This window comes from Cupriavidus sp. BIC8F, from assembly GCF_032465815.1.
Taxonomy (GTDB): domain Bacteria; phylum Pseudomonadota; class Gammaproteobacteria; order Burkholderiales; family Burkholderiaceae; genus Cupriavidus; species Cupriavidus necator.
In genome coordinates, this window is sequence record NZ_CP136094.1 from 569,737 (window position 1) to 795,480 (window position 225,744).

216 protein-coding genes and 2 pseudogenes (1 of these 218 only partly in view) are annotated in these 225,744 nt (G+C 65.7%); 102 read left to right on the top strand and 116 right to left on the bottom strand.

What is annotated here, in order from left to right:
• Positions 1–206: 206 nt before the first annotated feature.
• Entirely contained in the window at positions 207–413 is a 207-nt protein-coding gene (locus RS901_RS02595) for a cold-shock protein (RefSeq protein WP_010814999.1), read from the top strand.
• A 214-nt stretch (positions 414–627) separates the two neighbouring features.
• Here the strand turns inward: RS901_RS02595 and RS901_RS02600 are convergent, their stop codons facing one another.
• Together RS901_RS02600 and icd are read right to left on the bottom strand one after the other, a co-directional pair.
• Positions 628–1,089, bottom strand: coding sequence for a VOC family protein (locus RS901_RS02600; protein WP_316151380.1), 462 nt, complete (start codon positions 1,087–1,089; stop codon positions 628–630).
• A gap of 148 nt (positions 1,090–1,237) precedes the next feature.
• Entirely contained in the window at positions 1,238–2,488 is a 1,251-nt protein-coding gene (icd, locus tag RS901_RS02605) for an NADP-dependent isocitrate dehydrogenase (RefSeq protein ID WP_013957886.1), read from the bottom strand.
• 273 nt (positions 2,489–2,761) lie between these two features.
• Between icd and RS901_RS02610 the strand changes: the two genes are divergently transcribed.
• The 3 genes from RS901_RS02610 (at position 2,762) to RS901_RS02620 (ending at position 4,374) form a co-directional block, all read left to right on the top strand.
• A complete protein-coding gene (locus RS901_RS02610; protein WP_316151384.1) occupies positions 2,762–3,442 on the top strand; it encodes a pseudouridine synthase in 681 nt (226 codons plus the stop codon).
• Between the two features lie 84 nt (positions 3,443–3,526).
• On the top strand, positions 3,527–3,724 hold the full coding sequence (locus RS901_RS02615; RefSeq protein WP_316151385.1) for a hypothetical protein: 198 nt from the start codon (positions 3,527–3,529) through the stop codon (positions 3,722–3,724).
• 191 nt (positions 3,725–3,915) lie between these two features.
• Complete coding sequence (locus RS901_RS02620; RefSeq protein WP_316151386.1) at positions 3,916–4,374, top strand: DUF192 domain-containing protein; 459 nt, start codon at positions 3,916–3,918, stop codon at positions 4,372–4,374.
• A 52-nt stretch (positions 4,375–4,426) separates the two neighbouring features.
• On the opposite strand, the gene RS901_RS02625 is transcribed toward RS901_RS02620, so the two are convergent.
• Positions 4,427–4,912, bottom strand: a complete 486-nt coding sequence (locus RS901_RS02625; protein WP_316151388.1) for a YajQ family cyclic di-GMP-binding protein — start codon at positions 4,910–4,912, stop codon at positions 4,427–4,429.
• Positions 4,913–5,037: 125 nt separating this feature from the next.
• Here RS901_RS02625 and murB point away from each other — a divergent pair, with 125 nt between their 5' ends.
• Positions 5,038–6,048, top strand: a complete 1,011-nt coding sequence (gene murB, locus RS901_RS02630) for a UDP-N-acetylmuramate dehydrogenase (RefSeq protein ID WP_316151390.1) — start codon at positions 5,038–5,040, stop codon at positions 6,046–6,048.
• A gap of 33 nt (positions 6,049–6,081) precedes the next feature.
• On the opposite strand, the gene RS901_RS02635 is transcribed toward murB, so the two are convergent.
• Complete coding sequence (locus RS901_RS02635; RefSeq protein WP_010815007.1) at positions 6,082–6,393, bottom strand: pyrimidine/purine nucleoside phosphorylase; 312 nt, start codon at positions 6,391–6,393, stop codon at positions 6,082–6,084.
• 85 nt (positions 6,394–6,478) lie between these two features.
• A complete protein-coding gene (gene argF / locus RS901_RS02640) occupies positions 6,479–7,402 on the bottom strand; it encodes an ornithine carbamoyltransferase (protein ID WP_035821233.1) in 924 nt (307 codons plus the stop codon).
• Positions 7,403–7,843: 441 nt separating this feature from the next.
• Between argF and RS901_RS02645 the strand changes: the two genes are divergently transcribed.
• On the top strand, positions 7,844–8,143 hold the full coding sequence (locus RS901_RS02645; protein ID WP_012353767.1) for a DUF3579 domain-containing protein: 300 nt from the start codon (positions 7,844–7,846) through the stop codon (positions 8,141–8,143).
• Between the two features lie 114 nt (positions 8,144–8,257).
• Here the strand turns inward: RS901_RS02645 and rpsT are convergent, their stop codons facing one another.
• Positions 8,258–8,524: a 30S ribosomal protein S20 gene (gene rpsT / locus RS901_RS02650; RefSeq protein ID WP_010815010.1), complete on the bottom strand. Its 267-nt coding sequence runs from the start codon at positions 8,522–8,524 to the stop codon at positions 8,258–8,260.
• A 327-nt stretch (positions 8,525–8,851) separates the two neighbouring features.
• Between rpsT and murJ the strand changes: the two genes are divergently transcribed.
• Both murJ and RS901_RS02660 read left to right on the top strand, forming a co-directional pair.
• Positions 8,852–10,402: a murein biosynthesis integral membrane protein MurJ gene (gene murJ / locus RS901_RS02655; protein ID WP_316151397.1), complete on the top strand. Its 1,551-nt coding sequence runs from the start codon at positions 8,852–8,854 to the stop codon at positions 10,400–10,402.
• A gap of 96 nt (positions 10,403–10,498) precedes the next feature.
• Complete coding sequence (locus RS901_RS02660; RefSeq protein ID WP_013957897.1) at positions 10,499–11,347, top strand: SirB1 family protein; 849 nt, start codon at positions 10,499–10,501, stop codon at positions 11,345–11,347.
• Between the two features lie 50 nt (positions 11,348–11,397).
• On the opposite strand, the gene RS901_RS02665 is transcribed toward RS901_RS02660, so the two are convergent.
• A complete protein-coding gene (locus RS901_RS02665) occupies positions 11,398–12,036 on the bottom strand; it encodes a VTT domain-containing protein (RefSeq protein ID WP_316153354.1) in 639 nt (212 codons plus the stop codon).
• Between the two features lie 180 nt (positions 12,037–12,216).
• Here RS901_RS02665 and mutL point away from each other — a divergent pair, with 180 nt between their 5' ends.
• From mutL to RS901_RS02685, 4 genes are all read left to right on the top strand, one after another.
• Positions 12,217–14,211 (top strand): DNA mismatch repair endonuclease MutL, encoded by a 1,995-nt coding sequence (gene mutL, locus RS901_RS02670; RefSeq protein ID WP_316151400.1) that lies wholly within the window; start codon positions 12,217–12,219, stop codon positions 14,209–14,211.
• A 34-nt stretch (positions 14,212–14,245) separates the two neighbouring features.
• Positions 14,246–15,214, top strand: a complete 969-nt coding sequence (gene miaA / locus RS901_RS02675; protein WP_316151402.1) for a tRNA (adenosine(37)-N6)-dimethylallyltransferase MiaA — start codon at positions 14,246–14,248, stop codon at positions 15,212–15,214.
• Positions 15,215–15,295: 81 nt separating this feature from the next.
• Positions 15,296–15,829 (top strand): GNAT family N-acetyltransferase, encoded by a 534-nt coding sequence (locus RS901_RS02680; protein ID WP_316151403.1) that lies wholly within the window; start codon positions 15,296–15,298, stop codon positions 15,827–15,829.
• Between the two features lie 64 nt (positions 15,830–15,893).
• Positions 15,894–16,631 (top strand): GntR family transcriptional regulator, encoded by a 738-nt coding sequence (locus RS901_RS02685; RefSeq protein WP_316151404.1) that lies wholly within the window; start codon positions 15,894–15,896, stop codon positions 16,629–16,631.
• Positions 16,632–16,659: 28 nt separating this feature from the next.
• Here the strand turns inward: RS901_RS02685 and RS901_RS02690 are convergent, their stop codons facing one another.
• The 5 genes from RS901_RS02690 to purM form a co-directional block, all read right to left on the bottom strand.
• Positions 16,660–17,403, bottom strand: coding sequence for an aspartate/glutamate racemase family protein (locus tag RS901_RS02690; RefSeq protein WP_035817284.1), 744 nt, complete (start codon positions 17,401–17,403; stop codon positions 16,660–16,662).
• 5 nt (positions 17,404–17,408) lie between these two features.
• Entirely contained in the window at positions 17,409–18,803 is a 1,395-nt protein-coding gene (locus RS901_RS02695; RefSeq protein ID WP_316151405.1) for an amidase, read from the bottom strand.
• A gap of 37 nt (positions 18,804–18,840) precedes the next feature.
• Complete coding sequence (gene hydA, locus RS901_RS02700; protein ID WP_316151406.1) at positions 18,841–20,277, bottom strand: dihydropyrimidinase; 1,437 nt, start codon at positions 20,275–20,277, stop codon at positions 18,841–18,843.
• Between the two features lie 34 nt (positions 20,278–20,311).
• Positions 20,312–21,643 (bottom strand): MFS transporter, encoded by a 1,332-nt coding sequence (locus tag RS901_RS02705; protein ID WP_316151407.1) that lies wholly within the window; start codon positions 21,641–21,643, stop codon positions 20,312–20,314.
• Positions 21,644–22,046: 403 nt separating this feature from the next.
• A complete protein-coding gene (gene purM / locus RS901_RS02710; protein WP_316151408.1) occupies positions 22,047–23,099 on the bottom strand; it encodes a phosphoribosylformylglycinamidine cyclo-ligase in 1,053 nt (350 codons plus the stop codon).
• Between the two features lie 195 nt (positions 23,100–23,294).
• Here purM and RS901_RS02715 point away from each other — a divergent pair, with 195 nt between their 5' ends.
• From RS901_RS02715 to RS901_RS02755, 9 genes are all read left to right on the top strand, one after another.
• Positions 23,295–24,365, top strand: coding sequence for an AI-2E family transporter (locus tag RS901_RS02715; RefSeq protein WP_316151409.1), 1,071 nt, complete (start codon positions 23,295–23,297; stop codon positions 24,363–24,365).
• Between the two features lie 44 nt (positions 24,366–24,409).
• Positions 24,410–25,117, top strand: a complete 708-nt coding sequence (gene hda, locus RS901_RS02720; RefSeq protein WP_013957908.1) for a DnaA regulatory inactivator Hda — start codon at positions 24,410–24,412, stop codon at positions 25,115–25,117.
• 89 nt (positions 25,118–25,206) lie between these two features.
• Positions 25,207–25,881: an HAD family hydrolase gene (locus tag RS901_RS02725; RefSeq protein WP_316151410.1), complete on the top strand. Its 675-nt coding sequence runs from the start codon at positions 25,207–25,209 to the stop codon at positions 25,879–25,881.
• A 1-nt stretch (position 25,882) separates the two neighbouring features.
• On the top strand, positions 25,883–27,424 hold the full coding sequence (gene pcnB / locus RS901_RS02730; RefSeq protein ID WP_316151411.1) for a polynucleotide adenylyltransferase PcnB: 1,542 nt from the start codon (positions 25,883–25,885) through the stop codon (positions 27,422–27,424).
• Entirely contained in the window at positions 27,425–27,964 is a 540-nt protein-coding gene (gene folK / locus RS901_RS02735; protein ID WP_316151412.1) for a 2-amino-4-hydroxy-6-hydroxymethyldihydropteridine diphosphokinase, read from the top strand.
• A gap of 56 nt (positions 27,965–28,020) precedes the next feature.
• Entirely contained in the window at positions 28,021–28,662 is a 642-nt protein-coding gene (locus RS901_RS02740) for a deoxynucleoside kinase (protein WP_316151413.1), read from the top strand.
• 99 nt (positions 28,663–28,761) lie between these two features.
• The gene (gene panB, locus RS901_RS02745; RefSeq protein ID WP_316151414.1) at positions 28,762–29,583 is read left to right on the top strand and encodes a 3-methyl-2-oxobutanoate hydroxymethyltransferase; all 822 of its coding nucleotides are present in this window, start codon (positions 28,762–28,764) and stop codon (positions 29,581–29,583) included.
• Between the two features lie 4 nt (positions 29,584–29,587).
• Positions 29,588–30,286 carry an ABC transporter permease gene (locus tag RS901_RS02750; protein ID WP_316151415.1) on the top strand — a complete coding sequence of 233 codons (699 nt, stop codon included), beginning with the start codon at positions 29,588–29,590 and terminating at the stop codon, positions 30,284–30,286.
• The gene (locus RS901_RS02755; RefSeq protein ID WP_316151416.1) at positions 30,283–30,981 is read left to right on the top strand and encodes an energy-coupling factor ABC transporter ATP-binding protein; all 699 of its coding nucleotides are present in this window, start codon (positions 30,283–30,285) and stop codon (positions 30,979–30,981) included. The genes RS901_RS02750 and RS901_RS02755 overlap by 4 nt, the downstream gene beginning before the upstream one ends.
• A gap of 278 nt (positions 30,982–31,259) precedes the next feature.
• Here the strand turns inward: RS901_RS02755 and RS901_RS02760 are convergent, their stop codons facing one another.
• The 4 genes from RS901_RS02760 to RS901_RS02775 all read right to left on the bottom strand — a co-directional run bounded on the left by RS901_RS02760 (position 31,260) and on the right by RS901_RS02775 (position 37,328).
• A complete protein-coding gene (locus RS901_RS02760) occupies positions 31,260–33,197 on the bottom strand; it encodes a bifunctional anthranilate synthase component I family protein/class IV aminotransferase (protein WP_316151417.1) in 1,938 nt (645 codons plus the stop codon).
• A 107-nt stretch (positions 33,198–33,304) separates the two neighbouring features.
• Positions 33,305–34,450: a molecular chaperone DnaJ gene (dnaJ, locus tag RS901_RS02765; protein WP_316151418.1), complete on the bottom strand. Its 1,146-nt coding sequence runs from the start codon at positions 34,448–34,450 to the stop codon at positions 33,305–33,307.
• A 171-nt stretch (positions 34,451–34,621) separates the two neighbouring features.
• Positions 34,622–36,571 carry a molecular chaperone DnaK gene (gene dnaK / locus RS901_RS02770; protein ID WP_316151419.1) on the bottom strand — a complete coding sequence of 650 codons (1,950 nt, stop codon included), beginning with the start codon at positions 36,569–36,571 and terminating at the stop codon, positions 34,622–34,624.
• A gap of 190 nt (positions 36,572–36,761) precedes the next feature.
• Positions 36,762–37,328: a cob(I)yrinic acid a,c-diamide adenosyltransferase gene (locus RS901_RS02775; RefSeq protein WP_316151420.1), complete on the bottom strand. Its 567-nt coding sequence runs from the start codon at positions 37,326–37,328 to the stop codon at positions 36,762–36,764.
• 325 nt (positions 37,329–37,653) lie between these two features.
• Between RS901_RS02775 and RS901_RS02780 the strand changes: the two genes are divergently transcribed.
• From RS901_RS02780 to RS901_RS02830, 11 genes are all read left to right on the top strand, one after another.
• Entirely contained in the window at positions 37,654–39,084 is a 1,431-nt protein-coding gene (locus RS901_RS02780) for an FAD-binding oxidoreductase (RefSeq protein ID WP_316151421.1), read from the top strand.
• Positions 39,085–39,098: 14 nt separating this feature from the next.
• Positions 39,099–39,989, top strand: coding sequence for a LysR substrate-binding domain-containing protein (locus RS901_RS02785; protein WP_316151422.1), 891 nt, complete (start codon positions 39,099–39,101; stop codon positions 39,987–39,989).
• A gap of 12 nt (positions 39,990–40,001) precedes the next feature.
• Positions 40,002–40,532 carry a GNAT family N-acetyltransferase gene (locus RS901_RS02790; RefSeq protein WP_316151423.1) on the top strand — a complete coding sequence of 177 codons (531 nt, stop codon included), beginning with the start codon at positions 40,002–40,004 and terminating at the stop codon, positions 40,530–40,532.
• A gap of 252 nt (positions 40,533–40,784) precedes the next feature.
• Positions 40,785–42,299 (top strand): FAD-linked oxidase C-terminal domain-containing protein, encoded by a 1,515-nt coding sequence (locus RS901_RS02795; protein ID WP_316151424.1) that lies wholly within the window; start codon positions 40,785–40,787, stop codon positions 42,297–42,299.
• Between the two features lie 8 nt (positions 42,300–42,307).
• Positions 42,308–43,225: an ion transporter gene (locus RS901_RS02800; RefSeq protein ID WP_316151425.1), complete on the top strand. Its 918-nt coding sequence runs from the start codon at positions 42,308–42,310 to the stop codon at positions 43,223–43,225.
• A 27-nt stretch (positions 43,226–43,252) separates the two neighbouring features.
• A complete protein-coding gene (gene glcE / locus RS901_RS02805) occupies positions 43,253–44,356 on the top strand; it encodes a glycolate oxidase subunit GlcE (RefSeq protein ID WP_316151426.1) in 1,104 nt (367 codons plus the stop codon).
• 42 nt (positions 44,357–44,398) lie between these two features.
• Positions 44,399–45,652 carry a glycolate oxidase subunit GlcF gene (glcF, locus tag RS901_RS02810; RefSeq protein WP_316151428.1) on the top strand — a complete coding sequence of 418 codons (1,254 nt, stop codon included), beginning with the start codon at positions 44,399–44,401 and terminating at the stop codon, positions 45,650–45,652.
• Between the two features lie 85 nt (positions 45,653–45,737).
• Complete coding sequence (locus RS901_RS02815) at positions 45,738–46,115, top strand: CidA/LrgA family protein (RefSeq protein ID WP_316151429.1); 378 nt, start codon at positions 45,738–45,740, stop codon at positions 46,113–46,115.
• The gene (locus RS901_RS02820; protein WP_013957927.1) at positions 46,112–46,837 is read left to right on the top strand and encodes an LrgB family protein; all 726 of its coding nucleotides are present in this window, start codon (positions 46,112–46,114) and stop codon (positions 46,835–46,837) included. Before RS901_RS02815 ends, RS901_RS02820 begins: the two co-directional genes overlap by 4 nt.
• A gap of 85 nt (positions 46,838–46,922) precedes the next feature.
• Entirely contained in the window at positions 46,923–47,294 is a 372-nt protein-coding gene (locus tag RS901_RS02825; protein ID WP_316151430.1) for a VOC family protein, read from the top strand.
• 22 nt (positions 47,295–47,316) lie between these two features.
• Positions 47,317–48,006 (top strand): YafY family protein, encoded by a 690-nt coding sequence (locus RS901_RS02830; RefSeq protein ID WP_316151431.1) that lies wholly within the window; start codon positions 47,317–47,319, stop codon positions 48,004–48,006.
• Positions 48,007–48,012: 6 nt separating this feature from the next.
• Here the strand turns inward: RS901_RS02830 and RS901_RS02835 are convergent, their stop codons facing one another.
• Genes RS901_RS02835 through RS901_RS02845 form a run of 3 tightly spaced genes read right to left on the bottom strand, consistent with a single transcriptional unit; the run spans position 48,013 to position 50,772 of the window.
• The gene (locus RS901_RS02835) at positions 48,013–48,507 is read right to left on the bottom strand and encodes a glutathione peroxidase (RefSeq protein WP_316151432.1); all 495 of its coding nucleotides are present in this window, start codon (positions 48,505–48,507) and stop codon (positions 48,013–48,015) included.
• Between the two features lie 55 nt (positions 48,508–48,562).
• On the bottom strand, positions 48,563–49,702 hold the full coding sequence (locus RS901_RS02840) for a PilT/PilU family type 4a pilus ATPase (RefSeq protein WP_013957931.1): 1,140 nt from the start codon (positions 49,700–49,702) through the stop codon (positions 48,563–48,565).
• 26 nt (positions 49,703–49,728) lie between these two features.
• Positions 49,729–50,772 (bottom strand): type IV pilus twitching motility protein PilT, encoded by a 1,044-nt coding sequence (locus tag RS901_RS02845; RefSeq protein WP_316151433.1) that lies wholly within the window; start codon positions 50,770–50,772, stop codon positions 49,729–49,731.
• 64 nt (positions 50,773–50,836) lie between these two features.
• On the opposite strand from RS901_RS02845, the gene RS901_RS02850 reads away from it, so the two are divergent.
• Together RS901_RS02850 and proC are read left to right on the top strand one after the other, a co-directional pair.
• Complete coding sequence (locus RS901_RS02850; protein WP_316151434.1) at positions 50,837–51,532, top strand: YggS family pyridoxal phosphate-dependent enzyme; 696 nt, start codon at positions 50,837–50,839, stop codon at positions 51,530–51,532.
• A 46-nt stretch (positions 51,533–51,578) separates the two neighbouring features.
• Complete coding sequence (gene proC / locus RS901_RS02855) at positions 51,579–52,415, top strand: pyrroline-5-carboxylate reductase (RefSeq protein ID WP_316151435.1); 837 nt, start codon at positions 51,579–51,581, stop codon at positions 52,413–52,415.
• A gap of 67 nt (positions 52,416–52,482) precedes the next feature.
• On the opposite strand, the gene ubiA is transcribed toward proC, so the two are convergent.
• The 7 genes from ubiA to recG form a co-directional block, all read right to left on the bottom strand.
• Positions 52,483–53,340, bottom strand: coding sequence for a 4-hydroxybenzoate octaprenyltransferase (gene ubiA / locus RS901_RS02860; RefSeq protein ID WP_316151436.1), 858 nt, complete (start codon positions 53,338–53,340; stop codon positions 52,483–52,485).
• Complete coding sequence (locus RS901_RS02865; RefSeq protein WP_410054166.1) at positions 53,333–54,466, bottom strand: RNA-guided endonuclease InsQ/TnpB family protein; 1,134 nt, start codon at positions 54,464–54,466, stop codon at positions 53,333–53,335. Before RS901_RS02865 ends, ubiA begins: the two co-directional genes overlap by 8 nt.
• Positions 54,467–54,637: 171 nt before the next feature.
• On the bottom strand, positions 54,638–55,123 hold the full coding sequence (locus tag RS901_RS02870) for a Dps family protein (RefSeq protein WP_041228123.1): 486 nt from the start codon (positions 55,121–55,123) through the stop codon (positions 54,638–54,640).
• Positions 55,124–55,215: 92 nt separating this feature from the next.
• Entirely contained in the window at positions 55,216–55,413 is a 198-nt protein-coding gene (locus RS901_RS02875) for a hypothetical protein (protein WP_316151437.1), read from the bottom strand.
• 50 nt (positions 55,414–55,463) lie between these two features.
• Positions 55,464–56,906 carry a catalase gene (locus RS901_RS02880; protein ID WP_316151438.1) on the bottom strand — a complete coding sequence of 481 codons (1,443 nt, stop codon included), beginning with the start codon at positions 56,904–56,906 and terminating at the stop codon, positions 55,464–55,466.
• Between the two features lie 402 nt (positions 56,907–57,308).
• Positions 57,309–58,259 (bottom strand): LysR substrate-binding domain-containing protein, encoded by a 951-nt coding sequence (locus tag RS901_RS02885; RefSeq protein WP_316151439.1) that lies wholly within the window; start codon positions 58,257–58,259, stop codon positions 57,309–57,311.
• A 134-nt stretch (positions 58,260–58,393) separates the two neighbouring features.
• Positions 58,394–60,574 carry an ATP-dependent DNA helicase RecG gene (gene recG / locus RS901_RS02890; protein WP_316151440.1) on the bottom strand — a complete coding sequence of 727 codons (2,181 nt, stop codon included), beginning with the start codon at positions 60,572–60,574 and terminating at the stop codon, positions 58,394–58,396.
• 221 nt (positions 60,575–60,795) lie between these two features.
• Between recG and queA the strand changes: the two genes are divergently transcribed.
• The 5 genes from queA (at position 60,796) to secF (ending at position 66,644) form a co-directional block, all read left to right on the top strand.
• The gene (queA, locus tag RS901_RS02895) at positions 60,796–61,854 is read left to right on the top strand and encodes a tRNA preQ1(34) S-adenosylmethionine ribosyltransferase-isomerase QueA (RefSeq protein WP_316151441.1); all 1,059 of its coding nucleotides are present in this window, start codon (positions 60,796–60,798) and stop codon (positions 61,852–61,854) included.
• A gap of 17 nt (positions 61,855–61,871) precedes the next feature.
• Positions 61,872–63,002 (top strand): tRNA guanosine(34) transglycosylase Tgt, encoded by a 1,131-nt coding sequence (gene tgt / locus RS901_RS02900; RefSeq protein WP_316151442.1) that lies wholly within the window; start codon positions 61,872–61,874, stop codon positions 63,000–63,002.
• A gap of 222 nt (positions 63,003–63,224) precedes the next feature.
• Positions 63,225–63,551 carry a preprotein translocase subunit YajC gene (yajC, locus tag RS901_RS02905; protein ID WP_316151443.1) on the top strand — a complete coding sequence of 109 codons (327 nt, stop codon included), beginning with the start codon at positions 63,225–63,227 and terminating at the stop codon, positions 63,549–63,551.
• Positions 63,552–63,760: 209 nt separating this feature from the next.
• Positions 63,761–65,632 (top strand): protein translocase subunit SecD, encoded by a 1,872-nt coding sequence (gene secD / locus RS901_RS02910; protein WP_316151444.1) that lies wholly within the window; start codon positions 63,761–63,763, stop codon positions 65,630–65,632.
• Between the two features lie 40 nt (positions 65,633–65,672).
• Positions 65,673–66,644, top strand: a complete 972-nt coding sequence (gene secF / locus RS901_RS02915) for a protein translocase subunit SecF (RefSeq protein WP_316151445.1) — start codon at positions 65,673–65,675, stop codon at positions 66,642–66,644.
• A gap of 73 nt (positions 66,645–66,717) precedes the next feature.
• On the opposite strand, the gene RS901_RS02920 is transcribed toward secF, so the two are convergent.
• The 8 genes from RS901_RS02920 to purB form a co-directional block, all read right to left on the bottom strand.
• On the bottom strand, positions 66,718–67,725 hold the full coding sequence (locus tag RS901_RS02920; RefSeq protein ID WP_316151446.1) for a response regulator: 1,008 nt from the start codon (positions 67,723–67,725) through the stop codon (positions 66,718–66,720).
• Positions 67,722–68,855: a hybrid sensor histidine kinase/response regulator gene (locus RS901_RS02925; RefSeq protein WP_316151447.1), complete on the bottom strand. Its 1,134-nt coding sequence runs from the start codon at positions 68,853–68,855 to the stop codon at positions 67,722–67,724. Before RS901_RS02925 ends, RS901_RS02920 begins: the two co-directional genes overlap by 4 nt.
• Before the next feature lie 6 nt (positions 68,856–68,861).
• A complete protein-coding gene (locus RS901_RS02930) occupies positions 68,862–70,199 on the bottom strand; it encodes a HAMP domain-containing sensor histidine kinase (RefSeq protein WP_316151448.1) in 1,338 nt (445 codons plus the stop codon).
• A gap of 5 nt (positions 70,200–70,204) precedes the next feature.
• Positions 70,205–71,608, bottom strand: coding sequence for a class I SAM-dependent methyltransferase (locus RS901_RS02935; RefSeq protein WP_316151449.1), 1,404 nt, complete (start codon positions 71,606–71,608; stop codon positions 70,205–70,207).
• Between the two features lie 349 nt (positions 71,609–71,957).
• A complete protein-coding gene (locus RS901_RS02940) occupies positions 71,958–72,548 on the bottom strand; it encodes a YceI family protein (protein ID WP_316151450.1) in 591 nt (196 codons plus the stop codon).
• Between the two features lie 83 nt (positions 72,549–72,631).
• Positions 72,632–73,201 (bottom strand): YceI family protein, encoded by a 570-nt coding sequence (locus RS901_RS02945; protein ID WP_013957951.1) that lies wholly within the window; start codon positions 73,199–73,201, stop codon positions 72,632–72,634.
• A gap of 68 nt (positions 73,202–73,269) precedes the next feature.
• Positions 73,270–73,824, bottom strand: a complete 555-nt coding sequence (locus RS901_RS02950; RefSeq protein ID WP_114133767.1) for a cytochrome b — start codon at positions 73,822–73,824, stop codon at positions 73,270–73,272.
• 283 nt (positions 73,825–74,107) lie between these two features.
• A complete protein-coding gene (gene purB / locus RS901_RS02955; RefSeq protein ID WP_316151452.1) occupies positions 74,108–75,484 on the bottom strand; it encodes an adenylosuccinate lyase in 1,377 nt (458 codons plus the stop codon).
• Between the two features lie 375 nt (positions 75,485–75,859).
• Here purB and RS901_RS02960 point away from each other — a divergent pair, with 375 nt between their 5' ends.
• Positions 75,860–76,474, top strand: a complete 615-nt coding sequence (locus RS901_RS02960) for a glutathione S-transferase C-terminal domain-containing protein (protein ID WP_316151453.1) — start codon at positions 75,860–75,862, stop codon at positions 76,472–76,474.
• Positions 76,475–76,537: 63 nt separating this feature from the next.
• Here RS901_RS02960 and mnmA read toward each other — a convergent pair whose 3' ends face one another.
• Entirely contained in the window at positions 76,538–77,623 is a 1,086-nt protein-coding gene (gene mnmA / locus RS901_RS02965; RefSeq protein WP_316151454.1) for a tRNA 2-thiouridine(34) synthase MnmA, read from the bottom strand.
• Positions 77,620–78,123 (bottom strand): NUDIX hydrolase, encoded by a 504-nt coding sequence (locus RS901_RS02970; protein WP_018311492.1) that lies wholly within the window; start codon positions 78,121–78,123, stop codon positions 77,620–77,622. The genes mnmA and RS901_RS02970 overlap by 4 nt, the downstream gene beginning before the upstream one ends.
• Before the next feature lie 287 nt (positions 78,124–78,410).
• Between RS901_RS02970 and RS901_RS02975 the strand changes: the two genes are divergently transcribed.
• The 5 genes from RS901_RS02975 (at position 78,411) to RS901_RS02995 (ending at position 83,210) form a co-directional block, all read left to right on the top strand.
• Complete coding sequence (locus tag RS901_RS02975; protein ID WP_316151455.1) at positions 78,411–79,532, top strand: Re/Si-specific NAD(P)(+) transhydrogenase subunit alpha; 1,122 nt, start codon at positions 78,411–78,413, stop codon at positions 79,530–79,532.
• A gap of 57 nt (positions 79,533–79,589) precedes the next feature.
• On the top strand, positions 79,590–79,952 hold the full coding sequence (gene panD / locus RS901_RS02980; RefSeq protein ID WP_010815077.1) for an aspartate 1-decarboxylase: 363 nt from the start codon (positions 79,590–79,592) through the stop codon (positions 79,950–79,952).
• Positions 79,953–80,126: 174 nt separating this feature from the next.
• Positions 80,127–80,468: an NAD(P) transhydrogenase subunit alpha gene (locus RS901_RS02985; protein WP_316151456.1), complete on the top strand. Its 342-nt coding sequence runs from the start codon at positions 80,127–80,129 to the stop codon at positions 80,466–80,468.
• Positions 80,468–81,940 (top strand): NAD(P)(+) transhydrogenase (Re/Si-specific) subunit beta, encoded by a 1,473-nt coding sequence (locus RS901_RS02990; RefSeq protein ID WP_316151457.1) that lies wholly within the window; start codon positions 80,468–80,470, stop codon positions 81,938–81,940. The genes RS901_RS02985 and RS901_RS02990 overlap by 1 nt, the downstream gene beginning before the upstream one ends.
• 223 nt (positions 81,941–82,163) lie before the next feature.
• A complete protein-coding gene (locus RS901_RS02995) occupies positions 82,164–83,210 on the top strand; it encodes a response regulator (RefSeq protein WP_010813222.1) in 1,047 nt (348 codons plus the stop codon).
• A 36-nt stretch (positions 83,211–83,246) separates the two neighbouring features.
• On the opposite strand, the gene RS901_RS03000 is transcribed toward RS901_RS02995, so the two are convergent.
• From RS901_RS03000 to RS901_RS03040, 9 genes are all read right to left on the bottom strand, one after another.
• Entirely contained in the window at positions 83,247–84,500 is a 1,254-nt protein-coding gene (locus RS901_RS03000; protein WP_316151458.1) for a class I SAM-dependent RNA methyltransferase, read from the bottom strand.
• A gap of 64 nt (positions 84,501–84,564) precedes the next feature.
• The gene (locus RS901_RS03005; protein ID WP_316151459.1) at positions 84,565–85,170 is read right to left on the bottom strand and encodes a 2-hydroxychromene-2-carboxylate isomerase; all 606 of its coding nucleotides are present in this window, start codon (positions 85,168–85,170) and stop codon (positions 84,565–84,567) included.
• Positions 85,171–85,216: 46 nt separating this feature from the next.
• Positions 85,217–85,639, bottom strand: a complete 423-nt coding sequence (locus tag RS901_RS03010; RefSeq protein WP_013957963.1) for a CopD family protein — start codon at positions 85,637–85,639, stop codon at positions 85,217–85,219.
• 53 nt (positions 85,640–85,692) lie between these two features.
• Complete coding sequence (locus tag RS901_RS03015) at positions 85,693–86,973, bottom strand: glutamate-5-semialdehyde dehydrogenase (RefSeq protein ID WP_316151460.1); 1,281 nt, start codon at positions 86,971–86,973, stop codon at positions 85,693–85,695.
• A gap of 88 nt (positions 86,974–87,061) precedes the next feature.
• Entirely contained in the window at positions 87,062–88,120 is a 1,059-nt protein-coding gene (gene holA / locus RS901_RS03020; protein WP_316151461.1) for a DNA polymerase III subunit delta, read from the bottom strand.
• A 17-nt stretch (positions 88,121–88,137) separates the two neighbouring features.
• Positions 88,138–88,653 (bottom strand): LPS assembly lipoprotein LptE, encoded by a 516-nt coding sequence (lptE, locus tag RS901_RS03025; RefSeq protein WP_316151462.1) that lies wholly within the window; start codon positions 88,651–88,653, stop codon positions 88,138–88,140.
• Between the two features lie 34 nt (positions 88,654–88,687).
• A complete protein-coding gene (gene leuS / locus RS901_RS03030; RefSeq protein ID WP_316151463.1) occupies positions 88,688–91,309 on the bottom strand; it encodes a leucine--tRNA ligase in 2,622 nt (873 codons plus the stop codon).
• A 182-nt stretch (positions 91,310–91,491) separates the two neighbouring features.
• On the bottom strand, positions 91,492–92,295 hold the full coding sequence (gene dapB, locus RS901_RS03035) for a 4-hydroxy-tetrahydrodipicolinate reductase (RefSeq protein ID WP_316151464.1): 804 nt from the start codon (positions 92,293–92,295) through the stop codon (positions 91,492–91,494).
• A 111-nt stretch (positions 92,296–92,406) separates the two neighbouring features.
• On the bottom strand, positions 92,407–93,030 hold the full coding sequence (locus RS901_RS03040; RefSeq protein WP_316151465.1) for an outer membrane protein assembly factor BamE: 624 nt from the start codon (positions 93,028–93,030) through the stop codon (positions 92,407–92,409).
• Positions 93,031–93,275: 245 nt separating this feature from the next.
• Between RS901_RS03040 and fur the strand changes: the two genes are divergently transcribed.
• On the top strand, positions 93,276–93,707 hold the full coding sequence (gene fur / locus RS901_RS03045; protein ID WP_010813212.1) for a ferric iron uptake transcriptional regulator: 432 nt from the start codon (positions 93,276–93,278) through the stop codon (positions 93,705–93,707).
• A gap of 93 nt (positions 93,708–93,800) precedes the next feature.
• On the opposite strand, the gene RS901_RS03050 is transcribed toward fur, so the two are convergent.
• A complete protein-coding gene (locus RS901_RS03050) occupies positions 93,801–94,796 on the bottom strand; it encodes a LysR family transcriptional regulator (RefSeq protein ID WP_013957970.1) in 996 nt (331 codons plus the stop codon).
• Positions 94,797–95,089: 293 nt separating this feature from the next.
• Between RS901_RS03050 and RS901_RS03055 the strand changes: the two genes are divergently transcribed.
• Positions 95,090–95,701 (top strand): flavin reductase family protein, encoded by a 612-nt coding sequence (locus tag RS901_RS03055; protein WP_316151466.1) that lies wholly within the window; start codon positions 95,090–95,092, stop codon positions 95,699–95,701.
• Positions 95,702–95,770: 69 nt separating this feature from the next.
• Here the strand turns inward: RS901_RS03055 and gap are convergent, their stop codons facing one another.
• Both gap and tkt read right to left on the bottom strand, forming a co-directional pair.
• Positions 95,771–96,769, bottom strand: coding sequence for a type I glyceraldehyde-3-phosphate dehydrogenase (gene gap / locus RS901_RS03060; RefSeq protein ID WP_010813209.1), 999 nt, complete (start codon positions 96,767–96,769; stop codon positions 95,771–95,773).
• An 84-nt stretch (positions 96,770–96,853) separates the two neighbouring features.
• Positions 96,854–98,887: a transketolase gene (gene tkt, locus RS901_RS03065; RefSeq protein WP_316151467.1), complete on the bottom strand. Its 2,034-nt coding sequence runs from the start codon at positions 98,885–98,887 to the stop codon at positions 96,854–96,856.
• A 303-nt stretch (positions 98,888–99,190) separates the two neighbouring features.
• On the opposite strand from tkt, the gene RS901_RS03070 reads away from it, so the two are divergent.
• The 3 genes and pseudogenes from RS901_RS03070 to RS901_RS03080 all read left to right on the top strand — a co-directional run bounded on the left by RS901_RS03070 (position 99,191) and on the right by RS901_RS03080 (position 101,053).
• Positions 99,191–99,619 (top strand): VOC family protein, encoded by a 429-nt coding sequence (locus RS901_RS03070; protein WP_316151468.1) that lies wholly within the window; start codon positions 99,191–99,193, stop codon positions 99,617–99,619.
• Positions 99,619–100,371 (top strand): 16S rRNA (uracil(1498)-N(3))-methyltransferase, encoded by a 753-nt coding sequence (locus tag RS901_RS03075; RefSeq protein WP_316151469.1) that lies wholly within the window; start codon positions 99,619–99,621, stop codon positions 100,369–100,371. The genes RS901_RS03070 and RS901_RS03075 overlap by 1 nt, the downstream gene beginning before the upstream one ends.
• 59 nt (positions 100,372–100,430) lie before the next feature.
• A pseudogene (locus tag RS901_RS03080) lies at positions 100,431–101,053 on the top strand (YidB family protein).
• A gap of 83 nt (positions 101,054–101,136) precedes the next feature.
• On the opposite strand, the gene RS901_RS03085 reads toward RS901_RS03080, so the two are convergent.
• From RS901_RS03085 to RS901_RS03095, 3 genes are all read right to left on the bottom strand, one after another.
• Complete coding sequence (locus RS901_RS03085) at positions 101,137–101,754, bottom strand: barstar family protein (protein WP_316151470.1); 618 nt, start codon at positions 101,752–101,754, stop codon at positions 101,137–101,139.
• The gene (locus RS901_RS03090; protein ID WP_011616017.1) at positions 101,751–102,122 is read right to left on the bottom strand and encodes a ribonuclease domain-containing protein; all 372 of its coding nucleotides are present in this window, start codon (positions 102,120–102,122) and stop codon (positions 101,751–101,753) included. The genes RS901_RS03085 and RS901_RS03090 overlap by 4 nt, the downstream gene beginning before the upstream one ends.
• A 394-nt stretch (positions 102,123–102,516) precedes the next feature.
• A complete protein-coding gene (locus RS901_RS03095; protein WP_316151471.1) occupies positions 102,517–104,841 on the bottom strand; it encodes an NADP-dependent malic enzyme in 2,325 nt (774 codons plus the stop codon).
• A gap of 402 nt (positions 104,842–105,243) precedes the next feature.
• On the opposite strand from RS901_RS03095, the gene thiL reads away from it, so the two are divergent.
• The 3 genes from thiL to RS901_RS03110 all read left to right on the top strand — a co-directional run bounded on the left by thiL (position 105,244) and on the right by RS901_RS03110 (position 107,471).
• Positions 105,244–106,224: a thiamine-phosphate kinase gene (gene thiL, locus RS901_RS03100; RefSeq protein ID WP_316151472.1), complete on the top strand. Its 981-nt coding sequence runs from the start codon at positions 105,244–105,246 to the stop codon at positions 106,222–106,224.
• A 126-nt stretch (positions 106,225–106,350) separates the two neighbouring features.
• Positions 106,351–106,917, top strand: a complete 567-nt coding sequence (locus RS901_RS03105) for a phosphatidylglycerophosphatase A family protein (RefSeq protein WP_013957980.1) — start codon at positions 106,351–106,353, stop codon at positions 106,915–106,917.
• A 56-nt stretch (positions 106,918–106,973) separates the two neighbouring features.
• Positions 106,974–107,471, top strand: a complete 498-nt coding sequence (locus RS901_RS03110; RefSeq protein ID WP_010813199.1) for a CinA family protein — start codon at positions 106,974–106,976, stop codon at positions 107,469–107,471.
• A 75-nt stretch (positions 107,472–107,546) separates the two neighbouring features.
• Here the strand turns inward: RS901_RS03110 and pyrF are convergent, their stop codons facing one another.
• A complete protein-coding gene (gene pyrF / locus RS901_RS03115; protein ID WP_316151473.1) occupies positions 107,547–108,365 on the bottom strand; it encodes an orotidine-5'-phosphate decarboxylase in 819 nt (272 codons plus the stop codon).
• Between the two features lie 186 nt (positions 108,366–108,551).
• Between pyrF and RS901_RS03120 the strand changes: the two genes are divergently transcribed.
• Together RS901_RS03120 and corA are read left to right on the top strand one after the other, a co-directional pair.
• Complete coding sequence (locus RS901_RS03120) at positions 108,552–109,451, top strand: DMT family transporter (protein WP_316151474.1); 900 nt, start codon at positions 108,552–108,554, stop codon at positions 109,449–109,451.
• A gap of 581 nt (positions 109,452–110,032) precedes the next feature.
• Entirely contained in the window at positions 110,033–110,998 is a 966-nt protein-coding gene (corA, locus tag RS901_RS03125; RefSeq protein WP_013957984.1) for a magnesium/cobalt transporter CorA, read from the top strand.
• 12 nt (positions 110,999–111,010) lie between these two features.
• Here the strand turns inward: corA and mtgA are convergent, their stop codons facing one another.
• The 8 genes from mtgA to mpl all read right to left on the bottom strand — a co-directional run bounded on the left by mtgA (position 111,011) and on the right by mpl (position 119,491).
• Positions 111,011–111,712 carry a monofunctional biosynthetic peptidoglycan transglycosylase gene (gene mtgA / locus RS901_RS03130; protein ID WP_041228464.1) on the bottom strand — a complete coding sequence of 234 codons (702 nt, stop codon included), beginning with the start codon at positions 111,710–111,712 and terminating at the stop codon, positions 111,011–111,013.
• 74 nt (positions 111,713–111,786) lie between these two features.
• Positions 111,787–112,674: a shikimate dehydrogenase gene (gene aroE / locus RS901_RS03135; protein WP_316151475.1), complete on the bottom strand. Its 888-nt coding sequence runs from the start codon at positions 112,672–112,674 to the stop codon at positions 111,787–111,789.
• Positions 112,674–113,606, bottom strand: coding sequence for an energy transducer TonB (locus RS901_RS03140; protein ID WP_316151476.1), 933 nt, complete (start codon positions 113,604–113,606; stop codon positions 112,674–112,676). Before RS901_RS03140 ends, aroE begins: the two co-directional genes overlap by 1 nt.
• Positions 113,607–113,713: 107 nt before the next feature.
• Positions 113,714–115,810, bottom strand: coding sequence for a ribonuclease catalytic domain-containing protein (locus RS901_RS03145; protein WP_316151477.1), 2,097 nt, complete (start codon positions 115,808–115,810; stop codon positions 113,714–113,716).
• Positions 115,811–116,076: 266 nt separating this feature from the next.
• Positions 116,077–116,817 carry a 3-oxoacyl-ACP reductase FabG gene (fabG, locus tag RS901_RS03150; protein ID WP_316151478.1) on the bottom strand — a complete coding sequence of 247 codons (741 nt, stop codon included), beginning with the start codon at positions 116,815–116,817 and terminating at the stop codon, positions 116,077–116,079.
• Entirely contained in the window at positions 116,814–117,476 is a 663-nt protein-coding gene (locus RS901_RS03155; RefSeq protein WP_316151479.1) for a chorismate--pyruvate lyase family protein, read from the bottom strand. The genes fabG and RS901_RS03155 overlap by 4 nt, the downstream gene beginning before the upstream one ends.
• A complete protein-coding gene (locus RS901_RS03160; protein ID WP_316151480.1) occupies positions 117,473–118,087 on the bottom strand; it encodes a YqiA/YcfP family alpha/beta fold hydrolase in 615 nt (204 codons plus the stop codon). Before RS901_RS03160 ends, RS901_RS03155 begins: the two co-directional genes overlap by 4 nt.
• Positions 118,088–118,105: 18 nt before the next feature.
• Positions 118,106–119,491: a UDP-N-acetylmuramate:L-alanyl-gamma-D-glutamyl-meso-diaminopimelate ligase gene (mpl, locus tag RS901_RS03165; RefSeq protein WP_316151481.1), complete on the bottom strand. Its 1,386-nt coding sequence runs from the start codon at positions 119,489–119,491 to the stop codon at positions 118,106–118,108.
• Positions 119,492–119,693: 202 nt separating this feature from the next.
• Between mpl and RS901_RS03170 the strand changes: the two genes are divergently transcribed.
• The 10 genes from RS901_RS03170 (at position 119,694) to RS901_RS03215 (ending at position 128,493) form a co-directional block, all read left to right on the top strand.
• The gene (locus RS901_RS03170; protein WP_316151482.1) at positions 119,694–120,422 is read left to right on the top strand and encodes a UDP-N-acetylmuramate--alanine ligase; all 729 of its coding nucleotides are present in this window, start codon (positions 119,694–119,696) and stop codon (positions 120,420–120,422) included.
• Complete coding sequence (locus tag RS901_RS03175) at positions 120,419–120,967, top strand: TlpA family protein disulfide reductase (protein WP_013957994.1); 549 nt, start codon at positions 120,419–120,421, stop codon at positions 120,965–120,967. Before RS901_RS03170 ends, RS901_RS03175 begins: the two co-directional genes overlap by 4 nt.
• Before the next feature lie 196 nt (positions 120,968–121,163).
• Positions 121,164–121,661 carry a type II 3-dehydroquinate dehydratase gene (gene aroQ / locus RS901_RS03180; protein ID WP_011616025.1) on the top strand — a complete coding sequence of 166 codons (498 nt, stop codon included), beginning with the start codon at positions 121,164–121,166 and terminating at the stop codon, positions 121,659–121,661.
• Positions 121,662–121,826: 165 nt separating this feature from the next.
• Entirely contained in the window at positions 121,827–122,288 is a 462-nt protein-coding gene (accB, locus tag RS901_RS03185; protein WP_316151483.1) for an acetyl-CoA carboxylase biotin carboxyl carrier protein, read from the top strand.
• A gap of 245 nt (positions 122,289–122,533) precedes the next feature.
• Entirely contained in the window at positions 122,534–123,886 is a 1,353-nt protein-coding gene (gene accC / locus RS901_RS03190) for an acetyl-CoA carboxylase biotin carboxylase subunit (RefSeq protein WP_018312111.1), read from the top strand.
• Positions 123,887–123,929: 43 nt separating this feature from the next.
• A complete protein-coding gene (gene prmA, locus RS901_RS03195) occupies positions 123,930–124,832 on the top strand; it encodes a 50S ribosomal protein L11 methyltransferase (RefSeq protein ID WP_316151484.1) in 903 nt (300 codons plus the stop codon).
• A 9-nt stretch (positions 124,833–124,841) separates the two neighbouring features.
• A complete protein-coding gene (locus tag RS901_RS03200) occupies positions 124,842–126,296 on the top strand; it encodes a DUF3426 domain-containing protein (RefSeq protein WP_316151485.1) in 1,455 nt (484 codons plus the stop codon).
• Positions 126,297–126,395: 99 nt separating this feature from the next.
• Positions 126,396–126,896 carry a thiol peroxidase gene (gene tpx, locus RS901_RS03205; protein ID WP_316151486.1) on the top strand — a complete coding sequence of 167 codons (501 nt, stop codon included), beginning with the start codon at positions 126,396–126,398 and terminating at the stop codon, positions 126,894–126,896.
• A 144-nt stretch (positions 126,897–127,040) separates the two neighbouring features.
• Positions 127,041–127,988, top strand: coding sequence for a carbohydrate kinase family protein (locus RS901_RS03210; protein WP_153954199.1), 948 nt, complete (start codon positions 127,041–127,043; stop codon positions 127,986–127,988).
• Positions 127,989–128,025: 37 nt separating this feature from the next.
• On the top strand, positions 128,026–128,493 hold the full coding sequence (locus RS901_RS03215; protein ID WP_013958002.1) for a membrane protein: 468 nt from the start codon (positions 128,026–128,028) through the stop codon (positions 128,491–128,493).
• Between the two features lie 294 nt (positions 128,494–128,787).
• Here the strand turns inward: RS901_RS03215 and RS901_RS03220 are convergent, their stop codons facing one another.
• Positions 128,788–129,360 carry a histone H1-like DNA-binding protein gene (locus tag RS901_RS03220; RefSeq protein WP_114130924.1) on the bottom strand — a complete coding sequence of 191 codons (573 nt, stop codon included), beginning with the start codon at positions 129,358–129,360 and terminating at the stop codon, positions 128,788–128,790.
• A 1,527-nt stretch (positions 129,361–130,887) separates the two neighbouring features.
• On the opposite strand from RS901_RS03220, the gene RS901_RS03225 reads away from it, so the two are divergent.
• A complete protein-coding gene (locus RS901_RS03225) occupies positions 130,888–131,352 on the top strand; it encodes a DUF2147 domain-containing protein (protein ID WP_316151487.1) in 465 nt (154 codons plus the stop codon).
• A gap of 135 nt (positions 131,353–131,487) precedes the next feature.
• Here the strand turns inward: RS901_RS03225 and RS901_RS03230 are convergent, their stop codons facing one another.
• A complete protein-coding gene (locus RS901_RS03230) occupies positions 131,488–133,593 on the bottom strand; it encodes a TonB-dependent siderophore receptor (RefSeq protein WP_316151488.1) in 2,106 nt (701 codons plus the stop codon).
• Positions 133,594–133,772: 179 nt separating this feature from the next.
• Positions 133,773–134,651: a LysR family transcriptional regulator gene (locus RS901_RS03235; RefSeq protein WP_316151489.1), complete on the bottom strand. Its 879-nt coding sequence runs from the start codon at positions 134,649–134,651 to the stop codon at positions 133,773–133,775.
• Between the two features lie 130 nt (positions 134,652–134,781).
• On the opposite strand from RS901_RS03235, the gene RS901_RS03240 reads away from it, so the two are divergent.
• The 3 genes from RS901_RS03240 (at position 134,782) to RS901_RS03250 (ending at position 137,702) form a co-directional block, all read left to right on the top strand.
• Positions 134,782–135,174 (top strand): tautomerase family protein, encoded by a 393-nt coding sequence (locus tag RS901_RS03240; protein WP_035817150.1) that lies wholly within the window; start codon positions 134,782–134,784, stop codon positions 135,172–135,174.
• Positions 135,175–135,377: 203 nt separating this feature from the next.
• Positions 135,378–136,769: a GntP family permease gene (locus RS901_RS03245; RefSeq protein ID WP_316151490.1), complete on the top strand. Its 1,392-nt coding sequence runs from the start codon at positions 135,378–135,380 to the stop codon at positions 136,767–136,769.
• Between the two features lie 99 nt (positions 136,770–136,868).
• Entirely contained in the window at positions 136,869–137,702 is an 834-nt protein-coding gene (locus RS901_RS03250) for an aldo/keto reductase (RefSeq protein ID WP_316151491.1), read from the top strand.
• 22 nt (positions 137,703–137,724) lie between these two features.
• On the opposite strand, the gene RS901_RS03255 is transcribed toward RS901_RS03250, so the two are convergent.
• A complete protein-coding gene (locus tag RS901_RS03255; protein ID WP_316151492.1) occupies positions 137,725–138,147 on the bottom strand; it encodes a hypothetical protein in 423 nt (140 codons plus the stop codon).
• Between the two features lie 204 nt (positions 138,148–138,351).
• Between RS901_RS03255 and RS901_RS03260 the strand changes: the two genes are divergently transcribed.
• A complete protein-coding gene (locus RS901_RS03260; protein ID WP_316151493.1) occupies positions 138,352–138,930 on the top strand; it encodes a BPSL1445 family SYLF domain-containing lipoprotein in 579 nt (192 codons plus the stop codon).
• Positions 138,931–139,039: 109 nt separating this feature from the next.
• Positions 139,040–139,939, top strand: a complete 900-nt coding sequence (locus tag RS901_RS03265; protein WP_316151494.1) for a recombination-associated protein RdgC — start codon at positions 139,040–139,042, stop codon at positions 139,937–139,939.
• A 54-nt stretch (positions 139,940–139,993) separates the two neighbouring features.
• On the opposite strand, the gene RS901_RS03270 is transcribed toward RS901_RS03265, so the two are convergent.
• A complete protein-coding gene (locus RS901_RS03270; protein ID WP_316151495.1) occupies positions 139,994–140,437 on the bottom strand; it encodes a thioesterase family protein in 444 nt (147 codons plus the stop codon).
• Positions 140,438–140,723: 286 nt separating this feature from the next.
• Between RS901_RS03270 and RS901_RS03275 the strand changes: the two genes are divergently transcribed.
• Entirely contained in the window at positions 140,724–141,716 is a 993-nt protein-coding gene (locus tag RS901_RS03275; protein WP_316151496.1) for a tripartite tricarboxylate transporter substrate binding protein, read from the top strand.
• Positions 141,717–141,739: 23 nt separating this feature from the next.
• On the opposite strand, the gene RS901_RS03280 is transcribed toward RS901_RS03275, so the two are convergent.
• Positions 141,740–142,639: a LysR family transcriptional regulator gene (locus RS901_RS03280; RefSeq protein ID WP_316151497.1), complete on the bottom strand. Its 900-nt coding sequence runs from the start codon at positions 142,637–142,639 to the stop codon at positions 141,740–141,742.
• A 247-nt stretch (positions 142,640–142,886) separates the two neighbouring features.
• Here RS901_RS03280 and RS901_RS03285 point away from each other — a divergent pair, with 247 nt between their 5' ends.
• From RS901_RS03285 to RS901_RS03300, 4 genes are all read left to right on the top strand, one after another.
• Entirely contained in the window at positions 142,887–143,885 is a 999-nt protein-coding gene (locus RS901_RS03285; protein ID WP_316151498.1) for a tripartite tricarboxylate transporter substrate binding protein, read from the top strand.
• 27 nt (positions 143,886–143,912) lie between these two features.
• The gene (locus RS901_RS03290; protein ID WP_316151499.1) at positions 143,913–144,701 is read left to right on the top strand and encodes a class II aldolase/adducin family protein; all 789 of its coding nucleotides are present in this window, start codon (positions 143,913–143,915) and stop codon (positions 144,699–144,701) included.
• A gap of 36 nt (positions 144,702–144,737) precedes the next feature.
• Positions 144,738–145,778 carry a TauD/TfdA family dioxygenase gene (locus RS901_RS03295; RefSeq protein ID WP_316151500.1) on the top strand — a complete coding sequence of 347 codons (1,041 nt, stop codon included), beginning with the start codon at positions 144,738–144,740 and terminating at the stop codon, positions 145,776–145,778.
• Between the two features lie 224 nt (positions 145,779–146,002).
• Complete coding sequence (locus RS901_RS03300) at positions 146,003–147,505, top strand: methyl-accepting chemotaxis protein (RefSeq protein WP_316151501.1); 1,503 nt, start codon at positions 146,003–146,005, stop codon at positions 147,503–147,505.
• 12 nt (positions 147,506–147,517) lie between these two features.
• Here the strand turns inward: RS901_RS03300 and RS901_RS03305 are convergent, their stop codons facing one another.
• A complete protein-coding gene (locus RS901_RS03305) occupies positions 147,518–148,225 on the bottom strand; it encodes a FadR/GntR family transcriptional regulator (RefSeq protein ID WP_013958017.1) in 708 nt (235 codons plus the stop codon).
• A gap of 92 nt (positions 148,226–148,317) precedes the next feature.
• Positions 148,318–149,640 (bottom strand): MFS transporter, encoded by a 1,323-nt coding sequence (locus RS901_RS03310; RefSeq protein ID WP_316151502.1) that lies wholly within the window; start codon positions 149,638–149,640, stop codon positions 148,318–148,320.
• A 345-nt stretch (positions 149,641–149,985) separates the two neighbouring features.
• Between RS901_RS03310 and RS901_RS03315 the strand changes: the two genes are divergently transcribed.
• Positions 149,986–150,534, top strand: a complete 549-nt coding sequence (locus tag RS901_RS03315) for an ureidoglycolate lyase (protein ID WP_316151503.1) — start codon at positions 149,986–149,988, stop codon at positions 150,532–150,534.
• Positions 150,535–150,685: 151 nt separating this feature from the next.
• On the opposite strand, the gene RS901_RS03320 is transcribed toward RS901_RS03315, so the two are convergent.
• The 4 genes from RS901_RS03320 to RS901_RS03335 all read right to left on the bottom strand — a co-directional run bounded on the left by RS901_RS03320 (position 150,686) and on the right by RS901_RS03335 (position 153,912).
• Positions 150,686–150,904, bottom strand: a complete 219-nt coding sequence (locus RS901_RS03320; protein ID WP_316151504.1) for a hypothetical protein — start codon at positions 150,902–150,904, stop codon at positions 150,686–150,688.
• A 61-nt stretch (positions 150,905–150,965) separates the two neighbouring features.
• On the bottom strand, positions 150,966–151,826 hold the full coding sequence (locus RS901_RS03325; protein WP_316151505.1) for a c-type cytochrome: 861 nt from the start codon (positions 151,824–151,826) through the stop codon (positions 150,966–150,968).
• A gap of 287 nt (positions 151,827–152,113) precedes the next feature.
• Positions 152,114–152,470 carry a cupin domain-containing protein gene (locus RS901_RS03330; protein ID WP_316151506.1) on the bottom strand — a complete coding sequence of 119 codons (357 nt, stop codon included), beginning with the start codon at positions 152,468–152,470 and terminating at the stop codon, positions 152,114–152,116.
• 500 nt (positions 152,471–152,970) lie between these two features.
• Positions 152,971–153,912, bottom strand: a complete 942-nt coding sequence (locus RS901_RS03335) for an SGNH/GDSL hydrolase family protein (RefSeq protein WP_316151507.1) — start codon at positions 153,910–153,912, stop codon at positions 152,971–152,973.
• A 591-nt stretch (positions 153,913–154,503) separates the two neighbouring features.
• On the opposite strand from RS901_RS03335, the gene RS901_RS03340 reads away from it, so the two are divergent.
• A complete protein-coding gene (locus RS901_RS03340; protein WP_316151508.1) occupies positions 154,504–155,538 on the top strand; it encodes an SGNH/GDSL hydrolase family protein in 1,035 nt (344 codons plus the stop codon).
• A 108-nt stretch (positions 155,539–155,646) separates the two neighbouring features.
• Here RS901_RS03340 and RS901_RS03345 read toward each other — a convergent pair whose 3' ends face one another.
• From RS901_RS03345 to RS901_RS03365, 5 genes are all read right to left on the bottom strand, one after another.
• A complete protein-coding gene (locus tag RS901_RS03345; protein WP_316151509.1) occupies positions 155,647–156,462 on the bottom strand; it encodes an enoyl-CoA hydratase/isomerase family protein in 816 nt (271 codons plus the stop codon).
• Entirely contained in the window at positions 156,459–157,694 is a 1,236-nt protein-coding gene (locus RS901_RS03350) for a CoA transferase (RefSeq protein ID WP_316151510.1), read from the bottom strand. The genes RS901_RS03345 and RS901_RS03350 overlap by 4 nt, the downstream gene beginning before the upstream one ends.
• A 76-nt stretch (positions 157,695–157,770) precedes the next feature.
• Positions 157,771–158,736, bottom strand: a complete 966-nt coding sequence (locus tag RS901_RS03355) for a tripartite tricarboxylate transporter substrate binding protein (protein ID WP_316151511.1) — start codon at positions 158,734–158,736, stop codon at positions 157,771–157,773.
• A gap of 62 nt (positions 158,737–158,798) precedes the next feature.
• The gene (locus tag RS901_RS03360; protein ID WP_316151512.1) at positions 158,799–159,737 is read right to left on the bottom strand and encodes a LysR family transcriptional regulator; all 939 of its coding nucleotides are present in this window, start codon (positions 159,735–159,737) and stop codon (positions 158,799–158,801) included.
• A 222-nt stretch (positions 159,738–159,959) separates the two neighbouring features.
• Positions 159,960–160,979 carry a GDSL-type esterase/lipase family protein gene (locus tag RS901_RS03365; RefSeq protein ID WP_316151513.1) on the bottom strand — a complete coding sequence of 340 codons (1,020 nt, stop codon included), beginning with the start codon at positions 160,977–160,979 and terminating at the stop codon, positions 159,960–159,962.
• Positions 160,980–161,434: 455 nt separating this feature from the next.
• On the opposite strand from RS901_RS03365, the gene RS901_RS03370 reads away from it, so the two are divergent.
• A complete protein-coding gene (locus RS901_RS03370; RefSeq protein ID WP_316151514.1) occupies positions 161,435–162,478 on the top strand; it encodes an SGNH/GDSL hydrolase family protein in 1,044 nt (347 codons plus the stop codon).
• A 573-nt stretch (positions 162,479–163,051) separates the two neighbouring features.
• On the opposite strand, the gene dapA is transcribed toward RS901_RS03370, so the two are convergent.
• The 10 genes from dapA to RS901_RS03420 form a co-directional block, all read right to left on the bottom strand.
• Positions 163,052–163,948 (bottom strand): 4-hydroxy-tetrahydrodipicolinate synthase, encoded by an 897-nt coding sequence (gene dapA, locus RS901_RS03375; protein ID WP_316151515.1) that lies wholly within the window; start codon positions 163,946–163,948, stop codon positions 163,052–163,054.
• 296 nt (positions 163,949–164,244) lie between these two features.
• Entirely contained in the window at positions 164,245–165,087 is an 843-nt protein-coding gene (locus RS901_RS03380) for a phosphodiesterase (RefSeq protein WP_316151516.1), read from the bottom strand.
• Positions 165,084–166,139 (bottom strand): ABC transporter ATP-binding protein, encoded by a 1,056-nt coding sequence (locus tag RS901_RS03385; RefSeq protein ID WP_316151517.1) that lies wholly within the window; start codon positions 166,137–166,139, stop codon positions 165,084–165,086. Before RS901_RS03385 ends, RS901_RS03380 begins: the two co-directional genes overlap by 4 nt.
• Positions 166,132–166,998, bottom strand: a complete 867-nt coding sequence (locus tag RS901_RS03390; RefSeq protein WP_316151518.1) for an ABC transporter permease — start codon at positions 166,996–166,998, stop codon at positions 166,132–166,134. Before RS901_RS03390 ends, RS901_RS03385 begins: the two co-directional genes overlap by 8 nt.
• A 10-nt stretch (positions 166,999–167,008) precedes the next feature.
• Positions 167,009–167,827, bottom strand: a complete 819-nt coding sequence (locus RS901_RS03395) for an ABC transporter permease (protein WP_316151519.1) — start codon at positions 167,825–167,827, stop codon at positions 167,009–167,011.
• Between the two features lie 74 nt (positions 167,828–167,901).
• Entirely contained in the window at positions 167,902–168,924 is a 1,023-nt protein-coding gene (locus RS901_RS03400; protein ID WP_316151520.1) for an ABC transporter substrate-binding protein, read from the bottom strand.
• A 45-nt stretch (positions 168,925–168,969) separates the two neighbouring features.
• Positions 168,970–170,106 (bottom strand): LacI family DNA-binding transcriptional regulator, encoded by a 1,137-nt coding sequence (locus tag RS901_RS03405; protein ID WP_316151521.1) that lies wholly within the window; start codon positions 170,104–170,106, stop codon positions 168,970–168,972.
• A gap of 281 nt (positions 170,107–170,387) precedes the next feature.
• Positions 170,388–171,662 (bottom strand): cytochrome-c peroxidase, encoded by a 1,275-nt coding sequence (locus RS901_RS03410; RefSeq protein ID WP_316151522.1) that lies wholly within the window; start codon positions 171,660–171,662, stop codon positions 170,388–170,390.
• Positions 171,659–172,963 (bottom strand): alkaline phosphatase family protein, encoded by a 1,305-nt coding sequence (locus tag RS901_RS03415; RefSeq protein ID WP_316151523.1) that lies wholly within the window; start codon positions 172,961–172,963, stop codon positions 171,659–171,661. The genes RS901_RS03410 and RS901_RS03415 overlap by 4 nt, the downstream gene beginning before the upstream one ends.
• A 330-nt stretch (positions 172,964–173,293) precedes the next feature.
• A complete protein-coding gene (locus RS901_RS03420) occupies positions 173,294–174,259 on the bottom strand; it encodes a LysR family transcriptional regulator (protein ID WP_316153360.1) in 966 nt (321 codons plus the stop codon).
• A 98-nt stretch (positions 174,260–174,357) separates the two neighbouring features.
• On the opposite strand from RS901_RS03420, the gene RS901_RS03425 reads away from it, so the two are divergent.
• The 3 genes from RS901_RS03425 to RS901_RS03435 are packed head-to-tail and all read left to right on the top strand — an operon-like array spanning position 174,358 to position 178,618.
• Positions 174,358–175,698, top strand: a complete 1,341-nt coding sequence (locus tag RS901_RS03425) for a D-serine ammonia-lyase (protein ID WP_316151524.1) — start codon at positions 174,358–174,360, stop codon at positions 175,696–175,698.
• A gap of 42 nt (positions 175,699–175,740) precedes the next feature.
• Positions 175,741–177,060 (top strand): MFS transporter, encoded by a 1,320-nt coding sequence (locus RS901_RS03430; protein ID WP_316151525.1) that lies wholly within the window; start codon positions 175,741–175,743, stop codon positions 177,058–177,060.
• Between the two features lie 34 nt (positions 177,061–177,094).
• The gene (locus RS901_RS03435) at positions 177,095–178,618 is read left to right on the top strand and encodes a M81 family metallopeptidase (protein ID WP_316151526.1); all 1,524 of its coding nucleotides are present in this window, start codon (positions 177,095–177,097) and stop codon (positions 178,616–178,618) included.
• Positions 178,619–178,652: 34 nt separating this feature from the next.
• On the opposite strand, the gene RS901_RS03440 is transcribed toward RS901_RS03435, so the two are convergent.
• The 3 genes from RS901_RS03440 to RS901_RS03450 all read right to left on the bottom strand — a co-directional run bounded on the left by RS901_RS03440 (position 178,653) and on the right by RS901_RS03450 (position 180,773).
• On the bottom strand, positions 178,653–179,276 hold the full coding sequence (locus RS901_RS03440) for a hypothetical protein (RefSeq protein WP_316151527.1): 624 nt from the start codon (positions 179,274–179,276) through the stop codon (positions 178,653–178,655).
• Positions 179,277–179,436: 160 nt separating this feature from the next.
• Positions 179,437–180,099 carry a DUF1109 domain-containing protein gene (locus RS901_RS03445; protein WP_316151528.1) on the bottom strand — a complete coding sequence of 221 codons (663 nt, stop codon included), beginning with the start codon at positions 180,097–180,099 and terminating at the stop codon, positions 179,437–179,439.
• A complete protein-coding gene (locus RS901_RS03450) occupies positions 180,096–180,773 on the bottom strand; it encodes a sigma-70 family RNA polymerase sigma factor (protein ID WP_316151529.1) in 678 nt (225 codons plus the stop codon). The genes RS901_RS03445 and RS901_RS03450 overlap by 4 nt, the downstream gene beginning before the upstream one ends.
• Before the next feature lie 116 nt (positions 180,774–180,889).
• On the opposite strand from RS901_RS03450, the gene RS901_RS03455 reads away from it, so the two are divergent.
• Genes RS901_RS03455 through RS901_RS03475 form a run of 5 tightly spaced genes read left to right on the top strand, consistent with a single transcriptional unit; the run spans position 180,890 to position 183,657 of the window.
• A complete protein-coding gene (locus RS901_RS03455) occupies positions 180,890–181,210 on the top strand; it encodes a DUF2282 domain-containing protein (RefSeq protein ID WP_316151530.1) in 321 nt (106 codons plus the stop codon).
• A gap of 23 nt (positions 181,211–181,233) precedes the next feature.
• Positions 181,234–182,124, top strand: a complete 891-nt coding sequence (locus RS901_RS03460; protein WP_316151531.1) for a DUF692 domain-containing protein — start codon at positions 181,234–181,236, stop codon at positions 182,122–182,124.
• Positions 182,096–182,917 carry a DNA-binding domain-containing protein gene (locus RS901_RS03465; RefSeq protein WP_316151532.1) on the top strand — a complete coding sequence of 274 codons (822 nt, stop codon included), beginning with the start codon at positions 182,096–182,098 and terminating at the stop codon, positions 182,915–182,917. The genes RS901_RS03460 and RS901_RS03465 overlap by 29 nt, the downstream gene beginning before the upstream one ends.
• Complete coding sequence (locus RS901_RS03470) at positions 182,914–183,390, top strand: DoxX family protein (RefSeq protein WP_316151533.1); 477 nt, start codon at positions 182,914–182,916, stop codon at positions 183,388–183,390. Before RS901_RS03465 ends, RS901_RS03470 begins: the two co-directional genes overlap by 4 nt.
• 54 nt (positions 183,391–183,444) lie before the next feature.
• Complete coding sequence (locus tag RS901_RS03475; protein WP_316151534.1) at positions 183,445–183,657, top strand: GDCCVxC domain-containing (seleno)protein; 213 nt, start codon at positions 183,445–183,447, stop codon at positions 183,655–183,657.
• Between the two features lie 129 nt (positions 183,658–183,786).
• Here the strand turns inward: RS901_RS03475 and RS901_RS03480 are convergent, their stop codons facing one another.
• Both RS901_RS03480 and RS901_RS03485 read right to left on the bottom strand, forming a co-directional pair.
• Positions 183,787–184,209: an ACT domain-containing protein gene (locus RS901_RS03480; protein ID WP_316151536.1), complete on the bottom strand. Its 423-nt coding sequence runs from the start codon at positions 184,207–184,209 to the stop codon at positions 183,787–183,789.
• An 82-nt stretch (positions 184,210–184,291) separates the two neighbouring features.
• Positions 184,292–184,711, bottom strand: a complete 420-nt coding sequence (locus RS901_RS03485) for an ACT domain-containing protein (protein WP_316151537.1) — start codon at positions 184,709–184,711, stop codon at positions 184,292–184,294.
• Positions 184,712–185,014: 303 nt separating this feature from the next.
• Between RS901_RS03485 and acs the strand changes: the two genes are divergently transcribed.
• From acs to RS901_RS03515, 7 genes are all read left to right on the top strand, one after another.
• Entirely contained in the window at positions 185,015–187,078 is a 2,064-nt protein-coding gene (acs, locus tag RS901_RS03490) for an acetate--CoA ligase (RefSeq protein ID WP_316151538.1), read from the top strand.
• A 229-nt stretch (positions 187,079–187,307) separates the two neighbouring features.
• Positions 187,308–187,754, top strand: coding sequence for a hypothetical protein (locus RS901_RS38810; protein WP_410054149.1), 447 nt, complete (start codon positions 187,308–187,310; stop codon positions 187,752–187,754).
• Positions 187,755–187,767: 13 nt separating this feature from the next.
• Complete coding sequence (locus tag RS901_RS03495; RefSeq protein WP_316151539.1) at positions 187,768–188,184, top strand: glycine zipper family protein; 417 nt, start codon at positions 187,768–187,770, stop codon at positions 188,182–188,184.
• A gap of 367 nt (positions 188,185–188,551) precedes the next feature.
• Complete coding sequence (locus RS901_RS03500; protein WP_316151540.1) at positions 188,552–188,950, top strand: hydroxyquinol 1,2-dioxygenase; 399 nt, start codon at positions 188,552–188,554, stop codon at positions 188,948–188,950.
• 157 nt (positions 188,951–189,107) lie between these two features.
• Positions 189,108–189,710, top strand: coding sequence for a hypothetical protein (locus RS901_RS03505; RefSeq protein WP_316151541.1), 603 nt, complete (start codon positions 189,108–189,110; stop codon positions 189,708–189,710).
• Positions 189,711–190,202: an OmpA family protein gene (locus RS901_RS03510; protein ID WP_316151542.1), complete on the top strand. Its 492-nt coding sequence runs from the start codon at positions 189,711–189,713 to the stop codon at positions 190,200–190,202.
• Positions 190,203–190,239: 37 nt separating this feature from the next.
• The gene (locus tag RS901_RS03515; protein ID WP_316151543.1) at positions 190,240–190,551 is read left to right on the top strand and encodes a hypothetical protein; all 312 of its coding nucleotides are present in this window, start codon (positions 190,240–190,242) and stop codon (positions 190,549–190,551) included.
• Between the two features lie 62 nt (positions 190,552–190,613).
• On the opposite strand, the gene RS901_RS03520 is transcribed toward RS901_RS03515, so the two are convergent.
• Complete coding sequence (locus RS901_RS03520) at positions 190,614–191,135, bottom strand: DNA-binding protein (protein WP_316151544.1); 522 nt, start codon at positions 191,133–191,135, stop codon at positions 190,614–190,616.
• A 463-nt stretch (positions 191,136–191,598) separates the two neighbouring features.
• Here RS901_RS03520 and RS901_RS03525 point away from each other — a divergent pair, with 463 nt between their 5' ends.
• Positions 191,599–191,913, top strand: a complete 315-nt coding sequence (locus RS901_RS03525; protein WP_316151545.1) for a hypothetical protein — start codon at positions 191,599–191,601, stop codon at positions 191,911–191,913.
• 3 nt (positions 191,914–191,916) lie between these two features.
• Here RS901_RS03525 and RS901_RS03530 read toward each other — a convergent pair whose 3' ends face one another.
• From RS901_RS03530 to RS901_RS03555, 6 genes and pseudogenes are all read right to left on the bottom strand, one after another.
• Positions 191,917–193,095, bottom strand: coding sequence for an MFS transporter (locus RS901_RS03530; protein WP_316151546.1), 1,179 nt, complete (start codon positions 193,093–193,095; stop codon positions 191,917–191,919).
• Between the two features lie 15 nt (positions 193,096–193,110).
• Positions 193,111–193,275, bottom strand: a pseudogene (locus RS901_RS03535) (DNA-binding protein); the annotation flags it as partial.
• A 237-nt stretch (positions 193,276–193,512) separates the two neighbouring features.
• On the bottom strand, positions 193,513–194,013 hold the full coding sequence (locus RS901_RS03540) for a GNAT family N-acetyltransferase (protein ID WP_316151547.1): 501 nt from the start codon (positions 194,011–194,013) through the stop codon (positions 193,513–193,515).
• 31 nt (positions 194,014–194,044) lie between these two features.
• Positions 194,045–195,028 carry a phosphotransferase enzyme family protein gene (locus tag RS901_RS03545; RefSeq protein WP_316151548.1) on the bottom strand — a complete coding sequence of 328 codons (984 nt, stop codon included), beginning with the start codon at positions 195,026–195,028 and terminating at the stop codon, positions 194,045–194,047.
• A 3-nt stretch (positions 195,029–195,031) separates the two neighbouring features.
• Positions 195,032–196,618, bottom strand: coding sequence for an asparagine synthase-related protein (locus tag RS901_RS03550; RefSeq protein ID WP_316151549.1), 1,587 nt, complete (start codon positions 196,616–196,618; stop codon positions 195,032–195,034).
• 40 nt (positions 196,619–196,658) lie between these two features.
• Positions 196,659–196,850 carry a hypothetical protein gene (locus RS901_RS03555; protein ID WP_316151551.1) on the bottom strand — a complete coding sequence of 64 codons (192 nt, stop codon included), beginning with the start codon at positions 196,848–196,850 and terminating at the stop codon, positions 196,659–196,661.
• 320 nt (positions 196,851–197,170) lie between these two features.
• Here RS901_RS03555 and RS901_RS03560 point away from each other — a divergent pair, with 320 nt between their 5' ends.
• Positions 197,171–198,139: a LysR family transcriptional regulator gene (locus tag RS901_RS03560; protein WP_410054167.1), complete on the top strand. Its 969-nt coding sequence runs from the start codon at positions 197,171–197,173 to the stop codon at positions 198,137–198,139.
• A 247-nt stretch (positions 198,140–198,386) separates the two neighbouring features.
• Here the strand turns inward: RS901_RS03560 and menE are convergent, their stop codons facing one another.
• Positions 198,387–199,895, bottom strand: coding sequence for an o-succinylbenzoate--CoA ligase (menE, locus tag RS901_RS03565; RefSeq protein ID WP_316151553.1), 1,509 nt, complete (start codon positions 199,893–199,895; stop codon positions 198,387–198,389).
• A 33-nt stretch (positions 199,896–199,928) separates the two neighbouring features.
• Positions 199,929–201,380 carry an acyl-CoA dehydrogenase family protein gene (locus RS901_RS03570; RefSeq protein WP_316151554.1) on the bottom strand — a complete coding sequence of 484 codons (1,452 nt, stop codon included), beginning with the start codon at positions 201,378–201,380 and terminating at the stop codon, positions 199,929–199,931.
• Between the two features lie 209 nt (positions 201,381–201,589).
• On the opposite strand from RS901_RS03570, the gene istA reads away from it, so the two are divergent.
• Both istA and istB read left to right on the top strand, forming a co-directional pair.
• The gene (istA, locus tag RS901_RS03575; RefSeq protein WP_316150637.1) at positions 201,590–203,107 is read left to right on the top strand and encodes an IS21 family transposase; all 1,518 of its coding nucleotides are present in this window, start codon (positions 201,590–201,592) and stop codon (positions 203,105–203,107) included.
• 117 nt (positions 203,108–203,224) lie between these two features.
• Entirely contained in the window at positions 203,225–203,992 is a 768-nt protein-coding gene (gene istB / locus RS901_RS03580) for an IS21-like element helper ATPase IstB (protein ID WP_316150636.1), read from the top strand.
• Positions 203,993–204,147: 155 nt separating this feature from the next.
• Here the strand turns inward: istB and RS901_RS38815 are convergent, their stop codons facing one another.
• The gene (locus RS901_RS38815; protein WP_410054150.1) at positions 204,148–204,393 is read right to left on the bottom strand and encodes a hypothetical protein; all 246 of its coding nucleotides are present in this window, start codon (positions 204,391–204,393) and stop codon (positions 204,148–204,150) included.
• 90 nt (positions 204,394–204,483) lie between these two features.
• Between RS901_RS38815 and RS901_RS03585 the strand changes: the two genes are divergently transcribed.
• A complete protein-coding gene (locus RS901_RS03585) occupies positions 204,484–205,308 on the top strand; it encodes a PaaX family transcriptional regulator C-terminal domain-containing protein (protein WP_316151555.1) in 825 nt (274 codons plus the stop codon).
• A 1,071-nt stretch (positions 205,309–206,379) separates the two neighbouring features.
• Positions 206,380–206,595, top strand: a complete 216-nt coding sequence (locus RS901_RS38820; protein ID WP_410054151.1) for a SymE family type I addiction module toxin — start codon at positions 206,380–206,382, stop codon at positions 206,593–206,595.
• Positions 206,596–206,932: 337 nt separating this feature from the next.
• Here the strand turns inward: RS901_RS38820 and RS901_RS03590 are convergent, their stop codons facing one another.
• From RS901_RS03590 to RS901_RS03640, 11 genes are all read right to left on the bottom strand, one after another.
• Positions 206,933–207,955: an HNH endonuclease gene (locus RS901_RS03590; RefSeq protein ID WP_316151556.1), complete on the bottom strand. Its 1,023-nt coding sequence runs from the start codon at positions 207,953–207,955 to the stop codon at positions 206,933–206,935.
• 147 nt (positions 207,956–208,102) lie between these two features.
• On the bottom strand, positions 208,103–208,939 hold the full coding sequence (locus RS901_RS03595) for a DUF4435 domain-containing protein (protein WP_316151557.1): 837 nt from the start codon (positions 208,937–208,939) through the stop codon (positions 208,103–208,105).
• 25 nt (positions 208,940–208,964) lie between these two features.
• A complete protein-coding gene (locus RS901_RS03600) occupies positions 208,965–210,347 on the bottom strand; it encodes an AAA family ATPase (protein ID WP_316151558.1) in 1,383 nt (460 codons plus the stop codon).
• A 230-nt stretch (positions 210,348–210,577) separates the two neighbouring features.
• Positions 210,578–211,774 (bottom strand): ribonucleotide-diphosphate reductase subunit beta, encoded by a 1,197-nt coding sequence (locus tag RS901_RS03605; protein ID WP_316151559.1) that lies wholly within the window; start codon positions 211,772–211,774, stop codon positions 210,578–210,580.
• 377 nt (positions 211,775–212,151) lie between these two features.
• On the bottom strand, positions 212,152–212,388 hold the full coding sequence (locus RS901_RS03610) for a hypothetical protein (RefSeq protein ID WP_316151560.1): 237 nt from the start codon (positions 212,386–212,388) through the stop codon (positions 212,152–212,154).
• A 10-nt stretch (positions 212,389–212,398) separates the two neighbouring features.
• The gene (locus tag RS901_RS03615) at positions 212,399–215,332 is read right to left on the bottom strand and encodes a ribonucleoside-diphosphate reductase subunit alpha (protein WP_316151561.1); all 2,934 of its coding nucleotides are present in this window, start codon (positions 215,330–215,332) and stop codon (positions 212,399–212,401) included.
• Between the two features lie 494 nt (positions 215,333–215,826).
• Positions 215,827–216,444 (bottom strand): 1,6-anhydro-N-acetylmuramyl-L-alanine amidase AmpD, encoded by a 618-nt coding sequence (gene ampD / locus RS901_RS03620; RefSeq protein ID WP_316151562.1) that lies wholly within the window; start codon positions 216,442–216,444, stop codon positions 215,827–215,829.
• Complete coding sequence (locus tag RS901_RS03625; RefSeq protein ID WP_316151563.1) at positions 216,441–218,066, bottom strand: sigma-54 dependent transcriptional regulator; 1,626 nt, start codon at positions 218,064–218,066, stop codon at positions 216,441–216,443. Before RS901_RS03625 ends, ampD begins: the two co-directional genes overlap by 4 nt.
• Positions 218,067–218,091: 25 nt before the next feature.
• Positions 218,092–220,197 (bottom strand): sensor histidine kinase, encoded by a 2,106-nt coding sequence (locus tag RS901_RS03630; RefSeq protein ID WP_316151564.1) that lies wholly within the window; start codon positions 220,195–220,197, stop codon positions 218,092–218,094.
• On the bottom strand, positions 220,194–220,499 hold the full coding sequence (locus tag RS901_RS03635; RefSeq protein ID WP_316151565.1) for a PP0621 family protein: 306 nt from the start codon (positions 220,497–220,499) through the stop codon (positions 220,194–220,196). The genes RS901_RS03630 and RS901_RS03635 overlap by 4 nt, the downstream gene beginning before the upstream one ends.
• A 6-nt stretch (positions 220,500–220,505) precedes the next feature.
• On the bottom strand, positions 220,506–221,444 hold the full coding sequence (locus tag RS901_RS03640; RefSeq protein WP_316151566.1) for a cytochrome C assembly family protein: 939 nt from the start codon (positions 221,442–221,444) through the stop codon (positions 220,506–220,508).
• A 132-nt stretch (positions 221,445–221,576) separates the two neighbouring features.
• Here RS901_RS03640 and ffh point away from each other — a divergent pair, with 132 nt between their 5' ends.
• Both ffh and RS901_RS03650 read left to right on the top strand, forming a co-directional pair.
• Positions 221,577–222,971 (top strand): signal recognition particle protein, encoded by a 1,395-nt coding sequence (gene ffh, locus RS901_RS03645; protein WP_316151567.1) that lies wholly within the window; start codon positions 221,577–221,579, stop codon positions 222,969–222,971.
• Between the two features lie 54 nt (positions 222,972–223,025).
• Entirely contained in the window at positions 223,026–223,568 is a 543-nt protein-coding gene (locus tag RS901_RS03650) for a hypoxanthine-guanine phosphoribosyltransferase (RefSeq protein WP_013958044.1), read from the top strand.
• A gap of 47 nt (positions 223,569–223,615) precedes the next feature.
• On the opposite strand, the gene RS901_RS03655 is transcribed toward RS901_RS03650, so the two are convergent.
• From RS901_RS03655 to RS901_RS03665, 3 genes are all read right to left on the bottom strand, one after another.
• Positions 223,616–224,230, bottom strand: a complete 615-nt coding sequence (locus RS901_RS03655; RefSeq protein WP_316151568.1) for a LysE family translocator — start codon at positions 224,228–224,230, stop codon at positions 223,616–223,618.
• Positions 224,231–224,533: 303 nt separating this feature from the next.
• Positions 224,534–225,196, bottom strand: coding sequence for a LysE family translocator (locus RS901_RS03660; protein WP_316151569.1), 663 nt, complete (start codon positions 225,194–225,196; stop codon positions 224,534–224,536).
• An 83-nt stretch (positions 225,197–225,279) separates the two neighbouring features.
• On the bottom strand, positions 225,280–225,744 hold the 3' portion of the coding sequence (locus RS901_RS03665; protein WP_316151570.1) for an AraC family transcriptional regulator. The gene runs 366 nt beyond the window's last position; only the last 465 of its 831 coding nucleotides appear in the window; its start codon lies off the right edge, out of view — the gene reads right to left on this strand; the stop codon is at positions 225,280–225,282.

The following is a 225,744-nucleotide window of genomic DNA, read 5'->3' on the forward strand; positions in this document are numbered from 1 at the left end:
CAGCCGAGGCAGGTGATCCGTGAGCAGGGAGGCCACGGCCGCCGCGGCGGCGAGTCAGCATCGAGACTGGCCGCCACGCGATTGCACCTCGCCGCGCGTCATCGCCGGCCGCACCTCAGGACGCGGCAGGTCATGGCGCCGCAATCCGTGCCGTCTGGCCGGCAAGGCTTCCCCGCTTTGAAATCTGCTATTTCGTGGGGGAGTATATGGCAAGCGGTATCGTCAAATGGTTCAATGACGCCAAGGGCTTCGGGTTCATCAAGCCGGACGAGGGCGAAGAAGAACTGTTTGCGCACTTTTCGGCTATCCAGATGTCCGGCTTCAAGACGCTGAAGGAAGGTCAACGCGTCTCGTTCGAGGTGGTCCAGGGCCCCAAGGGCAAGCAAGCCACCAATATCCAGGACGCCAGCTAAAGCGCGCCGCGACCGCATCCCGGCCGCAGAGCCGCGGAGTGGTCAACCAGGGTGTGGGGGGAGCTCCCCCGGGACGGGATCGATGCCAGCGCCCCGCGTTGCCGCCACGGCGGCGCGGCGGGTGCCGGCTCGGATCAGCTGCACGCACCACATCCGACGGAATGCCCGGCTTCGCGCCGGGCTTTCTGCTTTCCGGCCCCCCGGGTCCGGGCCATCAGGCCCAGCCGTCGATCTTCAGCCCGCTGGCCTGCTCGGCCTCTTCCCTGGTGACCTTGCGCACAGTCTGGCCAAAGGTCCAGACATGTCCCTCCATGTCCCGCGCGGTGTAGGTCCGGTCGCCGTAGAACTCGTCCTGCGGCTCGCGCAGGATCACGGCCCCGGCGGCGCGGGCGCGCTCGCAATGCTGGTCCAGCCCTTCCTGCAGGTGCACATGCAGGGTCTGGGTATTCTTGCCTCCGATCGAGGCCGGGCTGGCGGTAAAGTCCGCCCACTCGCTGCCCACCATCAGGTAGCTGTCGCCGAAACGCATTTCAGAATGCACCAGCTGGCCCTGCTGGTCGCGGATCACCATGACCCGCTCAAAGCCGAAGGCACGCTCCAGCCAGTCCAGGGCCGCCAGCGGGTCCTTGTAGAAGAGGGCCGCACCGAACGCGGTGCGGCGGAAGGGATCGTCCATGCCTGTCTCCTCGGGCCGCCAGGCCCGTCAGTCCAACCCCTGACGTTCTAGGCAACACTGGCGCCCGGGGCAAGAAAAAACCCCGGCGCCGATCAGGCGGCACCGGGGTTTTCCTTGGCAGGTCGCCCGCCGCAGCGGGAGTCCGTGCTTACATATTGTCGATCATCACCTGGCCAAAGCCCGAGCACGACACCTGCGTCGCGCCTTCCAGCAGGCGGGCGAAGTCGTACGTCACCTTCTTGGACAGGATCGACTTCTCCATCGACGAGATGATCAGGTCCGCGGCTTCGGTCCAGCCCATGTGGCGCAGCATCATTTCAGCCGACAGGATTTCAGAGCCAGGATTGACGTAGTCCTTGCCGGCGTACTTCGGCGCGGTGCCGTGGGTGGCCTCGAACATGGCGACCGAGTCAGACATATTGGCGCCCGGGGCGATGCCGATGCCGCCGACCTGCGCGGCCAGCGCGTCGGAGACATAGTCGCCGTTCAGGTTCAGCGTGGCGATCACCGAGTATTCGGCGGGACGCAGCAGGATCTGCTGCAGGAAGGCGTCGGCAATGGCGTCCTTGACCACGATGTCCTTGCCGGTCTTCGGGTTCTTGAACTTGCACCACGGGCCGCCGTCGACCAGCTCGGCACCGAATTCCTTTTGCGCCAGCTCGTAGCCCCAGTCACGGAAGCCACCTTCGGTGAACTTCATGATATTGCCCTTGTGCACCAGCGTCACCGACGGCTTGTCGTTGTCGATGGCGTACTGGATCGCCTTGCGCACCAGGCGCTCGGTGCCCTCGCGCGAGACCGGCTTGATGCCGATGCCCGAGGTCGCCGGGAAGCGGATCTTCTTCACGCCCATCTCGTTCTGCAGGAAGGCGATCAGCTTCTTGGCCTGGTCGCTCTCGGCCGCCCATTCGATACCGGCGTAGATGTCCTCCGAGTTCTCGCGGAAGATCACCATATCGGTTTTTTCCGGCTCACGCACCGGCGAGGGCACGCCCTTGAAGTAGCGCACCGGGCGCAGGCAGACGTACAGGTCCAGCTGCTGGCGCAGCGCCACGTTCAGCGAGCGGATGCCGCCGCCCACCGGCGTGGTCAGCGGGCCCTTGATCGAGACCACATAGTCCTTGAGCACCTCCAGGGTTTCGTCCGGCAGCCACACGTCCGGGCCGTAGACCTTGGTCGACTTCTCGCCGGCATAGATCTCCATCCAGGCGATCTTGCGCTTGCCGCCATAGGCCTTGGCCACGGCCGCGTCGACCACCTTGATCATCACCGGGGTGATATCGAGGCCCGTACCGTCGCCTTCGATATAAGGAATGATCGGATTGTCCGGGACATTCAGCGAAAAGTCCTGGTTGACCGTGATCTTTTCGCCGGCCGGAACCTTGATATGTTGGTACATGACGTCTCCAGTACGGAACGGTTGTGACTGCCGCCGGTTCGTGGCCGGTCGGCGAGATTCGGGGAGAGGGCGCTGAGGCATTGTAGCGGGCCTTACCGCGCGCCCGTGCTGCATTGCATCACCCTGGCGCCACCCTGGGTGGCCTTCAGTCTTATATAAGACACAAGACTAATTTTGTATTATGCAGCAATTTTTCATCATCCGCCAATCGCGCCGGACCCCGGTTCCTCCGATCCGCCGGCCCGGCGCGCCACTGCGGCATACTTGCGCCCCATGACCCTGATTGCCCTGAACAAGCCGTTTGGCACCATGAGCCAGTTCTCGGAACACCCGACGCGCCCGACGCTGGCCGCGTGCGTGAGCGTGCCCGGCGTCTACCCGGCCGGGCGGCTCGATGCCGACAGCGAGGGCTTGCTGCTGCTGACCGACGACGGCGCGCTGCAGGCCCGCATCGCTGACCCGCGCCACAAGCTGGAGAAGACCTACCTGGCACAGGTCGAAGGCATTCCCGATGCCGCCGCGCTGGCCCGGCTGCGCGCCGGGGTAGACCTGGGCGACTTCGTCACGCAGCCGGCCAGGGTGCGCGCGATCGAGGCGCCCGACTGGCTGTGGCCGCGCCAGCCGCCGGTGCGCTTTCGCGCGGCGATCCCGACCGCGTGGCTGGAACTGAAGATCCGTGAGGGCAAGAACCGGCAGGTGCGCCGCATGACCGCCGCGGTCGGCTTTCCCACGTTGCGGCTGGTGCGGGTCGGGATCGGCCCGCTTGACCTGCGCACCCTGGGGCTGGCGCCCGGTGAAAGCTGCGAGGTGTTCGCCGCCCAACTGGGACTGGCGGCCGTTGCTCCGCGTGCCCGGCCGGATCCGGCGCGGCGGCCCGATGTATCGAAAGCCGGGACGGTTGACACCAAGCGCCGCTCTCGTTACAAAAAAAAACAAATCGCGGGTCAACCCTGACGGCAACGGCCTCGTTCTTGTCGGGGACACGTCCTATCACGCGTCAAACTTTCCGACTGTTCTTATCCTTCGAGGTAATACGCCATGAAAAAACTGATCGCTGCTCTGGTTGTTGGCCTGTTCGCCACCGGCGCCTTCGCCCAGGCTTCGGCACCTGCCGCCGCCGACACTGCAGCGCCCGCGGCCACCAAGGAAGCCCCGAAGGCCGCCAAGAAGAAGACCACCACCAAGAAGCACAGCAAGAAGAAGGCCGCCGCCGCGTCGGCCCCGGCTGCCCAGTAATTGCTGGCGGCCTCCCTGCCCCGTGAGTGCGCGAGGCAGGAAAGAAATGGCAGGCTGCCGCCAGGCGCCTGCCTTTTTTGTTGCCGGTATAGGACTGTCGAGGTGCGGCGTACCGTCGGCCGCACATCAGCACGCCGCGCGTGCGCTATGCTTGCGGCTGCCGCTGCCCGCGCCATTTCAGACCGAACACCATGTCCTTCCTGTCCAAGACGCTGTTGTCACGATGCTCCTCAATTGCTGGCCTGCTCGCGCTTAGCGCCGGGATCGCGCACGCGCAGGCCGCGCTGCCGGTGGTGCCGCTCACCGCGGGCATGTTTGCGATCCAGGCGGAGGTTGCCGCCACACCGGCGGCACGCGAGCAGGGGCTGATGTACCGCACGGCCATGGCCCCCAACGCCGGCATGCTGTTCGTGTTCGAGCAGAAGGCGGGCCACTGCTTCTGGATGCGCAACACCGAGCTGCCGCTGTCGATCGCCTTCCTGGCCGATGACGGCACCATCGTCAATATCGAGGACATGGCGCCGCGCACGGAGAACAACCATTGCCCGAAGGCGGCGATCCGCTATGCGCTGGAAATGAACAAGGGATGGTTCACGCAGAAAGGCATCAAGGCCGGCGTGAAAATCGGCGGACTGCCGCAGACTCGCTGAGTGCGGCAGCGCCAGGCGGCGCCGGCAGGAGCGCCGGCGCGGAGGGCAAGGGTCAGTCGCGGAAGTTGTTGAAGTCCAGCGGCGCCTCGGACACGTCCTTGCGCAGCATCGCCATCACGCTCTGCAGGTCGTCGCGCTTGGCACCCGACACGCGCACCGCATCGCCCTGGATGCTGGCCTGCACCTTGATCTTGCTGTCCTTGATCATGCGCACGATCTTCTTGGACAGGTCGCCGGTCACGCCCTTCTTGATCGTGATCACCTGCTTGACCTTGTCGCCGCTGATCTTGTCGATCTTGCCGTAGTCCAGGAAGCGCACGTCCACGTTACGCTTGGCCATCTTGTTGATCAGCACATCCTTAACCTGGCTCAGCTTGAAATCATCGTCGGCAAAGGCAGTCAGTTCATTTTCCTTCTGCTCGACCCGGGCGTCCGAGCCCTTGAAATCGAAGCGCGTCGAGATTTCCTTGTTGGCCTGTTCGACGGCGTTCTTCACCTCGACCATGTTCGCTTCGCACACTACATCAAACGACGGCATTGCATTCTCCTTGTGATCCGTATGCCCGGAAGCCGGCCGCGCGCGGCGCCTTCCGTATAATCCAGCCTACCTCGCAGTTCCGGGTCGCCTGCCCACCAGCGGCGGCCGCGTCACCTTTTCCTTGCATGGCAGATTTCCACGAATTCTATCCCCTGCGTCGCCACAATACATTCGGATTCGACGCGCGCGCGCGCTTTGCGGTGCATGTGCGCAGCGAAGCCGACCTGACCGCGGCACTGGCCGACCCGCGTGCCGACGGCCTGCCACTGGTGGTCCTGGGCGGCGGCAGCAATGTGGTGCTGACGGGCGACCTGGACGCGCTGGTGCTGCTGATGGAAATCCCCGGCTACCAGCCGGAGGAGACTGGCGATGCCTGGCTGGTCACCGCCGGCGCCGGCGAAAACTGGAACGCACTGGTCAACCGCACCATCGCCGACGGCATGCCCGGGCTTGAAAACCTGGCGCTGATCCCCGGCACCGCGGGCGCCGCACCGATCCAGAACATCGGCGCCTACGGGGTGGAGCTGCGCGAGCGCTTCGAAGGCGTGCGCGCCTATGACCGCCACACCGGCGCATTCGTCTGGCTGGACCTGCGGGCGTGCGGCTTCGGCTACCGCGACAGCCTGTTCAAGCGCGCCGGCGCCGGCCGCTACATCATCACGGCGGTGACGCTGTGCCTGCCCAAGGCGTGGCAACCGGTGCTGTCGTACGGGGAGCTGGCGCGCGAACTCGATGGCCGGGCTGCGCCCGATGCGGCCACGATTCGCGACGCCGTGGTCGCGATCCGCTCGCGCAAGCTGCCCGACCCGGCGCAAGTCGGCAATGCCGGCAGCTTCTTCAAGAACCCGCTGGTCAGCGCGGCACAGCGCGACACGCTGTTGCAGGCCAACCCGGACCTGGTCAGCTATGCGCAGCCGGACGGCAGCTACAAGCTGGCCGCCGGCTGGCTGATCGACCGCTGCGGCTTCAAGGGCGTCAGCGACGGCCCGGTGGGCGTGTACGGCAAGCAGGCACTGGTGCTGGTGCACCACGGCGGCGGCACCGGCGCGATGCTGCTGGCGCTGGCCAACCGCATCGCCGATGCGGTGCAGGCACGCTTTGGCGTGCGCATCGAACCGGAACCGGTGGTGCTGTAAAGCAAGCGGGCCAGGACTGACCCGCCGCGCCTGTCACGCGAAGTGGCAGACGTAGTCCAGCGTTTCCTGCACCTCGATATCGAAGCTGCTGTTGCCCGGCACGCTGAACTGCTGGCCCGCGCCGTAGGTCTGCCAGTCTTCCGAACCGGCCAGGCGCACGCGGCAGGTGCCGGCGTTGATTTCCATGATCTCGGGCGCGCCGGTGTTGAAGGTCAGCGCGGCCGGGAAGATCACGCCCAGCGTCTTGCGGGTGCCGTCCGGGAACAGCACGGTGTGGCTGACGCACTTGCCGTCAAAGTACAGATTGGCTTTCTTGACGACCGACACGTTGTCGAACTGGCTCACTTCCATCTCCTTGGGTTTCTGTCCGAAAGACGTAAAAAGAGGGACCATCGCGGCCCCTCCCCTGTTCACTCCGCGCCGCCCTGGTTCAGTAGCGGCCGCAGAGCAGGTATTCCATCAGCGCCTTCTGCACGTGCAGGCGGTTCTCGGCCTCTTCCCAGACCACGCTCTTGGGACCGTCGATCACGGCGGCCTCGACTTCCTCGCCGCGGTGCGCAGGCAGGCAGTGCATGAAGAGCGCGTCGGGCTCGGCGCGGTCCATCATCGGGGTCGTGACCATCCAGTCCTTGAAGGCGCGCTTGCGGGCGTCATTCTCGGCCTCGAAGCCCATGCTGGTCCAGACATCGGTGGTGACCAGGCTGGCGCCCTGGCAGGCCGTGAGCGGATCGTCGAAGACCTTGACCAGGCCGGCGGCCGACGCCGGCACCATGGCCGGATCAAGCTGGTAGCCCGGCGGCGCCGAAAAATGGAAGGTGAAGCCCAGACGCTCGGCGGCCTGGATCCAGGTGTAGGCCATGTTGTTGGCATCGCCGATCCACGCCACCGTCTTGCCGCGGATGCTGCCGCGCTGCTCGATGTAGGTGAAGACGTCGGCCAGCACCTGGCACGGGTGGTATTCGTTGGTCAGGCCGTTGATCACCGGCACGCGCGAGTGCGCGGCAAAGCGCTCGATGATGTCCTGGCCGAAGGTGCGGATCATGATGATGTCGACCATGCGCGAGATCACCTGCGCCGCATCCTCGATCGGCTCGCCGCGGCCCAGCTGCGAGTCGCGCGTGTTCAGGAACACCGCGTGGCCGCCCAGCTGGTGGATGCCGGCTTCGAATGACAGGCGCGTACGCGTGGAATTCTTCTCGAAGATCATGGCCAGCGTGCGGTCGTGCAGCGGGTGCCAGGTCTCGTAGTTCTTGAACTTGGCCTTCAGGATCCGCGCGCGATCCAGCAGGTACTCATACTCGTCGGGAGTGAAGTCGCTGAACTGGAGGTAATGCTTGATCGGGGTTGAGCTCATAAAACAAAGAAGGCGGCTCGGTGGGGACGCGCCGTCACGAAGTGTTCATGACTCAAGCGCGCCGCGGAGCCGCCTTTCGCGTCGCATACGCAATTTAACTGCAAGAATCATAAGGGATTATTTCTGCTTTGGCGAGTCCGGGACAACCCGGCACGGACTTGCGTCCTGCCCCGGCGCGGTGCCGCTGACAGGTTCCCGACAGGATTTCGCCCTTATGCGCAACTCTTATATAAGATATAATACTCGCTGATTCACGCGGGGCCCGGCATACCCATGCCGCTGCCCGCCGCCGCCGGCATCAAAAGTGCCCCCGCAAGACACCGACGCCCCGCCTTCCGGCTGGAACCAGCGCGAACCAAACGCGCCCCGGCCGCGTCAAACGGGCGCCCGTCCAGCGGGTTTACCGTCGAGTCATCCGCCTCACCCGCAGTGTCCAGCCTCATGAACCCCAACGTTCGCGAATACTTTATCCAAGGCATTACCAAGGAAGGCAAGACCTTCCGCCCGAGCGACTGGGCCGAGCGGCTGTGCGGCGTGATGGCGCAGTTCCGCCCCGAGGGCGACAGCGGCGACCCGCGCCTGACCTACTCCCCTTACGTGCGGCCGATCTTCGCCGGCAATGTCAAATGCGTGGTGGTTGACGTGCGGCTGCGCGACATTGAACCCAAGGCGCTGGATTTCGTGCTGAATTTCGCGCGCGACAACAACCTGCAGCTGGTTGAAGCCTGTTCGCTGGAATAAGCGTGCCGGCCTGGCGCCGGAAAGCAAAAAAGCTCGTCGGATGACGAGCTTTTTTTGTTGGCGGATGCCTGGGCACCCGCCTCTGCTGGACCGCCGGGGCGGCCCGGGCAGCGATCAGGCAGCCATCGACTTGATGGCGGCCGACAGTCGCGACTTGTGACGCGCAGCCTTGTTCTTGTGCACGATCTTCTTGTCGGCAATGCTGTCGATCACGGCTTGCGAGTTCTTGAAGATCTCGGCGGCAGCGGCCTTGTCGCCAGCGTCGATGGCCTTGCGGACGGCCTTGACGGCGGTGCGCAGGCGCGAACGCAGGCTGGAGTTGTGAGCGTTCTGGGCAACGGCCTGGCGGGCGCGCTTGCGAGCTTGTGCGGAATTTGCCATGTAAAAATATCCTGAATTCAGATGCGTGCCGCGGGGGACACAACAATTAAGTCATATCGAGCGACCCGGGATGCACTGACACACGAATCCGGAACGCAACTGTCCTTGTGAATCGGCAATTATACACAGATGCCGGCACACAAAGCAACACGGCGGACACTTTGCCAGCTCAGGCCGGGCGGGCGCCGGGCCGATCCGTATAATAAGCGCCACATTGTGCCGGGGCACGTGGCGCGCCGGCAACTTTATCGCCCGGAGCGCGTCTCAGAGGCGTCCCCGGCATGCGGTGCGCCCGCACCGATCCACCGTCCCGCACCGACCCGCACCTTGAACCTGCTCAAAGCGCTCGCCACCATCAGCAGCCTGACGATGCTCTCGCGCATCACCGGCCTCGTGCGCGAGATCCTGATCGCCCGCGCCTTCGGCGCGTCGGAGATGACCGACGCGTTCAACGTGGCCTTCCGCATTCCCAACCTGCTGCGCCGCATTTTCGGCGAAGGCGCGTTCTCGCAGGCCTTCGTGCCGATCCTGGGCGAATACCACGCCAAGCGCGGCGACGAGCCGACCAAGGCCCTGATCGACGCCGTCGCCACGGTCATGACCTGGGTGCTGATGGGCGTGTCATTGCTTGGCGTGATCGGGGCGCCGCTCGTGATGACCGCGGTCGCCACCGGCTTCCGCGGGCAAAGCGAGACCTATACCGCGGCCGTGTTCATGACGCGGGTGATGTTCCCGTATATCGGCCTGATCTCGCTGGTGGCGCTGGCGTCCGGCATCCTCAATACCTGGCGCAAGTTCGCGGTGCCGGCCTTCACGCCGGTGCTGCTCAACCTGTGCCTCATCGTCGCGGCCCTGTTCGTCGGCCCGCACATGGCCCAGCCGATCTACGCGCAGGCGTGGGGCGTGCTGGTCGGCGGCGTGCTGCAGCTGGCCATCCAGGTGCCGGCGCTGCGGCGCCTGGGCGTGATGCCGCGGCTCGCCTTCAACCTGCGCGCGGCGTGGTCCGATCCCGGCGTGCGCCGCATCCTGCGGCAGATGGGGCCGGCGCTGCTGGCCGTGTCGGTGGCGCAGATCAGCCAGATCATCAATACCAATATCGCCTCGCGGCTGGCCGCGGGCAGCGTCTCGTACCTGACCTATGCCGACCGGCTGATGGAGTTCCCGACCGCGCTGCTGGGCGTGGCGTTGGGGACGATCCTGCTGCCGAGCCTGTCCAAGGCCAACGCCTCGGGCGACCATGCCGAGTACTCGAGCCTGCTCGACTGGGGCCTGCGCCTGACCTTCCTGCTGGCGGTGCCCTGCGCGGTTGGGCTGTTCGTGTTCGGCGCGCCGCTGACCGCCGTCCTGTTCAACTACGGCAAGTTCGACGCCCACGCCGTCGAGATGACGCGCCAGGCGCTGGTCTCGTACGGCGTCGGCCTGATGGGGCTGATTTCGATCAAAATCCTGGCGCCTGGCTTCTATGCGCGCCAGGATATCCGCACGCCGGTGAAGATCGCGCTGCTGGTGCTGGTGATCACGCAGGCCTGCAACTATGCGTTCGTGCCGTGGATCGCCCATGCCGGGCTGGCGCTGTCGATCAGTGCCGGTGCCACCATCAACGCGCTGCTGCTGTTCTTCGGCCTGCGCCGGCGCGGCCTGTACCGGCCGGCGCCGGGCTGGTGGCTGTTCCTGGCGCAGCTGTGCGCCTCGGTGCTGCTGCTGTCCGGCATGCTGCTTTGGTTCGCGCGCAACTTCGACTGGATCGGGCTGGGCGCGACGCCGCTGCTGCGCATTGCGCTGCTGGCTTCGTGCCTGGTACTTGCAGCGGTGGTCTACTTCGGTACACTGTGGCTCATGGGACTGCGCTACTCTGCCTTCAGGCGCCGCGCCGGCTGATGGGCCAGCGAATCTGCCATTGCATGGGCCACCTAATGAGCCGGGAATGGTGACCCACGCTGCGCGCGGTGCCGGCGGCTGCACCGGGAAACCGACATGACATCCACCAAAGTCCTGGATTATTTCGCCAGCCTCGTGGCAGACGAAAACGGCATCCCGCTGACCGAAACCGCGCTGTCCATCGCGCAGGACGCCTACCCCGACCTTGACCTGCAGGCCGAGCTTGCGGCGCTGGACGTGCTGGCGCTGCGCCTGAAACGCCGGATCGCCGAAGGCACGCCCGCGATCCAGCGGCTGCGCCTGCTGAACCATTTCTTCTATCGCGACCTCGGTTTCGGCCCGAACGCGAACGACTACTACGACCCCGACAACTCCTACCTGAACGTGGTGCTGCGCCAGCGCCGCGGCATCCCGATCTCGCTTGCGGTGCTGTTCATGGAGCTGGGCCAGCAGATCGGCCTGCCGCTCAAGGGCGTGTCGTTCCCCAATCATTTCCTGCTGCGCATGACGATTCCGGCCGGCGAGGTGATACTGGACCCGCTCACCGGCGAGACCCTGTCGAAGGAACAGCTGCAGGAAATGCTGGATCCGTACCTGGAGCGCGAAGGCATCAGCGATGCCAGCCAGGTGCCGCTGGGCCTGTTCCTGCGCGCGGCCAGCCACCGCGAGATCGTCGCGCGCATGCTGCGCAACCTGAAGGCAATCTACCTGCAGGAGTCGCGCTGGCAGCGGCTGCTGGCGGTGCAGAACCGGCTGGTGATCCTGCTGCCGGGTTCGATCGAGGAAGTGCGCGACCGGGGCCTGGCCTATGCCAACCTGGAGTGCTTCCGCCCCGCGCTGGCCGACCTGGAAGCCTATGTCCTGGCCCGGCCCGATGCGGCCGATATCGGCCAGATCCGCGAGCGCATGCCCGCGCTGCGGATGATGAGCCGCAGCCTCAACTAAGAACCCTTCATAGCGAAAAAAGGGCGCGAAGGCTGCGCGGCGTCACTGGCTCAGCGCTCCACGCGCGAAGGCCGGCGGCGATTACCGCGCACCAGCTTCCACAGCCCGCCCAGCACCAGCGGCACCACGGCCGCGCCGATGCCGGCCAGCACGATCAGGTTCAGGTACTGGCGGATGAATGGCAGGTTGCCGAAGAAGTAGCCGGCAAAGACCAGGCCGACCACCCAGGCCACGGCGCCGACCACGTTGAACATCTGGAAGCGCGCAAAGGTCATCTGCGACACGCCCGCGACGAACGGGGCGAAGGTGCGCACGATCGGCACGAAGCGCGCCATCACCAGCGTCTTGCCGCCGTGCCGCTCATAGAAGTCATGGGTGCGGCGCAGCGCGTCCTGGTCCAGGAAGCGCCACTGGTGGTCGAACACCTTGGGCCCAATCCAGCTGCCCACCAGGTAGTTGACGGTATTGCCGGAGATCGCCGCCACCAGCAGCAGGCCGATCAGTGCCCACTCGTTCATGGCGCCGGTTGCGCAGAAGGCGCCCGCGATAAACAGCAGCGAGTCGCCCGGCAGGAACGGCAGGACCACCAGACCGGTCTCGGCAAAGACGATCAGGAACAGGATGGCATAGACCCAGTGGCCGTACTGGTCGATGACCGTGCCGAGGTATTTGTCGACATGCACCAGCATGTCGATGAGCTGCAAAGCGAGATCCAAGTCGTTCCCCGTTGTTGGTTTGGTTGACCGCGTTCGGTCCGATGCGGCCCGGGCCGCCCTGGCCTGAATCATACAAGAGCCGCCGCTCCAATCCGTCACCTGCGGCGCCTTTGTGCGTCCGACTCGGTGCGAGCGCCCACGTATAATCGCCGGATGCCTGCCTCCGCCTCCAGCACCGCCCTGCGCACCACCCAACAGCCGCGCCCGATCCGGCCGCTGCCGGACCAGCTCATCAGCCAGATCGCCGCCGGCGAAGTGGTGGAACGACCGGCCTCGGTGGTCAAGGAGTTGCTGGAAAACGCGCTCGACGCCGGCGCCACGCAGCTCGGCATCCGGCTGGAAGAAGGCGGCGTGCGGCGCATCGTCATCACGGACAATGGCTGCGGCATCCCTGCGGCCGAGTTGCCGGTCGCGCTGATGCGCCACGCCACCAGCAAGATTGCGTCGCTCGACGAACTGGAATCGGTGCTGACGCTGGGCTTCCGCGGCGAGGCCCTGGCCTCGATCGCCTCGGTGTCCCAACTGGCCCTGACCAGCCGCACCGCGGCCGATGCCCACGCCACCCAGGTCAGCGCCGATACCGGCACGGTGCAGCCTGCCTCGGGCGGGGTCGGCACCACCGTCGACGTGCAGCATCTCTACTTCAACACGCCAGCGCGCCGAAAGTTCCTCAAATCGGAGCAAACCGAGCTGGGGCACTGCCTGGAGATGGTGCGGCGCGTGGCGCTGGCGCGGCCCGACGTGACCATCTCGGTCCACCACAACGGCAAGCCGCTGGAGCACTGGAATGCCGGCGACGTCGCCACCCGTACCGCGCAGGTGCTGAGCAATGACTTTGCCCGCGCCCGCCTGCCAGTGGACGAAGAGGCCGATACGCTGCACCTGTATGGCTTTGCCGGGCTGCCCACCGCCTCGCGCGGGCGGCCGGACCAGCAGTACTTCTTTGTCAACGGCCGCTTCGTGCGCGACAAGCTGCTCAACCACGCGGTGCGCAGCGCCTACCAGGACGTGCTGCACGGCGACCGTTTCCCGTCCTACGTGCTGTGCCTGGACCTGCCGCCGGAGATGGTCGACGTCAACGTGCACCCGTCGAAGATCGAAGTGCGCTTCCGTGAATCGCGCGCCGTGCACCAGTTCGTCTACCACGCCGTGCAGCGCTGCCTGGCGCGGCAGGCCGGCGGGAACGGCGACAGCCTGCATACCGACGCCGACGGCGAGATCACCCTGCCGCCTGGCGGCGCGACACCGGCGGGCGGCGCACGGCCGGGCTATGGCGGCGGCAGTGGCGGCGGCAGTGGCGGCGGCGGCCAGTGGATCAATTATTCCGCGGCACGCCAGACCGAACTCGGCATCGCCCAGCCACGCCAGGCCTACCTGGGCATGGTGCGCGATGCCGCCGCGCCGGCAGCGCGGCCCTATGGCGCCATGCCCGGCACCCCGGCGCAACCGCCAGCCTGGCTGGCGGACGCCCAGGCGGCACGCGCCGACGACCCGCCCGGCCTGCTGGACCGGCTGCCGCCGGCCGCGCGCGCCGGCTTTGCCGAGCCTGCCGATGCCCCCGACGACCACCCGCTCGGCTACGCCATCGCCCAACTGCATGGCATCTATGTGCTGGCGCAGAACGCGCGCGGGCTGGTGCTGGTGGACATGCATGCCGCGCACGAACGCATCCTGTACGAGCAGATCAAGGCCGGCCTGGACGCGCGCGACCTGGCGGTGCAGCCGCTGCTGATCCCGGTCACGCTGCCCGGCAGCCCGGTCGAGATTGGCGTGGCCGAAGAACACCAGGAGACGCTGACGCTGCTGGGCTTCGATATCGCCCCGGTGTCGCCCACCACGCTGGCGGTGCGCGCGGTGCCGGCGCTGCTGCAGCAGGCCGATGCCGAAGCGCTGGCGCGCGACGTGCTGCGCGACCTGCATGCCTATGGCGGCTCGCGCGTGCTGGCCGAGCGCCGTAATGAACTGCTGGCCACCCTCGCCTGCCATAGCGCGGTGCGCGCCAACCGCAAGCTCACGCTCGAGGAAATGAACGCGCTCTTGCGCCAGATGGAGCAGACTGAGCGCGCCGACCAGTGCAACCACGGCCGACCCACCTGGGTGCAACTGACCGTGACCGAGCTGGACCGGCTGTTCCTGCGCGGGCAATAGGCCGCTCGCCCCCACGATTCATCCAAGGCTTTCGATGTCCGCCGTACCCCACGATTCCGCCACGCATCCGCCCGTGGTCTGCCTGGTCGGCCCCACCGCCTCGGGCAAGACCGCCGCCGCGCTGGCGCTGGCGGCCGACGCGCCGGTGGAGATCATCAGCCTGGATTCGGCGCTGGTGTACCGCGAGATGGATATCGGCACCGCCAAGCCCACGCGCGAAGAACTTGCAGCCGCGCCGCACCACCTGATCGACATCATCGACCCGGCCGACAGCTACTCCGCGGCGCAGTTCGTCACCGATGCCGAACGGCTGATCGCACAGATCCGCGCACGCGGCCATGTGCCGCTGATCGTCGGCGGCACCATGCTGTATTACAAGGCGCTGACGCAGGGGCTCAATGACCTGCCACAGGCCGATGCCGCGCTGCGCGCGGAGCTGGACCAGCTTGCAGCCGAGCGCGGCTGGCCGGCGCTGCATGCGATGCTGGCCGAGGTCGACTCGGTCACCGCGGCGCGGCTCGCGCCCAATGACGCGCAGCGCATCCAGCGCGCGCTGGAGATCCATCGCCTGTCCGGCCAGCCGATGTCGGCGCTGCTGGCGCGCCAGGCCGAGGGCCGCACCTTTTCCGGCGCGGCGGACCAGCGCTTCCGCGTGATTGCGCTGGAGCCATCGGACCGTCTGGCGCTGCACGCGCGTATCGCGCAGCGTTATGACGCGATGCTGGCCAACGGCTTTATCGAGGAAGTCGAGCGGCTGCGCAGGCGCGGCGACCTGCATCCAGGCTTGCCGTCGATCCGCTGCGTCGGCTACCGGCAGGTATGGGAGTACCTGGACGGGGACGCAGACTTTGCCACCATGCGCGAGCGCGGAATCGCCGCCACGCGCCAGTTGTGCAAGCGCCAGCTGACCTGGCTGCGCAGCACGCCGGAGCGGCTGGTGGTGGATTGCCTGGCGCCCCGGTATGTCGACCAGGTGCGCAAGCTGGCGGACTTCGGGCACTGACCCGATTGCATGCAAGCTGGTGCGGCAAGTGACGCACAGGCGATAATTCCGAATCCCTGTTTTCCGGAAAGCCGACCCAGCATGTCCAAGCCCGCCTTCACGCTCCGCCCCGCCACCGCCGCCGACAGCGAGACGCTGTTCAACCTGATCCTGGCGCTGGCCGAATACGAAAAGCTGACGCATATCGTCGAAGCCACGCCGCAGAAGATCCGGGATGCACTGTTCGGCGCCACGCCGCATGCCGAAGCGGTGCTGGTCGAAGTCGACACCGATGGCGGCCGGCAAGCCGTCGGCTTTGCCCTCTTCTTCCACAATTTCTCGACCTTCCTGGCCAAGCCCGGCCTGTACCTGGAAGACCTGTATGTCGATCCGACCTGGCGCGGCCACGGCCTGGGCAAGGCGCTGCTCAAGCACCTCGCGGCGCTGGCGGTCGAGCGCGGCTGTGGCCGCTTCGAATGGTCGGTGCTGGACTGGAACCAGCCGTCGATCGACTTCTACCAGGCCATGGGCGCCGACGTGCTGCCCGACTGGCGCATCTGCCGCGTGACCGGCGAGGCGCTGGACAAGCTAGGCGGTAAGACGGCAACCGGTCCGACGCCGGTGTTATACACTTGATGGCGAGCCGCCATACAATAGCGACACCAACTGTCTTTTTTCCGGACCGCCAGCGCCAACCGCCATGCCACGAACCAAAGCCGACCAGCCCGCCACCGACGGTATCAATGAGACCGACGCGGACAGCGCGCGCGGCGCGTCGGTCGAGGCCATCGCTGACCGCATCCTGACCGCGATCTGGGAGCACCGGCTGCCGCCGGGCACCAAGCTGGTCGAGGAAAAGCTGGGCGGCGTGTTCGGCGTGAGCCGCACCAAGGTGCGGCTGGCCTTCGCCAAGCTGGCGCATGAAGGCGTGCTGACGGTGCATCCCAACCGCGGCACCTTCGTCTCCAGCCCGAGCGTGGCCGAAGCGCGCCAGGTGCTGCATTCACGCCACCTGCTGGAACCCGCGCTGGTACGCGACCTGGCCGGCGCCATCGGCGCGCCGGGCGTGCGCGCGCTGCGCGAGACCACGCGCCAGGAAGCACAGGCGCGCGACAGCAACGACCGCCGCGCCATCATCCGGCTGTCGGGCGAGTTCCACTGCAAGCTGGCGGAAATGACCGGCAACCAGTACCTGGGCAAGTACATGCGCGAGCTGTGCTCGCTGACCTGCCTGATCATCGCGCTCTATGACGCGCCGGGCGTGCCGTCCTGCCCGCACCATGAACACGACGACATCGTCGATGCCCTGGAAGCCGGCGACGGCGAGCGCGCCGCGCGGCTGATGACCGAGCACCTCGGCCACGTCGAAAGCACGCTGCGGCTGGAGCTGCCGGCCGAGGAAAAGGTCGATCTGGAAGCGGTGTTCGCCGCGGTCTGAGCCGCGGCGTCATCGGAAGGGAAGCGGCTTAGCGGTGCTCGATGCGCGCCGCCAGCGCCGCGGGCAAACCCAGTGTGGGCTTGGCATCCGGGCGGCGGAACGTGCCCGCGGTGGCCTTGCGCGGCTGCAGCGCGACCAGCGCCTCGGCCTGCTTGACGGCGGCGGCCATCTGGTCGACCACCGGCACCGGAATGCGGTCGCGCACGCGCGCGGCCAGGCCGGCCAGCGGCGCGCCAGCCAGGATCACCACATCGGCTTCATCCTCCACCACGGCGCGGTTGGCCAGTTCCACCAGCACGGCTTCCTTCTCTTCCTGCACGTCCGACACCGAGGCAAAGCTGCCGTCCAGCATGCGGATGCCGGCCAGCCGGCTGCGCAGGCCATGCATGTCCACGCACTCCTCATACCAGGGCCCCAGCGCCCGCGCAAAGGTCACGATGGCAAAGCGCCGGCCCAGCATGCAGGCCGACAGCATCGCCGCCTCGGCCATGCCCACCACCGGTAGGTCGAACAGCTCGCGCGCGCCCATCAGGCCGGGGTCGCCAAAGGCCGCGATGATGGCCGCGTCGAACTGGCCATGGTGCTCGGCCAGCATCTCCAGCGCGATGGCGCCGCCGATCTGCGCCTCGGCGCGCGTGGCGATATAGGGCACGCCGCGGCTGGCGGTCAGCGGCACCAGTTCGGTGCCGGGGGCCGCGGCCTCCGTGGCCGCCGCCATCAGCCGCGCGGTGATGCCTTCGCTGGTATTCGGATTCAGGACAAGGATTCGCATGACGGTTATCCGGCAGGGTTGAGCAGCGGCGCCAGCACGCTTTCGGCAAGCCTGGCTGCGGCCAGCACGCTGCGGTCGGCACCGCGCGGGCCGGCAATCTGCAGGCCCGCCGGCAGCCCGTCGCGGCCGTGGCCGCAGGGCACCGAGATTGCCGGCGCCAGCGCATGGTTGAAGAAGGGCGTGAACACCGCATGGGCGCGCGGCTCCACCGCCACGCCGCCAATCCGCTCCGGCCCCAGCCGGTCGTTGCGCCACGCCACGCACGGGGTGGTCGGGCACAGCAGCAGGTCATAGCGGGTAAAGAACCCGGCCACGGCCAGCGCGATCTGGTGGCTGGCTTCGCGCGCGCGGGCCACGTCGGCACCGCTCCAGGCCAGCCCGCGCTCGATCTGGCGCGCCACGTCTGGATCGAACACCTCCGGGTCGCGGCGCCAGGCCTCGCCGTAGAGATTGGCCAGGCCGACATGCTGCAGCGGCATCAGCGCGGCCTCGTCGGCGCCCTTCGGCCACGCCGGGTCGGCACGCTCGATGGTCAGGCCCGCGGCCTGCAGCCGGGCCACGGCCTGCTCGAAGGCCTGCGCGACATCATCGTCGACCGGCGTGTCCAGGCCCAGGCGCGGGCTGACCGCGATCTTCAGCGTATGCAGTGGGCGCGCGGCGCCAAGCGAGAAGCCCAGCGTATCGGGATCGCGCGGATCGGCGCCGGCCAGCGCCTCGAACATCAGCTCGGCATCGGCCACTGTGCGCGTGATCGGCGCAATCACCTGGATGCCGTTGAAGGCATGGGGAAAGCCGACCGAATCGGGAATCGCGCCGTAGGAAGGCTTGAAACCGACCACGCCTGCATGCGCGGGCGGGCGCCGGCTGGAGCCGCCGCCGTCGGTGCCCAGTGCCAGTGGCGCCATGCCGGCCGCCACCGCCACCGCGCAGCCGCCAGACGAGCCGCCCGCGGTCAGCGTGGCATCAAGCGGATGGCGCGTCAGCCCGTAAACCTTGTTGGTGGTCAGTCCCTTGCAGGCAAACTCCGAGGTATTGCCCATGCCCAGCACGATCGCGCCGGCCTGGCGCAGGCGCTCGACCGCAATCGCGTCGGCGGGCGCAATGAAGTCGCGGTACAGCTGCGAACCCTGCGTGACGCGGCGGCCCTGGCTCCAGATCACGTCCTTGACGATCACCGGCACGCCCGCCAGCAGCGGGCGCTCGCCCTGCGCCAGGCGCGCGCGCAGCTGCGCCAGGTCGGCATCGACCAGCTCCTGGCGCTGCTCGAACACGGCGTTGAGTTGGTCATTGCGCGCCGCGATGCGGGCCTGGAAGGCGGCGACCACCTCGGCGGGATCGAGGCGGCCGGCGGCGACGCGGGCCGCGATAGTGGTGGCGTCCAGGCGGTTGGTCAGTTCCATGTCAGTCGTTTCAGTCAAGGCATCGGCAAGGCTGCCATCACAGGCTGCCGCCCGAGGTACGATAGCGCGGCCTGGCCATCTCCGGCAGGCCGCACGCCAGGAACTGGCCGTGGCCGGCCTCGGCCAGCACCTCACCCTCATGCGCCACCACCTTGCCGCGCACCAGCGTGGTCACCGGCCAGCCGGTCACGCGCACGCCTTCGTACGGGGTGTAGTCGACCGCATGGTGCAGGTCGGTGTTCTGGATCGTCACTTCACGCTGCGGATCCCAGATCGCCAGGTCGGCATCGGCGCCGATGGCGATGGTGCCCTTGCGCGGATGCAGGCCGTAGAGCTTGGCGGGGTTGGTCGAGGTCAGCGCGACGAACTGGTTGACCGAGATGCGGCCGCCCACCACACCAGCCGAGAACAGCAGCGGCAGCCGCGTTTCCAGCCCGGGGATGCCGTTGGGGATGTACTGGAACGGGACTTCCTTGCCGCCAGGCTTCTTGCCCTGCGCGTCTTCGTAGCGGAACGGTGCATGGTCGGACGAGAAGATGGTGAAGAGGCCGTCGGCCAGGCCGTCCCAGATCACTTCCTGGTTGCCGCGGTCGCGCGGCGGCGGGCTGCACACGCACTTGGCGCCGTGATAGCCAGGCTGGTCGAGGTCGTCGGCGGTCAGGAACAGGTACTGCGGGCAGGTCTCGGCAAAGATTTTCATGCCGCGGTTGCGCGCCCAGCGGATCTGCTCCACCGCTTCCTTGCCCGATACATGGACGATCAGGATCGGCACGTCGACCAGCTCGGAGAACGTGATGGCGCGGTGCGTGGCCTCGCGCTCGATCGCCATCGGCCGGGCCAGCGCGTGGAACTTCGGCGCGGTGTTGCCCGCCGCTCCCAGCTTCTCGGTCAGCCAGGCGATGCAGTCCGAGTTCTCGGCGTGCACCATCACCAGCCCGCCCTCCTGGCGCGCCACCGACAGCACCTCAAGGATCTCGCGGTCGTTCAGCTTGAGGTCATCGTAGGTCATGTAGATCTTGAACGACGAATAGCCCTCACGGATCAGGCCAGGCAGCTCGTCGTTCAGCACCGCCTCAGTCGGATCGGACACGATCAGGTGGAAGGCGTAGTCGACCACAGCCTGGCCGCCGGCGCGCTGATGGTAGTCGGTGACCGCCGCGCGCAGCGAATGGCCCTTCTCCTGCGCGGCAAACGGAATCACCGTGGTGGTGCCGCCGCACGCCGCCGAGACCGAGCCGGTGCGGAAGCCATCGGCCATCTTCAGGCCATCCGGCATGGGCTGGTCCAGGTGGCAGTGCGCATCGACGCCGCCCGGCAGCACCAGCTTGCCGCTGGCGTCGATGGTCTGCGCCGCCTCGCCCAGGTCAAGGCCAAGCTGCACGATGCGGCCGCCGGCGATGCCGATATCGCACTGCATGGTGTCGCTGGCGGTCACCACGGTGCCGTTGCGGATGATCAGGTCGAACTGTTTCACGATACTGCTCACGAAAAGGTTGGGACGGCGGCGCTCAGTGGTCCGCGTCGGACAGGTGCATGTGTGCGGTTTCGCGCGCGGCGGCAGCGGCCACTGCGATCAGCGCGCACACCGCCGCCAGGTAGAGGGCCACCGGCGTGGTGCTGCCGAAGCGGTCGAGCAGGCCCACCGCGATCAGCGGGGCCAGCGCGCCGCCGAACACGCCGGCAAACTGGAAGCCGAGCGAGGCACCGGTCACGCGCACCCGGGTGGCGAACAGCTCGGGCAGGAACGAGGCCAGCGGCGAGAACATGAACGACACCAGCACCATGCCGACGAACGAGCCCAGCATGATCAGCGCCGGGCTGCCGGTCTTGATCATCGCGAAGAAGGCAAAGGCCCACACCGCGCCGCCGATGCCGCCGATCATCAGCACCGGGCGGCGCCCGATGCGGTCCGCCAGCATGCCGGCGATCGGGATGAACAGGATCTGCGCCAGCGCACCGAGCAGCACGGCATTGAGCGCGATGCTCTTGGGCAGGCCCAGCTTGGTCGGCACGAAGTACAGCAGGAACAGGGTGAACACATAGAAGGCGATGTCGCCGCCCAGCCGCGCGCCAAAGGCGATCAGCAGCTGCTTCTTGTAGTTGCGCAGCACTTCCATGATCGGCGCGCGCGCTTCGGCATGCGATTCCTCGAGCTTCTCGAACATGCCGGATTCACGCACGTTGGAGCGGATGTAGAGGCCGACGCCGACCAGCAGCGCCGACAGCAGGAACGGCACGCGCCAGCCCCAGCTCAGGAACGCTTCTTCCGACACCTGCCAGGTCACCAGCGCGAATACGCCATTGGCCAGCAGCAGGCCGATTGGCGCCGCCAGCTGCACCAGGCTGCCGAGGATGCCGCGCCGCTTACCTTCAGGATCCAGCTCGTTGACCATGATCGCGGCCCCGCCCCACTCGCCGCCCAGGGCCAGGCCCTGCACCACGCGCAGCAGCACCAGCAGCGCCGGCGCCAGCGCACCGGCGGCGGCATAGGTCGGCAACAGGCCGATGCCGAAGGTGGCCAGGCCCATCATCAGCAGGGTGATGATGAGGATCGACTTGCGGCCCATCTTGTCGCCGAAGTGGCCGAAGATCGCCGCGCCCAGCGGCCGCGCCACGAAGGCCACGCCGTAGCTGGCAAAGGACAGCAGCGTCGCGGTCAGCGGATCGCTCTGCGGGAAGAACAGCTTGGGGAAGACCAGCGCGGCGGCCGATCCGTAGATGAAGTGGTCGTAGAACTCAAGCGTGGTGCCGGCCAGGCTGGCCCCGGCGACACGCGCGACGGATTGCTTCTGGGGCGACGAGCCGTGCTTGGCTGCTGCGTCGATGCCGACTGCTTGCATGGTGGATCCTCCAATGGTCCCTGGCCTGCCCTGGCGCGCGGTGGTGGTCCCCGGCGTCGCATTCGGGCGTTGTCTCCGACGCGGCATGCATGTGCGGCGTCTTTGCTCAGTACATTAGGATATAAACCGCCATACAATCAAGTCGAATTTTGTTTGTCAGATTTTGTGCGGATGCATGCTGGGTTTTGGTGCGATGCACTAAATCACATCGTTCCCGCGCAGGTGGGAACCCAGTGACTTTAAAGACGCAGGATTCCCGCCTGCGCAGGAATGAGAGTAGAGGTTGATGCGTTATCCAAACTGCGTTAGTCCGATGATCTCGGGTAAACCCTGAACACCGGACGGAGGACGAAAAAAAACGCATGCCCGAGGCATGCGCTTTTTTTCGGAGGAACTGTCTGGCTCAGACCACGATGGTTTGTGCCTCGCCCTCGGCGCGTTCGCGGATCTCGCCGATCTCCCACACGGCCTCACCAGCGGCCTGCAGGTGACGAATAGCGCGCTCAGCGTCTTCCTTGGCCACAATCACCACCATGCCGATGCCGCAGTTGAACACGCGGTGCATTTCGTCGTCGGCCACGCGGCCCTGCGCCTGCAGCCACTGGAACAGCGGCGGCAACGTCCAGGCATCGCGCTTGAGCACGGCGGTGACGTCCTGCGCCAGCACGCGCGGCACATTCTCGGTCAGGCCGCCGCCGGTGATATGGGCCATGCCCTTGACCGGCAGGGTTTCGATCAGCGACAGCAGCGGCTTCACATAGATCCGCGTCGGCGCCATGATGGCGTCCTGCAGGCGCTGGCCGTGGAAGTCGGCGTTCAGGTCCGGCTTGGCCACTTCAATGATCTTGCGCACCAGCGAGTAACCGTTGGAGTGCGCGCCCGACGAAGCCAGGCCCAGCACCACGTCGCCCGGGGTGATGGTGCTGCCGTCGATGATCTTCTTCTTTTCGACCGCGCCGACGGCAAAGCCGGCCAGGTCGTATTCGCCGTCCGGGTACATGCTCGGCATTTCGGCGGTTTCGCCGCCGATCAGGGCGCAGCCGGCCAGTTCGCAACCGCGGGCGATGCCCTGGATCACGGTGGCGGCGGTGTCCACGTCCAGCTTGCCGCAGGCGAAGTAGTCGAGGAAGAACAGCGGCTCGGCACCCTGCACCAGGATGTCGTTGACGCTCATGGCGACCAGGTCCTGGCCGACGGTGTCATGGCGGTTGAGCTGGAAGGCGAGCTTGAGCTTGGTGCCCACGCCGTCGGTGCCCGATACCAGCACCGGCTCCTGGAACTTCTTCGACAGTTCGAACAGCGCACCGAACCCGCCGATGCCCGCCATCACGCCCTCGCGCATGGTGCGCTTGGCAAACGGCTTGATGCGGTCGACCAGTGCGTCGCCGGCATCGATATCAACACCGGCGTCGCGGTAGGAAAGGCCTGCCTGGCCGGCGGTCGGGGATGCGCTCATGGGAACCTGCTTGTCCTGGAGGAAATAAAGTGAGGAATTCGGCGCTCGGGTCACCGCGGCTTCCGTTGCTTGGCATCGGAAGGCGGACGCGAGTCCAGTAGAATTGCAATTTTAACGGATAGAGGCCCCCCGCTTCCAGTTTCCGGCGAGATTCCGCCGCAAACGGCGCTGTCGCCCGTTCCCCCCAACTATTTGATGAATGCCCCGCTGTTGAACCAAGAGGCCAAGCGCATCCTGCTCTGGATCGTCGTGGCCGTCGCGCTGTTCGCCGCCATCATCGCGCTGGCGCCGGTGCTGACGCCGTTCCTGTTCGCGTTCATCTTCGCCTATATCCTGAACCCGGGCGTGGACTGGCTGCAGCGCCGCCGCGTGCCGCGCGCGGTCGGCGTGACGCTGATGATCCTGTTGCTGACGGTGATCTGCGTGATGCTGATGCTGCTGCTGATCGCAGTCCTGCAGCGCGAGATCCCGCAGGTGCGCGAGCAGTTGCCGATCCTGCTGAAGAAGCTCAATTCGGTGGTTTCGCCCCGGCTGGCCGAGTTCGGCGTACGCGTGCGCTTTGACTTCCCCGGCCTGCGCAACATGCTGTCGGACCGCTTCTCGGCCAGCCCGGAAGACCTGCTGGTGGTGTTGCTGAACTACGTCAAGATGTCGGGTTCGGCGCTGATCACGGTGGCCGGCATCGCCTTTATCGTGCCCATCGTCATGTTTTACCTGATGATGGACTGGCACATGGTGATGCGCCGCATCGAGGGCGTGGTGCCGCGCCGCTGGGTGCCCAAGGTGCGCGAACTGACCAACGAGACCGACGCGCTGCTGTCGCAATACCTGCGCGGCCAGATCCTGGTGATGGTGATCCTGGCGGCGATCTACTCGATCGGCCTGACCATCGCCGGCTTCGATATCGGCGTGCCGGTCGGGGTCTTCACGGGGCTGGCGGTGTTTATCCCGTATATTGGCTTTGGTGTCGGGCTGGTCATGGCGGTCCTGGCCGCGCTGCTGCAGTTCGGCAACTGGTACGGGCTGGCCGCGGTGGCGGTGGTCTACGGCTTCGGCCAGTTTATCGAGAGCTTTTACCTGACCCCGCGCCTGGTGGGCGAACGCATCGGCCTGCACCCGCTGGTGGTGATCTTCGCGCTGCTCGCCTTCGGCCAGCTGTTCGGCTTCTTCGGGGTGCTGCTGGCGCTGCCGACCTGTGCCGTGCTGCTGGTCGGCGCGCGGCAGCTGCGGCGGGTTTACCTGGCCAGCGACCTGTACCGAAAATAACGGCTGCCCCACTGCTGCCCACACCTGCAAGTTAGCCATACGTCATGTCCCCGCGTCCCAAGCAACTGTCGCTCGAGCTGGGCAGCCCGCCGCCTTCGACCTTCGAGAATTTCGTGGTGGCATCCAACCGCGAGGCGGTGCAGCGCCTGCGCGAGCTGCCCGCCGCGCTCGCCCAGGAGCACGCCAGCGACCGGCTGGTCTACCTGTGGGGCGAGGTCGGCTGCGGCCGTACCCACCTGCTGCACGCGGTATGCGAGGCCGGGCCGCAGCACGGCATCCGCAGCCGCTACCTGAGCCCGCACCACCCGCTGTCGGACTTCCTGTTCGATCCCTGGTGCCAGCTCTACACCGTCGATGACGTCGAGTTGCTGGATGAAGCGCGCCAGATCGCGGTGTTCTCGCTCTACAACGAGGTGCGCGCCCACGTGCGCACCGCGCTGGTGGTGGCCGGCGGCCTGGCCCCGCGCGCGATGCCGGTGCGCGAAGACCTGCGCACGCGCCTGGGCTGGGGCCTGGTGTACCAGGTCGCCCCGCTGTCGGACGACGACAAGAAGGCCGCTGTGTTGCATGCAGCACGCGAGCGCGGCCTGCAGCTGTCGCCGGAGATCACGCACTGGCTGGTGACGCGGCATTACCGCGACATGCCAAGCCTGATGGCGCTGCTCGACGCGCTCGACACCTACTCGCTGGAACGCAAGCGGCCGGTGACGCTGCCGCTGCTGCGTGAAATGTTTGCTGAATTCCGGGATTAGCGCCGGCATCGGCGCCCAAACCGCACCCAACGCGGCCACGGCGCCTGCCTGCCCGCCCGACCTCTCGCCTTAAGGTAAAATCGCCGCCCATGAATCTGGCACTCTTTGATCTCGACCACACCCTGATCCCGACCGACAGCGACCATGAATGGGGCCGCTTCCTGGTCCGCCTGGGCGTCGTCGACGAGGAAACCTACCGGCAGAAGAACGACGAGTTCTACGGCCACTACAAGGCCGGCACCCTCGATATCCAGGCCTTCCTGCGCTTTGCGCTGGCGCCGCTGGCGGCCAACCCGCGCGACCGGCTCGATGCCCTGCGGGTGCGCTTCATGCACGAGGTGATCGACCCCGTGATCACGCCGCAGGCGCGCGCGCTGGTCTACAAGCACCTGGAAGCCGGCGACCTGTGCGCCGTGGTGACCGCCACCAACAGCTTCGTCACCGCGCCGATCGCCACAGCTTTCGGCATCAAGCACCTGATCGCGACCGAGCCGGCCACCGTCGACGGCAAGCCCGAGAGCCAGTACACCGGCGAAGTCGAGGGCGTGCCGAGCTTCCGCGAAGGCAAGATCACACGCGTCGAGGCCTGGCTAAAGAGCCAGGGCGCGCAGTGGGACCATTTCGAGAAAACCACCTTCTACAGCGACTCGGCCAACGACCTGCCCTTGCTGGAAAAAGTCTCCGAGCCGATCGCCACCAACCCGGACGATCGCCTGCGCCACCACGCCGCCGCGGCAGGCTGGCGCATCATGGATCTGTTCTGACGTGATCAAGAAGCTCATTACCCGGCTGCTGGGCAAACCCGGCCCCAAGCTGCGCCGCACCGGCCATGCCCATACGCCGCGCATTGTCGGCGCCGACGAACACCAGATCGACCCCGCGCTGCTGTCGCGCAATGCCGTCAAGGTCACCTCCACGCTGCAGCAGGCCGGCTACCAGGCCTACATCGTGGGCGGCGCGGTGCGCGACCTGCTGCTCGGCATCAAGCCCAAGGATTTCGACGTCGCGACCAACGCCACGCCCGACCAGGTGCAGGCGCTGTTCCGGCGCTCGCGCATCATCGGGCGGCGCTTCCAGATCGTGCACGTGACCTTCTACGGCGGGCGCGAGCAGGAAATCATCGAAGTCTCGACCTTCCGCGCGCTGGTCGACGCCATCGCCAGCGAGACCCTGCCCGAAGGCCGCCGCCTGAAGCGCGCCGAGCTCGACAGCAAGACCCATGCGATCGATGCCTCGGGCCGGGTGCTGCGCGACAACGTGTGGGGCTCGCAGGCCGAAGACGCGGAACGCCGCGACTTCACCATCAACGCGATGTACTACGACCCGGCCGCGCAGACCGTGCATGATTACCATCACGGCATGGAAGACATCCGCGCGCGCACGCTGCGCATGATCGGCGACCCGGTCACGCGCTACCGCGAAGACCCGATCCGGATGCTGCGCGTGGTGCGCTTCGCCGCCAAGACCGGCTTCGACATCGACGAGGCCACGCGCCACCCGATCACCGGCCTGGCGTCGCTGATCCACAACGTGCCCAGCGCGCGCCTGTTCGACGAGATGCTCAAGCTGCTGATGTCCGGCCACGCCTGGGCCTCGCTGCAGGAGTTGCGCAAGGCGGGCCTGCACCAGGGCCTGCTGCCGCTGCTGGACGTGGCGCTGGAGCAGCCCATGGGCCAGCGCTTCGTGCAGCTGGCGCTGGACAACACCGACCGCCGCGTGCAGGCCGGCAAGCCGGTCTCGCCGGGCTTCCTGTTCGCCGCGCTGCTGTGGCACCACGTGCTGCAGCGCTGGACCAAGCTGCGCGAGGAAGGCGAGCACGCCATCGCCGCGCTGAACACCGCCATGGACATGGTGCTGGAAAAGCAGACCGGTCAGCTGGCGATCCAGCGCCGCTTTGTCACCGACATGCGCGATATCTGGGGCATGCAGCCGCGCTTTGAAAAGCGCGTGGGCCGCATGCCGTTCCGGCTGCTGGAGTCGCCGCGCTTCCGTGCCGGCTTCGACTTCCTGCACCTGCGCTGCCAGTCGGGCGAGCTGCCCGAGGAACTGGCCACCTGGTGGCAGGACTTCCAGGACGCCGACCCGGGCGAGCGCGAGGACCTGATCGACGCGGTACGCGGCGCGCGCGGCCCGGGTGGTCAAGGCGGCCAGAGCGGTCAAGGTGGCCAGGGCGCCGAGGGCGAAGGCCCGGCACGCAAGAAGCGCCGCCGGCGCGGTCCGCGGAAATCGGATAAAGTGTCTTCCCGGAGCGACACGGACGCGGGCGAGGCAGCACATGCCGGCCCCGGCCAGCCGGAGGAAACCTAAATGACGCTTGCCTTCATCGGCATCGGGGCCAATCTTGGCGATGCCCGCCAGGCCATCAAGGACGCCATCGTGTGTCTGGCCCAGCAGGTCGGCATCACGGTGCTGGCGCGCTCATCGCTCTACCGCACCGCCCCGGTCGATGCCGGCGGCGACGACTACTACAACGCGGTGGTCAAGGTGCAGACCTCGTTCACCGCGGCGCAGCTCTTGCGCATCTGCCACCACATCGAAGACCAGTTCGGCCGCGAGCGGCCGTTCCGCAACGCGCCGCGCACGCTGGACCTGGACCTGCTGCTGTTCGGCGACGAGCAGCACGACCACGAGCACCTGACGGTGCCGCACCCGCGCCTGACCGAGCGCGCCTTCACGCTGGTGCCGCTGCTGGAGCTGGACGCCGCGCTGGCCATCCCCGGGCGCGGACGCGCCGCCGACTACCTGGCCGGCGTGGGCGCGCAGCGCATCGAGAAGGTGTCCACCTGTAAGTGCCTGCGCACGCAGGCCGCCGCTGGCGGGACCGGCGATGGCGGCACCCCTGGCTGACCCCGCCCGGCGGCGCCCGCAGCGCTGCCATCCACCCCACTGAATCCCGGAGCGCCATGCTCGATCACCTGCGCCGCATCGTCGTCGAAGGCCCCGTCGGATCCGGCAAGACCTCTCTGGCCCAACGCCTGGCGCGCACGCTGCAGGCCCAGGAACTGCCCGACAGCGCGCGCCGCAGCCCCTTCCTCGAACCCTTCTACCGCGATCCCGCGCGCCATGCGCTGGCGCTGCAGCTGTGGTGCCTGACCCAGCGCGCGGTGCAGCTGCAGCAGTGGCAGGCGGGGGTGCTGGCCTGCCAGCGCATGGTCACCAATTTCCTGATGGCCAAGGACCGGCTGCACGCGGCGCTGACGCTGTCCGACGACGAACTGGCGCTCTACGACGCCATCGCCGCACGCCTTGACCTGCCGCCGCAGCGCGCCGACCTGGTGATCGTGCTGCAGGCCACGCCGTCGCTCTTGCGCGAGCGCATCGTGCGCCGCGGCGAGCCTGGCGAGGCCGGCATCGACGAACACTACCTGCAGCGCCTGGCCGGCGCCTACGGCGAATTGTTCCACCGGTACGACGACGCCCCGGTGCTGGTGGTCGACACCGCCCACTTCAATCCGGTGGACAATGATGACGATTTCCGTACACTACTGTCGCGCATCGAAAACATGCGCGGCCGCAAGGCCTTTCTCAATCTCGCTGCGCCCTGACAGGCCACGCCTGCCAGACCCAACACAATAACGACGGCTGTCGTTGCCGTGCGGGCGGCCCTCCCGGCACCGGCAAAACCGTCCTATATGGGCACTGCCATGAGCTACCTCCTCGATCCCTCCCGCAAGACCATCACGATTCCCAAACTGCAGGCGATGCGTGACGCCGGCGAGAAAATCGCCATGCTGACCGCGTACGACTCCAGCTTCGCCGCGCTGCTCGACTACTGCGGCGTGGAAATGATCCTGGTCGGCGATTCGCTGGGCAATGTGATGCAGGGCCAGCAGACCACGCTGCCGGTCACGCTGGAACAGATGGCCTACCACACCGAATGCGCGGCGCGCGGCAACCAGACCGCGCTGCTGCTGACGGACCTGCCGTTCGGCACCTATCCCACGCCTGAGGCCGCGTTTGCCAGCGCGGTCACGCTGATGAAGGCCGGCGCGCAGATGGTCAAGCTCGAAGGCGGCGACTGGCTGGCGCCGATCGTCAAGTTCCTGGTCGAGCGCAGCATCCCGGTCTGCGCGCATATCGGCCTGACGCCGCAGTCGGTGCACGCGCTGGGCGGCTTCAAGGTGCAGGGCAAGACCAACGCCGGCGCAGCCCAGCTCAAGCGCGACGCGCTGGTGCTGCAGGCCGCCGGCGCGCAGGTGGTGCTGATGGAGGCGGTGCCCGCGGCGCTGGCCGGCGAGATCACGCAATCGCTGACGGTGCCCACCATCGGCATCGGCGCGGGCGCGGACTGCACCGGCCAGGTGCTGGTGCTGCAGGACATGCTCAATATCTACCCGGGCCGCAAGGCCAAGTTCGTGCGCAACTTCATGGACGGCCAGACCTCGATCGAGGCAGCCGTGCGCGCCTATGTGGCCGCCGTCAAGGACGGCAGCTTCCCCGCCGCCGAGCACACCTTCTCCGCCTGATCCGGTGGAGATCGGCACCGCCACCGCCGACGCCTTCCGCCTGCTGGCCAGCGGCGACGCCGGCCTGTGGTTCATCGTCTGGACCTCGCTGATGGTGGCGGTGCTGGGGCTGGCGCTGGCCACGGTGCCGGCGATCGCCGCCGCCTGGCTGATCGCGACGCGGCAGTTCCCGGGCCGGCGCGCGGTGGTGGTGGTGGCGCAGGCCTTCCTGTCGTTCCCGACTGTGCTGGTCGGGCTGATCCTCTACCTGCTGCTGACGCGCCAGGGCCCGCTGGGCAGCCTGCACCTGCTGTTCACGCCGGCGGGCATGGTGCTGGGGCAGGCGGTGATCGGCTTCCCGGTGGTGCTGGCGTTTGCGCTGTCGACCCTGCAGGGCGCCGACGTGCGCCTGCGCGAAACCGCCTGGGTGCTGGGCGCAGGCCGCTGGCGCACCTTCGTGACCGTGATCCGCGAACTGCGCTTCGGGCTGATGGCGGCGGTGGTCGCCGGCTTCGGGCGCGTGATTGCCGAGGTCGGCTCGGCGCTGATGATTGGCGGCAACATCGAAGGCTCCACCCGCACCATCACCACGGCCATTGCGCTGGAAACCAGCAAGGGCGAGTTCGCGCAGGGCATTGCGCTGGGCATCGTGCTGGTGGCGCTGGCGCTGCTGGTCAATATCGGCATGGCCTGGCTGCAGGGTGCCGGAGGCTTCCGCCGATGACCCCCGCCGCTGCCCATGACCACAGCCCGCTGCTGACCGTGCGCGGGCTGGCGCGCACCATCGGTCTGCGCAAGCTCTTTGCCATCGACAGGCTGGTGATCCCGCGCGCCACCGCGATCGTGCTGACCGGCATGAACGGCGCCGGCAAGACCACGCTGCTGCGCATGCTGGCCGGGCTGGAGCCGGCACCCGGCGCCAGCGCGCAGTGGACCGACGCCCGGGGCCAGGCGCACGAAGCACCCCTCTCCCCGCTGCCGCCGGCGCTGCGCCAGCGCATCGCCTACCTGCACCAGCACCCTTACCTGTTCCGCACCTCGGTGCGCGAAAACATTGCCTACGGCCTGCACGCACGCGGGATGCCGCGCGACGAGATCGCCCGCCGCGTGGGTGAGGCGCTGGGCTGGGCCGGCGTGTCGCACCTGCAGGACACCGCGCCCGAATACCTGTCCGGCGGCGAGATCCAGCGCGTGGCACTGGCGCGCGCCAAGGTGCTGGAGCCGGAGTTGCTGCTGCTGGATGAGCCCACCTCGAGCCTGGACGGCCATGCGCGTGAGCAGGTGATTGGGCTGGTCGGCGACCTGGCCGCCGAAGGCCGCACCGTGGTAATGATCTGCCACGACCGCGAGCTGATCAACCTGCCGGGCGTGGTGCGCTGGAAGCTGGGCGACGGCGTGCTGGACACGCACCACCCTTAAGAACCCGTTTCACCATGAAAAAGGGGCGCCTAGCCCTGCTGCCGGGCCGCAGGGCTAGGCGCGCCCGACGCGGCGTGGTTATTCCACGCAAGGAGGCCGCAACGACGCCATGCGGCCCGGCGGCAGCCTTCCCTGCGGGTTCAAGCCAGGCGCGGCGCATGCGTCGTTGCGGGCCTTGACCTTGGAATGACCAAGGCCGGCGGCCCGCGCCTAGCCTGCGCCGCGCCTGGCTTGAACGCGTCCCTTTTTCATGGTGAAACGGGTTCTAAGTTTCCCGCTTACTGGCCCAGCGTCGCCGGCATCGCACCGCGCAAGGCGTTGACCAGGACGATGGCCTCGGCGCGCGCGAGCATCGCGCGCGTGATCACGGCTTCCGTCACCGCATCGCGGGGGGCGCCCAGCGCCGCCCCGCCTTCGTACAGCACCACCGCGCGCATCACGCCGGGCAGGATGTCGGCCGACAGCGGCGGCGTCAGCCAGCGGCCATCGATGCGGATGAAGACCGAGCTGCGCCCGCCTTCCAGCAGTTCACCGCGCGTGTTGAAGAACAGCCGGTCAAAGCCGCCGGCACGCTCGGCGGTCTGCCAGCCCGCATCGAACACCGCGCGCGCGCTGGTCTTGTGGCGGCGCAGCGGGTCGGCGGCGAGCAACGGATCGGCGGCAATGTCGATCCCGACCGGCCCCGGCGGCAAGGGCGCCAGCGCGCCGCTGGCAAACGCGAGCGTGCCGGCCTTGTCCACGCTCAGGCGCAGGCGCCACGTGCCTGCGCCCAGTTGCGCCACCTGTGCGGCCACGGCCGCGCGCGCCGCGTTGGCATCGAAGGCAAAACCAAATGCCAGCGCCGAGGCCCCGATCCGCGCCAGGTGCCGCGCCAGGTAGCGGCATTCGCCGTCCTGCACGCGCATGGTCTCGAACAGCGTGAAGCCGGGGTCGTGCCGGGTCAGGAAGCGCGCCTTCCAGCCGCATTCGGCAAACTCCTCAGCCGCCACGCTGTCATGGACGATGCCGCCGCCCACGCCCATCTCGCCGGCGCGCAGGCCGTTGGCCGCGGCGGGTGCCAGCACCAGCGTGCGGATCGCCACCGACAGCGCAAACCGGCCGGCTGCGGCATCACCGGCCGGCGCATCGATCCAGCCGATCGCTCCGGTGTACAGCCCGCGCGGCGTATCTTCCAGTTCGGCAATGATCTGCATGGTGCGCCGCTTGGGCGCGCCGGTGATCGAGCCGCACGGGAACAGCGCCGCCATCAGCGCGCCAAAGCGCGTGCCGAGCCGCGCTGTCGCGGTCACGGTAGAGGTCATCTGCAGCACCGCGCCAAACGGCTGCACCGCAAAGCGCTCCGGCACCGCCACGCTGCCCGGCTGCGCGATGCGCCCCAGGTCGTTGCGCAGCAGGTCGACGATCATCACGTTCTCGGCGCGGTTCTTGGCATCGGCGGCCAGCGCGGCAGCGGCCTGCGCATCGCGCACGGCATCGCCCGAGCGCGGCGCGGTGCCCTTCATCGGCCGGGTCAGCAGGTGGCCCTGGCCGTCGTGGCGCACGAACAGCTCGGGCGACAGCGACAGCACCGTGGCGCCATCCGGCAGGCTGGCCAGCACGCCATACGGCACCGGCTGCGCGGCGCGCAGCGCGGCGTACAGCGCCACCGGGTCGCCAAAGGCATCGAAGCGCAGGCGCTGGGTGTAGTTGACCTGGTAGGTGTCGCCGGCCTCGATCCACTGGTGGATGCGGGCGATGGCGTCGTCGAAGGCCTCGCGGGAGGTATCGGAGGCCACGTCCATCAGGCCCGCTGGCTTGGGGTCGGCTTTCGACTGCAGCCACGCAGTGACCGCCGCGGCATCGAGCCGGCGCAGGTTGCGGAACCACAGCAGGCGCAGCGCGCCGTCGTGGAACGGCATCTCGTTACCGGTATGCACCGGGGCATCGACCAGTGCGCCGCCGAATTCGTAGGGGGCAAACAGGGTGGCATGCCAGCCCTGGCGCCAGCCGTCGGCAAGCATGGTGTCGAGCTGCGCGATGTCGCTGCCGGCGGGCAGCACGTCTTCGCGGATGAGGCCGGTGTAGAGGCGTGATGCGGCTTGCGCCGCCGGGGCCGTGGCGTCGTCGAGAAGAGCGAAGACCTCTTCTCCCCCTGGCTGCGTGCTCCCCTCTCCCGCTCGCGGGGGAGAGGCCGGGGATACCGGGGGTGAGGTCGGGGGCTGGATGCTTGCTACCACGGGGAAATCGTCTGAAAAGAAGCGGCGGGGACAACCCTGGCATTATCGCGCGCCAAAAACAAAACCGGCCACGCTCGCACGTGGCCGGTCCGATACTGCAAACCCGGTCAGCTGAAGAAGCTCTTCACCTTGTCCAGCCAGGATTGCTCCTGCGGGCTGTGGCGCGAGCCACCCTCATGCACCGAGCGGTCGAACTGGCGCAGCATGTCCTTCTGCGCCTCGGTCAGCTTGACCGGCGTCTCCACGTTCACATGCACATAGAGGTCGCCCGGATAGCCGGAGCGCACGCCCTTGATGCCCTTGCCGCGCAGGCGGAAGGTCTTGCCGGACTGGGTGGCTTCAGGCACCGGGAAGGTGGCCTTGCCGCTCAGCGTCGGCACTTCCAGGTCGCCGCCCAGCGCTGCGGTGGCGAAGGAGATCGGCATCTGGCAGTGCAGGTCGTCGCCGTCGCGCTCGAACATCGGGTGCTGCTTGATGTGAACTTCCACGTACAAGTCGCCCGGGGGGCCGCCGTTGATGCCCGGCTCGCCGTTGCCCGACGAGCGGATGCGCATGCCTTCGTCGATGCCGGCCGGGATCTTCACTTCCAGCGTCTTCTGCGACTTCAGCTTGCCCTGGCCGTGGCACTTGGTGCAGGGCTTGGGGATGAACTTGCCGCTGCCGTGGCACTTCGGGCAGGTCTGCTGCATGGTGAAGAAGCCCTGCGACACGCGCACCTGGCCGGCGCCGTGGCAGGTCGGGCAGGTTTCCACGCTCGAGCCCGGCTCCGCGCCATTGCCGTGGCAGTGGTCGCAGTCGTCCCAGTGCGGCACGCGGATCTGAGCCTCGTGGCCGTGCGCGGCCTGCTCCAGCGAGATCTCCATGCTGTAGCGCAGGTCGGCGCCGCGATAGGCCTGCGGCCCGCCGCCACCGCGGCGGCCACCGGCCTGCTGGCCGAAGATGTCGCCGAAGATATCGCCGAAGGCCTCGGCGAAACCGCCGTAGCCCTGCGCGCCGCCAAAGCCGCCCGCCATGTTCGGATCCACACCGGCATGGCCGTACTGGTCGTAGGCTGCCTTCTTCTCCGGGTCGGAAAGCATCTCGTAGGCCTCTTTGACCTCCTTGAATTTTTCCTCGGCGATCTTGCCGTCCTTGCCCTCCGGATTGCGGTCCGGGTGGTACTTCATCGCGAGCTTGCGATAAGCCTTCTTGATCTCGTCGTCGCTCGCGTTCTTGCCTACCCCGAGCACTTCGTAATAGTCACGTTTTGCCATGGTGGCTCAAACCCTTTTGGCCGGCACGCGCATGCAACGCGATACCGGCGAATAGCAAAAAAGCCGAGCGAGGCATCCGACGGCGGTTTCCCGCTGGGTCCGATGGCCGCGCCCGGCGTCGGGGCGGGAGCGGTGCCGGCCAGTGCCTGCACCGCCGCCCGCGTGTCCCGATTACTTCTTGTCGTTGACTTCCTTGAATTCGGCGTCCACAACGTTGTCGTCCTGCGGCTGCGCCTGCTGGCCACCGGCCGCGCCGGCACCGGCAGCACCGGGCGCGGCACCTTCGCCGGCCTTGGCCTGCATGTCGGCGTAGACCTTCTCGCCCAGCTTCTGGCTGACTTCGGACAGCGCGTTGACCTTGGCGTCGATCTCGGCCTTGTCGCCGCCGCGAGCGGCGTCTTCCAGTTCCTTGATCGCGGCTTCGATCTTTTCCTTCTCGCCGCCTTCCAGCTTGTCACCGTATTCGGTGAGCGCCTTCTTCGTCGAGTGGATCAGCGCGTCGGCCTGGTTGCGGGCGTCAGCCAGCTCACGGGCCTTCTTGTCTTCCTCGGCATTGGCCTCGGCGTCCTTGACCATGCGCTGGATCTCGTCTTCCGACAGGCCCGAGTTCGCCTTGATGGTGATCCGGTTTTCCTTGCCGGTTGCCTTGTCCTTGGCGCCCACGTGCAGGATGCCGTTGGCGTCGATGTCGAACGACACTTCGATCTGCGGCGTGCCACGCGCTGCGGGCGGAATGCCTTCCAGGTTGAACTCGCCCAGCAGCTTGTTGCCAGAGGCCATTTCACGCTCGCCCTGGAACACCTTGATGGTCACCGCCGGCTGGTTGTCGTCGGCGGTCGAGAACACCTGCGCATGCTTGGTCGGGATGGTGGTGTTCTTGGTGATCATCTTGGTCATCACGCCACCCAGGGTCTCGATCCCCAGTGACAGCGGCGTCACGTCCAGCAGCAGCACATCGGTACGGTCGCCCGACAGCACCGAGCCCTGGATCGCGGCACCGACGGCCACGGCTTCATCCGGGTTCACGTCCTTGCGCGCTTCCTTGCCGAAGAACTCCTTGACCTGTTCCTGCACCTTGGGCATGCGGGTCATGCCGCCGACCAGGATCACGTCGTCGATGTCGCCGACCTTGACGCCCGCGTCCTTGATGGCGATGCGGCACGGCTCGATGGTGCGCGTGATCAGCTCTTCCACCAGGGATTCGAGCTTGGCACGGGTCATCTTCAGGTTCAGGTGCTTCGGACCCGAGGCATCGGCCGTGATGTACGGCAGGTTGATCTCGGTCTGCTGCGAGCTCGACAGTTCGATCTTGGCCTTTTCAGCGGCTTCCTTCAGGCGCTGCAGCGCGAGCACGTCCTTGGACAGGTCCACGCCCTGGTCCTTCTTGAACTCGCTGATGATGTAGTCGATGATGCGCTGGTCGAAGTCTTCGCCGCCCAGGAAGGTGTCGCCGTTGGTCGACAGCACTTCGAACTGCTTCTCGCCGTCCACGTCCGCGATCTCGATGATCGAGATGTCGAAGGTGCCGCCGCCGAGGTCATACACGGCAATCTTGCGGTCGCCCTTCTCGTTCTTGTCCATGCCGAACGCCAGCGCAGCCGCGGTCGGCTCGTTGATGATGCGCTTGACGTCCAGGCCGGCGATGCGGCCGGCGTCCTTGGTGGCCTGGCGCTGCGAGTCGTTGAAGTAGGCCGGCACGGTGATCACGGCTTCGGTCACCGGCTCGCCGAGGTAGTCCTCGGCCGTCTTCTTCATCTTGCGCAGCACTTCGGCGGAAACCTGCGGCGGGGCCAGCTTCTGGTCGCGCACCGACACCCATGCGTCGCCGTTGTCGGCCTTGACGATGGAGTACGGCATCAGGCCGATGTCCTTCTGGACTTCCTTCTCTTCGAACTTGCGGCCGATCAGGCGCTTGACCGCGTACAGCGTGTTACGCGGGTTGGTGACCGCCTGGCGCTTGGCCGGCGCGCCGACCAGGATCTCGCCGTCTTCCATGTAGGCGATGATCGACGGGGTGGTGCGGGCACCCTCCGAGTTTTCGATGACCTTGGGGGTGTTGCCTTCCAGGATGGCGACGCAGCTATTGGTGGTACCGAGGTCGATACCGATGATCTTACCCATTTATTCTCTCCTCTTGAGCCAGCGCTATCCGCGCGGCTGCAATTCAACCTGAGGCCGAAATGTGGCCGTCCGGGGGCTTTTCAAGGGCAGAACCGGCAAATCCGAGTAATTTTCTCGGTTTCTGCACGCTTTCAACGGCATCCACTGCCGCAGGTTAAGCCGGCGGCGCGGCGCGGCCGTCGCAAGTGGCTTACTCGATACCTCCAGGCGCGTCGCGATCGCGCTGCCACAACACGTCCGAACCGCCCCCGGCCCGGTTCAGCACCCGCGCCAGCACGAACATCAGGTCCGACAGCCGGTTCAGGTACTGGCGCGGCGCCTCGTTCAGCGGCTCGGCCGCTCCCAGCGCCACCAGCGCGCGTTCGGCACGGCGGCACACGGTGCGGCAGACATGGGCCTGCGCCGCGGCGCGGCTGCCGCCGGGCAGGATGAATTCGGCCAGCCGCGGCAGGTTGGCGTTGTAGTCGGACAGCCAGGTGTCGAGCTGCGCCACCTGCTCAGGCTTGAGCAGGGTGTAGCCCGGGATGGACAGCTCGCCACCCAGGTCGAACAGGTCGTGCTGGATATGCAGCAGCGCGGCGCGCACGTCGTCCGGCAGGGCCTCGGTCAGCAGCACGCCGACGTGGCAGTTGAGCTCATCGACGTCGCCGATGGCGGCGATGCGCAGGCTGTCCTTGCCGGTGCGGCTGCCGTCGCCCAGGCCGGTGGTGCCGGCGTCGCCGGTGCGGGTGGCAATCTTGGACAGGCGGTGGCCCATGCCGGTCTCCTCGTAAGCGTGTGGTAGTCGTGGTCCGCCCTGCAACGCGGGGCGCCAGGGGGAAAGACGCATTATCGCGCCGGACCGCCTCGGCGGGCCAAGCTCTTGTGTCCCGGCGCTTGCCGTGCGGCTATCGGCCAGTACCTGCCGGCCGCCGGCCGCCGCGGCGCCCCGCCAGGGTGCATGAGCCGCCGCGCGGCGTAGAATGCCGGTAGCCCCCATTCATCGTCCATTCGATCACCGGGTCGCGCCCCTGCCGGCCAGACCGGAGCTTGCTCCGGAGCGCCGCCGGCACCACCGTCGCGCCGACCCGCCGGAGACCCGCATGAACCACCCCACGCCGCCCGCCACCCTCGCCCGCCGTCCGCTGCCGCCCGCCTGCAGCGACGCCCTGGCGGCTCGCTTTGGCGACCGCTTCACCACCTCCGCCGGCGTGTGCGAACACCACGGCCGCGATGAATCCCCGTTCCCGCCGGCCGTGCCTGACGCCGTGGTCTTCGCCCACAGCACTGAGGAAGTGGCCGCGGTGGCGCGCCTGTGCAACCAGCATGGCGTGCCGCTGATCCCGTATGGCGCCGGCTCGTCGCTGGAAGGCCATCTGCTGGCCGTGGCAGGCGGCATCAGCCTGGACCTGTCGCAGATGAACCGCGTGCTGGCAGTGCAGCCCGAGGATCTGACCGTGACCGTGCAGCCCGGCGTCACGCGCAAGCAGCTGAACCAGGAAATCAAGGACACCGGCCTGTTCTTCCCGATCGACCCGGGCGCCGACGCCTCGCTGGGCGGCATGTGCGCCACGCGCGCCTCCGGGACCAACGCGGTGCGCTACGGCACCATGCGCGAGAACGTGCTGGCGCTGACGGTGGTGACCGCCGACGGCCGCGTGGTACGCACCGGCACGCAGGCGCGCAAGTCGGCGGCGGGCTATGACCTGACCCGGCTCTTTATCGGCAGCGAAGGCACGCTCGGCATCATCACCGAGGTGACGGTGCGGCTCTACCCGCAGCCGGAAGCGATCTCCGCCGCGGTGTGCGCCTTCCCCAGCATGGGCAGCGCGGTGCAGGCGGTGATCCAGACCATCCAGCTGGGCGTGCCGGTGGCGCGCGTGGAGTTTGTCGATGCGCTGGCGATCCGCGCCATCAACCGTCACGACAACCTGACCCTGCCGGAAACGCCGCATCTGTTCTTCGAATTCCACGGCACCGAGGCCGGCGTACGCGAGCAGGCCGAGACCGTGCAGCAGATCACCGCCGAGCACGGCGGCCAGGGCTTTGAATGGGCCACGCGCCCGGAGGACCGCAGCCGGCTGTGGAACGCGCGCCATACCGCCTACTTCGCCATGCTGCAGCTCAAGCCGGGCTGCAAGTCGGTGACCACCGACGTGTGCGTGCCGATCTCGCGCCTGGCCGACTGCGTCACCGAGACCGAGAAGGACCTGAACGCCTCGGCGCTGCCCTGCCCCATCGTCGGCCATGTCGGCGACGGCAACTTCCACGTGGCGATCCTGGTCGACCCCGACAAGCCCGAGGAAATGGCCGAGGCCGAGGCCATCAACCAGCGCATCGTCGAGCGCGCGCTGGCGATGGGCGGCACCTGCACCGGCGAGCACGGCGTCGGCCTGCACAAGCAGCGCTTCCTGGTGGAGGAGCACGGCGAGGATGCGCTCGACCTGATGCGCGCGATCAAGGACGCGCTGGACCCCAACCACATCCTGAACCCGGGCAAGATCTTCAGCGCCACGCGCGCGGGCACGCAGTAAGGCGTACCGGGCAGATGGCCTCCATGTTCAACCGCGTCCCGCCGCTGCACCTGCTGATCGCCTTCGAGGCGGCGGCGCGCCTGGGCAGCTTCGCGCGCGCGGCCGAAGAGCTGTCGGTCACGCCCAGCGCGGTCTCGCACCGCATCAAGAATCTTGAGGAGCTGTGGGGCGAAGACCTGTTCGTGCGCGCCAACGCGGCGCTGCGGCTGACCGCCGCCGGCACGCGCTACCTGCGCAACGTGCAGGATGCGCTCAAGTCGCTCAACGAGCTGGCGCGGCCCGAGTACAACAAGCTGCGCACCCGGCTGCGGGTGGCGATCCCGCCCACCTTCGGGCGCCAGCACCTGGTGCCGCGCCTGCCTGAGTTCGGCGCGCTGTATCCGCATGTCGACCTCGAGCTGCACCTGGCGATCCCGTTCCTGGACGTCAAGGCCGAGGACACCGATGTCGAGATCCGCTATGGCACCGGCCGCTACCCCGACCTGAAGACCACCCGGCTGCTGGTCGAGCCGGTGTTCCCGGCCTGCGGCCGCGAGTACTACGAGCGCGTCAACGGCCGCGCCATCACCCGGCCCGAGCACCTGCACGGCCTGGTGCTGCTGCGCAGCCCGCTGGAGCCGTGGAAGCCGTGGTTCGAGACCGCCGGGCTGGACTGGGCCGAGCCGCAGACCGGGCCGCAGTTCAATGACATCGGCCTGATGCTGGAGGCGATCGCGTCCAACCAGGGCGTGGCGCTGGTACGCCAGCGCATGGCTCGGCACTGGCTGTCGCTGGGGCAGATGGTGCGGCTGCTCGATGTGGAATCGGTCTCGCCGCATGGCTACTACATCGTCGAGCGCGAACAGGCCCCGCTCAAGCCCGAGGCGCGCTATTTCGTCGACTGGCTGCTGAGCCTGGACTGGTAGGAGACCGATCCCATGGAAATCCGCCTGCTGACCCCCGCCGATGCCGCCGCCTTCCAGGCGCTGCGGCTGCAAGGCCTGGCCGAAGCGCCGGAGGCCTTCGCTTCCAGCCTGGAGGAGGAACAGGACCGGCCGCTGGAAATCGTTGCCGGGCGCCTGGCCGCGACCGAGGGCAAGGCCGTGTTCGGCGCCTTCGTTGACGGCACCGATGGCAGCGCGCTGGCCGGCGTGGTCGGGGTGATGCGCGAGGAAAACGCCAAGCACCGGCACAAGGCCTTTATCTGGGGCATGTACGTGGCCCCGGGCTGGCGCGACCGCAAGCTCGGCCGCGCGCTGATGGAGCGGGCCATGGAACAGGCCGCCGCCATGCCGGGCGTGCGCCAGGTGACGCTGTGCGTCAATGCCGGCAGCGCGGGCGCGGTGCGCCTGTATGAGTCGCTCGGCTTCGTGCGCACGGGGCTGGAGCCGGATGCGCTGTACGTCGCGCCGCACTTCCACGACAAGCTCGACATGGTCTGCTTCCTGCCGCAGCCGCCGGCACGCTGAGTCCGGCCGGGCCGCCTTCCCTGCACCCGCGCCGCGGTGTACGCTGGACTTGCGTCCCATGCCAGGCGTGATTTCCCGCGCAGCCATGATGAGCATTTTTGATCGGCCTGCCATGCGGAATTCACGTCTCCCGTGGTGCCCGCACCAGGTGCCCTGCGCTATAGTCACCCGTCCCCCGCGGCAGGCCCTGCATTGCCGCGACCGGCAGGCCGCGCACCGGCCGCCATCCAGGAGGCCCCACAGGAGTCGTTCATGAATGCCCCGCACGAAGCCCAAACCATCGCCCCCGACGGCGCCCATGCCACGGCCGAAGGCCGCCGCAGCGCGCTGCTGGCCGGCCTGGCGCAGATCCTGCCGGATGCCGCGCTGCTGTGGAAGCCGGAAGACACCGTCCCCTATGAATGCGACGGCCTGGCCGCGTACCGCCAGGTGCCAATGGCCGTGGCCCTGCCCGACACCGAGGAACAGGTCTGCGCGATCCTGCGCCTGTGCCACAAGCTGGGCGTGCCGGTGGTGCCACGCGGCGCCGGCACCAGCCTGTCGGGCGGCGCCATGCCGATCGCCGAGGGCCTGGTGCTGTCGCTGGCCAAGTTCAAGCGCATCCTGTCGGTCGATCCGTACTCGCGCACCGCGGTGGTCCAGCCGGGGGTGCGCAACCTGGCGATCTCCGACGCCGCCGCACCCCACAACCTGTACTACGCGCCGGACCCGTCCTCGCAGATCGCCTGCACCATCGGCGGCAACGTCAGCGAGAACTCAGGCGGCGTGCACTGCCTGAAGTACGGCCTGACCGTGCACAACGTGCTGCGCGTGCGCGCGGTGACGATGGAGGGCGAGGTGGTAGTGTTCGGCTCCGAGGCCCCCGATTCTCCGGGCCTGGACCTGCTGGCGGTGCTGATCGGCTCCGAAGGCATGCTGGCCGTGGTCACCGAGGTCACGGTGCGCCTGATCCCCAAGCCGCAGCTGGCGCAGGTGATCATGGCCTGCTTCGACGATGTCGAGAAAGGCGGCAATGCGGTGGCGGACGTGATCGCCGCCGGCATCATCCCGGCCGGGCTGGAAATGATGGACAAGCCCGCCACCGCCGCGGTCGAGCAGTTTGTGCATGCGGGCTATGACCTGGATGCCGCCGCCATCCTGCTGTGCGAATCCGACGGCACCCCGGAAGAAGTGGCCGAGGAAATCGAACGCATGAGCGCGGTGCTGACGGCATCCGGCTGCACCCGCATCGTGGTCTCGCAGAACGAGGCCGAGCGCCTGCGCTTCTGGAGCGGCCGCAAGAACGCCTTCCCCGCCGCCGGGCGGATCTCGCCGGACTACTACTGCATGGACGGCACCATCCCGCGCAAGCACATCGGCACGCTGCTCAGGCGCATCGAGGACATGGAGCGCAAGTACGGCCTGCGCTGCATCAACGTGTTCCATGCCGGCGACGGCAACATGCACCCGCTGGTGCTGTTCGATGGCGCCGACCAGGACGAATGGCACCGCGCCGAGCTGTTTGGCGCCGACATCCTGGAAACCTGCGTCGAGCTGGGCGGCACCGTCACCGGCGAGCACGGCGTGGGCGTGGAGAAGCTCAACTCGATGTGCGTGCAGTTCTCGCCCGCCGAGCGCGATGCCTTCTTCGGCGTCAAGGCCGCCTTCGACCCGGCGCGGCTGCTCAACCCGGACAAGGCCATCCCCACGCTGGCGCGCTGCGCGGAGTACGGCAAGATGCATGTGAAGCGGGGCCTGCTGCCGCACCCAGAGCTGCCGCGCTTCTGAGCCACGCCATGTCCAGCCCACGCCGACGCCAGCACCAGGAAGCGTTCATCCGCCAGCGCCTGGGCCAGCCCGAGACCGGCTGGCGCCTGCGCTGGTACACCATCATCTTCGAGGCCGATACCCGCGAGGGCCGGCTCTTCGATGTCGCGCTGCTGCTGGCCATTGTCGCCAGCGTGATGGTGGTGATGCTCGACAGCCTGCCCGCGGTGAGCAACCGCCTGGGGCGGCTGTTCACCGTGCTGGAATGGATGTTTACGCTGTTCTTCACGGCCGAGTACGTGATGCGCATCCTGGTGGTGCGCCGGCCGTGGCGCTATGTGTTCAGCTTCTACGGCATCATCGACTTCGTCTCGATCATGCCGACCTGGCTGGCGTTCTTCCTGCCCGAGCTGCATTTCCTGATCGACGTGCGCCTGCTGCGGCTGCTGCGCGTGTTCCGGATCCTGAAGCTGACCGTGTACTTCGAGGAGGCCGAGATCCTGTACCGCGCGCTGGTCAACAGCCGGCGCAAGATCTTCGTGTTCCTGGGGACGGTGTTCATCATCACCGTGATCCTGGGCACGGTGATGTACGTGGTGGAAGGTCCGCAGCACGGCTTCACCAGCATCCCGGTCAGCATGTACTGGGCGGTGGTGACGCTGACCACCACGGGCTTCGGCGACATGGTGCCCAAGACCCCGCTGGGGCAGTTCATCACCTCGCTGACCATCCTGCTGGGCTACGGCATCATCGCCTTCCCCACCGGCATCGTCGGCGCCGAGCTGGCCGCCAGCATCCTGAAGCGGCCACTCACCACGCGCACCTGCACCCATTGCCTGACCGAGGGCCACGAACCCGACGCCGGCTACTGCAAGCATTGCGGCAGCCAGCTGCCCGAATACCAGAACGACCGGCCGGAAGTGCCCGGCGGACCTGCCGGCTCCTGAGCCGGCCTTCCCTACCCCACGACGCATATGCAAGCCACCCTCGACGCCATCCGCGACGCCGTCAGGCAAGCCACCGAGACCCGCACCGCGCTGCGGCTGCGCGGCGGCGGCAGCAAGGACTTCTACGGCCAGCCCGCCGCGGGCCAGTTGCTGGACACGCGCGCCTATGCCGGCATCGTCGACTACGACCCGGCCGAGCTGGTGATCACCGCGCGCTGCGGCACGCCGCTGGCCGAGATCGAGGCGGCGCTGGCCGAAAAGCGCCAGATGCTGGCCTTCGAACCGCCCCATTTCGCACTGCCGGGCCAGCCCAGCACCGCGACGCTGGGCGGCGCCGTGGCCGCGGGATTGTCGGGCCCGCGCCGGCAGTCGGTGGGCGCGCTGCGCGACTTCATGCTGGGCGCGCAGCTGATGGACGGCCGCGGCGAGGTGATGGACTTCGGCGGCCAGGTGATGAAGAACGTGGCGGGCTATGACGTGTCGCGGCTGCTGGCGGGCTCGCTCGGCACGCTCGGACTGATCCTGCAGGTATCGGTCAAGGTGCTGCCGGCACCGTTCGACGAGGCCACGCTGCGCTTCGAGCTGGCGCAGGCCGATGCCATCGAGCACCTGAACCGGTGGGGCGGCCAGCCGCTGCCGCTGGCATCTTCGGCCTGGCACGCGGGCGTGCTGCATGTGCGCCTGGCCGGCGCCACCGCCGCCGTGCGTGCCGCGTGCGCCAGGCTGGGCGGCGAGCGCGTGGACGCTGCAGAAGCCGCGGCGCTGTGGCAATCGCTGCGCGAGCAGACCCACCCGTTCTTCGCCCCCGCCCAGGCGGGCCGCGCGCTGTGGCGCCTGGCGGTGCCCACCATCGCCGCGCCGCTGGAGCTGCCCGGCCCACAGCTGATCGAATGGGGGGGCGGCCAGCGCTGGTGGCTGCCCGAGGACGGCGCTGACAAGACCGATGCCGAAAGCGTGCGCGCCGTGGCGCAGGCTGCCGGCGGCCATGCCACGCTGTTCCGCAACGGCGACAAGTCAGTGGGCGTGTTCACGCCGCTGGCCTCGCCGCTGGCCGCGATCCACCGCCGCCTGAAAGAGACCTTCGACCCGGCCGGCATCTTCAACCCGCAGCGCATGTACCCCGGGCTCTGATCCGGCAGGTCCAGACAACTCCAGGCACAACCTCCCCACACCATGCAAACGAACCTGGCCGATTTTCTTCGCAACACGCCCGAAGGCGAGGAAGCCAAATCCATCGTCGGCAATTGCGTGCATTGCGGCTTCTGCACCGCCACCTGCCCCACCTACCAGTTGCTCGGCGATGAACTGGACGGCCCGCGCGGGCGCATCTACCTGATGAAACAGGTGCTGGAAGGCCATGCCATCACCGAAAGCACGCGCCTGCACCTGGACCGCTGCCTGACCTGCCGCAACTGCGAATCGACCTGCCCGTCGGGCGTGCGCTACGGCCGCCTGGTCGATATCGGCCGCAAGCTGGTCGACGACAAGCTCGAGGCCGAAGGCGTGCAGCGCCCCGCCCGCGAGCGCATCGCGCGCTGGGTGCTGCGCGAGGGGCTGACGCGCCCGGCGCTGTTCGGCACGGCGCTGCGCCTGGGCCAGATGGTGCGGCCGCTGCTGCCGGGCACGCTGCGCAACAAGGTGCCGGCGCCGTCCAGCACCGCCGCGCCCGGCACCTGGCCGCGCAATGTGCATGCACGCAAGATGCTGTTGCTCGACGGCTGCGTGCAGCCGGCAATGTCGCCCAACATCAATGCCGCCACTGCGCGCGTGTTCGACCGTGTCGGCGTACAACTGCTGGTGGCGCGCGAAGCCGGCTGCTGCGGCGCGATCCGCTTCCACACCGGCGACCACGACGGCGGCCTCGACAATATGCGCCGCAATATCGACGCCTGGTGGCCGCATATCGAGGACGGCGCCGAAGCCATCGTGATGACCGCCTCGGGCTGCGGCGCGATGGTCAAGGACTACGGCCACCTGCTGCGCAACGATCCGAAGTACGCCGAGCGCGCCCGCCGCGTATCGGCGCTGACGCGCGACCTGTCCGAAGTCTTGCCGGACTTTGCCGACGAGCTGCACACCCTGGCCGGCGCGGTCCCGCGCGACAACCGGCGCGTGGCTTACCACCCGCCCTGCACGCTGCAGCACGGCCAGCAGATCCGCGGCAAAGTCGAAGCGCTCTTGACCGGCCTCGGCGTCGAAGTCAAACTCTGCGCTGACAGCCACCTGTGCTGCGGCTCGGCAGGCACTTATTCGGTGTTGCAGCCGGAACTGGCCTACCGCCTGCGCGACGACAAGCTTGCCAAACTGCAGGCCACGCAGCCCGAAGCCATCGTCTCGGCCAATATCGGCTGCATCTCGCACCTGCAGAGCGGCACCGGCACCCCGGTGATGCACTGGATCGAACTGGTCGACAAGATGCTCGGCTAGCGCGGGCGGGCGGGCAGCATGGGCGGCATGCGTGCATCCCTTCCGGACGCGCGCCGCGCACCTGCGACCAAACGCCACGCCCCCCATGCTCCAGACCTTTGCAATCCTGTTGGTTTTCCAGTCCGTCGGCGAGGTGATCAGCTACGCGCTGACCCTGCCCGTGCCCGGCCCCGTGCTGGGCATGATCCTGCTGTTCGGCTGGCTCGTCTTCGACGACCGCCTGCTGCCCATCATCCAGGGCACCACATCTGAACTGCTCAAGCACCTGTCGCTGCTGTTCGTGCCGGCCGGCGTCGGCATCATGGTCCATGCCAACCGCATCGAGGGCGAATGGATGCCGATCCTGGTGGCGCTGGTGGTGTCCACCTGGCTGGCCATCGCCACCACCGCCGTGGTCACGCGCATGCTGATGCGCAAGCGCGCCGATGTCCCGCCCACCGATGCGAAAGGAGAGCAGGCATGATGACGCCCCGCCTCAACGAGATCTGGGTCTACCTGGCCGCGAGCCCGCTGGTCGGGCTGACCGCCACGCTGCTGGCCTACGTGTTTGCCTTCCGCATCTATGAGCGTTCGCGCTTCTCGCCGCTGGCCAACCCGGTGATGATCGCGGTGGCGCTGCTGGTCACGGTGCTGACCGTCACCGGCACGCCCTACAAGACCTACTTCGACGGCGCGCAGTTCGTGCACTTCCTGCTGGGGCCCGCCACGGTGGCACTGGCGGTGCCGCTGTACCTGCAGCTGCCCAAGCTGCGCACCCATGTGTTCCCGCTGCTGGCGGGGCTGGTGGCGGGCTCGGTGGTGGCGGTGGTGTCGGCGGTGGGCATTGCCTGGCTGCTGGGCGCATCGCCCGAGACCGTGCGCTCGCTCGCGCCCAAGTCGGTGACGATCCCGATCGCCATGGGCGTGGCCGAGAAGATCGGCGGGCTGCCGTCGCTGACGGCGGTGCTGGTGATGGCCACCGGCATCATCGGCGCGATCAGCGCCACCAGCGTGCTGAACCTGCTGCGCATCCGCGACTACAGCGTGCGCGGCTTCGCCACCGGCGTGGCGGCGCACGGCATCGGCACCGCGCGGGCCTTCCAGGTCAACCAGGAAGCCGGCGCCTTTGCCGCGCTGGGCATGGGCCTGAACGGCGTGCTGACGGCGATCATGGTGCCGGTGATGGCGGCGTGGATGCCACACTGACACGCTCCTGACAGGACGCTGTCAGCAGCCCCCGCGCATGATGCGAACTCCTCACTCCCCTTCACTTGGAACCAAGGAGTCTGTCATGAGCAATCGTCTGATCAACTGGCTGGAAATCCCCGTCGTCGACATGAACCGCGCGGTCGGCTTCTACGAGCAGGTATTCGACATCCAGCTGCGCCGCGAAACCATGAGCCAGGTCGACATGGCCGTGTTCCCCCACCCCGACCCGGGCGGCGCACTGGTGGCCGGCGACGGCTACCGCCCCAGCAACTACTACGGCGCGGTGCCATACCTGCATGCGCCGGAACTGGATGTGCTGCTGGAGCGCGCCGCGCGCGCCGGCGGCAAGACCGTGTTCGGGCCGCTGCGCCTGCCGGGCGAGATCGGCCGCATCGCCCATATCACCGACAGCGAAGGCAACCGCATCGGGCTGCACGAGCCCGTGGCCGGTTGACCCCGATGGCCAGCCACCCCCGATGAGCCGCCGCGCCGACCGCCTGTTCCAGATCGTGCAGGTGCTGCGCGGCCGCCGCCTGACCACGGCGGCGCTGCTGGCGCAGCGGCTCGGGGTGTCGGAACGCACCGTCTACCGTGATATCCAGGCGCTGTCGCTGTCAGGCGTGCCGGTCGAAGGCGAGGCCGGCATCGGCTACCGGCTGCGCGCGGACTTCGATGTCCCGCCGCTGATGTTCACCGCCATGGAAGTGGAAGCGCTGGTCGCCGGCCTGCGCCTCCTGAAGGCCTGGGGCGGCGGCGCGCTGGCCGCCGCGGCCGATCCCGCGCTGGAAAAACTGATGGCTGCGCTGCCGCCGCCGCGCCGGCTGGCGGCGCAGCAAAGCCGCGTGTTCGCGCCGGAATACGTCAACCAGGCGCATGTGCGCGAGGCCTTCGACGTGGTGCACGGCGCGCTGGGCGAGCAGAAATTGCTGCTGCTCGACTACTGCGACGTGCAGCAGCGCATCACCGAACGCGTGGTGATGCCGCTGGGCCTGTTCTTCTGGGGCAATGCCTGGCTGCTGGCGGCGTGGTGCACCACGCGCACTGACTACCGCAGCTTCCGGCTGGACCGCTGCCGCGCCATCCGCATGCTGGACGACCATTTCCACGAAACGCCCGACCGCTCGCTCAATGGTTTCCTGCGCGCGGTGCGCGCCAGCGGCACCTAGTCCCGCTCAGGCAGCCGGGTCGGACAGCAGCTTCTCGATATCGGCGCGCAGCTCGTCGGGCTTGGTGGTCGGCGCATAGCGCTTGAACACCGTGCCGTCGCGGCGCAGCAGGAACTTGGTGAAGTTCCATTTGATGCCCTGGGTACCGAGCACGCCACGCTTTTCCGTGGTCAGCCACTGGTACAGCGGATGGGCGTCGGCGCCGTTCACGTCGATCTTGGCGAACATCGGGAAGCGCACCGCAAAGCGCGATTCGCAGAACTGGCCGATCTGCTGCGCGTCGCCCGGCTCCTGCTTGCCGAACTGGTTGCACGGGAAGCCCAGCACCTCCAGGCCGCGCCCGTGGTATTCGTCGTAGAGCTTCTGCAGCCCCTCGTATTGCGGCGTGAACCCGCATTCGCTGGCGGTGTTGACGACCAGCATCACCTTGCCCTGGAACTGCGACAGCGGTACCGGCTGGCCGGCCAGCGAGTTGGCTTCGAACTGGTAGACATTGCTCATGGCAGACTCCTCTAGGTAGCCCAAGCATACCGCCATGCGCACCGGCGTGCACGAATCAGATGACGTTGAGATGCTCGGTGCCGGCGCCCAGGTCGGTGTCCTTGGCGCTCGCGCTGTGCAGCTTGATCATCAGGCGCAGGTCGTTGAGCGAGTCGGCGTTGCGCAGCGCGTCCTCGTAGGTGATCTTGCCTTCCTCGTACAGGTCGAACAGCGCCTGGTCGAACGAGACCATGCCCTGCTCGCGCGACTTCTTGATGACTTCCTTGAGCTCGTGGATCTCGCCCTTGAAGATCAGGTCGGCCACCAGCGGCGTGCCGATCATGATCTCCACCGCCGGCACCCGCCCCTTGCGGCCCGCGCGCGGCAGCAGGCGCTGCGAGATCATCGCCTTCAGGTTCAGCGACAGGTCGATCAGCAGCTGCTGGCGCTTTTCCTCGGGGAAGAAGTTGACCACGCGGTCGATCGCCTGGTTGGCATTGTTGGCGTGCAGCGTGGCCAGGCACAGGTGGCCGGTCTCGGCGTACTGCATCGCGTACTCCATGGTTTCGCGGTCGCGGATTTCGCCGATCAGGATCACGTCGGGCGCCTGGCGCAGCGTGTTCTTCAGCGCCACGTGCCAGGACTCGGTGTCGATGCCGACCTCGCGCTGCGTGACGATGCAGTTCTGGTGCGCATGCACGTACTCGATCGGATCCTCGATGGTGATGATATGGCCGTACGAATGCGCGTTGCGGTGATCCAGCATTGCCGCCAGCGTGGTCGACTTGCCCGAGCCGGTGGCGCCGGTCACGATCACCAGCCCGCGCTTGGCCATCACCACCTCATGCAGCGTCGCCGGCAGGTCCAGGTCGGCCACCGAGGGGATGCGCGTATTGATGGTGCGCACCACCATGCCGGCCTTGCCCTGCTGGATAAAGGCCGACACGCGGAAGCGCCCGGCCTTGGGCGCGGTGATCGCGAAATTGCATTCGCGGCTGGTGTCGAAGTCCTGCACCTGGCGCTCGTTCATCACCGAGCGCACCAGGCCCAGCGCCTGGGTCGGGTTCAGCGGCTGCTGCGACACCGGCTTGATCTTGCCGTCGACCTTGATCGCCGGCGGGAAGTCAGAAGTGATGAACAGGTCCGAGCCGCGGTTGCTGACCATCAGTTCCAGCAGGTCGTTGATGTACTTGGCGGCGGATTCGCGATCGAGCATGGCGGTGTCCTGCTAGGGAGCGGGCCTCAGCCCATGAACGCGTCGGGGTTCTTCGCGATGGCGCGCGCGTCGTTGTAGCTGATGACGCTGCGCTTGATCAGGTCAGACAGGCACTGGTCCAGCGTCTGCATGCCCAGCCCGCTGCTGGTCTGCATCATCGAGTACATCTGCGCGATCTTGTTCTCACGGATCAGGTGGCGGATCGCGGGCGTGGCGATCATGATCTCGTGCGCGGCGGTGCGGCCGTTGCCGTCGCGCGTCTTCAGCAGCGTCTGCGAGATCACCGCCTCCAGCGATTCCGACAGCATGGTGCGCACCATGTCCTTCTCTTCGGGCGGAAACACATCGACCACGCGGTCGATGGTCTTGGCCGCGGAACTGGTATGCAGCGTGCCGAAGACCAGGTGGCCGGTCTCGGCCGCGGTCAGCGCCAGGCGGATGGTTTCCAGGTCGCGCAGCTCACCCACCAGGATCACGTCCGGGTCTTCACGCAGTGCCGAGCGCAGCGCGTTGGCAAACGAATGCGTATGCGGCCCCAGCTCACGCTGGTTGATCAGGCTCTTCTTGGAGCTGTGCACGAATTCGATCGGGTCCTCCACCGTGAGGATGTGGCCCATGTCGCTTTCGTTGCGGTGGTCGACCATCGCTGCCAGCGTGGTGGACTTGCCCGAGCCGGTCGGGCCCGTCACCAGCACCAGCCCGCGCGGCTTCATGCACAGGTCAGCAAACACCGCGGGCGCGCGCAGCTCTTCGAGCGTGAGCACCTTGGAGGGAATGGTACGGAACACCGCGGCGGCGCCGCGCTGGGTGCTATAGGCATTGACCCGGAAGCGGGACAGGCCGGCGATCTCGAACGAGAAATCGATTTCGAGGCGTTCTTCGTAGGCCTTGCGCTGGGTGTCGCTCATGATGTCGTACACCATGGCGTGGACATCCTTGTGCGTCATCGAGGCGACGTTGATCCGGCGCATGTCGCCGTGGATCCGCACCATTGGCGGCATGTCCGCGGAGAGATGAAGATCAGACGCCTTGTTCTTGACAGCGAAAGCCAATAGCTGCGCGATGTCCATCTATAATGACCCCACCCTGAGTTATCAGTACTTTGCGTACTTTCTTTTGTATGTTCGCCGGATTATGTCTGTAATTGCCGCCAACTTGCAAGCCGTTCACCAGCGCATCGCGGCGGCCGCACAACAAGCCGGCAGACAGCCCGCGGACATCGCCCTGCTGGCCGTTTCCAAAACTGTTTCCCCTGACCGCATAAGGGCCGCATACGCCGCCGGACAGCTTGCCTTCGGCGAAAACTACGTCCAGGAAGGCGTCGACAAGATCGCCGCGCTGGCCGACCTGCGCCACCGCCTGCAATGGCATTTCATCGGTCCGCTGCAAAGCAACAAGACCCGGCTGGTGGCGGAGCATTTCGACTGGGTGCACGCCGTCGACCGGCTCAGGATCGCCGAGCGGCTGTCGGCCCAGCGCCCGGCCGGCATGGCGGCGCTGCAGGTCTGCATCCAGGTCAATATCAGCGGCGAAGCCAGCAAGAGCGGCGTCGCCCCGGCAGAGGTACCCGTCCTGGCACATGCCGTCGCCGCGCTGCCCGGCCTGCGCCTGCGCGGGCTGATGGCCATCCCCGAGCCTGAGGACGACCCCGCCGCGCAGCGCCGCCCGTTCGCGGCCATGCGCGCCATGCTGCTGGCGCTGCGCGCCGATGGCCTGGACCTCGACACGCTGTCGATGGGCATGTCGGGCGACATGGAAGCCGCCATCGCCGAGGGCGCCAACCTGGTGCGGATCGGCACCGCCATCTTCGGAGCGCGCCAGTACCCGTAGTCCGGCGCGCTCAGTCCATTCCCTTCAAGCCCCCCAACGGATCCCCATGCTCGATACCCTTACCTTTGGCTTTCTCGGCGGCGGCAACATGGCCACCGCACTGATCGGCGGCCTGATCGCCCGCGGCGTGCCGGCCGGCTCGATCCGCGTGGTCGACCCCTTCCCCGAGGCCCAGCAACGCCTGGCGCGCGACCTCGGCGTGCATGCCGCGGGGGCGCCGGATACCGCCTTCGGCGCCAGCGACGTGCTGGTGCTGGCGGTCAAGCCGCAGCAGTTCCGCGACGCCGCGGCGCAGCTGCTGCCGATCCTGCCGGCCGGCGGCAAGGGCAACCTGGTGATCAGCGTGGCCGCCGGCATCCGGCTGCAGGACATGCAGCGCTGGCTGGACGGCCGCACCCGGCTGGTGCGGGCGATGCCGAATACGCCGGCGCTGGCGGGCATGGGCATGACGGGGCTGGCCGCACCGGCCGGGCTGTCGGCCGAAGACCGCGCGATTGCCGGCGCCGTGGCCGGGGCCGTCGGCAAGTGCGTGTGGGTGGATGGGGATGACCAGATCGATGCGGTCACCGCCATTTCGGGCAGCGGGCCGGCCTATGTTTTCTACTTTATCGAGGCGATGGAACGCGCCGCGACGGAGCTGGGCCTGACGGCGGAGCAAGGCCGCGAACTGGCCGTGGAAACCTTCCGCGGCGCGGCTGCCCTGGCGGGTCAGTCGCCTGAGCCGGTGTCGACCTTGCGTGAGCGCGTGACTTCCAAGGGTGGTACCACCTATGCGGCGCTGACGGCAATGGAGGCTTCGGGTATTGGTGATGCCTTTGTGCGCGCGATGCATGCGGCGGCGGCGCGAGGCAAGGAGATGGGGGCGGAGTTCGGGAAGGATTGAGCACTATCTTGCCCGACTGCTTTCTCCCCTCCCGCAAGCGGGAGGGGAGCAAACCGGCAGGATTTAATCAGCGGATCGCATAAGCCACCGCCGTCCCCGCAAATACACAGGCCCCCAGCCAGTTGTTATGCCGGAACGCCGCAAAACACCGCATCCGGTCCCGATCGCGAATCAGCGTGTAGTGATACCCGGCGCAACCCGCAGCCGCCACCAGCCCCACCCAGTAAGGCCACCCCAGCCCGAGCAACACTCCCACCCAGGCCATCAGCGCCAAGAACACGGCATAGCAGATCATGATCGCCGCCACGTCAAAGCGGCCAAAGGTAATGGCAGAAGTCTTCATGCCAAGCAACAGGTCGTCGTCACGATCCACCATCGCATACGCCGTGTCATACGCCACCGCCCAGAACACATTGGCCAGCAGCATCATCCACGCCACCGGCGGCACCTGGTCCTGGATCGCGGCAAAGGCCATCGGGATGCCAAAGCCGAAGGCGATGCCAAGATAAGCTTGGGGAATCGCAAAGAAGCGCTTGAAGAACGGGTACGTACCCGCGACCACCGCCGCCACGACCGCCAGCCATTTGGTCAGTGCATTGAGCGGCAGCACCAGCGCAAAGGCCACCAGCGCCAGCACGGCGGCCACGGCCAGCGCTTCCCACGCGGCGATCTTGCCCGCGGTCAGCGGCCGCTCCCTGGTGCGCTTGACGTGCTTGTCGAAGTCGCGGTCGGCCCAGTCGTTGATGGCGCAGCCAGCCGAGCGCATCAGGAAGGTGCCCGCCACGAAGATCCAGAACAGCCCCCATGCCGGCGGCCCGCCTGCGGCCATCCACATGGCCCACAGCGTCGGCCACAGCAGCAGCAGTGTGCCGATCGGCTTGTCGATGCGCACCAGGCGCGCGTAGAGGGAAAGGCGTTCAAGCATGGGAGTGGGGGGCAACGGCGAGAGGGTCTGCACAGCGCGGATCCGGGAAGGAGGATTCATTGACATCCTCCGCTCCCTGAAGGGAGGGGATTCCCTCTGCAGGCGATCGATGTCCCGATCGGGCAAGGATATTTAGCGCAGCGTTCACATCGCGATCATGTACAGCACCGCATTCACTGCATACCCACTGCCTTATTCCAAGGTCTGCGATACCTTTCGGCCTCTCCGGCGGCATCGCGTCGCACGAAGAGCAAACCTGGGTGGTGAAACGTTCGTCGACTTCCTCGTACCACGCGCCATGCGCAATCGCCTTGTACGCGAGCATTGTGCGGAAGGACGACCAGCCCGCATCGAGGACGGACTTCGCCATGCTGGTCCTGGCGAGGCCGGCGGCATTCACATTACCCACCGCAATGTAGTCAAAGTCCCGCACGATGCGATGCGAGAGCTTGTGCAGAAAGTCGCGCCGCGCATTGGCGATGCGCGCATGGAGGTTCGTCGCCTGTCGCTTCTTGCGCGCCCGCTGCGCCTTGGCAAGGGCTTGCTCGAGTTGGCCATGGTGGCGCGGATTCCCGATCTTCTCGCCGGTGGAGAGCGTGGCAAGGTCCTTCAAGCCGAGATCGATGCCGACGCCGCGTGCCGGGGACCGGGCCTGGGTGTCGGCAACTTCAATCACGATGTTCAGGAACCAGTTGCCTCGCGCGTCGCGGGAGAAATTCGTGCCGTCCTTGATCTTGCCCTCGGGAAGGGGGCGGGAGTTGAACACGCGAAACGTGTTGCCGGCAAAGCGGAATGCGTCGCCCGAGCGCTTGAGATCCCGCCCCTTGAGCGGCACCCAGCCGAGGGACCTGCGGCCGCGATAGCGCAGGTACGGCCGGCGATGCTGGCTACGCGACTTGGCGTACTGCTCGCAAACCGCGTTGACGGTGCCGGAATGGATACGGAGTTCCTTGCTGCTGCCGGTGGTCAACACGTTCAGATCGAAACCTGTGGGCCATTTCTTGCCCCATTTCAGCGCGTGCTTCTGTGTGTCATTGCAGAAGTTCCAGACGTAGTTCACCGCGCGGCTCTGCTGATTGAGCAGGCCGTTCAGCGACTTTACCCGGTAGCGATAGACGAGAAGCATGCCGGTCATTCTAAATTGGGATTGCTTGCTGCCGGCAGCACTCCTTTCACTCCCCGCCCTGAAGGTCGGGGTTTCTCGGAGCAAGTCTGATGAAAACGCGCCGCAGCCCGGACGGTTGCGACGCGCAGTGCCGGCCGCCGCAGAAGGACAGCCGAAGGTGACCGGCAGGCCTCAGGCCAGCATCGCGCGCAGCATCCACGCGGTCTTTTCATGCGTCTGCATGCGCTGGGTCAGCAGGTCGGCCGACGGCTCGTCGCCGGCGGCGTCGATCACCGGGAAGAGCGAGCGCGCGGTGCGCACCACGGCTTCCTGGCCTTCGACCAGCTTGCGGATCATGTCGGTGGCCTCGGGCACGCCCTCTTCCTCCGCGATCGACGACAGGCGGGCGTATTCCTTGTAGGTGCCCGGTGCCGGGTAGCCCAGCGCGCGGATACGCTCGGCGATCGAGTCCACGGCGAGCGCCAGCTCGGTGTACTGGGTCTCGAACATCAGATGCAGCGTATTGAACATGGGACCCGTCACGTTCCAGTGGAAGTTATGGGTCTTGAGGTAGAGGGTGTAGGTGTCCGCCAGCAGCTTGGACAGGCCTTCCGCGATCTTCTTGCGGTCCTTGTCGGAAATACCGATATTCACGCTCATCTCATTCTTCTTTGCCATGGTAGGTACGCTCCGTTCTGGTAAAGCCACGAGGGGCACCGCCGGGCTTGCCGTGTTTTGGGGCCGGGCGGCGCAGTACCCGCATTATTGCATTAGCCGGCAATCCCGGCCAAACCCCGGGCCACTTCGCTGAACATCACGGCCGCGCCGAGCACGATCACGGCGGCGCCGACTTCCTTGCGCCACAGCTTGTGGCGCAGCCGCGCGGCATCGGCGCGTCCGGGCTGGTCGTGCCCGTCGTGCCACAGCTGCCGCCACTCGTCGATAAACAAACGGATCATCGCCATCATCGTTCTCCGCGGCGCGGCAGCCCGCCAGGGGCGCCGCGCCAGGCTGCCGCTTACTTCAGGTTGAGCGCGCGCTTCACGCCCTCGCCGTAGGCCGGGTCGGCCTTGGTGAAGTGCTCCAGCTGCACGCGCACGATCGCCTCAGGCACGCCCTGCATGGCCGCCGCGATATTGGCGAACAGGCGCTGGCGCTGGCCCTCGTCGAACAGGTGGAACAGCGCGCCGGGCTGGCTGTAGTAGTCCGGGTCGACGCGGTGGTCCCAGTGGTCGGCGGCGCCATCCAGTGCCAGCGGCGGCTCGATCGCGCGCTCGCTGGCGGCGTAGGCGCTTTCGCGGTTGGGCTCGTAGTTGAGCTTGCTGCCCTGATTGCCGTCCACGCGCATCGCGCCGTCACGGTGGAAGCTGTTGTGGAACGGGCATTTCGGCGCGTTCACCGGGATCTGGTTGTGGTTGATCCCCAGGCGGTAGCGCTGCGTGTCGCCGTACGAGAACAGCCGTCCCTGCAGCATCTTGTCGGGCGAGAAGCCGATGCCCGGCACGATATTGGCCGGATTCATCGCCACCTGCTCGACCTCGGCAAAGTAGTTGCCCGGGTTGCGGTTCAGCTCCAGCACGCCCACGTCGATCAGCGGGTAGTCCTTGTGCGGCCAGACCTTGGTCAGGTCGAACGGATTGATGTGGTACTTGGCCGCATCTGCCTCCGGCATGATCTGCACGCGCAGGTTCCAGCGCGGGAAATTGCCGGTCTCGATGTTCTCGAACAGGTCGCGCTGCGCGCTCTCGCGGTCGTTGGCGACCACCCTGGCCGCTTCCTCATTGGTCCAGTTGGCAATGCCCTGCTGCGACTTGAAGTGGAACTTGACCCAGAAGCGCTCGTTGCTGGCGTTGATGAACGAGTACGTATGCGAGCCAAAGCCGTGGATCTGGCGGTAGTTCTGCGGCAGGCCGCGGTCGCTCATCAGGATGGTGACCTGGTGCAGCGATTCCGGATGGCGCGACCAGAAGTCCCACACCGCGATCGGGTCGCGCAGGTTGGTGCGCGGGTTGCGCTTCTGCGTGTGGATAAAGTCCGGGAACTTGAGCGGATCGCGCACGAAGAACACGGGGGTGTTGTTGCCGACCACGTCCCAGTTGCCTTCGTCGGTGTAGAACTTGATCGAGAAGCCGCGCACGTCGCGCTCGGCATCGGCCGCGCCGCGCTCGCCGGCCACGGTCGAGAAGCGGATGAACAGCGGCGTTTCCTTGCCAACCTGGGCAAAGACCGAAGCCTTGGTGTACCTGGTGATGTCGTGGGTGATCCTGAGCGTACCATAGGCACCGGAGCCCTTGGCATGCACGCGCCGCTCGGGGATGACCTCGCGGTCGAAGTGGGCCAGCTTTTCGAGGAACCAGACGTCCTGCAGCAGCATCGGGCCGCGCGGGCCCGCCGTCTGCGAGTTCTGGTTATCGGCGACGGGTGCGCCGGCGGCGGTGGTAAGGGTGTCCTTCTTGCTCATCTTTTCCTCTTGGTGGGTAGGCTGAAAGGGATCGCCGCGTCAGAGCGCGGCGGCATAGCAGGCAAGGCAATCGAGCAGGCAGCGCCCCATGCGGAGGGGAAACGGGCGCTTGTTGGTTGTTGTTGGAGAGAACTGAGCGCTGGTGCTCATCATCGGATCCTGTCTCAGGTCGATGCCATCTGCACCGACAGGAGTCAGCCTATCAACCATCTATCGAATTGAGAATTCAATTATTTGTACCTATGTATTAGGTCAAATCTATCGGGTATTTCTGCAACTTATCGCAGCGGAAAATGACCGCCCGAAGACAGGTTGCCCCGTGGCGGGGCCAGAAAAGACAACGGCCGCAGCGGAATCTCCGGTGCGGCCGTGGGAAGTGCCGGTACTGCGGCGGTAAGACAATCAGGCCGCTTCGGCCAGCTCCTTGGCGTCCAGCTTGCGCACGCCGGCCAGATCGCACGCGGCCACGGCATTGGCCAGCGCTTCCATGGCCGGCAGGCGGGTGAAGCTCTTGCGCCAGGCCAGCACCACGCGCCGGTCGGGCACCGGATCGGCAAACGGCACATAGGACAGCATGTCGCCCTTGGCCTTCAGGTCGGGCACCGAGGTGCGCGGCAGCACGGTGATGCCAACCCCGCTGGCCACCATATGGCGGATGGTTTCCAGCGACGAGCCCTCGAAGGTCTTCTGGATGCCGTCGGCCGCCTGCGAGAAGCGCGACAGCTCCGGGCACACGCCCAGCACATGGTCGCGGAAGCAGTGGCCGCTGCCCAGCAGCAGCATGGTCTGCTGCTTCAGCTCATCGGGGTCGATGGAATGCGCCTGCGCCAGCTGGTGGCCGCGCGGCACGGCGACGACAAAGGGTTCGTCGTAGAGCGGGCGCACGGTCAGGCCCGAATCCGCGAACGGCTCGGCCATCACCGCGCAGTCGATCTCACCCTGCTTGAGCAGCTCGATCAGCTTGTGGGTGTAGTTCTCCTGCAGCATCAGCGGCATCTGCGGCACGGTCTCGATCATCTGCTTGACCAGGGACGGCAGCAGGTACGGCCCGATGGTGTAGATCACGCCCACGCGCAGCGGGCCCGCCAGCGGGTCCTTGCCCTGCTTGGCGATTTCGCGGATGGCCATGGTCTGTTCAAGCACGCGCTGGGCCTGCGCCACGATCTGCTCGCCGACCGAAGTCACCGACACCTCGGAGGTGCCGCGCTCGAAAATCTGCACGTTGAGTTCGTCTTCCAGCTTCTTGATCGCGACCGACAGCGTCGGCTGCGACACGAAGCAGGCTTCGGCGGCCCGGCCGAAATGGCGCTCTCGCGCCACGGCGACGATGTACTTGAGTTCGGTGAGCGTCATGACTTATCAATTTGCGGTAGGCGATAGATTTTACCTTCGATTGCCACTTCTGTCAGAGCTCCAGTCCGAATTGCCCGCAGCGGACTTAGGGGTGCGCTGGATGACGCACATCCCGTCGTAAAAGCAGCCCGCGATCAAGCCTTGAGGTAGTGCTCGCGCCCGCCCAGCCAGCGCGACAGGTGCGCTTCCACCGCTTCCGGGTAGCGCGCCAGCATCAGTTCGGCCGCCTCCTGCGCGTATTCGACCAGCCACGCATCGGTCTGCAGGTCGGCAAAGCGCAACATGGCCTCGCCGGACTGGCGCGCGCCCAGGAACTCGCCGGGGCCGCGGATCTCCAGGTCGCGCCGGGCGATCTCGAAGCCGTCGGTGGTTTCGCGCATGGTCGCCAGGCGCTCGCGCGCGGTCGGCGACAGCGGCGCCTGGTACATCAGCAGGCACACCGATTCGGCGCTGCCCCGCCCCACCCGCCCGCGCAGCTGGTGCAACTGGGCCAGGCCAAAGCGCTCGGCGTGCTCGATCACCATCAGCGAGGCATTGGGCACGTCCACGCCCACTTCGATCACGGTGGTGGCCACCAGCACCTGCATGCGGTTGGCGCTGAAGTCGTCCATCACGGCGGCCTTCTCGGCCGGCGGCAGGCGCCCGTGCACCAGGCCCACGCGCAGGTCCGGCAGTGCGGCCACCAGCGTTTCATAGGTCTCCACCGCGGTCTGCAGCTGCAGCGCCTCGCTTTCCTCGATCAGCGGGCAGACCCAGTAGACCTGGCGGCCTTCGGCGGCGGCGTGATGAATGCGTCCGATCACTTCATCGCGCCGCTCGTCGTTGACCAGGCGCGTGACGATGGGGGTGCGGCCCGGCGGCAATTCATCGATCACCGACACATCGAGGTCGGCGTAGTAAGTCATGGCGAGCGTGCGCGGGATCGGCGTGGCCGACATCATCAGCTGGTGCGGCACGGCGTCGACCGCGGGCACCGTAGCATCGGCGGCACCGGCCTTGCCGCGCAGCGCCAGCCGCTGCGCCACGCCGAAGCGGTGCTGCTCGTCGACCACCGACAGCCCCAGTTTGGCAAAGCGCACGGTGTCCTGGATCAGCGCGTGGGTGCCGATCACCAGCTGCGCCTGGCCCGATTCCACGCGCGCCACGGCCTCGCGCTTGTCGCGTGCCTTCTGGCTGCCGGCCAGCCACGCCACCGGCACGCCCAGCGGCTCCAGCCATGCGGACAGCTTGCGGTAGTGCTGCTCGGCCAGGATTTCGGTGGGCGCCATCAGCGCGGCCTGGTAGCCGGCATCGATCGCCTGGCAGGCGGCCAGCGCGGCAACGATGGTCTTGCCGCTGCCCACGTCGCCCTGCAGCAGCCGGTGCATCGGGTGCGGGCGCGTCATGTCGGCAGCGATTTCTTCCACCACGCGCTGCTGCGCCCCGGTCAGTCGGAACGGCAACGCAGCCAGGAAGCGCGTCAGCAGGCCGCCCTCGCGGCGCGGCATGGTCGGCGCGGTCTTTTCGCGCCGCGCCGCGTGCGCGCGCCGCAGCGAGATCTGCTGCGCCAGCAGTTCGTCGAACTTGATGCGCTGCCAGGCCGGGTGCGAGCGGTCGGCCAGCGCGGCCTCGCTCTCCTGCGGCGGGGGCGCGTGCAGCAGCCGCAGGCAGTCGGCCAGCGGGCGCAGGTGCAGGCGTGCCAGCGGCCCCTCCAGCACCGCCTGCGGCAGCGTCTCGGGCATGGGCGTGCGCGACAGCGTGCCGCCGATGGCCTTGCGCAGATAGGCCTGCGGGATGCCGGCGGTGGACGGATACACCGGCGTCAGGCGGTCGGGCAGCGCTTCGCCGGGCACCACCGGGCGCACCGTCGGGTGGACCATCTCGGCGCCGAAGAAGCCGCCGCGCACCTCGCCGCGCACGCGCAGGCGCACGCCTTCGGCCATCTGCTTGGCCTGGTTGCCGTAGAAGTTCAGGAAGCGCAGCGTCAGCTCGCCGCTGTCGTCGGCAATCTTGACCACCAGCTGGCGGCGCGGCCGGAGCGTGACTTCGTTGGAGATGACCTCGCCTTCCACCTGCGCCGGCAGCCCGAGCCCGGCGCGGTGGATGGCCTCGGCGATCGGCGCCAGCGTGGTCTCGTCCTCATAGCGCATCGGCAGGTGCAGCACCAGGTCGACGGGACGGCGCAGGCCGAGCTTGGCCAGGCGCGCGGCCGCGGAAGACGTGCCGGAGGCGGCGGCCTTGCCCCTGGCTTCGCCGGCCTTGCCGCGCGCGGGCGCCGTCGTTTCCTTGGCGGCGTCGGCGGGATCGTGGATCGGTTCAGCGGCGGTTCCGGGCATCGGCGAAAAATTTGGCAGCGGTCGCTCTCATGCTGCGGGGTTGGCTGGCGCGGCGCCGGCGAATAGCCGGTATCACACCCGGCCCGGCGGCAAGCGCGCCCGTGGCCTTACAATATCGGATTCGCCGATTGTACCCATGCCGGCTGCCACCACGGGCAGCGGAGTGCCGTTTTGTGCCCCACTCCGGCCTGCATGGGATCGCGCAGCCCGCCGCTCCCACGATGTTGACGCTTTCCGATTTCGATTTCCCGCTGCCGCCAGAACTGATTGCCCAGAGCGCGCTGCCCGACCGCAGCGCGAGCCGGCTGCTGGTGGTCGAACGGCTGGCCCCCGCCGACACCGCCGACGCTGTGCGCATGGTCGACCGCGCCTTCAGCGACATCGTCGACTACCTGCGTCCCGACGACCTGCTGGTCTTCAACGACACCCGCGTTATCAAGGCGCGCTTCTTTGGCCACAAGCCCAGCGGCGGCAAGATCGAGGTGCTGGTCGAGCGCGTGGTCGATACCCACACCGTGCTGGCCCAGGTGCGCGCCTCCAAGACCCCGGCCGAGGGCAGCATGCTGCATCTGGCCGACGACGCCTTTGCCGTCACCGTGGGCCCGCGCGTGGACCAGTTCTTCACACTGCGCTTCCCCGAGCCGGCGCTGGATCTGATCGAGCGCTACGGCCGCCTGCCGCTGCCGCCGTATATCACGCATGACCCGGACGCCTACGACGAAACCCGCTACCAGACCGTCTACGCGCGCAGCCCGGGCGCAGTGGCCGCGCCCACCGCGGGCCTGCATTTCGACGACGCGCTGTTCGCGCGCCTCGATGCCGCCGGCGTGCGGCGCGCCTTCCTGACGCTGCACGTTGGCGCCGGCACCTTCCAGCCGGTGCGCACCGAGAACCTGGCCGAGCACAAGATGCACTCGGAGTGGTACGCCGTCTCCGCAGACCTGGCCCAGGCCGTGCGCGACACCCGCGCGCGCGGTGGCCGCGTGATCGCGGTCGGCACCACCTCGCTGCGCGCGCTGGAATCGGCCGCGCAGGCCGACGGCACGCTCGCCGCCGGCAGTGGCGACACCGATATCTTCATCACGCCCGGCTACCGCTTCCGCCTGGTCGATGCCCTGATCACCAACTTCCACCTGCCCAAGTCGACACTGCTGATGCTGGTGTCGGCACTGGCCGGCGTGGAAGCCATCCGCGCCGCCTACCGCCATGCGGTCGAGCAGCGCTACCGCTTTTTCAGCTACGGCGACGCCATGCTGCTGACCCGCCAGCCCGGCGCCTGAATCCAGAATCACTAGCCATGCTCAACTTCGAACTCATCACCACCGACGGCAACGCCCGCCGCGGCCGCGTCACGCTGAACCACGGCGTGGTCGAAACGCCGATCTTCATGCCAGTGGGCACCTATGGCTCGGTCAAGGCGATGTCGCCGCTGGAGCTCAATGAAATCGACGCGCAGATCATCCTGGGCAACACCTTCCACCTGTGGCTGCGCCCCGGGCTGGACGTGGTCAACGCCCACGAGGGCCTGCACCGCTTTATCGGCTGGGACAAGCCGATCCTGACTGATTCCGGTGGTTTCCAGGTGTTTTCGCTCGGTGATCTGCGCAAGATCACCGAAGATGGCGTCACGTTCGCATCCCCGGTCAATGGCGACAAGCTCTTCTTGTCGCCCGAGATCTCGATGCAGATCCAGCGCACGCTGAATTCGGACATCGTCATGCAGTTCGACGAATGCACGCCGTACGAGATCGACGGCCGCCCCGCCACGCATGAAGAGGCCGCCAAGTCGATGCGCATGAGCCTGCGCTGGGCCAAGCGCTCGCGCGACGAGTTCGAGCGCCTGGCCAACCCCAACGCGCTGTTCGGCATCGTCCAGGGCGGCATGTACGAGGACCTGCGCGACGAATCGCTGGCCGGCCTGTCCGAGATGGACTTCCACGGCTTCGCCATCGGCGGGCTGTCGGTGGGCGAGCCCAAGGAAGACATGATGCGCGTGCTCGAGCACGTGGCACCGCGCCTGCCGGCCAACAAGCCGCACTACCTGATGGGCGTGGGCACGCCCGAGGACCTGGTCGCAGGCGTCGCCGCCGGGGTCGATATGTTCGACTGCGTGATGCCCACCCGCAACGCGCGCAACGGCTGGCTCTTCACCCGCTTCGGCGACGTCAAGATCAAGAACGCGGCGCACCGCAACGACCCGCGCCCGCTCGATGAAAGCTGCGCCTGCTACACCTGCCGCAACTTCTCGCGCGCCTACCTGCACCACCTGCACCGCGTGGGCGAGATCCTGGGCGCGCGCCTCAATACCATCCACAACCTGCACTACTACCTGCAACTGATGCGCGAGATGCGCGAAGCCATCGAGCACCACCGCTTTGCCGACTTCCGCCGCCAGTTTGCGGCCGACCGCGCGCGCGGCACGCAGTGACAAAGCCGGGTGGCGCGAACTTTTGCGCTGCCGGCGGTCGAATAGCCGGGTCATCCCGGAGCGGCCCGCGATCCGTAGCACCCGGCCGTGCCGACCCCTGCCGCAAGTTGCCCCGGGCGCACCCGAACAAACCCGTATTCCGCCCTAGAATGCCAAGGGCGGGCGGAATGCGAATGGTAGAATGATCGATTATTTGACTGACTTTTGTGACGGAGAAACAACGTGCTGATTTCTAACGCATTTGCCCAGACCGCCGGAGCCGGCGGCGCGGCTGGCGGCCTGATGAGCTTCCTGCCCATCATCCTGATGTTTGGCGTGCTGTGGTTCATCATGATCCGCCCGCAGATGAAGCGCCAGAAGGAAGCCAAGGCAATGCTCGAAGCACTGGCCAAGAACGACGAAGTCGTGACCGCCGGTGGCATCCTGGGCCGCGTGACCAAGGTCACCGACCAGTATGTCGGCCTGGAAATCGCCGCAGGCACTGAAATCACCGTGCAGAAAAGTGCCGTGACCACCGTGCTGCCCAAGGGCTCGCTCAAGGCGCTCTGATCTCCGGATCGCGCGCGCGACTCCCGCCTTTGTCTTTTCCGGCATGCCCGTTCGCGCATGCCCCGGCAGCCGCCTGATCCAGCCCGACGAAGCCCCCGTGGCTTCGATCCGTGGCTGCCAGGCGGCTGTTTGCCAAACCGGTTCGGCCCCGCCGACGTGGTGCGCCACGCCAGCGCCGGCCCCGCCAACCGCTGAATGACTGGCCCGAGATGAATCGTTATCCGCTTTGGAAATACCTCGTGATCCTGGTGGCCCTGGCCATCGGCATCATCTATACCTTGCCGAACTTCTTCGGCGAGGCGCCTGCCGTGCAGGTGTCCTCGGGCAAGGCCACGGTCAAGGTCGACCTGGCGATGCAGAAGCAGGTCGAAGAGATCCTGGCGCAGAACCAGCTGCGGCCTGACGGCGTCTTCTTTGATATTTCCGGCCAGTCCGGCTCGGTCAAGGCGCGCTTCCGCACCACCGACGAGCAGCTCAAGGCCAAGGACGTGCTGTCGCGCACGCTCAACCCCGACGCGACCAACCCCACCTACGTGGTGGCGCTGAACCTGCTGTCGGGCTCGCCGCGCTGGCTGACCGCCATGCACGCGCTGCCGATGTACCTGGGCCTGGACCTGCGCGGCGGCGTGCACTTCCTGCTGCAGGTCGACATGAAGGGCGCCGTCGACAAGAAGCTCGACAGCCTGGGCGGCGACGCGCGCACCCTGCTGCGCGACAAGGGCATCCGCCACGGCGGCATCGACCGCGACGGCGCGCGCCTGACGGTGCGCTTCAACAACGCAGACGACGCCAACCGCGCGCGGCCCATCCTGGCCGACAGCCTGCGCGAAGTGGCCTTCGCCATGGACGGCAACAATATCGTCGGCACCTTCACCGAAGCCGCGCGCAAGGCGGTGCAGGACGCAGCGGTCAAGCAGAACATCACCACGCTGCACAACCGCGTGAACGAGCTTGGCGTGGCCGAGCCGGTCATCCAGCAGCAAGGCGCCGACCGCATCGTGGTGCAGCTGCCGGGCGTGCAGGACACCGCCAAGGCCAAGGACATCATCGGCCGCACCGCCACGCTCGAAGCCCGCCTGGTCGACAACGACGCGCCGCGCAGCCCGCGCCCGGGCGACCCGATCCCGTTCGGCAGCGAGCTTTTCACGCAAGGCAACGGCGCCCCGGTGGTGCTCAAGAAGCAGGTCATCTTCACCGGCGACCGCATTGAAAGCGCCTCGGCCGGCTTCGACCAGAACCAGCATCCTTCGGTCAACATCAAGCTCGACGCCCAGGGCGGCCGCGTGCTGCGCGACGTCTCGCGCGAGAACCTGAAGAAGCCGATGGCGATCGTGCTGTTCGAAAAGGGCAAGGGCGAAGTGCTGACGGTGGCAACCATCCAGTCCGAACTGGGCTCCAGCTTCCAGATCACCGGCTCCTACTCCACCGAAGCCGCCAACGACCTGGCGCTGCTGCTGCGCGCCGGCTCGCTGGCCGCGCCGATGGAGATCATCGAAGAGCGCACCATCGGCCCGTCGCTGGGCGCGGACAACATCCAGAAGGGTTTTGACTCGGTCGCCTACGGCTTTGCCGCCATCGCCGTGTTCATGGTCCTGTACTACATGCTGTTCGGCGTGTTCTCGGTGCTGGCGCTGGGCGTGAACCTGCTGCTGCTGATCGCGGTGCTGTCGATGCTGCAGGCAACGCTGACGCTGCCGGGCATTGCCGCCATCGCGCTGGTGCTGGGCATGGCCATCGACGCCAACGTGCTGATCAACGAGCGCATCCGCGAAGAACTGCGCGCGGGCGCGTCGCCGCAGATGGCGATCGCGGTCGGCTTCGACCGCGCCTGGGCCACCATCCTGGACTCCAACGTGACCACGCTGATCGCCGGCCTGGCACTGCTGGCCTTTGGTTCGGGCCCGGTGCGCGGCTTTGCCGTGGTGCACTGCCTGGGCATCCTGACCTCGATGTTCTCGGCGGTGTTCTTCAACCGCGGCCTGGTCAACCTCTGGTACGGCCGCAAGAAGAAGCTGCAGAGCGTGGCCATCGGCCAGATCTGGAAGCCGGGCAACACCACCGACACGCCGGTCGCCAAGTAAGGCGAGCAGCAACAACTAGCAGTACAGAACAGGATTCAACATGGAATTCTTCCGCATCCGGCGCGACATTCCGTTCATGAAGCACGCGTTGGTCTTCAACGTGATCTCCTTCCTGACGTTTGCCGCGGCCGTGTTCTTCCTCTGGCACAAGGGCCTGCACCTGTCGATCGAATTCACCGGCGGCACGGTGATGGAGGTCAGCTACCAGCAGGCGGCCGACCTGGAAAAGATCCGCGGCCAGGTGGGCAAGCTGGGCTATACCGACGTGCAGGTGCAGAATTTCGGTACCTCGCGCGACGTGATGATCCGCCTGCCGCTGCAGAAGGGCCCGGACGGCAAGCCCGTGACCTCGGCCCAGCAGAGCGAGCAGGTGATGGGCGCGCTGCAGGCCGCCGCGCCTGACGTCAAGCTGCAGCGGGTGGAGTTCGTCGGCCCGCAGGTGGGCAAGGAACTGGCCACCGATGGCCTGCTGGCGTTGCTGTGCGTGGTGGCCGGCATCGTGATCTACCTGTCGTTCCGCTTTGAATGGAAGTTCGCGGTGGCGGGCATCATCGCCAACCTGCACGACGTGGTCATCATCCTGGGCTTCTTCGCCTACTTCCAGTGGGAGTTCTCGCTGTCGGTGCTGGCGGCTGTGCTGGCGGTGCTGGGCTACTCGGTGAATGAATCGGTGGTGATCTTCGACCGGGTCCGAGAGAATTTCCGCAAGTTCCGCAAGATGAGCACGCACGAGGTCATCGACAGCGCGATCACCGGCACCATCTCGCGGACCATCATCACCCACGGCTCGACCCAGATGATGGTGCTGTCGATGTTCTTCTTCGGCGGCCCCACGCTGCACTACTTTGCCCTGGCACTGACGGTCGGCATCTTGTTCGGCATCTACTCGTCGGTGTTCGTGGCCGCGGCGCTGGCGATGTGGCTGGGCGTCAAGCGCGAGGATCTGGTCAAGGGTGAAAAGAAGTCCGACTCGACCGACCGCAACGACCCCAACTACGGCGCGCAGGCCTGACCCCAGCCCTGCCGGCAAAACAGAACGGCGCCCCACGGGGCGCCGTTTTTTATGGCTGTAGGGCCTGCGAAATTCAGGCCGGCATCGAGAACCGCTCGATCCACGCCGCCAGCCGGTCGGCCGCGAAGGCCTCGCTGCGCGGGCATGCGCGGCACACCACGGTATTGCCGTCGCGCGCAAACTGCAGCGCGCCGCCAGCCTCTTCCAGCCACAGCAGGCTGGCCAGCCAGGCCGCGTGCTGCGCCGACACGGGTGCGCCGATCGGCTGCGCGAGGAACTCCGCCAGCGTGGCCGGCGCGGTCCACACCACGGTGTCGCCGTCGCGGCGCACCACCTCGCTGCCCAGCGCATCGACAATCACCGCGGCGGCATCGGCAGCGCCCCGGCCGGCATTGGCGCTGCGCAGGCCCGCCAGGCGCGTGGCCACGGCATGGCCGAAGCTGCCGCTGCGCTCGGCCTCTGCGCGCACCAGGTCGACATAGTCCATGCGCTGCCAGTCCGGCTCGACGCTGCCCGCGCCGGCCAGGTCGACCGCCGCGAGGTAGGTCTCCACCGGCTGGAAACGGCCCGGCCCGATCAGGCTGGCACACAGCGCATGCACCATGCCGATGCGCGAGGCCACGGTCTGGGTCTGCAGCACGGACAGCTTCTCGCGCAGCAGCTGGTCGCGTTCCTTGCGCAGGCCGGCCAGTTCCAGCGCCTGCTTCAACTCCATGCGCAGCGCCGTGATGTCCCACGGCTTCTTGATGTAGCGGTGGATCTGCCCCTGGTTGACCGCCTCGACGGTCTGGTCGAGCTCCGAATACGCGGTGGTCAGGATGCGCACGATATGCGGGTAGCGCTCGCGCGCGTAGCGCAGCAGTTCGTTGCCATGCTCGCCCGGCATGCGCTGGTCGGACACCAGTACCGCCAGGCTGCCTGCGTGGGCGTCGAGCATTGCCTTGCCCTCTTCAACGGAGCCGCCGGTGGCCACCGGTGCCAGCGCCCCGATGGCACGCTGGAAATACTTGACTGCAGTCGCTTCGTCATCGACGAACAGAATCGCCGGGGGTGGTGCCTGCGTGGCATTCGGTTCGGTCATCGGTCACTCCTATGCTTTCGACTCTTGAAACTTGGAAAGTCCAGCGTCACCGTGGTGCCGGCACCGGATGCGGATTCGATCCGGATGCCGCCACCAAACGACTGCATGACGCGGTTGCAAAAAATCATGCCCAGGCCGCTGCCGCCGGCACTGGCGTGGGTGGTGACAGGGTCGACCAGCAGCCGCTCCATCACTTCCGGCGGAATGCCCGGCCCGTTGTCACAGATGCGGATTTCCGGGCGCGGCTGCGCCACCACCACAAAGCGCAACGCCGGCGTGCCGACACCGCGCAGCGCCCGCAGCGCGTTGCTCATCACCGAGGAGAGCACCAGCGCCACGCAGTTGGGCAGCGTCTGCACCGGGAAATCGCCGTGCATCTCCACCTGCACCCAGCTGCGCTGGTCGCCCGCGAACGGGTAGCTGTCCAGCAGCGAAGTGACCAGCGTGCCGGCGCTGACCTCGGTGCCGGCATCGGACCGGGCCGGCATGCTGCCGGCACTGTTGCGCACTGACTGCAGGAACGACGACAGCACCGCCAGGCAATACTGGGCGTTGTCGTACATGGCGCTGGCCGCCTGGCCGATCTCGGCCTGGCGCTGCGCACTGTATTCGCCGGCGACACGGCCGCGGATGCCGTGGGCAAAGTTGGCAATGGCTGCCAGCGGCGTGTTCAGCTCGTGCGCCAGGAAGGCCAGGGTCTCATCGATCGCCATCAATCGGTGCTGGCGCAGGGTGCGTTCGCGGTGGCGCTCGGCGGCGCGTGCCAGCACCTCGCGCAGGTCGGCCACGCTCAGCGGCTTTTCCAGGATGCGGAAGACTTCGCCGCTGTTGACCGTTTCCAGCAGCACGTCCTTGTCGGCATAGGCCGTGACCAGGATGCGCACGATCTGCGGGTATTCCTGCGCCACTTGGCGCAGCAGCTCGCCGCCGTCGCGCCCGGGCATGCGGAAGTCGGTCACCAGCACCGCCACGCGGGCAGGGTCCGCGCGCAGCACCGCCAGGGCCTCGTCGGCGCCGTCTGCCACCAGCACGTCATAGTCGCCGCCGGCGGCCCGGGCGAAATACTTGCGCGCCATCTCCTCGTCGTCGACATAGAGAACGGCAAGCCGTGCCTGCTTCGCTTCGCTCATGGCTGGTTACTCCGCACGCGGCAGGTCGAAGCTGAACGCGGTCCACTGGCCCAGTTCGCTCTCGGCATACAGCTGCCCGCCGTGGCGCTCCACCACCGCGTAGCTGATCGACAGGCCCAGGCCAAGCCCCTGCCCCACCTCGCGCGTGGTGAAGAACGGCTCGAACACGCGCGCCAGGTTTTCCTGGGGGATGCCCGGGCCGTTGTCGCGCACCATGACGTGCAGGCGGTGGTTGTCCCAGCGGGCCGTGGTATGGATCGCGGGCGCGGCCGTGCCCGCCTTGCGCATGGCCAGCGCGGCATTCGAGAACAGGTTGATCAGCACGCCGATGATGGCCGCCTCGTCGCCCAGTACCAGGGTGTCGGCAGGCAGTTCGCGGCTGAGGCTGACGCCGCGCAGCTCATGCGCGGTCAGGCGGACCGATGAATCGAGCGCCTTCTCGAACAGGAACGGCGTGCCTTCCACCTCGGCGCCCGGCTTGCGGTAGGCAAAGGTCTTGAGGTCGGAGACGATATGCTGGATGCGCTGCATCCCCTGCTTGGCGTCGACCAGGCACTCTTCCAGCGAAGGGTTCTCCTTGGCCTGCGGCTCTTCCATCGCCACCTCGATCGCCATCAGGCAGAAGTTGACCGGGTTGTTCACCTCATGCAGCAGCCCGGCCGCCAGCGTACCGATGGCGGCCATCTTCTCCTGCTGCAGCATCTGGCCCTTGATGTCGGCCAGCCGGCGGTTGGTGTCGGCAAGCTCGTCGTTCTTGTGCGCCAGCTCTTCCTTGAGCCGGATCAGGTGGAAGTGGCCGCGCTCGTTCATGAACGTGTAGACCGCGCTGGCCACGATCGAAAACATGATGAACAGCGAATTGACGATGAAGTGCGCACGCTGCGCCAGGCCATCGGGGTGGATCAGGCAGGCGCCGAGGTAGAGCAGGTAAGTGATCACGCCAAAGCCGATGGTCTGCCACAGGCCCATGGGCATGGCGATGCCGACCGCGAAGATCACCAGGTTCAGCCCGGCATAGTAGATGGACGAGGCGCCGTCGGTGGTGGCGATCATCCATGTGATCATCATCTGCGGCAGCAGCAGCCAGGCCAGCGTGAGCGGCTGCACGAAGCGCCGGCCGGCCTGGTTGGCCAGCAGCAGGAAGATCATCCCGATCAGGACCGAGACCACCAGGCGGGCGACAAAGAACTGCAGCTGGTGGCCGGGATAGATCCCGTAGTCGAGCCCGACGCCGGCCATCACCAGCACGATGGCCGTCAGCGCGCCTGCCTTGCTCGAGACCAGGCGAAACTCGCGCAGGTCAGCCTCGTACGGGGAGTACCTGCTCGCAGTCCGTTTCAGCATGGTGGTCAGGCCTTGGCCGGATCAGTCACGATCGCTTCCACAAACACGTTGACGCCGGTCGGGTCGACGTAGGTGCGGCCGTCGCGCGTATTGGACGGCAGCAACGACTGCATGCCGGCCTCATCGCGGTAGATCAGGTACCACTCCAGCATATGTTCCATGCTGTACCGTTCCGGGTTGTCGACGTGGACGTTGGTGGCCAGGATGCGCCCCTCGGGATGGGTGCGCGTGGAGAAATAGCTCAGCAGGCGCGCGCAGACGCGGTCGGACAGGTAGTCGAACAGGCCGGCGCAATAGACCCCGTCAAACTCGCGCAGCGACGGATCGTGGTCGATCCGGCGCTTGAGCAGTTCATGCACCGAGTGGTGGACATATTCCACCTCGATCTTCGCGTTCGCCTTGCGGCAGCTCTCATCGATGCGCTCGCGGGCGTACTCCAGCGTTTCCTGGCTGAAGTCGAGCAGCTGGAACGACAGCCAGTGCGGCTCAGGGTATTCGGTAATGAAGCGGTTGATCTCGACCGCCGGGCCGCAGCCCACGTTGAGCAGCCGGAACGGCTTGCCCGCGGCACGGGCCTGGTCGGCCATGCGCACCAGGAAATCCACCAGCAGGTCGATGCGGTTGCGATGGGCAGCGGCCACGGACGACTGCAGGAACGTTGCGTTGACGATCTGGAAGTAGGTGCTGGGGCCCTGGCGCGGATCCGACAAGATCTGGTTGACCATCTCGTAGTCGCCGGCATATCCCAGCGGCTTGGTATAGGTCCGGAACACGAACGGCGAGCGCAGCAGTAAAGGATGCAGCGCCGCCTGCGTGAAGGTGCGGTGCATCACGGTGTCCTCTTCCGGCACGCGCGCGGCTTCGCCGTCGAGCCGCGCGGAATATTCACGGATCTTCAGTGCGATCGGGGTGGCCAGCTCCTCGAACACGTCCATGCGCAGCGTATCGCCTTCCTTGGGCAGCGTGCTGGTCATATCGACCTGCTCCACCCAGCGCGACACCTCGGACAGGAACGCGCGCATTTCATTGACCACGATCTGGTAGTCGGGCCGGATGTTGAAGCGCTCATTCCAGTCCTGCACGAACCGCTGCGACTCGCGCGCGACCGATTTGGGCTCGTTGTCCAGGTTGCTCAGTTCCAGCCACTCGTCGATCAGCGTCAGCGACACCACCGCGGTCAGGCCGGTGTTCACCAGGCTCATGACCACGGCCTTGCCGAGGTAGGCATTCTTCGAGCCCATGCGGACGCTGAGTTCGCTCAGCACCTCGCTGACCTGCACGATCGAATACGGGTTGTAGATTTCCATCACCAGGGACTTTCTCTGGAGATTGACAATCGTGCCCCGCACCTGCTCGCCCTGCGAGTTGCGGAAACTAACTACCGGATCGATTTGCGTTTTGGAATACACGGTATTGCGCCAGGGAAAACCGAGAAACGCTGCGGGCCATACAGCCAGGGCAGAACGGCCGGGTACAGCATGAGGGGCGAGGAGGTCGCGGGGGCGGCTACCGGTATCGGGACATGCAGCGAATGCTCATAGTGATGCGCTTTAGCCGGTTGCGGGCATGGCTGCCCCCGCCTTGGCAGGAGTAGCAATGCCCCGATCAAGGAGGAATTGCCGCGGGCCATTGTACTGTGCCCGTCGGGGGTCGTACAACCAAGTGCCCTTGCAGGCGCCTGAATGATACCGGACAACAAAAAAGGCCGGCATGGCCGGCCTTGACTGCCTGGAAGCCCGGCGCAGCGGGCTGGCGCGCTCAGTCCGCGCGCACGCCTTCCACCTGGATGGCGAGCTTGACCTCGGGCTTGAAGCCCATTTTCACGCCATAGTCCAGGCCGAAGTCGGCACGGTTGAAATGGCCCACGGCGTCGGCGCCGCAGGCTTCGCGCTTGAGCATCGGGTGCTGGATGCACTTGAAGTCGCGGATTTCCAGCTTGACCGGCTTGGACACGCCGCGCAGCGTCAGCACGCCATCGACCTCGGTCGGCACGTCACCCTTGAACTTGCTGAACTTGCCCTTGTAGCTGGCCTCGGGGAAAGCTTCCACGTCGAACATGTCCGGGCTCTTGGCGTGCTGGTTCAGCTTGGCATTGCCGAAGTCGACCGAAGCCGGGTCGATCTTGACCTCGACGGTGCCGGCCTTGGCGGCACGGTCCAGCGTGACCACGCCGCTGGACTTGTCGAACTTGCCGCGCCAGGTCGACAGGCCGCCCAGGTGGTCGGCCTCGAAGCTCGGGTAGGTGTGGGTCGGATCGAGGTTGTACGTCACGGTATTGGCCGAAGCCACGCCGAAAGCGGCAGTTGCGGAAATGGCCGCGACGGCGGCAACGAGGGAACGCAGTTTCATGGAATCTCCCGACAAATCAGGTTGGGGCGGAACGTTCTCAGGAACGTCGATTGGGTACGTCAGCGGAATACCGGCCTTGCTTGTTACTTCTTGGCCAGCACGATACGGAATTTGATCTGCACGTCATCGGCCACCACGGAAGTGTCCTTCCATTCGCCGTCGCCGATATTGAAGACCGTGCGCTTGATCGGCAGCGCGCCCTCGAACACCTGGACAGCGCCTTCCTGGCGGTAGGTGGCGGGCACCACCACGTCCACGGTCTTGCCCTTGATGGTCAGCTTGCCGGCCACGTCGTATTTGCCCGGCGTGCCGTTCTTGATGCTGGTGGACTGGAACACGGCCTTGGGGTACTTGGCGGCGTCAAACCAGTCCTTGCCCTTCACTTCCTTGGTGGTCTCGGCGTCGCCGATCTCGAAGCTGGACACATCGATCTCGACCTTGGCCGACGAGGTCGCCAGCTTGGCCGGGTCGAAGCTGACCGCGGCATCGAACTTCTTGAACTTGCCTTCCATCGGCACGCCGATCTGGCGCGCGACCGCGGTCACCGAGCTCTTGGCGGCGTCAACCTGTGCCCAGGCCAGGTTGGCGGCGATGCCGGAGGCGGCCAGGACGGCGGCGATGACGAGCGAGCCGCGGCGGGAATTGCGTTTCATCTCAAAAAACTCCTGTCAGGGTCGGCGCAGTGCGCCGCGGTACGGAAAAAGTTGGCCGGGGCGGCGCCTCAGCGCAGGAACGGCAGCATCCGGCCCAGCGTGCCGTCGCGGTCGACGAACTGGTGCTTGACCGCCGCCGCCGCATGGACAACGACCACTGCCGCCATCAGGTAGTTCAGCCAGATATGGACAAATTTCAGTACTTCTTTCAGTTCGTCGTTCTTTTCCAGCAGCGCCGGCATCTTCCACAGGCCCAGGTAGACCACAGGCACGCCCGCGGCCGAGCTGTACAGGTAGCCGCTGATCGGCACGATCACGATCAGCAGGTACAGCAGGTGATGGGCGCCGGCCGCGGCCCTGGCCTGCCAGGCCGGCGTGCCGGGCGCCACCGGCGGTGCCGCATGGGTTGCACGCCACAGCACGCGCAGCACGGCAACCGCGAAGATCGTCACGCCCAGCCACTTGTGCCAGGAGTAGAGCTTGAGCTTGGTCGGCGTCAGCCCCGGAATGCCGGTCATGTACAGGCCGAGCCCGAACGCGGCAAAGATCGCCAGCGCAATGACCCAGTGCAAGGCGATCGCGGTGGCACCGTAGCCGGTGGGGGCATTGGCAGTAGAACGCATCGGATTCCTCTCGCCCGCGCAGGAGCGTTTCACAATTTTGGGGAAGGCACCGGCGGGGGCTGGCCCGCCCGTGCGCTTACGATTCTCGCATTATTGCGGCGGGCTGTGCGCCGATGAAGGACAGTCCTTCATTAAGTTATTCAAATGCTTTGAAGTGACATTCTGTCGCAAGCGGCACAAAGCCGCAGCGGCCTGCCCGCCGAGCTGCGCCAGAAAAGCAAAAAGCCATCCTCGCGGATGGCTTTTGCAGCACGTCGCCCCGGTTCAGGGGCGGAATGTGGCGTCAGATGCGCTCGGCCAGCACCACGGCCTTGCCAATATAGCTGGCGGGCGTCATGTCCAGCAGCAGCTTCTTGGCGTCGTCCGGGATCGCCAGGCCATTGATGAAGGTCTGCAGCGCCTCGCGCGAGATGCCCTTGCCGCGGGTCAGCTCCTTGAGCTGCTCGTACGGGTTGGGCACGCCGAAGCGGCGCATCACGGTCTGCACCGGCTCGGCCAGCACCTCCCAGCAGTTGTCCAGGTCTTCGTCCAGGCGCTCGGGGTTGGTTTCCAGCTTGCCCAGGCCGCGCAGGCAGGCCTCATAGGCCAGCAGGCTGTAGCCGAAGGCCACGCCGATATTGCGCAGCACGGTCGAATCGGTCAGGTCGCGCTGCCAGCGCGACAGCGGCAGCTTCTCGGACAAGTGGCGCAGGACCGCGTTGGCCAGGCCCAGGTTGCCTTCGGAGTTCTCGAAGTCGATCGGGTTGACCTTGTGCGGCATGGTCGACGAGCCGATTTCGCCGGCCTTGGTCTTCTGCTTGAAGTAGCCCAGCGAGATATAGCCCCAGACGTCGCGGTTCAGGTCGAGCAGGATGGTATTAGCGCGGGCGATCGCGTCAAACAGCTCGGCCATGTAGTCGTGCGGCTCGATCTGGATGGTGTACGGGTTGAAGGCCAGGCCCAGGCGGGTCTCGATCACCTGCTTCGAGAAGGCTTCCCAGTCGAAGGTCGGGTAGGCCGACAGGTGGGCGTTGTAGTTGCCCACCGCGCCGTTCATCTTGCCCAGCAGCTCGACCTGCTCGATGCGCTGGATCGCGCGCGCCAGGCGCGCGGCCACGTTGGCCATTTCCTTGCCCAGCGTGGTCGGGCTGGCCGGCTGGCCGTGGGTGCGCGACAGCATCGGCTGCGCGGCATTGAGCTTGGCCAGCTCCACCAGGCGGGCGTGCACACGCTTGAGCGCCGGCACCACCACGGCCTCGCGCGCGCCCTTGAGCATCATGCCGTGCGAGGTGTTGTTGATGTCTTCCGAGGTGCAGGCGAAGTGGATGAACTCGCTGGCGGCTTCCAGTTCGGCGTTGCCCTTGACCTGTTCCTTGAGCCAGTACTCGACCGCCTTGACGTCATGGTTGGTGACGGCTTCGATTTCCTTGATGCGGGCGGCATCGGCCTCGCTGAACTTGTCCACCAGCGCCAGCAGCGCAGCCTCGGAGGCGGCCGAGAACTTCGGCATGTCGGGCAGGCCGGCCCGCGCCAGCGCGATCAGCCAGTGCACCTCGACCTTGACGCGGTTGCGCATGAAAGCGGCCTCGGACAGCCATTCGCGCAACGCATCGGCCTTGGCGGCGTAACGGCCATCGATCGGGGACAGGGCGGTGAGCGGCGAAAGCGAAGAGGTGGTCATGCTGGAAACCGGGAAAAGGGAGGCAATGGAAGAAGGCGACGAACAAGGTGCGCCGCGGGGGCTGGCGCTGTCAGCGTTGGCGGCGGGAAGGATCGAAAAAGCGACTTTATGCGGCCTGATGCGTCCAAAACGCAATGCCGGCAGGCCCGCCGGCGCTGCGCAACGCGGGATTTTACCACCCCTGCCCCGGCTCCGGGCAGCGGTAAAGCGCCGCCGCGGGGCATCGGTGCGCAAGCCCGCATTCGCCATGCACCACGGGTATACTCGCGCACGCCGTTCCAGTAGCCTGTTATGAAGTGCATCGGGCAAGCCGCGTGCCCCACCGCCGCTGCCGCAGAGCGACGATGCACTTCATAACAAGCTCAAGGGGAGAATATGAAGCTGTATGCGTCCCGGACCAGTCCCTACGCGCGCAAGGTGCGCGTGGTGATGGCGGAGAAAAAGATCGAGTGCCAGCTCATCGAAGAGGATGTCTGGTCGCCCGAGACCAGGATCGGCCAGTTCAACCCGCTCGGCAAAGTGCCTTGCCTGGTCATGGAAGACGGCGGCGCGATCTTCGATTCGCGCGTGATCGTCGAATATGTCGACACGTTGACGCCGGTCAGCCGGATGATCCCGCAGGGCGGGCGCGAGCGCCTGGAAGTCCGCTGCTGGGAGGCGCTGGCCGACGGCCTGCTCGACGGTGCGTTGCTGGTGCGCCTGGAGGCAACCCAGCGCGAGCCGCATGAGCGCAGCGAGCGCTGGGTCCAGCGCCAGCGCGGCAAGATCGACGCGGCGCTGGTGGCCATGGCGCACGGCCTGGCCGACCGCCCCTTCTGCACTGGCACGCACTATTCGCTGGCCGACGTGGCGGTGGGCTGCGCGCTGTCCTACCTGGACTTCCGCTTCCCCGAGATCGCCTGGCGCGAGCGCCATCCCAACCTGGCGGCGCTGGAGGAAAAGCTGTCCAAGCGCCAGTCGTTTATTGATACGGAACCGCCGCGCGGCTGATCCGCAGCGGCCGACAAGAAAACACCCGCCTCGAGCGGGTGTTTTTTCGTACTGCTGCAGCGCTTACTGGATGATGCCGCCGCCCAGGCAGATATCGGCGTCATACAGCACCGCCGACTGGCCGGGCGTGACCGCCCATTGCGCCTCGGCAAATCCGAGCGTCAGCACGTCGCCGTCCACCGCCTGCACCGTGCAGGCCGCATCGCTCTGGCGGTAGCGCGTCTTGGCCGCCATTGCCGCGCCCGCGGCAGGCGGCTCGCCGGCCACCCAGGACAGGTCCGACGCGGTCAGCACCGGCGTCAGCAGCCACGGGTGGTCGTGGCCCTGCACCACGTAAAGCGTATTGTTCGCCATATCCTTGCGCGCCACGTACCAGGCATCGCCATTGCCGTCGCGGCTGCCGCCCAGGCCGATGCCCTTGCGCTGGCCCAGCGTGTAGAAGGCCAGGCCGATATGCTCGCCCACGACCTTGCCCTCGGGCGTCTTCATCGGGCCCGGCTTGGTCGGCAGGTAGCGGTTCAGGAAATCGCGGAACGGGCGCTCGCCGATAAAGCAGATGCCGGTGGAGTCCTTCTTTTTCGCGTTCGGCAGGCCGATCTCGGCGGCGATCTCGCGCACGCGCGTCTTGGGGATCTCGCCCAGCGGGAACAGCGTGCGCGACAGCTGCGCCTGGTTCAGCCGGTGCAGGAAGTAGCTCTGGTCCTTGGTATGGTCGAGCGCCTTGAGCAGCTCGAACCGGCCGGCCGCGTTCTGCCGCACGCGCGCATAGTGGCCAGTGGCGATGGTTTCCGCGCCCAACGACATGGCATGGTCAAGGAAGGCCTTGAACTTGATCTCGGCATTGCACAACACGTCCGGGTTGGGCGTGCGGCCGGCGGAGTATTCGCGCAGGAAGTCGGCAAAGACCCGGTCCTTGTACTCGGCGGCAAAGTTGACCGCCTCCACGTCGACGCCGATCAGGTCGGCCACCGACACCACGTCCAGCCAGTCCTGGCGCGTGGAGCAGTACTCGCTGTCGTCATCGTCTTCCCAGTTCTTCATGAACAGGCCGATGACCTCGTAGCCCTGCTGCTTGAGCAGCCATGCGGTCACCGATGAATCGACCCCGCCCGACATGCCCACGACGACACGTTTTCCGGCACCACTCACGGCTGCGCTCCCAGCGGGACGGCCGCGGCCAGCGCCGACGGGTGCGTGTACAAGGCGTCCAGCGCAAAGCGCTTGCCGGCCAGGTAGTCGTTGACGCAGGCCATCACCAGCGGCGAACGGTGGCGCTCCGGGCAGGCGCGCAGTTCTTCCGCGCTCATCCAGACCGTGCGCACGATACCGGTGTCGAGCTGGCGGCCGGCGTCGAGCGACCCGAGGTCGCCGGTAAAGGCAAAGCGCACATAGGTCACATCGGTACCGGTGCGCGACGACAGCGAACGGCCCATGTAGCAGCCCAGCAGCGCGCGGGGCTCAAAGGTGTGCGCGGTTTCTTCCAGAGTTTCGCGGATCACCGCGCGGATCAGGCTCTCGCCCGGGTCCAGGTGCCCGGCGGGCTGGTTCAGGCGCAGCCCGTCGGCGGTTTCCTCTTCGACCAGCAGAAAGCGGCCGCCGCGTTCGATCACGGCGGCAACGGTCACGCTGGCATTCCAGTCACTTGACATGATGCTCAATTTTTAGGCAATCCCGCATTCTACCGGTTGCGGGCCCATCGTGCACCGCCGCCGGCCCGCCATGGCCCCAGGCCGGTGAGCCCGGCTGGTGCTGAAATTCCAGCTGCAACTCCCCCTTTGGCGGTCGCCGCAAAAGCCGACCGGCCGGTCACCATTGAACGTCAGATTCCTGTAAGCTGCGAAAAAATTGTTGCGCTGCGGCTTAAGCCTGCGGCGTGCACGGGCCAGACGTCGGTCCGCCCAACCAGACAAGACGCCAGCTAAAGGAGAAATTGACGATGTACATCGGCATCCCGCAGGAGACGCGGGCCGGCGAGACTCGCGTCGCCGCCACCCCGGAGACAGTCAAGAAGTACGTCGCCCAGGGCCACAAGGTGGTCGTGCAGGCCGGCGCCGGCGTAAGCGCCAGCCAGCCCGACGGCGCGTATGAGACGGTCGGCGCCACCATCGGTACCGCAGCCGAAGCTCTGGGCGCCCAGCTGGTGCTCAAGGTGCGCGCACCGGACGCCGCCGAACTGGCGCAGATGAAGCCAGGCGCCGTACTGGTAGGCATGCTCAATCCCTTCGACGCCGAGAACAACGCGCGCATGTCCGCCGCGAACATCACGGCCTTTGCGCTGGAAGCCGCGCCGCGCACCACGCGCGCGCAGAGCATGGACGTGCTGTCGTCGCAGGCCAACATCGCCGGCTACAAGGCCGTGCTGGTGGCAGCGCACCACTACCAGCGCTTCATGCCGATGCTGATGACCGCCGCCGGCACCGTCAAGGCGGCGCGCGTGCTGATCCTGGGCGCGGGCGTCGCCGGCCTGCAGGCCATCGCCACGGCCAAGCGGCTGGGCGCGGTGATCGAGGCCTCCGATGTGCGCCCCGCGGTCAAGGAGCAGATCGAATCGCTCGGCGCCAAGTTCCTCGACGTGCCCTTCCTCACCGATGAAGAGCGCGAGATCGCCCAGGGCGTGGGCGGCTATGCCCGCCCGATGCCGCCGGACTGGATGAAGCGCCAGGCCGAGCTGGTGCATCAGCGCGCGGTCCAGGCCGACATCGTCATCACCACCGCACTGATCCCGGGCCGCAAGGCGCCGGTGCTGCTGCAGGAAGCCACCGTGGCGCAGATGAAACCGGGCTCGGTGGTGGTGGACCTGGCCGCGGCACAGGGCGGCAACTGCCCGCTGACGGTGGCCGACGAGGTGGTCAACCACAACGGCGTCATCATCATCGGCCACACCAACCTGGCCAGCATGGTCGCGGCCGACGCCTCGGCGCTCTATGCCCGCAACGTGCTGGACTTCCTCAAGCTGGTCGTCGACAAGGACGGCCAGTTCACGCTGAACCTTGAAGACGACATCGTCGCGGCCTGCCTGATGTGCAGGGACGGCCAGGTCGTGCGAGAGGCGGCGTAATTTCCACGGGCGCCGTGCGCCCACTGCTTTTGCATCAAATATAAGGACGTATCACCCATGCAACGCATCATGCTCCGCGCCAAGCTCCACCGCGTCACCGTGACGCAGGCGGACCTCAACTACGAGGGTTCGTGCGGCATCGACCAGGACCTGCTGGACGCTGCCGACATGAAGGAGTTCGAGAAGATCGAGCTGTACAACGTGAACAACGGCGAGCGCTTCTCCACCTACATCATCAAGGGCGAGCGCGGCAGCGGCGAGATCTCGCTGAACGGCGCCGCGGCCCGCCGCGCGCACCTGGGCGACCAGTTGATCATCTGCACCTACGCGCCGATGAGCGACGAGGAAATCGCCGCCTACAAGCCCAAGGTCATCCTGGTGAACGAGAAGAACGGCATCAAGGAAATCAAGAAGTTCTGAGGGTTTGCTCTCCACCCCTCTGCCGCGGGCGGGAGAGGGGTCGCGCAGCTGGTCGCCTAGAGCCATGACCCGCACAGAGGTCTGTCGGCCTGCCTGCGCGGCAGCATCCCGGTCGTTCGCAATACAGCAAAAGACAAGCGGCATCCCGGATTCAAAGCAACGGAGGAGAAGTCGATGGAGATGGTGAACCACACGGTGATCAACCTGATCATCTTCGTGCTGGCGATCTACGTGGGTTACCACGTGGTCTGGACGGTAACGCCAGCCCTGCATACACCCCTGATGGCGGTGACCAACGCGATCTCGGCGATCATCATCGTCGGCGCCATGCTCGCCGCGGGCCTGACCGAAGGCGGCGTCGGGCGCGTGATGGGCACGCTGGCGGTGGCGCTGGCCGCGGTCAATGTGTTCGGCGGCTTCCTGGTCACCCAGCGCATGCTGGAGATGTTCAAGAAGAAAGAACCGAAGGCCAAGGCGCCTGAGGTCAAGCCGGCACTGGCCAAGGAGGGCGCGTGATGACCGGCCTTGTCAGCATGAACCTCGTCACCCTGCTCTACCTGGTGGCCTCGGTCTGCTTTATCCAGTCGCTCAAGGGGCTGTCGCACCCGGCCTCGGCGCGCAAGGGCAATGCCTTCGGCATGATCGGCATGGCGATTGCCGCGGTGACCACGCTGGCCCTGATCATCAAGCTGAAGGATGAATTCCTCTCGGCTGGCACGGCCCAGTCGTCGGTGAGCACGGGCCTGGCGCTGATTTTCGCCGCGCTCGTGGTCGGCGGCGGCATCGGCGCCTACGTGGCGAAGAAAGTGCAGATGACCAAGATGCCCGAGCTGGTCGCGGCGATGCACTCGCTGATCGGCCTGGCCGCGGTGTTCATCGCGGTGGCGGCAGTGGCCGAGCCGGCGGCGTTCGGCATCAGCCCGGCAGGCTCGCACCTGATCCCGCTGGGCAACCGCATCGAGCTCTTCATCGGCTGCTTCGTCGGCGCGATTACGTTCTCGGGCTCGGTGATCGCCTTCGGCAAGCTGGCCGGGCGTTACAAGTTCCGCCTGTTCCAGGGTGCGCCGGTGGTGTTTGCCGGCCAGCACTGGCTGAACCTGCTGCTGGCGGTGGCGATGGTGGGCTTCGGCGTCATCTTCTTCCTGTCGCAGGACTGGCTGCCGTTCCTGATCATGCTGGCGATCGCCTTCGTGCTGGGCGTGCTGATCATCATCCCGATCGGCGGCGCCGACATGCCGGTGGTGGTGTCGATGCTGAACTCGTACTCGGGCTGGGCAGCGGCGGGCATCGGCTTCTCGCTGAACAACCCGATGCTGATCATTGCGGGCTCGCTGGTGGGCTCCTCCGGTGCGATCCTGTCGTACATCATGTGCAAGGCGATGAACCGGTCGTTCTTCAACGTGCTGCTGGGCGGTTTCGGCGGCGCGACAGCGGCGGCGGCAACGGGCGATCAGCAGCAGCGCCCGGTCAAGTCGGGTTCCGCCGACGATGCCGCGTTCCTGATGGGCAACGCCGAGACCGTGATCATCGTGCCGGGCTATGGCCTGGCCGTGGCGCGCGCCCAACACGCGCTCAAGGAACTGACCGAGAAGCTGGCGGAAAAGGGCGTGACCGTGAAGTACGCGATCCACCCGGTGGCAGGCCGCATGCCGGGCCATATGAACGTGCTGCTGGCCGAGGCCGAGGTGCCGTACGACCAGGTCTTCGAGATGGAAGACATCAACAGCGAGTTCGGCCAGGCCGACGTGGTGCTGGTGCTGGGCGCCAACGACGTGGTCAACCCGGCGGCCAAGAACGACCCCCAGTCGCCGATTGCCGGCATGCCGATCCTGGAGGCCTACAAGGCCAAGACCATCATCGTCAACAAGCGCTCCATGGCCGCCGGCTACGCCGGGCTGGACAACGAGCTGTTCTACATGGACAAGACCATGATGGTGTTCGGCGACGCCAAGAAGGTGGTCGAAGACATGTTCAAGGCGGTCGACTAAGGCCGTCCGCGCGCCGCGCGCAGGCCCGGGCCATCCCGGCCCTGCCGCGGGCGCTTCTCCCGCCCGGCGCCCGCCGGGCTCCTCCTGCCGCCGGCCCTGGCTGCAAGGCCTGCCTTGCAAGGCAGCCATGGCGCGCTATACTGGCCTGCGAATGCGCACACCGGCTTGCCGCTTGCGCCACGCCTGTGCCTAACCACTGCGCCGAACCCCTGCCCGCCGCTCCATGACCTTCAACCCGCACGACAGGAACCTGTCGGTCTTCCATCACCCGGTCCTGACCGTCCTGGTCGATGACAGCAAGTCGTTCATCGACAGCCTGGCGTTCCAGATGGATGCCTCGCGCGCCGTGATCACCTTCACCGATCCGCGTGAAGCGCTGCAATGGATCCGCGAGGCCTATGCCACCCGCTTCCCGGGTTTCCTGCCGGTGCGCGTGACGCACGACGACCTGACCTTCCTGACCGAGCGGCGCACCGTGCAGCTCGACATCGACCGCATCTACCGCCAGATCCACGACTTCAAGCGCTTCCTGCAGCCGGGCGTGGTGGTGGTCGACTATTCGATGCCGCAGATGGACGGACTGGAATTCTGCCAGGCGCTGCAGGACCTGCCCTGCAAGACCATCCTGCTGACCGGCACCGCCGACGAGAGCATCGCCGTGCAAGGCTTCAACCACGGGCTGATCGACCGCTACGTGAAGAAGCATGAAAGCAATATGGTCGAGCGGCTGGACCAGGAAATCGAGGCCATGCAGCAGGCGTACTTCGCCACGCTGTCGCGCACGCTGCGCGAGCTGCTGACGCGGCATTCGTTCTCGTTCCTGTCCGATCCGGCCATCACCGAGCGCGTGCGCCAGCTCATCGCGCGCTATGGCTTTGTCGAGTACTACCTGTACCCCAACCCGGCCGGCATCCTGCTGCTGACCGCGCAGGGCCACGCCACGCTGATGGTGATCGAGACCCGCGCGGGGCTGATGAGCCAGGTGGAATCAGCCGAGGCCTACGACGCCCCCGCGGCGCTGATCGAAGGCCTGCGCGAAGGCCGGCTGGTGCCGTTCTTCTGGCCCGGCAACGGCATGTACACGCCGGCGTGCGTGGACTGGGAACAATACTGCCTGCCGGCCGAGCGCTGCGAAGGCAATGAAGAATTCATCTATGCGCTGTTCGACCTGCCGCGCCACCTGCTGCAGGAGCCGGTGGTCAGCCTGCAGGGCTTCCTGGCGGACTTCAGCCGCAATCCGGACGCGCTGACGGGGCGCAAGCGCCCCTGACCCAGCCGCCCAGCGGCTCCGGCGCCGCAGGCGCCGTCAGTCCGCCTGCGCCGCGCGGTTGGCGCCGCGCACCATGTCGAAGCGGAACAGCCGGCATTCGATATTGCCGTTGTAGAGCGGCGTGCGGCGCGACTCCTTGAGCCGCAGCCGGCGCGGGAAGCCCATGTCGCCGGTAAACACCCACGCCTGCCAGCCCGCGAAATGCTGCTTGAGCGTGGTGGCAAAGGCACTGGCGAACTGGTTGGCAGCGGCCTCTTCCACCTCGTCGCGCGGCATCTCTTCCTCTGGCAGGCGGCGCTGGCCGCGCACCGCGATCCGCTCGCCGTACGGGGGATTCATCAACAGCAAACCCGGCTCTTCAAAAGGCGGCTGCACGAAGCGCGCATCCACCTGCTTGGTGCGCGCCTCGCCCGGCAGGCCGGCACGCTCCCAGTTGGCGCGCGTGATGGCCAGCATGTCGGTGGAGATGTCCGAACCCACCACCTGCAGCTCATCGGCCGAGGCCAGCATGCGGGCGCGCTGCGCGTCCGACTTCAGCTTCTGCCAGGCCTTGGTGTCCATGCCCTTGAGCCATTCGAAGGCAAAGCTGCGGCTGCCGCCCGGCGCGATGCCCAGCGCCACCTGCGCGGCCTCGATCAGGAAGGTGCCGCTGCCGCACATCGGGTCGTAGAAGGGCCGGAAGGTCTGCCCCGGCACCCAGCCCGCCAGGCGCAGGATGCCGGCGGCCAGGTTTTCCTTCAGCGGCGCCTCGCCCTTCTCGGTGCGCCAGCCGCGCTTGAACAGGGGCTCGCCGGTGGTGTCGAGGTACAGCGTGCAGTCATGCTCGGTCAAATGGGCATAGATACGCACATCCGGGCTGGCGGTATCGACGCTCGGGCGCGCGCCCAGGCGCTCGCGCAGGGCATCGCAGACCCCGTCTTTGACGCGCAGCGCGGTGAAATTCAGGCTGCGCAGCGGCGACTTGTGCGACGTGATATCCACGCGCAGCGATTCATCGGGCGAAAACCACTGCTCCCAGCGCACGCCGCGCGCCAGCGTATAGATGTCGTCTTCATGCCGGTAGCCGCGCGCGGCCACGCGCATCAGCACCCGGCTGGCAATGCGCGAATGCAGGTTGACCGCATAGGCGGCAGCCATCTCGCCCGAGAAATTGACTCCGCCCGGCACTTCCTGGCGCACCGTGAACGGCGCCAGCGCGGCCATGCCCGGCATTGCGGCGATCTCACGCAGTTCTTCGGCGAGCGCGCTCTCCAGGCCGCGCGGGCAAGGGGCAAAGAAGGCTTGGGTCATGTGTTGGGTATCCTGCAAACAAAAACGTCCGCCGTGGCGGACGGGGATCTATCCGAAGCTTAGCTCAAGCCGCCGCCAGGGCGCGCTCGAGGAAATCCAGCCGGTCCTGGCCCCAGAAGGGCTGGCCGTCATGGACGTACCACGGTGCGCCGAACACGCCGGCCGAAATCGCGTCCTGGGTGTTCTGCGCATAGGCCGCCTGCACCGACTGCGCCTCGCTGGCCTTGAGCAGGCTGGCGCCGTCCAGGCCCGCCTCGTCGGCGATCTGCGCCAGCGTGGCGGCATCGGCGATATTGCGCTGCTGCGCCCACACTGCCGCGCCGATGGCGCCGGTCAGCTGCATCGCGCGGGCGGTGCCGTGCGCCAGCTGCGCCGCGATGATCAGCTTGCTGGCCGCGTCGCCCGATACCGGGAAATACGTCGGCTGCGGATGCAGCGGCAGGTCCAGGAATTCGCTCCAGCGCGCCAGCTCCACCAGGCGGTAGGCCTGGCGCTGGGGCGGGCGCTGCGACAGCGGCAGCCCGCCGGAGACGGAAAACACCTTGCCCAGGTCGCACGGCTTCAGGTTCACCTGCGCGCCATGGCGCCCGGCGATCGCGGTGAAGCGGGCATGGCCCAGGTAGACGAACGGCGACTGCGGCGTCAGGTAATAGTCAACCAGCTTGCTCATCTCGATTTTCGCAACAGGATTGGCAACAACAGACCGGGCGCCAGGCTCAGAACGGCTTGACGACCACCAGGATCACCACCGCCAGCAGCACCAGCACCGGCAGCTCATTGAACCAGCGATAAAACTTGTGCGAGCGCGTATTGCGCCCCGCCTCGAACTTGCGCAGCAGCACGCCGCAGCCGTGGTGGTAGCCGATCAGCACCAGCACCAGCGCCAGCTTGGCATGCATCCAGCCCTGCCCCGCGCCGCGGCCGATGCCGTAGCCCAGGTACAGCCACAGCCCGAACACCACCGCCGGCACCGCCAGCATGGTCATGAAGCGGAACAGCTTGCGCGCCATCAGCAACAGGCGCTGCGTGCTGGCGGCGTCGGTTTCCATGGCCAGGTTGACGAAGATGCGCGGCAGGTAGAACAGGCCGGCGAACCACGAAACCACGAAGACGATATGCAGCGCTTTGACCCAGAGCATCGGCAGGCAGGCGTGTAAGGACGATTGTTATTGTTGGGCGCTGTCGGTATGGGTCAGGTGCGGATCTCTCCGTGTCCAAACACCACGTACTTGAGCGAGGTCAGCCCTTCCAGCCCGACCGGCCCGCGTGCGTGCAGCTTGTCGTTGGAGATGCCGATCTCGGCGCCCAGGCCGTACTCGAAACCATCGGCAAAGCGGGTCGAGGCATTGATCATTACGCTGGCCGAATCGACCTCGCGGATAAAGCGCATGCCCGTCGAGTAGTTCTCGGTAATGATCGAATCGGTATGGTGCGAGCCGTATTCGTTGATATGGGCGACGGCCTCGTCAAGTCCGGCCACGGTCTTGATGGCGAGGATCGGCGCCAGGTATTCCAGGCGCCAGTCTTCCTCCGCGGCATCGACCAGGCCGGTGAAGCCCGCCGCTTCCAGCGTGGCGCGGGTGGCCGGGCACACGCGCAACTCGACGCCCTTCTCCTGGTAGATGCGGCACAGCGGCGGCAGCGCGGCGGCGGCGATGTCCTGCGACACCAGCAGCGTCTCCATGGTGTTGCACGGCGCATAGCGCTGGGTCTTGGCGTTGTCGCAGACGCGCACGGCGCGGTCCAGGTCGGCATCGGCGTCGATATAGACGTGGCAGATGCCGTCCAGGTGCTTGATCATCGGCACGCGCGCTTCTTCCATCAGCCGCGCGATCAGGCTCTTGCCGCCGCGCGGCACGATCACGTCGACGTATTCGGTCATGGTGATGAGACGGCCCACGGCAGCGCGGTCAGTGGTCTCGATCACCTGCACCGCCTCGGACGGCAGGCCGGCCGCGGACAGGCCCTCGGCCACCAGCGCCGCCAGCGCGGTGTTGGATTCGATCGCCTCGGAACCGCCGCGCAGGATGGTGGCGTTGCCCGACTTCAGGCACAGCGCCGCGGCGTCGATGGTCACGTTCGGGCGCGACTCGTAGATGATGCCGATCACGCCCAGCGGCACGCGCATCTGGCCAACCTGGATGCCGGTCGGGCGGAACTTCATGTTCGAGATCTCGCCGATCGGGTCAGCCAGCGCGGCGATCTGCTCCAGGCCCGCGGCCATGGTGGCGATGGCCTTGTCCGACAGCGTCAGGCGGTCGATAAAGGCGGCGTCCTGGCCGTTGGCGCTGGCGCGTTCAACGTCACGCGCGTTGACCGCCTTGAGCTTGTCGGCATCGCGGCGGATGGCCGCGGCGATAGTCAGCAGCGCACGGTTCTTGTCGGCCGTGGAGGCACGCGCCATGGCGCGCGACGCGGCGCGGGCCTGGCGGCCGACGCGGTCCATGTATTGGTTGAGGTCGAGCTCGTTCATGTCAGTGGCCCTGGGGTGGTGGCCGTCAGTGTGTTTTCCGTCCCCCCGCCGCACGCGGCGGGGGGAGCAAACCTGTGGAGTTGCGCGTTCAGCGCGCGATCATCAGGGCAAGCTGCTGCAGCCCGTCCCATGGTTCCGCCGGCAGCGGGCTGCCGCCCGGCGGCGGCAGGTCCGACAGGCCCTTGACCTGGCGGTCCAGCCGCGCCGCCAGCGCCAGCGCCGCGTCCAGCCTTGGCTGCGCCAGGCGCTGCGCGGCCTGCGGCACCAGCCGCTCGCGCGGGCCCCAGACGCGCAGCTCGCGCATCAGCACGCCCGCCGGCTTGCCGGCCGCCAGCCCTTGCCGGACCTTGGATAATACGCGAATTTCCTCAGTCAGCGCCCACAGCACCAGCACCGTGGCCTCGCCCTCGCCGCGCAGCCCTTCGAGCATGCGCACCAGCCGCGGCACGTCGCCGGAGAGCATCGATTCAGACAGCTTGAACACGTCGTAGCGGGCCACGTTCAGCACCGCATCGTGCACCTGGTCGAAGGTGAGCTCGCCGGGCGGGTACAGCAGCCCCAGCTTCTGGATTTCCTGGTGCGCCGCCAGCAGGTTGCCCTCGACCTTGTCGGCGATGAACTGCAGCGCACGCCGGCCCGGCTCGCCGCCCTCGACACGCTGCTGCTGCAGCGACAGCCGCTCGCCGACCCAGGCCGGCAGCCGGGTGCGGTCCACGGAGTCGACCTTGATCGACACGCCGGCGCCTTCCAGTGCCTGGAACCAGGCCGACTTGGACGCGGCAAAATCCAGCCGCGGCAGCGTCACCAGCAGCACCACGTCGGGCGACGGCTGGGCGGCCACGGCGCGCAGCGCCTCGCCGCCGTCCTTGCCGGGCTTGCCCGACGGAATGCGGAGTTCAACGATCTTGCGGTCGCCAAAGAGCGACATCGACTGCTGCGCCTCGACCAGCTGGCCCCAGTGGAAGCCGCGCTCGGCCGCCAGCACGTCGCGCTCGGAGAAGCCGGCTTCGCGCGCCGCGGCGCGCAGGCGGTCGACGGCTTCCAGCACCAGCAGGTGTTCGTCGCCATGCACCACGTACAGCGGCGCCAGGCCCTTGGCCTTTGCCTGCCGCAGGTGTGCGTCGAGCCCGTCGAGCTTGAGCTGCATGCCGTATGCCTGCCCGCTCAGATGGCCTTGACGGCGGCCAGCCGGCGCATCAGCTGCTGCACGATATCGCGCTGCATGTCGCGGTACAGCTGCTGCTCTTCGTAGTCCTTGGCCAGCGTGTTGGCTTCGTTGTAGGTCAGGTCGCGCGTCAGCACCAGCTGCGACGGCGGGATCAGTTCATTGCCGGCGGCGTCGCGCAGGCGGAAGGTGAAGCGCTGGGTCAGGCGGTACTCGCGCACCACGCCGGTGGTGGTGATCGACAGGATGGACTTGGTACGGGTGTCCTGCAGCACGTCCAGCAGCGCGTCGGCCTCCTTCTGGTCGACCACCACCTGGGTGTCGGAGCCGCCGCGGATGGCGCGGCGCAGGTCGGCGCCCATCAGCGAATTGGCCGGGATCCCGATATAGAGCCGCTTGAAGGCGAAATCCGAGTTGCCGCGCATGTGGAAGCCGCAGCCGGCCAGCAGGCCCGTTGCCGGCACCGCCAGCATTGCCGCGAGCACCTTGCGGCGCCCCATGTTCAGTCGCTTCATTCTTGGCGATTCCTTGTCAGGTTCCGGGGCCAGCTTACAACACCACGTTGACCAGGCGGCCGGGCACCACCACGATCTTCTTCGGCGCCTTGCCCTCGGCAAACTTGGCCACGGTCTCGCTGGCGGCGGCGGTTGCCTCGATGGCGGCGCGGTCGGCCTCGGCGGGCACGGTGATGCTGCCGCGCACCTTGCCGTTGATCTGCAGCACCAGTTCGATCTCGCTGCGCACCAGCGCGGCTTCATCGACCTGCGGCCACGGCGCGTCGAGCAGGTCGCCGGCTTCGGCGGCGTAGCCCAGCTGGTCCCACAGGCCGTGGGTGACGTGCGGCACCACGGGGTACAGCACGCGCAGCAGGATGCCGAAGCACTCGCGGCGAGCGGCCGGCGAGGCGCTCTTGGCGTCGTCCAGCGCGTTCAGCATCTTCATGGTGGCGGACACCACGGTGTTGTACTGGATGCGCTGGTAGTCGTAGTTGGCCTGCTTGAGCACGCCGTGGATCTCGCGGCGCAGGTCAGCGTCATCGGCAGTCGGCGTGCCGCCGGCACCGTCTCGGATGGCCGCGGCGTTGGCATAGCCGTAGTTCCACACGCGGCGCAGGAAGCGCGAGGCGCCCTCCACGCCCGAGCCGCTCCATTCCAGCTGCTGCTCCGGCGGCGCGGCGAACATCACAAAGAGGCGCGCGGTGTCGGCGCCGTACTGGTCGATCAGCGCCTGCGGGTCGATGCCGTTGTTCTTGGACTTCGACATCTTCTCGACGCCGCCGATCACCACCGGCTGGCCGTCGGCGATCAGCGTGGCGCCCACCGGGCGGCCGCGCTCGTCGGTGCGCAGGTCGACCTCGGCCGGGTTGTACCAGTGCTTCTTGCCCGAGGCGTCTTCGCGGTAGTAGGTCTCGTTGAGCACCATGCCCTGCGTCAGCAGGTTGGTGAAGGGCTCGTCGAACTTGACCAGGCCCAGGTCGCGCATGACCTTGGTCCAGAAGCGTGCGTACAGCAGGTGCAGGATCGCGTGCTCGATGCCGCCGATGTACTGGTCCATCGGCATCCAGTAATCGTTGCGGGCATCGACCATGGTGGCCGCGTCCGGGCAGGTATAGCGCATGTAGTACCAGCACGAATCGATGAAGGTATCCATCGTGTCGGTCTCGCGGCGCGCCGGCTTGCCGCACGACGGGCAGGTGCACTGCAGGAAGCGCGCATCCTTGGCCAGCGGGTTGCCGGTGCCGTCCGGCACCAGGTCTTCGGGCAGCACCACCGGCAGGTCTTTCTCAGGGACCGGCACCACGCCGCAGCTGTCGCAGTGGATCAGCGGAATCGGCGTGCCCCAGTAGCGCTGGCGCGAGATGCCCCAGTCGCGCAGGCGCCAGGTCACCTTCTTCTCGCCGATGCCCTTGGCGCCCAGGTCGGCGGCAATGGCTTCGACCGCGGCCTGGTAGCCGAGGCCGTCATACTTGCCGCTGTGGATGCAGGTGCCGTTTTCCTTGTCGCCGTACCACTCCTGCCAGGCCTCGGTCGAGTACGGCTGGCCCTTCACGTCGATGACGGGCTTGATCGGCAGCTTGTACTTGAGCGCGAAGGCGAAGTCGCGCTCGTCGTGCGCGGGCACGCCCATCACGGCGCCGTCGCCGTAGCTCATCAGCACGTAGTTGCCGACCCACACGTCGACCTTCTCGCCGGTCAGCGGGTGCACCACCTGCAGGCCGGTCGGCATGCCCTTCTTCTCCATGGTCGCCATGTCGGCTTCCATGACCGAGCCGTGCTTGCATTCGTCGATGAAGGCAGCCAGTTCGGGGTTGTCCAGCGCGGCGTGCGTGGCCAGCGGGTGCTCGGCGGCGACTGCGCAGAAGGTCACGCCCATGATGGTGTCGGCGCGCGTGGTGAACACGTACAGCTTGCCGTCATTGATCGGCTTGCCGTCCTCGCCCGGGATGTCGTGGGGGAACGCAAAGCGCACGCCCACGCTCTTACCGATCCAGTTCTGCTGCATCACCTTGACGCGCTCGGGCCAGCCCAGCTGGTCCAGGTCGCCCAGCAGTTCCTCCGCATACTCGGTGATGCGCAGGTAGTACATCGGGATCTCGCGCTTTTCCACCACCGCGCCGGAGCGCCAGCCGCGGCCGTCGATGACCTGCTCGTTGGCCAGCACGGTCTGGTCGACCGGGTCCCAGTTGACGGTGCCGGTCTTGCGGTAGGCGATGCCCTTGTCCAGCATCTTCAGGAACAGCCACTGGTTCCAGCGGTAGTAGTCCGGGCTGCAGGTGGCGACTTCGCGCGACCAGTCGATCGCCAGGCCCATCGACTGCATCTGCTTCTTCATGTAAGCGATGTTGTCGTAGGTCCAGGCCGCCGGCGCCACGCCGTTGTTCAGCGCGGCATTCTCGGCCGGCATGCCGAAGGCGTCCCAGCCCATCGGCATCAGCACGTTGTTGCCGTTCATGCGCAGGTAGCGCGCCATCACGTCGTTGATGGTGTAGTTGCGCACGTGGCCCATGTGCAGCTTGCCCGACGGATACGGCAGCATCGAGCAGGCGTAGAACTTGGGCTTTTCCTTGCCGTCGGCCCCGGCCGCATGCTCCGACACGCGATAGGCGTCGATGGCTTGCCAGTGCTGCTGGGCGGCTTGTTCAACGGCGGAAGGAAGGTATTTGTCTTGCATGGTCGGGACAGCAGTCAGGACAACGTTTGCGCGGCAACTGGCCTGCCGGCATCCGGGGGAATCGTTGGAATGAGAGCAGCGGGCGCGCCGCTTGCGCGGCGCCCGCCGGGCGTGCAATGCGAAAGAAGACGATTATAACCGTGGCGGCAGGCCAGTTTCGGCCCTGCGCGCCCCGCGGCGCCTTACTTCAGGCTCAGGCCAAGCACGTCCTGCATGTCGAACAGGCCGTTGGGCTTGTCGGCCAGGAAACGGGCGGCGCGCACGGCACCGTCGGCATACGACTGGCGGCTGGACGACTTGTGGCTGATCTCGATCCGCTCGCCGATGCCTGCGAACATCACGGTGTGGTCGCCGACGATATCGCCGCCGCGCACGGTGGCAAAACCGATCGAGTTGGGATCGCGCTCGCCTGTGTGGCCTTCGCGGGCATAGACTGCGCAGGTCTTGAGGTCACGGCCAAGCGCATCGGCAATCACTTCACCCATCTTCAGCGCGGTGCCCGAGGGGGCATCGACCTTGAAGCGGTGGTGCGCCTCGATCACTTCGATGTCATAGCCGGTCGACAGTAGCCTGGCGGCCACTTCCAGCAGCTTGAAGGTGGCGTTGACGCCGACGCTGAAGTTGGCGGCAAAGACGATGCCGATCGACCCGGCGGCCTCGGCCAGCGCGGCCTTGCCGGCCTCGTCGAAGCCGGTGGTGCCGATCACCATCTTCACGCCCAGTTTCTTCGCCGCGGCCACGTGGGCCAGCGTGCCTTCGGGGCGGGTGAAGTCGATCAGGCAGTCCGCGCCGGCCAGCACCGCTTCCACATCGGCACTGATCGCCACGCCGGTCTGGCGGCCCAGCAGCAGGCCGGCATCCTGGCCCAGCGCCGGCGAGCCCGGCACGTCCAGCGCGCCCGCCAGGCTCACGCCCTCGGTGTTCAGCACGTGTTCGATCAGCATGCGGCCCATGCGGCCCGATGCGCCTGCAATGGCGATGTTCATGGTGTCTGGCTCAACGGAATATGCGCAATGCGCGGAAAGTGATCGAGCCGGCCATGCTCGACCGGCCCGGAAAACTGGTGGCGCGCCGCCGCCGGCGCGCCATGCGGCGGATCAGTTGGCGGCCGGTTTGGGGGCCTCGGCCGGCACCGCTGCCTCGGTGGGAGCGGCCGGCGATGCCGCAGCGGCGGGTGCCGCTTCCGGCTGCTGCGCCTGCCGCGGCACAAAGTTCTCCACCGTGGTCTGCGATTCGGCCGGGGCGGCCGCGGTGGCTGCCGCGCCGGTGGAGATCTTGCCCGGCGTCTGGTCCTTCAGCGCCTTTTTCATGCCGTCGATCTCGGCAATCAGCTCATACTCGGACGGCAGTTCATCGCCGCTGAACTTGACCAGCCGGTCGCCTTCAAAATACACCGTATAGCGGCGCTGCTGCACCACCGGGGTACTGCCGCGGCGGAACGAGAACACGTAGTCCCAGCGGTCGGCGTGGAACACGTCATTCAGCAGCGGCGTGCCGAGCAGGAACTTGACCTGGTCGCGCGTCATGCCTTCGCGCAGTTGCGATACGGCCTCGCGCGAGACGAAATTGCCCTGCACGATGTTGATCCGGTACGGCGTAATGGCGTTGGCTACCTTGCGCGAGGTGGAATCGTAGGCTGAGCAGGCGCCGGCCAGCAGGGCCGCGGCCAGCAGGGAGACAACCAGCGTCGGGCGCATGGCGGACGAACGGATATAACGCATGTATCTCGCTTCCGGGAGGGAAAGAAAAGTACGGCGGCAAGGTACCGCAAGGCGGGCACAAAAACGGCGCAAAATGCGCCGATTGCACCACACACGCCTGTTGCGCCTGCCGCGACAACCACATGGGACGGCAACTGTGCCGGGCGCGTGATGCCGACTTGGGGCATCACTACCGCGAGCGACTTTTGCTGCCAAAACCCTTATGATTCAACTATCCAGTCATTGTACTCTAGGGAGTCACCCACATGCCGAGTCCGGCGGACCTCAAGAACATCGGCCTGAAGGCGACCGTGCCCAGGCTGAAGATTCTTGAAATTTTTCAGACCAGTGAACAGCGGCACCTGAGCGCGGAAGACGTCTACCGTATCCTGCTGAACGAGCATATGGATATCGGCCTGGCCACCGTCTACCGCGTGCTGACCCAGTTCGAGCAGGCAGGCCTGCTCTCGCGCAACAACTTTGAATCCGGCAAGGCGATTTTCGAACTCAACGAAGGCAAGCACCATGACCACCTGGTGTGCCTCGACTGCGGCCGCGTCGAGGAGTTCTTCGACTCTGAAATCGAGCACCGCCAGCAAAGCATCGCGCGCGAGCGCGGCTTTACGCTGCAGGAACATGCACTGTCGCTGTACGGCAATTGCACCAAAACAGACTGTCCCCACAGACCCAAACGATAAGCCTGCACGCTCCGCAGCGGAGCGCAGACGGGCAACAAAAAACCGGCGCCTGGCGCCGGTTTTTTGTTTGGGCTGCTCGCCGCAGGATGCTGCTCAGGGCGCCTGCAGGTCTTGCAGGTCCTGTTCGGTAACCACCCGTGCCGGGCGTGCCGGCGGCAGGCCGACGAACTCGCCCACCACCTGGCGGAACAGGCTGCGCGCCCACACCAGCATCGGATGGGTGTTGCGGCTGCGGTGCCAGAACATGTTCAGGCCGAGTGTGGTGTTCAGTTCCGCCGGCAGCGGGAAGGCCTTCAGGCCATAGGTCTCGCAGGCCATGTCCTTGGTCAGCGCATTGACGGTGAAGATCATGTCGGTCTGCGAGGCCAGTTCGGCCTGGGCACGCCATGAATGTACCGTCAGCGTCGCATTGCGCTTGAGCCCGCGCTGCTGCAGCGCGTAGTCGAGCGGGATCAGCGACGGCGCCGGGCGGCCGGCGCCGCCGGAATGCGCCATGAAGATATGGCCGCAATCCAGGTATTGCTCCAGCGAGCAGTGGTTCTTGAGCACCGGATGGCTCTTGCGCGCGCAAACCCACAGGTTCAGCGACGTCACCATCTCCTCGACGATTTCCGGGTGGCGGGTCGGGAACGGGGAAAAGGCCAGGTCAAGTTCGTTGGCGCGCATCGAGGCGACGTCCGTTTCCCACGAATGGGATTCGACCAGCTTGATATGCAGGTCCGGCGCCAGCTGCTTGATGCGCAGCACAAAACGGTTGAATACCGTGTCGCCCAGCTCGGCGGCAAAGCCGATGCTCAGCGTGCCGGTAGCGATAGCCGGATCGAAATTGTCGGCATCGCCCTCGTTGATCGACGACCATAAATCCAGCATGTCGCGGATCTTCGGGCCCAGTTCCAGCGCACGCGGCGTTGGCGTCAGGCCATGCGGGACGCGGATGAAGAGGGGATCGTCAAAGATTTCACGCAGCCTGCCCAGCGAGTGCGATACGGCCGGAGCGGTCATATGCATCTTTTCCGCGACATAAGTGGCGTTTCGCTTGCTCAGTAGTTCGGTGAAGATCACTAAAAGCTTCGTGTCTACGTTCACCATGATCAGGCCTCGGTCAGATTATTCTTAGCTAGATGGCCCCACCACTTGCACTGGCTGCACATCAGATTTCAACGGCGTCTTAATAGTGTAAGAGGAAAAAACAAGCTCGGAAAGCAAATTCGGCATTTCTGAAATGGCTGTCTACGACATAATTCTGAAAAATTGCGCGTTTTTTCCACTAATGACCGCACTTGTGGACATTTCCCGCGCCGCAGCATCCGCCAGTGCATCGGCGTATAGTGGGTCCGCCGTTTCCATTTTTATCATTCTTTTCCGACGGCTCATCGGCCATCATGCCTGAACATTTCCGCCTCCCCGTACCACTCCCGCAAGCCTACCGCTTGCTGAACCACGGCCCCACCGTGCTGGTCAGCGCCGCCGCCGGCGGCAAGCGCAATATCATGGCCGCCGCCTGGGCCATGCCGCTGGATTTTTCCCCGCCCAAGGTGGCCGTGGTGCTGGACAAGAGCACCTGGACCCGGCGCCTGCTGGAAGACAGCGGCGAGTTCGTGCTGCAGGTCCCCACCGTCAGCCAGGTCGACCTGACCGAGGTGCTGGGCTCCAGTTCCGGCCTGGCGCTGATGGAGCAGGAAGGCACCGACAAGTTCGACGCCTACGGCCTGGGCACCTTTGCCGGCACGGCGGTCGGCGCGCCGCTGCTGGAGGGCTGCGCGGCCTGGCTGGAATGCCGGCTGCTGCCGGAGCCGGCCACGCAGCAGAACTACGACCTGTTTCTTGGCGAAGTCGTAGCCGCGCACGCGGACGCGCGCGTGTTCAGCAACGGGCGCTGGCATTTCGACGGCCATGATGCGCTGCGCACTATCCACCATGTGGCTGGCGGCCATTTCCTGGTGGACGGCGACGCAGTCGACGCGCGCCCGCTGGCGCCCCGCCCGGCTGGCTGAATATCACTGCGCCCGAAAATGAAAAACGCGCCCGAAGGCGCGTTTTTCTTGACTGCGGAAGCTGCCGGCTTACTTGGCTGCGACGCGGACCATTTCCAGCACCTTGTTCGAGTAGCCCCACTCGTTGTCGTACCAGCTCACGACCTTGATGAAGGTGCCGTCCAGCGCGATGCCGGCTTCGGCGTCGAAGATCGAGGTGCGGGCATCGCCGCGGAAGTCGGTGGCGACGACCTTGTCTTCGGTGTAGCCCAGCACGCCCTTGAGCGCACCCTGGCTCTGGGCCTTCATCTCGGCGCAGATTTCTTCGTACGTCGCCGACTTTTCCAGCTCGACGGTCAGGTCGACCACGGACACGTCCGAGGTCGGCACGCGGAACGACATGCCGGTCAGCTTCTTGTTCAGCTGCGGAATCACCACGCCCACGGCCTTGGCAGCGCCGGTCGACGACGGGATGATGTTTTCCAGGATGCCGCGGCCGCCGCGCCAGTCCTTGTTGGACGGGCCGTCAACGGTCTTCTGGGTGGCGGTGGCAGCGTGCACGGTGGTCATCAGGCCGCGCTTGATGCCCCACTTGTCGTTCAGCACCTTGGCCACCGGTGCCAGGCAGTTGGTGGTGCAGCTGGCGTTGGAGATGATCGCCTCGCCCTTGTACGACTCGTGGTTCACGCCGTACACGAACATCGGGGTGTCGTCCTTGGACGGGGCCGACATGATCACCTTCTTGGCGCCCGCGTCGAGGTGCTTCTGCGCGCCTTCCTTGGTCAGGAAGATGCCGGTCGACTCGACCACCACGTCAGCGCCGATCTCGCCCCACTTCAGTTCGGCCGGATCCTTGACCGCGGTCAGGCGGATCTTCTTGCCGTTGACGACCAGGGTGTTGCCGTCGACCGACACTTCGCCGTCGAAGCGGCCATGCACCGAGTCGTACTTCAGCATGTACGCCAGGTAGTCGGGCTCCAGCAGGTCGTTGATGCCAACGACTTCGATGTCCTTGAAGTTGGCGACTGCGGCGCGGAACACCATGCGTCCGATGCGGCCGAAGCCGTTGATGCCGATCTTGATGGTCATGACTGTCTCTCCTGAGGATCGATTGAAACCGGTGGGCGCCGCTGCTGCCGCGCGGTGCACCACGCGGCTCCAGCGCCCGGATGCTTAGATAAGGGTGTCCTTCACCGTGCGGACCACGTTGTCGACGGTAAAGCCGAAATGCTTGAACAGCACGCCGGCCGGGGCCGACTCACCGAAGGTGTCGATGCCCACCACCGCCTGGACCTGGTACTTCCACCAGAAGTCCGTCACGCCCGCCTCGACCGCCACGCGCGGCACGCCGGCCGGCAGCACGCTGGCCTTGTAGGCGCTGTCCTGCTTGTCGAACACGGTGGTGGCCGGCACCGAGACCACGCGCACATGCACGCCTTCGGTAGCCAGTGCGTCAGCGGCGCCGACGGCCAGGCCCACTTCGGAGCCGGTGGCCAGGATCACGGCGTCCGGACGCTTGGTCTTGGGGTTGACGCTGTCGCGCAGCACGTAGCCGCCGCGCGCGATATTGGCACGGGTGGCTTCGTCGCGGCGCTGGAACGGCAGGTTCTGGCGGCTGAAGATCAGGCAGCTCGGGCCGTTCTCGCGGCGGATCGACTCGGCCCAGGCAACGGCGGTCTCGGTGGTGTCGGCGGTGCGCCAGACGTCCATGTTCGGGATCAGGCGCAGGCTGGCGACGTGCTCGATCGACTGGTGGGTCGGGCCGTCTTCGCCCAGGCCGATCGAGTCATGGGTGAACACGAACAGCGAACGGATCTTCATCAGCGCCGCCATGCGCAGCGCGTTGCGGCTGTAGTCCGAGAAGGTCAGGAAGGTGGCGCCGTAGGGAATGTAGCCACCATGCAGCGTGATGCCATTCATGATGGCGCTCATGCCGAACTCGCGCACGCCGTAGTTGATATGGTTGCCCCAGGCATCCACGCGCACGGCCTGGCTGCCCGACCAGTTGGTCAGGTTCGAGCCGGTCAGGTCGGCCGAGCCGCCGAGGAATTCGGGCAGCACCGGGCCGAAGGCCTCGATGGTGTTCTGGCTGGCCTTGCGGGTGGCGATGGTCTCGGCCTTTTCCTCGCACTTGGCGATGAAGGCGTCGACGGCGGCGTCGAACGATCCCGGCAGTTCGCCCTTCATGCGGCGGCGGAATTCGCCGGCCTCATACGGGTGGCGCTCGGCGTAGGCGTCGAACAGCGCGGTCCAGGCACGCTCCAGCGCCTCGCCGTTGGCCTTGGCGTCCCAGGCGTTGTAGACCTCGGCCGGCACTTCGAACGGGGAGTGGGCCCAGCCCAGCGCCTCGCGCGTGGCCAGCACTTCGGCGCCGCCCAGCGGGGCGCCGTGCACGTCGTGGCCGCCTTCCTTGTTGGGCGCGCCCTTGCCGATCTTGGTGCGGCAGCAGATCAGGGTCGGCTTGTCGCTGGCCTTGGCCTGCGCGATGGCGTTGTCGACCGCGACCACGTCGTGGCCATCGATGCCGCGGATCACGTTCCAGCCATAGGCTTCGAAACGCTTCGGGGTATCGTCGTTGAACCAGTGCACCACGTCGCCGTCGATCGAGATGCCATTGTCATCCCACAGCGCAATGAGCTTATTAAGCTTTAGCGTGCCGGCCAGCGAGCTGGCTTCGTGCGAGATGCCTTCCATCAGGCAGCCGTCGCCGAGGAAGACATAGGTGTGGTGGTTGACGATGTCGAAGCCGGGGCGGTTGAATTCTTCACCCAGCAGGCGTTCGGCCAGCGCCATGCCGACAGCGTTGGTGATGCCCTGGCCGAGCGGGCCAGTGGTGGTTTCCACGCCCGGGGTGATGCCGTATTCCGGGTGGCCGGCGGTCTTGCTGTGCAGCTGGCGGAAATTCTTCAGCTCTTCGACCGGCAGGTCGTAGCCGGTCAGGTGCAGCAGCGCATAGATCAGCATCGAGCCATGGCCGTTGGACAGCACGAAGCGGTCACGGTCGGCCCACTGGGGGTTGCTCGGGTTGTGCTTCAGGTGCCGGCCCCACAGCGCCACGGCGATGTCTGCCATGCCCATCGGCGCACCGGGGTGGCCGGAATTGGCCTGCTGGACGGCGTCCATGGCAAGCACGCGAATGGCGTCGGCCATCAGCTTGGCGGGCTGGGAAGCAAAAGGACTTGTGGCGGGATGGGCAAGGGCGGACATTCTGGCGGATTCGGGCGTGAGCCTGACGGCAGGAAAACCGCAATTTTAGCAGAAGCTAGGGGGTTTTCCGGACTCCCGGACAGCGCCTGCGGCGCAGCGAGGGCGATCACCGGAAGCCCAATGCGGCCCCCCGCCCCCGGTCATCGGAACTATCCGGCCACGGACATGCCTGATGCTTCACCCCAACCAGCCCGGCCGACCGCTGCGCCGCACTTCGACAGCGTAGCGCGGCACGCGTAAGATGCACTCTCGCACCGCGCGGCACGCCAGCCGCGCCGGGTTTCCCGCACTCAGGAGACGATCATGACCAGACCGGCCAACACCCCCTGGCTCACCCCCTACCTGACCGTCGCCAACGGGCGCGCCGCACTGGACTTCTACAGCCGCGCCTTCGGCTTCACCGCCGGCAACGTGGTCGACGAAAACGGCGTGCCGACCCATGCCGAGATGCACTACCAGGGCCAGCTTGTGGTGATGTTCGCGCCCGAGGGCGCCTGGGGCAGCACCGCGCGCACGCCGCGCTCGCTGGGCGTCGAGTGCCCGCAGACCTTCTATGTCTATTGCGACGATGTCGACGCCATGCACCAGCGCGCGGTCGACGCCGGCGCGATCAGCCTGATGGCGCCGGCCGACCAGTTCTGGGGCGACCGCTATTGCATGGTCGAAGATCCCGACGGCTACCGCTGGGGCTTCGGCAAGCCGCTGGACCAGGCAGCGGGCCAGGCAAGCTGATGGCACCACGCTTCTTCGTCGGCGGCACAGACACCGTCCTGGCCGCCGAATCCGATTTCCCGCTGCCCGAGCCGGTGGTTCGCCACGCGCAGGTGCTGCGCCTGGTGCCGGGCGACGCCATGACGCTGTTCGACGGCCGCGGCGGCAGCCACGCGGCCACGCTGGTCGAGCTGGGCAAGCGCCACGCGCTGGCGCGCATCGGCGCGCATGACGCGGCCGAGGCCGAGCCGCCCTTGCGCGTCACGCTGGCGCAGGGCCTGGCCGGCGGCGACAAGATGGACTGGCTGATCGAAAAGGCGGTCGAACTGGGCGTCACGGCGATCCAGCCGCTGCAGGCCAGTCGCTCGGTGGTGCGCCTGTCGGGCGAGCGCGCGCACAAGCGCCAGGCGCACTGGCAGGCACTGGTGCAGGCCGCCTGCGAGCAATGCGGCCGCAATCGCTTGCCGGAGGTTGCGCCGGTCGCTAACTTTGAGACATGGCTGGCGCAGTCTGCGGCTGGCGGTGCCAGGCTGCTGGTATCACCGCGCGCCACGCACTCGCTGCCGGCGTTCATCGCCGAACAGCGCGAAGCCTTGCTGGCCGGCGGCGTCACGCTGCTGATCGGCCCCGAAGGCGGCCTGGCGTCCGAGGAAGAGCAGGCGGCAAGGCAGGCGGGTTTCACCGGCGTGTCGCTCGGCCCCCGCATCCTGCGTACTGAAACCGCCGGGCTGGCATGCCTGGCAACCCTTAATGCCTTGCTTGGCGGATTCTGACGGCGGCGGCCACCCGGTCATCGCGTCAACCTTGCAACCCTGACTGAAAGGAGTCGACCATGGGACTACTCGATAGCGTGCTGGGCGGCGTGCTCGGACAACTCGGCGGCGCGCGCGGCGAGGCTGGCGGTACCGGCGGCGGGCTCGACCCCAAGCTGATGATGGCGCTCGGCTTGCTGGCGACGCTGGCCATGCGCGGCCGCGGGCAAGCAGGCGGCGGCGCGGGCGATGCGCCGGCGGCCGATGATGGACTGGTGGCCTGGGCAGCCTTGGCGGGCTGCTGGGCGGCATGCTCGGCGGCGGCGGTGCCGGCGCGGCGCCCGGCGGCGCCACCGGCGGCCTGGATCTCGGCTCGTTGCTCGGCGGCCTGCTTGGCGGCCAGGGTGGCGCGCCGGCCAACAGCCAGGCACTGGGTGCAGCCGCCGGCGGCATCGGCGCGCTGCAGCAGATCCTGGCGCAGGCCGGGCTGGGCGAACAGGTGAACTCGTGGATCGGCAGCGGCGCCAACCAGCCGGTCACGCCGTCCGCGCTGAGCGGCGCGCTGGGCGACACCGGCGCGCTCGAATCGCTGGCACAGACCACCGGCATGTCGCAGGACGACGTGGCCGCGCAACTGAGCGAAGGACTGCCGGAACTGATCGACCGGCTCACGCCGCATGGGCATCTGCCGGCGCAGGAATAAGACCAGCACCTCGCCAGAAAGCAAAAAGCCCGCTGATGCGGGCTTTTTGCTTGCTATACCGTGGAACGGCCAGGCCAGCGCAATCAGGCGAACGAATAAAACACCCGGAACTGCACCTTGCGTTCGCCCCAGAATTCGGCGGCGTCGCGGAATACGTCGAGCAGCACCTCGCGCCCTTCCTTGTCGAACTTCTGCGCAATCGGCAGGCCTTCCAGCACGATCACAAAGCCCGGCTGCGGGCCGGCCTTGAAGATCATGTCGGTCAGGCAGTCAGCCAGCGCGTCGAAGTTCTTGCCGAAGTGCTTCGGGAAGGTGAACGACGTGGCGATGGTTTCCAGGATCTCCGCCTTGCTCGCGCAAAGGGCGCAATTGGCATAGAGGAAATGCTGCCCGAGATCGGCGGCCGCCTGGGCCAGCTCAGGCACGCGGAAGGCGCGGATCGACTGGACGATGTTCGGACGCACCGTCTTGAACAGGTTCATGGCCCCCTCGCTGGTGCCGTCATTCCAACCGGGACCGGCGGGCATGGCCACGTGCCCGGTCGCGGGCGGGAGTTTTTGCATGAGCTCTTGGCTCGGCATCATCAGCACGTTGTCGTATAGGTTCTGGGCCTGCTGCTGAGCCCGCTGCCAGCCATCTCCGGCGCCGCGCTCTTCGCGGGCGGCAAGGGCGTCGCCCAATCCGAAAATGTCAGTCATCATTTGAGTATCCGTTTGAAGCTGTTGTAGTGATCTTCCGTGTAGTAACAATCGTTGGCAGCGCGTTGTTCCCCGCCGCAGACGATCCGCTTGGCTCCCCGGTTCCGGCTCCTGGCGCTCTTGACCGTGTATTCGCGGTAATACCCGCGTTCACGTTGCGGCAGGATGCGCTCGTAGTTGCCGAATCTCGATCCGTCCTTGTCATACAGAAACGGGCCGCCGGCTTCGATGCGCTCCAGGGTCTGCCGTGCATCGTTGGGCAACTGCTGCACTGCAATGGTTCCCATCCCTTCGGTCTGCACCTGCCGCGCCAATGTCGGCTGCGCCAGGGCCAGCACCAGCGCCGCGCCGGTCATGGACCGGGCCAGCATGCGCGTTGCGTGCCGCATCAGAGAAACTTGGAAACCCACGTTGCTTGTCTTGGTTGAACCGGAAATCGAGCCTGCCGCTGGTTGGGTAGACGATCTATCTGTCCGGGCCACCCTGGCCAGCGCCCTGCGCCACCCGTAGAGGAGCGCGATGGATGCCGGCCGTACCGGGGCGCTCATGGCGAGCGCCTGTATCAAAGGCGTAAGGTTACGCGCATGCACGCAATTAAGCAATCCCGGCCCGGCAGCACCGGTAATTCTTCAATTGTTTCAATATGTTAAGCGTATGTGTGCGCATACTAACCGTGCACATATGGATGCAAAAAAAGCCGGGCGAACCCGGCTTTTCGTCACATTGGCCTGCTACCGGCCATGCAACATTGCGATACCAGGCGGCTTAGCGCTTGGCAGCGGCGTCCACCACGACCAGCGAAGTCATGTTGACGATGCGGCGCACGGTTGCCGACGGCGTCAGGATGTGCACCGGCGCCTTCACGCCCAGCAGGATCGGCCCGATCGCAACGTTGTTGCCCGCGGCAACCTTGAGCAGGTTGTACGAGATATTGGCCGCGTCGATGTTCGGGCACACCAGCAGGTTGGCTTCGCCCTTGAGCGCGCCGTCCGGCACCAGCTGGTCGCGCAGCTTCTGGTCGAGCGCGCTGTCGCCGTGCATTTCGCCGTCGATCTCCAGGTCCGGGGCGCGATCACGCAGGATGGCGAGGGTTTCGCGCATCTTGCGGGCTGAAGGCGCTTCGGACGAACCGAAGTTCGAATGCGACAGCAGCGCGATCTTGGGCTCGATGCCGAAGCGCTTCAGTTCCTCGGCGGCCATCAGCGTGATCTGGGCCAGTTCTTCGGCGGTCGGGTCGACGTTGACGTGCGTATCCACCAGGAAGATCTGGCGGCCCGGCAGCACCAGGCCATTCATCGCCGCGTAGACCTTGTTGGTGCCGCCCAGCACCTGGTCGATATAGCGCAGGTGCGCCGCGGTGTTGCTGACGGTGCCGCAGATCATGCCGTCGGCCTCGCCCTTGTTCACCAGCATGGCGCCGATCAGCGTGGTGCGGCGGCGCATCTCCAGCTTGGCGTACTCGGGCGTGATGCCCTCGCGCGCCATCATGCGGTAGTAGGCGTCGGAATAATCGCGGAAGCGCTCGTCGTGCTCGGGGTTGACCACGGTGAAGTCCACGCCGGCGCGCAGGCGCAGGCCGAAGCGCTCGATGCGGTGCTGCAGCACGGCCGGGCGGCCGATCAGGATCGGGTTGGCCAGCTTTTCGTCGACGATCACCTGCACCGCGCGCAGCACGCGCTCTTGCTCGCCTTCGGCGAAGACGATGCGCTTCTTCTCCATCTCGACCTTGCGCGCGGCGGCGTAGATCGGCTTCATCAGCGTGCCCGAGTGGTACACGAACTGCTGCAGCTGCAGGCGGTAGGCGTCCATGTCCTCGATCGGACGGGCGGCCACGCCGGACTTCATCGCGGCCTCGGCCACGGCCGGGGCCACCTTGACGATCAGGCGCGGGTCGAACGGCTTCGGAATCAGGTACTCGGGGCCGAACGACAGGTCCTGGATGCCATAGGCGGTGGCGACGATGTCGCTCTGCTCCTGGCGTGCCAGCTCGGCCAGCGCATTGGCCGCGGCGATTTCCATCTCACGCGTGATGGTGGTGGCGCCGCAGTCCAGCGCCCCGCGGAAGATGAACGGGAAGCACAGGACGTTATTGACCTGATTCGGGTAGTCGGTACGGCCGGTGGCCATCACGGCGTCCGGGCGCACTTCCTTGACCAGCTCCGGCGCGATTTCCGGGTTCGGATTGGCCAGGGCCAGCACCAGCGGCTTGTCGGCCATGCGCTGGACCATGTCCTGCTTGAGCACGCCCGCGGCGGACAGGCCCAGGAAGATGTCGGCGCCGTCGATCACTTCGGCCAGCTTGCGCTTGTCGGTCTTCTGGCAGAAGCGCGCCTTTTCCGGGTCCATCAGCTCGGTACGGCCTTCGTAGACCACGCCGGCCAGGTCCGTCACCCAGATGTTCTCGATCGGCAGGCCGATATCGACCAGCAGGTCCAGGCAGGCCAGCGCGGCCGCGCCGGCGCCCGAGGCCACCAGCTTGACATTCTTGATGTCCTTGCCGACCACCTTCAGGCCGTTGATGATGGCCGCGGACACCACGATGGCGGTGCCGTGCTGGTCATCGTGGAAGACGGGGATCTTCATCTTCTCGCGCAGCTTGCGCTCGACGTAGAAGCACTCCGGTGCCTTGATGTCTTCCAGGTTGATGCCGCCGAAGGTGGGCTCCAGCGCGGCGATGATCTGGACCAGCTTCTCCGGGTCCTTCTCGTCGACTTCGATATCGAACACGTCGATACCGGCAAACTTCTTGAACAGGCCAGCCTTGCCTTCCATCACCGGCTTGGAAGCCGCGGCGCCAATGTCGCCCAGGCCCAGCACGGCGGTGCCGTTGGTGATCACCGCGACCAGGTTGCCGCGGGCGGTGTAGCGGAAGGAGTTGGCCGGATCGGAAACGATCTCTTCACAAGCGGCGGCCACGCCCGGCGAATAGGCCAGGGCCAGGTCGCGCTGGTTCGACAGCGGCTTGGTCGGCGTGACCGAGATCTTGCCGGGGGTGGGAAACTCGTGGTACTCGAGCGCCGCTTTGCGCAGCGCCTCACGCTGCTGCTGTTTCAGATCGTCTTGGGACGGGGACTGCTGAGGGCTGGTCATCGGCGCATCTTCCAATCGGTGGAGCCGTCATTGACGAGGCGGGGGACGATCGGCGGACCGGCTCCACGTGCCCGCCCTCCTCTTCCTTTGGAACCCAACATTTTATATAGTGAAATACTATTTCACAATAAGCGTTTTGCTTGGGGCACCTTTGCGATTCGGTACAATATGCCCCATCCTCCGGGGCAATGCCAGCAAGCGTAGCGCCTGCCCGCAGAAGTGGCGCACCGCGTGGCGGTCATGGCTGTCGTGCGCGGCAGTATCTTGCTGAAATGCCGGGCGCACCCCATCCTGACGCGCTGCGCGGGCGCCGCGGGATTGCCCCGGATCGCCAATCCTCTTCGCGCGACGCGCAGCCCTTACGATCCCGTCCACCCGGCGGGGCGGATCTTCCCAACGACGATGTCCCACGCCCAGCCAGCCCAGCTTTCCGAGTTCGACCTGATCCGCCGCTATTTCACGCGGCCGGTGCGCAAGGCCGCGCTCGGCGTGGGCGATGACTGCGCGCTGATCGAGGGCCGCCCCGGCCATCACCTCGCCATCAGCACCGACATGCTGGTCAGCGGCCGGCATTTCTTCCCGGACGTGGCGCCGCGCGCACTCGGCCACAAGGCGCTGGCCGTGAACCTGTCCGACCTGGCCGCCATGGGCGCCGAGCCGCGCGCGTTCACACTGGCGCTGGCCCTGCCCGAGGCCGACCCCGCCTGGCTGGCCGAACTCGCCGACGGCATGCTGGCGCTGGCCGACGCCCATGGCTGCGAGCTGGTCGGCGGCGACACCACGCGCGGCCCGCTGACGCTCTCGCTGACGGTGTTCGGCGACGTGCCGCAGCGCGCCGCGCTGCGCCGCGACGCCGCCCGGCCCGGCGACGATATCTGGATTTCCGGCACGCTTGGCGACGCCCGCCTGGCGCTGGGCGACTGCCGCGGCGAATGGCTGCTGCCAGAGCCCGAGTTCAGCCAGGTCCGCCCGCGCATGGACACGCCCACGCCGCGCGTGGCACTGGGCATGGCCCTGCGCGGCGTGGCGCATGCCGCACTCGACATCTCCGACGGCCTGGTCGGCGACCTGGGCCATATCCTGGAACGCTCGCAAGTCGGCGCGCTGGTCGACGTCGATGCGCTGCCGCGCTCGGCAGTGCTGGCCAGCCAGCCCGATGCCATCCAGCGTGAGTGCGTGCTGGCCGGCGGCGACGACTACGAGTTGTGCTTCACCGCGCCCGCCGGCAACCGCGACGCCATTGCGGCGATCAGCGAACGCCTGGCGCTGCCGCTCACACGTGTCGGCGCGATCACGCCCGAGCCCGGCCTGCGGCTGGTCGACGGTGCCGGCAACCCCACCCGGTACGAAGGCGCCAGCTTCGACCATTTCGCTGCCCCCTGACACCGGGTCACAGGCATGTCATGATGCCGGCATCGGCACGCTGCGCGGGCACAGGAGTCCCGCAGGCATGGCAGTGCAAGCCGGCCATAACCATAAGCAGTAACTGCATCACACGAGCCAACTTTGATGTCCACCTTCCCTCCCGGGGCCGCGCCGCGCGACCCCGCCCTGACCCTGGAAGCCGGCCAGACCGTCAAGGTCACGCGCCCGAGCGCGCGCTTCATGCTGGCCCATCCAGCCCACCTGATCGCCTTCGGCTTCGGCTCGGGCCTGTCGCCCGTTGGGCCGGGCACGGTCGGCACGCTCTACGGCTGGCTGTCGTTCGTGGTGATTTCGTTGTGGATCGCGCCCACCACCTGGCTGTGGATCATCGCCGGCGGCTTCCTGGTCGGCCTGTGGGCGTGCGCGCGCACGGCGCGCGACATGGGCGTGCACGACCATGGCAGCATGGTCTGGGACGAGATCGTCGCCTTCTGGCTGGTGCTGGCCTTTGTCATGCCGACCGGCTTCTGGGGGCAGTTTGCCGCCTTCCTGTGGTTCCGGCTGTTCGATATCGCCAAGCCGGCGCCGATCGGCCACTATGACCGCACGCTCAAGGGCCCGGGCCTGCGCGGCGGCTTTGGCGTGATGTTCGACGACATCTTCGCGGCCTTCTACACGCTGCTGGTGTTTGCGCTGTGGCGCTCGTTCTGAGCCACGCATCGCCAGCCATTTCAAGCTGATTCCCCCAAAACTACCCCGTATCGACCATGTCCGTCAGCCGCCTGCTCGACCAGCTCGCCATCCAGGCCGGCGTCGCCCTTGCCGACAAATCCCTGATGCTGGCCACTGCCGAATCCTGCACCGGCGGGCTGGTGGCTGCCGCCATTACCGATGTATCCGGCTCGTCCGGCTGGTTCGAGCGCGGCTTCGTCACCTATTCCAATGAGGCCAAGTCCACCATGCTGGGCGTGCCCGCCAAGCTGATCCGCGACCACGGCGCGGTCAGCGAGGAAGTGGCGCGCGCCATGGCCGAAGGCGCGCTGCTGAACAGCCGTGCCCAGGTGGCGCTGTCCATCACCGGCGTGGCCGGCCCCAACGGCGGCACCCCGGAAAAGCCGGTGGGCATGGTCTGCTTTGGCTGGAGCAACCGCATTACCACGCATACCGAAACCCAGCGCTTTCGCGGCGACCGCGGCCAGATCCGCCGGCAGGCGGCCGAGCATGCCATGCGGGGGCTGCTGGAGCTGATCCGAAACGAGGCCTGAAGCCGGCGGCCGGCAACCTCCGCCCAATAAAAAATCGCGCCGTCTCCGGCGCGGTTTTTTTGTCTGTGCCCGGCCTCAGCCGTGGCGGTAGCGATTGATGGTCTCGCGCGTCTGCAGCGCGACATTGCGAGCCGCCGCCGAAAAATCCTTCTCGCGGCTGGCGTAAAGGATGGCGCGCGACGAGTTGATCATCATGCCGGTGCCGTCCGCGGTGCGCCCCGCCTTGACCGTGGCCTCGATGTCGCCACCCTGGGCGCCGATGCCCGGGATCAGCAGCGGCATGTCGCCGACGATCTGGCGCACCCGCGCGATCTCGTTGGGGAAGGTCGCGCCGACCACCAGGCCCATCTGGCCGGTGGTGTTCCAGCGCTCGCGCGCGGCCTCGGCCACCAGCTGGTACAGCGGCTTGCCGTCGACCTGCAGGAACTGCACGTCCGAGCCGCCCGGGTTGGAGGTGCGGCACAGCACGATCACGCCGCGGTCCGGGTAGGCCAGGTACGGCTGCATCGAATCGAAGCCCATGTACGGGCTGACCGTGACCGCGTCGGCGTGGTAGCGCTCGAAGGCCTCCAGCGCGTAGTGCTCGGCGGTCGAGCCGATGTCGCCGCGCTTGGCGTCCAGGATCACCGGGATGCCGGGGTGGGCGTCGTGGATATAGTGGATCAGCTGCTCGAGCTGGTCTTCGGCGCGCTGCGAGTGGAAGTACGCAATCTGCGGCTTGAAGGCACAGACCAGGTCGGCGGTGGCGTCAACGATCTCGCGGCAGAACGAAAAGATGGCGCCGCCCGCCCCGGTCAGGGACAGCGGCAGCTTCTGCGGGTCAGGGTCGAGCCCGACGCACAGGAGGGAATCATTGCGCTGCCAGGCGGCAGCAAGCTGCTCGGTGAAAGTCATGGGTACTCGGAATATCCTGGTGGCGCCGGCGCCCCATTGGCCCGGCCGGCGCGGTTGGCCGCAGCGGCGTGAAAACCTCTCACCCCTGCAGCATATGTCGCTTCCGGCAATTTTACCCGCTGCGTGCTATCGTTTTGCGCTTCCTCTCAAAACAAAGCGCGGCATGACGCACAGCCGCGTGCCGTCATGTCTCTCGATCGCCGCGGTATCTTCCTGCTTGTCGTGCTCACCCTTGCCTGGGGCCTCAACTGGCCCATCATGAAGGTAGGCGTAGCGCACTTTCCGGCGATGGGCTTCCGCCTGCTGTGCATGGCGGGCGGGCTGGTAGCACTGGGGCTGGCGCTGCGGTTGCGCGGCGATTCGCTGGCCGTGCCGCGGCGCCAATGGGGCACGGTGGTCCGCCTGGCCATTCCCAACATGGTGATCTGGCACCTGTTTGCCATCTGCGCGGTCAAGATGCTGTCCTCGGGCCGCGCCGCCATCCTGGGCTACACCATGCCGATCTGGGCGGTGGTCTGGGGGCTGGTGTTCTTCCGCGAACGCATAGGCGCCTGGGCCTGGCTGGGCATCGGCTGCGCGCTGGCCGGCACGGTGCTGCTGCTTTCCGGCGAGATCGCCGCGCTGACCGGCAGCCCGGCCGGCACGCTGCTGATGCTGCTGGCCGCGGCCGGCTGGGGCTTCGGCACCCAGCTGATGAAGCGCACCCAGACCGACGTGCCCATCGGCGCCATGACGTTCTGGATGCTGGCCGTGACCCTGCCCTTCCTGGCGGCCGGCTCGCTGCTGCTGGAAGACGGCTGGCGCATGCCCACGGCCGTCGAATGGGGCGCCATCGCCTACAACGCGGTGGTGGTCTTCGCCTTCTGCCACCTGGTCTGGTTCGGGCTGGCGCGCAGCCTGCCGCCGGTGGTGTCGAGCCTGTCGATCATGTTCATCCCGGTGATCGGCGTGTTCTCGGGCATGTGGATGCTGGGCGAGCAGCCGCACTGGCAGGATTACGCGGCGATCGTGCTGATGTTCCTGGCGCTGTCCTCGGTGATGCTGGCGCCGCTGCTGTGGCGCCGGCTGCAGGGCGTGCTAGGCTGATCCCGGGGTGGGCGCGCCCCGGGTCGTGAGAGGGCAACAGCGGGCCGCCTGCGCGGAGATTTCACTTAACAAGCCACCCTCCGTTGGGCTACACTCGCGGCCATCACAATCCCGGAGAAATTACGTGGGCAGTAGCATCGGGTGTTCGAGTTGCCGCAGCAGCGCTGCGACCTCTGCGAATGCCATGTCACTGCGGGCTGCGTAACGACGACCCGCCCGGAGCACCCGGCTCCGCGCCTCGTCGGCCTCGCCCGCAGCAGAACTGCGGGCGAGTGTCTTTCCGTGCCACCGGCGGCGCCATCTAGGCGCGCCGCATCGTTGCGGATCTTCCCTCTCCCGGCTAGCCAGCCAACCCAGGCAAACGCCATCGCCTTGTTCCGCCCGCCGAGTCCGTTGCGCCCGGCAGCCGCGGTACAGCGCGATCACGCTTGCCCGTGGCCCGGCCCTGGCAGAGCGCGTTCCGGCGTCTCGCCAGGCCATGCAGGGCATGACGGACTACCTGGGAATGCGGCGAGCCGCCTGCGCTTGTCTTCGCGCTTGTCTTTGTTTTTCGTCGCAATCAGCAATAAGGAATCCCGGGGATGATCAACCTGTTCGTCCTGCAGAAAGGCCGGCTTGCCCAGGAGCAGGTCGACGAGCGCAATGAGCTGCTGCAGCACAAGCCGATCTGGATCGATGTCGTCAATCCCGACGACGAAGAACTGAACTGGATCAAGGAAGCCTATGGCGTCGCCCTTCCCGAACTGGAAGACCTGGGCGACCTGGAAGCGTCCGCGCGATATTTCGAGGGCGAGGACGAGAATATCCATATCCGCACCGACTTCCTGCTGGACGAGGAAGAGGCCTTATCGCGCAACGTGCGCGTAGCCTTTGTGCTGACGCGCGACGTGCTGTTCTCCATCCACGACGAAGACCTGCCGGTGTTCCGGCTGGTGCGGTTGCGCGCGCGCATGCGCCCGGGCTCGGTGCGCAATGCCAAGGACGTGCTGATGGACCTGTACGCGACCGACGCAGAGTATTCCGCCGACTCGATCGAGGAAATCTACGAGCGGCTCGAAGAAGCGAGCCGCCGCGTGCTGGCCGAGAACGTGACCGATGCCGCCGCCGCCGACGTGCTGGAAACCATCGCCCGCGAGGAAGACTTGAACGGCCGCATCCGCCGCAACGTGATGGACACGCGCCGCGCGGTGTCCTTCCTGATGCGCAGCCAGCTGCTGTCGGCCGAGCAGCAGGACGAGGCGCGCCAGATCCTGCGCGACATCGACTCGATCGAGAACCACACCGCGTTCCTGTTCGACAAGATCAACTTCCTGATGGACGCGACCGTCGGTTTCATCAACATCAACCAGAACAAGATCATCAAACTGTTCTCGGTGGTGTCGGTGGCGCTGATGCCGCCCACGCTGATCGCCAGCATCTACGGCATGAACTTCAAGTTCATGCCGGAGCTGGACTGGGCCGCGGGCTATCCGTGGGCGATTGCGCTGATGGCGGTGTCGGCGGCGATTCCGCTGGTGTATTTCCGCAGGAAGGGCTGGCTGAGCTGAGCCCCGCGGGGCTCAGTCGGGCAGCGTGGCTGCCCCCATCCGCCGCGCGATGATGCCCGCCTTGGCGCGGAAGTTCACGCGCACGTTGGCGCAGTACTCCTTCTTGTCGAAGCACTTGGGCGCAGGCAGCGCCGCGGCCAGGCGCGCGGACTGGCCCACGCTGAGCTTGTCGGCGCCGGTGCGGAAGTAGTGCTGCGCCGCGGCCTGCGCGCCGAACACGCCCTCGCCCCACTCCACCGAATTCAGGTAGATCTCGTAGATGCGCTGCTTGTCCAGCCAGAACTCGAGCATCCACGTGATGGCCAGTTCCTGGCCCTTGCGCAGGTAGTGCTGCTCGGACGACAGGAACAGGTTTTTGGCCAGCTGCTGCGTGATGGTGGAACCGCCGCGCACGATGCGCCCGCGCTTCTTGTTGCGCTCCCACGCATCGAGCATGGCATCCAGTTCATAGCCGGGGTGGTTGACGAAGTCGGCGTCCTCGCTGGCGATCACCGCGCGTTTCAGATTGCGCGAGATACGGTCGTAAGGCACCCATTGCCGGTCGAGGCCGCAGTTCCAGACATTGATGCCGCACAGGCGCCAGCGCTCGGCGCGCATGAAGGTGGTGGTGGTCGGGTTGATGTACTGCCACGAGGCGATCTGCACGAAGAAGTACAGCTGCATCGCCACCACGCCCGCCGCCACGCAGCCGAGCAGGTAGCCCAGCCAGCGCACCGGGCTGAACACGGCACGGGCCGGCGCGGCGCTGGCCGTGCGGTTGCGGTTGGCCACGGCTGGCGGCGCCCCGGTCAGCCCTTGCGTTCGGCCTGCAGCGCGGCGCGCAGCTCGGCCAGCACGGGCGCGGTGCGGGGCCGCACGCCACGCCAGATATAGAAGGCCTCGGCGGCCTGCTCGACCAGCATGCCCAGGCCGTCGCTCACGCGCGCGCCGCAGCGGGCGGCGAACTGCAGGAACACGGTGGGCTCGGCGCCGTACATCATGTCGTAGGCCAGCACGCCTTCGCCCAGCAGGAACTCGGGCACCGGCGGCACTTCGCCATGCAGGCTGCTGGACGAGGCATTGATCACCACGTCGACGGCTTCGTCCTCGGACAGCCCGTCGAGCGCATCGAGCCCGCCGCCCCACAGCTCCACGCCGTACTGGTCGGCGGCTTCGACAAATTCTTCCAGCATGTCGCTGGCGCGCGACGCGGTGCGGTTGGCCACCACGATGCGCGACGGCCGGCATTCGATCAGCGGCAGCATCGCGCCCATGGCCGCGCCGCCGGCGCCCAGCAGCAGCACGCGCTTGCCTTCGATCAGCGTGTCGAGGTTGTCCTGGATATCGCGCACCAGGCCGATGCCGTCGGTGTTGTCGCCATGGATCATGCCCTCTTCGATCCACAGCGTGTTGACCGCGCCGGCGGCCTCGGCGCGCTCGGTCAGGCGGTCGGCCAGGTCATAGGCCTCCAGCTTGAACGGCACCGTCACGTTGCAACCGTAGCCGCCCTCGGCAAAGAACTGGCGCACGGTGTCGGCAAACCCGTCCAGCGGCGCCTCCAGGCGGTCGTATTGCACCGCTTCGCCGGTCTGGCGCGCAAAGGCGGCGTGGATCGCCGGCGAACGGCTGTGCGCGACCGGGTTGCCGATCACCACGTAGCGGTCGGAAGTGGCTTGGGAAGAATCAGTGGATGTCATCAGCGTGCCTGCAAGCGGGTTTCCAGCCCGCTGCGCGAAAACTTGAAAGTGGAAATGACTTCGAGGATGTCCTGGCGCGACGCCATCTCGGCGGTAAAGGGGCCGAACGGCGCGGCCGCGCGCACGATCGCCACGGCCTGGCGGTCCAGCGCGGGATCGCCCGAGCTCTTGACCACGTCGATGGCATCGACGTTGTAGCCGTCGCGGTTGTAGCCGAGCTTGCCCAGCCGGTTGACGTTGATCACCAGGATCAGCTGGCCGTACAGCGGCTTGCCGTTGCGTTGCGGGAAGTCCGTGGTGCCGCGCGCCTCGATCTTGTGGCGCAGCCGGTCGTAGTACTGCGCGTAGTCGACCGCCTGGGCGCTGGTGGCGGTCAGCTGGAAGCGCTTGGGCCGCTTGGCGTAGTGGTCCAGGTTGCGGCCGATCTCGGCCTCCAGCCTGGCCATCTCGTCGGTCGAGGTGCGCTCGTCCTGGCCGCGCTGCGGGTTGTCCTGGCGCTTCTCGCCGGGCTTGAGCGGCTGGTTGCGCACCGACGGCGCGGCCTCGCGCGACTGGGTCAGCAGGCGTTGCTGCTCCTGTTCCAGCTGCTCGACGCGGCGCTGCACCTGGCGCACCAGGTCGCCTTCCTGCGTCTGGGTCTGCGCGGGCAGCGGCGTGGTGGCGCGCTGCAGGTCATGGTCGCCGCCGCCGTCCAGGTTGGCTTGCGCCAGCGCGGTCGGGTTGCGCGGCTTCTGCGCCGACTTGGCATTGACCAGCACCACGTCCAGCGCGGCATCGCTGCGCTTGATCTCGAACACCTCGGGCGCGGCCACCCGCACCATCAGCAGCAGCACGTGCACGGCCACGGAAATGGCCAGCGCCTTGGCCAGCGTACTGCTGTTGTGCCACCTGGCATGCCACCAGTGGCGGGGAGCGGCGAGAGTGGCGTTCACGATGGATGGAGGGTGGCTGAAGGGCCGGCGGCGGCCTGGCAAGACCGGGGCCACGGGCCCCGGATCAGACAGGCATTGTAAGTGAGCGCCGCCGATTTCCGAAGGCTTCAGCCAGCCGCCGGGGTGCCGGTGTCGCGCTCGCCCGACGCCGCGCCGGCATTGTCGTCGCCAGCCGTGGTTTCGCCCGAGACCCCGGCGGCCTGCTCGGCGGCGTCCTCGGCGGCCGCCTCGGCAGCGGCTTCGGCGGACAGCTCTGCGGCTTCTTCGTCGCTTTCCAGCTCCTCCTCGGGCACCTCGCCTTCACCGGCGAAGATTTCCAGCACCCGGCAGGAGACTTCCAGCGTGATCTCGTCGGTCTCGCCGATCTCCAGCAGCACCTGCGTGCCGCGCTGCGCCTGGACCAGTTCGGGTACGCGCGTCACCAGCGGGATCTCGGTAAAGCGCACCGCGCCTTCCTTGAGCACCGAGGCCACCATGCGCTCGCGCTTTTCCTGCTTGAGCCAGCGCAGGCACCAGTAGCGCTCCATGGTCGCCTGGTGGTCGGCATAGGCGGCGTAAGTGCCTTCGAAGTCTGCCACCGCGGCCAGCAGGTCGGCGTCCTTGGGCTTGAACGGCGCCACCAGCTTGGCGGTCACGCCGTGCTGGGCCACCGCCAGGATCTGCCACTGGTTGACCAGGTCGACATAGCGGCGCAGCGGCGAGGTGCTCCACGCGTACTGCGCCACGCCCAGGCCCTCGTGCGGCGCCGGGTAGGTCTGCATGCGGGTGCGGTGCATGCCCCACGCCTTCTGCGTGCGGTAGATGCCCGGCACGCCGTTGTCGGCCAGCAGCTTGCCCCAGGTGCTGTTGGCCAGGATCATCAGCTCGGCCACGATCTTGTCCAGCGGCGAGCCGCGCTTGCGCTGCTCGATGCGCACGCGCTGGCTGCCGTCGGCCTGGTCGTCCAGGTAGAAATTGAAGTCGGCGCGGTTGTGCGTCTCGGGGCGCAGGCCGCTGGCCAGGCGCGCCTGCTGGCGCTCGTCGTACAGGTAGCCGGCAAAGTGCCACAGCTGCGTCAGTGCGTCGCGGAACGGGTAGTCGCCGGTGCCCGCGGCAAGCGAAGCCTCGGTGATGACATCGTCGAGCAGGTTGTGGCGCAGGTTGGCGGCGATCGGCACCATCTCGGCGCGGGTCTCGCTGCCGGTGATCAGCCACACGGTCGGGTCCACCGTCACGTACAGCGACAGCGCCGGGCACACGCGCCCTTCCTGCAGCGTGTAGCGTTCCACCACGGCGTCGGGCAGCATGGTGATCTTGTCGCCCGGGAAATAGACCGTGGACAGCCGCTGGCGCGCGACCGCATCGAGTGGTTCGCTGCGGCGGATGCCCAGCGCGGGGGCGGCGATATGGATGCCGATGCGCAGCTTGCCGTCGGGCAGCTTCGTCACGGACAGCGCATCGTCGATCTCGGTGGTGGTGACGTCGTCGATGGAGAATGCCTCCACGTCGGCCACCGGCAGGTCGGCGGGCGGCTCGGGCACGTCGGTATCCGGAAAGCCCGTGCCCTTGGGGAAGCATTCCGCCAGGAACTTGGCCTCATGCAGCGCGCGCGCGCTGGCGACCCCACCGGCGGCCACCATCAGCCGCATCGGGGTCATGCCCAGCGCGGTGCAGGCGGCGTCCATGGCCTTGTATTCCAGGCTGTTCTTGTCCGGCTTGAACAGCAGCTGCAGCACCTTGTTGCGGAACGTCTCCGGCAGCGTCAGCGCCTTGAGCTGTTCTTCATACTCGGCCTGCACCAGCGCCTGCTGGCGCTTGCGCTCGAGCGCCGCCAGCGCCGCCTTGAGCTGGTCTTCGGGCGCGCGCTGGTAGCGGCCGCGCCCCTTGCGGCGGAAGTACACCGGGTTGCCGTGCAGCGCCATCGCCAGCGCCGCCTGCTGCACCGGGCCGGGCTCGGCGCCGTAGTACTCGGCGGCCAGCTCGGCAAAGCCGAATTCAGCCTCGGGCGCGCATTCCCACAGGAAGTCCAGGTCGATCTCGGCCATCATGTCGCCGGTCTGGCGCACCAGCTCGATTGCCGACGGCTGCGCGAACTGCAGCAGCACGTCGCGCGACTTGACCTTGGTGCGCTTGCCGGCTGGCAGCTCCACCTGGTAAGCCTCGCCCTGCTGGTTCAGCACGGTGCCGGCGCGGATCTCGCCGCCTTCTTCGAACAGCAACTGCATCGATCGGTACTTTCAGAAATGCGCGGAACCGCGTCTGGCCGCCAAGAGGCAGCGCCGGGGCGGGTCCTGTGGGAGAAATGGTGCAACCGGGCGCAAACGCGTGCGAACGGAAGCGAGTGCGGCGCGCGGGGTGCAAATCGCTGACCGCGGGCCGCGCCGTATCGGTACGGCCTGAAACCTGGAATGATACCGCACCCCGCTCCGGCGCCTGCGGAGGCCGGTGCACCGGCAAGATGCGTGCGCCCGGCCCGCCGTGGCGCCGCGGTTCAGAGCGACATGCCGCCGCTGGCCTCGATCGCCACGCCGTTGACGTAGCTGGCGTCGTCGCTGGCCAGGAAGGCGTAGACGCTGGCGATCTCGGCCGGCTCGGCCAGGCGGCGCAGCCAGCAGGACGATTTCATGCCGTCCAGCACCTTTTCCGGCACGGTCTGCAGGATCTCGGTATTGACGAAGCCCGGGCACACCGCGTTCACGCGCACGCCCTTGGGGCCCAGCTCGCGCGCCCAGGTCTTGGTGAAGCCGATCACGCCGAACTTGCTGGCGGCGTAGTTGGTCTGGCCGAAGTTGCCGTACAGGCCGACCACGCTGGAAGCGTTCAGGATCACGCCCTTGCCCTGCTCGGTCATCAGGCCGGCCACGGCCTGCGCGCAGTTGAAGACGCCCTTCAGGTTGACGTCGATGACGGCATCGAACTGGGCCTCGGTCATCTTGGCCAGGCGTGCATCCTTGGTGATGCCGGCGTTGTTGACGAGGATGTCGACGCGCTCGTGCGCGGCCAGCACGGCGGCCACCATGGCATCGACTTCGTCGCGCCGGGTCACGTCGACGCGGTAGGCCGACACGGTGGCGCCGGTGGCGGCCAGCTTGTCGGCGGCCTCGCGCACGCGCCCTTCCTGCACGTCGCACAGGACAACGATGGCGCCGTCGGCGGCAAAGCGCTGCGCGGTGGCAAACCCGATGCCAGCGGCGGCACCGGTGATGATGGCAACCCGACCCTGCAGTTTCATCTCGTGGTCTCTTTCTTGGTTTCGGTAGTGTGTGTGGAGGGGCTTCGGTCTGTGGTCCGCAAATACCTGGGATGCGGAATCGCCTCGGTCCCCGGGGATGGCCGCGACAGCAGGTCCGGCAGGAACACTTCTGTCACGAGCATGACGCCGCCGCCGCGCCGGAACACCGAGCGCCGCGCCGGCAGCATTGGCAGTGGCGCCATGGCCGGCAGCACGCGCTGCAAGGCCTGGCGCAGCGGATGGTGCGGCAGCAGCCGCGCAAACTGGAACGGCTCGCGTTCCACCGCCGGATCGACAAACAGCCGACCGCCCAGCGGGCGCTCGCCCAGCCCCCGCAGGAACGGCCAGTCGCGGCGCGCATGGCGGCAGCGCACCACGGTATGGGCAAACACGGCGGGAATATCGTCGCAGATCAGCAGCACCTCGCGCGTCAGCGCGGGGGTGCGGTCGTGCTGGTCCAGCACCTGCCACTCATCGGCCAGCGGGCGCTGCGGGCGCTGCAGCAGGCGCGCCACGCGAAAGCGCTCCGACGCTGCCACCAGGCGCGCCGTCAGTGAGCCGTCGTCACCGGTCACCCAGCGCCGCAGGTTTGGCGTGATGGCTGCATCAAAGGCCAGGTGCGGGCTCCAGCTGCAGCGGCGCGCGGACTGCGCGCTCATGCCGGGCCTGCGCCGGCCGGCACCTTGCCGCCGGGACCATAGCCGCAGAAGGCGAGCACATCGTCGACGTAGTCGGCAAATTCGCTGATGCCGTGGTCGCTGCCCTCGATCACGCGGATGTTCGCGCCTGGGCAGGCCGCGACCATTTCACGGTAATCCAGCACCTCGTCGCCGGTGGCGGCGATCAGGTAATAACGTTCGGGATCGGTGATGGTGTCCACGCGCAGGTCCAGCAGCTCCTGCAGGTGGCGGCGCTCGACCGTGACCGAGCCGCCGCCGTGCCACAGCGGCTGTTCGCCCAGGTACGTTTCCAGGTCGGTCCAGGGGTGGATGGCCGGATTGAGCAGCACGGTCTTGCAGCCATGACGCTCGCCCAGCCAGCGGGCATAGAAGCCGCCCAGCGACGAGCCGACGATGGCGACCTCTTGGTCGCCGCCGGCCTGCGCGGCGCGGATCGCGGCTTGCGCCTGGGCAATCGCCATTTCGGGCGAGACATTGAGCGTGGGGCAGGCGTAGTAGCGGCCCACGCCCCACTCGCGCATGCGCTCCTGCACCAGGCGGGCCTTGAACGACTGGGGCGAAGAGCGGAATCCGTGCAGGTACAGCAGCATGATCGTCCTTCCCGCCGCTCAGCGTGCGGCGCCCTGAGCCAGGGCGTCCAGCAGCTTCTGGTGCACGCCGCCGAAGCCGCCGTTGCTCATCACCAGCACGTGGTCGCCCGGCTGCGCCGCGGCGCGCACGGCCTGCACCAGCGCGCCCAGGTCGTGGAAGGCGGTGGCCTTGTCGCCCAGCGGCGCCAGCGATTCGGCCAGGTCCCAGCCCAGCGCGTCCTTGCCGGCCGGCGCGCCGTAGCCGAACACCAGGTCGGCCTGCTCCAGGCTGGCCGGCAGCTGCGCCTTCATCACGCCCAGCTTCATGGTGTTGGAGCGCGGCTCCAGCACCGCCAGGATGCGGGCATCGCCGACGCGGCGGCGCAGCCCTTCCAGCGTGGTCTGGATCGCGGTCGGATGGTGGGCAAAGTCGTCATAGACCGTCACGCCGCCGGCCACGCCGCGCACTTCCATGCGGCGCTTGACGTTGGCAAAGCGGGACAGCGATTCGATCGCCTGCGCGGCCGGCACGCCCACATGACGCGCGGCGGCGATCGCGGCCAGCGCATTCATGCGGTTATGGGTGCCCTGCAGGTCCCACACCACGGTGCCCTGGACCGCAACGCCAAACCAGACGTCGAAGGCGTCCTTGCCGGGCGCCGCAGTGGCGGCGGCATTGCTCTCGCGCCAGTCACCCACGCCAAACTGCTCGACCTCGCTCCAGCAGCCGCGCTCCAGCACGCGTGCCAGGCTTTCCTCCACGCCGTTGACGACGATCCGGCCCTGGCCGGGCACGGTGCGCACCAGGTGGTGGAACTGGGTCTCGATCGCCGCCAGATCCGGGAAGATGTCGGCGTGATCGTATTCCAGGTTGTTCAGGATCGCGGTGCGCGGGCGGTAGTGGACAAACTTGCTGCGCTTGTCGAAGAAGGCGGTGTCGTACTCGTCGGCCTCGATCACGAAGAAGTCCGATTCGGTCACGCGCGCCGAGATGCCGAAGTTCTGCGGCACCCCGCCCACCAGGAAGCCGGGGTTGTAGCCGGCATCCTCCAGGATCCAGGCCAGCATCGACGTGGTGGTGGTCTTGCCGTGCGTGCCGGCCACCGCCAGCACCCACTTGCGCGCCAGCACGTGCTCGCCCAGCCATTGCGGGCCCGACACATAGGGCAGGTTGCGGTCGAGGATGGCCTCCATCAGCGGATTGCCTCGCGAGACCACGTTGCCAATCACGAACAGGTCCGGCTCAAGCGACAGCTGGGCGGGGTCGAAGCCTTCGATCAGCTCGATCCCCTGGGCCTCGAGCTGGGTGCTCATCGGCGGGTAGACATTGGCATCGCAGCCGGTGACGCGGTGGCCGGCCTCTTTGGCCAGCACCGCCAGGCCGCCCATGAAGGTGCCGCAGATGCCAAGGATATGAATATGCATGGGTTCCCGGAAAGACTTGAAGCCCGCAGGCGTGGGGATTCGGCACCCGGCGTGGCGCGGCGGCACGGCGGCTGTTTCAGGCCGTGTCTTGCGGTGCGGTGGCCGGGCAGGAAGCCTTCGATTGTACCCGAGCGCCCGCGGCCTTCGCTGCACTGCGGCAGCGCGCGCACCGGTTGCGCGGGAGCCTCCGGTATCATGGGGCATGACCCGACGCACCGCCCCCGACCCCACCCGCCTGCGCGAGGAAATCGCCCAGGCTGCCGCCCGGATGATTGCCGAGGATGGTGCCGACTACGCCACCGCCAAGCGCAAGGCCGCCCGCCAGGTGCTGGGCGAGCAGCGCGTGCCCGGCGAATGGCTGCCCGACAACGAGCAGGTCGAAGCCGAGGTGCGCGCCTATCAGGCGCTGTTCCACGCCGACAGCCAGCCCCGCGTGCTGGCGCTGCTGCGCCGGCTGGCAGTGCTGGCCATGGAAGACCTGGCGCCGTTCCGGCCTTACCTGGCCGGCGCCGTGCTCAACGGCACCGCCACCGAGCACTCCGATATCTATCTGCAGTGCTTCTGCGACAGCGCCAAGGATGCGACGCTGCATCTGATCAACGCCGGCGTGGACTTCGAGACCAGCGAGAGCCGCCACTTCGGCGGCCGCGGCGAGGTCGAGACCCTCAGCTTCCTGTGGAAGGGCCAGTGGCCCGACCGCCGCGAGGCCCGGCTGCTCGCCGGCGAGGTGCACGCGGAACTGGGTGCCCCAGTCGGCATTCATATAGCACTGTATGATGCCGTCGACGAACGCGGCGCCGTGCGTGCCGACGCCTCGGGGCGCCCGGCCCGCGCCGACGTGCAGGCGGTACGGGCGCTGATGGACGCGCCCGGCGATGCCGACCGGCCTGACGCCCGCCCCCTACTTCACTGGTCCAAGCCATCCCCATGACTGAAACCGTTTCCTCGCCCGCCCGCCGCTCCCGCCTCTGGCTGTGGATCGCCGTGGCCGTGGTCGCCTGCGCCACCGGTGCACTGGCCGGCCATTTCGTGTTCTCGCCCAAGCCCGCTAGCGACCAGGCGGTGGAGACCTTCTTCCAGACACGCCTGCCCGACGCCGCCGGCGCCGACCTGGACCTGGGCAAGCTGCGCGGCAAGACCGTGGTGATCAACTTCTGGGCGCCCTGGTGCGGGCCGTGTGTCGAGGAAATGCCGGAGCTGACCGCGCTGCATGAGGAATACAAGAGCCGCCAGGTGGAGTTTGTCGGCATCGGCATCGATTCTGCCGCCAATATCCAGCAGTTCACCACGAAGGTCCCGGTGGCCTACCCGCTCGCCGTGGCCGGTTTTGCCGGCACCGAGCTGTCGCGCAACTTCGGCAACAGCGCCGGCGGCCTGCCCTATACCGTGGTGATCAACCCGGACGGATCGGTCAAGTATCGCAAGATGGGACGGGTGACGGCCGAGGAACTGCGGGCCGTGCTGCCACGCGCCTGAGCATATTCTTCCGCCAAGTTCGCTGAATTTCGGTTTTCTTCAGCGATTTGTTTCGCCGGGGCACCAAAACGGCCAGAAAGTGCTTCAAGGGCCGCCGAAGCGTCGCAAAGGTCGCCAAGCCTTGTATCGCGCGCTAGACAAATCCCTCTAAGCTACGGTAATCTCCGCGCAATTTCGTTGATCTGGTCGAGCCGCCGTGACTGCAACCCGCTCCATCCGTCGCTCAGCCCGCTACCGCAAGGTGCTGGTCCTGCATGGGCCAAACCTGAACCTGCTGGGCACGCGCGAGCCGGAAACCTACGGGCACACGACGCTTGCCGATATCGACGCGGCCCTGGCCGAACGCGCGGCAAAAGCCGGCGTTTCGCTGGATACGTTCCAGTCCAACCATGAGGGGGCACTGGTCGACCGCATCCATGCCGCACGCGCGGAAGGGGTCGAGTTCATCATCATCAACCCGGCTGCCTACACGCACACCAGCGTGGCACTGCGCGATGCCCTGGCCGGCGTGGCGATCCCGTTCGTCGAGGTGCACCTGTCCAACGTGCACCGGCGCGAAAGCTTTCGCCACCACTCCTATTTCTCCGACGTGGCGGTCGGAGTGATCTGCGGGCTTGGCTGGCAGGGTTACCTGCTGGCGCTGGACTATGTGCTGGGCCAGGAGCAGCCGCCACCCGAGAGTTCGGGGAGCTGAACTCCCAAGATTTTTTCGACAACCTGCGCGCGCCGCCCGGCGGCCTGCGCCCGTTGGCGTGCCTCGGCACGGCGGGCGCGGATTTCCGGTGGCCGGCAACACGATTCTTCCGCCGCGGCCCGTCCCGGGCAGCGGCCGGATAACCCGATTCAGGAGGATAAAAAGATGGACCTGCGCAAGCTGAAGACGCTTATCGACCTGGTGGCCGAATCCGGCATCTCCGAGCTGGAAGTCACCGAAGGCGACGGCAAGGTACGCATCGTCAAGCAACCGCCGCAAATCGTCGCCGCGCCGATGGCCATGCCGCAGATGCAGGCGCTGCCGCCCGCTGCGGCCGCCGCACCGGCTGGTGCCGCGGCACCGGCTGCAGAGCCCATCGCCCAGCTGCCCGCCGGCCATGTGGTGACCTCGCCGATGGTAGGCACGTTCTACCGTGCACCGTCGCCGGGCGCCGCGCCGTTCGTCAACGTCGGCGACTCGGTCAAGGAAGGCCAGACTGTCTGCATCATCGAAGCCATGAAGCTGCTCAACGAAATCGAGTGCGACAAGGCCGGCGTCATCAAGGAAATCCTGGTCGAGAACGGCCAGGCCGTCGAATACGGCCAGCCGCTGTTCGTGATCGGCTGATCCTGACCGGCATGCCATGCCGCACGCTGCCATCGGCCACGCAAGTGGCCCCCGCAGCAGCGCCCGCGCGGCATGCCATGGCGTTGTTTGGCGCCAGGGACGTTGTGGGCTTCGCGGCCCGTTCCGTGCAGTTCCATGCAGTTCCGCGCAGTATGGCGGCCGCGGCGGCGACAGCCCCGGGCCGCGCGCCCGGCGTGCCGTTGCGGCACGCAGCGGGACCGCTACTGTTCTCGCAGAGAGAGACCATGTTTGAAAAAATTCTGATCGCGAACCGCGGCGAAATCGCTCTTCGCATCCAGCGCGCCTGCCGCGAACTGGGCATCAAGACGGTCGTGGTGTACTCCGAGGCCGACAAGGAGGCCAAGTACGTACGCCTGGCAGACGAAGCCGTCTGCATCGGCCCGGCCCCGTCGCCGCTGTCGTACCTGAACATGCCGGCCATCATCTCGGCCGCCGAAGTGACCGACGCGCAAGCCATCCACCCCGGCTACGGCTTCCTGTCCGAGAACGCCGATTTTGCCGAGCGCGTGGAGAAATCCGGCTTCGTCTTTATCGGCCCGACCGCCGACAGCATCCGCCTGATGGGCGACAAGGTGTCGGCCAAGCAGTCCATGATCAAGGCCGGCGTGCCGTGCGTGCCCGGCTCCGACGGCGCCCTGCCCGACGACCCCAAGGAAATCCTGGCCACCGCGCGCCGCGTGGGCTACCCGGTGATCATCAAGGCCGCCGGCGGCGGCGGTGGCCGCGGCATGCGCGTGGTGCACACGGAAGCCGCGCTGATCAACGCCGTCAACATGACGCGTGAAGAAGCCGGCCGCGCTTTCGGCAATCCCGAGGTCTACATGGAGAAGTTCCTTGAGAACCCGCGCCATGTTGAAATCCAGATCCTCGCCGACCAGCACCGCCAGGCGATCTGGCTGGGCGAGCGCGACTGCTCGATGCAGCGCCGCCACCAGAAGGTGATCGAGGAAGCGCCCGCACCGCACATTCCGCGCCGCCTGATCGAGCGCATCGGCGACCGCTGCGCCGAGGCGTGCAAGAAGATGGGCTATCGCGGCGCCGGCACGTTCGAGTTCCTGTACGAGAACAACGAGTTCTACTTCATCGAGATGAACACGCGCGTGCAGGTTGAGCACCCGGTCACCGAGATGATCACCGGCATCGACATAGTGCAGGAGCAGATCCGCATCGCCTTCGGCGAGAAGCTGCGCTTGCGCCAGAAGGATGTGCAGTTCCGTGGCCACGCGATCGAATGCCGCGTGAACGCCGAGGATCCGTTCAAGTTCACGCCGTCGCCGGGCCGCATCACCGCCTGGCACATGCCCGGCGGCCCGGGTGTGCGGGTCGACTCGCACGCGTATGATGGTTACTTCGTCCCACCCAACTACGATTCGATGATCGGCAAGATCATCACTTACGGCGCCACGCGCGAGCAGGCCATTGCCCGCATGCGGATCGCGCTGTCGGAAATGGTGGTGGACGGGATCCAGACCAACGTGCCGCTGCACCGCGAGCTGATGATGGATGCCAACTTCGTTGAAGGCGGCACCAGCATCCACTATCTCGAGCATCGCCTGGCGGAGCGCGCGAAGGCCTGACGCAACGTTACCCGCAATACACAAGCAGCAAGCAAGGAAGCCCGTGGCATTTCAGGAATGTGTGATCGAAGTGGCGCAGGACCAGGCCGAAGCCTGGTCTGATGCCTTGTTCGAACTCGGCGCGCTGTCGGTCTCGGTGGAAGACGCCGATGCCGACACGCCCGACGAGCAGCCGCTCTTTGGCGAGCCCGGGCTGGAACCGAAGCAACTCGCGTGGAACCGCTCGCGCGTGGTGGCGCTGTTCGGCGACGATGCCGATCCGGCCGTGGTGGTGGCGGCCGCCGCCAACCAGCTGGGCATCGACCCGGTGCCGGCCTACCAGTTGCGCGCGGTCGAGGACCAGGACTGGGTGCGGCTGACGCAATCCCAGTTCGAGCCGATCCGCATCGGCGAGCGCATCTGGGTGGTGCCGTCGTGGCACGACGCGCCCGAACCCGATGCCGTGGTGCTGGAACTCGACCCGGGCCTGGCCTTCGGCACCGGCAGCCATCCCACCACGCGGCTGTGCATGCAGTGGCTGGAGCAGAACCTGAAGCCGGGCGAAACCGTGCTCGACTACGGCTGCGGCTCCGGCATCCTGGCCATCGTGGCGCGCAAGCTGGGCGCGGGCGACACCGTCGGCATCGACATCGATCCCAACGCGGTGGAAGCGTCGCGCTACAACGCCGAGCGCAACCGCGTGGAAGCCTCGTTTGCGCTGCCCGAATCGGTATCCGAGGCCAGCTACGACCTGGTGGTCGCCAATATCCTGTCCAATCCGCTCAAGCTGATGGCCGCCATGCTGAGCGCGCGCGTGCGCGCCGGCGGACGGCTGGTGCTGTCCGGCGTGCTGGAGCGCCAGGCGGATGAAGTCGCCGCGGCCTACGCGCCCTGGCTGCCGCTGACGGTGTGGCGCAGCGAGGAAGGCTGGGTGTGCCTGCATGGCACCCGCGGCACCCGCCCCTGATTCACACCGATGGCCGCCGTCAAGCTAGTCACGCGCTGCCCGGCCTGCCGCACCGCCTTCCGGCTGGTCGCGGACCAGCTGCGCCTGCGCCAGGGCCTGGTGCGCTGCGGCCAGTGCGAGACGGTGTTCGACGCGCGCGAGCACCTGATCGAGATTCCGCTGCCGACCGACGCTGCGTCATCGGCATCATCGGCGCCGTCTGCGGCAGCTTCGCCTGCCGCGCCGCCCGCATCGGCTGAGGCCGCGCCTGCGCCGCAGCCTGCCTTCACCCCGACCATCGACCCCGGCTATGACGTGCCGGCGCTGGACGCGCCGACGATGCTGATGTCGTCGCCGGAGGACATGGCCATGCCGGCACCCGCCGGCATGGAAGACTCCGAGATCGAGCAGGCGCTGCGCGAAGCCAACGAAGCCGTCGCCCATCGCGATGCACGCGAGGCGCAACGCCAGGCTGCCGGCCCGGATGCGGCCCAGCCCGCCCCCGCCACGCCACCGGAGCAAGCCGAGGATACGCCGGCACAGCCAGCCCCCGCGTCCGCCTGGCCGGCACTCGATCACGGCGCACTCGATATCCCCGCCGCACCGGCGGCACCCCCGACCGCTACGGCGGCACCGGCAGCGCCGCAACCCGTCGATGCCGACGCCGAGCCCGCGCCAGTGGCACCCGCTGCCAGCATCCCCAGCGCAAGCGAGTTCCTGCGCGCGGCGTCAGCCGATGCCGGGTCCGAGCCGACCCCGTGGCCGGATGAAGCATCGGTCCGCCCCGCCACCTCGCCAGCCTCACCCGCCGTTGGCGAGGACGACAACGCCACCGGCCCCGACACCGGCCAACCCTTCAGCGTCACCGGCGGCGCCGTCGCGCGCGAGCAGACCACGCGCCGCTGGGCGCGCACCGAAGCACCAACCGGCCCGGTCTTCGCCCCCGACTTCCTGCGCCATGCGCGTGAGCGTGAGCGCGAACGCCAGCCCCGCAAGCCAGTGGCCGTGCCGCGCTCCGCCTGGCGCGTGGCCGCTGTGGTGCTTGCCATCGCCGCGGCCGTGCAAGTGGTCTACCTGGCACGCAGCCAGCTGGCCGGCCAGTTCCCGATGCTGCGCCCGGCACTCGAGACCGCCTGCGCGCCGCTGGGCTGCGACGTGCCGCCGTGGCGCGACATCGATGCGCTGCGCATCGAGACCTCGCAGCTGCAGCGCCAGGATGAAGACGGCGACACCTACCTGCTGGCGGTCACGCTGCGCAACCTGGGCCGCGCCAGCACCGCCCTGCCCGCGATCGAGCTGGTGATGACCGACCTGCAGGACCAGCTGCTGCTGCGCCGGGTGCTGCAACCCGCGGATTACCTGGAGCCGTCGCAGAAGGCCTTTGCCGCGCAGGGTCTTCGCGCGGGCATGGAGCTGCCGGTTCGGGTACGATTCCGAACGCAGCAGGCGCCAGCCAACTATCGCGTGCTGATTTTTTACCCCTGAATTCCCGGCCCGCCGCCGGACCGAATCCGAGTCCGGCAGCAGGCCGCGCCCCCCGCTCCGGACACGAACCGGAAATCCATCAGACAACAAGGAGTAGACATGAGCAACGTCACCCTCGGCGGCAACGCCATCGAAGTCGCAGGCAAGTTCCTGCAAGCCGGCGACAAGGCCCCCGCCTTCTCGCTGGTCGGCAAGGACCTGAAGGACGTCACGCTGGCCGACTTCGCCGGCAAGCGCAAGGTGCTGAACATCGTTCCGAGCCTGGATACCCCGGTGTGCCAGGCCTCCGCGCGCAAGTTCAACGAAGCCGCCAGCGGCCTCGCCAACACCGTGGTGCTGACGATCTCGGCCGACCTGCCGTTCGCCATGGGCCGCTTCTGCACCGCTGAAGGCCTGGCGAACGTGGTGCCGCTGTCGACCATGCGCGGCGCCGAGTTCAAGGGCAACTACGGCGTGGACATCAAGACCGGCCCGCTGGCCGGCGTGACCGCCCGCGCCGTGGTGGTGCTCGACGAGAACGACACCGTCAAGTACAGCCAGCTGGTGTCCGAGATCAAGAACGAGCCGGACTACGACGCCGCCCTGGCCGCGCTGAAGTAATCAGCGGCACGCCCGGGAACCCGCGGGTTCCCGGACGGCAGCGGCCGCCCGCATCCCGGGGCGGCCGCTTTTTTGTTTTCTGCCTGACCGATACTGCCCGCAAGGGCTCCGTTCCACCCAATCATCCCAACACCTGGAGAGAGCATGGCCAGCCTGATCTGCGGCTCCGTCGCCTACGACACCATCATGACGTTCGACGGACGCTTCCGTGAACACATCCTGCCGGACCAGATCCACATGCTGAACGTCTCGTTCCTGGTGCCCGGCATGCGCCGCGAGTTCGGCGGCTGCGCCGGCAACATCGCCTACACGCTGAAGATGCTGGGCGGCGATCCCGTGGTGATGGCCACCGTCGGCACCGATGCCGAACCCTACCTGGACTACCTGCGCAAGCTGGAGATCGCCACCGGCCACATCCGCGTGCTGCCGGAAACCTTCACCGCGCAGGCCATGATCACCACCGACCTGGACAACAACCAGATCACCGCCTTCCACCCTGGCGCAATGAGCCAGTCGCAGCTGAACAACGTCAAGGATGCGCTGGGCGGCGCCAGCGCGCCGGGCCTGGGCATCGTCGCGCCTGACAGCCGCGAGGGCATGCTGCACCACGCGCGCCAGTTCGCCGAGGCCGGCGTGCCGTTCATCTTTGACCTGGGTCAGGCCATGCCCCTGTTCAACGGGGAAGACCTGCGCGAGTTCGTTGAACTCGCCAGTTACGTGACAGTCAATGACTACGAGGCGCAGGTCCTGCTGTCCCGTACCGCATGGACCAGCGCCGAGGTTGCCGCCAAGGTTCGTGCCTTCATCGTCACGCACGGCGAGCGCGGCGCCAGCATCTTTGCCGATGGTCGCCAGTACGCGATCCCGGCCGTTGCGGCCGAGCGCATCGTGGACCCGACCGGGTGTGGCGACGCCTTCCGTGGTGGCCTGCTTTACGGCATTGAGAACGGATTAGACTGGGAAACGACTGGCCGCCTGGCATCGCTGATGGGTTCGGTCAAGATCGCACAACAGGGTCCGCAGAACCACTGGTTGTCGCGCGAGGAAATCGGCAACCGGTTCCAGTCTGCATTCGGGTACCGCTACGCCTGACCTGCGGCCAGCGCGTGGCTTTTTTTCGGGAAACGACATGAACAACAAGCTACGTGGCGGTGCCGTTGCCGTCCTTGCCGTCACCGCCCTGGTTGCCGGCTGCGCTACGCAATCCAACTCCAACAGCGTCTATGGCACGGGCCAGGCGCAGCGCGAACAGACCGTGCGCTACGGCGTGGTCGAAGGCATCCGCGAGGTCACCATCCAGGGTAACCAGAGCGGCGCCGGCACGCTGGCGGGCGGTGCCATCGGCGGCATTGCCGCCGGCAGCACCATCGGCGGCGGCAACGGCGCAGTGGCGGCCGGGATCCTCGGCGCGGTGCTCGGCGGCATTGCCGGCAGCGCGGCCGAGAACAAGATCAACCAGCGCCGCGGGCTGGAGATCACCGTACGCCTGGAAAACGGCGAGATGCGCGCAATCACGCAGGAGGCCGACGAAGCCTTCCGCCCTGGCGAGCGCGTACGGCTGCTGTCCTCGGGCGGCGTGACCCGGGTCACGCACTGAGCCCTCGCGGCCCCGCAGGGCCGCGCCAGGGCGCAGCAAGGCGCGCCGCACCCGCAAGGGTCGCGGCGCTTTTTCTTTTCGGCTTTGCAATTCCGTAACAGTGGCGGACCGCTCCCGCGCGCGGGCGCGCGGGCGCGCGCCCATGAAAAAACCCGCCGGGCGGATGCCATCGGCGGGTCGGCAAGACCTGGTGTCTTGCGGACCGGATACGCAGTATCCGGTCATGCGGGCACGCGCTGCGTGCCGGTGCGGTTCCTTGCGGAACGCGTAAGGTCCACTCCGTGGCGGAGCAGCTTACGGACGGTTGCCCGTCGGGAACGGCCAGGCAGCAGCCGGGTTCAGCGCGGTCTTGGCAGCCGAAGCGGGAGCAACGGCAGGGGCCGCGGCAGGCTTGGCAGCAGCCTTCTTGGCAGCCGGCTTCTTGGCAGCAGCCTTCTTGGCAGCCGGCTTCTTCGCGGCAGCCTTCTTGGCCGGTGCAGCCTTCTTGGCAGCAACCTTCTTCACTGCAGCCTTCTTGGCCGGTGCCTTCTTGGCGACAGCCTTCTTGGCCACGACCTTCTTGGCAGCAACCTTCTTCACTGCGGCCTTCTTGGCCGGTGCCTTCTTGGCGACAGCCTTCTTGGCCACGACCTTCTTGGCGGCTACCTTCTTCACCGCGGCCTTCTTGGCCGGGGCCTTCTTGGCGGCTGCCTTCTTGGCCGGTGCTGCCTTCTTGGCTGCGACCTTCTTCACAGCGGCCTTCTTGGCCGGTGCCTTCTTGGCGGCCGGTGCTGCCTTCTTGGCGGCTACCTTCTTCACAGCAGCCTTCTTGGCGGCCGGCTTGGCGGCCTTCTTAGCCGCCGGCTTTTTCTTTGCAGCAGTTGCCATGGATAACTCCTTCACTAGAGAGTGAATATCGAATGACCTAAGTTGGCGACCCGACCGACCCGAGGCGCACTACAGCAGCGCGGCCCCAGTCGAGCGAGCGATTCATCGGCGTGCGGCCCGACCACTGCTGCACGCTAATGAATTTGGTTGCAGGCGCACCGCCCCTGGCGGTGACTTGGCGGCCGGAGCGAGCCCGCAAGCGGGTCTCGGGCACGTGCCGCGCCCTGGAATATTCGATCAGCCCGCACCGCCTGTTGAGCCGGCGCACGGCCAGAAATGAGGAGATATCGGACAGCTGGCCTGCGGTGCGGGCTTGGCCTCGCGCACGGCAGGCGGCATTCATTCGGTGGTAGCGGGTCCAACCCGTTAATGGACCAAGGGAGACTGCACGCGTTTTAAGAAGCCGGTCCGGCCTGGTCTGCGTCAAAGTTCTCGTGCTCCTCAGCTACTACCTTCGTCACTGCATCGAAGCGCGCATCGCGCTCGTCGTTCCATCTTGCTTCCTGCTTCTCTGCAATGAAGTGAGACTCTTGTCAAGGCGAATCATAATTCGTTTGCACGATGATGTTAAGAAAAAAGTGCAAAAAAACTTGCCTGCATGTTTCGCTCGAACTAGTTCTCACGCTCGGTGTCACGAAGACGTTGCCGATAGCATCGCAACGCGTCGCTCGCACGCTGGTGCCGATGCGCGTTTCGCACGCTCGCGCACGCAGCGCGACACCCCATCGCACGCACCGCGCATCGCAGCTTTTACACACCGCCACAAACCCTGACGACCAGCATCGCAACACGCGCCTGACAACGGCGCAACGCCGCTGCGCACGTCATCGCGTTTTCCGAAAAACCGCATGGACAAAGGCTTTGCGGGTGATGCACCGATACGCGTGCGGCAGCCGTCGACTGGCGCGGACACGTTCCTGAACGCGCGCGCGCCACGCTGCGCGACACACGACCTGCATGCTTTACACAGTCGGCAGCGCACGCACGCGCCGCCGTGCGAGCGAGCCTCGCTCATGCTCGCCTCGCGCTTCGCGCGACACCGTCGCACACACCGTCCAGGAGTGATGCGTGCACGCAACGGTTTGCATCGACGCAACAGCGCGAAGACATCGCGAGGGCATCAAAGCGTTGCGATCGAGCCAAGCCGCGACGCTCGCGAAGCATCGCGGCAACACTTCGGCAGACGCTTCGATCAAGCCATCGGCATGCGTGTTCGATCCGCGCGCTTGCCGTGCGATCCGGATCGCGCGCGCCGTGCCTCGCGTGTTCGCGCTCTCACCCTCGCCGCTCGCCGCACCACTCGCCTCGCCCTGCCGGCAGCGCGTCGTACGTCCGCTTAGAGGATTGCTTCAGCGCCCGCCCGCCGGTGCCTTTTGCTGCATCACAATAACCCGCAAACGGCAGCTGCATGCGGCTTTGCGGGTAGCAGGCGATGGCGGCGGAAAGGCGCGCGCCGCGTCGCGCCGGATTGCGGCGCGGCCCCGGCGCCAGTAGATTGGCGTGGCTACGAACCTCAAAGGAGACATCATGCGCATCCATTCCCCCCTTGCTTCGACCCTGCGCGCCGCCGTGCTTGCCGCCACTCTGCTCGGCAGCGCCGCGGCGATGGCGCAGGCCACGCCCAGCGGCACGTGGAAGACCATAGACGACAACACCGGCAAGCCGCGCGGGCTGGTGGAGATCATTGAGAAGAACGGTGTCTTCAGCGGACGCCTGATCAAGACCTTCGTCGAGAGCGACGGCAAGCCGCGCGTGTGCGACAAGTGCACCGACGCACGCAAGGACCAGCCCGTCATCGGCATGACCATCCTCTCCGGCCTGCGCAAGACCGGCGACAACGAGTGGAGCGGCGGCGAGATCCTGGACCCGGAGAACGGCAAGGTCTACAAGAGCAAGATGTCGCTGGCTGAGGACGGCAACAAGCTCAACGTGCGCGGCTTCATCGGCATCAGCCTGATCGGCCGCACCCAGACCTGGGAACGCGACCACTGACCCCGCCGGCACGGCGCAGGACTCAGGGTTTCTCCGGGGCATGCCATTGCGTGTCCCAGCCGAAGGAGAAACGGCAGTCGAAAAAAAACCGGGCGGTTCATCACCGCCCGGTTTTTTTGTCCACGATGCTGCGCTTTACATCCGGTAGCGCAGGGTGGCCATCACGCTGCGCGGGGCACCCGGCATGTTCAGGTTGGCATTCGAACCATGCGCCGAGACGATGTAGCTGTTGTTGAACAGGTTGTACAGGTTCAACTGCGCCTCGAACGGACCATGGCGGTACCAGGCCATCATGTCCGCCGTGACATAGCCCGGCAGCGTGACGGTATTGGCCTGATCGGCCATGCGGGCGCCGATCAGGTTCAGGCCGCCGCCGATGCCAAAGCCATTGCCCAGCGTCTTGGTCAGCCAGACGTTGCCGGAGTGGCGAGGCGTCAGCGTGGCACGCTTGCCCTGGAACAAGGGGGTCGACTTGGTCACCACTGCATCCAGATAGGCATAGCCGGCCAGCACGCGCCAGCCGCTGCCGAGCTCCGCGGCGCCGCTCAGCTCGATGCCGTCCGTGCGCTGCTCGCCAACCGGAATCAGCGCCGTGCCGGTGGCATTGGCGATCTTCATATTGTTCCGTTCCAGCCGGAACACGGAAATCGTCGTGCTCGCCTTGCCGTCGAGCCAGTCGTACTTGGCGCCGAATTCGGCATTGTTGGTCGTCTCCGGCGCCAGTTCGGCGTTGTTGGCGGCCAGCGCGAAGGTCTCACCCGAGGGCTGGAACGACCGACTCCACGACACGTAATACGACTGCACCTTCGACGGCTGCCAGACCAGGCCCGCACGCGGGCTCCAGGCATTGTCAGTGCGCGACAGGTTCTTCTGGCCAGCCAGGCGCTGGTTGGTGTCCTGCTGGAAATTGTCGTAACGCACGCCGAACAGCGCCTTCCACTGCTCGGTAAAGGTGATCATGTCCTGCGTGTAGAACGCCAGGGTCTTGGCGGTAGCCAGGTTGCTCGTGGCAGGCGTGCCGCCAACCAGGCGCGGCAGCGTCGGCAGTACCGGGTTGAACAGATCGAAGGTGCCCGGCACGGCCTTGGAGAAATTGACCAGATCCTTGTTCTGCTGGCCGATCTCCATCCCGTACAGGATTTCGTGCCTGGTACCGAAGATCGTCGCCTTCTGCGTCAGGTCCGTCTGATTGAACCAGCCGTGCTCCTCGCGGTAGACGTTGGAGTGCGACATCGTCAGCCGCTGTGTCACCTCGTTGACCGCGCTGGTCAGCGTGTTATTGCGATCCAGCGAGTAGTGGTAGTACCGCGTGGCGTTGCGGATCGACCAGTCGTCGTTGAAGCGATGGTTGATCGTGGCAGTGCCCGAGTACACACGCGACTGGCTATAGTCGGCGTCGCGTGCATTGGCCGCGCCGTAGTAGCGCGAGGCCGGCACGTCCACCGGGCGCCCCTTGTAGGCGGGGATGCCGAAGTCCGTCACGCGGCGGTCTTCGAGGTAGTCAGCCTGCAGCAGCACGGTGGTCTCGGGCGCGATGCGCAGTTCCAGGGACGGCGCCACGGCGGCACGGTCCAGGAACTGCTGCGAGCGGTAGCTGTTGGCCTTCTCCACCGCGCCGGTCACGCGAAAGGCGGCGGCGCCGTCGGCAAACACGCGGCCCACGTCGGCTTCGGCGCGGCGGTCGGCCCACATGCCGTAGCTCAGTGCGAAGTCGGTGACGTCGATGCCCGGCTTCTTGGTCACGCGGTTGATCAGGCCACCCGATGAGCCGCGGCCGTACAGCACCGCCGCCGGTCCCTTGATGACTTCGACGCGGTCGACGTTGGACAGGTCGCGGAAGTACAGCGCATCGTCGCGGATGCCGTCGACGAACTGGTCGGCGATGGCGGAAAAGCCGCGGATCGACACCTGGTCGCGCTGGCCGTCGCCGGTGGAGAACGACACGCCCGGCACGTTCTTCAGCGCATCCTGCATCGAAGTGGCGTGCTGGTCGCGCATGACATCGCCGGTGACCACGTTGACGGTCTGCGGGATGTCGCGCAGCGGCGCCTCGGTCTTGGTCGCGCTGACCGCATTGGGCGGGTTATAGCCGGTGCCAAGCTCGCGGCTGACATCGGCCCTGACCGTGACCTCAGGCAACTGCGCCGAAGCGTCTGGCGCGGCCTGGGCCCACCCCAGCATCGGTTGAAATACGAAGCTCCCCGCCACCGCGGCACAGATCGGGTGAAGTTTTATTCTCATTTCCGTGTAATCGGCTGTAATAGTTTTGAAAACGCGGGCGCATTATCGATTACAGGATTGTCAGGGTCAACGATATTGCGAATTATTCTTATTCGCGGTCAATATATGTTGCTTTAAGCACAAGCCTGAGCCGGCACCGCCATTCCAGCACCGGATCCCGAACTTCTGCAACGCATTCCCTACACCAGCTGCCCGGCAAGTGCATCGCGCGCCTCGGCAACAAAGGCGGACTCACCGCGCCGGCCCGGCAACAGGAAAAACTCCGCCTCCGGCAGCCGCGGCAGGCCCAGCCGCGCGATGGTGGCGGCATCCAGCGGCGCCACGCCGGGACCGATCGCCGACGCATTCAGGCATGACAAGCCCAGCCCCGCCGCCAGCGCCAGGTGCAGCCCCGCGACGCCCGACGCCGAGTGCGCGATCTCGAACGGCAGCCGCTTGCGCAGCAGCAGCTGCACCACGTACTGATGCAGCGAGCAGGTATCGGGCAGCAGCACCAGCGGCAGCGTGCCGGGCAGGCTGTCGGCCTCGGCCGGCGCGGCGACCCAGGCCAGCGGCTCGCGCCGCAGCACCGTGCCGCGCGTGCCCGCGCCCTGCCCGCGCGTGCCGGGCAGGCGCATGCTGAGGCCGATATCGAAGGTGTCCATCTCCGCGGCGGCATCGATTGCCGCGCTCTTCATCACGGTCACGTGCAGGCGCAGGTACGGGTAGCGCTCGCGCAGGCGCCGCAGCATGCCGGCGATCTCGCCCGGGCGGAAGTAATCGGTCACGGCCAGCCGCAGTTCGCCCGCCAGCGCGTGGCCGCGCAGCTCCTGCAGGGCCAGCTCGTTCAGCGCCAGGATGCGCCGCGCGTGTTCCAGCAGCCGCTCCCCCGCCGGCGTCGGCACCGCGCCGTGCCGGCCGCGCGACAGCAGCGGCACGCCGGCGCGCTCTTCCAGCTTGCGCAGCTGCTCGCTGACCGAGGACTGCGACAGGAACAGCCTGGGCGCCGCCGCCGACAGGCTGCCGCTGTCCGCGACCGTGACAAAGGTGCGCAACTGGTCGGTTTCGAATCCACGCATGGCAAGGCTCCGGCAAGGGTGGCATTACTTCGGATAAGCCGATGGTCCGCATCGGATATTCCCGCTTTTCCGATACTACACCACCCCCTACCATGGCATCACCCGCCCACGAAAAACCAAGGAGCCAGCCATGCCCCACATCGTCCTGCACCTGTCCGGCCAACCCGATGCCGCCCTCACCCGCCGCAGCGCCAGGGCGATCGCCGACCTGACCGAGCGCGTGCTCGGCAAGAAGCGCGACGTGATTGCCGTCACGGTCCAGTACATCCCGCACGACAGCTGGATCATCGCCGACGTGCCGCTGTCGGAGCAGGGCCGCAACGCCTTCCACCTGGACATCAGCGTGACCGATGAAACCAACACCAAGGCGGAGAAAGCGCAGTTCATCGAGGCCGTGTTCGAGACCATGTCGGGGCTGCTGGGCAAGCTGCATCCGGTGTCCTACGTGCACGTGATCGACGCCCGCGCCGCGGCCTATGGCTACGGCGGGCGCACGCAGGAGTATCGCCACCAGCACGGCTGAAACAGCGCATCTCCTTCATGCCGGCCGCTGTCATCTCAGTGCCCCGCGGCGAGACCAGAGGTTTCGCCGCGGGGCAAGCTGTGGCACAGTCGCCCGCTGATCCCTTTTCCTGACGGACTGACAGAGACAAGGCGCCACAAGCGCCAGCCCCCGCGCGGCAAACGGACCGCACCTCAGGACAAGGCAACCCTGAAGGAGATCCGATGTCGTTTCTGATCGTGCTGGCAGCCCTTGCCTTTCTGATGTTCGCCGCGTACCGCGGCTACAGCGTGATCCTGTTCGCGCCCATCGCCGCGCTGGGCGCGGTGCTGCTGACCGACCCGTCCGCGGTCGCACCGGTGTTCACCGGCATCTTCATGGAGAAGATGGTCGGCTTCGTGAAGCTGTATTTCCCCGTGTTCTTATTAGGCGCGGTATTCGGCAAGGTAGTTGAGCTGTCTGGCTTTTCCGAGTCCATCGTGGCCGCGGCGATCCGCTATATCGGGCGCTCACGCGCCAACGCGGTGATCGTCACGGTGTGCGCGCTGCTGACCTATGGCGGCGTGTCGCTGTTCGTGGTGGTGTTCGCGGTCTATCCGTTCGCGGCCGAGCTGTACCGCCAGAGCAACATCCCCAAGCGGCTGATGCCGGGCGCGATCGCGCTGGGCGCGTTCTCGTTCACCATGGATTCGCTGCCGGGCACGCCGCAGATCCAGAACATCATTCCCACCAACTTCTTCAACACTACCTCCTGGGCCGCGCCGGTGCTGGGCGTGGCCGGCTCGCTGTTTATCCTGGTGGTGGGCCTGAGCTACCTGGAATGGCGCCGCCGGGCCGCCGCCGCGCGTGGCGAAGGCTACGGCACCAACCTGCGCAACGAGCCGGAGCGCAGCCAGACGGCCAAGCTGCCGCACCCGCTGCTGGCGCTGCTGCCGCTGGTGGTGGTGGGCGTGGCCAACTTCTGGCTGACGCGGATGATCCCGCTCTGGTACGGCCCTTCCAACAGCGTGGCGCTGCCGGGCCTGCCCAAGCCGGTGGAAACCAAGATCGCCAGCGTGACCGCGATCTGGGCAGTGGAAGGCGCGCTGCTGCTGGGCATCGCCGTGGTGCTGGTGACTGCCTTCGGCGCCCTGCGCGAGCGCTTTGCCGAGGGCACCAAGGGCGCCGTCGGCGGCGCGCTGCTGGCGTCGATGAACACCGCATCGGAATACGGCTTCGGCGGGGTCATCGCCGCGCTGCCCGGCTTCCTGGTGGTCAGCGATGCGCTGCGCGCGATCCCCAACCCGCTGGTCAATGCCGCGGTCTCGGTCAGCACGCTGGCCGGCATCACCGGCTCGGCCTCGGGCGGCATGAGCATTGCGCTGGCGGCGATGTCGCAGACCTTTATCGCGGGCGCGCAGGCCATGCAGATCCCGCTGGAAGTACTGCACCGCGTGGTGTCGATGGCCAGCGGCGGCATGGACACGCTGCCGCACAACGGCGCCGTGATCACGCTGCTGGCGGTGACCGGCCTGACCCACCGCGAGTCCTACCGCGATATCTTCGCCGTCACAATGATCAAGACCGCCGCGGTGTTCTTCGTCATCGCCCTGTATTTTCTGACCGGACTGGTCTGAAGCAATCCCGGCCCGTGCGGCTTGTACATTCCAGGTGTTGTTAACTAGTGTGGTTGGGTGCCGCCGGGCACTTGACCCGGCAAACCAGGAAGCGAACACATGAAGCAAGTCACCCTGCCCGACGGCGAGCGCGTCCCGGCGCTCGGCATGGGAACGTGGAATATGGGCGAGTCGCGCGCCGCGCGCGCCGAAGAAATCGCCACGCTGCGCCTGGGCCTGGACCTTGGCCTGCGGCTGATCGATACCGCCGAGATGTATGGCGAGGGCCAGTCCGAGGAGATGATCGGCGAGGCCATCGCCGGGCGCCGCGACGAGGCCTTCCTCGTCAGCAAGGTCTATCCCTTCAACGCCAGCCTGCGCGGCACCGTGCAGGCCTGCGAGCGCAGCCTGAAGCGGCTGCGCACCGACCGCATCGACCTCTATTTATTGCACTGGCGCGGCGGCGTGCCGCTGGAAGAGACCGTGCAGGCCATGGAGGCGCTGCAGCGCGACGGCAAGATCCGCCGCTGGGGCGTGAGCAACCTGGACCTGTCCGACCTGCAGGAATTGTGGGATGCGCCGGGCGGCGACCGGCTGGCCACCAACCAGCTGCTGTACAACCTGGGCCGGCGCGGCATCGAATGGGACCTGCTGCCGTGGCTGCGCCAGCGCGGCGTGCCGGTAATGGCCTATTCGCCGATCGAGCAGTCACGCCTGCTGGGGAACCCCGGGCTGAAGCGCTTTGCGCGCGACCACGGCATGACGGCGGCACAGGCGGCGCTGGCCTGGCTGCTGGCGCAGGACGGCGTCATCGCCATCCCCAAGACCGGCCGGCGCGAGCGCCTGCAGGAAAACCTGGGCGCGCTGTCGCATACGCTGTCGGCCGCCCAGCTGGCCGAGCTCGACCGCATCTTCCCGCCGCCCGACGGCCCGGGCCCGCTGGAAATGCTCTGACCAGGCTGCCGGGCGCGTGCCCTCAGGGCATGCGGGCCACGTAGCGCTCGCGCTCGACGTAGCGCACCAGGTAGCTGCGCGCCTTCTCGCGGGTGTCGGTGGTCACGCGCGCCGCTGCCTGGCGCGCGCTGCTCTTGCCATGCGACGACGACATCTGCGCATCCAGGTAGCTGCGGAAGGAATCATGCATGGCGGCCAGTTCAGGCTCGCACGCGGCCAGCGCCAGGTTGGCCACGTCCTTGGGCTGGCCCTTGGCCGACAGGTTATCGTTGGCCTTCTTCTGGGCGCAATCCATGTATTTGGCGCGCAGCGCCTGCCAGCCGCTGCTGTCGACGGCCGACTGCGATCCGGCACCCGCGGCGCCGGCGTCATTGGAAGAACCCGAAGGATGTGAAGCGCACGCGGCCAGGAAGGCCAGCGGCAGGGCGGTCAGGAGTTTTTTCATGGAAGGATGAGGCTGTCACGGCGCATTGGCCACCCCATGTGTTAGCCATGGGACGTTCCGGGCGCAAGACTGACTATTCTTGCTGCGAATGGCCCTCCGGCACCACCTTCGTCACAAATGGAAACGTCTCTGCGCGGTCCGGCATTTGCCCGGGTGCTTCCGGCGCCTATGCTTCAAAGACGACAACAACACCAAGGAGACGAGATGAAACGTCGAACCTTCCTTTCGGCCAGCGCGGGTCTGGCCCTTGGCAGCCTGGCCCTGGGTGCCTGCACCACCACCAAACCCGAAGCCACCAGCGACAAGGCCGCGCGCCGGCGCGAGCTGGACTCCGGCGTGGACGGCACGCTGTCGCGCCTGTACGACTCGGTCAAGGGCTCGCGCGAGCTCGGCAACCGCGCACGCGGCATCCTTGTGTTCCCGAAGACTCTGACGGCGGGCTTTATCGTCGGCGGCGAGTATGGCGACGGTGCCCTGCGCTCGGGCGGCGCCACGCGCGGTTATTACCGCCTGATCGCCGGCTCGGTCGGCTGGCAGATCGGTGCGCAGTCCAAGGCCGTGATCCTGATGTTCCTGACGCCGGATGCCTACGACAAGTTCGTGCGCAGCAGCGGCTGGACCGCGGGCGTCGATGCCACCGTGGCAGTGGCCACCATTGGCGCAAACGGCGTGCTGGACACCAACACCGGCCAGCAGCCCATCGTCGGCTTCGTCTTGACCAATGCCGGCCTGATGGCGGGCCTGAGCTTCGAGGGCAGCAAGATCAGCAAGCTCGACCTGTAAGGGCGGGCTTTCGGTGACCGTCGCGCGGCCGGCGTGCCGCGCGGCGCCCTGCTTTTTTCGTGGCCGCGCGCCGCGAGAGGATAGAATTCGTCCCTTTGGCCGAATTCCCATGTGGTTCAAGAATCTGCAGGTCCATCGTTTCTCCGCCCCGTGGTCGCTGAGCGCCGACGAGGTTGAAGCCAGCCTGGCGAAGCACGCCTTCTTCCCCGGTACCAGCCTCGAAATGCAGACCCAGGGCTGGGCCTCGCCGCGTGACAACGGCCAGCTGGTCCATACTGTCGGCCGCCAGATGCTGCTGACGCTGCGCACCGAAAAGAAGCTGCTGCCCACCACCGTGGTCAACCAGGTCACCCGCGCCCGCGCCGCGGAAGTCGAAGAGCAGCAAGGCTACAAGCCGGGCCGCAAGCAAATGAAGGAACTGAAGGAGCAGGTCACCGAAGAACTGCTGCCGCGCGCCTTCAGCATCCGCCGCGACACGCGTGTGTGGATCGACCCGGACAACGGCTGGCTTGCCATCGACGCCGCCGCCGCGGCCAAGGCCGATGAAGTGCGCGGCATGCTGTTCAAGGCGCTGGATCCGCTGCCGCTGATCAACCTGCACGTCAACCAGTCGCCGGTGGCGGCCATGACCGAATGGCTGGCCGGCGATGCGGCACCGGGCGGTTTCACCGTCGACCAGGAAATCGAGCTGCAGTCCGGCTCCGAAAGCAAGGCCACCGTGCGCTATGTGCGCCACCCGCTGGACCCGGAAGACCTGCGCCGCCATATCGCCGCCGGCAAGCGCTGCACGCGCCTGGCGATGACGTGGAACGACCGGGTCTCGTTCGTGCTGACCGACGGGCTGGTGGTGAAGAAGGTGGCGCCGCTCGACGTGATCAAGGAACAGGCCGATGGCACGGCGCACGATGAAGACGAGCGCTTCGACGCCGATTTCACCATGATGGCCGGCGAACTCTCCGGCATGCTCAGCGACCTCACTGCGGCGCTGGGCGGCGAGCGCAAGGCGTAAGCCGAATCTCTGGCAGGAATGTGGCGCTGTCCAGAGACAGCGCCACGCAAGCGGTTACTCGACCCAGTTCACCTTCGGGAACCGCCCGGCAAACCCCTCCGGCATCGCCACCACTGTCTTCCCCATGTAGTCGAAGAAGACAAAGCCCGACTTGGCCATCGCGATCAGCGCGCCATCGGCCGGCCGCGTGATGCGGAAGATGATGTCGCCGCCGTACTTGTTGAAGTCCATCACCCCCACCTCAAACTGCAGCTGGTCGCGCGCATGCGCCTCGTTGCGGTACATCGTGGCCAGGTCGGTCACGATGATGCCCACCCCTTCCTGCCGCACATCCTCGCTGCCGAATTCATACAGGAACCGCGCCCGCGCCTCGGAGATCATCGAGATCATCGAATCGTTGGCAAGGTGATTGGCCGAGTTGATGTCGGTCACGCGCACGGTCAGGTGCGTGGCATAGCAGAACTGGTCGGCAGGCAGGTCGAGTTTGAGGCGGGCCATGAGGGAACAAGCAAAAAAAAATGAATCGGGCGCCGCACGGGACCAGGCAGGCAAAACTTAAGGCCGGCGGCAAGGCGCCCATCATAAGGGATGCGCCGGTTCGGATTGCGGCACTGCAGCATAGGATGCCGCGCCCCGCATCCGGGTAAGTCCCTCCCATCGTTTTCGTCCATCCCGCCGATGCCGCGGCCTGGCGCAGGCTCGTACGCTCCATGTTGCCGTGGCCCTGGCGCATTGACGCCCTGTGCCGCGCACCGACACGACGTCAACACCTGGAGGAAACACGATGCAAGCCGACCGCCGCAAAGCCCTGCACTGGCTGGGAGCAGGTTCCCTCGCCGCCGCCGCCGCTACTCTTGGGCCTGGCCGGGCCTGGGCCCAGCAGGCCTATCCGTCGCGGCCCGTGCGGCTGGTCGTGCCCTACCCGCCCGGCGGTGCCACCGACGTGCTGGCGCGCGCGCTGGGCGACCCGCTCAGCAAGCTGTGGCAGCGCCCGGTGATCGTGGAGAACCGCCCCGGCGTGGGCGGCATGATCGGCGCCGACGTGGTCGCCAAGGCGCCGGCGGACGGCTACACCCTGCTGCTGGCCCTGCCCAGCCTGGTGCAGACGCCCTATATGGTGGCCAAGCCGCCGTTCGACCCGCTGCGCGACCTGACCGCCATCAGCCAGCTGTGCACCACCAGCCTGGTGCTGACCGCCAGCAGCGCCATGCCGCGCACGCTGCCGCAGATGATCAGCCTGGCCAAGTCCCAGCCCGACAAGTATTCCTATGGCACCTATGGCATTGGCACCGGCGCCCATCTCTACATGCAGGTCTTCCTCAAGGGCGCGGGCGCCCAGCTGGTCCATGTCCCGTACAAGGGCGAAGCCCCCATCGCCACCGACCTGATCGGCGGCCAGATCTCGCTGGGCACGCTGTCGCCGATGACCGTGCGCCAGCATGCGCGCACCGGCAAGCTCCAGCCGCTGGCCGTTACCGGCAATACCCGCGCGCCGATGCTGCCGGATGTGCCGACCTTCCAGGAACTCGGCTACAAGGGGCTGGACGGCCCGGCCTGGTTTGGCCTGTTCACCACCGCCGGCGCGCCGCAGGCCATCGTCGACAAGATCTCGGCCGATGTGGAAACGGTGATGGCCGCGCCGGACATCCGCCAGCGCCTGGCCGAGCTGGGGCTGATCGTCAAGACCACGCAGCCGGCGGCGTTCGCGGCGGCGACCAGAGCGGATCAGGCGTACTGGAGCAACGTGATCAAGGAGAACAATATCCGGCTGGACTGAGGCATGGCGCCGCCGGTGTCTGCTCAGATGCCGGCCTCTGCGCACCAGCGCACCAGCGCGTCGCGAAAGTCACGGCACAGCGGCGACAGGTAGGCGCTGGATCGCCAGAACACGGCCAGCTCATACTGCCAGCACATGCCGTCGCCCTCCACGGCTTCCAGCCCTTGCGCCACTGCCTGGCCCAGCAGCCGCTGCGGCATGATGCCGAGCAGGTCGGTGTTGCGCAGCAGGTCAGCAAACGACACCGATGAACTGGTGCTTTCCACGGTCACGCGTGGCGGCGGCAGGCCCCGGCTGGTGAAACGCCCCTCGAAGCCGCTGCGCACATAGAGCGAGGTCGCAGGCGCCACCCAGTGCTCGTCCACCAGATCGGCCAGCGAGCGGAAGCGCGCGCGCCGCGGATGTCCCGCGCGCGCCACCACCTGCAGCGTCAGCGCGCCCAGCGGCAGGTACTCGACGCCATCGGTTTCACCGTCCGGCATGGCGGCGCAGACCAGGTCCACCTCGCCGCCCTGCAGGGCAGCCATCAGTTGCGGGCTCAGGTGCGTGACGATCGAAAACTTGGCCAGCGGCCGGCTGGCAAGGAACTGCTCCAGCAGCGGCGAGAACAGCGACGGCACCAGGTGCGGCAGCGTCGCCACGCGCACCTGGCCAACGCGCGCCTGGCGCTCGTCGTTGATCTCGTTCTCCATATCGTCATTGGCCAGCACGATGCGCCGCGCGTGCGCCAGCAGCTTGTGGCCCACTGGCGTCAGCATGACGCCGCGTGGCATGCGCTCGAACAGCTGCAGCCCGGCCTCCGCCTCCAGCCGCGCCAATACCTTGGACAGCGACGACTGGGTCAGCCCCAGCGTGCCGGCTGCCTTGTGCAGGTTGCCGTGCTCCGCCACTACCAGGAACAGTCTGAGGTCTTCGATCTTCATGCGGCGATTCCTGTGGTTGGCCGATATAGCGCGATGTTGCCAAGGTAGCGGGGGTATTTTAGTCCGCGATTCCGGTTCGGAATCGGTTTGCCGGGCGCCAGCATCAATGCGTGCGGACATGGGCCATAGACTTTTCCGCATGCAGCACAGGACGGCGATCGCGCAGAGCCCGGACACACGGGACACATCGAACGCATCCGGCAACCATGCCGGCACTTTTGCTGCCGTAGACCAACAAGGAGACCACATGCCCCGCCAACCCGACGCCCGCCGGCGCACGCTGCTCAAGGCCATGCCGGCCGCCGCGCTCGCCCCCGCCTTGGCCGCGCTCAGCCTGCCCGCCACCGTGCGCGCCCAGGCCTGGCCCGCGCGCCCCATCACCCTGATCGTGCCCTTCACCGCCGGCGGCGCCACCGACGTGCAGATGCGCGCGCTGTGCCTGGCGGCATCGAAGACCCTGGGCCAGCCCATCGTGATCCAGAACCAGCCCGGCGTCAGCGGCACGCTGGGGCCCGCCGCGATGGCGCGCAACGCGGCGCGCGACGGCTACACGCTGGCGCTGATCACGCCCGCGCTGTTCCGCCTGCCGCACCTGCAGCCGGTGAACTACGACGCGATCAAGGACTTCACCTACATCATCGGCCTGACCAGCTATGTGTATGGCGTATCAGTGCCCGCGGGCTCGCCGTGGAAGCGCTTTGGCGACTTCATCGAGCACGCGCGCGCCAACCCCGGCAAGGTCAATGTGGCGTCAGTCGGCACCGGCTCGCTCGGCCAGATCACCGTGCGCCGGCTGGAACAGCAAGCCGGCATCAAGCTCAATTTCATCCCCTTCAAGGGCGGCGCCGATGCACTGTCCGCGCTGCTGGGCGGCCATGTCGACGTGATGATCGAAGCCGGCTGGGGCGCCATGGCCGAAGCCGGCAAGGTACGCCTGCTGGCCGTGGCCGAGCCGCAGCGCCTGAAGCGCTGGCAGCCCGTGCCCACGCTGCGCGAGCTGGGCTACGACATCACCGTGCAGTCCGAAGTCGGCATCGCCGGCCCGCGCGCGCTGGACCCCGCGGTGGTCACCACGCTACACGATGCCTTCCGCCAGGCCACATCGGACCCGGCCTACCTGCGCGCGCTCGAATCCGAATCGATGCCCAACCGCTATATGAATACCGCCGACTACCAGCACTATGCCGCGTCGCAATTCGCCAGCGATAAGCGGCTGGTGGCCGAACTCGGCATCCGGCTGGACTGAGCCCCAGGCACGCCAAGGAGCCATCGCATGAGCGAAGACGGTCCCATCCACGAAGCCGATCCCATCCGCCCCGCCGCCATCTCTGACGCCGAGTGGGCCACCCGCATCGAGCTGGCCGCGCTGTACCGCGCCATCCACCGGTACGGCATGACCGACCTGATCTACAACCACATCACCGCACGTGTGCCGGGCGAGCCGGAGCACATCCTGCTGAACCCCTACGGGCTGCTGTACCAGGAAGTGAACGCGTCCAGCCTGTACAAGATCCACCTGAACGGCGACATCGTCTACCGGCCCGAGGGCGATGCCGGCGAACTGGGCCTGAACCCCGCCGCCTACGTGATCCACACCGCCGTGCACGCCGCGCGCCACGACGCGCTGTGCGTGCTGCACACGCATACGCGCGCATCGTCGGCGGTATCGGCGATGGCCTGCGGGCTGCTGCCGGTGTCGCAGCATGCGCATATGTTCTACGGGCGCATTGCGTACCACGACTTCTCCGGCCCGGTGGTCGACCTGGCCCAGCAGGGCCTACTGGTGCAGGACCTGGGCCAGCGCAACGCGATGATCCTGCGCAACCACGGCCTGTTGGTATGCGGGCGCACCATCGCCGAAGCCTTCTTCAACATCTACTGGCTGGAATCGGCCTGCAAGATCCAGGTCGATGCCATGGCCGGCGGCGAACTGGTGATGCCGTCGCAGGAATCGCTGGAAACCAGCCGCAAGGCCTTCGGCCGCGTCGCCATCCGCGGCGACCGCGAATGGGCGGCGGTGCGGCGCGAGCTGGACCGCATCGACCCTTCCTACCGGAACTGACCCCGCATTCGACCTGATCACAAGACTGGAGACAACATGACCCAAGCCACCACCGCCGCCGATGCCGCAACCTTCGCAGTAGCTGTGCCCGCCCTTGGCTCCGACGTGCGCTGCCACGTGCTGCAGCCTGGCCGCCCGCCGCTGTTCATCGAACCCGCCGGCGAGCGCCTGCTGGACCGCGCGCGGTTCCGCCAATGGTCGCGCACGGTGCGCCCGGCGCTGGACGCACTGATCCTGGAACATGGCGGGATCGTGCTGCGCGGCTTCCCAACCGCCGCCACCGAGGACTTTGCCGATTTCATCGAGCAGTTTCCCGCCTTTGACGGCGGCTATGCCGGCGGCCGCGCGCCGCGCGAAACCATCAGCGGCCGCGTGATGGAAGCCACGCGGCTGTCGGCCAGCGTGCGCCTGGCGGTGCATTCCGAAATGGCTTACCGCCGCGACTACCCGCGCCGCATCGCCTTCTTCTCGCGCAAGACCGCCGAGGTGGGCGGCGAAACCCTGATCACCGACGTGCGCCACCTGGCCGAGCGCATGGACCCGGAACTGGCCGGCAAGATCGCCACGCTGGGCAGCCGCACCGCAATCAACTTCGGCCCGCGGCGCGATGCCGACGATGCCTCTTACGCGCATATGGACGAGCGCGGCTGGAACCAGTCGTTCAATACCGAGGACGCGGCAGAGGTGAACCGGCTGTGCGCCGAGCGCGGGCTGGAGCCGGTCTGGCACGAAGACGGCAGCCTGACCGTGCTCAATGCGCTGGAGCCGTTCGTGGTGCATCCGCAGATCGGCCGCAAGCTGTACCGGTCGATCCTGCATATGCTGCCGCAGGTCGAGAACCCCGAGCAGGACCTGGAACGGCGCAAGCGCCAGAAGTACCCGACCGGCGCCACGCTGGGCAATGGCGAACGCCTGACCGATGCCGAACGCACCCATATCGACCAGTTGTGCGACCAGACCACCTACAGCTGGCGCTGGCGCGATGGCGACGTGATGGTGCTGGACAACCTGCAGGTCTGGCACGGCCGCAACCCGTACCAGGGCACGCGCGACGTGCAGGTGGCGCTGCTGGACTAAAGCGCCGCGGGCCGCGCCGGCACATCTTAGCGCCTGGCGCCGGCCCCGAACATCACTCAATTGCAGCAATTTGCCCGCAGTGTTGTGCGGCTGCGCCATGGCCTGTCGCAGCCGGCGGTCGTCGATATAATCAGCCGCGCAACACCATAAAGTAAGACATTAGAACAATAAGCCATCAGGCGAACGGGGTGCAGCGTCTTCTCGACTTACGCTGCGAGGGAACCATGACCAGCGCTGACCACGCCCTGACCGGACGGCTGTCCGCGACCATCCCTGCCCGCCGTGCCGCGGGCAGTTCCGTTTCTGCGCCGGCCGCGCCGCACAGCCCGCTGCTGCAAGGCGTGCACCGCCGCGCAGACCAGTTGATGACGGCCATGCTGTGGGTGCTGGGCCTGCTGTCGCTGATCGTCGGCAATCACTATGGGTCGACCGGGCTGACGCTGGCGCTGGGCTTGCCAATGGCGCTGCTCGGCACGCTGATGGCGGTCACCCTGCCCGCGCGCCTGGCTACGCGGCTGGCGATGGCCGCGATGCTGATGCTCTTCGTCGCACTGCTGATCCACCAGGCGCACGGGCAGGTGGAATTCCACTTCCTGGTGTTCGTCTCACTGTCGCTGTTGCTGGCCTACCGCGACTTCCGCGTGATCCTGCTGGCGGCGGCGGTGATCGCGTTGCATCACCTGAGCTTCAACTTCTTCCAGCAGTGGGGCTGGAACACCATCTGCTTCACCGACCCCAGCTTCAATATGGTGCTGTTCCATGCCGCCTTCGTCATCGTGCAGACCGGCGTGCTGTGCGTGATCGCGTGGCGGCTGGAGCGCGATGCCCACTCCACCGATGAACTGAGCGCGCTGGCCGCCGGCATCGAGCGCGAACCCGGCTACCTGACGCTGACCACCGACGGCACCCACCCGGACAGCGACTTCGCCCGCGCCTTCCGCAAGACGCTGGACACCGTGCGCCAGACGCTGCAGCAGGTGCGCAACACCGCCGGCACCGTGGCTGACGCGGCAGGCAACATCCTGGACACCAGCGCCACAGTGGCCCGTCGAACCGACGAACAGGCACGCACCGTTGCGCACACCATGCGGGACATGCAGGCGCTGACCCAGGCCGCCCGCGCCAGCGCCGACCAGGCCCGCGGCGCCTGCGAACTGGCCGGGGCCAGCAGCACCGTGGTCGCGCGCGGCAGCGGCGAGATCCTGTCGGTGATCCACACCATGGGCGAGATCAACGAGGCCTGCGGGCGCATCACCGAGATCATCGGCGTGATCGACAGCATTGCCTTCCAGACCAATATCCTGGCGCTGAACGCCGCCGTGGAGGCCGCGCGCGCAGGCGAGCATGGCAAGGGCTTTGCGGTGGTGGCCGGCGAGGTCCGGCAACTGGCGCACCGCTGCGGCGCTGCGGCCAAGGAGATCCGCGGGCTGATCAATACCTCGGTCGAACGCGCGCACGCCGGCACGGAACTGGTCGGCCATACCGGCGAGACCATGAACGAGGTGGTGGCCGGCATCGGCAAGCTCGCCACGCTGGTGGAAGAACTGGCGACGCTGGGCGACAACCAGCGCAGCGGCATCGAAGGGATGGCCCGGCGCGTGGCCGAGATCCAGGCGGCGTTCGAGGAGAATGCGGAACTGGTGGCCGGTGCGGCCGAAGCTGCGCGGGTGCAGCGGGAGCAAACTGAGGGGCTGAAGCGGGCGGTCGGGGTGTTCCGGCTGGGCTGACACCCGCCCAGCTCAATCCTCTTTCTCGTCCCCCGTGGGGAAATGCACGCCGGCACGGCGCGCCGCCAGCATGATGTGGCGCTCCATCGCGCGCTGCGCCTGCTCCGGCTGGCGCGCGGCCAGCGCCTCGATGATGGCGCTGTGCTCGGTGAAGGTGGCATTGCGCGCGCCGCGCCGGTAGTACGGCAGGCGCTGGCTCTCGCGCATCACCTCGGCGCTTTCGCGCAGGATCTCGCGGATGACCTGGTTGCCGGACACGGTGACGATCAGCGTGTGGAATTCGTAGTCGAGCTGCGAGGCTTCGTCATAAGCGTCAGCCTCGATCGCGCGCTGCATCGTGGCAGCATTCTGGCGCAGCTGCTCGATCTCGTTTTCAGAGATGGCCAGCGCGGCCAGCCGCGCGGTCAGCCCTTCCAGCGCAAAGCGCAACTGGTAGATATCGATCAGCGAATGCGTGGCCGCAAAACGCCAGGGCGGCGTGGCAGCGGCGCTGTCGCCGGCGGCCGTCACGTAGACGCCCTTGCCCGGGCGCGACACCACCACGCCCATCCCCTGCAAGGTAGAGATCGCCTCACGCAGTGACGCACGGCTGATGCCCACCTTCTCCGCCAACTCCCGCTGCGCCGGCAGCAGCGTGCCCGCGGGGAACGTGCCGTCGCGCACCCATTGCTGGATAAGGCTGACAGCCTGGTTGGCGACGGAGGTGGAAGATCCTGTCATACGTGAGGGGGGTGACCAGTAAGAGGTGACGCGCAAGCGGCGCGAAGCCGGTTGCCGGAAATTCTAGCCGACAAACCGGCCTACCCCGCCCCTTACTTGTTGACCAGTTTGGCCGGCACCGAATAGGTCAGCAGCGCGCCGCACAGCAGCACCGCCGCCAGCACGAACATCGCGGCGTCCGTGCTCCGGGTGGCATCCTTGATCAGGCCGATCATGTACGGGCTGATAAAGCCGGCCAGGTTGGCAAACGAATTGATCAGCGCAATGCCCGCCGCCGCGCCCACGCCCGACAGGATGGAAGTCGGCAGGCTCCAGAACAGCGGCGAGGTAGCCAGGCTGCCGCCGGCGGCCAGCGCCAGGGCTGCCAGCGACAGCGCGGTGTTATGGCTGAACACGGCGCTCAGCACCAGGCCCGTGGCCGCGCAGCAGAACGGCACGATCAGGTGCCAGCGGCGCTCACGCATGCGGTCAGAGCTGCGGCTGACCAGGATCATCGAACACACCGCCACGCCAAACGGGATCGCGGTCAGCAGACCCACGTCCAGCACGCTCTTCACGCCGGTCTGCTTGATCAGCGTGGGCAGCCAGAAGGTCAGCCCGTACTGGCCCATCACCGTGCAGAAGCAGATCATCGTCATCTTCAGCACGCGCGAGTCCGTCACCAGCGTGCGCAGCGACATATGGGCGGACTTCTGCGCATTCTCGGCGGCGATATTGCGCTCCAGCAGCGCCTTTTCATCGGCCGTCAGCCAGCGTGCCGACTGGATGTTGTTGTCCAGGTACCAGAGCACGGCCACGCCCACCAGCAGCGACGGCACGGCCTCGATCACGAACATCCACTGCCAGCCGCGCAGGCCGTTGACGCCGTTCATGGCCTCCATCACCCAGCCCGACAGCGGCCCGCCGAAGATGCCCGAGATGGGAATCGCCGCCATGAACAGTGCCACCATGCGCGCGCGCCGGTGCGACGGGAACCAGTACGTCAGGTACAGGATCATGCCGGGATAGAAGCCCGCCTCCGCCGCGCCCAGCAGGAAGCGCAGCACATAGAACTGCGTGCTGGTCTGCACGAACATCATCGCCGCGGAGATCAGGCTCCACAGGATCATGATGCGCGAGATGGTGGCCTTGGCGCCGATGCGGTGCATCAGCAGGTTGCTGGGCACCTCGAAGAAGAAATAGCCGATAAAAAACAGCCCCGCGCCCAGCCCGTACACCGCCTCGCTGAACTGCAGGTCGGCCAGCATGCTCAGCTTGGCAAAGCCCACGTTGACCCGATCCAGGTAGGCCACCACGTAGCACAGCATCAGGAACGGCAACAGCCGCCAGGCCACCTTGCGGTACACCGCGTCCTCCCTGGCCTGCGGCACGGAAATGGCATCCGGCCCGGCATGGGCGGTTTCAGTCGGAATCATGGAAGTCTCCTTGGTTTTGTTCGAGTCATCGGCGTGGCAAAGCCTGGATCGCACCCAGCATGGCGCCATATCGTCATACCGGTCTGACCAGTAGATGCCGAATGGTAGGGAGGCACCCTGCCGGTGTCAAGGAGCGATTAGACTGGGGAAAGTCCGTATCTACAGGCCGATTTCGGCGAGAATGCCAGCTCGGTGGAAGATCGCACCAACATCCGTCGCTTGTGCGGGATCGAGATTTGCTGCAAAATCCGGCCCAACTGGTCCGACCAGTTAAGACTGGCCCGCATGATGCATGCCGCAGGGCAGCCAGCCTCTTGCCGGCCGACCTTCAGCTAGGAGACTTTGATGGAAACCACGCCCCCGCCCATGGCATCAGCCATGGTGCGCCTGCATCCGCAGCCGCTGAGCGCGGCCGCCTTTGCGCCCTTCGGTGACGTGATCGAGGCGCGCCCCGCCGGCGACCCCGACGCCTTTCCGATCAACGGCGGCATGGTCACGCGGCACCATGACCTGGCTGCCGTGGAACTGGAAGGTGGCCGGGCCCTGATCAACCTGTTCGAGGCCAAGCCCTACGCGTATCCGCTGGAGATCGCAATGCTGGAACGCCATCCGCTTGGCAGCCAGGCCTTTATCCCGCTATCGGAGCAGCCCTTCGTGATCGTGGTGGCGCCGGCTGGTGACATACTGGATCCCGCTTCGCTGCGCGCCTTCATCACCAACGGGCGGCAGGGCGTCAACTACCGCCGCGGCGTCTGGCACCACATGCTGCTGGCCGTGGGCGCGCCGGCGCGCTTTGCCGTGATCGATCGCGGTGGGGATGGCAACAACTGCGAGGAGCGCACGCTGGCGCAGCCGTTGCTGCTGGAACTCCCGCCGGCGCTACACGCCGCGTGAGTGTGTGGAGGCAACCGCGACTGCACCAAGGCCGTTGCAGCGCGTCGAGCCTACTTGGCGTCCGGCCAGGAGACCTGCTTCCAGCAGGCCTCCTTCGAGCGCACCACCACCCCAAATGGACGGGCCGGGAAGCGGATTCGACGGCCGGTCGCTAAGCTACCAGCGACCGGAACTCCCGTTCCATCGCCGGTGCCACCTGGCTGGCGCACTTGGCCAGGTTCACCTGCATCGCCGTGGCCGCGATTTCAACCAGCGCCGGCTCAATGTCGTAGCCCCGCTGCCCCAGCCACACGATCACGTCCAGCAAGTGCCACAGCGAATTGCTGCCTTCATGCACCGGCACCGGGAAGGAATCTGGGTAGCCAAGCATCAGCTTGCGCCGAAGATCCCGCAAGGCAGCGCGCAGAGATTTGTCGACGCAGCCGGGCCGGTTACTCCTTGCCGCCGAATGGCTGCGGCTTCAGCGAGCCAAGGTAAGCGACCAGCGCGTTCATGTCGGCACCACTGATGTTCTTGTACCAGTCGAACGCCATGGGCGGCTTGTAGTGCATGCCGTTCTTGCCTGTGCCTCGGATGGCCTGGGCGATCTCTTCCTTGCTCCAGCTCTTGAGCCCGCTTTCATGGGGAGTCAGATTGCGTGCCACACTCTCGCCCCAAGGGCCTTTGAACACCTGGCCGCCGGCGCCCAGACGCGTGAGCACCAGTTCTCCCTTCTCATCCCGCGGCGTGTGACATTCCATGCAATGCCCGATATCGGCGAGGTACCGGCCATACTTGATCGTCTCCTTGGGAGAAGGCGCGCTAACGCCTTTCACAGCCGGGCCGTAGCTGGGCGGCAACGGGATCTTGTACTCGGACTTCCTGACGGCGTTCTTCACGGGCGGCTGTACCCTCAGATAGGCGATGATCGCTGCCAGGTCTGCGTCAGACATGCGCCGGTAGAACTCGATAGGCATCGGCGGACCGATGATGGTCCCGTCCGGCCGGATACCTTCCCGGATCGCCTTGCCGAGCTGTGCATCGGTCCACTTGCCGATCCCTGTCTCAGGGTCTGGCGTAATGTTGGCCGCGTAGGCCTTGAACGGCGGGTGATCGAAGACCATGCCACCCGAGAGGCCCCTGGAAAAGACAGGCGCCCCATTTTCCGCTCGGGCAACATGGCAATTGCCGCAAGCCACCACCCCCTCCATCAGGTATTTGCCACGTGCGATGCGCGCCTGGTCCTGCCCGCTGCTTGCGCCAATTTGAGACATCAGGAACAAGCCTGCGGCGAACCTCAGGAATATCGCCATGATTACCCCTCGCCTGGATTCCTGGCCAAAGCGCCCGGACTGAATCCATCGAAATATCGGCAAATCCTGCCTGAATGGAATCCTCCAAACAGTTGAGTACGGCGGTGAAAGGGACGATGTCCAGTGCTGCGGCAGGAGGCCGGCGATGTCACCGGTCTCCTGGACAGGCAGACGCGGGAGCACGTCCGTAGCCCCCTGCCCCGCGGCATTTGCCAGCCCGAAAGCTGCCCCGGCCTAGCCGGCGCTGTGCTGAATGTTGCTTCGCCCGGATCGCCCGGCACCAGGCATCACTTCTTCTTCCTGGGGTCGTCAGCCGGGTCGACGTAGGTGATGCCCCAGGGCCCCGCCACATTGATCTGGATAACGGTTTCCTCCTTCGTCCAGCCAAAGTGGTGCATCTTGGGTGGCATGACAATCAGGCTGCCGGGGCCGAGCGGCGAGGTCTTTGCCGGGTCGAGCTTGTCGCCCATGCCATAGTTGAACGTCCCGGAAAGCACGGTCACCCGCTCCACGCCTGGGTGCCAGTGCGCCGCCACCTTGGCATCGGCGGGCAGCTTGATCCGGGCCGTGATCGGCCCTTTCTTGTCCATCTGCCCTTCGAGGACGGCAAGTTGGCACCCGGTATCAGTGGCAGGTCCGCCCATTTGAGCTCGTCGGGGGTGGCCATGATCACGCTGCCCGCCGGGGCAGCCCACGCCGCAGACATAGTGAGGCAGACGCCGAAGACCAGTGTGGCAATCGGGTGAAGCTTGTTTTTCATGGCGCGCTCCTTCCTGAGACGGCAACCAGACGGTCGGAGCGGCGCGGCGACGGCACAGACCTCATGCATGCCATCTTGCACCCGACTCCGCCGCCAGCCGCGCTGGTGACATCCGCTGCATGGCAGGTTCAGGCATGCAGGCTCGAGCTTCATCGCCCAAAGCAACAATGTGATGCATATCGCGGGCCACCCGTGGTGGGAGGCTGAGGAGCGGGCGCGTGACGTTCGCGCGGTGTGCCTGTTGCACGGTAAATCGGCAAAGTCGTTTCATTTGTGAAACACCGGCGGTTAGTAGCTTGCTTTGTCTACATCGGCCTATGGCAGGGCAAGCCGTCATGCCCTGTTGCCAAAAGCTCCATGGAAGCGACGCAGGACTGGGGCTCGCTATCGTGGCCACATGACGCTGATGACCGCATTTGCACGTTGCGCGATGACGCCATGGCCGGCCACGGTCGGGTGAGTGCCATCCCAGAAGAGATACTCATTCGGTTTTTCACAGTACGGCGCCACCGTCGTGTTCAGCCTGATGCATGGCGCCGAAGCATTGGAGAGGCCAAACAAGGCGGGCGCGGCAAAGACTTCGTGGTGCAGGGTGAAAACGTCAACGCGCCCGATCGGCACGCCCAGGGCCGCTTGCAGGCCAGCAAGCATCTGCTCCAGCCCGGCGTTGAACTGCTGTGCGAAGTAGCTGGCGTAGAACTGCACCAGCGGGCCCTGCAGCTGCGCCTCTGGCGACAGGCCAACGTCAGGCAAGTTTGGTACGAGAAAGTTGCGCGCGCCCGCACCGTAGAGTACGAGCAGATTGTTCTGGATGACGCCGATTGCCTGCTGCAAGATCAGGCCGCTCTGCGTGCCGGTTGGATCCGTTGGGAGTGCCAGAATGGCATCACGCACGTCATCGCCCCCCATCCAGACCACATAGATCGCATCTGCGCCCCCCCGCCCGCCGACGTCGGCCAGGTATCGGCTGACCAGCCCCGTCAGATCGTAGGGGCCGGCCAACCGGGCGCGGGCTCCGCCGACGGCGTAATTAAAAAACACGCCAGGATTGCGGAACGCCGGACCGGCCTTGGCCAGTTGCTCGATCCAGGTCTGGCCGTTGCTGAAGTGGTGTCCGCCACGCGCATACGGTGCGCTGGGGACGAGGCTCAGGAAAGGGGGAACAGTTTCCGTACCCAGAAGTTCGAAGGCATTGCCAGGGTCCGACAGGCTATCGCCAAACACGATGAACTGATTGGGCGGGCCGGCAAATGCGGGGAAGACCAGCGCGAGCACCAGAAGCCCGCCAAGCCAGATTGCCCTGAGCCTTCTTAAAAAGTTGTGCATGGCATTCACCTCATTTGGGGCTGGCAATCGAGCAGGCGCCGATTCGAATACCGCGCGAATACCGCGTGCAGTTCACGGCCATGCAGCGGGCAACGTCGATCGGGCGTGGCGGTACGGTTCCGGGCACTTGCATAACCCGCGAGGGGTGGCAATGCACCGGCGCCGCGCAGGCGCGCCTAGGCAGCCACCGCAGGGGGCGGCAACGGGTGGACGCGCGTGGTGGACCTCCTCACTGGCGCTAGCCTCACCGAACGCAGGGGTGGCGACGCCGTGTTCTTGATGGTTATTGATATAGGCGAGGGAGGAGGTGGCGTCAATGCCGCGGCTTTGGGACCAGGGAATGAATTGAAATCCCCCAGCATGTTGCCGCAGCGCCTTCTCCTCACCGTTTAGCGCGTGAATGTCATCGTGCACTTCAGGCCGTGGTGCGCGCTTGACAGGCACTTTGGTTTCAACGAGGCTTTTCCAAGCGCGACGACCCTTCTTCAGCGCTCGATATCGCGTGCCGCAGAGCAGTCCGATTCCACGAGCAGGCTGGCGACAAACCGGCCACGTGAGCGCAGATGCCCGGTCGACCAGCGGGGAGGAGCTATGCCAGGAATTAATGACAAGGTATGCGCTGCGATTTCTGCCGTGTTGATTTCACTGCTTGCCGCATGCGGCGGGGGTGGCACGATTAGTGTCAGTGGCGGCAGTGGCAGCAGTGGCGCGGCCCCCCCGGCGGGCGGCATTCATCTGCAAATTGTCTCGTTCGGCGACAGCCTGTCGGACGGCGGGACTTATGCGCCAATCGCGAGCGCGGTGGGCGGGGGGCGATTCACGACCAATCCGGGGCAAGTGTGGACTCAGGATGTCGCGCAATACTACGGCGACACGCTGAGCCCGGCGTTTACGATCGACGCCACACATAAACTGAGTGCGCAAGGCGGCCTTGGCTATGCGGAGGGCGGCGCCACGATTGCGACGCCGGCAAACCTGTATGACTTTCTGACCGACGTGATCGGCAATATCGAAATGCCCGTCACACAGCAGGTTTCGAGCTATCTGGCCACTCACGGGAGCTTCAACCCCAATCAACTGGTACTGGTCTGGGCTGGCTCGAACGACGTGCTTCGCGCCGGAGCGCTGCCGGCCGCAGCGCAGACCGTGCAGACAGCGGCAACCACCCTGGCTCAGGTTGTCGGACAGATTGTCCAGAACGGTGCCACACATATCGTGGTGGCCAATGTCCCAAATATCGGGCTGACGCCCAAAGGCATCGCCTCGGCCGACGGCGGGGCAAACCTGACCCAGTTATCGCAAATCTTCAACAATAGTTTGAACACTGCCTTGCAGGCCAATGGCCTGCAAGGCAAGGTCATCCAGATCGATTCTTACACTTGGGTGAACCAGATCATCGCGAACTTTCAGGCCAACGGCTTCGCCGTGTCCAATACCAGCGTCGCCTGCGACCCCGGGAAAACGCCCCATGCCACAGCATTGCTGTGCTCGCCGGGTACCTACGCGACGGCCAATGCCGATCAGATGTATATGTTCGCCGACGACCTTCATCCGGCTACGCGTCTGCATGCATTGTTCGCCCAGTTGGTGGAGCAACAGATCGCCAAGAGCGGTCTCGGTCACTGAGCGCCATGTTGTGCGGCAGGCGTCTGTAAGAACAAGGTGCGGGGCTCATTGGCCAATGTGATGGTCGTCAAGTTCCAGCTCTCACTGCCTGCCAGGGACGTCCGCCCTTCAGCTCCCCTTCCACACCGGCGACCGCCGGTTCACGAACGCCTCCACCCCTTCGTGGAAGTCACTGCTGCCATAGCACAAGCGCACCAGATCATCCGTCTCGGCCACCGACTGCGCCGTCTGGCGCCGCAACGCCTCCTTGACGACCGTCTGAGTGACAGGCGCCAGCGCGCCAAGCCGGTCGCATAGCAAAGCGACCTCGGCTTCCAGCGCCTCGGCAGCATAGACACCTTCCAGGAAACCGCAGGCCAGCGCAGCCTCAGCATCCAGGATCTGCGCCAGCAGCAGCATGCGGCGCACCGGCTGCAGTCCCCAGGCCGCGCGCAGCTTGGCGAGGTTCAGCGCCGACAGCGTATTGCCCAGCGTCTTTGCGATCGGCACGCCGAAGCGTGCCTTAGGCGTAGCGACCCGGAAGTCGCACGCGGTGGCGATGGCCAGGCCGCCGCCCACTGCCCAGCCTTCGATCACCGCCACGGTGGGCATCGGCAGTTGCTCGACCAGCCTGATGCCCTCGTCGATGCGCGCTTCGTAGGCAACCCCGTCGTCCCCGCTTGAGAACTGCTGGAACTGTGCGATGTCAGTGCCCGCGACAAAGGCATCGCCACCCGCGCCGCGCAGCACCACCACGCGCGCACCCGCATTGTCCTCGGCAGAGAGCATGCGGCAGTGCGTGGCAAGCTGCTCATACATGGCCCACGTCATCGCATTGCGCGCGGCCGGACGGTCGAACATCAGCGTCGCGACCTGCCCCTGCATCGTGAGCGTGACCTGTCCGTCGTTGCCGGGACCGCCTCCTGGCGGCAGCGCGGCGTTCATGCGCCGAATGCGCCGGCCACCGCCAGCGACTGCTGTTCGTCCTTCGAGAGCCCGAGCTCTGCCAGGATTTCTTCCGTGTGCTGGCCAAGCAGCGGCGGCGGGCGCCGTACCTGCTGGGGCGTGCCGCCCATCTTCACCGCGAAGCCGATATTGGGCACCTTGCCCTCGATCGGATGATCGATCTCGATGCGCATCTGGCGGTGCCGGCCGTGCTCGCTGTCAAAGGCCTGCGGGTAGGTCAGGATCGGCCCGGCCGGGATGCCTACGCCGAGCAGGCGCTCGATCCAGTAGTCGCTGCTCTCCTTGACGAAGCTCTCCTCCAGCATCGCGATCAGTTGCTGCCGGTTGGCCAGGCGCAGCGCCACGGTGGCAAAGCGCTCGTCCGCCAGCAGGTCGGACCGGTCGAGCGTGTTGCACAGCAGCTGCCACAGCTTCTGGTTGGTGGCCCCCATGACGAAGTAGCCATCGGCTGACTTCATCGCCTGGTAAGGCGCGCTCATGCGGTTGGCCGTGCCCAGCGGCTCGGGCTCGCGGCCCGTGCCCCAGTATTCGCAGGTGTCCCACACCGAGAACGCCAGCGCGGAATCGAACAGTGATGCATCGACATACTGCCCCTTGCCCGTCTCCCTGGCGCCGATGTAGGCAGACAGCATGCCGTAGGTCGCGAACAGCGCGCAGCCGATATCGGCCACCGGCACGCCCGCCTTCACCGGCGCGCCGCCCGGGTAGCCGGTGACGCTCATCACGCCCGACATGGCCTGCGCCATCAGGTCAAAGCCCGGCCGCCCGGCCCACGGCCCGCTCTGGCCAAAGCCCGAGATGCTGCAGTAGACCAGCTTCGGATTGATCCTTGCGAGGGTCTCATAGTCGATCCCCAGCCGCTTCATCACGCCGGGGCGGTAGTTCTCCACCAGGATGTCAGCCGTTTCCGCCAGGCGATAGAGCACCTGCCGGCCGGAATCGGTCTTCAGATCCAGCGTGACGCTGCGCTTGTTCCGGTTCATGTTGAGGAAGCCCATGCTGTCCGAGCCCTTCATCTTGAAGCCCATCGCGCCGCGCGTCTGGTCGCCGCCGTCGGGCGGTTCGATCTTGATCACATCGGCGCCAAGGTCGGCCAGCAGCATGCAGGCGTAGGGCCCGGCCATGACCTGGCTGACGTCGAGCACGCGCACGCCGGCCAGCGGCAAGGTGGAGGCAGGCGCCTGTGCGCCGGAGTCGCGGAAATCTGTCATGAGGTGCTTCTTCCTGGAAAAATGGATGGGGCAGCGTGCGCGCGTGCGTCGGTTCTCGGCCATCGGCTTGCAGCGCTCAGCTCTCGGCCTTTACGCCGGCGTCTTTCACGACCTTCGCCCACTTGGCGGACTCAGAGGCGATGAAGGCCGCGAACTGCTGGTTCGATCCGCCGGAGTCCTCGGCGCCAAAGCTCTTGAGCCGCTCGGCGACGTCCGGCATGGCCAGCACGCGGTTGACGTCGGCGTTCATGCGCTGCACCAGCGCCGGCGGCATGTTCTTCGGGCCCACCAGGCCGTACCACGACGCCGCATCCAATCCGGGGAAGCCGGACTCCGCCAGCGTTGGCACATTGGGGTGGCTGGCCGCGCGCTTCAGGCGAGTCTGCGCGATCGCAATCACCTTGCCCTGCTGGATGAACGGCGTGGCGGCGGTCATGGTGTCGAACGCATAGTCGATCTGGCCGCCGATCAGGTCCGCCACCAGCGGGCCCGAGCCCTTGTAAGGCACGTGCACCACGTCGAGCCTGGCCTGCAACCGGAACATCTCCAGCGCCAGGTGCTGCGCCGAACCGATGCCGGACGAACCAAAGGAGATCTTCCCCGGCTTCTGCCGGCACAGCGCCACGATGTCCGAAACGCTGCGCACCTTCTGTTCCGGACGGCAGGTCAGCATATTGGGCGTGACGCCCACCATCGAAATCGGCGTGAAGTCGGTGCGCGGGTCGTACTTGACGTCCAGCAGCGCCGGGGCGATCGCGTGGCTGTTCACATGCGCCATCAGCAAAGTAGTGCCATCAGGCGGCTGCTTGGCCACATGGGCGGCGGCGATGGCGCCGGTGGCGCCGGGCTTGTTCTCCACCAGCACGCTGGTGTTCCACATGACCCCCAGCTTCTGCCCGATCACGCGTGCCAGCACATCGGTGCCACCGCCGGGGGCGAAGCCCACCACAATGCGCACCGGGCCGGCGATGTCGGCGGCGCGCACCAGGCTGGGTATCGCCAGCCCGGCCGCTGCCGCCAGAATGAATTGTCTGCGCTGCATTGCGTGTCTCCGTCCTGTAGTTATGGAGCCATCATCCGCAATGCATCCGCCGCGGGCTATCGCTATTTGGGGGATTCTGGTTTCGCGTTTTGCGCAAGCACCGCCAGCACGCTGACCGCTGCCGAGGAAAGTGCCCCATGGGGCCGATGGCACAGCACAAACTGCCGCTGCGCCCAGGGCGCGGCAATGGGCAGCCGCACAAAGCGGCTGCCGGCCGCCACCTCACGCGCGATCGCCTCCGGCATCACCCCGCCGCCCAGGTTCTGCGCCACCAGCGCGGCCATGCTGTCGAAACCGCCCACGCGCATGCGCATGCGCAGCACGCGGCCGGCCTCCTCCGCGACCCGCTCCAGCACGATCGAGATCGCCGAACTCTCGCTGAGCACGATCAGGTCGCAGTCCAGCACGTCGTCCGGCGTGACCTTGCGGCGCCGCGCCAACGCATGGCCGCGCGCCACCACCAGCACCAGTTCGTCATTCCGATAGGGCTCGGTCGGCTGGTCGATCACGCCCAGGCTGCCGTCGTAAATGCCGATGTCCACGGTGCCGCGGCGCAGCGACTGCTGGACTTCCGCGCTGTTCATTTCCTGCAGGTCGATGCGCACGCCCGGGCAGGCGGTGGCGCAGCGTTGGATGTCGAAGGGGAGGAACTGGATGACTGCGGATTTGGGCGCTGCCACCCGCACCACACCCAGGTCGCCGCCGACGAAGGAGGCGGCGTCGTCCTGCATGCGCTGGACGGTATGGGTGATGCCGCGGGCATGGGCCAGCAGTGCGCGGCCGGCTTCGGTCAGGGCCATGCCGTGGGGAAGGCGCTCGAAGAGGGAGACGCCTAGTTGGGCTTCCAGTTCGAGCACGCGTCTTGACGCGGCAGCGGGGGCCAGATGGAGACGCTCCGCGCCCCGGGTAATGCTGCCGGCGTCGGCCACGGCGATGAAAAGCTGGACGGTGGTGAGGTCAAAGTGCAGGCGGGTGGTGCGCAAGTGGGGTGATGACGTCACGATGGTCGGCGCTTATGCAGGCGTCGTCGCAGGGGGCGAGCTACGGATTGAGGGAAGAGGAAACCGTTACGGGCGCCTTGGAATGCGGTACCGCGCGCCATCTGATTCTCCACCTATCAAGCGGCGTCAGCAACTGCGGATTTCCCGCGCAACCCTCGCGAGGGTGTCCGGCGTGACTGGCAGACCAGACCACGCGTCGACGGTGGAACTGCGAGCTTTCGCTCAGGGAATATGGAGAACCTCAGCGATCTTGTCGACGAACTTTACCCCGAGCTTTCCATAGCCGTCCGCAGTCGGGTGAATCTCGTTCTCCCAGTCCGCCGTGGCGCCATCGTCGCCGGTCCCGGCCGGGACCAGCGTGTCGCGCGTGTCGGCCACATGAAAATTCGGGATGCCGGCCTGGCGAATGACGTCATCGGCAAGTCGGTCGGTGAATTCATTGGCCAGGTCAATCCAATCACCCTCGGGGATGCCATAAACCTGCAGCGCCGGAAACAGCCATGGCCCACGGCCCAGCCCCGCACCGCTGTCGCGCGGCGTGGCGTAGTCGTAGGTGTGCGTGATAATCGGCGTGTTCTGGTTCTGCGCGCTGATCCGGCGCAAGAAATCCAGGGCTCGGTACTGGTCCAGCATATACCGTGTGAATGCAATCCAGCCCGGTCGGGAGATAAATGTACTGATCGCGTCAGGGCCATCCCATTCATCTTCCGTCAGCAGCAATCTGTCGTTGGGCGGCCTGCGATGGCCGTTGGCATCGTTCGGCGTGGTCTGGATGGCGTCGATCAGGTCATTGCCGCCACCGGACAACAGGATGACGCTCCAGGCCTGGTCGTGCGGACCGACGAGGAAACTGTAGAACAGGGGGTCCTGGCGGCTGTCGAGCATATGCGCCAGGGTATCGCCAGGATCCGCGCAATCCACGGCGATGGCGCTGCGCGACAGCCACATGTTCATCAGCAGATTTGAGCCGCTAAACGGCCTCAACGTATTGATGGAGAACCAGGAGTCCCCCTGGGCAAGGCATTGCACGTCGAAGTCGCTCAGGATCGGCGCGCCTTCGCGCATCATCTCAAAGGACTGCACTGGCTTGAGTCGGTTGGGGCGTTCAGCTGATCCCGGCATCGCACATCTCGCTCTACTCTCGACAACTTTCCAGACCCGCCTGGCCGGTAGCGCTGCCATCAGCAACAGGCTGATCCACACCGCATTCTTGTCGTTGAAGGAAATCGTAGGCGCTGCCATGGCAATACCAAGTCATCGCGCTTGAAGTCTGGTCTGCACGGAATTAACAATGCTTCAGCCATGAAACACCTCGCACGGGCAGCGAGTATTTTTTGCACGGTGCTTCGAGCGTCCCGGGTAGCAGCCTGGACGCCAGCAGATCACAGCGCTTGGCAGTTGCAGGGCAAGCGCCTGCGCCTCGCAATGCCCTTGCTGCTGCCTGCTTCTATTCCACTTGCCTTTCTGGTGAAACCCAATAGCTTTGTACTAAACAGAGTTCGGTTGCCCGCTAGTGACAAGGCAACTGTCGAGGCTGCGGTTCCGGGCCTGGGAAGTCGAGCAAGCGCGCGTAAAGACTTTTCTGACTGATAGCAAAGGGGCAGTTTCTTTGTCTGCTACGTCATACAAGCGCGTTTCACTCCATTGGCGTCTTGACGGGCGCGAACGACTGGGGCACCTACCATTGGACGGTTCCTATGAAAGCACGCCATCAATCCCTTTTCGATCTCGTCCGCTCAGGACTTCTATGTGTCGCTGTGGCACTGTTCGCCGCCTGCGGCGGGGGTGACGACGGCAAACCAGCTGTCAATCCGCCTCTCCAATTCCAGGTGGTGTCGTTTGGCGACAGCATTTCTGATGTAGGAACCTATGCGCCAGTTGCGCAACTGGTCGGCGGCGGGCGTTTCACCACCAACCCCGGACAGGTGTGGACCCAGGATGTTGCGAATTTCTTCGGCGGGACGCTGACCGCGGCGCAAACCGGTGGCTATGGTGCGCCGGTGCGGAATCACGCTGAGGGATTGGGTTACGCCCAAGGAGGCGCCCGTGTCACGGATCCCAACGGCATCAATTTCAAGGCGAATGGACTCGGCGCGCTGACGGTACCGATTGCAATGCAGCTGCAAAACCACCTTGCAGCGCACGGTAATTTCAATGACGGCCAGCTTGTTCTTGTCCAGGGAGGCGGCAGCGATATCCTGATCCATGCTGGCGCAGTTGCGGGAGGAAGTGAGACCGCCGCTGACGCGGATCAGGCCGTGACGCTTGCCGCGCAACAATTGGCGGCAATCGTCGGAAAGATCCTCCAATCCGGTGCCAAGCATGTCGTTGTCTCAAACGTTGGCAATATCGGCGTCTCACCGTTGGCGGTCAGCGACAACAGCCTCGGGTCCCTTCTCACCGGGATGACGCTCACCTTCAATTCAGCGTTGACGAACGCGCTCCAGGCTGCAGGCATCCAGAACCAGGTCATCAACATTGATCAGTTCGGCTTCATCAACGATGTCCTTGCCCATTTCAAGGAGAAGGGATTCCAGGTCAGCAATACCGGGACCGGGTGCAACCTGCAGCTTCTGTCCAAGGAGATCGAGGTGAGTTCCCTGTTTTGCTCACCGAAGACCTACACGGTGCCGGACGCCGATCAGACCTATATGTTTGCTGATGAGGTCCATCCGACCACCCATCTTCATGCGCTGTTTGCGACGCTGGTGGAGCAGGCCGTGCAGGCGGCGAGCAAATAGGCGAGCGGGGGGCAGCAACGTTGCGCAGGCCTGCCCCCCGTGCGCAAATTCACAGCATTTCCGGGCCTCTCTTCAATCGAACAGACCAACGCCTAGCGGCGGATCGAACGACTGGGCTTCGTCCGTCCATCGTTCAAGGTTCCCGCACCTGACGCGAAACGAAACCAGGCCCTTTGTTTCAACTTGAATCAGCCGGCAGAAAGTACCTAGGGCAACGGTACCGCTGAAAGGCCCTTTCCGCTCCAGCACGTCCAGGGGTTTTTCGTGCAGTGGTACGGGCGCGACGGTGGTTCGGCCCGAGATATCAATACTTCGACCAATCAGCCAGACATGAAGAGGGGCAACACCAGCCGAGGTTTTGGAGCGTATCCGTCAAATGTGTGCGCCGGGATTCCGCGAGTTGCTGCGTCACCCCCGCTGCTTTGCTCTCTGGGACCTCAACATAGAACTCGCCAGCATTGGGAAACCTGCGGCACAGGTCCGCCCTCAACCGAGGCACGCCTGCGCCGAACTGCTGCCTTGAATATGGCAGGCATACGGCAGTGACCGTACGCCTGCCTCTAGCCTGCGCAATTACAGCGCATTCGCGTGCACCGAATCCAACGCATCACATGCAATTGCCAATTGCTCGGCGAGCGCGGTTGAAGCCGACGTCATTGGCAAACGCAGTTCATCAGACAGCCGGCCATGCCTGGCCAGTAATGTCTTGACCGGACCTGGGTTAGGTTCTGCAAACATAAGTCGAATCAGGGGCATTAAGGCATGGAAAAGCTGGCGTGCGATGCTCAAGCGCTGCTCAGCCACTGCGCGCCACAACGCCGAGAAGAGATCAGGCCGAATATGCGCTGACGCAACGATTGCACCCTGACCGCCCATGCACAGCGTGGCAAGCAGTTGCTGGTCCTCTCCCGCGAGGACAGCCAGGCGGCCATCGGCGATCAACGCCTGTGTAGTTTCAGCGTTACCGCCGCAGTCCTTGATACCCCGAATATTGCCGTGATCCGCCAACGACAGCAGCGTTTCGGCGCTCAGCGTTACACCGGTTCTGTAGGGGATGTCATACACCACCAGTGGTGCCCGAGATCTATCGGCCAGCGCGCGAAAGTATCCCTTCAATCCTTCCTGTGACGGTCTTATGTAGTACGGTGCAGGCGCCAGGACCCCCGCCAGCGGACGTTCGCCAATCCTGTCCAGACGGCTCAGCACATGCCGGAGATTGTTGCCAGCCAAGCCCATCATGACCGGCAACTCCCCGGCCTCGGCCAGCACGGTATCCAGAACGGCCAACTGTTCCGCCTCATCGAGCGCGGCGGCTTCGCCGGTGCTGCCGCACACCACGAGCCCCGCCAAGCCGCTGCAGCGGTAATGGGCCACTAGCCGCCGCAGTGCGACGTGATCCACCTCATGGTTGCGAAAAGGGGTGACCAGGGGTAGCCAGATACCACGATAGAGATACTTCACTTCTTGCATTGCATGCTCCGGATCGACCGATTCGGAAACCGCACAGGCAAGCGACGGAGCAAGAGGCGATCAAGACGGTAAGGAAGGGATTGGCAGACCGTCTTCTACACTGATGCTGTTCCGTCGCTCAACTGACGGAACAGCACGCTCCGGTCAGATGAGCGACTGTTTTTTGGATTTGGCGCGCGCGCCCCGCTGCGGCTGGTTCGCAGTGGAATCAAGAGAGAGGGAGGCGGGGCGGCGGCTCATGATTGCGTCAATCTATCCGCTCCTCCGTCATCTCGTCAAGCCCGCCCGGGAACCGCTTAGTCGATCAGCTTGCCGTGCGCATCGAAGAACGGATGCGCGGCGCCATATTCGCCGATCGCGGCGGCGTGCGTGACCAGACCGTGCTGCGGATGCCACCAGTGCAGCAGGTAGCCGGGCGGCTCCATGCGGAAGCGCGACGGGGCCTGCGGGTCCAGGTCCAGCGCCACCTGGTGCGCGGGACCGGGAGCGGTGATCGCGATGGTGCCGGCGAAGCGCCGCGTAATGTGGCGATGCAGGTGGCCACACAGTACGCGTTCGACCTGCGGGTGCTGCCGCACGACGGCCTCGAGCGCGGTCGCATTCTCCAGCCCCTGTTCGTCCATGTGGCCAATGCCGGTGTAGAACGGCGGGTGGTGCAGCAGCAACAGCGTCGGCGTGGCCGGCGCCGCGGCGAGCGTGGCCTGCAGCCACGGCAGCGCGGCAGGATCCACGCGCCCGCCCGGCTTGCCTGGGACCGTGCAGTCAAAACCCACAAGGCGCAGCGGTCCCGCGTCAACGGCATAGTGGACCGGCGCCTCGCCGTCGCCGTTGTCGAACAGGTAGCCGTGATCGGCAAAGACTGCGCGCAGCTGGCTGCGGCTGTCGTGGTTGCCAGGCAGCAACCGGTAAGGCATCGGCAGGCGCTGCAGGATGTTGCCCAGGAAACGGTACTCGGCCTCGGCGCCGAAGTCGACCAGGTCGCCAGTGATGACGACGATGTCCGGGCGTTGCGGCAGGGCCAGCAGCGTGTCGATCCAGCGGTGCAGTGCACCGGCGGTATCGACCATCCGGTAGGACAGCTTGCCTGCGGCCTTGATGTGCAGGTCCGTGACGTGCGCTACGAGATAGGGCGTGTTCATGCCGCAGCCTCCGCCAATGTGATCATGTGCGCGGTGTCGATGCACAGGCCGATGCGCTCCCCGGCCTGCCAGCCGTCGCGCCGCGTCGTATCGACGATCAGCGGCGCGACGGCGCCAACGTCCACCAGCAGCCGCGTGCAGTTGCCGAGGAACAGCGCGGTGAGGACGGCGCCCTGCAGGTGCGCGTTGTCCGCGTGCGCCAGTGCCACATCCTCGGGCCGGAACATCAGCTCGGCACGGGACACGGCGACGGCCGCGCCGTCACGCGGCACCACGCCGCCCGGCACGCGCCACGCGGCGTGTTCCGCGGTGGCGGGGAGACGGTTCATCGTGCCGATGAAGTCCGCCACGAACGCATTGGCCGGCGCGCGGTAGATCTCCTGCGGCGTGCCTGCCTGCGCGATGCGGCCGCGGTCCATGACGACGATGCGGTCGCCGAGCGCCATCGCCTCGGCCTGGTCGTGCGTCACGTAGACGGCCGTGATGCGCAGGCTGCGCAGGAGCTGGTTGATGTCGGCGCGCAGCGCGTCGCGCAACTTGGCGTCGAGCGCGGTCAGCGGCTCGTCCAGCAGCAGCACGCGCGGCTGCACGGCAATGGCGCGGGCGAGCGCCACGCGCTGGCGCTGGCCGCCCGAAAGCTGGTCGACGCGGCGGTCGGCGAACGGGCCCAGATGCATCATGCCGAGCATGTCGTCGATGCGCTTTCGTTGCGTCGTTGCGTCCACGCGGCGCACGCGCAGGCCGTAGCCGATGTTCTCCGCGACCGTCATGTTGGGAAACAGCGCATAGTTCTGGAACACCATGCCGACGCCGCGCTGCTCGATCGGCAGCGCGGTCACATTGGTGTCGCCGAACCAGACCTCGCCGCCGGCGTCCGGCGACTCCAGCCCTGCGATGATGCGCAGCGTGGTGGTCTTGCCGCAGCCCGAGGGGCCGAGCAGCACCAGCGTCTCGGCGGCGCCGATGTCCAGGTCCAGCGGCTGCAGCGCCAGTGCGCCGTCGGCGAAGGTCTTGCCGCAGCGGCGCAGGCGAATGGTCGTGGGTTCATGCATGGCGGGTCTCGGTAGGCGTGGCGGGCGCGGCGGGCACGGCCGGCACCTCGGCGCGGATGTGCTTGCGGGCGCGCGCGCCCATGGCGGCCAGCGCCTGCATCAGCACGAGCAGCGGAATGATCATCACGAAGAAGACGATGGTGTAGGCGGAGCCGATCTCGAGCCGCATCGACGCATAGCTGTCCGCCAGCCCCACGGGCAGCGTCTGTGTGGTCGGCGTATGCAGCATCCAGGTCAGGTTGAACTCACCGACCGACAGCGTGACCACCATCAGCGCGCCGGCCAGGATCCCCTGGCGGCAATTCGGCAGGATCACCGTGAAGAAGCGCTGCATGCGGCCGGCGCCAAGGCTGGCGGCTGCGTCCTCGAGCGTGCGGATGTCGATGGCCGACAGGATCGCCAGCACGGCACGCACCATGAACGGCAGCGTGAACAGCACGTGGCCGATCAGGATGAACACCCAGCTCGTGCGCAGCGCCTGCCACTGGCCGTAGAGCAGGATCAGGCCGAGCGCGGTGGCAAGCCCCGGGATCGCCACCGGCAGCATCAGCAGTTCCTCGATCAGGCGCGTGACGCGGTTGCGGCGCAGCGCCATGTAGTAGGCCGCGGGCACGCCGAGCACCAGCGTGCAGGCCAGGCACGCGAGCGCGATGCTGAGCGACAGGAAGATCGTGTTGCGGTACAGCGACCAGACCTCCTCGAGCCAGCGAGTGGTGAGGCCGCTGGCGAGGCCGACGAAGATGTTGTTGGTGAGGCCGGCCAGCACGGACAGCACGACCGGCACGATCATGAACAGGCAGACGGCCAGCGTCAGCGCGAGCTGCAGCCAGTAGCGAAGGCCGGGGCGAACAGTAGACATGATCGGGCTCCTACGCGGTGGCGGCGACGGCATCGCCGGAGAACCAGCGCGCCACCGCGAGCAGGGCCCAGGTCACGCTGCCCAGCAGGATGGAGAGCGCGGCGGCCATGCCGAAGTTGGCGTAGTTGGTGAATTCGTTGTAGATCGTCAGCGGCAGCACGTCGAGCTGCGTGGCCAGCGTGAATGCCGTGCCGAACGCGCCCATGCTGGTCGCGAAGCAGATTGCGCCGCTGGAGAGCATCGCCGGCATCAGCGCGGGCAGCATCACGTCGCGCACCACGCGCCACGGGCTCGCGCCGAGCGAGCGCGCCGCCTCCTCGAGCGAGGTGTCGAGCTTCTCCACTGCCGCCATGACGGTCAGGATCACGCGCGGAATCGAGAAGTACAGGTAGCCGACGAAGAGGCCGGCAAGCCCGTAGGCAAAGGCCCAGCGCTCGCCCGCGAGCCAGTCGCCGACCATCGCCGAGAGGCCGTTGCGCCCGCCGAGCATGATGACCATGAAGCCGATCACCACGCCGGGGAACGCGAGCGGGAACGTCAGCACCGCGACCAGCGCGGGCTTGCCCGGCACGGGGTTGCGCTGCAGGAACGTGCCGGCGACACCGGCGATGACGAGCGTCGCCAGCGTGACGGCGCCGGACAGCAGCACGGTCACCATCAGGCTGTGCAGATAGCGGGGGCTCGTCAGCACGGTCCAGTACACACCCGCGCCCTGCGGGCCGTCGAGGCTGACCGCGACGAGGCGCGCCATTGGCAGGCAGAAGAACGCGAGGAAGACGACCAGCGCCGGCAGCGCGAAGCCGAAGAGGAGGAGATTTCGCTTTGTCATGAGAGGGGCCTTGCCGTGGCGTCGTCCCCGCGCGAGCGGGGGGGCGGGGACGACAGACCATTACCAGCGCGTGCTCAGCGCACTTCCTTCAGGTACTGCTCGCTGAAGCCCTTCTGCACGTCGGCCATGCGGCCGAAGTCGACCGGCTTGGCACGCGCATACTCCGAGGCCGGCAGGAAGCGCGCCTGGACTTCCCTCGAGACCGCGGCGCTGCGCACCGGGCGCAGGTAGGCATTGGCCCACAGCGCCTGGCCGGCATCCGACAGCACGAAGTCCAGCACCTTGCGGCCCTCGGCCTCATGCGGGGCCTTGTTGACGAGGCTCATCACGTAGGGCACCACGACCGTGCCTTCCTTCGGGATCACGAAGGCCACGTTGGCGTGGTCCTTGTAGCGGGCGCGGTACGCGTTGAAGTCATAGTCGAGCAGGATGGGGATCTCGCCGGAGAGCACGCGCGCGTAGGCGGTCTGCTTCGGCACGATCGGCTGGTTCTTCTGCAGGTCCTTGAAGTACTTGAAGGCGGGACCGAAGTTGTCGAACGTGCCGCCCAGCGCCTGGTTGACGGCGACCGCGCCGACGTAGCCGACGAACGCGCTGGCCGGGTCCAGATAGCCGATCAGGCCCTTGTACTCGGGCTTCTGCAGGTCGGCCCACGACTGTGGCACGGGCTTGCCGCGCAGCGCGTCCACGTTGACCATGAAGCCGAGCGTGCCCGAGTGGATCGCGAACCAGTTGCCCTGCGGGTCCTTCAGGCCGTCGGGGATGTCGTTCCAGTGCGCCGGCTTGTACGCGGCGGTCACGCCGTCCTTCTTGGCCTGGATGCCGAACGTCACGCCGTAGTAGACCACGTCGGCCACGGGGCTCCCCTTCTCCGCCACCAGTTGCGCCAGCGACTGGCCGGAGTTCTTGTTGTCCAGCGGCACGGTAACGCCGGTCTTTTCCTTGATGGCGCGGATCTGCGCAGCCCAGTCGGCCCATTCGGGCGGGCAGTTGTAGCAGATGGCGGTCTGCGCGAAGGCTCCGTGGCTGAATGTCGCGGCGGCGAACATCAGGGCGATCCGGCGCAGCGGGCGGCGCCAGGCGGAGAACGGTTGCATGAGAGGCTCCTTGGTTGGCAACAGTCGGTGGTGGGAAACGCTGGGTTATGGGATGCGCGGGATACGTGCGGGAATACGCGGGACACGCGCGGGGATGCTCGGATTCGCACGCTCCGGCGGCGCCGCGATGGTGCCTGTCACGCGCAGCGCGTGCGGCAGCAGCGTCACGCGCGAGGGCACGGGCGCGTCGTCGGGTGCGGCCCGCAACCGTGCCAGCAGATGGCGCACGGCCCGGGTGCCGATGTCGGTGTTGGGCTGCACCACGGTCGCGAGCGTCGGCTCGACCACGCTGCCGAGCGCGATGCCGTCGTAGCCGAGCACGGAAACGTCGGCCGGCACGCGCAGGCCGAGCCGGCCGAGGTCGGAGATCACGCCGATCGCCAACAGGTCGTTGGTGCAGAAGAAGGCCGTGGGGGCGTCGTTGGCATCCATCAGCGCGCGGATCTGCGCCGCGTTGCTGGCGGTGTGCGACGGAAGACAGAGTGCCGGGACCGGTTCCAGCCCGTGTTCGCGCATCGCGTCCTGGTAGCCGGCAAAGCGCTGGCGCGCGCGGTCCGAGGCAACGAATGCGCCGGAGACCACGACGATGCGCCGGTGTCCGGCCGCGATCAGCGTCTCCACGCCCGCGCAGGCGCTGCCGCGGTTGTCCACGGAAACCGAATACCGACGGCCGCGCGCGCTGGCCTGGTTGTACGCAAGCACATAGGGCACGCCCTCGCCGTCGAGTTGGTCCAGCACCGCGCTGCGTGCCGCATCGGCCACCGTCAGCACCATGCCGTCCACGCGATGACGCAGCAGGTACTCCACGCGCTCGCCCTCGCGCGCCGGGTCGTAGCCGCTCGTCACCAGCATCAGCGAGTAGCCGGCGGCGAGCGCCGCCTCCTCGATCCCGCGCCAGCATTCGGCGAATACCGCGTTGTCCATCGTCGGCAGCATCACGCCGATCATCCGCGACTGCTGGGCGCGCAGCTTGCTGCCGAGCAGGTTCGGACGGAAGCTCAGCTTGCGCGCCGCGTCGAGCACACGCTGTGCGGTGCTCTCGCGCACCATGCCGGGGGTGCTGAAGACGCGCGACGCGGTCGCCAGCGACACGCGCGCGGCCTGAGCCACGTCGAGCAGCGTCGCGCCGCCGCTGTCGGGCCTGGCTTCGGGCTTGCCATCGGGGATGTGTCTTCGCGTCACGGCTGCCTGATTCGAGGATTCCGGGCTGCCGGAGCGGCGGGGCCGGATGAAAACGTTTTCATTGAAGGCGGAAAAAATCGGGAGTCAAGGCATTCCGTCGCTGCGCCGCGTCACGCGGTCAGCAGCTGGGAAGGCTCGGCCCCCTGTTTTGTTGCGCATTGTCTGAGGCGGGAATGACAGGGCGATGACAGCGGCGTGGGTCGGAATCGCCTGCCCCGGCTTCCCGCACCAAGGAATTTTGGCGCCACCAACCGCAGGCCGGCGGTGGCAAGGGCCATCGGTCAGTGCGTCATACTCGCCTGACGAGGCGGGCGCTCAACTGCAGGCGAGTCGACACTGGCGCGCTCCGGCGTATAGCCGTCGTTCAGTGTTCTGAGGAAAGCGATCACGTCGCGGATATCGGCTTCAGACCAATCCGGCTGTTCACCCTGATGCAGCGTAAAGGGTGCATTGATGCGATCGACGTTGTCTTGCATTGTTTCTGGCAGGTCGTCGAACCGGCGCTTGCTGTAGGGATGCGGATACCATTTTTGCGGAGCGGTATCGCGCTCCACATAGAATCGCAGCGCGTCTTCCAGGGTGTGGAAGCGCCCGTTATGGAAGAACGCCCCACGCGTGGCGACATTGCGAAGCGTAGGTGTCCTGAACATCCCGCAATAGGCCTGCTCCTGCTTCTGGTCGGTCCGTGCCGGGCCGCACAGCCCCATGTCGTAGTAATTGCGATCTGCGTTAGCCGGGATTTCAGGATTGCGCGGCACGCCGATCGCCGCGAAGCTGAAATCGGTCAGCAGCGGGTGCGCGCCGTTGGCGCCTGGCTCAACGATGTGACAGGCGGCGCAATTGCCGCCATCCCGATCCTTGAACAGCTTGAGACCGCGCAGTTCCTGCGCGCTCAGTTCCACCTTGCCGTCGAGGTAAAGATCGAACTTGCTGTCGTAGGGCTGGAAGCTCGGGTCATCAAGCTGGAAGCGCTGCAAGGCCTGGCCCAGAGCCTTGAAGGCTGCCTCGGGACGGGAAAATATGTCAGGGCCGAAGACCTCGCGGAATCGCTGGGCGTAGGCGCTCCTGGCAAGGCGCTCCACCACGGTCTCGATATCCGGATTGGCCATTTCGTTCGCGGCCAGCAACGGCGCCGCCGCCTGCTCGGCCATGGTGTTGAAGCGGCCATCCCAGGTAAAGCCGCCGACCGGGACATTGTCGGTATCGGTCAGGCGCTCGCGCAGGTTCGACTGGTAAGTCTTGAACCAGATTGGCGTGCGACGCAGATAGCGCAGCGACGGCACTGCCCGGGTTCCGTGGGCCTGCAGGTCCGGCCCGCCCAGTTGCACGGCCAGTGCATTGGGCGGACCGTAGGCGTGGTCGGGACTATGGCAGCTTGCACAAGACATGCGACCCGACGCCGACAGCGAGGCGTCGAAAAATGCCAGCCGGCCGAGCTCGGCCACCGCCTTGCCAGAGGGCGCGGCGGCAGGCCTGGACTCGCGGCTGCATGCGCACAGGCAAAGAAGCGCCGCTGCGATAACGGCGGCTCCCGCCTTGCGCCAGGTCTTGCTCACTTCAGGTTGGTAAAGATGTCGGTGCCGAAAGCCACCAGGTTCTTGTCGTCGGCATAGCCAAGGTACTCATTGGTCTGGAAGATGTTCTCCAGGCTCTTGAGCATCGAATAGTGGTTGTACTGCGTATTGCTCACCGTGCCAGGCTTGATGTACTTCGAGAGCATGACCGCGCCGACACGGTCGCCGCCCACGCCCTGATAGTGCAGCTTGTATTGCAAGCTTGGCGAAACCGTCAGGATCGCATCGTCCGGTCGCGTCACGTTGGGGCCGACCTGCTGGCCGCAGCAAGAGTCACCGGGCAGGTTCAACGTCACCGTCGTCACGCCGTTGGCGGTGGTCGAGCCGGCCGGAACGATGTCGGCCGATTCGTCGAAGTTGATAATGATGAGGCCGTCCTTCTGGTAAGCGGGCGACGCCTGAATGATCGCGACCCACTTTTTCACGAAGGCGTTGATCGAAAACAGGCCGCCCTTGTCGCCGTTGACACAGGGCTTGGCGCCGGTGCCATCCCCGTCGTGGCCGTCATCGCACAGGTTCGGCGTGATGAACACGAAGTTGGGGGTGGTATCGACCGACTTCAGGTCCTTTTCCAGGTTCGCATCCAGGTTCACGACGTGGTTATCGCAATAGCTCTGGTTGTCGATGATCGAATGAAAATAGACAAACGGATTATGGCGAGTCGCGTACTGGTCGCCCTTCGGCACGTCGGCCGTCGGCGCCTGAGCGGACTGGGTATTGTCGATGGCGCCGATCTTCGGATGGCCGCAGGTTGCCGACTCACGGGCCGGGTCGTTGCCCATGTCCCCCATGTAGCCCTTCCAGGTCAGGCCCAGGTCATCCAGCTGGTTGACGAAGGTCTTCACTTCCTTGGGATACACGCAGCCCATGCCGTTCTTCGTCTTCAGCACTTTCGGATTGCCTGCATCCCAGCCGTCGGCAATCGCGTCGTTGAAGCCCTGGAAGCAATCGCTCTGCGTTTCCTTGGTGGAGGGCTGGCCACTCATCATGGCGATGTAATTGTCCAGGCTGACGTGACCCGTGCCGAAGTATTGCGTCAGCAGCGCACCCTGCTTTGCCATGGCTTGGAGGTCGGGATCCTGCGTGCTGGAGCCGAAGGTGTCGTTGTAGTTCTTGTTTTCCATGGTCAGCACGAAGACATGCTTGACTGACTGCATGGTCGGCGGCGCACTGTCGCCCATGCTGTTGCAGGCGCTTAAGGCGCCTGCAACCGTGACACAAGAAATCAGCGCGCAGGCGGCACGGCCCAGCCCGCCGAACGAATATCGGCTCTTGAACAGCATTGCTAACTCCCGGATCGGCCGGGCTCTTATGGGGGCGCCCTTGCCATGGTTTTGTCATGCCCAAGGCTCGACTGTTGACCAGTCACCTCGGGAGTGGGGATTGTCTGAATATTCGATGACAAAACCATGAAACGGGTTGCACTGGGCGGGCGATCAGCGCCCCTCCCCAACCGGCTGGCGCCGGTCATGAATGCATCCCCCTTTGCGGAAGTCGCGGTTGCCATGGTCAACCGGCCCAAGGACGGTGTGTGCCGTCGGCCCGCACAGCAGCAGACGGGGCAACTGCCTGCATGGCACGCTGCGGATCGATGGGCTATCGAATCGACGCCCCTACCCCGCTCCCCGCAGCACCCCATCCACCGAAAGCAACCCCATTCGCTCCGCCTCGAACCGCGCACACTCTGCCTTCAGCCACGTCGAGAGAATCGTCACGCGTCGATCCTCAGGATTACGAGAAAGCAGCATGTAACGCGCCGGCGCGCGTACGTACTTGCCGAAGACATTCACCAGCCGTCCGCTCCTGATCTCGTCATAGACCAGGGCCGTACGTCCCATCGCCACCCCCTGGTGGTTCAGCGCCGCGCTGATGGCAAGGCTCGACAAATTGAATTGCGGCCCCTCCAGATGCGCAAGCCAGGTCGGATGAAAGGCCTCGAGCCAAGTGCGCCATTCCACGAATTCGGCCGCACCGACCCATGGCGATGCGTCATGCAGCAACACGACGCCGTCGAGCGATGTCCCGTCAGATAGGCCGGGATGCTGGGCGACGTATTCGGGCGTAGCAACCGGCATCAGATACTCATCCATCAACTCGTCAGCGTGCAACTGGCTATAGCGGACCGGGTCGTAACGCACCGCCACATCAATGTCCTCGGCATCCATCGATTGCCGGTCCAGGGACTGGAACTCGGCCTTCAGGCGCACGGACACATCCGGCTGCTCGCGGTGGAACTCGGTCAGGCGCGGCATCAGCCATTGCAGCGCAAACGACGGCAGGCAATTGACCTGCAAAGGCGCGTTGGGCAGGCCGAGCCGCTGGATCGTCTGCTGGATGTCATGCAGTGCGCGCGTCGTTGTCTCGAACAACGCCTCCCCCTTTGGCGTCAGTTTCAAGCTGCGCGGCTGGCGCACGAAAAGCACGTAGCCAAGACGGTCCTCCAGATGGCGAATCTGCTGGCTCACCGCGCTTTGGGTAAGGCTCAGCGATTCGGCGGCCTTGGTGAAACTCAGCAGGCGCCCCGCGGCTTCGAAACATCGCAGCGCCCCCAGAACAGATGAGTCGAGTTGCATTCGTATTAGCCTGGCTAATGCATGCGTTAGAAACGATCGCTATTTTTGCACGACTGCAGCGACTACGATCATGGCTCATAAGGCATTCCTTGGAGAAGTACCTGATGGCCATCCTGCCGCTGACCCCAGAGCTATTAGCCCGGCTTCAATCGAAACAACCACTGCTTTGGCTGAATCCGAGGCAGGGACAACCCCTGCCGGCTTCCGCCCCATCGACGGAACTGATCGCAGCGGCCGAGGCGCGTCTCGCGCGTTGTGCACCGCTCATGGCGACGCTGTTTCCCGAACTGGCGTCAAGCCATGGGCAAGTGGAATCCCAGTTGATGCCTGCCGCCGCGCTCCAGTACGCGCTCATTGGCGACGATGGCGCCGAGGGCGCGTGGTTCATCAAGCGCGATGACCAACTGCCGATTGCCGGTTCCATCAAGGCTCGCGGCGGCTTTCATGAAGTGCTGGCGATTGCCGAATCCATCGCGATCGAGCATGGCATCCTCGACCCGGACGGCGATCGCCGCGTGCTGTCGACGGCGGCGGCGCGCGCGCTGTTCTCGCAATACTCGGTCACGGTCGGCAGCACCGGCAACCTCGGCCTGAGCATCGGCGTGATGGCGGCGGCTCTCGGCTTCGATGCGGTGGTGCATATGTCCGCGGACGCCAAGGCGTGGAAGAAGGACCGCCTGCGCAAGCGCGGCGTGCGCGTCGTGGAACATGAAGGCGACTACGCGGAAGCCGTTGCAGCGGGCCGCGAGCAGGCGCTGGCGGCGCCGTGCTGTCATTTCGTTGATGACGAACGCTCCGCTCTGCTCTTCTTCGGATACGCCGCTGCGGCACGCCACCTGGCGGACCAACTGGCCGAAGCCGGCCGCGTCGTGGATGCCGCGCATCCGCTCTTCGTCTATCTGCCCTGCGGTGTCGGCGGCGCACCCGGTGGTATCACTTACGGGCTCAAGGCACTGTTCGGCGAACATGTGCACTGTTTCTTCGCCGAGCCCGTGGCCTCGCCGTGCGTACTGGTGCAGTTGGCCTCAGGCTCGCAAGCTCCCGTATCCGTCTACGACATCGGCCTGGATAACCGGACCGACGCCGATGGCCTCGCCGTCGGCCAGGCATCCCATCTGGTCAGCCCGTTGATGGCTTCCCAGCTCGCTGGTGTATTCACCGTCCCCGACGATCAACTCTACGTTCAGTTGCTCGCGCTCAAGACGTCGATGGGCGTGGAAGTCGAGCCGTCAGCGGCGGCCGGTATCGGCGGCCCGGGCTGGCTGCGCCGCTCGCCCGAGGGCCAGGCGTATGTGCGCGATCACGGATTGCGCATGCACGACGCAACGCATGTGATCTGGGCCACCGGCGGCTCACTCGTTCCGCCCGAGGAGCTTCGCCGGTTCCAGGATCACGCTGCAACGCTGGCCGGCCATGTGCGTGGCGCGATGCAACGGGCAGCCTGACCCTCTCTTCGTCGCCCCCATAACAAGCAAGGAGACACCTTCATGGAACAGCAAGCCACGCTTTCGCCCGATGTTCAGGGGCGGCCCGACACTTACGCATTCGAAGACGCCACCTACCGCCAGGTCGCCCTGCGCTTCATCCCGTTCCTGATGCTGTGCTACGTCGTCGCGTATCTCGACCGCGTGAACATCGGCATCGCCAAGCTCAACATGCTGGCCGACCTGCAATTCAGCGAGGCGGCCTATGGGCTCGGCGCAGGGCTGTTCTTCATCGGCTACATGCTGTTCGAGGTACCGAGCAACCTCATCATGCATCGCGTCGGCGCGCGACGCTGGATTGCCCGCATCATGATCTCGTGGGGCCTGCTCTCGGGAATCATGGCGTTTGTCGCGACGCCGTTGCAGTTCTACACGGTGCGCTTCCTGCTCGGCGTCGCCGAAGCCGGCTTCTACCCCGGCGTGATCCTCTATCTGACGTACTGGTTTCCGAATCGCCGCCGCGCCAAGGTTACGGCCATCTTCCAGGCGGGCATTCCGATCGCCGGCCTGCTCGGCAGCCCTTTGTCGGGCTGGATTCTGGAGCGCTTTCACCTGGTCGGCGGTCACGCCGGCTGGCAATGGGTGTTTGTGCTCGAAGCCCTGCCGACGCTCCCGCTGGCCATCGGCGTGCTGTGGATCCTGACGGATCGCGTCAAGGACGCCAAATGGCTAACACCGGCGCAACGCCAGTTGATCGAGAACGATATCGCACAGGATGATCATGGCCGGGAGCACATGCCGCTGACCGGCATTCTGCGGGACAAGCGGATCTGCAAGATCATCCTGATGACGTTTCCCGCGATGATGGCGTTGTACACACTCGGCTTTTACCTGCCCACCCTGATCAAGGACGCTGGGGCGGTCAGTGGCGTACAGATCGGCCTGCTCAGCGCGATCCCGTATTGCGTCGCCGTTGTGGCCATGGTGCTGGTGGGGCGGAGTTCGGATCGGCATGGAGAGCGTCGCTGGCACCTTGCCGGCATCATGCTGGTGGGCGCCTTCGGCCTCGTGGCGAGTGTGTTCGCGGGACAGAATCTCGTACTCGCCGTGATCTCGCTGTCGATCGCGGCGGCAGGCATCATCAGCTTCTCGCCGATCATGTGGACCTTGCCGACGGCATTCCTCGGCGGGGCGACGGCCGCGGCGTGCATCGGCGCGATCAACAGCCTGGCGAACCTTGGCGGCTTCGTCAGCCCGTACCTGATCGGCTGGATCCGCGACACGTACCACAGCACCGCCCCGGCCATCTTCATCATCGCCGGCGCGCTTGTCGCCAGCGCCCTGATCGCCCTAAGCTTTGATCCAAAGAAGGTCAATCGCTGATCGTGCGCAAGACCTACCTTCCGGAGGCATTTCCGTGACTTCAAACCAATTGCCCGTCCGCCTGGCCGTTGCCGGACTCATCCACGAGACCAACACGTACGCCGCCGAATTCGCGGGCATGACGCCACTGCGCGCGTTCGAGCAGTATCGGGGCGACGAAGTCCTGGCGGCGTTCGACAAATCGAATCATCAGGTGGGCGGCTTTATCGAAGGCGCGCGCAGGACCGGCGCCACGCTCATTTCCACCTATGTCGGGCAGGCGACGCCGTCGGGCACGATCGAAGCCGGCGCGTATGCCGCCATGAAGCAAGAAATCCTCGATGGCATTCGCGCTACGCTGCCGGTTGACGGCGTGCTGCTGGCCCTGCATGGTGCCGGTGTTGCCGACGGCACTGAGGACATCGAAGGGGATCTGGCGCTTGCCGTTCGTGCGCTGGTCGGGCCAGGTGTCCCGATTGCCGCGGTCTACGATTTGCACGGCAACATGACGGACGCGATGCGCGACGCTTGCGACCTGACGTTGCCCTGCAAGCTGTATCCGCATACCGACTTCCATAACCGGGGCGTCGAAGCCGTCGAACTGCTGCTTGAGATGATTCGGGGTGGGCTCACACCGGTCACCGCAACGCGACGCCTGCCGATGCTGCCGTACATCGTGACGACACAAGAAGGGTTCATCCCGGCGGAAGTCAACGACGTTTGCCGGAAGCTGGCCGCACAGCCCGGCGTGATCGACTGCTCGTGGTTCCACGGTTTCCCCTACGCGGACATCGCGGCCCCCTGCCCGGCGGTCGTGTGCACCACAAACGGAGACGCTGCGCTTGCGCAGCGTTGCGCCGACGAAGTCGCGCAATGGATCTGGTCGCATCGCGAGGCGTTCCGTCCGACGTTTCCGACCCCCGCACAGGGCGTCGCCCTTGCCCTGTCGGCAGCAGAGGGGCCTGTCGTTGTCAACGAGTACGCAGACAACCCGGGTGGCGGCACCCCCGGAGACGGCACGCATCTGCTTCGCGCGTTACTGGACGCCAATCCGCCCGCTGGCACGTGCTGCTTCGCGTCGATCAACGACGCTGCCGTGGTTGCACAAGCGCAGCGTGCGGGTGTCGGCACCACGATCAGGGTCTCACTGGGTGGCAAGCAAGGCCGCTTCCAGGGCCCGCCGATCGAGGCCGATGCCTATGTGAAATGCATCACGGACGGTCGTTTCGTCAATCGCCCCGGCGCGATGTTCGAAGGCGTCCGCTTCGACCTGGGCGCGATGTGTCGCCTGATCATCCATGGTGTCGATGTCATCGTGGCTTCGCGCGCCGAGCAGATCTATGATGTCGAGCCGTTTGCGCTGCACGGGCTGGATGTCACTGGATACAAGCTCATTGCAATCAAGGGCGCCAACCACTTCCGTGCCGGATATCGGACGGTGGCCAGGCAAATCATTTCTGTCGACAGTGAAGGCTTGAGTACGGCTGCGATTGCGTCGTTTCCGCGTGAAAGGCTCGTCGGAGAGTTTTGGCCCTTGTGGGATGAGGTGCGGTTCGACGGCGGTGCCGATGTCGCATGACGGCGGGAGCCAACGGCTGGGGCGACCTGGGGCGCTAGGCTCCCGATCTCGGACAGCAGTGAGGATGCGTCGTCGATTGGGCTCGGCGGCCATTGCCCAGTGTGTCGCCGAATATCTCCCGGCTGCGCTTATGAAAGGCGAAGATTGCGCGGTCCAATTCGCGGAGAGTCCACCTGTTCAGCTGCACTTGGGTCGAGATGAGGTACTCGCGAAATCGATAGTAGTTGCTCACGCTGAAGGATTTCCCGAGGTCGGCGCCAAGATAGCGGAGCGCTTCCAGGGTTCGAATGTCGAAAATCGGGTAGGTGCCCGGATAGATGAAATGCAGAATTGTCGATCCAACGCGCTCTCGAACACCCGGCAATTTGCAGATGGCGTCCAGTCGATCATCCCCGTGCATTGAGAGACAGTCCCTCACAGTCTCGATGTAGAGACCGTAGCTCCACCAGTGCACATGACCCTTGGTGCGGGCAGATTTCCAATCAAGTATCCGCCTGAGGGTCGCTTCCCTTATGGCACCAATGGAATCGACGTCCTTGCGTACTGCTTGGACGAGGGACTGGTATTCCGCTTCATCGTGCGCGATCGCGTCATACTGAGGCTCCCACAACTGGACAAAAGCGTCATCGAAAAGCAGCGCATCAATCAGGTCGAACATGGGCGCTCGCAGGTGGTTCGGCTGCACAAGCCTTTCCTGGGCTCATGCATATATCTGTGCGTTGGCGAACGCCTGCTGAGCCTTGATGACCTTACAACCACGGCATGGATCGAGCGGGTGTCAGCCAGGTCATCAGGCCTGGCTGCTCCGCCTTTCTTGCTCATGCCGATCGGTATCGCGCGACCCAGCCGAACATTTGACGCCCAAACAAGCCGCCGGCGCCGACGAACAGCAGCGCGACACCAAGGTTCCACAACAAGATCATGGCGCTGGCATCCAGCGGATGAAAGAGTGACAAGCCCGTCGCCGTCATGGCGGCAACGGCGAGGCTCGCACACATCGCCACCGGTGCCGGCGAGAGGTGCGCCACGTAGCGCAGCATGGTCAGCAAGGCAGCCCACAGCGGCGTGCTGACGATCACCAGCGTCGCAAAGCAGCGCGCCGTCTCGCCCGGAGAAATCCCCTCCGGCCCCATCTCGACCCAGTTCGTCAGACAGCCATACCCGATCGTCGTCATCCAGACGGCCAGGGCCGGCAACGGCAGCAACTGCCACCGGCGCGAGCGGCCCGGCACACTGACGATGAACGCGGCCACCACGGCCATGGCGCCGGTCACGATGGCCGCCGCAACGCTGGCAACGAATACCGGCTGCTGCAGCTTCAGTATCAGGTCCGGCCGCACGCCATGCACAACCGCGACCAGCGCCAGCAACAGCGCCGCTGCCAGCAGCCAGCACGCGGCCCGCACCATCGGCCGGCGCAAGCGCCGCACCGGTGATGCATCGGCCACCAGCGAGTCGATCAGGTCAGGAGTGTTTCTCACGGCTTGCCACCTTGCGATTCGAACATCTTGCGCAGCGTTTTCAGGGCACGATGCGTGGCCACCTTCAGCGCGCTGACAGACATCCCGCTGGCAGCGGCGGCCTCCTTCAACGACATCTCCTCCAGTTTCAGCATGCGCAGCGCCTCGCGCTGCCCGAGCGGGAGGCGCTCGACGGCGTCGCGCACCACTCGCGCGTCCACGGCACGTTCCAGGATGTTCGCGCCGGGGTCCGAAATGGTTTCCTGTTCTGTGTCGAGCGGTGATTCGTGCGAACTGGTGCGTCCCCGTCGGCGCAGGCCGTCGATGATGCGCCGGTGCGCAATGGCAACCAGCCAGGGGCCGAACGGGCGCGCCGGGTCGTAGGTGTGGCGCACCGCGTGTACCGTGAGCAATACATCCTGCACGGCGTCCTCGATGTCGCCGCGGTTTCGGACCTGGCGTGCCGCAAGCGCCCGGACATACGGGGTGATGCCTTCAAGCAAACGCCGGTACGCCGCGCGGTCGCCGTCCTGGGCGCGGGCCATCATGGCCGACCAGTCCGGCGTGCCGTCCGGCCGGCGCGCCGGCCCGGATACGCGGTCAGCGTCGGCCGCATCCTGTGTGGCGCTCACAAGGCTCAGGTTACCGCCGGCACGACGGTCTGCTTGGGGAGACATGCCTGAATTCTGCGTCATAAGGGGCCGCCTGTCGCGCTCGGAAAATTTTCGGGGATGCGTAACCTTTGGTCGCGGCAAGCCGAATTTCCTGACACGGCTCCGGATCCGGGCCGCAATCGTCAGGAGACAGCAAGATGAACAGACATGTATTGGCCGCCTCGACCTTGTCGTCCGCCCTCGGGCTCGCGCTGGCCATGGCCGCCATGCCGGCACAGGCGCAAGCCATGAAGGACATGAGCGGCATGCCGCAGATCGTCAAGGACAACATGGCGCGGATGGAAAAGAACAAGCTGGAGAAGTGCTACGGCATTAATGCCTCGGCAAAGAACGACTGCGCGGAAGGCGCGCATTCCTGCGCCGGACAAGCCACGCAGGCCCGCGACACCAAATCGTTCGTGCTGCTGCCCGCCGGCGACTGCAGCAAGATTCAGGGCGGCAAGCTGAAGGCCACCTGAATCAGGCGAGACAGGAGCGAACCATGCCTGCTGCGGCGATTGCCAATCCACACGGGCCGGGCCCGATCCCGCCGCGAGCCGGGGTCGGGCTGCGCTTTCGGCACCATCAGGCGGTGCTCGAGGAACGCCCGCCAGTCGCGTGGTTTGAAGTGCATACCGAGAACTACATGGGCGGTGGCCGCACGCCAGGCTGCCTGGCCGCCATTCGCCGCGACTATGCCATCTCGCTGCACGGGGTCGGCCTGTCCCTGGGCAGTGCCGAGGGACTCGACCTGACCCATCTGGCGCGCGTGCGCGAGGTTGTCGACCGGGTGGAACCCGGGCTGGTGTCGGAACATCTTTCGTGGAGCATCACCGGCGGCACGTACTATGCCGATCTGCTGCCGCTGCCGATGACGGAGGAAGCGCTGGCCGTTGTGTGCCGGCATGTGGACCAGGTACAGGGCGCATTGCGGCGCCGCATCCTGATTGAGAACCCTTCCACCTACCTGCAGTTTCGCCACTCGACCATCCCGGAGTGGGAGTTTCTCGCCGAAGTCGCACGGCGCACCGGGTGCGGCATCCTGTGCGACGTCAACAATATCTACGTCAGCGCCAGCAATCACGGCTGGGATGCCATGACGTACCTGCGCGCGCTCGAGCCGGCGGCAATCGGCGAGGTCCATCTGGCCGGCCACAGCGCCCGGCAACTGGAGCATGGGCAGGTGCTGCGTATCGACGATCACGGCTCGCGTGTTGCGCCAGCCGTGTGGACACTCTATGAGGCCGCGCTTCATTTGTTTGGGCCGGTGCCGACACTGATCGAATGGGATACGGACGTGCCGCCGCTCGATGTGCTGATGGACGAAGCGGCTATTGCAGAAGCCGCACTGGAAAGAGCGCAGCATGCCATCCGATCTCCCCTCGCTGCTTGACCTGCAGCACGCGATCGCCCGGGAGCTGTGGGGTGGCGCCGACAGTGATGACGACAGCGGCGTTGCACACGTGACCGCAGACGGGCTGACGCCGCAGGCGCGGCTCGGCATCTACCGGAACACGGCCACCGCGACGCTAGTGGCTGCGCTTCGCCTTTCCTACCCGGCCATCCAGGCCCTGATTGGCGCCGAGTTTTTCGAAGGCGCTGCCCGGCTCTTCATCGAGAAGTCACCCCCGCAGCGCGCATGGCTGGATGGTTACGGCGAAGCGTTTCCGGATTTCCTCGAGCGCCTGCCTGAGGCTGCCGCGCTCGACTACCTGCCGGACACCGCCCGACTCGAATGGGCGGTGAATGCGGTGTTGCATGCGCCGGACACCGAGCCGCTGGATCTGCGCCGCCTTGCGGAGCTGGAAGCATCCACGTTCGGCGACGTGCATTTTGCGCCGAACCCTGCCGTGCGTCTGGTGCGTTCCAGATTCCCCGTCGATGCCATCTGGCACGCGGTGCTGAACCACGACGACCATGCCATGGCGCATATCGACCTGGCTGCGGACCCGGTCTGGCTGCTCGTGCACCGCGCCTCCGGCGGCATCGACGTCGACCGGCTGAGCGCGTGGCAATGGCAATTCACCGCAGCGTTGGTGGCCGGGCTTCCCTTGCACGCCGCGCTTGGCGCGACACCGCCGTCTGATGCACACGCTTGGCTTGCCACGCTGTTGTCGGCCGGCTGTTTTGCCGGCTTCGGCCTGGCCCAGGCTTCCGACTTACCGTTCCCGGATCTATCGCCATGACACCCGCCACACAATCCCCCCACGCCTCCATCACGCTTGCCGGGCGCGCGCGGCGCGCAGTCGCATGGCTCGATCGCATTCCCTACACCGCCCTTGCGATTCCGCTGCGACTTGCGGTCGCCACCATCTTCTGGAATTCAGCCATGACCAAGCTGGCGAACTGGGACACGGCGGTCGAACTCTTCCGGGAGGAGTACCGGGTTCCACTGGTGCCGCCGGAACTGGCTGCCTACCTGGCGGTGTCCATCGAACTGGCAACGCCAGTCCTGCTGGTGCTGGGCCTGGCAACCCGGCCCGTGGCGCTGATACTGCTCGGCATGACCACGGTGATCGAGATATTCGTCTATCCGCAGGCATGGCCTACGCATATCCAGTGGGCGGCAATGCTGCTGGTGCTGCTGGCGCGCGGCGCGGGCAGGTTCTCGCTTGACTGGCTGATTCGGCGGCGTGTCATGGGCACATCGGATCGTTGATCAGCGCTGGCCACACTCATGGGCAACCCGCCTGCCTTTCAGCTGGGATACGCGATGCGCGACCTCGTCCTTGAATCCGTCCTGACCTGTCCGCATTGCGGCTCGGCGCAGCGGGAAACCATGCCCACCGACGCCTGCCAGTTCTTCTACGAGTGCCCGAACTGCAAGGCGCTGCTGAAACCCAAGCCGGGAGACTGCTGCGTGTTCTGCTCGTTCGGCTCGGTGAAGTGCCCGCCGATGCAGCAGGGGCGGCGTTGTGAGGGCTAGCGGGAGGAGACGCCCCACCACCCATGCGCCGCCCCTGTCATGTACCCGTCATAGACCAGGGCCGTACGTCCGCATCTGGAGATGGCATCACGGTGGGCCGACGCACGCCGGTTCACGCCGCGCGCCAAATCAGATGGCCAGGAGGATGGCTGTCGCCTGGTCGGCTTCAGCCTGAGAGTCGACTGCGATGTAAGCGACGAACTGCGGGCCGATCACTGCCCCCGAGAAGCCCCGGAGGTTGATGCCTGCTTCCGCGAGCTCCCCGCAAAGTGCGGCCGCGATACCCCGCCGATTGCGGCCGAGAACGCGAACGCAGTGCTGCTTTTGCGTGACATTGAAGCCCGCCATGGCAGCCGCCTCCATCTCCCGATCGCCTTCCAGCGGCGTCACGAAGACTACGCCTTCGCCAGGCCTGTCCGGACTGCGCCGGGCGATGATCAGCTGCAGGTCGGCGCCCATATCGCGCAGCGTCGCCAAGACCCCGGCCAGGCCACCAGGCTTGTCCTGAATGCCTGCCGCCCACACTTCCACCTGCTCTACCTGCAGATCCATGGTCGTCTTCCCCACGAAAATTCCGCCCCGCTGCGGGCGGGACATTGACCAGAGGCCGTGAGCACGACAGGTTTGCGGCGCTTCAAGCCTTCTTCAGGATCGCTTCCGCCTTGGCGGCGTCTGCTTCCGAGTCCAGGGCCAGAAACGCGACATACTGTCTTCCCAGCACGGACGCCGAGAAGCCGCGCAGATTGATTCCGGCGACAGCGAGCTGCTGCGTCAGGTCCGCCGCCGCGCCGGGTCGGTCGGGGCCGACGACCCGCAGCGAGTGAAGGCTATGCGTGACATTGAACCCCACTTGTGCCGCCGCGCGAACTTCCTTGTCACCTTGCAGCGGGGTGACGAACACGATCCCCTTGCCAGCCTCCTCAGTGCGGCGCGCAACAATGAACTGCAGATCCGCGCCCGCGTCGCGCAAGGCTGCCAGCGCGTCCGCCAGGCCGCCTGGCCTGTCTGGAATGGATGCCGCCCACACATCCACGCGTTCCACGAGAACATCCATGGCCATCTCCCGATTCCGGTCGGCCTCCCTGTCTAGTAAGAATTTAGTTCGCGGAACGCCGGCAAGCCAGGCCTGCCGCGCGGTCTTCTTCCGTCATGGCGTGTCAGGCGAGGCCGCGCGATATGCGGGGCCCTACCTTTGGCTGGCAACTCCGTCCCCCGCCACTTAATATCTACTTAGCCGCTTTAGTTGCGCCCCAACCGCTTCGGGCAGGCCGAGATCACCTCGCGGCGGAGTTCCTGACAGTCAGTATGGTCAACCTTGCCTGCGTCGATGTCTGGGGCAGTAAGAAGGGGGACGGTCATGTCGGAAGACAAGTCACCGCGCCATGCCGCAGAGCCGCAAGCAGCGGATGTTTCCGAAGCCCAGATCGCGGTCCACTGGCCAGAGGAAGGCTATTTCTCGCCGCCCGTGCAGTTCATCGCTCAGGCGAACCTGACCGACCCCGGCATCTTCGAGCGCTTTTCCCTTGAGCATTGTCCTGAATGCTTCAAAGAGTTCGCGGATCTGCTCGACTGGTACAAGTACTGGGAGACCACCCTCGACGCCAGCAATCCGCCGTTCTGGCGCTGGTTCGTCGGGGGCAGGCTCAACGCCTGCCATAACTGCGTGGACCGCCACCTGGCCAGCCACAGGAACAAGACCGCCATTCACTTCGTCCCCGAGCCCGAGGATGAGGCGGTGCAGCACCTTACCTATCAGGAACTCTTTGTACGCGTGAACGAACTGGCGGCCCTGCTGCGCGAAACCTTCGGGCTGGCCGTCGGCGACCGGGTGACCCTGCATATGCCGATGGTGCCTGAGTTGCCGATCACCATGCTGGCCTGCGCGCGGCTCGGCGTAATTCACTCACAGGTCTTCAGCGGATTCAGTGGCAAGGCATGCGCGGACCGGATCGTCGATTCGGGGAGCCGCCTGCTGATCACCATGGACGCCTACCACCGCGCTGGCGACCTGCTGGACCATAAGGAGAAGGCCGACATCGCCGTTGCCGAGGCCGCCAGCGCCGGGCATCAGATCGACAAGGTACTGGTCTGGCAACGCTACCCCGGCAAGTACTCGAGCCCGACGGCCCTCGTCGACGGGCGTGATGTGCTGGTCAACGATCTCCTCGCGAAGTACCGTGGCAGACGTGTGGAACCCGTACAGATGCCGGCAGAGGCGCCGCTGTTCCTGATGTACACAAGCGGGACGACCGGACGGCCAAAGGGTTGCCAGCACTCCACCGGCGGCTACCTCGCCTACGTTACCTGGACCTCCAGATACATCCAGGACATTCACCCCGAGGATGTCTACTGGTGCATGGCGGACATCGGCTGGATCACGGGTCATTCCTATATCGTCTACGGGCCACTTTCCCTGGCTGCCTCATCCGTCGTGTACGAAGGCGTCCCGACCTATCCCGACCCCGGCCGGCCATGGCGGATTGCGGAGAAGCTGGGCGTCAACATCTTCCATACGTCGCCTACCGCGATCCGGGCGCTGCGGCGCAGCGGACCCGATGAGCCCACGAAGTACCAGTACCACTTCAAGCACATGACGACCGTTGGCGAGCCGATCGAACCCGAGGTCTGGAAGTGGTACCACAAGGTGGTGGGAAAAGGCGAAGCGGTGATCGTAGATACCTGGTGGCAAACCGAGAATGGCGGGTTCCTCTGCAGTACGGTGCCGGCGATTCACAAGATGAAGCCAGGCAGCACCGGCCCCGGCATTCCCGGCATTCATCCCGTGATCTTCGATGACGATGGCCATGAACTCCCGAGCGGATCCGGCAAGGCCGGGAACATCTGCATCCGCAACCCCTGGCCAGGCGTGTTGCAGACGGTCTGGAAAGATCCGGATCGATACGTGAAGAATTACTACGCGCGCTACTGCAAGGATCCAAAGAGCAAGGACTGGCGCGACTGGCCCTACCTGGCCGGTGATGGCGCGATGCAAGCCGCTGACGGCTACTTTCGCATCCTCGGCCGCATTGACGACGTCATCAACGTCGCGGGCCACCGCCTCGGCACCAAGGAGATCGAGTCTGCCGCCCTGCTTGTTCCGGATGTCACCGAAGCGGCAGTCGTGCCCGTGGCGGACGAGATCAAGGGCAAGGTGCCCGACCTCTACGTGTCGCTGAAGCCCGGGTTGTCCCCTTCCCCGAAAATTGCCAGCAAGATCTCGGCATCCGTGGTGTCCCGGATTGGCGCCATTGCACGGCCGCGGCGGGTCGTGATTGTTCCCGACATGCCCAAGACGCGCTCGGGCAAGATCATGCGGCGCGTGCTTGCGGCGATCTCCAACCATCAGGATCCGGGGGACGTGTCCACGCTCGCCAATCCGGAGATTGTGGAGAAGATCAAGGGGCTGGCTGAAGGCGAATAGGCCTGGCGGGCAGTGCCGTCAGGCGCTGCCTCCATGGATGGAATAAATCCGACCTGTCAGTCGTTTACAAAGAAACAACAGCGCGAAGCGCTCTCAGGCCAGATGTGGCGGGGAACCTTGCCGGTCATGGCAGTAACGCCACATTTTCCGGGGCTCCATGGCCGGCGCCGGGTGGCGCGGGTTCCGGGTGACCCACCCGTAATGCAGTAAGGCTGGGGGACAACACATCATGAACGGGCACAGGCTTTGCAAGATCGCCCTGGCATTTGTGGCAGGAGCGGCGATGGCCGCCAGCGGTCCGACGTTTGCGGCCGGTCGTGGTGGCGGTCGTGGTGGTGGCAGTGGCATGCACGGCGGCAGCTTTCACGGTCAGGGTGGCGCCCACCATGGCGGTTCTCATCATCACGGTTTTCACCATGGGCACGGGAATGTGGCGTTCGTGGTAGGCGCCGGCTGGCCGGGCTGGTGGGGATATCGGTACGATGGCTGGCCATACCCCAATTCCTACCCCGCTTACTACGCGCCCGCGGCCCAATACATCGAGAAAGGCGATGGGTCGGACGTTGCGTCGGCGAACGCGTGGTGGTACCGCTGCGACCAGCCCAGTGGCTATTACCCGTATGTCCAGGACTGCCCGGGCGGCTGGCAAACGGTGCCCGCCCAGCCGTCGCCGTAATGCCGAAATACTGATGAAGCCGTGTTCCGTTCCCCTCCTGATAGCGGCCGCGCTCGTCGTGGGCGCGTGTACGGCAATGCCGTCGGGCCCCAGCGTGATGGTGCTGCCGGGCAGCAACAAGACGTTTGACCAGTTCATCGGTGACGATCGCAACTGCCGCCAGTTCGCGCTGGGCCGGGCCGGCGGCGTTAGCTCGCCTCAAACCTCCAGCACAGCGGCGGTGAGCAGTTCGCAGGTCAGTGCCAGCAATTCAAGCGACCCGGGATACAGTGCGCAGTACCGATACGACTCTGCCTACATTCAGTGCATGTACGCCAGCGGACACCGGGTCCCGGTCTACGGCCAGATGCTTGCGGCGCCGCCCGCGACGCCACCCGCCAACTACAAGCCCGACTTCCCGCCGCCGGCACCGGAAGGGTATGCCCCCTGAGTGTTCTTGCGGATTCGTCTTGCGCCGAGCCAACGCACGGCCGCGCACCGCCACCAGCCAGTCCGTTGAGACTTGGTCACCACTTTGATCACGCCAGAGCCTTCACTCTGGCGGCATATCCAGCATAACTGGCGAACCAACCGGCGGTGCGAGGGTGGCCCATCTCCCGCACGTGTGCCGGGATGCCGTCTTTGTACAGTTCTGTATCACGCAGCACCACCGATACGCTTACCAACAGATCCGGCCGGCACCTTCTACAGGCGCGATACATCGGTCGCCTTTAATGCTTTCCACGGGCCCGCAGCGAGTTGCAACGACGCAGTCTCCACCGGACCTCTACCCTGTCAAACGTTAAAGGAAATCGATCATGACTACCCACATCGCCAAGCGCTTTGTCCTCGCCATCGCCCTGGTTGCCGCTGCAGCCGGCGCACAGGCCGCCAGCCTGTCGTACGCTGGCGCGCGCGACCCGTTCACCGATGGTGCCCGCTCCGTCAGCGATGCACGTGACCCGTACACCGAGGGTGCGCGCTCGGTGCAGGAGCCGCGCAGCCCGTTTGTGGATGGTGCCCGCAACGTTGATCCGTTCGCGGACGGCGCCCGCTCGCTCGCTGGCCTGGACCGTACGGGTGTCTCGGCGGACCCCGCTCGCAGCGTGGACCCTTACTACGACGGCTCGCGCTCCCTGGCCGGCCGGGACCAGACGTGGCCCTCGAACGCGCCCGCGCGCAATGTTGATCCGTATCTTGATGGTGCGCTGGCGTGATGGCGTGCTTTGTTTAGAAGCGCTGCGTGGGCCTGCCTGGATCCGATGGGGTGGCCTGCGCGGTGTGGATCAGCGGAATTTTCGGCAACCATTTTCGGATTCGATTGATTGATTCCCTCGCAGGGACCTAGTTCCATGACTCCTATGGCGACTTGCCATGCTCATCGGAACCGAATATGGCTTCAATCGAAAACAAGAAGCTTCATGCAGCAAGCTTCTTGCTGGCTGCACAGACTACGTTGCCATACGCCAGAGAAGGCCACGCCATCGACCATCTGGTACTGGTTGGATCGCCCATCTCTCAGGGGTTTCTGGCGGACCGTCTTGTATCAGAAGAGCTCAAGTGATGAGGCCAAAGGCAAGCAAAGCCGTCAGACTTGTAGATCTGTGCGCCATCGCAATGAGCCTGCTGGGCATCGCGTTTGCAGCAATCGCGGCGTGCACGCCGGTTACGCATGCACAAGTTACGACCGGCCCTTTAGCTGCGCTTGCAGGTATCACGGTCCTTTGCGCGGCAGTGATCGCCTTCGGTGGCTTGCTGCCTTTGTTCTACATACTGGTGCGCCGGCCGGGCGAACGGTTGCGGGCCATCCTCGCCTACATGGCAGGTGTCCTCTTCTTTGCCGCGTCGTTTCTTGCGACGGATCGCTGGGTGACGCGCCAACTTCCGAGTCGGCACAACATCGCCAATGCTGATGTGTTACACGCGGCAGCAGCCAGCCATCGACGCCGCCCAGGCACACGGCCAAAGGACTATTAAATGCTGACAGTACCGGGGGTTACATCATCTGCTCTGAGTAAGGCGGCGGCGGTGTTCTGGTTCTCGTGTGCATCATTGTCTGGTGCGATTGCATGCAGCCCTGTTCGCTCGTTGGATCTGATTTTTTCCGTTGAATCATCTGCATTGGAGACAGCGCAGGCGCTGCGACTTGGAAGCTGGATAGCCAATTTGAAATCGAGGTTTCCGAACTATGAGAGCTTCTTCATTACCGGACACGTTGACAAGTCGGAGAAGGGAGACAAGCACCTGGCTCATGACAGAGCTGACACGGTCCGTCGATTCCTGGCGGATCGGGGCTTTGGCATAGCCCGCATCCACATCGAGGACCCAGGAACCAGCTACAACAAGCCGATCTCAGGTGTGCCCACACGATCCGCTTCCATCGATTTTCTGCCGGCATGCCCGCATGAGTGTTGCGATCGTTCAACGAACACTGCCGAGGGTCGGGGCAGCCCGATGCCGGACAGGTAGCCAAGGAGAGCCCCCTGTGGCAACGAGAGACCGAGCAATGGCCCTACGATGGTTGTTCCTGATACCTTCGGTATTGTTGCCCGCTTCATTTGTGGGGCTAAGCCTCTTTCACATCGTCGCAGCGCCAACAAGGGACGATATGTTCGTCGGATATGCAGGCGTTGTATCCGCCGCCGTGCTCCTGTTTGACCTCATCCTCGCGCTGGTATGGCTCGGCGCATTTGGATGCCTGCTCTACGTCAGCCCCGGACAGCGACGGCCATTGCTGATGATTGCGGGAATGACCATTCTGGCGTTCGTCGCCTGCTACGTCCTGGACAGCAAGCTGATTCGGGCACTTCCGGGATGAGCGAACGCCACATCTGAAGCATGGACGGCGCGAACACGAGGGTGGCGTCTGGGGCGCCGCCCCTACCCCACCAGTGCCCGCAACTCCCGCGCCATGGCAGGCACCACCTGACTGGCGCACCGGGCAAGATTGACTTGCATGGCCGTGCCGGCGACATCCAGAAGGATCGGGTCGATGCTGTAATCGCGCTGATCCAGCCATACCAGCACATCCGGCAAGTGCCAGAGTGTGGTGCTGCCTTCATGCACCGGCGCCGGGAAAGACTCGGGATAGACGATCATCAACTTGCGCATGTTCTGGCGGGACATGCCGACGGCATGGGCGATATCGGTGAGTCCCACCAGATCGGGAACCGCTTCGATCAGCGTAGTAGACGGCATGGCGAGCCGGGCATCGGCAAGGGCCCTCACCATGGCCGCCTTCGCTGAATCTGCCTCGCGGACAAATGACAACGCCACGCGTCCTGGCAGGCGGGTACCCACGAGTGCGTCATCACAGCCTGCCTCGCCCAGGCGTTCGACCAGTGCTTCGATATCGTGGTCGGCCTGCGACAGCAGGAATCGGAAAGTGAAGGCGTATTCCATGGCTATTTCCTGATCTGCAATGTGCACGGCGGGGTCATTCGTGTTGATGTAAGCGCCTTGCGACTCTGCGTACCTTAGTGCAGTTTCAACTTCTTTCTTCCGGTGTTTGGCGCGGGTCACTGGTATCGATCTGGCGACCTGTTGTCATAGGTCAGAGTCGATCAAGAGGAAATTTCCCGAATCACTCTCGGAAATCGCCTGATTGATTCCGTACCCAATGCCTAGTTCCATGTCTCTGGTGGCACCTTGCCATGATCATCGGGGCCGAAAATGGCCTCAACTGAAAGCAAGATTCTTCACTAAGCAAACTGTGCAGACCTTTGTACTACGTCAAATTCGAATCGGTTCTTCCGGTTTGGGAGTCGCCTTGCCGTATCCGCCGTCGCGGCCGGGCCTGGGCCGAGTGAAGTGACGATCCGTTCGCCACGGGGCCGTCGTCGGCCCGTTTGCAGGGAGGTTCGCAATGTCCGAACTACAAGGGCTATCCGGCGCACCAGCAGGTACGCTTATCACGATCTCGGAGCTGCATCGTCTGGCAACCTTCCTTGGTTGTGGTTACGACGTTGACGCTCACCATGAAGCCAATGGCCACTGGGTAGTGATTTTCACGATCGCGGATCGTCGCTACGGACTCAGTACGGTGCGGGGCCAGTTGCGGCGCTGGCGCCGGCTCGAGCCTCTTCTGACGTTCTTGAGCGCACATTGTCAGTATCACGACGCGATGCGCTTGCATACTGGCTCATGGACTTTCTCTCGGTCCGCTGCGCCGGACAATTGACTATCAGCGCACGCGCCGCAGTGTCACGGCCGCGACAAGCGCGGAAATCGTACAGGCAACCGCCACAGGCAGTGCCGAATCGTTGTAGGCAATACCAGCTAGAAACGCGACAGCGCCCCCACTCAATGCCTGCAGTCCGCCCAACATGCCTGCGGCAATGGCACGGTACTCGGCCGCGACATTCATGATCCATGCGTTGGCGACGGGTACGATCAGGCAAAAGCCGATCTGTGCAGCGGCCAATGCGGCCAGGAACAGGTGAAGCGCGTATGCTTCCGTGACTGAAAGGAGCAATAGCCCAAGCGCCGAGAGGCATTGGCAGAGAATGCCTGCGGCAACAAGGCTGCGCTCCGAGACACGTGCCATCAGCGCGCCGGAGCAAAGATAGCCGATCACGCCGATTCCCGCAAAGCCAGCAAGGACGCCACCTATTGCAGTGACTGACAAGCTAAAGCGGCTTGCCAGCAGGAATGGTTTGGCCACCAGCAAAGTGGTATATCCGCTCTGTGTCGCGCACAGCAGGATCAGCGGGACCCTGGCCATCATGCAAAGGCTAGTCAACTCCGTAAATGACATCGCGCGCCCGGAAGGCCGGGCATCGCGAGTGGCGGGAGAGGCCGGAGGCGGAAATATTGCGAACAGCAGCGGCACCGCGAGCAGCGGCATGCAGAACGCTGCAAACATTGTGCGCCAGCCCCACGCGGCGGCGATCCATCCAGCAGCCAACGGCGCAACGATGCTGGTTGCTTCCAATGCGGCTTGTCCGTAGGCGAATAACGTCTTGTATCGCTCGTGGGTCAAGAGGTCACGCATCAGCGCCCGGTTTGCAACCGACCCTATTGCATTTACCGCGAACATTGCCAGCAAGGCTACGGCATAAGCCAGGTAGCTTTGGGCAGCCGCACTTAGTATGCCCAGCAAGCTGGCCCCCGCGGCGCTCACGGTTACTGTGCGCAGCCTGCCAATATGATCGACCAGCCATGGCGCACCGAGCAAAACCGCGGCGCCCACCATCAACGCTGCCGAGAAGAAGGCCTGGAATCTCGCCTGGCTGACGCCAAGGTCGGCGCCGATCAGAGGAAGGACGGGGCTGAGCACATCAAATAGCGTCGCCACCAGTATCGTTCGGAAAACCAGACAAACATAGACGATAGTTGTTTCTGATCTCAGGCGGTCTGTCATTTGCGCTCAGGAAAAGTCCGCTGAATCTGCCTCGCGGACAAATGACAACGCCACGCGTCCTGGCAGGCCGGTACCCACGAGTGCGTCCTCACAGCCTGCCTCGCCAAAGCGTTCGACCAGTGCTTCGATGTCGCGGTCGGCCTGCGTCAGCGGGAATCGAAAAGTGAAGGCGTATTCCATGGCTATTTCCTGATCGGCAATGTGTACAGCGTTGTCATTCATGTTGATGTAAGCAGTGATCAACGATCCGCAGGATGGCGTTGGCATGGATGCCCCGGGGACTCTGGGATTGACGGCGTCTATCGCCAAGGCGCTCTTGAAAGGCTGGTCGGAAAGTTCTTGCCGCTGTTGGATGAGGTGCGGTTCGATGGCGGTGCCGATGTCTCATGACAGCATCACGACCGGACCATCAACTAGCTAGCTGACCCGCTCCTGAGCGCCGACTCGCAGTTGCCACCCGACGTAAAGAGGCGGCTTTACCAGCCCGGCCACCGTTGACATCGTGAAGCCTTGAGCCCTGAGTAACCGGATGCAGCCCTCGTTATCTCGGTGACACACCGCTTTGATAATTCTCAGCCCCGGTCCAATACGGTTGCCGGCACGCAACGCTTCTTCCAGTAGCAAACTGCCAATTCCCTTGCGCTGATAGCGAGGATCCACGCCAAATTCGACGTGAGCGCTGTCCCCCGTAACGGAGAAGAGCAAAACGCCATACCCCTGACTTGTGCCGTCGACGTCCACCACGGCAAACACGCCGCGGCGGGTGCACTGTGCTTCGAGCTTGAACAAGAACTCATCTTCCATGGACTGCGGATCGTTGATTCTTCGCGCTATCCAACGGTTGAACGCCTCGTCGGAATGCAGAAGCTTGTACCATTCGAGATCGCTATGCCTCGCAGTGCGGATCTCAATCTTCATGAGAGCCCCTTCGCTGGTTTTTCCTTCTTGCTTACGCGGACCAACGGTCAATGGCCAGCTGACCTGACACTGCGCGGTAGCTCAGATCATCCAAACGCCTGCACATCTCACGCCATGTCGGCTCATCCAGTACACAGTAGTCAAGCAGAAAGCCGATCGATCTGATCTCGTTAAGCAGGATCAGAACAGAGATCGCATGGAAAAACCCCGGGGAGCCATACAACGCTGGCATATAGGCATTGACGAACGCACGCCACAAAGACGCTGAATCGTCTCGGCCTTCGGTCTCGAGCCACCATCCAATGGTGGCCAGGTCAAACCATTGCGGACCGCATCCACAGTCGTCGAAGTCGAACAACGTGACTCGCCTACCTTCGATCCGCATATTCGCAACTCGGAAATCGCCATGGCAGAAGCCGATGGGCATACCGGCAGGGGGCCAACCGGCAGCCGCTAAGTGCTTGCAACGGTCCCTGACTGTCGCGGCTGCGCTACCGGCAAAGGCGAACGCTTCGGCCAAACGGTTCAGCGTCCGATATGCCTCACCAAGCTCTGCAATATGTCTGCTTGGTGCGAGCTCGCCCAACGCAGGCTGCGCATGAAGACGCTTCAGCGCGTTCGCAGCTGCAGCGAAATCATCACAGGTCATCTCCAAAGGACGTCCCACTGCAGCGTCAAACAAAGCTGCATGACGTATTGCACCGTCCGACAAGGCAAGACGAAAGCGCCTTCCTCCCCGGAGCGTTGAATGTGCACTCGATACTTCCAGCAGGTCATCCCGCTCGATTCGCGCTAGCAAATGCAGCTCAGCGTCGATCTCGACTTCGTCTCGTCCATGGGTTCTGTACAGACGAAGATAGTAGGTCCGATCGGCGGAATCCGTCAGCGAGAATGTTCGATTCACCCCGCGCACGACTTCATGCACGTCGATCGCGTCTATGCCGTAGACGGTTGCGACGGCCCGCCGCACCAGTGCAATGTCCCCAGCCGATTTGCTTTCGTGATCAGTGGTCATGGCCTATGCGACCTGTCTCATGAACCGTTCAAGGAAAAGGAAGATCGCCAGCGGAGCCATCGCCGCGATATCACGCGTATCAGCGACGCGCTTCAACACGCTTTGCACCGCCTTCATATCGACCAGACCGAAGTCAGCAAGTGCGCATTCGCGGAGCTGTACATTTATTCGATCGTAATGAAGCGAGATGACTTCCGGCAGTACGTAGTCAAATGTCTCCTTCTTATACCCAATGGGAAACAGATCCTTTCTCAAATGCCTGCGGAGATACTGGCGAAGCAGATGACGTTCGCCCCGAAACTTGATCGGCAGTCGATGGCAGAACCCGATCAGACAAGGGTCGCACAATGGATTCACTGGCCACAGTCCAAGCCGCATCATGTAGGGCGAGCGAGCGGCATGTGCTAGCAGCGCGGTTTGCGGAATGGCGCTGGTCGGTGCGCAGTAAAGCGGCTCAGTATCCGCGGCAACGCGTGCCCGGCGGCTCAGCATTGACCGAGCGATCTTCTCCGCGGCTATCAGTTTCGAAGGTTTCACCCTGCTTGCAGACGGATGGTCCGTTTCGTAGCGAGGAAACAGCTCGTCGCCGCCTATTCCCGTCAGGACAGCATGACAACCTTTCGTTGCCGCCTGTCGCCATAGCGCATCGAAGGCCTCGATGTAGAACTCACCAAGAGGATGCTCTGGTGCCCTCACAGGAGAATCCAGATCAACAACGGGCATATAGGCTGACATGTCGAATGACACGTCCTCAAGAGCGAGCGTCTGCACGATCGAGCGCCGCCGCGTGCTTTGCACGGTTCGGTCATGCTGAGCGAGTACGATGCCAGCCGAACGCCAAGGGGCACCGGAAAGTTGCGTTGTGGCGACTGCAACTGAGGCGGAATCCATGCCTCCGCTGAGTTCCACCAGACATCCGCTCGCATCAAGCGGCCTTGCACCGGTCGCGCTCGCCATACAGGCTTCGAACGCACCAAGTACATCCACACCTTCCTGCAAGGCGTGCGGCGAAAGCGTTGGCGCAGCGGATGGATAGACGAATGATGCGCCCTCGGCATCAACGAGAAGCGAGGAACGCTCGGTCAGCAGTGCGATTCCTGTACAGACCTGGCGACTCGCGTAGAAGGTGCGCAGACCCAGGACATGAGCCAGCACCTCAAAATCCGCGGCGTGACTTCCGCGAGAGATCACGTCTGCGCAGTCCCATGACAATTCAACATGACCCGCCCCGACTGCCGCATAGAGAGGAGCAACGCCCAGCCGCCCCGATGTCACCCGCACTTGTGCATTTGGCCCGTTCGATACGGCTTCCACTAGCGCATAATCGAGCGGCCAGTTCAGAATCTCTTTGTGAACTTCGGCATAGTCTTCGAGCGACAATATGCCCTGCGCGGATGGAGGTTTTTCGTCCGGCTCATGAGTACTGCGTTCGAGTACGGCGTAGACCCAACGGTTTATCCCCTGTGCAAACAGAGTGCAGAGGCATGGGTTCGGAAATGCTGAAATCTCGCTACCTCCAAACCGAATTCCTCTGCCGCACCAGCGAGGCGTCCGCGACAGATCTTCGATGCTGATTCTTGCCTTCAACATGGCAAGCCTCCGTGCGCGGCGTCATCTCCGCAAAGGGCAATCACATATAGGCCAGGGTCGAGCTGTCTCCGGGGAACCGATTCTTTGGTAACGCCGGTTTCGGCCTTGGGTTATCGAGTGGTGCCGCAATCGATGTACATGGATCGGTAGCGATCAGATCCTTGTAGACATCACGCAGCATCACCGGCTTGACTGAAGCACGGATGGCTTCATGGTTACGAAGTGCATTCATCTTTCATCTCCTTCATACGTAGATCGAATCGGCAGAGTCAGGACGCTCGTCGATTCGACTCAATGCTAGGCGAGCATCGCACTCTCACTGCAGATGAATTTCCAGCCGAGCTACCGGGTAGCTGAATATCTGAGCCTGGTGCGATCGCCATGCTCTGACATAGATCAAGCTTGATAGCATTGTCCGTATGGGATGAAGACTCGGCGTCCTAGACTCCAATCCACTCTCCAATGCGAGCCATGGATGGCAGCCACCTGGTCAATCCCTTCGCCATGAAGGGCCCGAGCGACGCAACCTCAAGATCACCCGAGAGTTCCGGGATGGCCGGGACGAGCAGCTTATCGCTCGCCAGGACGATCTTCGGACGCCTTATCAGGCAAGGACGTTTGCGGCAGCTTCAGTTACTGGTGATGGTCGAAGAGTGTGGAAGCATTGCGCGTGCCGCTGCTGAACTCTGCATGAGCCAGTCTGCCGCCACGCAAGCCCTGGCGGAGTTGGAGAGAGTTGTTGGCATGAGATTGTTCGAGCGGCACGCTCGCGGCATTCGACCCACAGCGAGTGGGCATGGATTGATATCGCATGCGCGTGAAGTCATTGTCAGAATCCGGCAGGCTGCGGAGTACCTCGCAACCAGCAAACGGGGCACGACCAACGCGTTGCGCATCGGCTCCATACCAGCGGCTTCCTACGCACTGATAGCGCCGCTTTTGCCGGCCTTTTACAGCCAGCATCCTGATGTTCACATCGACTTGGCGGAAGACACCGACGCGCGCTTGCTACCGGTGCTGATCGGCGGCGGTCTCGATGCATTGTTCTGCAGGGCACCACTACAAATGCCAGCAGAACTGGTCTTCGAGCCGCTGCTTGAAGACGATGCCATCATCGTCGCTGCATCGTCCCATCCGCTGTCCACGATGGCCGGCTTGGCCATCACCGCATTGGATGGTGCACGCTGGGTATTACCCGCTTCGAGCGTCCAGTTGAGAGAGTTGTTCGATCGCGTAGTACTGAGCGCGCTGCCCGATGCCATGTTGTTTCCGCTCTCCACCATTTCCCTATCGGTGCTGGAAGGATTTCTGCAACAGCCTGGCGCCGTCACGCTTCTGCCACGCAGTGTGTCGAGGGGTCTGATCGCCAGCGGGCGCGTCCACCAACTAGACGTTGCTATCACAGCACCGCTGTCACCGCTTGGTATTGTGTACAGCGCGGAAAGAGCCCCTGAACTGTTGCAGGCTTTCTTGTCGATTGCGCGGCAATGGATGGGAGATCGCAAGTCGATTGAGCCGTAGGCCTCGGGAGCAAGGGGTCTTGCGGTAGGGAAGCGTCGTTCCCCCGCGACCGACCGGTCTGCAAGTTTTGGTCTCGTACGACGAGGGGCAGTTCGCCGCCAGCGGCAATACCTCATGAATCTGCCTCGCGGCCAATTGACAACGCCACGCGTCCCCCATCTGGACCTGAATCGATTCCAAGAGCTGGTTGGTGATGGACTGCAGTTCACAGCCATCAGTTATCAGGCGATCTTCGGAGACCTTCCGATCACCGCCGTGCCCGCAACTCCTGCTTCAGTATCTTCCCAACTGCATTGCGCGGCAGGCTGTTGACGAATTCAACGGCCTTCACGCACTTGTACCCGGCGAGCCGTTGTCTGCAAGCGGTCAGGATATCTGCCTCCATAACGGACGAGCCTGGCTTGCACACCACAAACGCGACGGGGACCTCCCCCCACTTTGCATCTGCCCGCCCGACCACCGCCACGTCTGCAACACCGTGAACCGTGCGGATCGCGGCTTCCAGCTCAGCGGGATAGATGTTCTCTCCGCCGCTGATGATCATATCCTTCAGACGGTCCACGACATACAGGAAACCATCCTTGTCGAGATGGCCGATATCTCCGGTTCGATACCAGCCCTGATGCAAGGCGGCCTGCGTGGCGTCCGGATTTCTCCAGTAGCCGGAGAAGACCATCGGGCCCCGGCACCAGATCTCACCGTCCTCCCCGGTCGACAGCGCAGCTCCCGTCGCCGGGTTGACGATTCTGAGTTCGCCGTGCAGATGTACCTTGCCTTGCGAGTGTGCCTTCGCCAGCCCCATCTCGGTGGTCCAGAATGACACGGCTCCGCAGAACTCGGTAGTTCCGTAGACCTGTTGCACGCTGATACCCAGATCGAGACAGGCCTCGATCAGTGCCTTCGGTACTGCCGACGCTCCGCAACTCACCCACGACAGGCTTGAAGCGTCAACCGACATCGCCTTTGCCACCGCAAGCATTGCCTGAAGCATCACCGGTACCGTCATCATGCTCGTGATGCGTTCAGCGGCGATGGTTTGCCAGACCTCCGTCGGATCAAAGTCTGCCCGGAGAACGGTGGTGCATCCCTTTAGCACATTGGTAATCAACGGAGACAGTCCACCGATATGGAACATCGGTGCGACGAGCAGGAATCGCGCATCCTGACGCCAATCCAGGGTATTGGCATTGGCATGAGCGGCCCAGATCAGGGCTTCGTGCGACAGCATCGCCCCTTTGGGACGCCCAGTCGTGCCTGAGGTGTACATGATGACCGCCGGCAAATCGGCTCGCACTTCACGGGAGCCTGATGCCAGAGGTCCGGACCCGTCCACAATGCTGTCGTAATCGACGCCAAGACCACGCTCTCCCACCCGGATGATTCCCCGCAGCGGCTGGGCTTCAACGAGCAGTTCAACGACAGGAGCGAATTCGTCCTCATACAGCAGAGCGGAAGGCTCGGCATCAGCGAGAATGTATGCCAGTTCCGCGGCGCTTAGCCTCCAGTTCAACACCACGGCAGTCGCGCCAGCACGAGCGGCAGCGAACACCGCATTGGCCTGGGCCTCACCATTTCTTGCGTAGATCGCAACTCGATCCCCTTCGGAAACCCCTAGCTCGGCGAATGCATCAGCAAGCCGTGTACAGCGATCGTTGAACTGAGAAAAGGTCCAGCGTCCGCGCGGGCACACAATGGCTTCGCGGGACGGCGACAGCGCGGCGCGCTGCGCAAGCAGTTGCGAGAGATGCAGGGGCATGATGTCAGGTGTTCGTCAGCTCGCGGCGGGAGGTCAGATCATCAGACTGGCGCGGTTGATCAGCAGTGCAATCGGCGCTTGTGGGTCCAGCGTGCCATATGCAAAGCCACACTCTTGTGCCAGGCGGGCGCGACAGAAGGCATTGGCAATCTCATCATTCCCGGAGGTCAACAGCAGCGCCGCCTGAAGGGCCATTGCCGTTCGCTCTACCACCAGCCGGCTGCGCGCCTCCAGGACGGTCTGGTCTTCGAAGGCTTTATGCAGCCACGCCACATGCCGGTCATAGGCCTCATGCAACCCTCGCGCCGTGTGGAGTTCCTTGAACAGGGCGTCGCGAACTCCGGGCTCCTTCTGCAAGGCACGCAGGACGTCCAGGCACTGAACGTTGCCGCTGCCCTCCCAGATCGAGTTCAGAGGCGCCTGCCGATAGAGCCGCGGCAGGATGTTCTCCTCGACGTATCCAATCCCACCCAGGCATTCCTGCGCTTCGTTGATATAGGCAGGCGTACGCTTGCAGACCCAGTATTTCCCAATGGCGGTCCCGATGCGGGCGAGTGCGGCCTCATGCGGATCTCGCGGCGACGCATCCACAGCGCAAGCGATACGCATCGCAAGCGCGATGGCTGCCTCGCTCTCCATTGCCAGGTCGGCCAGGACATTGCGCATCAGAGGCTGGTCAATCAGCAAACGTCCGAATGCCTTGCGCTGACTCGTGTGGTGGAGTGCCTGCACAATTGCCTGCCGCATCTGCGCGGCTGAGCCGAGAATGCAATCCAGCCGGGTCAGCGCAACCATCTCGATAATCGTCGCGACGCCACGCCCTTCCTCGCCAACCAGACTCGCCGTCGCTCCCTGGAACTCGACCTCGGAAGATGCATTGCTCCAGTCGCCCAACTTGTCCTTCAACCGCTGGATCCGGACCGCATTGAGGGATCCGTCAGGGAGAACACGTGGCATCAGAAAGCAACTCAGACCGCCCTCCGCCTGAGCCAGGACCAGATGCGCATCGCACATCGGCGCTGAAAAGAAGAACTTGTGGCCAACGATTTCGTACGTACCGTCCCGTTGAAGGTGCGCGTGCGTCGTGTTGCTTCGGACATCCGAGCCGCCCTGCTTTTCCGTCATGCCCATGCCGATCGTGCACGCGGTCTTCTCATGAGCAGGCAGTGCGCGCGAGTCGTACTCGCTGGCTGTCGCGCGAGGGATCCATGCGTCTGCAACCGCCGGAGACTTGCGGAGCGCCGGAATGGCGGCATGTGTCATCGTTAGCGGGCAGCTTGTGCCGGCGTCCGGCTGGCCGTTCAGATACACCAGGGCTGCACGCGCAACGTGCGCGCCAACCCGATCCTCGTGCCGCCAGGAAAAGGTATGAACCTGGCCCTGCATCGCGTGGCCCATCAGTTGATGGTAGGCCGGGTGAAACTCGACCGTGTCGATGCGCCGGCCATACCTGTCTGCGTATTCCGGCCGATCGTGACCGGTCATTCCGGATTATCGTGACCGCGGATTCCGGCATCGTGACCGGCATTTCCGGTTTATCGTGACCAGCCGTTCCGGCGATCGTGACCGGGCCGCCGGAGAGGCATCTCACCGCTGATATGGTGGTGTCCTGCTGGCGATGGTCCGGGTGGGGATGTTGCGTATTGTTCAACCCAGGCTGTGGATAACCTTCTGCGTTTTTGCACGGAGAAGCGATGCCCAAGCCGCCCATGACGATACGCATGATCAAAGACGTGTTACGACTCAAGCACGAGTCCAAACTGTCGCACGCCAGCATTGCCGCGGCGCTGCAAGTTTCCAAGGGCGTGGTGTCCAAGTATGTGTCACTGGCCGCTGAGGCCGGCATGACATGGGAGCAGCTACGCGATCTCGATGAAACAGCGATTGCCGCGCACCTGCTGCCCAGCGCACGCGCCAGCGCCTATGTGCCGCCGGACTATGCCCGCATCCACCAGGAACTGCGGCGCAAGGGCGTCACGCTGACCCTGCTGTGGCAGGAATATGTTGAGGCCCATCCCGGCGGCAAGACCTATCGCCACACGCAATTCTGCGAGCGCTACCACGCCTGGGCAAAAAGCCTGAAGCGCTCGATGCGGCAGACCCACAAGGCCGGTGAGAAGCTGTTCGTTGACTATGCCGGGCCGACCATCGCTGTGGCCGACGGCGGCCGCGCCCATGTGTTTGTTGCGGCTCTCGGCGCGTCCAGCTACACATTCGCCTGCGCCACGCCGCGCGAGACGATGGTGGACTGGATCGGCTCGATGGTGCGTGCCCTGAGCTTTATCGGCGGCAGCCCAGAACTGATCGTCCCAGACAACCCGCGCGCCTTGATTGCCAACGCCGACCGTTATGAGCCGCGCGCTAACGAGACGGTGCTCGACTTCGCGCGCCATTACGGCACCTCGGTGCTACCTGCCCGTGCACGGCGCCCGCAGGACAAAGCGAAGGTTGAGGTGGCAGTGCAGATCGTAGAGCGTTGGATCCTCGCACGACTGCGCCATCAGCGTTTCGAGACCGTGCATGCGGTCGACCGCGCGATTGCGGCGTTGCTGCCCGCACTCAATGAGCGCCCCTTCCAGAAGCTGCCAGGCAGCCGTGCCAGTGCCTTCGCGGCCCTGGATGCGCCGGCACTCCGCCCCTTGCCGGCGGTCCCTTACGAGATCGCCAGGTTCCGCACCGTCAAGGTCCATATCGACCATCACATCGAGATCCAGAAGCATCGCTACAGCGTGCCGCACGCACTGGTCGGCCAGATGCTTGATGCACGCATTACCGCTCATGCGGTCGAACTGTTGCACCGTGGCCAGCGCGTCGCTGTCCATGCGCGCGCGGCCGCCGGTGGCTTCACCACCGTGCCCGAGCATCTGCCCGCCGCCCATCGCGCCCACCTCGAGTGGACACCGCAGCGACTCATCCGCTGGGGCGAGCAGATCGGCGGCGCCACCGGTGCTGTCGTGCGCCGGCTGCTTGAGCAGCACAAGCATCCTGAACACGGCTACCGCGCCTGTCTGGGGTTGCTGAGCCTGGCCAAGCGCTATGGCAAGGAACGCCTCGAAGCCGCCTGTGCGATTGCGCTGGAGCTCGGCTCCTATCAGTACCGCCACGTCAAGAACGTGCTCGAAACCGATCGCGATCGGCTGACCACAGCCCCTCCTGCCGAGTGGGTCAGTCCCGACCATGCACACCTGCGCGGCCCCAGCTACTACCAGTAACGCCGTCTGCCAGGCAGCACTAACTCCCGCGATTCGCCTCAATGGCCCTCGCACACCGCTACCGCTGGGCCGCAGCCGATCTTGCTTGCCTGGCGCTCACAACCGGAACCCAATCTCATGATGACCCACACCACGCTCGCGCAACTGCGCTCACTCAAGCTCGACGGCTTTGCCGCCGCCCTGGAAGAACAGCTTGCCCAGCCCGGCGCCAGCGCGCTCGCCTTCGAGGAACGTCTGGCGCTGCTGATCGACCGCGAACTGCTCTGGCGCAATGACCGCAAGCTTGCCCGTCTCTTGCAGCGTGCCCGCCTCAAGTACCCCCACGCCACGATCGAGGATCTTGACGCCCGTCCAGGCCGAGGCATTGATCGGAAACAGGTCACCAGTCTCGCGCTGTCCGACTGGATCACAACCGGACATACTGTCCTGATCGGTGGCCCGACCGGCGTCGGCAAGACCTGGCTGGCCTGCGCGCTGGCGCAGTACGCCTGCCGCCGCGGGCATTCCGTCGCTTATCTGCGCGTGCCCAGGCTGGCCGAAGAGCTACGTATCCTGCATGGCAGCGGTGGCTTCGGCAAATGGCTGCTGCAGATGGCCAAGACTGACCTGATCGTGCTGGACGACTGGGCAGTGGCGCCGCTGGACGCGGTCACGCGCAATGACCTGCTTGAACTCATTGACGATCGCGGCAGCAGCCGTGGGCTACTCATTACCAGCCAGCTACCCGTCGAGCACTGGCATGGCTGGATCGGCGATCCCACCATCGCCGATGCGATCCTCGATCGTCTGATGCACCGCATTCACCGCATCACGCTGGCGGGCGATTCGCTCAGAAAGTCTGCTCAAAAAACGAGCACGACATCCAGCGGCAGCCACACTGCTTAGCTTGGCAGAGTAGAATCCGTCCCCGCGCAACACCCTCAACCCATCACCGGTCACGACGCCGGAATGGCCGGTCACAATCAGCCGGAAACTGCGGGGCCACAGCGGTCACGATAAAACGGAATCAGTGGTCACGATGCCGGAATCGGCGGTCACATTCACCGGAATACGCACCTGTCAAAGCTGTGCAGTACCGGCTTATGACGGTTGGCCAGCTCCCCGTACTCCATCATTCGTCCGCCCGTGACTTCACCATAGGCCGCAAGGTGCTCGCTCGCCCATGCTCCGCCATGCCGCGCTACGGCCTCCTGCAATGCGCGATCCGTTGACCAGGCGTTATACGCGGGCAGGGGCAACGGCTGGTTCTGGACATCGTGAGTGCTGAACTGTGACCTGGCTGACATGGGTAGACTCTCATCCGTGGAAGCGATTCGTATATTACACAACGTCGCATGTTTTGAAAAAACAAGTAATATCAGGAAGAACCCTACCCTATGGCTGAGGCATCAAAGGCTGCATTGGATGAAAGTGCTCCCGGTCCGGCAGCGCGCCGCCTGATTCTCAAGCTCCTGGTGGCATCAGAGACGGAGACCCTCGACGCCTCCGACGCTATCCGCGCCTGCGCGCTCTTCGGGATCTCGGACAACAATGCGCGGGTTGCGCTTACCCGTCTGGCGAACGCCAATCTGATTGAGACAGCGGGAAGAGGAACGTATCGGCTTGGCTCCGAGGGCCGGGCGCTGGGTGAAGACATATCCGCATGGCGAGTTGCAGAGCAGCGAGTGCGTCCTTGGGATGGCACATGGGTAGCCGTCCTGATCGCCGGCCTGGGACGAAGCGATCGTACGGCCCTGCGTGCACGTGAGCGCGCCCTTGCGCTCGTCGGCATGCGGCAACTCGACGAAGGCCTGTATGTCCGGCCGGATAACCTCGCCGGAGGCGTCGCCCATACGCGCGAACGGCTCCACGGCCTTGGCGTCGAGAATAGTGCACCGGTCTTTACGGTACGAGACTTCGACGCCGGGCTGGAATCGAAGGCTCGCGGCCTGTGGAACGGGAAGGAGCTTGTGAAGGGCTATCGCGAGAGCAGGCGTCTGCTTGAGAAATCGAATGCCAGGCTCGACACGTTACCCGTAGAGTTGGCCGCCAAGGAAGCCTATCTGCTCGGCGACCAGGCGATCCGGCAACTAGTGTTCGATCCGTTCTTGCCTGAGCCGCTTGTGACTGTGGCGGATCGTGTCGCCTTCGGAAGTGAAGTAAGACGCTATGACGAAGTTGGTCGTTCCATTTGGCAGCGGTTTCTGGCCGCGCGTGGTTGATGGGCAAGGAGCATCTGAAGCAATCTGGAGTTGATGGCGTCCGCCTGTCAGCATTCGTTCGCGGCTATCTGAGGAGCCGGCTGGGAAGTGCAAGTGGCGGACCTGAATCACAGCCTGCCTCGCCCAGGCCGCGCATCGGCGAGCAATGATGATTGCCGTCGAATTGAATGCTTACAAAGGCCAATGCTCTCTCATCCTACGTAGCTCGCTTTGCAGATGGCGCAGCTCGCTATTGATGGCCGCTAGCTCTTCAATGGAGTACTCGATCACTTGCTGCATCTCTGAAGTGGGCAGCCCGATAACGTTGACGACGCGGTTCTTGTGCGCCTCGACACCCCAGCGCCCATGAACTAGGTTGTTCCGCTGTTGGCGAGCTACATGAGCGCGTTGAATCCAGCTCTCATAGGCACTGTGCCTCTTAGAGCCTCGCGATAACCTGGCATCGACGTACTTAGACAGTTCATCCAGCTTAGTCTTAAAGTTCTGGCTCTCGACTGACTTCGTAAGACTCTCCAAGTTTCGACCGCCGTCTACCCATACAAGGCATAAAGCTAGGTTTACTTCGAGGCGCGAAAATTCGAAAAGCATGTGACCAAGTAGGGATGCGGCCTCATCCTCCAACTTGCTCCTTCTTTCCCAAAGCTCGCCTGCAGTAATTTCATTCATGGCCAGAGTTATTCAAACGCGGACCCGCCATGCTATTCGAATCGTATGGGAGCCGCCACCATCCGGGTGGCCATTCGACAGCCTGTGGCCAAACTCGCTGGGGGCGGTCATGCGGTGAACAGCCACATGCGTCGCCGTTGCGCCAACGCAATGCAGAGTTGTCTCATTGGCGTCAGCATCCGCGTTCTCTAGCCTTGCAATTGGTGCTGAACACACCACTCGCAACGGCCTCACCGCACCCGACAGACTGCGGTGTTTATTCGTCCCTAGCTTCCGCTAAGGCCGGGTAGCGCGCATCGATACAATACCCGAAAGGGAAAACATGCGGGCCGTTTGCGAGCGGTGTTCACGTACCTGGCCGCCCCTCTGAACAAGGGCAATTTAACAATCTTCGCAAGGATTGCTATGTCGACGAAATCTATTGAGGGACAAATCCGCACCATCAGGACCGGGCGAACTCACTTTCCAGTTGTACCTGCTAGCAGCAATAACTTTACCGGCCTACGAGCTATTCCTTGGATTCGTTTGCAGGGTGTTTGGCTAGAACAGGCTGGCTTCACGGTCGGACAGAGGCTCAAAGTGAAGGTACATCGGAAACTGGTCGTCATTTCCGCCGAGTAGCAGCAACGGAAAGAGATCAGGAGCATCGTTCTGGTGATCCCGTACAGAGGATGCGGCGATGGGCGGCGAGCACCCGGGGCTGGGTGCTGGTCGGCCGTCCTCAGAGTCCTGGAGACGTCAAAGCACACACTCAACAGTTATGCGCTGTCGCCCTGCACCCAACTTCAAGAACGCGGTAGTGTGCTCGCCCAGTGTGAGGTGCAGGACGGCGACAGGGGACAAATCTATTTGCTCAATCTTCAAATGACCTTGAAATAGATCTGCCCCCTGTTTTGTGCTTCACTCCCTTTTTTCCTATGTGCGCACTAAATCTGCGATGCAGGCGTCGGCTTCGATACTAATCGGGATATGCGAACGCGGGGTCAAGCACCGAGTTGCCTCCTCTCGAGCGCGCGAGCAGCCGATGCACAAGCCTGTGGCAGTTGGCGCACAGGCATTGAAGATCGTCCAGAGACGTTTTATGCCCCGGCTTCATCTCACTTACAAGCGTCTCGGCATGATGCACTTCGATGCACGCCTCCGCATCTTTCGTTCCGTATTCTTCGACTGGATCGAATCCGCATCTCTCGCATTGGAGCTTTCCATTTCGACGGCGGTACTGATCCTTTTTAGCCTTTGATACAGGTGCGCGCTCGCGCGTTCGATGCAACTTCCACAGCTCACGCCCTTCTTCCCAACCTTCTTCGGGAGGCCCACCTGGCTCATCGTCGACGGCAGCCCCTTTCGCGACCACTTGATAGCCAGCCGCGCGCAGCAGCTGGAAGCACGGCGACGATTCACCGCCTGAGAAATGCTTAGGTTCTATGCGCTCGCCATCAAGTGCCAGCGATAGAGCCACGCCGAAAACCGCCATAGGAGGGAATCGATTGCCGCGCTCCGAGATCAGAACATAGTCTGTGGTGGACGTGCCGAAAGGGTGATGAACGTAACCACTCTCGAACATTTGCACAGAGGTCCAGATAAATTCGGGCGTAGCGCGCTGAAGCACATCGACAGGAAGCCGATCACTATCGGATCCTGACGAGGCTCCCCCCGTCAACGCTGAATACTCCTTAGGAACATACCCCACTTTCTGAAGCTTTCTCCGCGCGTGCTGGCGCAGAGACGTTGAAAAGTGAGAGTTCCACTCGGACTCAATTACAAGTGCTTCAACCGTCAGGTCAACTCGTTCGGCCTCCAACAACTTCAGGAAGCCGCTTGAGTAGTCAGCGCGACTGATCAATCTGCCCACCGCTCCCTCACTACCCTGGGAGTTCAGCAGGCCTTCGAACTTCCTGTAGTCGATCCCAGCCTTCTCTTCTGCCTCCACGGCTTTCGTCAGCAGGAACCGAGTAAACCTCTCCTCGGTAGCGCGATCCAAAGCTTCTCCCCTGTTTTAAGTTGCCGATAAACACGTTCGCCACCCGTCTCGATCAGGCAGCACCATGCTTGGGGGAAAAAGGGGACGGATCTATTCTGATCTAGATCGTGAAATAGATCCGTCCCCTTTTCTCCCCCTCTTTAACATCTACCCTATTCCAGCTTGCCCCATTGCACCTTTCACAGCCTCGACAAACTCCGAATGACGCCCCAGCTCGCAACTCTTCGCCAATCTAATCTCATAGCTTTCGGCCGAGCATCGAATTTTTGCGAATCTCCCCATAAAATGCCTAAGAAATGTAAGCAAATAATCCTTTCCAGAAACAACGTTAATTCCTGCAGCAACAGTGTCACATCGCAGCAGCATCTCCAGATAAGCATCGAATACCTGGCTTCTGTCATGTACCGCAATGAGATCAGAGAATAACTTACAGATTCTCGCCTCTACTGCAGCGATACTAATACTAGGGGTCGGCTTATATTCCAAAAGATCAGAAAGACCGAGCGAAACAGATTGAGCAGTTGGCGCAAACACTCTGAGCGTCGCATACATGGCAAATAATTCAATCAAGCAACTGGCTTCACGCTCATAAGCGGAGAAATCAACCCGTCGAGCAACTTGCGCTCTGCTTTCATTACCAAACTCTTCAAACAAAAATTCCAATACAGCAGACTCGTCAACCAGAATGTTCTCGACACAATAGACCTTGTGTTCATATAGTCGAGGCAATGGTGACTGAGGATTGCCACAGATCAAATTCAGATCACCATCAATGATGTATAGACGCGGTCGACCGTCAGCTTGACTGTCCGCCTTACACTTCTCGATCACCGCCCCTCTTCCACCCAATGGAAAAACTCGATCTATCTTGAATTTTCCACCCCCTATTCTATTGATTAGTTCAACATAAATATTCTGAGTTATTTTCTTATGATCTTCTATATATACATCAATATCATTCCACTCTTGAAAGAAGGTGGACATACTCCCCCGTGACTTCTCTGGCCACTTAACCACGCCGCCCTCCCCGAATATCAACGCAGTTACGATCCATATCCATCACAATGGCTGGCGAGTGCGTTGCCATAATCAATTGAGCATTCGGACTCGCCTCTCTCATAGTTTCGACGAATTTCTCTTGCCACCTGAGATGAAGGGATAGCTCCGGCTCATCTACAATAAATATTCCTTTGCTGGCCGTTTTCATTGCAACGGTTAGATAGCCAAGCATCACGACTATTTGCCTTTCCCCAGATGACAACACAGAAATCGGGCGTTTTTCCCCATTTTGTATCTTTACCTCTAGCCGCCCAACGGTATCAATTGACAATTCCTTTCCAGTATCTCGGAGAAAGCGATTTGCGAGTTCGGTGAAGCGACTTACGTGCCGCCAGAGACCAGCAACATGGGAGCTATGCTTATCAAGCATTTCGACTAGCTTGACCATACGATCCACTATTGGTCTACTTGCCATGAGCTTTATTACCTGCCCAATCTCAGCCTTCTCCCGCTCCTCCGGCTCTTTCATGAAAGGGATAGGACTAGCAAGTTCCTCAATTTTTCCAAAGTAGCGCTCGAGCATGGGACTATATTTTTCCTTTTCAATGCCTAGACCCGAAAGCCCCACTTCGATTCGCTCACGCCTACCTAGTAGCTCTTTTGAAACCTGGACTCTTTGAAGATTGGAATCAAAATGCCACAAATCTTCAAATTCATTAAACTCAAAGGCAGAAAGCAATATGTCTGTCCTTAGCTTCTCTGCGCTGCGATCGGATCGCTCCCGAACACGCCTCACCTCATTCAAAAGCATTGCTTGAACATCTGCCAATCCCGAGGCATTTGCTTGTTCCCAAGCGTACCTATCGCCGGTCATGCGCAAACGCCCTGGATCGCGCGCATATGATTGCGAATCCAAGGCCGAGGAGGCCAAGTACGTATTCTTCCGATCGAGCCCCAAGAATACTGGCGTACGCACCTCGTTCCTAAGAAAATTTAGGACTGGATGATCCGAAAATCTTTCCTCTAGGATTGAATAGTGCTCCTCAACCCGCTCCTCTGGGCGATTACGCAGACGATAGGAACGCGGATCCAAATTTGTGTAGAAAAGATCCTCCTTGATGTGCTCAATGGAAATTCTGGTTCCTTCGGGGCCGGACGAAGAAGAAATGACAATAGGTTTGCCATTCTCATCCGAGATATGAAGCATAGCTCGCGTATGCGGAATTAGATCCAAATCCTTCAAGCTTGGCCTAAGCAGAGCGGATATTAGACGCAGCGCAGTCGTTTTGCCCGCGCCGTTAATTCCAGTGAGGAATGTCAAATCCGGAAAAAAACTACACGCTATCTCCATGTAGCCAAATACACCAAAAGCCGAAAGATATCCAAGCTTCATCTCAAGCCTTCATTAGATTAAAAATCAACAATCTGCCACTCACAATGAAAAGGTGACTGCTTTCGGCAGAATCCGGAAAGCACCCACACTGAGTGATAGTCTACCGGGCATTCTTTCACCTTGTAAGCATCGCTGTCACCCCCAAAAAGAGGTATCTAGTTTCTAGAAATAAAAATGGGGAGCCTATTTGGCTCCCCATTTTTACAGGCATTGGATTGAAATCGTCTTTCTCAATCCCAGCTCAACGCCCCACCCGTCTGATACTCAATAACCCGAGTCTCAAAGAAGTTCCGCTCCTTCTTCAGATCGATCATCTCGCTCATCCACGGGAACGGGTTCTCTTCGTTCGGGAACAGCTGATCCAACCCAATCTGCTGGCACCGCCGATTGCAGATGAAGCGCAGATACGACTTAAACATCGGCGCATTCAGACCCAACACCCCACGCGGCATCGTATCCTCAGCGTAGCGATACTCCAGATCAACAGCCTTCTTGAACAGCTCCGTAATCTCAGCCTTAAACTCCGCCGTCCAAAGATGCGGATTCTCCAGCTTGATCTGATTAATCAAATCAATCCCAAAATTGCAGTGCAGCGACTCATCCCGCAGGATGTACTGATACTGCTCCGCAGCCCCAGTCATCTTGTTCTGCCGCCCCATCGCCAGGATCTGCGTGAAGCCCACATAGAAGAACAGCCCTTCCATGATGCAGGCGAACACGATCAGCGACTTCAGCAGCTTCTGGTCGTTTTCCGGCGTGCCGGTCTTGAACGACGGGTCGGTCAGCGTGTCGATGAACGGGATCAGGAACTCGTCCTTGTCGCGGATCGACTGCACTTCGTGGTACGCGTTGAAGATCTCGGCTTCGTTCAGGCCCAGCGATTCAACGATGTACTGGTAGGCGTGCGTGTGGATGGCCTCTTCAAAGGCCTGGCGCAGCAGGTACTGGCGGCATTCCGGCGCGGTGATCTGGCGGTAGGTGCCCAGCACGATGTTGTTGGCGGCCAGCGAGTCGGCGGTGACGAAGAAGCCGAGGTTGCGCTTGATGATGCGGCGCTCGTCTTCGGTCAGGCCGTTCGGGTCTTTCCACGTCGCGATGTCGCGCGACATGTTGATTTCCTGCGGCATCCAGTGGTTGGCGCAGCCGGCCAGGTACTTTTCCCACGCCCACTTGTACTTGAACGGGACGAGCTGGTTGACGTCGGTCGAGCCGTTGATGACGCGCTTGTCGGCAGCGTTGACGCGGCGGTTGCTTTGCGCGGCGGCGGCGTTGGGGTTGTTGCCCAGGATGCCGGCTTGCGTGGCGCTCGGCGGCAGGACGCCTTGCTGGTCGGCCGTGGCAGCGGCGGCAGCGGCGGCAGCGGGTTGCAGGGCAGGCTGCGGTGCGGCCTGCGGGGTGGCTTGAACGTCGTCGTCCCAGCTCAGCATAAGTCTTTCTCCAATTGTCTTCGTGGCTCAGTTGACGATCTGAATCACCTGGTCCCACTTGCTATGCGGCCCGTGAACCTGCCGCCGGCCGGGGAACCGGTCATCCAATAGCGACAACCTAGCAATGCCATCAATGTAAAAGCGGCGCCAGTCTGGAAGGACTCCTCGAGAACTCGTCCCGCGGACTTGGTATCCCAAGATTCCGAGCCGACCCGCCTGAAGCCCCAAGATATGAGGCTCAGCAATTCGGTTGTGCCCATCGTAGAAGAAGCTCAGGAGCCTCTTCTCCCTGATTGCTTGTTGAATCAGTTGCGCATTCACGTGGACCTCCACGCTTAATCCCCCCGCGCAACATTGCACGGGGGGTACAAACTCGCCTACTTCTTGGTCTTTTGCGACAGCGCGCTGCCAGCAATTGACTTGGCATCAGCACCAAAGCGACCGTCCTTCAGGATCTTTGCCGCAGTCGTTGCAACTTTGGCTGAAGTACCTTCGGCAGGTGCCTTGCTCTGAGTAAGGACACTCGCAGCTACCTTTTTGACATCCGGACTTGTGGATGCCTTCAGCGCCTCAGAAGCCTTAGAGGCAACATTCTTCGAGGTTTCCTTAGTCATGGCTGACTCCTTACTGGCAAGCCTCGCACTCTTCAAACCCAGGATCACCCGGACGCATCGTGCAAACCGCGCCTTCCGCCTCCGGCATGGCCGGTGCCGAGGCAGCCGCCGCATCCAGCGCCGAACCACCATCGCTACCCGACGACACCGCATTCAGCGAACCGCGCGACACGGTGGACTTCTCCACGTGCGTGGCAGCCATCGTGCGCAGGTAGTACGTGGTCTTCAGGCCGCGCAGCCAGGCCAGCTTGTAGGTGTCGTCCAGCTTCTTGCCCGAGGCGCCGGCCATGTAGATGTTCAGGGACTGGGCCTGGTCGATCCACTTCTGGCGGCGGCTGGCGGCTTCCACCAGCCAGGTCGGCTCGACTTCGAACGCGGTGGCGTAGATGTCGCGCAGGTCTTGCGGAATGCGGTCGATGCGCGACAGCGAGCCGTCGAAGTACTTCAGGTCGGCGACCATCACTTCGTCCCACAGGCCGCGTTCCTTCAGGTCGCGCACCAGGTAGTCATTGACCACGGTGAACTCGCCCGACAGGTTCGACTTGACGTACAGGTTCTGGAACGTCGGCTCGATGCACGCGGACACGCCGATGATGTTCGAGATCGTGGCGGTCGGCGCGATTGCGATGCAGTTCGAGTTGCGCATGCCGTGCTGCTTGATGCGGGCGCGCAGGCTGTCCCAGTCCATGCTGCTCGACAGGTCCACGTCCAGGTAGCCGCCGCGCTCTTCGGCTAGCAGCTTGAGCGAGTCCTGCGGCAGGATGCCGCGGTCCCACAGCGAGCCGGTGTAGGTCTCGTAGCGGCCACGCTCTTCGGCCAGCTCGGTGGAGGCCTGGTAGGCGTAGTAGCACACGGCTTCCATCGAGGTGTCGGCGAACTTCACCGCGGCGTCGCTGGCGTACGGCGTGCGCAGCACGTGCAGGCAGTCCTGGAAGCCCATGATGCCCATGCCGACCGGACGGTGGCGCAGGTTGGAGTTGCGGGCCTTTTCGACAGCGTAGTAGTTGATGTCGATGACGTTGTCGAGCATCCGCATGGCGGTGCGGATGGTCTTCTGCAGCTTGGCGTGGTCGAGCACGTACGAGCCGTCGGCCTGCTTGGCCAGGTGGGCGACCAGGTTGACCGAGCCCAGGTTGCAGACGGCGATTTCGCTGTCATTGGTGTTCAGCGTGATTTCCGTGCACAGGTTGGAGCTGTGGACGACGCCGACGTGCTGCTGCGGGCTGCGGATGTTGCACGGATCCTTGAAGGTGATCCACGGGTGGCCGGTTTCGAACAGCATGCCCAGCATCTTGCGCCAGAGCTGCATGGCCGGGACCTTCTTGAACAGCTTCAGTTCGCCGCTGGCGGCCTTGGCTTCGTAGCCGAGGTAGGCCTGCTCGAATGCCTTGCCGACCTTGTCGTGCAGGTCCGGGCAGGTGGACGGCGAGAACAGCGTCCATTCGCCGTTTTCCATCACGCGCTTCATGAACAGGTCCGGAATCCAGTTGGCCGTGTTCATGTCGTGGGTGCGGCGGCGGTCGTCGCCGGTGTTCTTGCGCAGCTCCAGGAATTCTTCGATGTCCAGGTGCCAGGTTTCCAGGTAGGCGCAGACGGCGCCCTTGCGCTTGCCGCCCTGGTTCACGGCCACGGCGGTGTCGTTCACCACCTTCAGGAACGGCACCACGCCCTGGCTCTTGCCGTTGGTGCCCTTGATGTGCGAGCCGAGCGCGCGCACGTTGGTCCAGTCATTGCCCAGGCCGCCGGCAAACTTGGACAGCAGCGCGTTTTCCTTGAGCGCTTCGTAGATGCCTTCCAGGTCGTCCGAGACGGTGGTCAGGTAGCACGACGACAGCTGCGAGCGCTGGGTGCCCGAGTTGAACAGGGTCGGCGTGGACGACATGAAGTCGAACGACGACAGCAGCTGGTAGAACTCGATGGCGCGCGCTTCGCGGTCGGCTTCGTTGAGGGCCAGGCCCATGGCGACGCGCATGAAGAATGCCTGCGGCATCTCGATGCGGGTCTCGTCGATGTGCAGGAAGTAGCGGTCATACAGCGTCTGCAGGCCCAGGTAGTTGAACTGGAAGTCGCGGCTGGCGTCCAGCGCGGCGCCCATGCGGGCCAGGTCATACGTGGCCAGCTTCTCGTCCAGCAGCTCGGCGGCGATACCGCGGGCGATGAACTTGGGGAAGTACTCGGCGTAACGCGTGGTCATTTCGGCCTGCGTCACTTCGGCACCCAGGATTTCCTTGCGGATGGTGTGCAGCAGGATACGGGCGGTGACCTGGCTGTAGTCCGGATCCTTTTCGATCAGGGTACGCGCGGCCAGGATGGCGGAGTCGTACACCTGCGTCATCGGCACGCCTTCGTACAGGTTCTTGAGCGTTTCCTTCAGGATCGGCTCGGCGCTCACGGCCTTGCCCAGGCCGGCGCAGGCGTTGTCGAGCAGCGCGTGCAGGGCGACGATGTCCAGCGGCTTGCTCACGCCGGCGTCGCTCACGTTGATGCTGATGCCGCCTTCCTGCACGCGGGCCACGGCTTCGGCGCTGGCGCTGGCGCGCTCTGCCTTGCGCTTCTCGCGGTACAGCACGTAGGCGCGGGCCACTTCATGCTCGCCCGAGCGCATCAGCGCCAGTTCCACGTGGTCCTGCACGTCTTCAATATGGATGGCGCCGCCGTTGGGGCGGCTGCGCACCAGCGCGCGCACCACGTTGTCAGTCAGTTGCTCGACGATCTCGCGCACACGCGCGGACGCGGCGCCCTGCCCGCCGTTCACGGCGAGGAAGGCCTTGGTCATGGCAACGGCGATCTTGGACGGCTCGAAAGCCACCACGGCGCCGTTGCGTCGAATGATCTTGTGATCCGGGTAGTTCGTATTGGCGGCGTTGGCGGGGGTCTGCTGCGCGGTCGGTGCGATACCGGCGGCGGCGCCACCCGTGGTGATTTCGTTCTGGGCCGTTTGCATGAGAACTCCTGTTTTTACCCTGGAAATAAGAGACAAAAGAGTCCCTGGCGAAATGCGGCGAAAAGAACGTCCCTCCCGGCGTGAAGTCGGGGGCGGACAGACTGCCTTTACGTGAACATTTCGCCAGGGACTCTTGTGATTCGCTGGCCTTAGCGGGCGGTTTCGAGACGATGCACGAACTTCGTGATCCCTGACTCGCCCTTGGGCCGGCTCCCCGGTTTGACTACTAGATATAGTGTGTGACGCGTAAAACTGGGCTAAGTATAGTGAAACGAATCCGAATGACCAGTCTTGACAAGCGCTATTTCGGGGGCGGTTGCGCAGATGCGGCAGCGCCACATGCCCGCAAGCCTAATACTCGCAAGGGTTTTCGCCAGACCGTTCGCAACTGCACATTTCACAAAAATTTTTTTGATTGTTGCGAGGTTGCGATAGCCCCACCCGGAGGTAGGGCATGTGCGCCGGAACGGGGCGCACGGGGATGGGGAATGAGGTTAAGGATTCGTCACCTGACCAGTCGCACCAGGGCACTGGTAGGGCAACATGCCCGGCGCCACGCCTGCCTGCCTGGCGAAGCGCGCCCAGTCGAAATGCGGGCCGGGATCGGTCTTGCGCCCCGGGGCGATGTCGCTGTGGCCGGCAATCGCGCGCACCGGGTAGGCGACCAGCAGCGCGGGCACCAGCGCGGCTACGGTGTCGTACTGGGCCAGGGTGAACGGCAGGTCGTCACAGCCCTCGATCTCGATGCCGATGGAGAAATCGTTGCAACGGGCACGGCCGAAAAAGTCTGACTGCCCGGCGTGCCACGCCCGCTGCGTGCACGGGACGAACTGCACCAGCTCACCCTCGCGGGTAACCAGGAAGTGCGCGGACACCTGCACCTGATGGATGGTGGCAAAGAACGGGTGCTTGTTGGGATCGAGCCGGTTCTGGAAGAAGGCCTCGATGTCGCCGCTGCCGAACTGGCCGGGCGGCAGGCTGATGTTGTGCAGCACCACCAGGTCCACCGGCATGCCGGCCGGGCGCGCATCGAAATTGGGCGACGGCACGCGGCGCGCGGCGGGGACCCAGCCGTCGGCATCGGGCAGGTAGCGGTGCGCGGGCTTGCTCATGGCGTGCCCTCGCCTTCCACGGCGCTGCGGTCGGCGGCGTCCATGGCTTCGCGGATGCCCAGCTGCTGGATGCGGTAGCGCAGCTGGCGCAGGTTCAGGCCCAGCAGCGGCGCGGCCGCGGTGCGGTTGAAGTTGGTCTGCGCCAGCGCCTGCAGGATCAGCTCGCGCTCCACGGCTTCCAGCCTGGCCGGCAGGTCGATCGGGAAGACGATGCCGCGGCAGGCACGTTCGGCGGGGTCGCCGGCGGGCTCAGGTTCGGGCACGCTGGCCGGGGCCGGGGCCACGGGTGGCGGCTCTGCCAGGGCCGGCGCGGGCGCGGCGGCCGGCGGCACCGGCGCCCACATGCCTGCGGCGCCCCAGGGGGCGTAATAGTTAGTGGGCGCCATCGCCGGCGCGGGGGCATGCAGCAGCCCGGCGCGCTCGGCGCCGGCGTCCAGCGGGCCCAGGTCGGCCAGCTCGATCTCTTCGCTCTCGGCAAAGGCGTAGGCGCGCTCCAGCAGGTTCTCCAGCTCGCGCACGTTGCCGGGGAACGGATAAGCCACCAGCCGCTCCAGCGCCGCCGGCGACAGCCGCTTGGGGCGCGGGTCGCCGTAGCGCACCGCCAGGTGGTCCAGGATGGCGCGCGCCAGCACCGGAATGTCTTCGCCGCGCTCGCGCAGCGTGGGCATGCGCAGCGCCAGCACGTTCAGCCGGTAATACAAGTCCTGCCGGAACTGCCCGGCCGCCACCATCGCCGCCAGGTCCTTGTGGCTGGCGCACATCACGCGCACGTCGACGGCGTCTTCGCGGCTGGCGCCGATCTTGCGCACGCGGCGCTCCTGCAGCGCGCGCAGCAGCTTGACCTGCATCGGCAGCGGCAGGTCGGCCACCTCGTCGAGCAGCAGCGTGCCGCCGTTGGCGGCCTGGAAGAAGCCGCCGCGCTCCCCGTCGGCACCGGTGAAGGCGCCTTTGACATGGCCGAAGAACTCAGACTCCATCAGGTTCTCGGGGATGGCGCCGCAGTTGACGGCGATAAAGGGATGCGCGGCGCGCCCGCTGATCGCATGGATGGCGTGCGCGGCGCGCTCCTTGCCGCTGCCGGATTCGCCGCTGATCACCACCGGCGCCATGCTGCGCGCCAGCCGCGACAGCGAGCGTCGCACCTCCTGCATGGCGGCGGAATGGCCGGGCAGCAGCGCAGTGGCGCGGTCGGCGGCCTGCTCTGCCGCGGCGGCTTCGGCATCGGTGCTGTCGCGTTGCTGGCGGCCCAGCGCGTTCAGCACCAGGCTGCGCAGCTGCTCCAGCGAGACCGGCTTGGCGATGTAGTCGAAGGCGCCGGCCTTGAGCGCTTCCACGGCGTTGTCGGCGCTGCCGTAGGCGGTGATGACCGCCACCGGGATGCGCTCCGGCGCGGCCGACAGCTGGCGCACGATCTCGATGCCCATGCCGTCGCCCAGGCGCATGTCGGTCAGCACCAGGCTGTAGCGGCCCTGCGCCAGCTTCTCGCGCGCCTCGGCCAGGGAGCCGGCCAGCACCACGTCATGGCCCATGCGGCGGATCGAGATGTCCAGCAGCTCGCGCAGGTCGGCCTCGTCGTCGATGACCAGGATGGGATCGGGCGCTCGGGGCATTCGGGGTGGCATGGGGTGGTGGCTGGGTTGGGACAGGTCAGGCGGCGGCCGCATCGGCACTCTCGATGCGCAGCGTCAGCACGAAAGCCTTGGCCGGCAGTGTATCGCGCGCGGCGGGGGCCAGCATGCCGGTGCGCTCGAGCAGCGCAGGCAAGGCGATGGCGCCGTAGCGCACCTGGGCGTCATTGGCGCCGCACAGCTCGCGCGCCATGAACAGGCCCAGCCCGGTGCCCTGGGCGTTGCTGGTGAAGAACGGTTCGAACAGGCTGCGCTGGTGCTCGCGCGCCACCTCGGCGCCATCGTTCCAGACGATCAGCTCGGCATGGTGCAGGTCCAGCGCATGTGCCAGCAGCCGGATCGAACCCGGCAGCCGGCTGCAGTAGCGCCAGGCGTTGTCCAGCAGGTTGCCCAGCACCTGCTGCAGCTGCGAGGCGTCGAACACCACCGGCTGGGCCACGTCCACGGTCAGCCGGATGGCATTGGCGTTGATGTCGGCCCGGCCCGCCGGGCGGGTCTCGCCGGCGCGCGGGCGGCGCGAGCGCATTTCGGCGCGCCAGCGCTCGACGATCTCGGGCAGCGCCTGCGCCAGGTGCACGGTGCTGCGGCCGGTGCGCGGGCGGCGCGACATCTGCAGCACGTCTGACACCACCTGGTCCAGCCGGCGCACGTTGTCGTTGATGATGCGCAGCAGGCGGGCGTCGATATCGACATCGGCGCCGCCGTGGTCCTGCGCGGCGGGATCGCGCCGGCCGGAGTCGCCCAGCAGTTCGCTGGCCTGGCTGATCGCCGCCAGCGGGTTGCGGATCTGGTGTGCGATGCTGGCCACCAGCCGGCCCATGGCGGCCAGCTTTTCCTGCTGCACCTGCTCGGCGATGCGTTCCCAGCTTTCGATATGGACCAGCACGGTGTCGCGCATCTCGTTGCGCAGCAGCGCCTCATCCTCCTGCGACCAGGCCATGGCCTCGTTCTGGGCGATGGCCAGGCGCAGGCGCCCGGCGGCCTCGGGCGACAGCTCGCTCCAGGCGGCCGTATCCAGCGTGGCGGGCACGGTGCGGCCATGCGCCATGGTCGAACGCAATCCTGCCAGCCCCGGCAGCACAAAGCGCAGCCGCAGCCGGGTGTGCTGCATGGTGCCGTCGGCCAGCGCGGTGCCGGACGCCATCGGCAGCAGCTGCAGGATGCGCGGCACGTCGTCCTTGCTGCGCAGCCAGTCGCGCAGCATCTCCATCAGCGGCTGCAGGCGCGGGATGCGGCGCAGGTCGAACAGCACAGCTTCGCCGCCCTGCCCCGCCGCACCACCCAGCCGGCGTGAGTAGATGCGCTCATGCGGCTGCACGCCCAGCAGCACCACCGCCGCGGGGTTGGCCGCCACCACCGCGCCGTTGGCGCGCACCAGCATCACGCCGTCCTGCATGTCGTTGACCATCAGCCGGTTGACCAGCTGCTGCAGGCGCAGCTCCTGCTCGCGCGCCAGCGCCAGCCGTTCCTGCGCGATCTGGCGGTTGGCCAGCATATACATCAGCAGCGCCGCGATCATGAACACCAGGCCGAACAGGCCCGACCCCAGCAGCCCGGCATCGGCCTGGCGCAGCAGGATGGTGTGCATGAAGGGCCCGCTCATCACCACCAGCGCGGAAATCGCCGCGGCAAACAGCGCGAACAGCAGGCTGGTCAGTGCGCCGGCTTCCAGCGCCGGCAGCAGGAAGATCATGGCCAGGCCCTCGGCCTGCCCGCCCCGCCCCAGCACGCTGAAGACCAGCGCCAGCAGGGCCAGGTCGGCCAGCACCTGCACCCGCACGCGCAGATGGAAGTGCCGGCGCCACAGCGTGCCGGCCAGCATCGCCACAGCAATGCCAAGATAGGGCACGGCGATGGTCATGGCCGCCGCGTGCTCGATGCCGCCCAGGGCCCCAAGGTCGAACGGCACGGGCGGGATCGCATTCGTGACGGCGGTGACGGATGCCGGCTCGCCGCGCCGCATCAGCGCAAAGCCGACCAGCAGCAGGCCCACGGCCACGCGGGTCCAGCAGAAATAGCGCAGCAGGCGCCAGTGGAAGTCAGGCGGTTCGGGCTGGCGCCACAGCTGGGCCAGGCCGCGCCAGGCGTTCAGCCGCTGCCAGCCCGACGACGCCGGCTCTGTCATGGGCGGGGGCCGCCGCTGCTGTCGTCGCTGCTCTCGGCCCGGCTCTCGTCAGGCAGGTGGCTGCGGCGGCAGTAGTGCAGGCCGCGCCAGGCAATGGTCTCGCCCTGCGGCAGGTGCACGCCGCACTGGGCGCACTGGACCATGGGTTCGGCGCTGGCGTCGGCCGGGCCGGCGGCGCCAGTGCGCTCGCCGGCCTGGCGGGCCTGGCGTGCGCGGTGTTCAGCCAGCCGGGCCTCGGCGCGGGCGCGCAGCCACCAGATGACGCCCAGCACCACGGCCAGCAGGATCAGGATACGTGCCATGGGGAATCAGAGACGATGCAGGACGACTTCAATCACGAAACGGCTGCCGACATAGGCCAGCAGCAGGATGCCGAACGAGGCGATGACCCAGCGCAGCGCCACCTTGCCGCGCCAGCCGCGGAAGATGCGCCCGGCCAGGATGCCGCCGAACATGGCCCACGAGATCAGCGCGAACACCGTCTTGTGGTCCAGCCGGAAGGCGCGTCCGAACAGCTCTTCGGAGAACAGCAGGCCCGAGGCAATGGTCAGCGTCAGCAGCACAAAGCCGGCGCCGATCAGCCGGAACAGCAGCTTCTCCAGCGTCAGCAGCGGCGGCAGCAGGTCAAGCCAGCGGCCCAGCCATTCGCTGGGTTGCTGCTCCGGCGGCCGCGCCGGCGCGTGCCGGAAGCCATGCAGGCGCCGTTCGGCCAGCAGCATCAGGAAGGCGTGGAAGGCCGCCAGCGTGAACAACCCGTAGGCCACGTTGGCGATGATGAAATGCAGCTTGAACAGCGGCCGCGCCGCGTAGCCCAGGATCTGCGAGCCGGGGAAGGCCAGCGGCATCAGGCTGGCCACCAGCGCCACCGGGATCACGATCAGGCCCAGGCCCGCCAGCGAGAAGAAGAAGCTCTCTATCCAGTAGATGCCCACGCCCAGCCACAGCATGGCCGACAGCGCAAAGGCAAAGCCGAACATCATGCGCTCGGCCGGGAAGATGGTTTCATGCAGCAGCAAGCCGTGGCTGGCCAGCGCCGCCAGCATCAGCACGTGCCACCAGGCCGGGCGCCCTTCGCCGTGCGCGCCGCCCGCCGGGGGGATGGGGCCACCGCCGGCCACCAGCACGCCCGAGGTCGCCCCCCCTGCCTGGCCGGCAGCGGTGGCAACGCGTGGATGGCGCGTGGCCCAGCCGTGATAGGCCAGGCCGCAATAGAGAAGTGCCGTCAGGGCATACAGTACAATGACCATTTACGCAGTTTACCTTAGTGCCCACGGACGGTGGCGGCCGGTTGAACCGGTGTTCCAGGCCCGCCCCGTGTGCCGGACTGCCTCCGAATTTCAGCCCCGAGCCCTGCTCCGACTTCTCCCCCGATTCCTGCCATGCTGGACAATCTCACTCAACGCCTGGCGCGTGTGGTCAAGACCATGCGCGGCGAGGCGCGCCTGACCGAGGCCAACACCGCCGAGATGCTGCGCGAAGTGCGCCTTGCCATGCTCGAAGCCGACGTGGCGCTGCCGGTCGTGCGCGAATTCGTTGCCCGCGTGAAGGAAAAGGCCATGGGCGAGGAGGTTGTCAGCAGCCTCACCCCGGGCCAGGCCCTGGTCGGCGTGGTCCAGCGCGAGCTGACCGCCGTGATCGGCGGCACCGACGCGGCCAGCGGCAACAACAAGGAAGCCGAGCTGAACCTGGCCGTGCAGCCGCCCGCCATCATCCTGATGGCCGGCCTGCAGGGCGCCGGCAAGACCACCACCGTGGGCAAGCTGGCCAAGTGGCTCAAGGAAAACAAAAAGAAGAAGGTGCTGACGGTCTCGTGCGACGTCTACCGCCCCGCCGCTATCGCCCAGCTGAAGACGGTTTCCGAGCAAGTCGGCGCTGACTTCTTCCCGTCGCAGCCGGACCAGAAGCCGGCGGACATCGCCCGCGCGGCGGTGGACTGGGCGCGCAAGCACTACCACGATGTGCTGATCGTCGACACGGCCGGCCGGCTGGGTATCGACGAGCTGATGATGCAGGAAATCGCCGCGCTGCACGCGGAGCTCAAGCCCGCCGAAACCCTGTTCGTGGTCGACGCCATGCTGGGCCAGGATGCCGTCAACACCGCCAAGGCCTTCAACGACACCCTGCCGCTGACCGGCGTGGTGCTGACCAAGCTGGACGGCGATGCGCGCGGCGGCGCGGCACTGTCGGTGCGCCATATCACCGGCCGCCCGATCAAGTTTGTCGGCGTCGGCGAAAAGCTGGACGGCCTGGAGCCCTTCTACCCCGACCGCATGGCCCAGCGCATCCTGGGCATGGGCGACATCCTCGCGCTGGTCGAGGAAGCCCAGCGCGGCGTGGACATGGAAGCGGCCGAGAAGCTGGCCAAGAAGATCAAGAAGACCGGTGACTTCGACCTGGAAGACTTCAAGGCGCAGATCGGCCAGATGAAGAAGATGGGCGGCCTGGGCAGCCTGGTCGACAAGCTGCCGGCGCAGTTCGCCCAGCAGGCGCAGGGCGCCAACATGGACCAGGCCGAGAAGCAGGTGGCCCGCATGGAAGGCATCATCAACAGCATGACGCCCACCGAGCGCGCCAAGCCCGAACTGATCAAGGCCAGCCGCAAGCGCCGCATTGCCGCGGGCGCCGGCGTGCCGGTGCAGGAAGTGAACCGCCTGCTCAACCAGTTCGACCAGATGCAGTCCATGATGAAAAAGCTCAAGGGCGGCGGCATGATGAAGATGATGCGCCAGATGGGCGCGATGAAGGGCGGCATGAAGGGCCTCTTCAACCGCTAGAATCCGTCTGCGCAACCCGACTTGCCTCCCCCGCAAAAGAACAGGAAAGACATCATGATGAGCGCCGTACAGGCCCGCGAGCTGTGGGCCAACTCCGAAGAAATTGTCTCCGCCGCGGAAGTCCAGGCGTCGCTGGACCGCATGGCCACGGAAATCACCGCCAAGATGGGCGATGCCTTCCCGCTGGTGCTGTCGGTGATGGGCGGCGCGGTGGTCTTCACCGGCATGCTGCTGCCCAAGCTGGCCTTCCCGCTGGAGTTCGACTACATCCACCTCTCGCGCTACAACAACAAGACCGTGGGCGGCGAGATGCAGTGGCGCGTGGCCCCGCGCGAGTCGGTCAAGGACCGCGTGGTGCTGGTGCTGGACGACATCCTGGATGAAGGCGAGACCATGGCCGCCATCCGCGAACGCATCATGGACATGGGCGCCAGGGAATTCCACGCCGCGGTGCTTTGCGAGAAGACGCTGACCAAGATCAAGCCCATGCATCCGGATTTCTGCGGCTTTGCCGTCCCGGACCGCTATGTCTTTGGCTGTGGCATGGACGCCAAGGGCTACTGGCGCAACCTGGACTCGATCCGCGCGCTGGTTTGATCAGTTGAATACAGGCACCCGCCAGGGTGCCTGCCCCGGCGCCATCCTCAGGCGCCCAGGATCGGCCACAGCGAGGCCAGCAGCAGCACGGCCATGCCGATATTGAAGGCGCGCAGCACCCGCGGGTGCGCCAGCCAGCGCCGCAGCGCCGAGCCGCACAGCGCCCACATCGCCACGCTGGGCAGGTTGACCACCCCGAAGATCCCCGACAGCAGCAGCACGTTGAACCACAGGTTGCCGTGCAGCACATAGGTGCTGCACGCGCCCACCGCCATCACCCACGCCTTGGGATTGACCCACTGGAACGCCGCCGCGGCCCAGAAGCCCATCGGCCGCGCCACCTGCTGGTCCTGCACACCGCCGCCGGTCGCCAGCTTCCACGCCAGCCACACCAGGTAGACCGTCGCCACCACGCGCAGCACCTGCCAGGTCCACGGGAAGGCGTGGAACAGCGAACCCAGCCCCAGCCCGACCAGCCCCACCATCAGCGCAAAGCCAATGCTGACGCCGAGCAGGTGCGGCACCGTGCGCAAGAAGCCGAAGTTCACGCCCGAGGCGAGCAGCATCGTGTTGTTGGGACCGGGGGTGATCGACGACACCAGTGCAAACCCGGCAAACGCGGCAAAGACACCGGTTCCGGCGGCGAGTTGAGAAACTTCCATGACTGACTCCAGGGGCGTACATAGGCTTTCAGGGAAATCAGTCTACGGTCAGTCAACGGTACAGTACCGGTACAATTTTTCAGAAATAGGCCGATACAGGGGATCCTTAGTTTCCCTCCGGCCTGTGGACCAAAATCCACTCCTGATAGCTGTCCTTGCCGGCAAACGCGGCATTGGCCGACGCAAACCCGGCCACGCGCAGCGGCGCTGCTCGGCAACTGGCTGCACGGCATGCAGCGGCTGGACGACGAGGCGCTGCGACGCACGCTGCGCCACGGCGCCGCACCGGAGCCGCCGTGACGCTCAGCGGGCGGCGTGCCAGGCCACGGCCAGCGCCAGCAGCCACAGGACCGCGCCGGTCAGCCGCTCCACCCACCGCACCGAGCGCCCGAAGCGGGCCGCCACCGCCGGATGCCCGATGCCATACGCCACCAGCAGGTCCCAGCCCAGGACCACCGCAAACATCCATGCGCCGTAGGCGAGCTGCACCGCGGGCGGCGTGCGGCTGGCGGCCAGCACCGAGAACAGGCTGGCATAGAACAGCCCGTTCTTCGGATTCAGGACGGCGGAAAGGAAGCCGCTGGCCAGCTGGGTGAGCCACGGCGCGGGTGCGGCGCGCGTGGAGCCGTCCGCCGCGGGAATGGCCAGCTCGCCGCTGGCGCGCAGCAGCCGCCAGCCCAGCCATGCGAGGTAGGCGCAGCCCGTCCACTGCAATGCCGCGAATAGCAGCGGATAGTCGCGCATCGCGGCAAACCCGGCCAGCGCCAGGGCGATAAAGACGCCATTGCCAAGTGCGATGCCCAGGCATACGCCGCTGGCGCGCCGCGGTCCGTGCACCAGCGCGCTGCGCACCACCAGGAAAAAATCCGGGCCCGGACTGAGCAGCGCCAGTGCATGCGCGCCGGCCACCATGGCGAACTGCTGCCAGGGCAGCGCCCGCGTGCCGAGATCGAAAGCCATGTCCATGCCGACCCTCCGTGAAGAGTCCGCAGTGTCGTGCGCCGGTATGTGAGCGGTCTTGAAGAAAGTTGCTGTGGCGGCAGGCCGGGTCAGGCAGCGCGCTGGTAGCCGCGCGGCGTCATGGCCACGCGCTGCTTGAAGGCGCGCTGGAAGTGGCTCTGGTCGGCAAAGCCCAGCGCCAGCGCCACCTCGGCCAGCGCCGCGCCCTGCCGCAGCAGGCGCCGCCCGTGCTGGATGCGAAGATCGATCTGGTAGGCGTGCGGCGTCATGCCGGTCTCGGCGCGGAAGGCACGGATCAGGTGGTAGCGGCTCAGGCCGCAGGCGCGCGCCAGTTCAGCCAGCGGCAGCCGTTCGGCATGGCGCGCGCGCAGCAGGTCGCACAACTGCGCCACCCGTGCCGAGACGGCAGCGGGCGCCGGCATTGTCTGCATGGCCACGCCGGTATCGATGGCGGCATGCAGGTCGCCGATGAAGGCGACCAGCGCGGCCTCTTTTTCCAGGCTGTCCGCGGCCGAGAACAGCGTGCGGTTCAACCCGCAGACCAGCTGGTAGGC

Excerpts from the sequence above, each read along its gene's own strand:
- RS901_RS02595 (WP_010814999.1), top strand. The coding sequence starts at position 207 with ATGGCAAGCGGTATCGTCAAATGGTTCAATGACGCCAAGGGCTTCGGG.
- RS901_RS02600 (WP_316151380.1), bottom strand. The coding sequence starts at position 1,089 with ATGGACGATCCCTTCCGCCGCACCGCGTTCGGTGCGGCCCTCTTCTAC.
- icd (WP_013957886.1), bottom strand. The coding sequence starts at position 2,488 with ATGTACCAACATATCAAGGTTCCGGCCGGCGAAAAGATCACGGTCAAC.
- RS901_RS02610 (WP_316151384.1), top strand. The coding sequence starts at position 2,762 with ATGACCCTGATTGCCCTGAACAAGCCGTTTGGCACCATGAGCCAGTTC.
- RS901_RS02615 (WP_316151385.1), top strand. The coding sequence starts at position 3,527 with ATGAAAAAACTGATCGCTGCTCTGGTTGTTGGCCTGTTCGCCACCGGC.
- RS901_RS02620 (WP_316151386.1), top strand. The coding sequence starts at position 3,916 with ATGTCCTTCCTGTCCAAGACGCTGTTGTCACGATGCTCCTCAATTGCT.
- RS901_RS02625 (WP_316151388.1), bottom strand. The coding sequence starts at position 4,912 with ATGCCGTCGTTTGATGTAGTGTGCGAAGCGAACATGGTCGAGGTGAAG.
- murB (WP_316151390.1), top strand. The coding sequence starts at position 5,038 with ATGGCAGATTTCCACGAATTCTATCCCCTGCGTCGCCACAATACATTC.
- argF (WP_035821233.1), bottom strand. The coding sequence starts at position 7,402 with ATGAGCTCAACCCCGATCAAGCATTACCTCCAGTTCAGCGACTTCACT.
- RS901_RS02645 (WP_012353767.1), top strand. The coding sequence starts at position 7,844 with ATGAACCCCAACGTTCGCGAATACTTTATCCAAGGCATTACCAAGGAA.
- rpsT (WP_010815010.1), bottom strand. The coding sequence starts at position 8,524 with ATGGCAAATTCCGCACAAGCTCGCAAGCGCGCCCGCCAGGCCGTTGCC.
- RS901_RS02660 (WP_013957897.1), top strand. The coding sequence starts at position 10,499 with ATGACATCCACCAAAGTCCTGGATTATTTCGCCAGCCTCGTGGCAGAC.
- RS901_RS02665 (WP_316153354.1), bottom strand. The coding sequence starts at position 12,036 with ATGCTGGTGCATGTCGACAAATACCTCGGCACGGTCATCGACCAGTAC.
- mutL (WP_316151400.1), top strand. The coding sequence starts at position 12,217 with ATGCCTGCCTCCGCCTCCAGCACCGCCCTGCGCACCACCCAACAGCCG.
- miaA (WP_316151402.1), top strand. The coding sequence starts at position 14,246 with ATGTCCGCCGTACCCCACGATTCCGCCACGCATCCGCCCGTGGTCTGC.
- RS901_RS02680 (WP_316151403.1), top strand. The coding sequence starts at position 15,296 with ATGTCCAAGCCCGCCTTCACGCTCCGCCCCGCCACCGCCGCCGACAGC.
- RS901_RS02685 (WP_316151404.1), top strand. The coding sequence starts at position 15,894 with ATGCCACGAACCAAAGCCGACCAGCCCGCCACCGACGGTATCAATGAG.
- RS901_RS02690 (WP_035817284.1), bottom strand. The coding sequence starts at position 17,403 with ATGCGAATCCTTGTCCTGAATCCGAATACCAGCGAAGGCATCACCGCG.
- RS901_RS02695 (WP_316151405.1), bottom strand. The coding sequence starts at position 18,803 with ATGGAACTGACCAACCGCCTGGACGCCACCACTATCGCGGCCCGCGTC.
- RS901_RS02705 (WP_316151407.1), bottom strand. The coding sequence starts at position 21,643 with ATGCAAGCAGTCGGCATCGACGCAGCAGCCAAGCACGGCTCGTCGCCC.
- purM (WP_316151408.1), bottom strand. The coding sequence starts at position 23,099 with ATGAGCGCATCCCCGACCGCCGGCCAGGCAGGCCTTTCCTACCGCGAC.
- RS901_RS02715 (WP_316151409.1), top strand. The coding sequence starts at position 23,295 with ATGAATGCCCCGCTGTTGAACCAAGAGGCCAAGCGCATCCTGCTCTGG.
- hda (WP_013957908.1), top strand. The coding sequence starts at position 24,410 with ATGTCCCCGCGTCCCAAGCAACTGTCGCTCGAGCTGGGCAGCCCGCCG.
- RS901_RS02725 (WP_316151410.1), top strand. The coding sequence starts at position 25,207 with ATGAATCTGGCACTCTTTGATCTCGACCACACCCTGATCCCGACCGAC.
- folK (WP_316151412.1), top strand. The coding sequence starts at position 27,425 with ATGACGCTTGCCTTCATCGGCATCGGGGCCAATCTTGGCGATGCCCGC.
- RS901_RS02740 (WP_316151413.1), top strand. The coding sequence starts at position 28,021 with ATGCTCGATCACCTGCGCCGCATCGTCGTCGAAGGCCCCGTCGGATCC.
- panB (WP_316151414.1), top strand. The coding sequence starts at position 28,762 with ATGAGCTACCTCCTCGATCCCTCCCGCAAGACCATCACGATTCCCAAA.
- RS901_RS02755 (WP_316151416.1), top strand. The coding sequence starts at position 30,283 with ATGACCCCCGCCGCTGCCCATGACCACAGCCCGCTGCTGACCGTGCGC.
- dnaJ (WP_316151418.1), bottom strand. The coding sequence starts at position 34,450 with ATGGCAAAACGTGACTATTACGAAGTGCTCGGGGTAGGCAAGAACGCG.
- dnaK (WP_316151419.1), bottom strand. The coding sequence starts at position 36,571 with ATGGGTAAGATCATCGGTATCGACCTCGGTACCACCAATAGCTGCGTC.
- RS901_RS02775 (WP_316151420.1), bottom strand. The coding sequence starts at position 37,328 with ATGGGCCACCGCCTGTCCAAGATTGCCACCCGCACCGGCGACGCCGGC.
- RS901_RS02780 (WP_316151421.1), top strand. The coding sequence starts at position 37,654 with ATGAACCACCCCACGCCGCCCGCCACCCTCGCCCGCCGTCCGCTGCCG.
- RS901_RS02785 (WP_316151422.1), top strand. The coding sequence starts at position 39,099 with ATGGCCTCCATGTTCAACCGCGTCCCGCCGCTGCACCTGCTGATCGCC.
- RS901_RS02790 (WP_316151423.1), top strand. The coding sequence starts at position 40,002 with ATGGAAATCCGCCTGCTGACCCCCGCCGATGCCGCCGCCTTCCAGGCG.
- RS901_RS02795 (WP_316151424.1), top strand. The coding sequence starts at position 40,785 with ATGAATGCCCCGCACGAAGCCCAAACCATCGCCCCCGACGGCGCCCAT.
- RS901_RS02800 (WP_316151425.1), top strand. The coding sequence starts at position 42,308 with ATGTCCAGCCCACGCCGACGCCAGCACCAGGAAGCGTTCATCCGCCAG.
- glcE (WP_316151426.1), top strand. The coding sequence starts at position 43,253 with ATGCAAGCCACCCTCGACGCCATCCGCGACGCCGTCAGGCAAGCCACC.
- glcF (WP_316151428.1), top strand. The coding sequence starts at position 44,399 with ATGCAAACGAACCTGGCCGATTTTCTTCGCAACACGCCCGAAGGCGAG.
- RS901_RS02815 (WP_316151429.1), top strand. The coding sequence starts at position 45,738 with ATGCTCCAGACCTTTGCAATCCTGTTGGTTTTCCAGTCCGTCGGCGAG.
- RS901_RS02820 (WP_013957927.1), top strand. The coding sequence starts at position 46,112 with ATGATGACGCCCCGCCTCAACGAGATCTGGGTCTACCTGGCCGCGAGC.
- RS901_RS02825 (WP_316151430.1), top strand. The coding sequence starts at position 46,923 with ATGAGCAATCGTCTGATCAACTGGCTGGAAATCCCCGTCGTCGACATG.
- RS901_RS02830 (WP_316151431.1), top strand. The coding sequence starts at position 47,317 with ATGAGCCGCCGCGCCGACCGCCTGTTCCAGATCGTGCAGGTGCTGCGC.
- RS901_RS02835 (WP_316151432.1), bottom strand. The coding sequence starts at position 48,507 with ATGAGCAATGTCTACCAGTTCGAAGCCAACTCGCTGGCCGGCCAGCCG.
- RS901_RS02840 (WP_013957931.1), bottom strand. The coding sequence starts at position 49,702 with ATGCTCGATCGCGAATCCGCCGCCAAGTACATCAACGACCTGCTGGAA.
- RS901_RS02845 (WP_316151433.1), bottom strand. The coding sequence starts at position 50,772 with ATGGACATCGCGCAGCTATTGGCTTTCGCTGTCAAGAACAAGGCGTCT.
- RS901_RS02850 (WP_316151434.1), top strand. The coding sequence starts at position 50,837 with ATGTCTGTAATTGCCGCCAACTTGCAAGCCGTTCACCAGCGCATCGCG.
- proC (WP_316151435.1), top strand. The coding sequence starts at position 51,579 with ATGCTCGATACCCTTACCTTTGGCTTTCTCGGCGGCGGCAACATGGCC.
- ubiA (WP_316151436.1), bottom strand. The coding sequence starts at position 53,340 with ATGCTTGAACGCCTTTCCCTCTACGCGCGCCTGGTGCGCATCGACAAG.
- RS901_RS02865 (WP_410054166.1), bottom strand. The coding sequence starts at position 54,466 with ATGCTTCTCGTCTATCGCTACCGGGTAAAGTCGCTGAACGGCCTGCTC.
- RS901_RS02870 (WP_041228123.1), bottom strand. The coding sequence starts at position 55,123 with ATGGCAAAGAAGAATGAGATGAGCGTGAATATCGGTATTTCCGACAAG.
- RS901_RS02875 (WP_316151437.1), bottom strand. The coding sequence starts at position 55,413 with ATGATGGCGATGATCCGTTTGTTTATCGACGAGTGGCGGCAGCTGTGG.
- RS901_RS02880 (WP_316151438.1), bottom strand. The coding sequence starts at position 56,906 with ATGAGCAAGAAGGACACCCTTACCACCGCCGCCGGCGCACCCGTCGCC.
- RS901_RS02885 (WP_316151439.1), bottom strand. The coding sequence starts at position 58,259 with ATGACGCTCACCGAACTCAAGTACATCGTCGCCGTGGCGCGAGAGCGC.
- recG (WP_316151440.1), bottom strand. The coding sequence starts at position 60,574 with ATGCCCGGAACCGCCGCTGAACCGATCCACGATCCCGCCGACGCCGCC.
- queA (WP_316151441.1), top strand. The coding sequence starts at position 60,796 with ATGTTGACGCTTTCCGATTTCGATTTCCCGCTGCCGCCAGAACTGATT.
- tgt (WP_316151442.1), top strand. The coding sequence starts at position 61,872 with ATGCTCAACTTCGAACTCATCACCACCGACGGCAACGCCCGCCGCGGC.
- secD (WP_316151444.1), top strand. The coding sequence starts at position 63,761 with ATGAATCGTTATCCGCTTTGGAAATACCTCGTGATCCTGGTGGCCCTG.
- secF (WP_316151445.1), top strand. The coding sequence starts at position 65,673 with ATGGAATTCTTCCGCATCCGGCGCGACATTCCGTTCATGAAGCACGCG.
- RS901_RS02920 (WP_316151446.1), bottom strand. The coding sequence starts at position 67,725 with ATGACCGAACCGAATGCCACGCAGGCACCACCCCCGGCGATTCTGTTC.
- RS901_RS02925 (WP_316151447.1), bottom strand. The coding sequence starts at position 68,855 with ATGAGCGAAGCGAAGCAGGCACGGCTTGCCGTTCTCTATGTCGACGAC.
- RS901_RS02930 (WP_316151448.1), bottom strand. The coding sequence starts at position 70,199 with ATGCTGAAACGGACTGCGAGCAGGTACTCCCCGTACGAGGCTGACCTG.
- RS901_RS02940 (WP_316151450.1), bottom strand. The coding sequence starts at position 72,548 with ATGAAACTGCGTTCCCTCGTTGCCGCCGTCGCGGCCATTTCCGCAACT.
- RS901_RS02945 (WP_013957951.1), bottom strand. The coding sequence starts at position 73,201 with ATGAAACGCAATTCCCGCCGCGGCTCGCTCGTCATCGCCGCCGTCCTG.
- RS901_RS02950 (WP_114133767.1), bottom strand. The coding sequence starts at position 73,824 with ATGCGTTCTACTGCCAATGCCCCCACCGGCTACGGTGCCACCGCGATC.
- purB (WP_316151452.1), bottom strand. The coding sequence starts at position 75,484 with ATGACCACCTCTTCGCTTTCGCCGCTCACCGCCCTGTCCCCGATCGAT.
- RS901_RS02960 (WP_316151453.1), top strand. The coding sequence starts at position 75,860 with ATGAAGCTGTATGCGTCCCGGACCAGTCCCTACGCGCGCAAGGTGCGC.
- RS901_RS02970 (WP_018311492.1), bottom strand. The coding sequence starts at position 78,123 with ATGTCAAGTGACTGGAATGCCAGCGTGACCGTTGCCGCCGTGATCGAA.
- RS901_RS02975 (WP_316151455.1), top strand. The coding sequence starts at position 78,411 with ATGTACATCGGCATCCCGCAGGAGACGCGGGCCGGCGAGACTCGCGTC.
- panD (WP_010815077.1), top strand. The coding sequence starts at position 79,590 with ATGCAACGCATCATGCTCCGCGCCAAGCTCCACCGCGTCACCGTGACG.
- RS901_RS02985 (WP_316151456.1), top strand. The coding sequence starts at position 80,127 with ATGGAGATGGTGAACCACACGGTGATCAACCTGATCATCTTCGTGCTG.
- RS901_RS02990 (WP_316151457.1), top strand. The coding sequence starts at position 80,468 with ATGACCGGCCTTGTCAGCATGAACCTCGTCACCCTGCTCTACCTGGTG.
- RS901_RS02995 (WP_010813222.1), top strand. The coding sequence starts at position 82,164 with ATGACCTTCAACCCGCACGACAGGAACCTGTCGGTCTTCCATCACCCG.
- RS901_RS03000 (WP_316151458.1), bottom strand. The coding sequence starts at position 84,500 with ATGACCCAAGCCTTCTTTGCCCCTTGCCCGCGCGGCCTGGAGAGCGCG.
- RS901_RS03005 (WP_316151459.1), bottom strand. The coding sequence starts at position 85,170 with ATGAGCAAGCTGGTTGACTATTACCTGACGCCGCAGTCGCCGTTCGTC.
- RS901_RS03010 (WP_013957963.1), bottom strand. The coding sequence starts at position 85,639 with ATGCTCTGGGTCAAAGCGCTGCATATCGTCTTCGTGGTTTCGTGGTTC.
- RS901_RS03015 (WP_316151460.1), bottom strand. The coding sequence starts at position 86,973 with ATGAACGAGCTCGACCTCAACCAATACATGGACCGCGTCGGCCGCCAG.
- holA (WP_316151461.1), bottom strand. The coding sequence starts at position 88,120 with ATGCAGCTCAAGCTCGACGGGCTCGACGCACACCTGCGGCAGGCAAAG.
- lptE (WP_316151462.1), bottom strand. The coding sequence starts at position 88,653 with ATGAAGCGACTGAACATGGGGCGCCGCAAGGTGCTCGCGGCAATGCTG.
- leuS (WP_316151463.1), bottom strand. The coding sequence starts at position 91,309 with ATGCAAGACAAATACCTTCCTTCCGCCGTTGAACAAGCCGCCCAGCAG.
- dapB (WP_316151464.1), bottom strand. The coding sequence starts at position 92,295 with ATGAACATCGCCATTGCAGGCGCATCGGGCCGCATGGGCCGCATGCTG.
- RS901_RS03040 (WP_316151465.1), bottom strand. The coding sequence starts at position 93,030 with ATGCGTTATATCCGTTCGTCCGCCATGCGCCCGACGCTGGTTGTCTCC.
- fur (WP_010813212.1), top strand. The coding sequence starts at position 93,276 with ATGCCGAGTCCGGCGGACCTCAAGAACATCGGCCTGAAGGCGACCGTG.
- RS901_RS03050 (WP_013957970.1), bottom strand. The coding sequence starts at position 94,796 with ATGGTGAACGTAGACACGAAGCTTTTAGTGATCTTCACCGAACTACTG.
- RS901_RS03055 (WP_316151466.1), top strand. The coding sequence starts at position 95,090 with ATGCCTGAACATTTCCGCCTCCCCGTACCACTCCCGCAAGCCTACCGC.
- gap (WP_010813209.1), bottom strand. The coding sequence starts at position 96,769 with ATGACCATCAAGATCGGCATCAACGGCTTCGGCCGCATCGGACGCATG.
- tkt (WP_316151467.1), bottom strand. The coding sequence starts at position 98,887 with ATGTCCGCCCTTGCCCATCCCGCCACAAGTCCTTTTGCTTCCCAGCCC.
- RS901_RS03070 (WP_316151468.1), top strand. The coding sequence starts at position 99,191 with ATGACCAGACCGGCCAACACCCCCTGGCTCACCCCCTACCTGACCGTC.
- RS901_RS03075 (WP_316151469.1), top strand. The coding sequence starts at position 99,619 with ATGGCACCACGCTTCTTCGTCGGCGGCACAGACACCGTCCTGGCCGCC.
- RS901_RS03085 (WP_316151470.1), bottom strand. The coding sequence starts at position 101,754 with ATGATGACTGACATTTTCGGATTGGGCGACGCCCTTGCCGCCCGCGAA.
- RS901_RS03090 (WP_011616017.1), bottom strand. The coding sequence starts at position 102,122 with ATGCTGGCCCGGTCCATGACCGGCGCGGCGCTGGTGCTGGCCCTGGCG.
- RS901_RS03095 (WP_316151471.1), bottom strand. The coding sequence starts at position 104,841 with ATGACCAGCCCTCAGCAGTCCCCGTCCCAAGACGATCTGAAACAGCAG.
- thiL (WP_316151472.1), top strand. The coding sequence starts at position 105,244 with ATGTCCCACGCCCAGCCAGCCCAGCTTTCCGAGTTCGACCTGATCCGC.
- RS901_RS03105 (WP_013957980.1), top strand. The coding sequence starts at position 106,351 with ATGTCCACCTTCCCTCCCGGGGCCGCGCCGCGCGACCCCGCCCTGACC.
- RS901_RS03110 (WP_010813199.1), top strand. The coding sequence starts at position 106,974 with ATGTCCGTCAGCCGCCTGCTCGACCAGCTCGCCATCCAGGCCGGCGTC.
- pyrF (WP_316151473.1), bottom strand. The coding sequence starts at position 108,365 with ATGACTTTCACCGAGCAGCTTGCTGCCGCCTGGCAGCGCAATGATTCC.
- RS901_RS03120 (WP_316151474.1), top strand. The coding sequence starts at position 108,552 with ATGTCTCTCGATCGCCGCGGTATCTTCCTGCTTGTCGTGCTCACCCTT.
- corA (WP_013957984.1), top strand. The coding sequence starts at position 110,033 with ATGATCAACCTGTTCGTCCTGCAGAAAGGCCGGCTTGCCCAGGAGCAG.
- aroE (WP_316151475.1), bottom strand. The coding sequence starts at position 112,674 with ATGACATCCACTGATTCTTCCCAAGCCACTTCCGACCGCTACGTGGTG.
- RS901_RS03145 (WP_316151477.1), bottom strand. The coding sequence starts at position 115,810 with ATGCAGTTGCTGTTCGAAGAAGGCGGCGAGATCCGCGCCGGCACCGTG.
- fabG (WP_316151478.1), bottom strand. The coding sequence starts at position 116,817 with ATGAAACTGCAGGGTCGGGTTGCCATCATCACCGGTGCCGCCGCTGGC.
- RS901_RS03155 (WP_316151479.1), bottom strand. The coding sequence starts at position 117,476 with ATGAGCGCGCAGTCCGCGCGCCGCTGCAGCTGGAGCCCGCACCTGGCC.
- RS901_RS03160 (WP_316151480.1), bottom strand. The coding sequence starts at position 118,087 with ATGCTGCTGTACCTGCACGGATTCCGCTCTTCGCCCCAGTCGTTCAAG.
- mpl (WP_316151481.1), bottom strand. The coding sequence starts at position 119,491 with ATGCATATTCATATCCTTGGCATCTGCGGCACCTTCATGGGCGGCCTG.
- RS901_RS03170 (WP_316151482.1), top strand. The coding sequence starts at position 119,694 with ATGACCCGACGCACCGCCCCCGACCCCACCCGCCTGCGCGAGGAAATC.
- RS901_RS03175 (WP_013957994.1), top strand. The coding sequence starts at position 120,419 with ATGACTGAAACCGTTTCCTCGCCCGCCCGCCGCTCCCGCCTCTGGCTG.
- accB (WP_316151483.1), top strand. The coding sequence starts at position 121,827 with ATGGACCTGCGCAAGCTGAAGACGCTTATCGACCTGGTGGCCGAATCC.
- accC (WP_018312111.1), top strand. The coding sequence starts at position 122,534 with ATGTTTGAAAAAATTCTGATCGCGAACCGCGGCGAAATCGCTCTTCGC.
- RS901_RS03200 (WP_316151485.1), top strand. The coding sequence starts at position 124,842 with ATGGCCGCCGTCAAGCTAGTCACGCGCTGCCCGGCCTGCCGCACCGCC.
- tpx (WP_316151486.1), top strand. The coding sequence starts at position 126,396 with ATGAGCAACGTCACCCTCGGCGGCAACGCCATCGAAGTCGCAGGCAAG.
- RS901_RS03210 (WP_153954199.1), top strand. The coding sequence starts at position 127,041 with ATGGCCAGCCTGATCTGCGGCTCCGTCGCCTACGACACCATCATGACG.
- RS901_RS03215 (WP_013958002.1), top strand. The coding sequence starts at position 128,026 with ATGAACAACAAGCTACGTGGCGGTGCCGTTGCCGTCCTTGCCGTCACC.
- RS901_RS03220 (WP_114130924.1), bottom strand. The coding sequence starts at position 129,360 with ATGGCAACTGCTGCAAAGAAAAAGCCGGCGGCTAAGAAGGCCGCCAAG.
- RS901_RS03225 (WP_316151487.1), top strand. The coding sequence starts at position 130,888 with ATGCGCATCCATTCCCCCCTTGCTTCGACCCTGCGCGCCGCCGTGCTT.
- RS901_RS03230 (WP_316151488.1), bottom strand. The coding sequence starts at position 133,593 with ATGAGAATAAAACTTCACCCGATCTGTGCCGCGGTGGCGGGGAGCTTC.
- RS901_RS03235 (WP_316151489.1), bottom strand. The coding sequence starts at position 134,651 with ATGCGTGGATTCGAAACCGACCAGTTGCGCACCTTTGTCACGGTCGCG.
- RS901_RS03240 (WP_035817150.1), top strand. The coding sequence starts at position 134,782 with ATGCCCCACATCGTCCTGCACCTGTCCGGCCAACCCGATGCCGCCCTC.
- RS901_RS03245 (WP_316151490.1), top strand. The coding sequence starts at position 135,378 with ATGTCGTTTCTGATCGTGCTGGCAGCCCTTGCCTTTCTGATGTTCGCC.
- RS901_RS03250 (WP_316151491.1), top strand. The coding sequence starts at position 136,869 with ATGAAGCAAGTCACCCTGCCCGACGGCGAGCGCGTCCCGGCGCTCGGC.
- RS901_RS03255 (WP_316151492.1), bottom strand. The coding sequence starts at position 138,147 with ATGAAAAAACTCCTGACCGCCCTGCCGCTGGCCTTCCTGGCCGCGTGC.
- RS901_RS03260 (WP_316151493.1), top strand. The coding sequence starts at position 138,352 with ATGAAACGTCGAACCTTCCTTTCGGCCAGCGCGGGTCTGGCCCTTGGC.
- RS901_RS03265 (WP_316151494.1), top strand. The coding sequence starts at position 139,040 with ATGTGGTTCAAGAATCTGCAGGTCCATCGTTTCTCCGCCCCGTGGTCG.
- RS901_RS03270 (WP_316151495.1), bottom strand. The coding sequence starts at position 140,437 with ATGGCCCGCCTCAAACTCGACCTGCCTGCCGACCAGTTCTGCTATGCC.
- RS901_RS03275 (WP_316151496.1), top strand. The coding sequence starts at position 140,724 with ATGCAAGCCGACCGCCGCAAAGCCCTGCACTGGCTGGGAGCAGGTTCC.
- RS901_RS03280 (WP_316151497.1), bottom strand. The coding sequence starts at position 142,639 with ATGAAGATCGAAGACCTCAGACTGTTCCTGGTAGTGGCGGAGCACGGC.
- RS901_RS03285 (WP_316151498.1), top strand. The coding sequence starts at position 142,887 with ATGCCCCGCCAACCCGACGCCCGCCGGCGCACGCTGCTCAAGGCCATG.
- RS901_RS03290 (WP_316151499.1), top strand. The coding sequence starts at position 143,913 with ATGAGCGAAGACGGTCCCATCCACGAAGCCGATCCCATCCGCCCCGCC.
- RS901_RS03295 (WP_316151500.1), top strand. The coding sequence starts at position 144,738 with ATGACCCAAGCCACCACCGCCGCCGATGCCGCAACCTTCGCAGTAGCT.
- RS901_RS03300 (WP_316151501.1), top strand. The coding sequence starts at position 146,003 with ATGACCAGCGCTGACCACGCCCTGACCGGACGGCTGTCCGCGACCATC.
- RS901_RS03305 (WP_013958017.1), bottom strand. The coding sequence starts at position 148,225 with ATGACAGGATCTTCCACCTCCGTCGCCAACCAGGCTGTCAGCCTTATC.
- RS901_RS03310 (WP_316151502.1), bottom strand. The coding sequence starts at position 149,640 with ATGATTCCGACTGAAACCGCCCATGCCGGGCCGGATGCCATTTCCGTG.
- RS901_RS03315 (WP_316151503.1), top strand. The coding sequence starts at position 149,986 with ATGGAAACCACGCCCCCGCCCATGGCATCAGCCATGGTGCGCCTGCAT.
- RS901_RS03320 (WP_316151504.1), bottom strand. The coding sequence starts at position 150,904 with ATGCTTGGCTACCCAGATTCCTTCCCGGTGCCGGTGCATGAAGGCAGC.
- RS901_RS03325 (WP_316151505.1), bottom strand. The coding sequence starts at position 151,826 with ATGGCGATATTCCTGAGGTTCGCCGCAGGCTTGTTCCTGATGTCTCAA.
- RS901_RS03330 (WP_316151506.1), bottom strand. The coding sequence starts at position 152,470 with ATGGGCGGACCTGCCACTGATACCGGGTGCCAACTTGCCGTCCTCGAA.
- RS901_RS03335 (WP_316151507.1), bottom strand. The coding sequence starts at position 153,912 with ATGCACAACTTTTTAAGAAGGCTCAGGGCAATCTGGCTTGGCGGGCTT.
- RS901_RS03340 (WP_316151508.1), top strand. The coding sequence starts at position 154,504 with ATGCCAGGAATTAATGACAAGGTATGCGCTGCGATTTCTGCCGTGTTG.
- RS901_RS03345 (WP_316151509.1), bottom strand. The coding sequence starts at position 156,462 with ATGAACGCCGCGCTGCCGCCAGGAGGCGGTCCCGGCAACGACGGACAG.
- RS901_RS03350 (WP_316151510.1), bottom strand. The coding sequence starts at position 157,694 with ATGACAGATTTCCGCGACTCCGGCGCACAGGCGCCTGCCTCCACCTTG.
- RS901_RS03355 (WP_316151511.1), bottom strand. The coding sequence starts at position 158,736 with ATGCAGCGCAGACAATTCATTCTGGCGGCAGCGGCCGGGCTGGCGATA.
- RS901_RS03365 (WP_316151513.1), bottom strand. The coding sequence starts at position 160,979 with ATGGCAGCGCCTACGATTTCCTTCAACGACAAGAATGCGGTGTGGATC.
- RS901_RS03370 (WP_316151514.1), top strand. The coding sequence starts at position 161,435 with ATGAAAGCACGCCATCAATCCCTTTTCGATCTCGTCCGCTCAGGACTT.
- dapA (WP_316151515.1), bottom strand. The coding sequence starts at position 163,948 with ATGCAAGAAGTGAAGTATCTCTATCGTGGTATCTGGCTACCCCTGGTC.
- RS901_RS03380 (WP_316151516.1), bottom strand. The coding sequence starts at position 165,087 with ATGAACACGCCCTATCTCGTAGCGCACGTCACGGACCTGCACATCAAG.
- RS901_RS03385 (WP_316151517.1), bottom strand. The coding sequence starts at position 166,139 with ATGCATGAACCCACGACCATTCGCCTGCGCCGCTGCGGCAAGACCTTC.
- RS901_RS03390 (WP_316151518.1), bottom strand. The coding sequence starts at position 166,998 with ATGTCTACTGTTCGCCCCGGCCTTCGCTACTGGCTGCAGCTCGCGCTG.
- RS901_RS03395 (WP_316151519.1), bottom strand. The coding sequence starts at position 167,827 with ATGACAAAGCGAAATCTCCTCCTCTTCGGCTTCGCGCTGCCGGCGCTG.
- RS901_RS03400 (WP_316151520.1), bottom strand. The coding sequence starts at position 168,924 with ATGCAACCGTTCTCCGCCTGGCGCCGCCCGCTGCGCCGGATCGCCCTG.
- RS901_RS03415 (WP_316151523.1), bottom strand. The coding sequence starts at position 172,963 with ATGCTGTTCAAGAGCCGATATTCGTTCGGCGGGCTGGGCCGTGCCGCC.
- RS901_RS03425 (WP_316151524.1), top strand. The coding sequence starts at position 174,358 with ATGGCCATCCTGCCGCTGACCCCAGAGCTATTAGCCCGGCTTCAATCG.
- RS901_RS03430 (WP_316151525.1), top strand. The coding sequence starts at position 175,741 with ATGGAACAGCAAGCCACGCTTTCGCCCGATGTTCAGGGGCGGCCCGAC.
- RS901_RS03440 (WP_316151527.1), bottom strand. The coding sequence starts at position 179,276 with ATGTTCGACCTGATTGATGCGCTGCTTTTCGATGACGCTTTTGTCCAG.
- RS901_RS03450 (WP_316151529.1), bottom strand. The coding sequence starts at position 180,773 with ATGACGCAGAATTCAGGCATGTCTCCCCAAGCAGACCGTCGTGCCGGC.
- RS901_RS03455 (WP_316151530.1), top strand. The coding sequence starts at position 180,890 with ATGAACAGACATGTATTGGCCGCCTCGACCTTGTCGTCCGCCCTCGGG.
- RS901_RS03460 (WP_316151531.1), top strand. The coding sequence starts at position 181,234 with ATGCCTGCTGCGGCGATTGCCAATCCACACGGGCCGGGCCCGATCCCG.
- RS901_RS03465 (WP_316151532.1), top strand. The coding sequence starts at position 182,096 with ATGCCATCCGATCTCCCCTCGCTGCTTGACCTGCAGCACGCGATCGCC.
- RS901_RS03470 (WP_316151533.1), top strand. The coding sequence starts at position 182,914 with ATGACACCCGCCACACAATCCCCCCACGCCTCCATCACGCTTGCCGGG.
- RS901_RS03475 (WP_316151534.1), top strand. The coding sequence starts at position 183,445 with ATGCGCGACCTCGTCCTTGAATCCGTCCTGACCTGTCCGCATTGCGGC.
- RS901_RS03480 (WP_316151536.1), bottom strand. The coding sequence starts at position 184,209 with ATGGATCTGCAGGTAGAGCAGGTGGAAGTGTGGGCGGCAGGCATTCAG.
- RS901_RS03485 (WP_316151537.1), bottom strand. The coding sequence starts at position 184,711 with ATGGATGTTCTCGTGGAACGCGTGGATGTGTGGGCGGCATCCATTCCA.
- acs (WP_316151538.1), top strand. The coding sequence starts at position 185,015 with ATGTCGGAAGACAAGTCACCGCGCCATGCCGCAGAGCCGCAAGCAGCG.
- RS901_RS38810 (WP_410054149.1), top strand. The coding sequence starts at position 187,308 with ATGAACGGGCACAGGCTTTGCAAGATCGCCCTGGCATTTGTGGCAGGA.
- RS901_RS03495 (WP_316151539.1), top strand. The coding sequence starts at position 187,768 with ATGAAGCCGTGTTCCGTTCCCCTCCTGATAGCGGCCGCGCTCGTCGTG.
- RS901_RS03500 (WP_316151540.1), top strand. The coding sequence starts at position 188,552 with ATGACTACCCACATCGCCAAGCGCTTTGTCCTCGCCATCGCCCTGGTT.
- RS901_RS03505 (WP_316151541.1), top strand. The coding sequence starts at position 189,108 with ATGCTCATCGGAACCGAATATGGCTTCAATCGAAAACAAGAAGCTTCA.
- RS901_RS03510 (WP_316151542.1), top strand. The coding sequence starts at position 189,711 with ATGCTGACAGTACCGGGGGTTACATCATCTGCTCTGAGTAAGGCGGCG.
- RS901_RS03515 (WP_316151543.1), top strand. The coding sequence starts at position 190,240 with ATGGCCCTACGATGGTTGTTCCTGATACCTTCGGTATTGTTGCCCGCT.
- RS901_RS03520 (WP_316151544.1), bottom strand. The coding sequence starts at position 191,135 with ATGGAATACGCCTTCACTTTCCGATTCCTGCTGTCGCAGGCCGACCAC.
- RS901_RS03525 (WP_316151545.1), top strand. The coding sequence starts at position 191,599 with ATGTCCGAACTACAAGGGCTATCCGGCGCACCAGCAGGTACGCTTATC.
- RS901_RS03530 (WP_316151546.1), bottom strand. The coding sequence starts at position 193,095 with ATGACAGACCGCCTGAGATCAGAAACAACTATCGTCTATGTTTGTCTG.
- RS901_RS03540 (WP_316151547.1), bottom strand. The coding sequence starts at position 194,013 with ATGAAGATTGAGATCCGCACTGCGAGGCATAGCGATCTCGAATGGTAC.
- RS901_RS03545 (WP_316151548.1), bottom strand. The coding sequence starts at position 195,028 with ATGACCACTGATCACGAAAGCAAATCGGCTGGGGACATTGCACTGGTG.
- RS901_RS03550 (WP_316151549.1), bottom strand. The coding sequence starts at position 196,618 with ATGTTGAAGGCAAGAATCAGCATCGAAGATCTGTCGCGGACGCCTCGC.
- RS901_RS03555 (WP_316151551.1), bottom strand. The coding sequence starts at position 196,850 with ATGAATGCACTTCGTAACCATGAAGCCATCCGTGCTTCAGTCAAGCCG.
- RS901_RS03560 (WP_410054167.1), top strand. The coding sequence starts at position 197,171 with ATGGCCGGGACGAGCAGCTTATCGCTCGCCAGGACGATCTTCGGACGC.
- menE (WP_316151553.1), bottom strand. The coding sequence starts at position 199,895 with ATGCCCCTGCATCTCTCGCAACTGCTTGCGCAGCGCGCCGCGCTGTCG.
- RS901_RS03570 (WP_316151554.1), bottom strand. The coding sequence starts at position 201,380 with ATGACCGGTCACGATCGGCCGGAATACGCAGACAGGTATGGCCGGCGC.
- istA (WP_316150637.1), top strand. The coding sequence starts at position 201,590 with ATGCCCAAGCCGCCCATGACGATACGCATGATCAAAGACGTGTTACGA.
- istB (WP_316150636.1), top strand. The coding sequence starts at position 203,225 with ATGATGACCCACACCACGCTCGCGCAACTGCGCTCACTCAAGCTCGAC.
- RS901_RS38815 (WP_410054150.1), bottom strand. The coding sequence starts at position 204,393 with ATGTCAGCCAGGTCACAGTTCAGCACTCACGATGTCCAGAACCAGCCG.
- RS901_RS03585 (WP_316151555.1), top strand. The coding sequence starts at position 204,484 with ATGGCTGAGGCATCAAAGGCTGCATTGGATGAAAGTGCTCCCGGTCCG.
- RS901_RS38820 (WP_410054151.1), top strand. The coding sequence starts at position 206,380 with ATGTCGACGAAATCTATTGAGGGACAAATCCGCACCATCAGGACCGGG.
- RS901_RS03595 (WP_316151557.1), bottom strand. The coding sequence starts at position 208,939 with ATGTCCACCTTCTTTCAAGAGTGGAATGATATTGATGTATATATAGAA.
- RS901_RS03600 (WP_316151558.1), bottom strand. The coding sequence starts at position 210,347 with ATGAAGCTTGGATATCTTTCGGCTTTTGGTGTATTTGGCTACATGGAG.
- RS901_RS03605 (WP_316151559.1), bottom strand. The coding sequence starts at position 211,774 with ATGCTGAGCTGGGACGACGACGTTCAAGCCACCCCGCAGGCCGCACCG.
- RS901_RS03610 (WP_316151560.1), bottom strand. The coding sequence starts at position 212,388 with ATGACTAAGGAAACCTCGAAGAATGTTGCCTCTAAGGCTTCTGAGGCG.
- RS901_RS03615 (WP_316151561.1), bottom strand. The coding sequence starts at position 215,332 with ATGCAAACGGCCCAGAACGAAATCACCACGGGTGGCGCCGCCGCCGGT.
- ampD (WP_316151562.1), bottom strand. The coding sequence starts at position 216,444 with ATGAGCAAGCCCGCGCACCGCTACCTGCCCGATGCCGACGGCTGGGTC.
- RS901_RS03625 (WP_316151563.1), bottom strand. The coding sequence starts at position 218,066 with ATGCCACCCCGAATGCCCCGAGCGCCCGATCCCATCCTGGTCATCGAC.
- RS901_RS03630 (WP_316151564.1), bottom strand. The coding sequence starts at position 220,197 with ATGACAGAGCCGGCGTCGTCGGGCTGGCAGCGGCTGAACGCCTGGCGC.
- RS901_RS03635 (WP_316151565.1), bottom strand. The coding sequence starts at position 220,499 with ATGGCACGTATCCTGATCCTGCTGGCCGTGGTGCTGGGCGTCATCTGG.
- RS901_RS03640 (WP_316151566.1), bottom strand. The coding sequence starts at position 221,444 with ATGGTCATTGTACTGTATGCCCTGACGGCACTTCTCTATTGCGGCCTG.
- ffh (WP_316151567.1), top strand. The coding sequence starts at position 221,577 with ATGCTGGACAATCTCACTCAACGCCTGGCGCGTGTGGTCAAGACCATG.
- RS901_RS03650 (WP_013958044.1), top strand. The coding sequence starts at position 223,026 with ATGATGAGCGCCGTACAGGCCCGCGAGCTGTGGGCCAACTCCGAAGAA.
- RS901_RS03655 (WP_316151568.1), bottom strand. The coding sequence starts at position 224,230 with ATGGAAGTTTCTCAACTCGCCGCCGGAACCGGTGTCTTTGCCGCGTTT.
- RS901_RS03660 (WP_316151569.1), bottom strand. The coding sequence starts at position 225,196 with ATGGACATGGCTTTCGATCTCGGCACGCGGGCGCTGCCCTGGCAGCAG.